204 protein-coding genes (2 of these 204 cut by a window edge) are annotated in these 230,162 nt (G+C 70.3%); 118 read left to right on the forward strand and 86 right to left on the reverse strand.

Translation table 11 applies throughout. The annotated features are described in order from the left end of the window. Positions 1-480: the 3' portion of a hypothetical protein gene (locus ACFWN2_RS00475; RefSeq protein WP_382423934.1), read on the forward strand. 195 nt of this gene lie to the left of the window's left edge; the window shows 480 of its 675 coding nt (coding positions 196-675); its start codon lies off the left edge, out of view; the stop codon is at positions 478-480. A 13-nt stretch (positions 481-493) separates the two neighbouring features. Next, on the forward strand, positions 494-1,048 hold the full coding sequence (locus tag ACFWN2_RS00480) for a hemerythrin domain-containing protein (protein ID WP_382423935.1): 555 nt from the start codon (positions 494-496) through the stop codon (positions 1,046-1,048). 95 nt (positions 1,049-1,143) lie between these two features. Here the strand turns inward: ACFWN2_RS00480 and ACFWN2_RS00485 are convergent, their stop codons facing one another. Both ACFWN2_RS00485 and ACFWN2_RS00490 read right to left on the reverse strand, forming a co-directional pair. After that, positions 1,144-1,866 carry a TauD/TfdA family dioxygenase gene (locus ACFWN2_RS00485; protein WP_382423936.1) on the reverse strand — a complete coding sequence of 241 codons (723 nt, stop codon included), beginning with the start codon at positions 1,864-1,866 and terminating at the stop codon, positions 1,144-1,146. Continuing rightward, positions 1,863-3,074, reverse strand: coding sequence for an MFS transporter (locus ACFWN2_RS00490; RefSeq protein WP_382423937.1), 1,212 nt, complete (start codon positions 3,072-3,074; stop codon positions 1,863-1,865). The genes ACFWN2_RS00485 and ACFWN2_RS00490 overlap by 4 nt, the downstream gene beginning before the upstream one ends. 87 nt (positions 3,075-3,161) lie before the next feature. On the opposite strand from ACFWN2_RS00490, the gene ACFWN2_RS00495 reads away from it, so the two are divergent. From ACFWN2_RS00495 to ACFWN2_RS00515, 5 genes are read left to right on the forward strand one after another with little or no spacing between them, the layout of a single operon-like run. After that, the gene (locus ACFWN2_RS00495) at positions 3,162-4,139 is read left to right on the forward strand and encodes an ABC transporter substrate-binding protein (RefSeq protein WP_382423938.1); all 978 of its coding nucleotides are present in this window, start codon (positions 3,162-3,164) and stop codon (positions 4,137-4,139) included. Further along, complete coding sequence (locus ACFWN2_RS00500) at positions 4,132-5,193, forward strand: FecCD family ABC transporter permease (protein ID WP_382423939.1); 1,062 nt, start codon at positions 4,132-4,134, stop codon at positions 5,191-5,193. The genes ACFWN2_RS00495 and ACFWN2_RS00500 overlap by 8 nt, the downstream gene beginning before the upstream one ends. After that, entirely contained in the window at positions 5,190-5,957 is a 768-nt protein-coding gene (locus ACFWN2_RS00505) for an ABC transporter ATP-binding protein (RefSeq protein WP_382423940.1), read from the forward strand. The genes ACFWN2_RS00500 and ACFWN2_RS00505 overlap by 4 nt, the downstream gene beginning before the upstream one ends. Positions 5,958-5,971: 14 nt before the next feature. Beyond that, positions 5,972-6,766, forward strand: a complete 795-nt coding sequence (locus ACFWN2_RS00510) for a Rossmann-like domain-containing protein (protein ID WP_382423941.1) — start codon at positions 5,972-5,974, stop codon at positions 6,764-6,766. Positions 6,767-6,774: 8 nt separating this feature from the next. Continuing rightward, entirely contained in the window at positions 6,775-7,809 is a 1,035-nt protein-coding gene (locus ACFWN2_RS00515; RefSeq protein ID WP_382423942.1) for a pyridoxal-phosphate dependent enzyme, read from the forward strand. Here ACFWN2_RS00515 and ACFWN2_RS00520 read toward each other — a convergent pair. Both ACFWN2_RS00520 and ACFWN2_RS00525 read right to left on the reverse strand, forming a co-directional pair. Further along, a complete protein-coding gene (locus ACFWN2_RS00520) occupies positions 7,781-7,960 on the reverse strand; it encodes a DUF3040 domain-containing protein (protein ID WP_382423943.1) in 180 nt (59 codons plus the stop codon). The genes ACFWN2_RS00515 and ACFWN2_RS00520 overlap by 29 nt on opposite strands. A gap of 135 nt (positions 7,961-8,095) precedes the next feature. After that, positions 8,096-8,263 (reverse strand): hypothetical protein, encoded by a 168-nt coding sequence (locus ACFWN2_RS00525; protein WP_253324822.1) that lies wholly within the window; start codon positions 8,261-8,263, stop codon positions 8,096-8,098. A gap of 142 nt (positions 8,264-8,405) precedes the next feature. Between ACFWN2_RS00525 and ACFWN2_RS00530 the strand changes: the two genes are divergently transcribed. Further along, on the forward strand, positions 8,406-11,000 hold the full coding sequence (locus tag ACFWN2_RS00530) for a hypothetical protein (RefSeq protein ID WP_382423944.1): 2,595 nt from the start codon (positions 8,406-8,408) through the stop codon (positions 10,998-11,000). Between the two features lie 9 nt (positions 11,001-11,009). Here the strand turns inward: ACFWN2_RS00530 and tsaA are convergent, their stop codons facing one another. Further along, positions 11,010-11,405 carry a tRNA (N6-threonylcarbamoyladenosine(37)-N6)-methyltransferase TrmO gene (gene tsaA, locus ACFWN2_RS00535; protein WP_382423945.1) on the reverse strand — a complete coding sequence of 132 codons (396 nt, stop codon included), beginning with the start codon at positions 11,403-11,405 and terminating at the stop codon, positions 11,010-11,012. Beyond that, positions 11,405-12,808: a YdiU family protein gene (locus ACFWN2_RS00540; RefSeq protein ID WP_382423946.1), complete on the reverse strand. Its 1,404-nt coding sequence runs from the start codon at positions 12,806-12,808 to the stop codon at positions 11,405-11,407. The genes tsaA and ACFWN2_RS00540 overlap by 1 nt, the downstream gene beginning before the upstream one ends. 137 nt (positions 12,809-12,945) lie before the next feature. Here ACFWN2_RS00540 and ACFWN2_RS00545 point away from each other — a divergent pair, with 137 nt between their 5' ends. The 3 genes from ACFWN2_RS00545 to ACFWN2_RS00555 all read left to right on the forward strand — a co-directional run bounded on the left by ACFWN2_RS00545 (position 12,946) and on the right by ACFWN2_RS00555 (position 15,375). Continuing rightward, positions 12,946-13,878: a hypothetical protein gene (locus tag ACFWN2_RS00545; protein ID WP_382423947.1), complete on the forward strand. Its 933-nt coding sequence runs from the start codon at positions 12,946-12,948 to the stop codon at positions 13,876-13,878. 77 nt (positions 13,879-13,955) lie between these two features. Continuing rightward, positions 13,956-14,402 (forward strand): hypothetical protein, encoded by a 447-nt coding sequence (locus ACFWN2_RS00550; RefSeq protein WP_382423948.1) that lies wholly within the window; start codon positions 13,956-13,958, stop codon positions 14,400-14,402. Positions 14,403-14,463: 61 nt separating this feature from the next. Then, positions 14,464-15,375 (forward strand): DUF6891 domain-containing protein, encoded by a 912-nt coding sequence (locus ACFWN2_RS00555; protein WP_382423949.1) that lies wholly within the window; start codon positions 14,464-14,466, stop codon positions 15,373-15,375. Here ACFWN2_RS00555 and ACFWN2_RS00560 read toward each other — a convergent pair. After that, positions 15,338-15,721 carry an HNH endonuclease gene (locus tag ACFWN2_RS00560; RefSeq protein WP_382423950.1) on the reverse strand — a complete coding sequence of 128 codons (384 nt, stop codon included), beginning with the start codon at positions 15,719-15,721 and terminating at the stop codon, positions 15,338-15,340. The two genes, ACFWN2_RS00555 and ACFWN2_RS00560, sit on opposite strands and share 38 nt — an antisense overlap. A gap of 11 nt (positions 15,722-15,732) precedes the next feature. Continuing rightward, positions 15,733-16,506, reverse strand: a complete 774-nt coding sequence (locus tag ACFWN2_RS00565) for a crotonase/enoyl-CoA hydratase family protein (RefSeq protein ID WP_382423951.1) — start codon at positions 16,504-16,506, stop codon at positions 15,733-15,735. 56 nt (positions 16,507-16,562) lie between these two features. Here ACFWN2_RS00565 and ACFWN2_RS00570 point away from each other — a divergent pair, with 56 nt between their 5' ends. The 7 genes from ACFWN2_RS00570 (at position 16,563) to ACFWN2_RS00600 (ending at position 25,398) form a co-directional block, all read left to right on the forward strand. Beyond that, a complete protein-coding gene (locus ACFWN2_RS00570) occupies positions 16,563-17,162 on the forward strand; it encodes a sulfite oxidase-like oxidoreductase (protein ID WP_382423952.1) in 600 nt (199 codons plus the stop codon). Beyond that, positions 17,132-17,869: a ferredoxin reductase gene (locus ACFWN2_RS00575; RefSeq protein WP_382423953.1), complete on the forward strand. Its 738-nt coding sequence runs from the start codon at positions 17,132-17,134 to the stop codon at positions 17,867-17,869. The genes ACFWN2_RS00570 and ACFWN2_RS00575 overlap by 31 nt, the downstream gene beginning before the upstream one ends. 14 nt (positions 17,870-17,883) lie before the next feature. Continuing rightward, positions 17,884-18,141: a DUF6510 family protein gene (locus ACFWN2_RS00580; RefSeq protein WP_382423954.1), complete on the forward strand. Its 258-nt coding sequence runs from the start codon at positions 17,884-17,886 to the stop codon at positions 18,139-18,141. Positions 18,142-18,149: 8 nt separating this feature from the next. Further along, positions 18,150-18,788, forward strand: coding sequence for an HAD-IA family hydrolase (locus ACFWN2_RS00585; protein ID WP_382423955.1), 639 nt, complete (start codon positions 18,150-18,152; stop codon positions 18,786-18,788). Positions 18,789-18,963: 175 nt separating this feature from the next. Further along, positions 18,964-22,056, forward strand: a complete 3,093-nt coding sequence (locus tag ACFWN2_RS00590; RefSeq protein WP_382423956.1) for a PA14 domain-containing protein — start codon at positions 18,964-18,966, stop codon at positions 22,054-22,056. Positions 22,057-22,094: 38 nt separating this feature from the next. Next, positions 22,095-23,108 carry a LacI family DNA-binding transcriptional regulator gene (locus tag ACFWN2_RS00595; RefSeq protein WP_382423957.1) on the forward strand — a complete coding sequence of 338 codons (1,014 nt, stop codon included), beginning with the start codon at positions 22,095-22,097 and terminating at the stop codon, positions 23,106-23,108. A gap of 94 nt (positions 23,109-23,202) precedes the next feature. Next, on the forward strand, positions 23,203-25,398 hold the full coding sequence (locus ACFWN2_RS00600) for a discoidin domain-containing protein (protein ID WP_382423958.1): 2,196 nt from the start codon (positions 23,203-23,205) through the stop codon (positions 25,396-25,398). Here ACFWN2_RS00600 and ACFWN2_RS00605 read toward each other — a convergent pair. After that, entirely contained in the window at positions 25,389-25,880 is a 492-nt protein-coding gene (locus ACFWN2_RS00605) for a DUF305 domain-containing protein (RefSeq protein WP_382423959.1), read from the reverse strand. The genes ACFWN2_RS00600 and ACFWN2_RS00605 overlap by 10 nt on opposite strands. Before the next feature lie 32 nt (positions 25,881-25,912). After that, positions 25,913-26,821, reverse strand: coding sequence for a DUF1996 domain-containing protein (locus ACFWN2_RS00610; RefSeq protein WP_382423960.1), 909 nt, complete (start codon positions 26,819-26,821; stop codon positions 25,913-25,915). A 270-nt stretch (positions 26,822-27,091) separates the two neighbouring features. Here ACFWN2_RS00610 and ACFWN2_RS00615 point away from each other — a divergent pair, with 270 nt between their 5' ends. Next, complete coding sequence (locus ACFWN2_RS00615; RefSeq protein WP_382423961.1) at positions 27,092-28,453, forward strand: oxygenase MpaB family protein; 1,362 nt, start codon at positions 27,092-27,094, stop codon at positions 28,451-28,453. Here ACFWN2_RS00615 and ACFWN2_RS00620 read toward each other — a convergent pair. The 7 genes from ACFWN2_RS00620 to ACFWN2_RS00650 form a co-directional block, all read right to left on the reverse strand. Beyond that, positions 28,450-28,758 carry a hypothetical protein gene (locus tag ACFWN2_RS00620; protein ID WP_382423962.1) on the reverse strand — a complete coding sequence of 103 codons (309 nt, stop codon included), beginning with the start codon at positions 28,756-28,758 and terminating at the stop codon, positions 28,450-28,452. The two genes, ACFWN2_RS00615 and ACFWN2_RS00620, sit on opposite strands and share 4 nt — an antisense overlap. 1 nt (position 28,759) lies before the next feature. After that, entirely contained in the window at positions 28,760-29,017 is a 258-nt protein-coding gene (locus ACFWN2_RS00625; RefSeq protein ID WP_382423963.1) for a hypothetical protein, read from the reverse strand. Further along, positions 29,017-29,217, reverse strand: coding sequence for a hypothetical protein (locus ACFWN2_RS00630; protein ID WP_382423964.1), 201 nt, complete (start codon positions 29,215-29,217; stop codon positions 29,017-29,019). Before ACFWN2_RS00630 ends, ACFWN2_RS00625 begins: the two co-directional genes overlap by 1 nt. Before the next feature lie 11 nt (positions 29,218-29,228). Beyond that, positions 29,229-30,272 carry a M12 family metallopeptidase gene (locus ACFWN2_RS00635; RefSeq protein ID WP_382423965.1) on the reverse strand — a complete coding sequence of 348 codons (1,044 nt, stop codon included), beginning with the start codon at positions 30,270-30,272 and terminating at the stop codon, positions 29,229-29,231. Between the two features lie 149 nt (positions 30,273-30,421). Continuing rightward, positions 30,422-31,495, reverse strand: a complete 1,074-nt coding sequence (locus ACFWN2_RS00640; protein ID WP_382423966.1) for a sensor histidine kinase — start codon at positions 31,493-31,495, stop codon at positions 30,422-30,424. Beyond that, the gene (locus ACFWN2_RS00645; RefSeq protein ID WP_382423967.1) at positions 31,488-32,147 is read right to left on the reverse strand and encodes a response regulator transcription factor; all 660 of its coding nucleotides are present in this window, start codon (positions 32,145-32,147) and stop codon (positions 31,488-31,490) included. Before ACFWN2_RS00645 ends, ACFWN2_RS00640 begins: the two co-directional genes overlap by 8 nt. A 9-nt stretch (positions 32,148-32,156) precedes the next feature. Then, positions 32,157-32,720 (reverse strand): VanZ family protein, encoded by a 564-nt coding sequence (locus tag ACFWN2_RS00650; RefSeq protein WP_382423968.1) that lies wholly within the window; start codon positions 32,718-32,720, stop codon positions 32,157-32,159. A 63-nt stretch (positions 32,721-32,783) separates the two neighbouring features. On the opposite strand from ACFWN2_RS00650, the gene ACFWN2_RS00655 reads away from it, so the two are divergent. The 5 genes from ACFWN2_RS00655 to ACFWN2_RS00675 all read left to right on the forward strand — a co-directional run bounded on the left by ACFWN2_RS00655 (position 32,784) and on the right by ACFWN2_RS00675 (position 36,678). Continuing rightward, positions 32,784-33,815, forward strand: a complete 1,032-nt coding sequence (locus ACFWN2_RS00655) for a sensor histidine kinase (protein WP_382423969.1) — start codon at positions 32,784-32,786, stop codon at positions 33,813-33,815. Further along, positions 33,808-34,860, forward strand: coding sequence for a hypothetical protein (locus tag ACFWN2_RS00660; protein WP_382423970.1), 1,053 nt, complete (start codon positions 33,808-33,810; stop codon positions 34,858-34,860). Before ACFWN2_RS00655 ends, ACFWN2_RS00660 begins: the two co-directional genes overlap by 8 nt. Continuing rightward, the gene (locus tag ACFWN2_RS00665) at positions 34,845-35,489 is read left to right on the forward strand and encodes a response regulator (protein ID WP_382423971.1); all 645 of its coding nucleotides are present in this window, start codon (positions 34,845-34,847) and stop codon (positions 35,487-35,489) included. The genes ACFWN2_RS00660 and ACFWN2_RS00665 overlap by 16 nt, the downstream gene beginning before the upstream one ends. A gap of 95 nt (positions 35,490-35,584) precedes the next feature. Then, positions 35,585-36,223: a hypothetical protein gene (locus ACFWN2_RS00670; RefSeq protein WP_382423972.1), complete on the forward strand. Its 639-nt coding sequence runs from the start codon at positions 35,585-35,587 to the stop codon at positions 36,221-36,223. A gap of 104 nt (positions 36,224-36,327) precedes the next feature. Beyond that, positions 36,328-36,678, forward strand: a complete 351-nt coding sequence (locus ACFWN2_RS00675; protein ID WP_382423973.1) for an EthD domain-containing protein — start codon at positions 36,328-36,330, stop codon at positions 36,676-36,678. Here ACFWN2_RS00675 and ACFWN2_RS00680 read toward each other — a convergent pair. Then, positions 36,650-37,309: a response regulator gene (locus ACFWN2_RS00680; protein WP_382423974.1), complete on the reverse strand. Its 660-nt coding sequence runs from the start codon at positions 37,307-37,309 to the stop codon at positions 36,650-36,652. The two genes, ACFWN2_RS00675 and ACFWN2_RS00680, sit on opposite strands and share 29 nt — an antisense overlap. Then, positions 37,306-38,439: a sensor histidine kinase gene (locus ACFWN2_RS00685; RefSeq protein ID WP_382423975.1), complete on the reverse strand. Its 1,134-nt coding sequence runs from the start codon at positions 38,437-38,439 to the stop codon at positions 37,306-37,308. The genes ACFWN2_RS00680 and ACFWN2_RS00685 overlap by 4 nt, the downstream gene beginning before the upstream one ends. A 135-nt stretch (positions 38,440-38,574) precedes the next feature. Between ACFWN2_RS00685 and ACFWN2_RS00690 the strand changes: the two genes are divergently transcribed. The 6 genes from ACFWN2_RS00690 (at position 38,575) to ACFWN2_RS00715 (ending at position 43,404) form a co-directional block, all read left to right on the forward strand. After that, the gene (locus ACFWN2_RS00690; protein WP_382423976.1) at positions 38,575-39,912 is read left to right on the forward strand and encodes a hypothetical protein; all 1,338 of its coding nucleotides are present in this window, start codon (positions 38,575-38,577) and stop codon (positions 39,910-39,912) included. Beyond that, positions 39,909-40,295 carry a FixH family protein gene (locus ACFWN2_RS00695; protein WP_382423977.1) on the forward strand — a complete coding sequence of 129 codons (387 nt, stop codon included), beginning with the start codon at positions 39,909-39,911 and terminating at the stop codon, positions 40,293-40,295. Before ACFWN2_RS00690 ends, ACFWN2_RS00695 begins: the two co-directional genes overlap by 4 nt. Before the next feature lie 12 nt (positions 40,296-40,307). Continuing rightward, the gene (locus ACFWN2_RS00700; protein WP_382423978.1) at positions 40,308-41,408 is read left to right on the forward strand and encodes a hypothetical protein; all 1,101 of its coding nucleotides are present in this window, start codon (positions 40,308-40,310) and stop codon (positions 41,406-41,408) included. After that, a complete protein-coding gene (locus tag ACFWN2_RS00705) occupies positions 41,401-41,919 on the forward strand; it encodes a hypothetical protein (RefSeq protein ID WP_382423979.1) in 519 nt (172 codons plus the stop codon). The genes ACFWN2_RS00700 and ACFWN2_RS00705 overlap by 8 nt, the downstream gene beginning before the upstream one ends. Before the next feature lie 183 nt (positions 41,920-42,102). Then, a complete protein-coding gene (locus tag ACFWN2_RS00710; RefSeq protein WP_382423980.1) occupies positions 42,103-43,029 on the forward strand; it encodes a hypothetical protein in 927 nt (308 codons plus the stop codon). Between the two features lie 9 nt (positions 43,030-43,038). After that, positions 43,039-43,404, forward strand: a complete 366-nt coding sequence (locus tag ACFWN2_RS00715) for a hypothetical protein (RefSeq protein ID WP_382423981.1) — start codon at positions 43,039-43,041, stop codon at positions 43,402-43,404. A 91-nt stretch (positions 43,405-43,495) separates the two neighbouring features. On the opposite strand, the gene ACFWN2_RS00720 is transcribed toward ACFWN2_RS00715, so the two are convergent. Genes ACFWN2_RS00720 through ACFWN2_RS00735 form a run of 4 tightly spaced genes read right to left on the reverse strand, consistent with a single transcriptional unit; the run spans position 43,496 to position 47,626 of the window. After that, positions 43,496-44,938: a beta-N-acetylhexosaminidase gene (locus tag ACFWN2_RS00720; RefSeq protein ID WP_382423982.1), complete on the reverse strand. Its 1,443-nt coding sequence runs from the start codon at positions 44,936-44,938 to the stop codon at positions 43,496-43,498. After that, a complete protein-coding gene (locus ACFWN2_RS00725) occupies positions 44,935-45,738 on the reverse strand; it encodes a Gfo/Idh/MocA family protein (protein WP_382423983.1) in 804 nt (267 codons plus the stop codon). The genes ACFWN2_RS00720 and ACFWN2_RS00725 overlap by 4 nt, the downstream gene beginning before the upstream one ends. Beyond that, a complete protein-coding gene (locus tag ACFWN2_RS00730; RefSeq protein ID WP_382423984.1) occupies positions 45,738-46,676 on the reverse strand; it encodes a Gfo/Idh/MocA family protein in 939 nt (312 codons plus the stop codon). The genes ACFWN2_RS00725 and ACFWN2_RS00730 overlap by 1 nt, the downstream gene beginning before the upstream one ends. Next, positions 46,664-47,626 (reverse strand): Gfo/Idh/MocA family protein, encoded by a 963-nt coding sequence (locus tag ACFWN2_RS00735; RefSeq protein ID WP_382423985.1) that lies wholly within the window; start codon positions 47,624-47,626, stop codon positions 46,664-46,666. Before ACFWN2_RS00735 ends, ACFWN2_RS00730 begins: the two co-directional genes overlap by 13 nt. 253 nt (positions 47,627-47,879) lie before the next feature. Here ACFWN2_RS00735 and ACFWN2_RS00740 point away from each other — a divergent pair, with 253 nt between their 5' ends. The 4 genes from ACFWN2_RS00740 to ACFWN2_RS00755 are packed head-to-tail and all read left to right on the forward strand — an operon-like array spanning position 47,880 to position 52,056. After that, positions 47,880-48,842, forward strand: a complete 963-nt coding sequence (locus ACFWN2_RS00740) for an acyltransferase domain-containing protein (protein WP_382423986.1) — start codon at positions 47,880-47,882, stop codon at positions 48,840-48,842. A gap of 24 nt (positions 48,843-48,866) precedes the next feature. Further along, positions 48,867-50,273, forward strand: a complete 1,407-nt coding sequence (ngcE, locus tag ACFWN2_RS00745; protein ID WP_382423987.1) for an N-acetylglucosamine/diacetylchitobiose ABC transporter substrate-binding protein — start codon at positions 48,867-48,869, stop codon at positions 50,271-50,273. Beyond that, entirely contained in the window at positions 50,270-51,244 is a 975-nt protein-coding gene (locus ACFWN2_RS00750; protein ID WP_382423988.1) for a carbohydrate ABC transporter permease, read from the forward strand. The genes ngcE and ACFWN2_RS00750 overlap by 4 nt, the downstream gene beginning before the upstream one ends. Beyond that, entirely contained in the window at positions 51,241-52,056 is an 816-nt protein-coding gene (locus tag ACFWN2_RS00755) for a carbohydrate ABC transporter permease (protein WP_382423989.1), read from the forward strand. The genes ACFWN2_RS00750 and ACFWN2_RS00755 overlap by 4 nt, the downstream gene beginning before the upstream one ends. Here ACFWN2_RS00755 and ACFWN2_RS00760 read toward each other — a convergent pair. From ACFWN2_RS00760 to ACFWN2_RS00770, 3 genes are all read right to left on the reverse strand, one after another. Beyond that, the gene (locus ACFWN2_RS00760) at positions 52,017-52,403 is read right to left on the reverse strand and encodes a glycoside hydrolase family 20 zincin-like fold domain-containing protein (RefSeq protein WP_382423990.1); all 387 of its coding nucleotides are present in this window, start codon (positions 52,401-52,403) and stop codon (positions 52,017-52,019) included. The genes ACFWN2_RS00755 and ACFWN2_RS00760 overlap by 40 nt on opposite strands. Before the next feature lie 105 nt (positions 52,404-52,508). Next, a complete protein-coding gene (locus tag ACFWN2_RS00765; RefSeq protein WP_382423991.1) occupies positions 52,509-53,696 on the reverse strand; it encodes a dihydrodipicolinate synthase family protein in 1,188 nt (395 codons plus the stop codon). Continuing rightward, on the reverse strand, positions 53,696-54,691 hold the full coding sequence (locus ACFWN2_RS00770; protein ID WP_382423992.1) for an NAD-dependent epimerase/dehydratase family protein: 996 nt from the start codon (positions 54,689-54,691) through the stop codon (positions 53,696-53,698). Before ACFWN2_RS00770 ends, ACFWN2_RS00765 begins: the two co-directional genes overlap by 1 nt. Before the next feature lie 131 nt (positions 54,692-54,822). Between ACFWN2_RS00770 and ACFWN2_RS00775 the strand changes: the two genes are divergently transcribed. The 5 genes from ACFWN2_RS00775 to ACFWN2_RS00795 are packed head-to-tail and all read left to right on the forward strand — an operon-like array spanning position 54,823 to position 59,933. Then, entirely contained in the window at positions 54,823-55,959 is a 1,137-nt protein-coding gene (locus ACFWN2_RS00775) for a GntR family transcriptional regulator (RefSeq protein ID WP_382423993.1), read from the forward strand. Continuing rightward, a complete protein-coding gene (locus tag ACFWN2_RS00780) occupies positions 55,956-56,957 on the forward strand; it encodes a Gfo/Idh/MocA family protein (protein ID WP_382423994.1) in 1,002 nt (333 codons plus the stop codon). Before ACFWN2_RS00775 ends, ACFWN2_RS00780 begins: the two co-directional genes overlap by 4 nt. Continuing rightward, the gene (locus tag ACFWN2_RS00785; RefSeq protein ID WP_382423995.1) at positions 56,954-58,231 is read left to right on the forward strand and encodes an ABC transporter substrate-binding protein; all 1,278 of its coding nucleotides are present in this window, start codon (positions 56,954-56,956) and stop codon (positions 58,229-58,231) included. Before ACFWN2_RS00780 ends, ACFWN2_RS00785 begins: the two co-directional genes overlap by 4 nt. Next, a complete protein-coding gene (locus tag ACFWN2_RS00790; protein WP_382423996.1) occupies positions 58,228-59,109 on the forward strand; it encodes a carbohydrate ABC transporter permease in 882 nt (293 codons plus the stop codon). Before ACFWN2_RS00785 ends, ACFWN2_RS00790 begins: the two co-directional genes overlap by 4 nt. Further along, complete coding sequence (locus ACFWN2_RS00795; protein WP_382423997.1) at positions 59,106-59,933, forward strand: carbohydrate ABC transporter permease; 828 nt, start codon at positions 59,106-59,108, stop codon at positions 59,931-59,933. Before ACFWN2_RS00790 ends, ACFWN2_RS00795 begins: the two co-directional genes overlap by 4 nt. A 164-nt stretch (positions 59,934-60,097) precedes the next feature. Here the strand turns inward: ACFWN2_RS00795 and ACFWN2_RS00800 are convergent, their stop codons facing one another. Continuing rightward, on the reverse strand, positions 60,098-60,940 hold the full coding sequence (locus tag ACFWN2_RS00800) for a polysaccharide lyase (protein ID WP_382423998.1): 843 nt from the start codon (positions 60,938-60,940) through the stop codon (positions 60,098-60,100). 259 nt (positions 60,941-61,199) lie between these two features. On the opposite strand from ACFWN2_RS00800, the gene ACFWN2_RS00805 reads away from it, so the two are divergent. Beyond that, entirely contained in the window at positions 61,200-65,657 is a 4,458-nt protein-coding gene (locus tag ACFWN2_RS00805) for an alginate lyase family protein (protein WP_382423999.1), read from the forward strand. A gap of 51 nt (positions 65,658-65,708) precedes the next feature. Here the strand turns inward: ACFWN2_RS00805 and ACFWN2_RS00810 are convergent, their stop codons facing one another. After that, positions 65,709-66,542 (reverse strand): polysaccharide lyase, encoded by an 834-nt coding sequence (locus tag ACFWN2_RS00810; protein ID WP_382424000.1) that lies wholly within the window; start codon positions 66,540-66,542, stop codon positions 65,709-65,711. Between the two features lie 110 nt (positions 66,543-66,652). After that, entirely contained in the window at positions 66,653-67,516 is an 864-nt protein-coding gene (locus ACFWN2_RS00815; protein ID WP_382424001.1) for an alpha/beta fold hydrolase, read from the reverse strand. Between the two features lie 53 nt (positions 67,517-67,569). Here ACFWN2_RS00815 and ACFWN2_RS00820 point away from each other — a divergent pair, with 53 nt between their 5' ends. Further along, positions 67,570-70,377, forward strand: a complete 2,808-nt coding sequence (locus ACFWN2_RS00820) for a BTAD domain-containing putative transcriptional regulator (RefSeq protein WP_382424002.1) — start codon at positions 67,570-67,572, stop codon at positions 70,375-70,377. Here the strand turns inward: ACFWN2_RS00820 and ACFWN2_RS00825 are convergent. Next, complete coding sequence (locus ACFWN2_RS00825) at positions 70,366-71,124, reverse strand: SDR family NAD(P)-dependent oxidoreductase (protein ID WP_382424003.1); 759 nt, start codon at positions 71,122-71,124, stop codon at positions 70,366-70,368. The two genes, ACFWN2_RS00820 and ACFWN2_RS00825, sit on opposite strands and share 12 nt — an antisense overlap. Before the next feature lie 99 nt (positions 71,125-71,223). On the opposite strand from ACFWN2_RS00825, the gene ACFWN2_RS00830 reads away from it, so the two are divergent. Then, positions 71,224-71,856: a TetR/AcrR family transcriptional regulator gene (locus tag ACFWN2_RS00830; protein ID WP_382424004.1), complete on the forward strand. Its 633-nt coding sequence runs from the start codon at positions 71,224-71,226 to the stop codon at positions 71,854-71,856. Here ACFWN2_RS00830 and ACFWN2_RS00835 read toward each other — a convergent pair. The 5 genes from ACFWN2_RS00835 to ACFWN2_RS00855 are packed head-to-tail and all read right to left on the reverse strand — an operon-like array spanning position 71,825 to position 76,731. Beyond that, on the reverse strand, positions 71,825-73,216 hold the full coding sequence (locus ACFWN2_RS00835) for a long-chain fatty acid--CoA ligase (protein WP_382424005.1): 1,392 nt from the start codon (positions 73,214-73,216) through the stop codon (positions 71,825-71,827). The genes ACFWN2_RS00830 and ACFWN2_RS00835 overlap by 32 nt on opposite strands. Continuing rightward, positions 73,200-74,516 (reverse strand): MFS transporter, encoded by a 1,317-nt coding sequence (locus tag ACFWN2_RS00840; protein WP_382424006.1) that lies wholly within the window; start codon positions 74,514-74,516, stop codon positions 73,200-73,202. The genes ACFWN2_RS00835 and ACFWN2_RS00840 overlap by 17 nt, the downstream gene beginning before the upstream one ends. A gap of 9 nt (positions 74,517-74,525) precedes the next feature. Continuing rightward, positions 74,526-74,984, reverse strand: coding sequence for a MaoC family dehydratase (locus ACFWN2_RS00845; RefSeq protein WP_382424007.1), 459 nt, complete (start codon positions 74,982-74,984; stop codon positions 74,526-74,528). Then, the gene (locus tag ACFWN2_RS00850) at positions 74,981-75,856 is read right to left on the reverse strand and encodes an amidohydrolase family protein (protein ID WP_382424008.1); all 876 of its coding nucleotides are present in this window, start codon (positions 75,854-75,856) and stop codon (positions 74,981-74,983) included. The genes ACFWN2_RS00845 and ACFWN2_RS00850 overlap by 4 nt, the downstream gene beginning before the upstream one ends. Then, positions 75,853-76,731 carry an SDR family oxidoreductase gene (locus ACFWN2_RS00855; RefSeq protein WP_382424009.1) on the reverse strand — a complete coding sequence of 293 codons (879 nt, stop codon included), beginning with the start codon at positions 76,729-76,731 and terminating at the stop codon, positions 75,853-75,855. Before ACFWN2_RS00855 ends, ACFWN2_RS00850 begins: the two co-directional genes overlap by 4 nt. 91 nt (positions 76,732-76,822) lie before the next feature. Here ACFWN2_RS00855 and ACFWN2_RS00860 point away from each other — a divergent pair, with 91 nt between their 5' ends. Continuing rightward, on the forward strand, positions 76,823-77,620 hold the full coding sequence (locus ACFWN2_RS00860; protein ID WP_382424010.1) for a PaaX family transcriptional regulator C-terminal domain-containing protein: 798 nt from the start codon (positions 76,823-76,825) through the stop codon (positions 77,618-77,620). An 82-nt stretch (positions 77,621-77,702) separates the two neighbouring features. Continuing rightward, a complete protein-coding gene (locus ACFWN2_RS00865; protein ID WP_382424011.1) occupies positions 77,703-78,317 on the forward strand; it encodes an ester cyclase in 615 nt (204 codons plus the stop codon). Here the strand turns inward: ACFWN2_RS00865 and ACFWN2_RS00870 are convergent. Together ACFWN2_RS00870 and ACFWN2_RS00875 are read right to left on the reverse strand one after the other, a co-directional pair. Continuing rightward, entirely contained in the window at positions 78,293-78,529 is a 237-nt protein-coding gene (locus tag ACFWN2_RS00870; protein WP_382424012.1) for a hypothetical protein, read from the reverse strand. The two genes, ACFWN2_RS00865 and ACFWN2_RS00870, sit on opposite strands and share 25 nt — an antisense overlap. Next, the gene (locus tag ACFWN2_RS00875; protein WP_382425568.1) at positions 78,526-78,921 is read right to left on the reverse strand and encodes a RidA family protein; all 396 of its coding nucleotides are present in this window, start codon (positions 78,919-78,921) and stop codon (positions 78,526-78,528) included. Before ACFWN2_RS00875 ends, ACFWN2_RS00870 begins: the two co-directional genes overlap by 4 nt. Before the next feature lie 92 nt (positions 78,922-79,013). On the opposite strand from ACFWN2_RS00875, the gene ACFWN2_RS00880 reads away from it, so the two are divergent. Then, positions 79,014-79,985, forward strand: a complete 972-nt coding sequence (locus tag ACFWN2_RS00880; protein WP_382424013.1) for a helix-turn-helix transcriptional regulator — start codon at positions 79,014-79,016, stop codon at positions 79,983-79,985. A 67-nt stretch (positions 79,986-80,052) separates the two neighbouring features. Beyond that, positions 80,053-81,276 (forward strand): MFS transporter, encoded by a 1,224-nt coding sequence (locus tag ACFWN2_RS00885; RefSeq protein ID WP_382424014.1) that lies wholly within the window; start codon positions 80,053-80,055, stop codon positions 81,274-81,276. On the opposite strand, the gene ACFWN2_RS00890 is transcribed toward ACFWN2_RS00885, so the two are convergent. The 3 genes from ACFWN2_RS00890 to ACFWN2_RS00900 form a co-directional block, all read right to left on the reverse strand. Further along, positions 81,252-82,535 carry an SLC13 family permease gene (locus ACFWN2_RS00890; protein WP_382424015.1) on the reverse strand — a complete coding sequence of 428 codons (1,284 nt, stop codon included), beginning with the start codon at positions 82,533-82,535 and terminating at the stop codon, positions 81,252-81,254. The two genes, ACFWN2_RS00885 and ACFWN2_RS00890, sit on opposite strands and share 25 nt — an antisense overlap. Positions 82,536-82,616: 81 nt before the next feature. After that, on the reverse strand, positions 82,617-83,123 hold the full coding sequence (locus ACFWN2_RS00895; RefSeq protein ID WP_382424016.1) for a CBS domain-containing protein: 507 nt from the start codon (positions 83,121-83,123) through the stop codon (positions 82,617-82,619). Positions 83,124-83,225: 102 nt separating this feature from the next. After that, positions 83,226-83,390 carry a hypothetical protein gene (locus tag ACFWN2_RS00900; RefSeq protein ID WP_382424017.1) on the reverse strand — a complete coding sequence of 55 codons (165 nt, stop codon included), beginning with the start codon at positions 83,388-83,390 and terminating at the stop codon, positions 83,226-83,228. Between the two features lie 199 nt (positions 83,391-83,589). Here ACFWN2_RS00900 and ACFWN2_RS00905 point away from each other — a divergent pair, with 199 nt between their 5' ends. Then, positions 83,590-85,446, forward strand: coding sequence for an acyltransferase family protein (locus ACFWN2_RS00905; RefSeq protein ID WP_382424018.1), 1,857 nt, complete (start codon positions 83,590-83,592; stop codon positions 85,444-85,446). On the opposite strand, the gene ACFWN2_RS00910 is transcribed toward ACFWN2_RS00905, so the two are convergent. After that, positions 85,447-86,016 carry a TetR/AcrR family transcriptional regulator C-terminal domain-containing protein gene (locus ACFWN2_RS00910; protein ID WP_382424019.1) on the reverse strand — a complete coding sequence of 190 codons (570 nt, stop codon included), beginning with the start codon at positions 86,014-86,016 and terminating at the stop codon, positions 85,447-85,449. A 58-nt stretch (positions 86,017-86,074) separates the two neighbouring features. Here ACFWN2_RS00910 and ACFWN2_RS00915 point away from each other — a divergent pair, with 58 nt between their 5' ends. Beyond that, positions 86,075-87,331: an FAD-dependent monooxygenase gene (locus tag ACFWN2_RS00915; protein ID WP_382424020.1), complete on the forward strand. Its 1,257-nt coding sequence runs from the start codon at positions 86,075-86,077 to the stop codon at positions 87,329-87,331. On the opposite strand, the gene ACFWN2_RS00920 is transcribed toward ACFWN2_RS00915, so the two are convergent. Next, positions 87,324-89,120 carry an NAD(P)-binding domain-containing protein gene (locus ACFWN2_RS00920; protein ID WP_382424021.1) on the reverse strand — a complete coding sequence of 599 codons (1,797 nt, stop codon included), beginning with the start codon at positions 89,118-89,120 and terminating at the stop codon, positions 87,324-87,326. The genes ACFWN2_RS00915 and ACFWN2_RS00920 overlap by 8 nt on opposite strands. A 97-nt stretch (positions 89,121-89,217) precedes the next feature. Here ACFWN2_RS00920 and ACFWN2_RS00925 point away from each other — a divergent pair, with 97 nt between their 5' ends. Continuing rightward, a complete protein-coding gene (locus ACFWN2_RS00925) occupies positions 89,218-90,387 on the forward strand; it encodes a transcriptional regulator (RefSeq protein ID WP_382424022.1) in 1,170 nt (389 codons plus the stop codon). Here the strand turns inward: ACFWN2_RS00925 and ACFWN2_RS00930 are convergent. Continuing rightward, positions 90,384-92,144 (reverse strand): hypothetical protein, encoded by a 1,761-nt coding sequence (locus ACFWN2_RS00930; protein ID WP_382424023.1) that lies wholly within the window; start codon positions 92,142-92,144, stop codon positions 90,384-90,386. The genes ACFWN2_RS00925 and ACFWN2_RS00930 overlap by 4 nt on opposite strands. Before the next feature lie 123 nt (positions 92,145-92,267). On the opposite strand from ACFWN2_RS00930, the gene ACFWN2_RS00935 reads away from it, so the two are divergent. Continuing rightward, positions 92,268-93,437, forward strand: coding sequence for a hypothetical protein (locus tag ACFWN2_RS00935; protein WP_382424024.1), 1,170 nt, complete (start codon positions 92,268-92,270; stop codon positions 93,435-93,437). 51 nt (positions 93,438-93,488) lie between these two features. On the opposite strand, the gene ACFWN2_RS00940 is transcribed toward ACFWN2_RS00935, so the two are convergent. Next, on the reverse strand, positions 93,489-94,340 hold the full coding sequence (locus ACFWN2_RS00940; protein ID WP_382424025.1) for an alpha/beta hydrolase family protein: 852 nt from the start codon (positions 94,338-94,340) through the stop codon (positions 93,489-93,491). Between the two features lie 186 nt (positions 94,341-94,526). Between ACFWN2_RS00940 and ACFWN2_RS00945 the strand changes: the two genes are divergently transcribed. From ACFWN2_RS00945 to ACFWN2_RS00960, 4 genes are all read left to right on the forward strand, one after another. Continuing rightward, complete coding sequence (locus ACFWN2_RS00945) at positions 94,527-96,905, forward strand: LuxR C-terminal-related transcriptional regulator (protein ID WP_382424026.1); 2,379 nt, start codon at positions 94,527-94,529, stop codon at positions 96,903-96,905. Positions 96,906-96,927: 22 nt separating this feature from the next. After that, positions 96,928-97,341 carry an acyl-CoA thioesterase gene (locus tag ACFWN2_RS00950; RefSeq protein ID WP_382424027.1) on the forward strand — a complete coding sequence of 138 codons (414 nt, stop codon included), beginning with the start codon at positions 96,928-96,930 and terminating at the stop codon, positions 97,339-97,341. Continuing rightward, complete coding sequence (locus ACFWN2_RS00955; RefSeq protein WP_382424028.1) at positions 97,338-98,438, forward strand: zinc-binding dehydrogenase; 1,101 nt, start codon at positions 97,338-97,340, stop codon at positions 98,436-98,438. Before ACFWN2_RS00950 ends, ACFWN2_RS00955 begins: the two co-directional genes overlap by 4 nt. Before the next feature lie 157 nt (positions 98,439-98,595). After that, entirely contained in the window at positions 98,596-99,729 is a 1,134-nt protein-coding gene (locus ACFWN2_RS00960; protein WP_382424029.1) for a S1 family peptidase, read from the forward strand. Between the two features lie 51 nt (positions 99,730-99,780). Here ACFWN2_RS00960 and ACFWN2_RS00965 read toward each other — a convergent pair whose 3' ends face one another. From ACFWN2_RS00965 to ACFWN2_RS00975, 3 genes are all read right to left on the reverse strand, one after another. Further along, the gene (locus tag ACFWN2_RS00965) at positions 99,781-101,142 is read right to left on the reverse strand and encodes an alpha-amylase family protein (protein ID WP_382424030.1); all 1,362 of its coding nucleotides are present in this window, start codon (positions 101,140-101,142) and stop codon (positions 99,781-99,783) included. A gap of 95 nt (positions 101,143-101,237) precedes the next feature. Next, positions 101,238-103,235 carry a tetratricopeptide repeat protein gene (locus ACFWN2_RS00970; protein ID WP_382424031.1) on the reverse strand — a complete coding sequence of 666 codons (1,998 nt, stop codon included), beginning with the start codon at positions 103,233-103,235 and terminating at the stop codon, positions 101,238-101,240. A gap of 49 nt (positions 103,236-103,284) precedes the next feature. Further along, a complete protein-coding gene (locus ACFWN2_RS00975) occupies positions 103,285-104,688 on the reverse strand; it encodes an MFS transporter (RefSeq protein ID WP_382424032.1) in 1,404 nt (467 codons plus the stop codon). A 50-nt stretch (positions 104,689-104,738) separates the two neighbouring features. Here ACFWN2_RS00975 and ACFWN2_RS00980 point away from each other — a divergent pair, with 50 nt between their 5' ends. After that, entirely contained in the window at positions 104,739-105,425 is a 687-nt protein-coding gene (locus ACFWN2_RS00980; RefSeq protein ID WP_382424033.1) for a TetR/AcrR family transcriptional regulator, read from the forward strand. 247 nt (positions 105,426-105,672) lie between these two features. Beyond that, entirely contained in the window at positions 105,673-106,632 is a 960-nt protein-coding gene (locus ACFWN2_RS00985; RefSeq protein WP_382424034.1) for a dimethylarginine dimethylaminohydrolase family protein, read from the forward strand. A 25-nt stretch (positions 106,633-106,657) separates the two neighbouring features. Here the strand turns inward: ACFWN2_RS00985 and ACFWN2_RS00990 are convergent, their stop codons facing one another. Further along, positions 106,658-108,064 carry an NAD(P)/FAD-dependent oxidoreductase gene (locus ACFWN2_RS00990; protein WP_382424035.1) on the reverse strand — a complete coding sequence of 469 codons (1,407 nt, stop codon included), beginning with the start codon at positions 108,062-108,064 and terminating at the stop codon, positions 106,658-106,660. Between the two features lie 268 nt (positions 108,065-108,332). On the opposite strand from ACFWN2_RS00990, the gene ACFWN2_RS00995 reads away from it, so the two are divergent. The 18 genes from ACFWN2_RS00995 to ACFWN2_RS01080 all read left to right on the forward strand — a co-directional run bounded on the left by ACFWN2_RS00995 (position 108,333) and on the right by ACFWN2_RS01080 (position 132,112). Beyond that, positions 108,333-108,752 (forward strand): hypothetical protein, encoded by a 420-nt coding sequence (locus tag ACFWN2_RS00995; RefSeq protein WP_382424036.1) that lies wholly within the window; start codon positions 108,333-108,335, stop codon positions 108,750-108,752. Then, entirely contained in the window at positions 108,749-109,222 is a 474-nt protein-coding gene (locus ACFWN2_RS01000) for a hypothetical protein (RefSeq protein ID WP_382424037.1), read from the forward strand. Before ACFWN2_RS00995 ends, ACFWN2_RS01000 begins: the two co-directional genes overlap by 4 nt. Continuing rightward, positions 109,219-109,689 carry a GNAT family N-acetyltransferase gene (locus ACFWN2_RS01005; protein WP_382424038.1) on the forward strand — a complete coding sequence of 157 codons (471 nt, stop codon included), beginning with the start codon at positions 109,219-109,221 and terminating at the stop codon, positions 109,687-109,689. Before ACFWN2_RS01000 ends, ACFWN2_RS01005 begins: the two co-directional genes overlap by 4 nt. A 2-nt stretch (positions 109,690-109,691) precedes the next feature. After that, entirely contained in the window at positions 109,692-110,267 is a 576-nt protein-coding gene (locus tag ACFWN2_RS01010; protein ID WP_382424039.1) for a GNAT family N-acetyltransferase, read from the forward strand. A gap of 154 nt (positions 110,268-110,421) precedes the next feature. Continuing rightward, positions 110,422-111,600, forward strand: a complete 1,179-nt coding sequence (locus ACFWN2_RS01015; protein ID WP_382424040.1) for a DUF3182 family protein — start codon at positions 110,422-110,424, stop codon at positions 111,598-111,600. Continuing rightward, positions 111,597-112,865, forward strand: coding sequence for a diaminopimelate decarboxylase (locus tag ACFWN2_RS01020; RefSeq protein WP_382424041.1), 1,269 nt, complete (start codon positions 111,597-111,599; stop codon positions 112,863-112,865). The genes ACFWN2_RS01015 and ACFWN2_RS01020 overlap by 4 nt, the downstream gene beginning before the upstream one ends. 4 nt (positions 112,866-112,869) lie before the next feature. Continuing rightward, positions 112,870-113,133 (forward strand): acyl carrier protein, encoded by a 264-nt coding sequence (locus ACFWN2_RS01025; RefSeq protein ID WP_382424042.1) that lies wholly within the window; start codon positions 112,870-112,872, stop codon positions 113,131-113,133. A 404-nt stretch (positions 113,134-113,537) separates the two neighbouring features. Next, the gene (locus tag ACFWN2_RS01030; protein WP_382424043.1) at positions 113,538-113,843 is read left to right on the forward strand and encodes a 3-oxoacyl-[acyl-carrier-protein] synthase III C-terminal domain-containing protein; all 306 of its coding nucleotides are present in this window, start codon (positions 113,538-113,540) and stop codon (positions 113,841-113,843) included. Next, complete coding sequence (locus ACFWN2_RS01035; RefSeq protein WP_382424044.1) at positions 113,836-114,456, forward strand: hypothetical protein; 621 nt, start codon at positions 113,836-113,838, stop codon at positions 114,454-114,456. The genes ACFWN2_RS01030 and ACFWN2_RS01035 overlap by 8 nt, the downstream gene beginning before the upstream one ends. A gap of 105 nt (positions 114,457-114,561) precedes the next feature. Then, positions 114,562-115,830, forward strand: coding sequence for an MATE family efflux transporter (locus ACFWN2_RS01040; protein WP_382424045.1), 1,269 nt, complete (start codon positions 114,562-114,564; stop codon positions 115,828-115,830). Between the two features lie 432 nt (positions 115,831-116,262). Continuing rightward, positions 116,263-117,792: a methyltransferase gene (locus tag ACFWN2_RS01045; protein WP_382424046.1), complete on the forward strand. Its 1,530-nt coding sequence runs from the start codon at positions 116,263-116,265 to the stop codon at positions 117,790-117,792. Beyond that, the gene (locus tag ACFWN2_RS01050; RefSeq protein WP_382424047.1) at positions 117,789-123,452 is read left to right on the forward strand and encodes an alpha/beta fold hydrolase; all 5,664 of its coding nucleotides are present in this window, start codon (positions 117,789-117,791) and stop codon (positions 123,450-123,452) included. Before ACFWN2_RS01045 ends, ACFWN2_RS01050 begins: the two co-directional genes overlap by 4 nt. After that, a complete protein-coding gene (locus tag ACFWN2_RS01055) occupies positions 123,449-125,092 on the forward strand; it encodes a hypothetical protein (RefSeq protein ID WP_382424048.1) in 1,644 nt (547 codons plus the stop codon). The genes ACFWN2_RS01050 and ACFWN2_RS01055 overlap by 4 nt, the downstream gene beginning before the upstream one ends. 209 nt (positions 125,093-125,301) lie before the next feature. Beyond that, positions 125,302-126,324, forward strand: coding sequence for a methyltransferase (locus ACFWN2_RS01060; RefSeq protein ID WP_382424049.1), 1,023 nt, complete (start codon positions 125,302-125,304; stop codon positions 126,322-126,324). Positions 126,325-126,477: 153 nt separating this feature from the next. After that, positions 126,478-127,512, forward strand: coding sequence for a Rieske 2Fe-2S domain-containing protein (locus tag ACFWN2_RS01065; protein ID WP_382424050.1), 1,035 nt, complete (start codon positions 126,478-126,480; stop codon positions 127,510-127,512). 135 nt (positions 127,513-127,647) lie between these two features. Continuing rightward, positions 127,648-130,761 (forward strand): hypothetical protein, encoded by a 3,114-nt coding sequence (locus ACFWN2_RS01070; RefSeq protein ID WP_382424051.1) that lies wholly within the window; start codon positions 127,648-127,650, stop codon positions 130,759-130,761. Between the two features lie 417 nt (positions 130,762-131,178). Further along, positions 131,179-131,496 carry an ArsR/SmtB family transcription factor gene (locus ACFWN2_RS01075; protein WP_382424052.1) on the forward strand — a complete coding sequence of 106 codons (318 nt, stop codon included), beginning with the start codon at positions 131,179-131,181 and terminating at the stop codon, positions 131,494-131,496. After that, entirely contained in the window at positions 131,489-132,112 is a 624-nt protein-coding gene (locus tag ACFWN2_RS01080; RefSeq protein WP_382424053.1) for a cation transporter, read from the forward strand. Before ACFWN2_RS01075 ends, ACFWN2_RS01080 begins: the two co-directional genes overlap by 8 nt. On the opposite strand, the gene ACFWN2_RS01085 is transcribed toward ACFWN2_RS01080, so the two are convergent. Further along, positions 132,069-132,722: a methyltransferase domain-containing protein gene (locus tag ACFWN2_RS01085; protein WP_382424054.1), complete on the reverse strand. Its 654-nt coding sequence runs from the start codon at positions 132,720-132,722 to the stop codon at positions 132,069-132,071. The two genes, ACFWN2_RS01080 and ACFWN2_RS01085, sit on opposite strands and share 44 nt — an antisense overlap. 46 nt (positions 132,723-132,768) lie before the next feature. Between ACFWN2_RS01085 and ACFWN2_RS01090 the strand changes: the two genes are divergently transcribed. Both ACFWN2_RS01090 and ACFWN2_RS01095 read left to right on the forward strand, forming a co-directional pair. Continuing rightward, positions 132,769-133,926, forward strand: coding sequence for a glycosyltransferase (locus tag ACFWN2_RS01090; protein ID WP_382424055.1), 1,158 nt, complete (start codon positions 132,769-132,771; stop codon positions 133,924-133,926). 24 nt (positions 133,927-133,950) lie between these two features. Further along, positions 133,951-136,980, forward strand: a complete 3,030-nt coding sequence (locus ACFWN2_RS01095; RefSeq protein WP_382424056.1) for a discoidin domain-containing protein — start codon at positions 133,951-133,953, stop codon at positions 136,978-136,980. Here ACFWN2_RS01095 and ACFWN2_RS01100 read toward each other — a convergent pair. Then, positions 136,977-137,585, reverse strand: coding sequence for a TetR/AcrR family transcriptional regulator (locus ACFWN2_RS01100; protein ID WP_382424057.1), 609 nt, complete (start codon positions 137,583-137,585; stop codon positions 136,977-136,979). The two genes, ACFWN2_RS01095 and ACFWN2_RS01100, sit on opposite strands and share 4 nt — an antisense overlap. Before the next feature lie 78 nt (positions 137,586-137,663). On the opposite strand from ACFWN2_RS01100, the gene ACFWN2_RS01105 reads away from it, so the two are divergent. Together ACFWN2_RS01105 and ACFWN2_RS01110 are read left to right on the forward strand one after the other, a co-directional pair. Then, entirely contained in the window at positions 137,664-138,479 is an 816-nt protein-coding gene (locus ACFWN2_RS01105; protein ID WP_382424058.1) for a hypothetical protein, read from the forward strand. Between the two features lie 86 nt (positions 138,480-138,565). Continuing rightward, positions 138,566-139,324 carry an SDR family oxidoreductase gene (locus tag ACFWN2_RS01110; protein ID WP_382424059.1) on the forward strand — a complete coding sequence of 253 codons (759 nt, stop codon included), beginning with the start codon at positions 138,566-138,568 and terminating at the stop codon, positions 139,322-139,324. On the opposite strand, the gene ACFWN2_RS01115 is transcribed toward ACFWN2_RS01110, so the two are convergent. From ACFWN2_RS01115 to ACFWN2_RS01125, 3 genes are read right to left on the reverse strand one after another with little or no spacing between them, the layout of a single operon-like run. Continuing rightward, on the reverse strand, positions 139,308-140,846 hold the full coding sequence (locus tag ACFWN2_RS01115; RefSeq protein ID WP_382424060.1) for a long-chain fatty acid--CoA ligase: 1,539 nt from the start codon (positions 140,844-140,846) through the stop codon (positions 139,308-139,310). The two genes, ACFWN2_RS01110 and ACFWN2_RS01115, sit on opposite strands and share 17 nt — an antisense overlap. Further along, positions 140,846-141,973, reverse strand: coding sequence for a DUF5938 domain-containing protein (locus tag ACFWN2_RS01120; protein ID WP_382424061.1), 1,128 nt, complete (start codon positions 141,971-141,973; stop codon positions 140,846-140,848). The genes ACFWN2_RS01115 and ACFWN2_RS01120 overlap by 1 nt, the downstream gene beginning before the upstream one ends. A gap of 2 nt (positions 141,974-141,975) precedes the next feature. Next, positions 141,976-142,779 carry an SDR family NAD(P)-dependent oxidoreductase gene (locus ACFWN2_RS01125; RefSeq protein ID WP_382424062.1) on the reverse strand — a complete coding sequence of 268 codons (804 nt, stop codon included), beginning with the start codon at positions 142,777-142,779 and terminating at the stop codon, positions 141,976-141,978. Positions 142,780-142,913: 134 nt separating this feature from the next. On the opposite strand from ACFWN2_RS01125, the gene ACFWN2_RS01130 reads away from it, so the two are divergent. The 4 genes from ACFWN2_RS01130 to vanX all read left to right on the forward strand — a co-directional run bounded on the left by ACFWN2_RS01130 (position 142,914) and on the right by vanX (position 146,176). Continuing rightward, positions 142,914-143,552: a TetR/AcrR family transcriptional regulator gene (locus ACFWN2_RS01130; protein ID WP_382424063.1), complete on the forward strand. Its 639-nt coding sequence runs from the start codon at positions 142,914-142,916 to the stop codon at positions 143,550-143,552. A 67-nt stretch (positions 143,553-143,619) separates the two neighbouring features. Then, positions 143,620-144,582, forward strand: coding sequence for a D-isomer specific 2-hydroxyacid dehydrogenase family protein (locus tag ACFWN2_RS01135; RefSeq protein ID WP_382424064.1), 963 nt, complete (start codon positions 143,620-143,622; stop codon positions 144,580-144,582). After that, complete coding sequence (locus tag ACFWN2_RS01140; protein ID WP_382424065.1) at positions 144,579-145,577, forward strand: D-alanine--D-alanine ligase family protein; 999 nt, start codon at positions 144,579-144,581, stop codon at positions 145,575-145,577. The genes ACFWN2_RS01135 and ACFWN2_RS01140 overlap by 4 nt, the downstream gene beginning before the upstream one ends. Further along, the gene (vanX, locus tag ACFWN2_RS01145; protein WP_382424066.1) at positions 145,574-146,176 is read left to right on the forward strand and encodes a D-Ala-D-Ala dipeptidase VanX; all 603 of its coding nucleotides are present in this window, start codon (positions 145,574-145,576) and stop codon (positions 146,174-146,176) included. Before ACFWN2_RS01140 ends, vanX begins: the two co-directional genes overlap by 4 nt. A 6-nt stretch (positions 146,177-146,182) precedes the next feature. Here the strand turns inward: vanX and ACFWN2_RS01150 are convergent, their stop codons facing one another. Together ACFWN2_RS01150 and ppk2 are read right to left on the reverse strand one after the other, a co-directional pair. Continuing rightward, on the reverse strand, positions 146,183-146,773 hold the full coding sequence (locus ACFWN2_RS01150) for a hypothetical protein (RefSeq protein WP_382424067.1): 591 nt from the start codon (positions 146,771-146,773) through the stop codon (positions 146,183-146,185). Between the two features lie 70 nt (positions 146,774-146,843). After that, positions 146,844-147,809 (reverse strand): polyphosphate kinase 2, encoded by a 966-nt coding sequence (ppk2, locus tag ACFWN2_RS01155; protein WP_382424068.1) that lies wholly within the window; start codon positions 147,807-147,809, stop codon positions 146,844-146,846. Between the two features lie 79 nt (positions 147,810-147,888). Here ppk2 and ACFWN2_RS01160 point away from each other — a divergent pair, with 79 nt between their 5' ends. Next, positions 147,889-148,449 carry a TetR/AcrR family transcriptional regulator gene (locus ACFWN2_RS01160; RefSeq protein WP_382424069.1) on the forward strand — a complete coding sequence of 187 codons (561 nt, stop codon included), beginning with the start codon at positions 147,889-147,891 and terminating at the stop codon, positions 148,447-148,449. A gap of 7 nt (positions 148,450-148,456) precedes the next feature. On the opposite strand, the gene ACFWN2_RS01165 is transcribed toward ACFWN2_RS01160, so the two are convergent. Next, positions 148,457-149,551, reverse strand: a complete 1,095-nt coding sequence (locus ACFWN2_RS01165; RefSeq protein ID WP_382424070.1) for a PDR/VanB family oxidoreductase — start codon at positions 149,549-149,551, stop codon at positions 148,457-148,459. 156 nt (positions 149,552-149,707) lie between these two features. Here ACFWN2_RS01165 and ACFWN2_RS01170 point away from each other — a divergent pair, with 156 nt between their 5' ends. From ACFWN2_RS01170 to ACFWN2_RS01180, 3 genes are read left to right on the forward strand one after another with little or no spacing between them, the layout of a single operon-like run. Next, entirely contained in the window at positions 149,708-150,088 is a 381-nt protein-coding gene (locus tag ACFWN2_RS01170; RefSeq protein ID WP_382424071.1) for a hypothetical protein, read from the forward strand. A 4-nt stretch (positions 150,089-150,092) separates the two neighbouring features. Next, complete coding sequence (locus ACFWN2_RS01175; protein WP_382424072.1) at positions 150,093-150,989, forward strand: pyridoxamine 5'-phosphate oxidase family protein; 897 nt, start codon at positions 150,093-150,095, stop codon at positions 150,987-150,989. Positions 150,990-151,009: 20 nt separating this feature from the next. Further along, complete coding sequence (locus ACFWN2_RS01180; protein ID WP_382424073.1) at positions 151,010-152,197, forward strand: trans-sulfuration enzyme family protein; 1,188 nt, start codon at positions 151,010-151,012, stop codon at positions 152,195-152,197. On the opposite strand, the gene ACFWN2_RS01185 is transcribed toward ACFWN2_RS01180, so the two are convergent. Genes ACFWN2_RS01185 through ACFWN2_RS01195 form a run of 3 tightly spaced genes read right to left on the reverse strand, consistent with a single transcriptional unit; the run spans position 152,194 to position 155,188 of the window. After that, positions 152,194-152,667 (reverse strand): MarR family winged helix-turn-helix transcriptional regulator, encoded by a 474-nt coding sequence (locus tag ACFWN2_RS01185; RefSeq protein WP_382424074.1) that lies wholly within the window; start codon positions 152,665-152,667, stop codon positions 152,194-152,196. The two genes, ACFWN2_RS01180 and ACFWN2_RS01185, sit on opposite strands and share 4 nt — an antisense overlap. 26 nt (positions 152,668-152,693) lie before the next feature. After that, on the reverse strand, positions 152,694-154,721 hold the full coding sequence (locus ACFWN2_RS01190; RefSeq protein ID WP_382424075.1) for a molybdopterin cofactor-binding domain-containing protein: 2,028 nt from the start codon (positions 154,719-154,721) through the stop codon (positions 152,694-152,696). Next, positions 154,718-155,188 carry a (2Fe-2S)-binding protein gene (locus ACFWN2_RS01195; protein ID WP_382424076.1) on the reverse strand — a complete coding sequence of 157 codons (471 nt, stop codon included), beginning with the start codon at positions 155,186-155,188 and terminating at the stop codon, positions 154,718-154,720. Before ACFWN2_RS01195 ends, ACFWN2_RS01190 begins: the two co-directional genes overlap by 4 nt. Positions 155,189-155,253: 65 nt before the next feature. On the opposite strand from ACFWN2_RS01195, the gene ACFWN2_RS01200 reads away from it, so the two are divergent. Beyond that, the gene (locus ACFWN2_RS01200) at positions 155,254-156,270 is read left to right on the forward strand and encodes a hypothetical protein (protein ID WP_382424077.1); all 1,017 of its coding nucleotides are present in this window, start codon (positions 155,254-155,256) and stop codon (positions 156,268-156,270) included. On the opposite strand, the gene ACFWN2_RS01205 is transcribed toward ACFWN2_RS01200, so the two are convergent. The 4 genes from ACFWN2_RS01205 to ACFWN2_RS01220 all read right to left on the reverse strand — a co-directional run bounded on the left by ACFWN2_RS01205 (position 156,247) and on the right by ACFWN2_RS01220 (position 158,884). Then, positions 156,247-157,050 (reverse strand): ANTAR domain-containing response regulator, encoded by an 804-nt coding sequence (locus ACFWN2_RS01205; RefSeq protein ID WP_382424078.1) that lies wholly within the window; start codon positions 157,048-157,050, stop codon positions 156,247-156,249. The genes ACFWN2_RS01200 and ACFWN2_RS01205 overlap by 24 nt on opposite strands. A 190-nt stretch (positions 157,051-157,240) precedes the next feature. Continuing rightward, complete coding sequence (locus ACFWN2_RS01210) at positions 157,241-157,444, reverse strand: hypothetical protein (RefSeq protein ID WP_382424079.1); 204 nt, start codon at positions 157,442-157,444, stop codon at positions 157,241-157,243. Positions 157,445-157,687: 243 nt separating this feature from the next. Then, entirely contained in the window at positions 157,688-158,029 is a 342-nt protein-coding gene (locus tag ACFWN2_RS01215) for an SDR family NAD(P)-dependent oxidoreductase (RefSeq protein ID WP_382424080.1), read from the reverse strand. A 24-nt stretch (positions 158,030-158,053) separates the two neighbouring features. Then, a complete protein-coding gene (locus ACFWN2_RS01220; protein ID WP_382424081.1) occupies positions 158,054-158,884 on the reverse strand; it encodes an SDR family oxidoreductase in 831 nt (276 codons plus the stop codon). 106 nt (positions 158,885-158,990) lie between these two features. Here ACFWN2_RS01220 and ACFWN2_RS01225 point away from each other — a divergent pair, with 106 nt between their 5' ends. Continuing rightward, a complete protein-coding gene (locus ACFWN2_RS01225) occupies positions 158,991-159,554 on the forward strand; it encodes a TetR family transcriptional regulator (RefSeq protein WP_382424082.1) in 564 nt (187 codons plus the stop codon). On the opposite strand, the gene ACFWN2_RS01230 is transcribed toward ACFWN2_RS01225, so the two are convergent. Then, entirely contained in the window at positions 159,551-161,014 is a 1,464-nt protein-coding gene (locus ACFWN2_RS01230) for an FAD-dependent oxidoreductase (protein ID WP_382424083.1), read from the reverse strand. The genes ACFWN2_RS01225 and ACFWN2_RS01230 overlap by 4 nt on opposite strands. Before the next feature lie 147 nt (positions 161,015-161,161). Between ACFWN2_RS01230 and ACFWN2_RS01235 the strand changes: the two genes are divergently transcribed. Continuing rightward, complete coding sequence (locus ACFWN2_RS01235) at positions 161,162-162,304, forward strand: glutamate--cysteine ligase (RefSeq protein WP_382424084.1); 1,143 nt, start codon at positions 161,162-161,164, stop codon at positions 162,302-162,304. Between the two features lie 108 nt (positions 162,305-162,412). After that, positions 162,413-163,624: a GAF domain-containing protein gene (locus ACFWN2_RS01240; RefSeq protein WP_382424085.1), complete on the forward strand. Its 1,212-nt coding sequence runs from the start codon at positions 162,413-162,415 to the stop codon at positions 163,622-163,624. Here ACFWN2_RS01240 and ACFWN2_RS01245 read toward each other — a convergent pair. Continuing rightward, positions 163,614-166,256 (reverse strand): SpoIIE family protein phosphatase, encoded by a 2,643-nt coding sequence (locus ACFWN2_RS01245; protein ID WP_382424086.1) that lies wholly within the window; start codon positions 166,254-166,256, stop codon positions 163,614-163,616. The genes ACFWN2_RS01240 and ACFWN2_RS01245 overlap by 11 nt on opposite strands. Positions 166,257-166,698: 442 nt before the next feature. Here ACFWN2_RS01245 and ACFWN2_RS01250 point away from each other — a divergent pair, with 442 nt between their 5' ends. Both ACFWN2_RS01250 and ACFWN2_RS01255 read left to right on the forward strand, forming a co-directional pair. Further along, entirely contained in the window at positions 166,699-167,298 is a 600-nt protein-coding gene (locus ACFWN2_RS01250; RefSeq protein ID WP_382424087.1) for a transglycosylase family protein, read from the forward strand. A gap of 209 nt (positions 167,299-167,507) precedes the next feature. Next, positions 167,508-167,798 carry a DUF4342 domain-containing protein gene (locus tag ACFWN2_RS01255; protein WP_382424088.1) on the forward strand — a complete coding sequence of 97 codons (291 nt, stop codon included), beginning with the start codon at positions 167,508-167,510 and terminating at the stop codon, positions 167,796-167,798. Positions 167,799-168,044: 246 nt separating this feature from the next. Here the strand turns inward: ACFWN2_RS01255 and ACFWN2_RS01260 are convergent, their stop codons facing one another. From ACFWN2_RS01260 to ACFWN2_RS01270, 3 genes are all read right to left on the reverse strand, one after another. Beyond that, complete coding sequence (locus tag ACFWN2_RS01260) at positions 168,045-169,994, reverse strand: S9 family peptidase (protein ID WP_382424089.1); 1,950 nt, start codon at positions 169,992-169,994, stop codon at positions 168,045-168,047. A gap of 56 nt (positions 169,995-170,050) precedes the next feature. Next, on the reverse strand, positions 170,051-171,271 hold the full coding sequence (locus tag ACFWN2_RS01265; RefSeq protein WP_382424090.1) for a PucR family transcriptional regulator: 1,221 nt from the start codon (positions 171,269-171,271) through the stop codon (positions 170,051-170,053). Between the two features lie 124 nt (positions 171,272-171,395). Beyond that, positions 171,396-172,343, reverse strand: coding sequence for an acyltransferase domain-containing protein (locus ACFWN2_RS01270; RefSeq protein ID WP_382424091.1), 948 nt, complete (start codon positions 172,341-172,343; stop codon positions 171,396-171,398). 59 nt (positions 172,344-172,402) lie between these two features. Between ACFWN2_RS01270 and ACFWN2_RS01275 the strand changes: the two genes are divergently transcribed. The 6 genes from ACFWN2_RS01275 to ACFWN2_RS01300 all read left to right on the forward strand — a co-directional run bounded on the left by ACFWN2_RS01275 (position 172,403) and on the right by ACFWN2_RS01300 (position 185,432). Beyond that, positions 172,403-173,536, forward strand: a complete 1,134-nt coding sequence (locus tag ACFWN2_RS01275; RefSeq protein WP_382424092.1) for a sensor histidine kinase — start codon at positions 172,403-172,405, stop codon at positions 173,534-173,536. Then, positions 173,533-174,246 carry a response regulator gene (locus ACFWN2_RS01280; RefSeq protein ID WP_382424093.1) on the forward strand — a complete coding sequence of 238 codons (714 nt, stop codon included), beginning with the start codon at positions 173,533-173,535 and terminating at the stop codon, positions 174,244-174,246. The genes ACFWN2_RS01275 and ACFWN2_RS01280 overlap by 4 nt, the downstream gene beginning before the upstream one ends. A gap of 54 nt (positions 174,247-174,300) precedes the next feature. Continuing rightward, complete coding sequence (locus ACFWN2_RS01285) at positions 174,301-174,960, forward strand: DUF2306 domain-containing protein (RefSeq protein WP_382424094.1); 660 nt, start codon at positions 174,301-174,303, stop codon at positions 174,958-174,960. Next, positions 174,957-175,943: an NAD(P)-dependent alcohol dehydrogenase gene (locus ACFWN2_RS01290; RefSeq protein WP_382424095.1), complete on the forward strand. Its 987-nt coding sequence runs from the start codon at positions 174,957-174,959 to the stop codon at positions 175,941-175,943. The genes ACFWN2_RS01285 and ACFWN2_RS01290 overlap by 4 nt, the downstream gene beginning before the upstream one ends. 296 nt (positions 175,944-176,239) lie before the next feature. Beyond that, entirely contained in the window at positions 176,240-184,582 is an 8,343-nt protein-coding gene (locus ACFWN2_RS01295) for a SpvB/TcaC N-terminal domain-containing protein (RefSeq protein WP_382424096.1), read from the forward strand. A gap of 10 nt (positions 184,583-184,592) precedes the next feature. Further along, the gene (locus tag ACFWN2_RS01300) at positions 184,593-185,432 is read left to right on the forward strand and encodes a pentapeptide repeat-containing protein (protein WP_382424097.1); all 840 of its coding nucleotides are present in this window, start codon (positions 184,593-184,595) and stop codon (positions 185,430-185,432) included. Here ACFWN2_RS01300 and ACFWN2_RS01305 read toward each other — a convergent pair. After that, entirely contained in the window at positions 185,421-186,317 is an 897-nt protein-coding gene (locus ACFWN2_RS01305; RefSeq protein WP_382424098.1) for a LysR family transcriptional regulator, read from the reverse strand. The two genes, ACFWN2_RS01300 and ACFWN2_RS01305, sit on opposite strands and share 12 nt — an antisense overlap. Positions 186,318-186,408: 91 nt before the next feature. On the opposite strand from ACFWN2_RS01305, the gene ACFWN2_RS01310 reads away from it, so the two are divergent. After that, positions 186,409-187,182, forward strand: a complete 774-nt coding sequence (locus ACFWN2_RS01310; RefSeq protein ID WP_382424099.1) for an alpha/beta fold hydrolase — start codon at positions 186,409-186,411, stop codon at positions 187,180-187,182. Here the strand turns inward: ACFWN2_RS01310 and ACFWN2_RS01315 are convergent. Next, positions 187,157-188,332, reverse strand: a complete 1,176-nt coding sequence (locus ACFWN2_RS01315; protein WP_382424100.1) for a M20 family metallopeptidase — start codon at positions 188,330-188,332, stop codon at positions 187,157-187,159. The genes ACFWN2_RS01310 and ACFWN2_RS01315 overlap by 26 nt on opposite strands. Before the next feature lie 86 nt (positions 188,333-188,418). Here ACFWN2_RS01315 and ACFWN2_RS01320 point away from each other — a divergent pair, with 86 nt between their 5' ends. Further along, a complete protein-coding gene (locus tag ACFWN2_RS01320; protein WP_382424101.1) occupies positions 188,419-189,804 on the forward strand; it encodes a PLP-dependent aminotransferase family protein in 1,386 nt (461 codons plus the stop codon). A 6-nt stretch (positions 189,805-189,810) separates the two neighbouring features. Here the strand turns inward: ACFWN2_RS01320 and ACFWN2_RS01325 are convergent, their stop codons facing one another. Next, a complete protein-coding gene (locus ACFWN2_RS01325) occupies positions 189,811-190,563 on the reverse strand; it encodes a hypothetical protein (protein WP_382424102.1) in 753 nt (250 codons plus the stop codon). Between the two features lie 242 nt (positions 190,564-190,805). Here ACFWN2_RS01325 and chvE point away from each other — a divergent pair, with 242 nt between their 5' ends. Next, positions 190,806-191,909, forward strand: a complete 1,104-nt coding sequence (gene chvE / locus ACFWN2_RS01330) for a multiple monosaccharide ABC transporter substrate-binding protein (RefSeq protein ID WP_382424103.1) — start codon at positions 190,806-190,808, stop codon at positions 191,907-191,909. Here the strand turns inward: chvE and ACFWN2_RS01335 are convergent. After that, positions 191,906-192,388 (reverse strand): nuclear transport factor 2 family protein, encoded by a 483-nt coding sequence (locus tag ACFWN2_RS01335; RefSeq protein ID WP_382424104.1) that lies wholly within the window; start codon positions 192,386-192,388, stop codon positions 191,906-191,908. The two genes, chvE and ACFWN2_RS01335, sit on opposite strands and share 4 nt — an antisense overlap. Before the next feature lie 80 nt (positions 192,389-192,468). Here ACFWN2_RS01335 and ACFWN2_RS01340 point away from each other — a divergent pair, with 80 nt between their 5' ends. Beyond that, positions 192,469-193,377 (forward strand): LysR family transcriptional regulator, encoded by a 909-nt coding sequence (locus ACFWN2_RS01340; RefSeq protein WP_382424105.1) that lies wholly within the window; start codon positions 192,469-192,471, stop codon positions 193,375-193,377. Positions 193,378-193,407: 30 nt separating this feature from the next. Here ACFWN2_RS01340 and ACFWN2_RS01345 read toward each other — a convergent pair whose 3' ends face one another. Beyond that, entirely contained in the window at positions 193,408-194,439 is a 1,032-nt protein-coding gene (locus tag ACFWN2_RS01345; RefSeq protein WP_382424106.1) for a LacI family DNA-binding transcriptional regulator, read from the reverse strand. Positions 194,440-194,578: 139 nt separating this feature from the next. Here ACFWN2_RS01345 and ACFWN2_RS01350 point away from each other — a divergent pair, with 139 nt between their 5' ends. The 5 genes from ACFWN2_RS01350 to ACFWN2_RS01370 all read left to right on the forward strand — a co-directional run bounded on the left by ACFWN2_RS01350 (position 194,579) and on the right by ACFWN2_RS01370 (position 201,847). Beyond that, positions 194,579-195,862 carry an ABC transporter substrate-binding protein gene (locus tag ACFWN2_RS01350; protein WP_382424107.1) on the forward strand — a complete coding sequence of 428 codons (1,284 nt, stop codon included), beginning with the start codon at positions 194,579-194,581 and terminating at the stop codon, positions 195,860-195,862. Positions 195,863-196,072: 210 nt separating this feature from the next. Further along, positions 196,073-197,017 (forward strand): carbohydrate ABC transporter permease, encoded by a 945-nt coding sequence (locus ACFWN2_RS01355; protein ID WP_382424108.1) that lies wholly within the window; start codon positions 196,073-196,075, stop codon positions 197,015-197,017. After that, the gene (locus ACFWN2_RS01360) at positions 197,017-197,859 is read left to right on the forward strand and encodes a carbohydrate ABC transporter permease (RefSeq protein ID WP_382424109.1); all 843 of its coding nucleotides are present in this window, start codon (positions 197,017-197,019) and stop codon (positions 197,857-197,859) included. Before ACFWN2_RS01355 ends, ACFWN2_RS01360 begins: the two co-directional genes overlap by 1 nt. After that, positions 197,856-199,439, forward strand: a complete 1,584-nt coding sequence (locus ACFWN2_RS01365) for a glycoside hydrolase family 43 protein (RefSeq protein WP_382424110.1) — start codon at positions 197,856-197,858, stop codon at positions 199,437-199,439. The genes ACFWN2_RS01360 and ACFWN2_RS01365 overlap by 4 nt, the downstream gene beginning before the upstream one ends. A 26-nt stretch (positions 199,440-199,465) precedes the next feature. Then, the gene (locus ACFWN2_RS01370; protein ID WP_382424111.1) at positions 199,466-201,847 is read left to right on the forward strand and encodes a hypothetical protein; all 2,382 of its coding nucleotides are present in this window, start codon (positions 199,466-199,468) and stop codon (positions 201,845-201,847) included. A 48-nt stretch (positions 201,848-201,895) separates the two neighbouring features. Here the strand turns inward: ACFWN2_RS01370 and ACFWN2_RS01375 are convergent, their stop codons facing one another. After that, on the reverse strand, positions 201,896-203,470 hold the full coding sequence (locus tag ACFWN2_RS01375) for a glycoside hydrolase family 76 protein (protein ID WP_382424112.1): 1,575 nt from the start codon (positions 203,468-203,470) through the stop codon (positions 201,896-201,898). A 333-nt stretch (positions 203,471-203,803) separates the two neighbouring features. Between ACFWN2_RS01375 and ACFWN2_RS01380 the strand changes: the two genes are divergently transcribed. Together ACFWN2_RS01380 and ACFWN2_RS01385 are read left to right on the forward strand one after the other, a co-directional pair. Next, complete coding sequence (locus tag ACFWN2_RS01380) at positions 203,804-206,632, forward strand: AbfB domain-containing protein (protein ID WP_382424113.1); 2,829 nt, start codon at positions 203,804-203,806, stop codon at positions 206,630-206,632. A 65-nt stretch (positions 206,633-206,697) separates the two neighbouring features. Beyond that, positions 206,698-207,867, forward strand: coding sequence for an AbfB domain-containing protein (locus ACFWN2_RS01385; protein ID WP_382424114.1), 1,170 nt, complete (start codon positions 206,698-206,700; stop codon positions 207,865-207,867). A 47-nt stretch (positions 207,868-207,914) separates the two neighbouring features. On the opposite strand, the gene ACFWN2_RS01390 is transcribed toward ACFWN2_RS01385, so the two are convergent. The 4 genes from ACFWN2_RS01390 to ACFWN2_RS01405 all read right to left on the reverse strand — a co-directional run bounded on the left by ACFWN2_RS01390 (position 207,915) and on the right by ACFWN2_RS01405 (position 211,678). Then, positions 207,915-208,277, reverse strand: coding sequence for a DUF5955 family protein (locus ACFWN2_RS01390; RefSeq protein WP_382424115.1), 363 nt, complete (start codon positions 208,275-208,277; stop codon positions 207,915-207,917). Positions 208,278-208,291: 14 nt separating this feature from the next. Beyond that, on the reverse strand, positions 208,292-209,938 hold the full coding sequence (locus ACFWN2_RS01395; protein ID WP_382424116.1) for a hypothetical protein: 1,647 nt from the start codon (positions 209,936-209,938) through the stop codon (positions 208,292-208,294). Positions 209,939-209,948: 10 nt separating this feature from the next. Beyond that, positions 209,949-210,491: a hypothetical protein gene (locus ACFWN2_RS01400; protein WP_382424117.1), complete on the reverse strand. Its 543-nt coding sequence runs from the start codon at positions 210,489-210,491 to the stop codon at positions 209,949-209,951. Between the two features lie 146 nt (positions 210,492-210,637). Further along, positions 210,638-211,678, reverse strand: coding sequence for a LacI family DNA-binding transcriptional regulator (locus ACFWN2_RS01405; RefSeq protein WP_382424118.1), 1,041 nt, complete (start codon positions 211,676-211,678; stop codon positions 210,638-210,640). A 140-nt stretch (positions 211,679-211,818) separates the two neighbouring features. Here ACFWN2_RS01405 and ACFWN2_RS01410 point away from each other — a divergent pair, with 140 nt between their 5' ends. From ACFWN2_RS01410 to ACFWN2_RS01430, 5 genes are all read left to right on the forward strand, one after another. After that, on the forward strand, positions 211,819-213,135 hold the full coding sequence (locus ACFWN2_RS01410; RefSeq protein WP_382424119.1) for an extracellular solute-binding protein: 1,317 nt from the start codon (positions 211,819-211,821) through the stop codon (positions 213,133-213,135). 16 nt (positions 213,136-213,151) lie between these two features. Next, the gene (locus ACFWN2_RS01415; RefSeq protein ID WP_382424120.1) at positions 213,152-214,093 is read left to right on the forward strand and encodes a carbohydrate ABC transporter permease; all 942 of its coding nucleotides are present in this window, start codon (positions 213,152-213,154) and stop codon (positions 214,091-214,093) included. Next, entirely contained in the window at positions 214,090-214,962 is an 873-nt protein-coding gene (locus ACFWN2_RS01420) for a carbohydrate ABC transporter permease (RefSeq protein WP_382424121.1), read from the forward strand. The genes ACFWN2_RS01415 and ACFWN2_RS01420 overlap by 4 nt, the downstream gene beginning before the upstream one ends. 24 nt (positions 214,963-214,986) lie before the next feature. Next, positions 214,987-216,792 (forward strand): glycoside hydrolase family 2 protein, encoded by a 1,806-nt coding sequence (locus ACFWN2_RS01425; protein ID WP_382424122.1) that lies wholly within the window; start codon positions 214,987-214,989, stop codon positions 216,790-216,792. A gap of 67 nt (positions 216,793-216,859) precedes the next feature. Beyond that, on the forward strand, positions 216,860-217,939 hold the full coding sequence (locus tag ACFWN2_RS01430) for an exo-alpha-sialidase (protein WP_382424123.1): 1,080 nt from the start codon (positions 216,860-216,862) through the stop codon (positions 217,937-217,939). Here ACFWN2_RS01430 and ACFWN2_RS01435 read toward each other — a convergent pair. Further along, a complete protein-coding gene (locus tag ACFWN2_RS01435; RefSeq protein WP_382424124.1) occupies positions 217,915-218,637 on the reverse strand; it encodes an SDR family NAD(P)-dependent oxidoreductase in 723 nt (240 codons plus the stop codon). The genes ACFWN2_RS01430 and ACFWN2_RS01435 overlap by 25 nt on opposite strands. Before the next feature lie 91 nt (positions 218,638-218,728). Between ACFWN2_RS01435 and ACFWN2_RS01440 the strand changes: the two genes are divergently transcribed. After that, entirely contained in the window at positions 218,729-219,334 is a 606-nt protein-coding gene (locus ACFWN2_RS01440) for a TetR/AcrR family transcriptional regulator (protein WP_382424125.1), read from the forward strand. On the opposite strand, the gene ACFWN2_RS01445 is transcribed toward ACFWN2_RS01440, so the two are convergent. Then, positions 219,323-219,703: a winged helix-turn-helix transcriptional regulator gene (locus tag ACFWN2_RS01445; protein WP_382424126.1), complete on the reverse strand. Its 381-nt coding sequence runs from the start codon at positions 219,701-219,703 to the stop codon at positions 219,323-219,325. The genes ACFWN2_RS01440 and ACFWN2_RS01445 overlap by 12 nt on opposite strands. 107 nt (positions 219,704-219,810) lie before the next feature. Between ACFWN2_RS01445 and ACFWN2_RS01450 the strand changes: the two genes are divergently transcribed. Continuing rightward, entirely contained in the window at positions 219,811-220,653 is an 843-nt protein-coding gene (locus ACFWN2_RS01450) for an enoyl-CoA hydratase/isomerase family protein (RefSeq protein ID WP_382424127.1), read from the forward strand. Here ACFWN2_RS01450 and ACFWN2_RS01455 read toward each other — a convergent pair. Further along, positions 220,644-221,246 (reverse strand): TetR/AcrR family transcriptional regulator, encoded by a 603-nt coding sequence (locus ACFWN2_RS01455; protein WP_382424128.1) that lies wholly within the window; start codon positions 221,244-221,246, stop codon positions 220,644-220,646. The two genes, ACFWN2_RS01450 and ACFWN2_RS01455, sit on opposite strands and share 10 nt — an antisense overlap. 88 nt (positions 221,247-221,334) lie before the next feature. Here ACFWN2_RS01455 and ACFWN2_RS01460 point away from each other — a divergent pair, with 88 nt between their 5' ends. After that, entirely contained in the window at positions 221,335-222,117 is a 783-nt protein-coding gene (locus ACFWN2_RS01460) for an MBL fold metallo-hydrolase (RefSeq protein ID WP_382424129.1), read from the forward strand. 58 nt (positions 222,118-222,175) lie between these two features. On the opposite strand, the gene ACFWN2_RS01465 is transcribed toward ACFWN2_RS01460, so the two are convergent. The 5 genes from ACFWN2_RS01465 to ACFWN2_RS01485 all read right to left on the reverse strand — a co-directional run bounded on the left by ACFWN2_RS01465 (position 222,176) and on the right by ACFWN2_RS01485 (position 229,354). After that, positions 222,176-222,619 carry a hypothetical protein gene (locus ACFWN2_RS01465; protein ID WP_382424130.1) on the reverse strand — a complete coding sequence of 148 codons (444 nt, stop codon included), beginning with the start codon at positions 222,617-222,619 and terminating at the stop codon, positions 222,176-222,178. Positions 222,620-222,661: 42 nt separating this feature from the next. Then, positions 222,662-223,111, reverse strand: a complete 450-nt coding sequence (locus ACFWN2_RS01470) for a hypothetical protein (RefSeq protein WP_382424131.1) — start codon at positions 223,109-223,111, stop codon at positions 222,662-222,664. Further along, positions 223,080-227,303, reverse strand: coding sequence for a hypothetical protein (locus ACFWN2_RS01475; protein WP_382424132.1), 4,224 nt, complete (start codon positions 227,301-227,303; stop codon positions 223,080-223,082). The genes ACFWN2_RS01470 and ACFWN2_RS01475 overlap by 32 nt, the downstream gene beginning before the upstream one ends. 193 nt (positions 227,304-227,496) lie before the next feature. Next, positions 227,497-227,937, reverse strand: coding sequence for a hypothetical protein (locus tag ACFWN2_RS01480; RefSeq protein WP_382424133.1), 441 nt, complete (start codon positions 227,935-227,937; stop codon positions 227,497-227,499). Positions 227,938-227,983: 46 nt separating this feature from the next. Then, entirely contained in the window at positions 227,984-229,354 is a 1,371-nt protein-coding gene (locus ACFWN2_RS01485) for a short-chain fatty acyl-CoA regulator family protein (RefSeq protein ID WP_382424134.1), read from the reverse strand. A gap of 153 nt (positions 229,355-229,507) precedes the next feature. On the opposite strand from ACFWN2_RS01485, the gene aceA reads away from it, so the two are divergent. Next, positions 229,508-230,162, forward strand: the 5' portion of a protein-coding gene (gene aceA / locus ACFWN2_RS01490; protein WP_382424135.1) for an isocitrate lyase. 620 nt of this gene lie beyond the right edge of the window; the window shows 655 of its 1,275 coding nt (coding positions 1-655); it begins with the start codon at positions 229,508-229,510; the stop codon falls past the right edge of the window.

Consider the following 230,162-nt stretch of genomic DNA (forward strand, 5'->3'; position numbering starts at 1 on the left):
CTGACGCTGATGCTCGTCATCTTCACCGCGTTGTTCCTCATCGGTCTCGCCACCCTGTTCCGCACGGTGGAGCTGACCATCGAGGACGTCCAGGCAGGGCTGGGGATCAACCGCATCAGGGCCGTGTACGCGGAGCTCGAACCGTCCACGAGGCACGTGTTCGTGCGCCAGCTGCACGACGACACCCTGGGCGTCGAGGCGGACGGCGGTCAGACCGGCTGGCGCAAGGACAGGCGCCCACGGCTGATCGGCACCGCACTCGGCGTGGCCGGTCTGGTGAACCTCGTCAACGGACTCACGGCGGCAGTCATCGTCGGCGCCGCGGCAGGACTGCTGGGCTTGGGCCTGGCGTGGTCCATCGTCATCGGCGCCGTCGCCGCGGTCGCGTTGATCAGCGGCTTCGGCATCGCGCTCGGCCGGATCGGACGGCGTGGCATCGCGCCCATCACCACGCGCTATCCGAGGAACCACCCGAACTGAAGGAGACACCACCGTGCAGTACGACGTCGTCGACCTGATCATGCAGGACCACCGCGAGGTGGAGCGCCTGTTCGACGAGCTGAAGAACCACCCGGAGAAACGACCTCTGCTCACCCCGGTCGTCTGCGGCCTGCTCGTCGCCCACAGCCGCGCCGAGGAGTCCGAGGTCTACCCGGCCGCCAAGGACGCGGGCGGTGACGACGAGGTCGAGCACAGCCAGGAGGAGCACGCCGAGGCGGAGCAGTTGCTCGCCAAGCTCCTCGACACCGACTACGACTCGCCGAAGTACGAGAAGGCGCTGAAGGACGTCGTCGACTCCATCACCCACCACGTGGAGGAAGAGGAGAAGACGGTGCTGCCCGGCATGCGCAAGCGGCTGAGCGCGCAGCGCCGCTACGAGCTCGGCGAGGCGTTCGCGCGCAGCCGGGCCGACCACCTCGGTGAGCTGCCCGGCCAGGCCACCCGCGAGGAGCTCGTCACGCAGGCGAAGAACCTGGGCGTGGACGGCGCTTCGAGCATGACGAAGGAGCAGCTGCGCCGGGAGCTGCAGAAGGCGGCGTCCTCCTAGGACGCGTCCCGGAAGTCCCGTCGGGCGGCAGTGGCAGGCGCCGTCTCCGGGTCTCTCGCCCGCGCCTGCCACTGGACGAACTTCCGGGACACGCCCTAGGCGTCGTCGGTTCGCACTGTCTGGATGTGCACGGTCCTGGTGCCTGTGTGGGCGTCACGGCCGTGCCAGCAGCGGTAGTTGTCGAGGACCAGCAGATCGCCCTCGGTCAGCCGGATCCTCGGCAGTTCCCGCTGCACCCGTTCGACCTCCGCGTCGAAACGGGTCAGCATCGCGGTGACGTGCTCGGACAGGGGATCGCGGTGCAGGGCCGCGACCCCGTCCGTGCGGCGGGTGATCCGCCTGCCGGTGCGCGTGAACTCGATGTGGCGGCCTACCCGCGGTGTCGCGGGTAGGCCGCGCGTCTGCGCCCAGCGGCCGTAGAGGTCGACGTCCACGCCGCGCAGGAAGTCGCGCAGCTCCGCGTCCAGCGAGTCGGTGAACTCGTGCGCGTCGAGCACGAACGACTCACCTCCTTGCGGCGCTGGGGAAGTGAGCAGCACCAGCACGTGGTCCTCGTCGGGATGCCTGCGCCGCACGGACTTGCCGCCGATGTCCACGACGACGTCGAAGCTGTCCGCGTGCAGGCCGACGATCCCGCCGTCCTCGGAACGCCTCGTCCGGTGGGGGAACAGCTCCCGCAACGCCGTGCCGAACAGCAGCGAGGCGGCGACCGGCAGCGAGTCGGGGGAGTTCGGCAGGCCGGTCAGCACCACCGCGCCGTGGTCGCTCAGGGCCGTGCGGGCCGCGGGGTCCAGGGCCGGCAGACGGGGAACGATCACCGGCGCGGCCCGAAGTCGCGGGACGACGGCACGAGCGCGGCCAGAGCCGGTGCGGCGAAGCAGATCACCGCGCAGACCGCCAGCACGACCGGTGCACCGAACGACGAGATCGCCGGGGCGATGAGCGCGAGACCGACCGGGGCGAGGCCGTACGACATCAGGAAGTCCAAAGAGGACACGCGGGCCAGCTTGGAGGGCTCGACCTCGCGCTGGGTCGCGGTGAACCACGGCACGTTGAACAGCTCGATGCCCAGTCCTGCGACGACGTAGGCCGCGATCACGACGAACGGGTGCACCGGCAGCAGCAGGCTCAGCGGCGCGAACCCGTACAGCGCCAGGCCGAACAGCGCGGTCCACCCGGCGTGGCGCGGCCGCCAGCGGGCGATCAGCAGGGCGCCGGCCAGCGCGCCGAGGGTGTAGGCGGTCAACGAGCCCGCGAGCACGGCCTCGGTGTCGTAGCGGTCGCGGCTGACCAGGGGGAGCACCACGCCGGTCGCCGAGTAGCCGGTGGCGATCACCGCCGTCAGCGCGCCGAGCCCGGCCAGGAACCACGGGTGCCTGCGCGCCTCCCGCACGCCCTCCCAGAAGTCCGCCACGAAACCGTTGCCGCCGCCCGGGGTCGTGAGCCCGGTGCCCGCTGGCGGGACCAGTGCGGCGACCAGCCACAGCGCGCCGATGCCGAGCAGCAGCACCTGCGTGTTGAGCACCAGGGCGAGCAACGCCGTCAGGCCCGGCGCCACCAACGTCGTCACCCGCACGGACAACGTCATCGCCGCGTTGGCCTGCTGGCGTTGGTCACCGTCGACCACCTCGGCCGTCAGCGCCTGGAACGCGGGCCTGCACGCTCCCTGGCCCGCACCCATCGCCGCCGCCGCGACGGCCGCGACCACCAGCGAGTTGCCCACGAAAACGGCGAGCACGGGCGCGGCGACGGCGGAGGTGAGGCCGGACCACAGGACCACCTGGCGGCGGGCGTAGCGGTCGGCCAGCACACCGCTGACCGGTACGGCGGCGAGGAAACCCGCGGTGCGCGCGGCCAGCAGAACGCCCAGCTCCACGGCGGTGATCGAGCGGGAGAGCACCGCGAGGCCCAGCACGAACGGCAGCGCCCAGGTCGCGATGCCGGACGCCGTGGTCGCGGTCCAGAGGCGGAGGAATGAGGCGCTGCGCAGCACCGAGGAGCTGCGGGGTGCTGTGTCGTGAACCACGCGTTCGACCTTCCGGCAGGGTTGCATTGAAAATGATTGTCGTTACAGTAGCGCACACCGTTCGAGTGAACTTCTCTGGAGGACCTGATGTCTCACCCCGGCCGGATCGGCCTGGCGTTGGTCGCGGTGCTCGCCGCGGGCTGCGCCACACCGGGAGGCGCCGAAGCGCCAACGGCTCAGTCGGTGGCGGTGGACAGCTGCGGCAAGCAGCTCACGTTCGCCGGTGCGCCGCAACGGGTGGTCACGCTCGACCAGAACTCCACGGAAACGTTGCTGGCGCTGGGGTTGCAGGACCGCATGGCCGGTACCGCGAACGTCAAGACCAAGGTCGCGCCGAAGTACGCCGAGGCCTACGCGAAGATCCCGGTGCTCTCGCCCAAGGTCCTCACGTCGGAGCCGTTGAGGGCCGCGAACCCGGATGTCGTGGTGGCGTCGTTCAAAGAGCTCTTCACCGCAGACCGCGCCGGGACGCGCGACGAGCTGGAATCCCTTGGCGTGCCGACGTTCGTGAGCGCGGTCAACTGCTCGGACGGCACGACCGCGCCGTTCGAGCGGCTGTTCCGCGACTACGAGAACTTCGGCAGGATCTTCGGCATCCAGGACAAGGCGAACCAGCTCGCCGCCGAGCAGCGCGCCGCGGTCGCCGAGGTCCAGGCCGTCAAGCGCGAACCCGTGAAGGTCGTCTGGGTCTACTCGGTCTTCAAGGGCGTCCCGTACGTGGCGGGGCGCGACGGCATGCCCAGTCAGATGAGCAAGATCGCCGGCGCGGTCAACGTGTTCGACGACCTCAACCAGGAGTGGCCGGAGGCGTCCTGGGAGGAGGTCGCGCGCCGCGATCCCGACGTCATCGTGATCGGCGACCTGTCCGAGCGCGGCAACCCCGGCGACACCGCTGCCGAGAAGCTCGCGATGATGCGCGAGCACCCGGCCGTCTCGCAGCTGAAGGCGTTGCGCGAGAACAAGGTGATCGAGCTGCCCGGTATCGAGATGGACCCGTCCGTGCGCACCGTCGACGCGCTGAAGGCGTTCGGCGCGGGTCTTGACAAGATCGCCGGCCGTGGCTGAGGCCGCTGTTCTCGATCCTGTGGTCCGCAAGACCCCGAAACCGTTTCAACACAAGAAGAACACGTTCGTCGTCGTCCTGAGCCTCGTCGTCCTCCTGGTGTCGATGGCGCTCGCCGTCCGCATCGGGGTAGGGGCGGGCTGGGCGGAGATCGGCAGGGCAGCGGGCGGACGCCTCGGGTTGCCCGTGGCCCCGCTGCCGCGCCTGCTGGACTCGCTGATCTGGGATCTGCGGCTGCCCAGGGTGCTGCTCGCGGCACTCGTCGGCGGCGCGCTCGCGGTGTGCGGCGCGGTGCTGCAGAGCGTCACGCGCAACTCGCTGGCCGACCCGTACCTGCTCGGGGTGTCGTCAGGCGCCTCGACCGGTGCGGTGGTCGTGGTGGTGCTCGGGTTCGCGGGCTCGCAGCTCGGCATCACCGGCGGGGCGCTGATCGGCGCGCTGGTGGCGTTCGGGTTGCTGATGGTGTTGTTGCGGCGCACCGGGTTGGACTCCTCGCGGATCGTGCTGACCGGTGTGGTCGTCGGGCAGCTCTTCGCGGCTTTGACCTCGTTGATCCTGCTGTCGTCCGGTGACGCCGACAGCATCCGCGCCGTCACCAACTGGCTGCTGGGGTCGCTGGCCTCGGCCCGGTGGACGTCGGTGGCGGTGTGCGCGGTGGTGCTGGCGGCCGGACTGCTCGTGGTGTGGCTGTGCTCCGCCGCGCTGGACGGGTTCGCGTTCGGCACCGACACGGCGTCCTCGCTCGGCGTCGACGTCCGCACGACCCGCGCCGTGCTGCTGGTGACGACCTCGGTGCTGACCGCCGTGGCGGTGGCCGCGGTGGGCGCGGTGGGGTTCGTCGGGCTGATCATCCCGCACGGCGTCCGGTTCCTCGTCGGACCGTTGCACCGCAGGCTGTTGCCGATGTCGGCGGTGGTCGGCGCGGTGTTCCTGGTCTGGACGGACGCGCTCACCCGCGTGGTCTTCGCGCCGCTGGAGGTGCCGGTGGGCGTGTTCACCGCGCTGATCGGCGTGCCGCTCTTCCTGCTGGTGCTGCGCAGGAGGGGTGAGCTGTGAGGATCGACGTCGAGAAGCTCAGCTGGAGCGTGCCGGGCAAGACGATCGTGCGGGACGTGTCCCTGGCCGTGGAGCCGGGGGAGACGGTCGGGCTGATCGGGCCCAACGGCTCCGGCAAGTCGTCGCTGCTGCGGTGCGTCGCCGGCCTGCGCACGCCGACCGGCGGGCGGGTGCTGTACGACGGCGTGGAGATCGGGTCGTGGTCCGCCCGCGACCGGGCGCGCAAGCTCGCGTTCGTCGAGCAGACCGCCGACACCGAGAGCGACCTGCGGGTGGCCGAGGTGGCCATGCTCGGCCGCACGCCCCACCGGTCGCGGTGGCGCGGGCCGGACGCCTCGGACCACGAGATCGTCGCCGAGGCACTGGAGAGGCTCGACCTGACCGGGTTGGCCGAGCGGCCGTGGAAGCAGCTGTCCGGCGGCGAACGCCAGCGCACGCACCTCGCGCGGGCGTTGGCGCAACGCACTTCTGGGCTGCTGCTGGACGAGCCGACGAACCACCTGGACGTGCGCCACCAGCTCGAACTGATGGAACTGGCCGGGCGGACGCCGCAGACCGTCGTGGTGGCGCTGCACGACCTCGCGCTGGCCGCGCGCTACTGCGACCGGCTCGTGCTGATGCACCGCGGTGAGGTCGTCGCCGACGGCAGGGCCGTGGACGTGCTGACCGCGCCGTTGCTGCGCGAGGTGTTCGACGTGGAAGCCGAGATCGGCCGCGACAGCCTGGGCCACCTGGCCGTCGGGTACCGCGAGCCGGTCCGCTGAGAAGGGGGAGAGACGTGTCCACTGTGGATGATCTGATAGCCGAGGTCCTGGAGGGCCGGCACGGTCCGGATCCGCGCGAGATCCCAGCTACGAGCGTGTTCTGGGTCCACCACGGCACCAGGTTGGCGGGCGGCGACACCACCTACCGCAACCAGTACGTGCTGGCGCGCCTCGGAACCGCGTTCGGCGCCTGCGCGTTCGCGGAGGGCGACGCCGATCCGGCGGTGTGCGCCAACTACTCCGGAGCACCCGTCGCCGCACTGCTCACCGAGGCGCCTGCTCCCGTTCGGGTGGCGGCGCTCGACGCCTACCTGGGCAGCGTCCGTCCACATCGGACCTCGGACGCCGAACGGGTCGTGCTGCCGGTCGGCACGCCGGAGGAACGGGCGCGGGCCCGTGACGCCGCCGTCGCCGGGCTGCTCGACGTGGAGCCGGGCGCGAAGGTCGCGTTGATCGGCGTGGTGAACCCGCTGGTGGCGGCGATCCGCGAGCGCGGCGCCGAGTGCCTGCCGTGCGACCTCTCGTTGCGCACGACGCAGTGGGGCGACCCGGTGACCCCGGACATGCGGGACGTCCTCGGCGTCGCGGACGCCGTCGTGGCGACGGGCATGACGATCGGCAACGGCACGTTCGACGAGATCCTGCGCACCTGCCGCTCGCGCGAGATCCCGCTGATCGTCTACGCCCAGACCGCGAGCGCCGTCGCCCGCCACTTCCTCGGCGCCGGAGTCACCGCCCTGTCCGCGGAACCGTTCCCGTTCTCGCAGTTCAGCGCCGACGAGACGGCGCTGTACCGCTACCGAGCCTGAGAGAAGACGTGGACCACCACATCGCTGACGCGCTCAGCCGCCCCGCCCTGGTACGCCTCGACTCCCGCACGCTCTGCCTGCGCTTCGAGACCATGAAGGTCGCCTCCGCCCTCGAAGCGGTCCGCCACCTCCTCGAACGCGGCACCATCGCGACCGGGGACACGCTGGTGGACAGCTCAAGCGGCATCTACGCGCACGCACTGGCGCTGGCCTGCCACCGCTACGGCCTGCACTGCCACATCGTCGCCTCGACCACCGTCGACAAGACGTTGCACACCCAGCTGGAGATCCTCGGCGCGACGGTCGAACCCATGCCGCCGTCCGCCAGCCTGAAGCTCGACCAGAGCCGCCGCGTCGCACGGGTGCACGAGATCCTGCGCGACCACCCGCGCCACCACTGGATGCGCCAGTACCACGACGACGTCCACTACCGCGGCTACCGCCCGATCGCCGACCTGATCCGCGAACACACCGACTGCTCGCGGCTGTCCGTGGTCGGCGGCGTGGGCACCGGCGCGTCGACCGGCGCGCTGGCGACGTTCCTGCGCGAGACCTCACCGGAGGTGGAGCTCGTCGGCGTGCAGCCGTTCGACAGCGTCACGTTCGGCAGCGAGCACGTGCACGACCCGGAGATCATCATCGCCGGGATCGGCAGCTCGATCCCGTTCGGCAACGTCGACCACACGCTCTACGACACCGTGCACTGGTTCGGCTTCGACGCGGCGCTGTCCGGCAGCGTGGCCCTGCTGCGCGAGCACGCGATCTTCGCCGGCCTCTCGGCGGGCTCGGCGTACCTGGCGGCGCGGTGGGAGCAGCGGCTGGACCCCGAACGGCACGTCGTGGTGCTGGCCCCGGACACCGGCCACCGCTACGTCGACGCGGCGTACTCCCGGCACGCGGAGGCGCCGGCGGCGGAGGAGTTGAGGCCACGGCAGATCAGCACGTTGAGCGACATGGACCTGCCGTGGTCGCGGATGCGCTGGAACCGGGCGGAGGCACCGCCGAACGCGGTGGTCAGCCGCGCGATTCCGGTCGCTTCCTGAAGGCGAGCGTGGCCAGAGCGGCGACCGCGCGCTGACGCAGGGTCCTCTGCGAAAGGGGGCCCTCGCTCAGTGCGCGGGCGAGGTCGGGGTCGGAGACGCGGAGGCGGCCCTCGATGTCGATGAGCCGCTGGTGTTCCTCTCGACTGAGCATCGGCGCGCTCCAGAGTCGGTCCGGCAGTGGCACAGGGCGTGTACCCAGGCGTTTCGTGTTTCAAACCTGCCACTGCCGGACTGTATTCGGCTTTGGTTCCGCTATCGGTGCCGGCGACGGCACGAGTCACAGGCTTTAGAGCGGCTTCGGCTCCGGCGGCAACGGGTCGGGGTCCGGTCCCGGCGGCCGCAACGGGTCCGGGTCGGGGCCGGGCGGCTGGGGCTGGTCGGGTCCGGTGGGGCGCGGCTGGTCGGGTCCCGGGGTGGTCGGCACGGGCTCCGCGGGCGGTACTGGCTGGCTCATGAGCCAGGGGTACCCGCCGGTCAAACCCGTCTCACCGCATTCTCGCCCGCCTCGAATTAATTCCGTTTCCGCTAATGCGCCCGCCGCGCTGTCCGACAATCCGTCCGGATTCTGTTTGGAACCGGCAGAACGGGGCGGGGACTTGGCGCTGCGGCGGACGACATCACAGGGGTGGTTCTCCGGTTCCGACCAGACGCGCGGGCTGAGGTTCAGCGGCGCGATCGAGGTGCTGCGGCTGCTCGACCGGCTGGCGTCCCGTCCGCGCTGGCCCGCGCGCGACGTGCCGTTGCCGATCGTCCAGCTGCGCCGGCCGCTGGGGACGGAGAGTCCGTTGGAGGCGCTGGCGAACCGGCCCGCGAACGCGCGTGGGCGGCGGGTGCCGTACGCGCTGGTCGACGGTGCCGCGGAGTCGCGGCGCAAGCTGCTCGACGACGTGGTCGGGCAACTCGCCAGTGAGGTGCGGGGTGTGCCGCGGCTGCGGTTCCCGCGGTTCGCGCTCGTCGGATGGCTGCTCGACCTGACGCTGGACGAGCAGGTCGAGGCCGAGGAGGAGGAACGGGAGATCGCCCGCGAGTTCCGGCGGCACCTGCAGCGGCGCATGCGGGTCACGCGGGACGGGATGCAGGACCTCGCCCAGGACTTCCCGTGGTGGATCAGGCTGGTCATCGGCGTGATGCCGCGGATCGGCCTGGCGTTGATGGCACTGCTGTGGCGCCCGGCGACGTGGGTGGGCGAGCAGGCGCTGGGCGGGCGGTCGCGGCGCGGTTTCTACCGGCTCGCCCGCGCGGTGGTGAAGGAACGGCTGGCGGAGCGGCACGAGGACGAGGTCGGCGACCTGCTCGTGCTCGCGTTGCTGGAGGACCTTCGGCGGTCGCACCGGCGCTGGACGGTGTGGGGGACCGGCCGGCGGCGAACCGGCGTTCCGTGGCTCCTGCTCGACGACCACGGCGGTGACTGCGAGGGGCAGTGGCTGGTCGACACGATCGGTCGCGTGCGCAGCGATGTCCGGAGTGGACAGTCGTGGCGCGCGAACCCGTTGAGCCGGCCGGATCCGCTGCTGGTCGTCACGGCGGTGGAGTCCGCCGAACCGCCGCGAACGCACGCGGCCGACGCGCTCGCGGGCTACCACGACTGGCTCCGGCAGCTGTCCAGGACCGGTGACTGGGTCCTGGCGCTCGACACCGACTCCTCCGAACCGGCGCGGGGGATCGCCGGCGCGCTGTCCGAGTTCCCGTCGCTGCGGTTGCGACGGGCAATCGCAGCGCCGCTCGTGCTCCTGCTGCTGGCGGGCTCGCTCGTGGCCGTGCCGTTCCTCAACCACGCCCGGTGCGACGAGTGGTGGTCGCCGTCGGTGCGCTCGCCGCTGCAACGGATCGGCGAGGAGTGCATCGGGGTGTCGGCGGATCCGTTGCGGCACTTCGTCCCCGACTCCGTGCCCGCCGACATCCGGCCGGCCCTGGAGGACGCCTACAGCAGGATCGTGGCGGAGAACCGCAGGGCGGCGCTGCGGCCGGACGCGATCACCATCGTGTTCCTCAGCGTGCTGACCCCCAGCACCGCCAACAGCTTCCACGCCCTGGTCGAGGAGCTGCGCGGCGTCTGGGTGGCGCAGAAGAACAGCGACGTGCCGATGAAGGTGTTGCTGGCCAACGGCGGCGAGGGACCGGGCGGGCGCGGGCTCGCGTCCGGTGACGTGGCCGCGGACAAGATCGTCGAACTGGCCGCGCGCGACCGCAGCGTCGTCGCGGTGACCGGGCTGTCGATCAGCACCGACACGGCCAAGTCCGTGGTGAAACTACTGGGCAGCAACGCCTTGCCGATCATCGGCACGCTGACGTCCGCCGACGACATGGCGAGCATCAACGAGTACTACTACCAGATCGGCCCCAACAACCTGCGCGAGTCGAAGGTCGCCGCCTACTACGCGCAGAGCCGCCTGAACGTGACGGACGTGGCGATCTTCTTCTCCGGCGACCCCGGCGACCGCTACAGCCAGAACCTCGCCGAGGACGCCCGGCTCTCGTTCGCCGAGCGCGGGATCGTGGTCAGCCAGTACAAGTCGTACCGGGTCGCGAACGACGACGAGGGTCTCGCGCCGGCGAGCCTCGGGCAGGGCGCGTGCCCGGCGCAGGCCAAGCCGGGGTACGCCGTCTTCTACGCCGGCCGGGCCCAGTACCTGGCGGAGTTCCTGCGCGGCATGAACAGCAGGTGCCAGGGCGCCACGCCGCCGGTGATCGCGAGCGACTCGTCCACCCGGTTCATCCTGGAGGGCACGATGGCCCAGTTCCCCAACGTGCGCCTGGACTACCTGTCGTTCGCGAGCCCCGCCGCGTGGGGCGACTGCGCGAAGGTGCCGTTCTACAAGAACTACCTCGACGTGTTCCGCAGGACGTGCCAGACGCTGGGGGACGGGCGTTCGGCCGCGGCCTACGACGCGATCCAGGTGCTGGCGGAAGGAGTGCGGCAGGTGCGGCGGACCGACCCCGGCGCGCGGGTGCGGGAGGGACTGCTCGCCGGGATCGGGAGCATCCGGCCGGACAACGCGATCCAGGGCGCCACCGGCACCATCGGGTTCGGGGCCAGCACGCGGCTGCCGTCGAACAAGGCCGTGCTCGTGCTGCAGGGCAACACGGACACGACCTCGACACCCCGGTTGCTGTGCGGTGAGCTGCCGTTCGGCGAGGACCTGGCGGAGGGGCTGACACCGGACGGCGGGTGCCCGCGAGATCCGCAGTAGGTGATCAGGTCAGCGTTCGGTGCCCAGGACCGGCTTCACGTCCACGATCGGCGTGCCGTCCACGGCCTCCAGGTGCGCGACCCGCACCGCGAGGCCGTCCACCTCCGTGATCCGCACGTGGTGCAGGCCGATGGGGTTCGGCCGGTCGGGCGAGCGCGTGGAGAACACGCCCGTCTCGGGCCGCGCAGGGTCGCTGCGGGGATGCACCGCCAGCACCGACCTGTCGGCGCGGTCGAGCCAGGTGAGGACCAGGACGTCCTGGCCCTCGTGCAGTTCCTTCATCGCCCGCGCGTACTCCGGGGCGAACACGAGCAGGGCCTCGGGAGCGCCCTCGTCAGCCTGCCTGGGCGCGGCAGAGCGTTCGGTGAGAGGCGATTCGACGTGGCCGATCGGCTGCAGCTTCATCAAGTCCCGCAGTAGGTCCGGTAGGTGGCACTGAAGTCCTGCGGCGCAGGAGCCGAGAAGTATTCCAGGCCGGGTCGTTCGCCGAACGGGGAGGTAACCGCTTTCAGCAGTCGCTCGAACGGACCCATGTCGCCGTCCGCCCCGGCCGCCAGCGCCTCCTCCACGAGGTGGTTGCGCGGGATGTAGACGGGGTTGACCTTCTCCATCAGGCCGGCGTCCGGCCCGAGCTCCCGCCAGCGCGCGATCCAGGCGTCGATCGCGGCGAGGTCGAGGAACGACGAGCGGACGGGTTCCGCGTCGCCACGGGCCGCCTTGCCGAGCAGGTGGAAGAACGACGTGAAGTCGACGTGGTTCTCCTGCATCAGCGCGAGCAGGTCCTTGAGCAGTGGCTTCACGTCACCGGACACGCCGAGCTTCGCCGCCATGCCGCCTATCCACGCCTCCTCGAAGAGCGCGTCGAACGTCCGCAGCGTCGCGACCGCCAGCGACACCGCCTCGTCCTGGTCCTCGGCGAACAGCGGCAGGAGCGCCTCGGCGAGGCGGGCGAGGTTCCACTCGGCGATGATCGGCTGGTTGCCGTAGGCGTACCGGCCGCGGTGGTCGATGGAGCTGTACTTCGTCGTCGGGTCGTAGGCCTCCATGAACGCGCAGGGGCCGTAGTCGATCGTCTCGCCGGAGATCGTCATGTTGTCCGTGTTCATCACGCCGTGGACGAAGCCGACGAGCATCCACCGCGCGACGAGCGACGCCTGCGCGGCGACCACGTGCCCGAACAGCTCCAGAGGGGTGCTGCCGGGGTGGTGGCGGGCGATCGCGTGGTCGGCGAGGCGGCGCAACAGGTCCAGGTCGTCCGTGGCGCGCGCGTACTGGAAGCTGCCCACCCGCAGGTGCGACGCGGCGACCCTGGCCAGCACCGCGCCGGCCAGCGGTTCCTCGCGCTGCACGGAGTGGCCGGTGGCGACGACGGCCAGCGCGCGGGTCGTGGGGATGCCGAGCGCGTGCATCGCCTCGCTGACCACGTACTCGCGCAGCATCGGGCCGACGGCGGCCAGCCCGTCACCACCGCGGGCGAACGGGGTGCGGCCGGAGCCCTTCAGGTGCAGGTCGCGCAGACGGCCCTCGGCGTCGGTCAGCTCACCGAGCAGGAGCGCGCGGCCATCGCCCAGTCGAGGGGAATAGCCGCCGAACTGGTGACCCGCGTACGCCTGGGCGAATCCGGGCGCGGAATTGCCGGTGAGAAGGGGGAGACCTGATTCGGCGAGCCAGGCCGGATCGAGCCCGATTTCCCGCGCGAGCCGCTCGTTGAGGACGAGGAGTTCCGGTTCGGCGACCGGGACGGCCTTCCACGAGACCGCCATCTCGGGGACCGCGGTCGCGAAATCGCTGCTCAGGCTGATGTTCACGCCTCCAACGGTACCCGGTGCGCACGAGAACCCGTGTGACCGCGGTCTCAAGTTCGAACTCTTTGAACCGCTTCGCGAGCCGGCACGTGTCAGTGGTGAACAGGTTGATCAGTCCACTCAGGAATGAGAAGAAACCAATGCGTCGCAAGCAAGTTGGGTTCGCTGCTGCCCTTTTCGCGGTCGGTGTCGTCATGCTGACGGCGTGCGGCCAGGGCGCCACCACGTCCGGTTCCGCCGCTCCCAGCCAGGACCAGGTCCAGGAACAGGCTCAGGACGCGTCGAACGAGCCCGAGACCGACGGACAGTCCGGAGTGGACTTGTTGCGCGGCACCGCGAACTCGAACAAGGCGGACCAGAGCACCGGTGACCGCGCACCGGAGTCCGCGCCCGTCGAGGTGAAGCAGAAGTGGGTCGAGCTGCGCGTCGGCAACGCCGGCGGCCTCGAACCCGCTGTGGTGAACGGAAAAGGCCTCTCCGTCTACTGGTTCAGCGACGACCCGGTGAACGGCGGTGTGTCCAACTGCAACGGTGAGTGCGCCAAGACCTGGCCCGCCATCACCGTCACCAAGGGCACCAGGCTGTTCTTCCCCGGCATCCGCAGGGACAACATCGGCTTCATCAAGCGCCAGGACGGCCAGACCCAGGTGACGATCGGCGGCCGCCCGATCTACCTCTTCAACAAGGACAAGAAGGCCGGCGACATCCTCGGCCAGAACGTCGGCGGCAAGTGGTTCGTCATCAACCCGGAGGGCAAGCGCGCCGTGCCCGCCGCCGAGGCGCCGAACCCGAACCAGCCCGCCCCCGGCGGCAAGCCCGCGAACTCCGTGACGTTCTTCAAGGAGAAGAACCTCAAGGACTTCGGCGACAGCTTCGCCGTCGGCGTCAAGGTCTCCGACAAGTGCGCCGACCTCCGCGGCGGTTTCGAGTCGCTGTCCCCGGACGGCGCCGTGAAGATCTGGTCCGAGCCGGGCTGCAAGGGCAAGTCCGCGGTCGTGAGCGGGTCCGTCAACGACACGTCCGCCGCCCCCATCGGCTTCCCGCAGGGCGTGAAGTCCTACATCCGCGCATGAACCTGATCGGGTGAACGACGAAGGCCGCCAGAGCACCCCTGCTCAGGCGGCCTTTTCGTCTCGCTACGCTGCTGGTCGTGCGCTACTCCGCCATTGCGCTGGCTTTCCTCCTGCTCGGGTGCGGTACCGGGACCTCGTCCCTGCCCACGATCACCCCGGCCGCCACGTCTGCCACCGGCTCCCCGCTGCCCGACCTGCAGCCCAGGCTCGACGCGATCGGCGTCCTGCTCACGGACTGCGCCGCCCGCCTGCGCGGCGAACCCGTCGCCCCCGCCGACAACTGCAGCCACGTCATGCCCGACGTGACGCACGTGATCGACGAGGTCGAGAAGCAGTCGGCCAAGCTCCCGCCCGCGGGCCAGGCCGCGATCACCGACGTGCGCCGTCAGCTCACCGAGATCGCGCCGTGCGAGCCGTGGTTCGCGGCCGGTGGGGTGAGCGCGGACGGGCAGCTCGACGCGCGGTGCAGGAAGGCGTGGGACGCGCTTTACAGCGGCTACAGCGCAGTGCGCAACGCGGCTTGAGGTCGCTCAGGTTCCGCATCCGCGTGGCCGGGGTCCGCAGGCCACCACCTAGAGTCTTCGCATGCTCGAGATCGTCGTGGAGACCGAGAACTGGGAACGGCACGTCCGCCCCACCGCCGAGACCCTCGCCGAGCTGGTCCTGCGCATCGGCGGGGACGGCGACCGGTTCCTGGTCCTGCAACGGGTGCCCGACCTGCCCGGCGTCTTCGCCCAGGTCTGGCACGAGAGCGGTGGCGGCTACGAGGTCGAGCACCGCGACGGCGGCCGGCAGTACCAGACGGCGGCCGACGAACCGCTGGCCGTGGCCGCCGCGCTCACCGGCTGGGCCCGTCAGGAGCCGGGCTGGGACAGCGGGCTGACCTGGTCGCCGCTCGACCTGGCGCCCGTTCCCGAGGCGCCGCCGCTGGACCTGCCCGACGCCGAGCGCACGCAGTTGGAGAACCGCGTCCGCGAGGAGTTGGCCGCCGGGTACGCCTCCCGCGCGCAGCTGGCCGAGCTCGCCGAGGAGTTCCTGGTCGACGACGACGTCCGGCCCGTCTCGCGGGAGCAGGCGTCCGCGCTGGCCGACCGGCTGTGGCTGGAACGGATCGCGGAGCAGCGGACCTGGCAGGGCGAGACCGATCCCGAACGGCTCACCCGCGCGTTCGCCGTGCTGCAGGAGAGCGGGATCACCGCCCGCGAGAACTTCAGCTGCTGCCGCAACTGCGGCCAGACCGAGATCGGTGCCGAGGCCGCGCCCGGCGCGCGCGGGTTCGTCTACTTCCACAGCCAGTGCACGGAATCCGCCGCCGCGGGGCACGGGCTCACGCTGCTCTACGGCGGGTTCGACGGGTCGGCCGAGACCACCGCGGCCATCGGTCAGGAGGTCGTCGCCGCGGTCGAGGCGGCGGGACTGCCCGTCGTGTGGAACGGCGATCCCGGACGCTCGATCTCCGTCACACCACTGGACTGGCGTCGTCGGCTGGTGGGATAGCGAAGCGGGCGGTCAAGTCGTTCGAGATCTCGTAGAGGCGCACGAGGAACGTGCGCTCGTCGAGCTTCTTGCGCCGCAGCCAGCCCGTCACCTCGGCGTTGCACTTGCTGGCGTTGCAGGAACCGCACGCGGGCACGACGTTGGCGAGCGTGTAGCGGCCGCCGCGGGAGAGGGCCTGCACGCAGTCCTTTTGCAACGAACCGGAAGGTGCTGTGCAGTAGGCACATCCGCCCCACGCGATCTTGATCGCGTCCCACTGCGCGTCCGTCAGGTCGTTGACGGCGCGAGCCATGCGCTTCTTGCGCTTGCGCGCGGCGCGAACCTGTTTGCTACCACCGGTGGGCACGATCGCCGAGCCTAGCGAACCTCACGGAACTCGCCGTGCCGACCGGCTCCACCCGCGAACCGCGCCGCACCCGCCACCCCTTCCCGTGCCACGATCGGCACACCGGCGACCCCTTCCGCCCGCAACGCCTCCGCCAGCCCCAGGTCGAGCCCCGCGTAGGTCGACGCCCGGTCCGCCAGCACGCACTCGAACGGGAACGCGGCGATCTGCTGAGCCAGTTCCACGGCGACCGCCACCGCCTGGCCGGGCTCCACCACCCGGTTCGCCAGACCGATCGCGAGCGCCTCGTCCGCCGCGACGGGACGACCGGTCAGGATCAGGTCCAGTGCCCGCCCGAGCCCCACGACCCGGGGCAGCCGCGCGGTGCCGCCGTCGATCAACGGCACGCCCCACCGCCGGCAGAACACCCCGAACACAGCGTCGCTCTCCACCACCCGCAGGTCGGCCAGCAGCGCGAGCTCCAGGCCACCGGCCACCGCGTACCCGCTGACGGCGGCGATCAACGGCTTCCGCAGCGACAACCGGGTCGGTCCCATGGGACCGTCACCGGCCGGGTCCAGCGAGTTGCGCCGGGCCGGATCACCGACCGACGTCAGGTCCGCGCCCGCGCAGAACGTCCCGCCCTCGCCGGTGAGCACCGCCACCCGTTGCGACGGGTCCTCCTCGAACGCCAGGAACGCGTCCAGCAGCTCGGCAGCCATCGGCCCGTCGACCGCGTTGCGCCGGTCCGGGCGGTTCATCCGGATCACCGTCACCACGCCGACGGTCTCCACCAGCACGTCCAATGTGACCTCCGTGATCACCAGTGGCGTTCGGGCCGCCGCTGTCGTCTACTGACACGATGCCAATCGTCTCTCCCGGTTTCACGGGGCGACGCCAGTCGCCGGAAGTGCGGCTGCCGCCAGGGCAGTACCTGGCGGAGGACTTCCCGGTCCTCACCGCGGGCCCGACGCCGCGCGTCACGACCGACCGGTGGCAGTTCACGATCAACACCGAGGCCGGTCAGCGGTACGACTGGTCGTGGCAGCAGCTGATCGAGCTGCCCGCGGAGAAGATCACGACGGACATCCACTGCGTCACCAAGTGGTCCAAGCTCGGCACGCGCTGGAAGGGCGTCTCGCTGGACGTGCTGCTGGAGGACGTCGAGACGGCGGCCGACTTCGCGCTCGTGCAGTCCTACGGCGGCTACACCACGAACCTGCCGCTGGAGGACCTCGTCGACGGCCAGGCGTGGATCGCCTACCGCTACGACGGCGACGAGCTCACGCCCGAGCACGGCGGCCCCGCGCGGTTGCTGGTGCCGCACCTGTACTTCTGGAAGTCGGCCAAGTGGGTCCGCGGGATCCAGTTGCTGCTGGAGGACGAACCCGGCTTCTGGGAGAGCGCGGGCTACCACGACTACGGAGACCCATGGCGCGAGCAGCGGTATCAGGGCGACTGACCTGGCGGGTGGCCGAGCTGGCGGAGGCCGTCGACCTCACGAAGAGCGCGCGCGGCCTGGTGTTCGACGTGCCCGGCTGGCCCGGTCACCTCCCCGGTCAGCACGTCGACGTGAAGCTGACCGCCGAGGACGGCTACTCGGTGCAGCGCAGCTACTCGATCTCCTCCGCGCCGGACGGGGAGCGGTTCGAGCTGAGCGTCCAGCGGGTCGCGGACGGCGAGGTGTCGCCGTACCTGTGCGACGTGCTCAAGCCGGGCGATCAGATCGAGCTGCGCGGGCCCGTGGGCGGCTGGTTCGTGTGGCGCCCGACCGACCAGGCACCGGTGACGCTCGTGGCGGGCGGGTCGGGCATCGCGCCGCTGATGGCGATGATCCGCACGCGGGCGGCGGAGGGCAGCCGCGTGCCGTTCCGGCTGATCTACTCGGTCCGCACGCCCGAGGACGTGTACTACGCCGACGAGCTGCGCCGCCGCGCCCGCGAGGACAACGGCCTCGACGTCCACCTCGTCCACACCCGCCAGGCACCGGAGGGCGCACCGCCGCCGGCACGCCTGGGCCTCGCCGCGCTCAACACCCACGCCTGGCCCGCAGACTTCGCGCCGAACGTCTTCGTGTGCGGGCCGACCGGCTTCGTCGAGACGGTGTCCGACGTCTTCGTCGCGCTGGGCCACGACCCCCGCCGCGTCCGCACGGAACGCTTCGGCTGAACAGGAGAGCACCGATGAGCCACGTGGACGGCAACGCGCTGGCGGGCGACCTGCGCGAGATCTTCGCGGTCGACCTGACCGCCGCGACCGGGCAGTGCTCGGGCTGCGGGTACAAAGGGTCCGTGGCGAGCCTGCGCGTCTACCGGAACGCTCCCGGCACCGTCGCGCGCTGCCCGCACTGCGAGGAGGTCGTGCTGCGGCTGGTGCGCGGACGTGACCGCGCGTGGCTGGACCTGCGCGGCACGGTGAGCCTGGAGATCCCGCTGCCTTGAGGAGAACGATGAACCTGGCCTGCCAGGCGGTGCTGTTCGACATGGACGGCGTGCTGACCGACTCGACCGTGGCCGCCGAACACGCGTGGACGCAGTGGGCGCACGAGTACGGCGTAGACCCGGAGGACGTCCTGCGCGGCCTGCACGGCCGCCGGGCCACGGACACCGTCCGCATGCACGTGCCGGACTCCGCGCACGCCGAGGCGCTGCGGCGGATCAACGAGATCGAGGTCGCCGACGCCGGTTCGACCGCCGCGATCCCCGGAGCCCGCGAGCTGGTGGACTCGTTGCCGGGCAACTGGGCACTGGTCACGTCGGCCCCGCCCGAGCTGCTCACCGTCCGGCTGGCCACGGTGGGGATCCCGTTGCCGTCGGTGGTCATCAACGGCGACGACGTGACGCGCGGCAAGCCCGACCCCGAGGGCTACCTGAGGGCGGCGCACAAGCTCGGGCTGCCGATCGGCGAGTGCGTGGTCTTCGAGGACAGCGGCAACGGGATCGCCGCGGGGCTGGCCGCCGGGGCCGCCGTGGTCGGTGTCGGTGAGGGCGCGCTGGAGACGCCCGCGCCGGTCGTGGTGCGGGATCTGCGGTCGGCCCGGTGGACCGGTGGCGGCATCGAGGTCTCCGGGGCGCTCAGGTCCGTTTGACCCCACCGGGTCTGGAACACATCCACTTCTCCCGACCCCAGACCGTCATTTCCCGGAAACTTGTCCGGTTTGACATGACTGATACTCCGAACGGCCGTAGCCCGGTTGTTGATTCGTGTGCGTTGATGTGGGGGAGCGCACTTACAACGTTGTAAAACGAAGGGGATCTTCGCCGATGAAGAAAACCGCCCCCGTACTCGTCGCGCTGCTGATGGCGTTGGGCATAACTCCCGCCACGCCGTCCGCAGTCGCCGCCGAGCCCGTGCACGGCCTGAAGGGCGAGTACTTCAGCATGTCGGCACCGGGCGCGCGGGACTTCGCGAACCTGGGCGGCACCGTGCTCGACGCCGACATCAACCAGGGTGACCTGACCGGTGTCTTCGGCTTCCTGAACGGTCGCACCGAACACACGACCGCGCGGTGGACCGGCCAGATCGCGGTGCCGCAGACCGGTGACTACACGTTCCACGCCATCGGCGACAACGGGTTCCGCCTGCTGATCGACGACAAGTCCGTGATCGACCACTGGGTGCCCGACTGGGACCGCGAGCAGACCAGCGCACCGGTCACGCTCACCGCGGGCAAGCAGTACGCCTTCAAGCTGGAGATGTTCCAGGACGTCGGCGGCGCCAACATGTTCCTGCGCTGGTCGAGCGCGAACACGCCCAAGCAGCTCGTGCCCTCCTCGGCGTTCACGCCGCCGTCGGACTTCCAGGTCGTGCCGCGCACGGCGGAGGTCTCCAAGGACGGGCGCACCCTCACCGCGGACTTCGGTGGCCGCGTCACGGGCGTCAGCGACCTCAAGGAACACCTGCGCATCGAGGTCGACGCCACCCCGTTCCCGATCTCGGTCATCACGACGAGCCGGAACAAGGCGACGATCCAGCTGGGTGAGCGGGTCCTGAAGGGCCAGCGGGTCCGGATCTACTACGACGGCGCGGGCGCGCTCGCGGTCGACGGCCAGAAGGTCGGGAAGACCGCTCGCACGACCGGCAACGTCTCGACCGAACGGCTGCGCACGCCGTGGGGCGAGAAGGTCGACACGCGCAACCCGCTGCCGGAGTACCCGAGGCCGCAGCTGGAACGCGACAAGTGGGTCAACCTCAACGGTCCGTGGGAGTTCGCGGCGGCGAAGGCCGGCGAGCAGCCCGCGTTCGGCAAGAAGCTGCGCGAGAAGGTCATCGTCCCGTACCCGATCGAGTCGCAGCTCTCCGGGCTCGAACGGCACGAGGACCACATGTTCTACCGCAAGACGGTGTCGGTGCCGAACGACTGGCGCATCGGCAACGGCCAGCGGTTGAAGCTCAACTTCGGCGCGGTCGACTACGAGGCCAAGGTCTGGGTGAACGGCAAGCTCGTCGCCGAGCACACCGGCGGTTACACGGCGTTCAGCGCGGACATCACCGACGTGCTCAAGCGCGGTGAGCAGGAGATCGTCGTCGGCGTCACCGACACCACCGGCCCGAACCAGCCCAAGGGCAAGCAGTCGCCCAACCCCAGCGGCATCTTCTACACGCCGTCGTCGGGCATCTGGCAGACGGTGTGGATGGAACCGGTCGCGGACAAGGGCATCGACGAGATCAAGACGACCCCGGACCTCGCGTCCAGCTCGCTCACGGTCAACGTCAAGTCCGCCGGCACCGCGAACGTCACCGCGGTCGCGCGTGACGCCAAGGGCAAGCAGGTCGGCACGGTCACCGGACCGGCGAACTCGAACCTCAAGCTGTCGGTGCCGAACGCCCACCTGTGGACGCCGGACGACCCGTACCTCTACAAGCTCGACATCACGCTCGGCAAGGACAAGGTCAAGAGCTACTTCGGCATGCGCTCCACCGGCATCGCGAACGTCGGCGGCACGCCCAAGCTCACGCTCAACGGCCAGCCGATCTTCAACCTGATGCAGCTCGACCAGGGCTTCTACCCGGACGGCCTGAACACGGCGCCGAGCGACGAGGCGCTGGTCTTCGACCTGAAGGCGCAGAAGGACCTCGGCTTCAACGCGGTCCGCAAGCACATCAAGGCCGAACCCGCCCGCTGGTACTACCACGCGGACCGGCTCGGACTGCTGGTGTGGCAGGACTTCGTGGCCCTGGAGGACGGCAACAACCCCCTCTCGCAGGAGCGGTTCGTCAAGGAGGGCAAGGAGCTGATGCACCAGCTCCAGAACTACCCGTCGATCTACGCCTGGATCGTGTTCAACGAGGGCTGGGGCGAGTGGGACCGCACCGTGACCGGTCAGATCACCGACGAGGTCAAGGCGCTCGACCCGAGCCGCGTCGTCAGCGCCCACAGCGGCGTGAACTGCTGCGCCTCCAAGGGTGACAGCGGCAAGGGCGACGTCATCGACCACCACGACTACAACAACACCGACCCGGCCCGTCCGGACGGCAAGCGCGTCGTGATGGACGGCGAGCACGGCGGCTTCACGCTGCGCACGCCGGGCCACCAGTGGCCGGGCGCCCCGATCGCGATCTACAGCGGCGTGGCGGACAAGGCGGCGTTGACGGCGAAGTACGTCGACAACACCCGCACGTTCTACCTCGGCCAGGCCCGCGCGGAGATGTCCGCGTCGGTCTACACGCAGGTCACCGACCTCGAAGGCGAGCTCAACGGGCTCTGGACCTACGACCGCAAGCGCATCAAGGTCGATCCGGGTCCCGTCCGCGAGATCAACCGGCGCGTGATCGAGGCCGGTGCCAACGCGGGCAAGCCGTACCCGTTCGCGGGCAGCGGCGAGTGGAAGCTCAACGAGACCAAGGGCACCACGGCCAAGGACTCCACGGGCAAGAACCCGCTCACGCTCAGCCCGGCCGGCGCCACCTGGAAGGACGGCGCGCTGGTCTTCAAGAACGGCTCGGCGGACACCTACGGCCCGGTCGTCGACACGACCAAGGACTACACCGTGTCGGCCAGGGTGCGGCTGGACGAACTGCCTGGCAACTACGCCTCGGCCGTGAGCCAGGACGGCAGGGAGCGGGAGAACCCCTTCTACCTGCAGTACGGCCAGGGCGCCTTCGCGTTCAGCACCCCGGGCGGCAACCGCGCCCGGTTCGAGACCACGCCGGAGATCGGGCGCTGGTACGAGCTCAAGGGTGAGCGCAAGGGCAACGAGATCCGGCTCTACGTGGACGGCGCGCTGGTCGCCACGGCCGCGGCCGGACCGGCGATCGAGAGCACCGGCGCGTTCACGGTCGGCCGCGCCAAGTACAACGGTCAGAACGTCGACTTCTGGCCGGGTGCGATCAAGGAGGTCCGCGTCACCTCCTGATCAAGGGAGAACGCTCTCCGGCGTGGTACAACCGTCGCATGAGCAAGGTTGCGCCCACGCTGGAGGACGTCGCGCGAGTCGCTGGAGTGTCTCGCGCGACGGTCTCCCGTGTCGTGAACGGCACGCGGAACGTCGATCCCGACATCCAGGAGACGGTGCGCAACGCGATCGAGCAGACCGGGTACACGCCGAACAGGGCGGCCCGGTCTCTCGTCACCCGCCGCACCGGCACGGTCGCCTTGGTGATCTCCGGTACGGGCGGCGGATCGGACGTCTTCACCGACCCGTTCTTCGGGCGCGTGACGGCAGGCGTGGTCGACTTCCTGCGCGGCCACAGCGTCCACCCCGTGCTCATGCTCGCCGACTCCGACCCGGCGCGGACCGAGGTCGTCGAGTTCCTCAGACAGGGCAGCGCCGACGGCGCGCTGCTGGTCTCGACCCACCCCGACGACCCGTTGCCCGCCAAGCTGGTGGACGCGGGCGTTCCCTCGGTGCTCTACGCGCGGCCCGGCAGGCCGATGCCGATCAGCTACGTCGACATGGACCACCGCGCGGGTGGCAGGATGGCCGCCGACCACCTCGTGACATCCGGGCGCTACAACATCACCACGATCTCCGGCCCGATGGACGTCCTGGCGAGCCAGGACAGGCACGCCGGGTTCCGCGACGCAATGGCCCGCCACGGGTTCCCGTACGTGCCGACCGCCGAGGGCGGGTTCACCGCCGAGAGCGGCGCGGCCGCGATGCACCGGCTGCTCACCGAGTGCCCCGACCTCGACGCCGTGTTCGCCGCCAACGACCTGATGGCCCAGGCGGCCGTGGACGTGCTGCTGGAGCACGGACTGCGCGTGCCCGACGCGGTGGCCGTGGTCGGGTTCGACGACAGCGCGCCCGCGCTCGCGTGCCGGCCGCAGCTCACCACGATCCGGCAGCCGGTGGAGAAGATGGCCGCTCAGATGGCCGACCTGTTGCTCGCTGACCTGGAAAAACCGGGACAACGGCCGAGATCCGTCATCTTCGAACCGGAACTCGTCGTACGGGCCTCCGCCTGATTGACCTGCCCGACACGCGGCGTTAACGTCCCTTGGGAGAGCGCTCTCATGCCCCTGTCCAAGGCTTTCAGCCCTTCCCCTGTCAGGCAGGATCATGGGATCGACCCTGTCCAGGGCCGCCGCGCTCGCCGCTGCCGCTCTGTGTTTGGTGACCACAGTCAGCGCTACTTCCCAAGCGGGTGCCGCCGCGTGCGGTACCTCCAACGTCGCTCTCAACCGCCCTGCGACCGCGTCGTCGACGGAGAACGGTGGGACCCCTGCTTCCGCCGCCGTGGACGGCAATGCCGGTACGCGGTGGTCGTCGCAGTTCTCGGATCCGCAGTGGTTGCAGGTGGATCTGGGGTCCTCACAGCAGATCTGCCGCGTCTCCCTGGCGTGGGAGGGCGCGTACGGCAAGGCGTTCCAGGTCCAGGTGTCGGACACCGCGGCCGCGAACTCCTGGCGTGACGTCCACTCGACCACGACCGGTACCGGTGGCACGCAGTCGCTCGACGTCAGCGGTTCCGGCCGGTACGTGCGGGTGTACGGCACCCAGCGCGGTACCGGCTACGGCTACTCGTTGTGGGAGCTGGGTGTCTACGTCGGCACCCCCGACACGCCGGGTGTCACGCCGACCGATCCGCGCAACCCGGACTTCGGGCCGAACGTGTACGTCTACGGTCCTGGCTCGTCTCAGTCGGAGATGCAGTCGAGGCTGGACTCGATCTCGGCGCAGATGAAGACGAACCAGTTCGGTCCGCAGCGGCATGCGGTGCTGTTCAAGCCGGGCACCTACTACGCCGACGTCAACCTCCGCTTCTACACCCAGATCGCCGGTCTCGGGTTGATGCCGGACGACGTGAACATCAACGGGCACATCCGGGTCGAGGCGGACTGGTTGCAGCAGGGCAACGACCCGAACAACCTGGGCAACGCGACGCAGAACTTCTGGCGTGGTGCGGAGAACCTGTCGGTGACGTTGCCGGCCAACCAGATCGAGCGCTGGGCCGTCTCGCAGGCCACCGCGTACCGGCGGATGCACCTGCGCGGGCAGGCGCACCTGTGGAACGGCTACGACGGCTGGGCCAGCGGTGGCCTGATCGTCGACAGCAAGATCGACGGTGTCGTGGTCTCGGGTTCGCAGCAGCAGTTCCTCACGCGCAACAGCAACCTCGTCAACGGCTGGTCGGGGTCGGTGTGGAACATGGTGTTCGCCGGCACCCAGGGTGCTCCGGCCAACAACTTCCCGAACCCGTCGCACACGACCGTCGACTCCTCGCCGGTGACTCGGGAGAAGCCGTACCTGTACTTCGACAACTCCGGTGAGTACCGGGTCTTCCTGCCCGCGTTGCGGCAGAACTCGCGGGGCACGAGCTGGGAGAACGGCAACCCGGGCTCGTCGGTGTCGCTGGCGGACTTCTTCATCGTCAAGCCCGGCACGCCGGCCGCGACGATCAACGCGGCTCTCACCCAGGGCAAGCACCTGCTGCTCACGCCGGGCATCCACCAGCTCGACGACACGATCCGGATCACCCGCCCGAACACGGTGGTGCTGGGTCTCGGGCTGGCGACGCTCACGCCGACCACGGGCAAGGCCGCGCTCACGACGTCCGATGTGGACGGTGTGAAGCTGGCCGGGTTCCTGGTCGACGCGGGGGTGCAGAACTCCCCGGTGCTGCTGGAGATCGGTGACTCCAGTGCGAACTCGCACGCGGCCAACCCGACGTCGTTGCACGACGTGTACCTGCGCGTCGGTGGCTCTCAGGCAGGCAAGGCGACGGTCAGCATGCGGGTGAACAGCCGCAACACGATCATCGACCACACGTGGGTGTGGCGCGCGGACCACGGTGAAGGCGTGAGCTGGACGGCCAACCCCGGTCAGAACGGTGTCGTCGTCAACGGTGACGACGTGATCGCGTACGGGTTGTTCGTGGAGCACTACCAGCAGCACAACCTGATCTGGAACGGCAACGGCGGCCGCGTCTACCTGTACCAGAACGAGCTGCCGTACGACCCGCCCAACCAGGCAGCCTGGATGAACGGGTCCAAGCGGGGCTGGGCCGGCTACAAGGTCGCCGACACCGTCACGACGCACCAGGCGTTCGGCGTGGGTGTCTACGCCTTCAACCAGGCCGACCCGAGCATCGTCACCGACAACGGCTTCGAGGCGCCGAACCGGTCGGGTGTCCGGTTCACGCACCTCGTGGCGGTGTCGCTCGGCGGGGTCGGCACGATCGCCAACGTCATCAACGGCACGGGTGGTCAGGCGGACCTGGCGAACCAGGTCCGCTACGTCGTGAACTACCCCTGACCCAGCCTGGTGAGCTGATCCTTCCGCGATGACTCGACGGACGCCGCGAACTCCTTGGTCGCGGCGTCCGTTCCGTTCTCCAGCTCGCTGCGGGCGAGCTTGGCGGTCTGGTCCAGGTGCTCGTGGAGCTTCTTGCTCAGAGCTGACGGATCCGCGCGGATCACCAGCAGGTCCGCCTCCGAGACGAGGCCCGGCATCTGGTGCCCCGCGTGCAGGTTGGTGTCCGGCAGACCGGCCCGGTCGCGCAACTGTCTCAAGTGGACCAGCTCGCTCTCGTGCGACGCCTTCAGGTCCGCGGCGAACCCGGCGAGTGCGGGCGGGGCGGCCTCCAGCGCGGGCAGCAGCTGCTCGTTCATCGGGATCATCAGCTGCACCCACGCCGTGTCCGTGGCGTTGAACGGCGAGACCTGCTGCTGCGGTGGCGGGGGAGCGGGCGCGGCACAAGCCGCCAGCAGCACCAGCGCGGAAACACCCCAGGGCACGCGCCGCCCTGGGGTGCATGAGGCGAGGAACCTCACCGCGGCAACCGGTAGTCCGGTCCGAGTGCTGCGCCTCGATTCGGCTTGTACAGGTCGAACCCGCGCGGGTCGCACTGCAGCCCGCCGTTGATGCAGTGCCGGACGAGCGCGGCCTGGGTCGGTGCGTCCCAGGCGTTCATGAAGTCGTAGTGCCAGGTGTAGCCGCGTCCGCTGGAGAGCCGCACGCGGGACATGTCCCCGGACACCGGGAACGCCATCTTGAACTCGATCATCGGCACCGCGACCGGGTGGCTCGACGGGCAGACCAGCGTCGCGCGGTCCGGGTAGGCCATGTGCGACTTGTGGTCGGCCGAGTCGAGGTCACGGCCGTTCCAGCAGCTCGGGGCCTGGTAGCGGACGTTGAGCTGGCTGCCCGGCGTGCAGTACGCCGGGATGTCCCAGTTGTGGAAGCTGTCGCCGCACTCCCAGCCCTCGACCGCGCCGGGCGCGGTGCGGAACTGCTCCTGCGTCGCCGTGGGACTGCCGACCACGAACCGCATGCCCGGCGGGAACGGCACGACGTCCTGGTACCTCAGGATGCCGGACTTGTAGTAGATGACCTGCGGGAAGTTCGGCGGCACGATCTGGTCGCCGTTGTAGACCGACGGGAACCAGTACGCCGACTTGTCGTCGGGCGTCCTGCAGTTGGTCTGGGCGGCCTTGAGCGAGTCGTTGGTGCTGCGCGCGTTCGTCGACGGGTTGCCGAGGAACGTGTGCATGTGGGACGCGCCCGCCAGTCCCGGGAAGACGATCGGGTCGTCCGGGAGGTGGGTCGTGACCGAGCAGTTGGCCTGGAACTCGTGGTGCGTGACCAGGTCGTCGGCCTGCGCCGACTGGGACGCCACCACGACCACGGCTGCCACCAGTGCGGCCGCCGTTGCTAGTGCGCTGAGTTTTCGGGACACCTGTGTCCTCCTGCCGACGTGGGAACCGGCTTGGGAGAGCGCTCTCCCAAGTAGCGTCCCGCCATGCCGTGCGAGGTGTCAAGACCGGTTCTTTGACACTTCCGGCGTCTGGTCGTACCGTTCGGCGGCAGGGTTGTGAGAGCGCTCTCCCGTATCTCGCACCCGAGAGCTCGTCCGAAGTGATCAAGTTCCGGCAAGAGGGTGCATTCCACCACCGGATGAGGTGAACGTCGTTCTCAGGCGCCGAAGCCGGTGGCTAGCTTCGGCGTCATGACCGTCGAGCTGGCACTGGGACCGGGATCGAGCACGTGGGAACGCCTGGGGCAATGGCGGTTCCTGCTGGTGATGCACCGGGCGTTGGTGCTGCAGGCCGCGCACCCGGCCGTGGGGGCCGCTGTCGCCGAGTTCTCGGTGTACAACGCACGCCCGTGGCGGCGGTTGTTCCGCACGATCGAAAGCCTCCAGACCTACGTCTACGGCAGTGCCGCCGAACAACGCCGTGAACTGGCCCGCCTCGAACGGCTCCACCGCCGCATGCAGGGCGAGGACGGCTACGGCAGGGCGTTCGACGCGGGCGACACCACGGCCAGGGCCTGGGTGCACCTGACCCTGTTCGAGGCCGTGCTGACCATGCAGAGCCTGGGCGGGGAACCCCTGTCCGCGGAGGAGACGGGCCGCTTCTACGACGAGTGGTGCCGGCTCGGCCGGCGGTTCGGCCTGGGGGAGAACGACCTCCCTGAGACCCCCGACGAGTTCCGCGGCTACTTCGACCGCGTGGTCGCCGAGGTGCTGGAGGACAACCCGACGGTCAGGGACCTGTTGTCGGGCAGCATCTACCGCATCCCGCCGCCGTCCGGCGTGCCGGTCCCGTCCCTGGTGTGGGCGCCGCTGCGCTTCGCGGTGGTCACCGCCGCCGTCCAGGCCACCACCGCCACGCTGCCCGCCGCCTACCGGGACCGCCTGCGGCTGGCCGTGGTGCCCGGTGCCGGCCTCGTGGTCGGCGGACTGCACCAGGCCGTGAGGATCGTCGCTGACCTGCTGCCCAGGTCGTGGCGGTACCTGCCGCTCGCCGCCGCCTCGATCAGGGCCGCCGAGAACCCGTCGCGGGTGGTCGTCCCCGAGTCGTTCTTCGGCACCGTGCTCGACCAGAGCGGCGACGGCGTGCTGCGGTGGAGCGACTTCCTGGCGATGGCCAGGGAGATCAGCACCCACCTGGACCTGGACGAGAAGGACGAGGACGCCGTCCACGAGGCGTTCCACTCCTGGTGGCAGCAGCTCTGCGCGGCCACCCACACCCCGCCGGACGGTTCGGTGACCGACGCCGCGTACGCCGTGGCGCTGGCCGATCGCGCCTACCCCGGCCCGCCCGACCGCTCCCGCGGCCACGGCGCTGTCGCCGCCGTGGTGCGCGGCCTGATCGACCGCGACGGCAACGGCGAGGTCCGCCAGGACGAGTACACCCGGCTGCTCGACCACAGCCCGCGCCGCCACGAGCTCATCGCGGCCATGCGCGAGCTCGACCACGACGGCGACGGCACCATCCGGGGCGACGAGCTGGAGCTGGCGCTGCGCGAGTTCCTCGTCGGCGAACGCGACTTCGAGGCGGCGCGGCACCTGCTCGGCCGGGTCTAGACGACCTCGACGAACACCACCACGCCGTCCGACGGTGCGACGGCGGTGGTGCTGACCAGGTCTCCATTACGCACGTGCCCGTCGCCGCTCACGTCCACGTGCGCGGCGACGCTCAGCACCCCACCGACCCCGTCGAGGTCGAACGGCAGGCGTTGCTCGGCGGTGTGGTCGCGGGAGAACTCGCTGACGTGCTCGGCTCTGGTGACGGCCGGAGCGTCGGCGAGGAGCACGTCGAGCAGCCGCACCCGCAGCACCGCCTGGCCGAACGCGGGCGTGCCGGCGGGGATCACGACGGTCCCGCGCACGTCAGTTCAGCACGGCGAACCGGGCCTCGAAGTCGACCGGGCCGCCGGTGAGGTTGCGGACCTCGATGAAGTACTTGATCAGCCCGGCGGCCTGCCGGTCGACCTGCACCTTCCACTCGACCTGCGCGTCGCCGTCGACCATCGGCCACGTCGGCACCACCATCCACACGACCCGCCAGCTCTCGGGCCAGCTGTGGGTGAACCAGCGGCGCGACGTGCCACCGGGCACCTGTCCTCGGAACTGCACTCCCAGTCGCATCAGATGCCCCCTTCTGGTTCTGCTTCGGGTGCGGGACCGGCGTCCTCGGCCGCGTGGACGGCGTCGGCCGCGGCTTCGTCCTCGGGGCCGGTGGCGGCCACCGGTGCCGCACCACCGTTCTCCGCGGCTTCGAGCGGTTCGGCGACCACCAGGTCGTCGAGCGACGCGGGGGCGGCCCCGCCGTCGAGGTCGGCGCTCATGGCAGCTCCTCTCAGAGTGCGTTCGGCGACCAGCCGAGCACGTCGTAGCGGGCCTCGACGTCGACCGGCCCGCCGGTCAGGTTCGTGACGGAGAGGAAGTACTTGAGCAGCCCGCCGGACTGCCGGGTGACCTGGGTGGTCCACGTGATCTGCGCCGGTCCGTCCACCGCGGGCGCGGTCGGCACCACGGTCCACAGGACGTACCAGTGGGCAGGCCAGCTGTGGGTGAACCAGCGCCTCGTCGCACCGGCCGCGATCGAGCCCGTGAACTGCACGCCGCGGAACACCGCCGCCGGTTCGAGGCCGCTGTACATCGCCCTGACCGCCGCGCAGTCGCCGGGACTGAGCCCGTCGCGCTGGCCGATCTCGACGTTCTGGATCGGCGTCATCGTGTCGCGGCCCGTGTCGATCGCGAACGCCCTGCGCGGGTAGTGCATGATCGAGTGGTAGTCGTACGGGCCGACGTCGTCGCCGTCGGTGATGTGCTGGTTGAAGTTGTGGGCGCTTTGCTGCTGGACGTTCGTGAAGTCGATCGTCACGAAGCTGCCCCGGTCCTCACGGCTCTGCTCGTGCCACAACCCGACGCTGTGGCCGATTTCGTGAATGGTCGCGCCGGTCTCGCAGCCGGGTGCCAGGGTGATGTTCTGCTGGTTTCCGCGCATGCCCACGGGAGAACTGCAGCCACCGCCGGGCTGGAATCGGATGAAGTTCCGGTGGTCGGGGTTCGCCGCGTTTCTCGGCACCAGGCGAATGCGCGTGTTGCGTTCCCAGTGCGCGACCGCGTTGTGCACGCGGGCCTGGTTCGGCAGGTTGGGGTCGATCTCGAACGGCACCCGCCCGCCCGGCCAGCGGAACTGCTGACCAGGGATGACGACGCCTTCGGGGTGGAGGTCGCCCTCCTGAACGAGGACGAGCACGATGTCGCCCTCGACCATCGGCTCACCGTCGACCTCGGTGTACAGAACGGCTTTCGCGCCCTGGCCCTGCGTCTCGATCACGCCGGTCCTGATTTCCGGACCTACGCGGAACTGGCCGCTGCCACTCGATTCACTCATCGTGCCTCCCCGTCACTGCGGAAGGCTTTCCAGCCTGATCCTCGAACGGCAGATGCGCCTAGGGTCGAACGCCTCCGTCGCATTCGCGGAATCAATGGAGAGCGCAAACCCCGGCTGTAACGACGAAGCGGTGAAGGGCGACCCCTGGGTCACCGAGAACCGGGCAGCCGGATCGTGACGCGCAGACCCCCGCCCGGCCGGGCCGCGATGTCCAAAGCACCTTCGTGTGCTCGGACGACGCTGTGGACGATCGCCAGCCCGAGGCCCACGCCCGCGTGGTCGTCGGACCGCAGGCGTTCGCCGCGCTGGAACGGCTCGGTGAGCGTCGGCACCAGGTCCGGCGGGAGCTCGCGGCCGGTGTTCTCGACCCGCACGACGCACGCCTGGTGCTGCGGTTCGGTGTGGACGGTCACGGTGCCGCCGGGGACGTTGTGCACGAGGGCGTTCTGGACGAGGTTGGTGACCATCCGCAGCAGCAGTTCCGGGGAGCCGTTGGTGGTGGTCGCCGAGCCGGTGACGCCGAGGGTGATGCCGCGCTTCTCCGCCAGGGGCAACAGGGTCTCGGCCGCTTCCTCGGCGACCAGGGAGAGGTCGACGGGTTCGCGGGTGAACGTGCCGCGTTCGCCGCGGCTGAGCAGCAGCAGCGCTTCGGTGAGGTCGATCGCGCGGCGGCTCGCGACGTGCAGGCGGTCGATCAGTTCGGCGTTGATCCGCGACGGGTCCTGGCGGGCCACGTCGAGCAGCGACTGCGAGATCGCCAGCGGGGTGCGGAGTTCGTGCGAGGCGTTGGCGGCGAACCGGCGTTGCTCGGCGACGTGCGATTCCAGCTTCTCCAGCATCGTGTCGAAGACGTCCGACAGCTCGCGGAACTCGTCGGCCTTGCCGGGCAGGCGGATCCGGTGCGACAACGAGCCCTGCGCGGCCAGCCGTGCCGCGTCCGCGATCCTGTCGAGCGGGGAGAGCATCCGCCCTGCCAGCAGCCAGCCGCCGATCAGGCCGAACGCCACGAGCCCCGCCAGCGCGATCGCGGCGGCGCGGCCGAAGATGCGGGAGAGCAGGTAGCGGTTGGGGCTGGTGAAGAGCAGGCCCTGGTCGTTGTCGGGGACGAACCGCAGCAGGTACCACCACGCCACGGCCAGCAGGACCACGCCGGCCACGACGACGATGCCGGCGTAGCTGAGCGTGAGCTTCAGCCGGGCGCTGAGCCCCGGAGGCCTAGGCATCGATGCGGTAACCGACGCCCGGCACCGTCGTGATGAGCCACGGCTCGCCGAGTCGCTTGCGCAGCGCCGAGACGGTGATGCGGACGGCGTTGGTGAACGGGTCGGCGTTCTCGTCCCACGCCCGTTCCAGCAGCTCCTCGGCGCTGACGACCCCGCCCTGCGCCCCGACCAGCACCTCCAGCACCGCGAACTGCTTGCGGGTCAGCGCCACGTACTGCCCGTCGCGGAACACCTCGCGCCGGAACGGGTCGAGGCGCAGGCCGCCGATCTCGCTGACGGGTGGCCGCGCGTACGTTCGCCGGCGGGCCAGCGCCCGCAGCCGCAGCACCAGCTCCCGCAGTTCGAACGGCTTGGTGAGGTAGTCGTCGGCGCCGAGGCCGAACCCGGACGCCTTGTCGTCGATCCGGTCGGCGGCGGTGAGCATCAGGATCGGCATCCCGCTGCCGGACGCGACGATCCGGCGCGCGACCTCGTCCCCGGACGGGCCGGGGACGTCCCGGTCGAGCACCGCGATGTCGTAGGAGTTGACGCTCAGCAGCTCCAGCGCCGTGTCGCCGTCCCCGGCGATGTCCGCGGCGATCGCCTCCAGCCGCAGTCCGTCGCGGACGGCCTCGGCCAGGTGCGGCTCGTCCTCCACGATCAGCACGCGCATACCGTCACCCTAGGCAGGTCGGGAGACCGCGACCAGTTGCCGGTCCGGCACCACCGCGGGCCTCGGACGCCACCACCGCCAGGACAGCAGCGACGCCAGCGCGGCACCGGCGGAGTTGAGCAGCACGTCGTCCACAGAGGACACCCGGTGCAGCATCGTGAACTGCGCGATCTCGATCAACGTCGAGCACGCGCCCGCGACCAGCAGCACCCGCCACACCGACCGCAGCGCCGCGAACCGCAGCGGGCCGAAGAAGCCGAACGCCGCGAACACCAGCACGTTGCCGACGATCTGGCCGAAGTCGCGGTGGGACAGCAGGTCCACGACGTCCGCGAACGGCACCAGGCTCAACTCGGACGACGAGCCCGGCAACAGCAGCAGCCACACCCACGGCAGCGTTCCCCAGAACAGGCCGACGTCGGCGATCGCGGTCCGCCACGGTGCCGGGTGCTTGCCGGACCGCCTGTACAACCCCAGGAGCAGCATCGCCAGCACGGCCACCGGTATCCCCAGCACGCCTCCGACCACGACCCCTGTCTCCGTACCGACCCACTCCTGCCACGTGTTGAGCACGCGTCCACTCAAGACGAACGGACGTTGCCGTGACGTACGCGTTTTTCGATACGCGGACGATAGGTGGAGAATGCGGTGGTGCTGGAGGCGAGGCTGCTTGCGACGGTGTCCCGTCTCGCGGGTCCCGTCCGCGGCGCCGGTGTCGTCCTGATCAGCCTCTTCGGCGCCATCTCGCTGAACTCGCCGCTCGGCTGGGGCCTGTTCGCGCTGGTCGCGGTGAGCACGGTGGCCGACTTCCGGTTCCCCGGTGTGGCGCTGCCCGTCGCGTTCCTGCGGGTCGTCGTGCTGTCGGTGCTGCTCGGCGCCGACGCCGACCAGTGGGTGCTGACGGTCCTCACCACGACGTTGATCACCTGGCAGTGGCAGTGGCCGCTCAGGGTCTCCGTGCCCGCGACGGCCGCGTTGCTGGCCGTGCAGGTGGTGACGACCGGGCCCGGCGTGCTCGTGCGGGCGGTGCTGGAGTCGGTGCTCGCGCGGCTGTCCTACGTGCTGTTGCGCAGGTCGAGCCGCCGGGTCGACGTGCTGAGGGAACGGGCCGCCGAACGGAGCCGGGCGGCCGCCGTCACCCTGGACCAGGGCAGACGGGAGCGGGAGTACCTCGCCCTGCTGCACGACACGGCCGCGGCGACGTTCCTGATGGCCGCGCACGGCGGTGACCCGGCGGAGGTGGCCGCGCAGGCGCGCCGGGACCTGGTGGTGCTGGCCGAGCGGGGCGAGGAGCAGGGGACCGTCGACCTGGGGGCCGCGCTCACGGCCGTGGCGCGCGACAGCGCCGTGGACGTGCGGGTGGAGGCCGAGGTCGTCCGGGTGCCCGCCGGGGTCGCGCTGCAGTTCGTGCGGGCGGCCCGTGAGCTGCTCGCGAACGTCGAACGCCACTCGGGCACCTCGCGGGCCGAGCTGACGGTGCGGCGGGGAGTGGTGGTCGTCATCAGCGACGAAGGCAAGGGGTTCGCGCCGGAGGACGTGCCCGAACACCGGCGGGGACTGCGCGGGTCGGTGGTCGAACGCATCGAGGCGGCGGGCGGCGCCGCGGTGGTCGAGTCGGCGCCGGGACGCGGCACCACCGCACGTCTGGTGTGGCCCGCCCATGACTGACCACGCCGTCTTCACGACGACCCGGCAGATGCTGCTGGTCGTCGTGTTCGCCGTCCAGCTCGTGCTCATGCTGCCCTCTCTCGTCGCGCACCCGCACGGCATCGCTTCGTGGGTCGCCTACGGCCTGCTCACCACCGTGCTGGCGGTCGTCGCGGCACACGTGGCGACCGGAACGCCGACTCCGCCGCTCCTGGCCGTGGCACCGCTCGCCGCGTCGGTGCTGGCGACGACCGCCCTGCCGGCCGGAGGGTCGTTCGGCGATCCCGACTGGGCGTTCGGGCTGGTCGGCTGGTACCTGCTGCTGGTGCTGGTCGAGAAGCCGGCAGCGCTGGTGGTGGCACTGAGCGCGCACATCTGCTTCAGCGTCGCGTGGTTCCTGCACGCCGGGAACGGCGACGTGGGCACGGCCGGGGTCGTGATCCTCAGCGGCACCAGCTTCCAGGTCGGCGTCCTGGTGATCACGCGCGTGCTGCACCGGGACGCCAGGCTCGCCGCGGAGGCCGCCGCCGAGCACGACGCCGCCCGCACCCGCGAAGAGCTTGCCCGGCAACGGGAACAGGACCTGAAGGCGGGCTTCGAGGGCCAGCTGGGCGCGTTGCTGCCGCTGCTCGCGGACCTGGCCGACGAGCAGGTGAGCGTCGCCGACCAGACGACCCGCCTGCGGTGCTCGGTCGCGGCCGTGCAGCTGCGCAGGCTGTTCGCGGAGAACGACGACGTGCCGGACCCGTTGCTGCACGAGCTGACGGCGTGCGTGGACGTCGCTGAACGGCGTGGCGTCGTCGTCTCGCTCGCGGTCAGCGGCACGGCCACAGCGGTGCCGACGGAGGTGCGCCGCGAGCTGGTCGCGCCGATGGCGCAGGCACTGGCCGTCGCGCACGGGCGTGCGAAGGTGAGCCTGCTGCGCACGGCCGACGAGGTGCGCGTCGCGGTGGTCGCCGACGCGCCGGAAACACTTCCGCCACCGGGAAGACCGGTGGCGGTGACGGTCGAGACGAGTGTCCACAGCGGACTGGTGAGAAGTGAGGCGCGATGGCGGACGGCGTGACGGCGGTCCTGGTCGACGACCACCCCGTGGTGCGCGCGGGGGTCGCGCACTGGCTGTCCACGGCGGACGTCGACCTGGTGGCGAGCGGCGAGGACCCGGAGGTCGCCTGGAACGGCCCCGGTGCGGCGGCGGACGTCGTCGTGCTCGACCTGCACCTCGCCGGGGGCACGCCCGCCACGGCCGAGCTCCGCAGACTCGTCGAGGACGGCCGCAGGGTCATCGTGTACTCGATGCGCTCCGACGATGAGATCGCCCTGCAGTGCCTGGAGATCGGCGCGCTGAGCTACCTGACGAAGGCCGAGGGCGCCGATCACCTCGTGCAGGCGGTCAAGGCGGCGGCGCGGGGCCAGTCGTACACTCCGCCGGCGCTCGCGGGCGCGCTGGCGGGGGACAGGTCGGAGACGAGGCCCGCGCTGTCGCCGCGCGAGACCGAGGTCCTGGTCGAGTGGTTCCAGTCCGAGTCGAAGGAGTTCGTGGCGCAACGCCTGAACATCACGCTCAGCACGGTGAACTCCCACCTGGAGCGGATCAGGGTCAAGTACGCGGCGATCGGCAGGCAGGCACCGACGAAGGCCGCGCTGGTCGCGAGGGCGATCCAGGACGGTCTGATCGGCCTCGACGACCTCTGAGCCCGGTGTGTGGTGTGAACGACCGATACCGCCGCTCCTGCATCCGGCCTAACGTCCTGGGCAACCCCAGGTTCCGCAGTCCGAGGAGTTCCGCAGTGACGCACGCCCGTGGCCCCCTGTTCATCGCCGCCGTCGCGACGGCGGGCCTCCTGCTGTCGGCGTGCGGCTCCGAGACCGGTGGCCAGGCCGTCCCCGCCACCGACACGACGACCGAGACCACCAGCACCGCCACCAGCACGAAGGAGACCTCCGCGTCGAAGTCCGCGCCGGTCGTCCCGGCCGGTGGCGACGTCACCGCGCCCGGCTCGAAGCTCAAGGTCGGCGAGCGCGCGGTCATCCCCCTCACGGTCGGCGACAAGAGCGGCACCATCGCCGTCACCGTCACCGCCATCGAGGCGGGCGCGAAGGAGGACCTGGCGAAGTTCGGCGACAAGGCCAAGAACATCACGCCGTTCTACCTGCGGGCCAAGGTCGAGAACCTCAGCGGCACCGACCTCAGCTTCACCTCGATCGGCCTGCGCGGCGTCGGCGAGGACGGCAAGGGCACCGGCGTGATCATCTCCGGTGACACCCCGAAGTGCGACTCCACCAGCGCCCCCAGGACGTTCAAGGCGGCTGGGGAGACCTACGAGACGTGCGTGCTGAGCGCCGCCCAGGACGGCTCGAAGGTCGCGGGCGCCGAGTACAACCGCGGCGACGACTACGTGAAGACGCCGCTGGTCTGGCAGAGCTGAGCCGCGGGGTACTACGAGGGGTCTCCGCGGCTCCTCTTCCGCTCGTCCTCGGCACCAGGGTCGCCGAGGACGAGCAGGGCTTTCCCGCAGCGCTAGGGTGATCCGTGATCACCACCATCGCGTTCTTGAAGGCTCGTGCCGGTATGAGCAGGGACGAGTTCATCGATTACTACGAGAACCACCACGTGCCGCTGATCCTGAGCATCGGGTCCGGCCCGTTCCACTACGCGCGCAACTACCTGCCGCCCCGCGACGAGCAGGGCTTCCCGGCGGAGTTCGACGCGATCACGCACATGAAGTTCGCCGACGCGGCGACCCGCCGCACCTGGCTCTCGCTCGTCCTGGCGCCCGGTTCCGGGGTCGCCGAGGACGAGGCGCGCTTCCTCGACCGCTCGCGGACCCGGTCCTGGATCGTCGACGAACGGCTCAGCGGCGAGGCTGCACCAGGCCGTTGATGTGCGCGTAAGCCACGGCGTGCACCCGGTCGCGCAGCCCCAGCTTCGACAACACCCGTGAGACGTGCGTCTTCACCGTCTCGTCGCCGACGTGCAGCCGCGCGGCGATCTCGGCGTTGCTGTGGGCCGCCGCCACGAGCTGCAGCACCTCGCGTTCGCGCGCCGTCAGCAGGTCCAGCTCCGGTGGCGTCGGGGGAGGGGCGAGGCTGACGGCGAACCGCGCGATCAGGCGTTGCGTGACGGACGGGTCGATCAACGCGTCACCGCGCGCCGCCACGCGCACCGCCGAGATCAGCTCCTCGGGCGGCAGCGACTTCAGCAGGAACCCGCTGGCACCGGCCTTGAGCGCCCGGTAGACGTACTCGTCGGTGTCGTAGGTCGTGAGCAGCAGGACCTTCGTGCGGTTCGCGGGGTCGGCGAGGATCATCTCCGTCGCGCCGAGGCCGTCCAGCTTGGGCATGCGGATGTCGAGCACGGCCACGTCCGGTCTCAGCCGCGCCACCTCGGCCACCGCCGCCCTGCCGTCGGCGACCTCCGCGACGCAGTGCAGGTCGTCCTGCGTGTCGAAGATCGCGCGCATGCCGGAGCGCAGCATCGCGTGGTCGTCGGCGAGCAGCACCGACAACGTCATGACGCCTCCAGGGGGAACGTGACGGTGGTCCGCCAGGTGCGGCCGTCGGAGTCGAGTCCTGACCGGGTCCTGCCGTCGAACATGCCGGCGCGGTTGCGGATGCCGACCAGGCCGCGGCGCACCGATCCCGAGTCGTCGCCGGGGCCCGCCGTGTTCTCCGACGCGACGGTCAGCGAGTCCGGCGCGTAGTCCAGCGTCACCGTCACGCCGGACTCGTCGCCGTGCCGCAACGCGTTGGTCAGCAGCTCCTGGATGATCCGGTAGACCGTGACGTCCAACGACTCCGGCAGGTCGCGGCACTGCCCGCGCACCTCCAGCCGGGCCGGGATGCCCGCCGCCCGCACGCCGTCGAGCAGTTCGTCGAGGTTGCCGAGCCCCGGCTGCCGCGCGCCCTCCGACTTGTCGCCGTGCAGCAGGTCGAGCAGGTGCCGCAGGTCCACCATGGCCGCGCGGCTGGACGTCTCGACCGCGCGCAACGAGTTCGTGAGCTTCGGGTCGCCGTTCGGGTTGCCGAGCCGGGCGGCGCCGGCGTGCAGGTTGATCGCGCTCACGTGGTGGATGATCACGTCGTGCAGGTCGCGGGCTATCGCGCCGCGCTCCTCGGTGATCGCCTTCGTCACCGCCGCCCTCGCGTCCTTCTCGGCCATCGCCGACCGCTTCTCCAGCTCGGCGAGGTACGCGCGGCGTGCGGTGGTGTAGCGGCCGACGAGCCACGGCAGCAGCGCGCCCTTGGCCGCCACCAGCACGGCGAACAGCAGGTTGTAGTCGTTGAGCAGCATGCAGACCACGAGGCTGGCGGACAGCAGCCCGAGCGCCGCGTACGCCGGTCCGCCGCGCAGCCACGCCCCCGCCCGGTACCCGGCGATCAGCAGGCCCGCGTCGTTGGCGTCGATCCCGTTGTTCATCGAGACGAGGATGATCACCGGGACGGCCGCCTGCGCCGCCGCCACCCAGAGCGACAGCCGCGCGGGACCGGCGAGCATGGCGTCCACGGCCAGCGTCAGGAAGAGCACGATCATGGTCTGTGTGAACGGTTCGCGGTCGAGCAGCACGAACCCGCCGTCGACGACCATGCACACGACGGCGACCAGCGCGGACTGGTGCCTGAGGGGGAACTTGACCGAATCCATCGAGTCGAATCTTGCCGCAAGCCTCCCCTGAGATCCTCCCGCTTCGCAGGGGGCGCGGGTCCCCCGAGCGGGGGATGCGGATTCCGACTCGGCAGTGACGCGGCGGGCCACGCGTGATCGATACGTTCGGTCGCGATGAAACGACGTGGTGTGACCTTGCTGCTCGTGCTGGGGGCGATCCTGGGGATCGGTGCCCCCGCATTCGCCGACGGCGTCCAGTCCGGTGCCGACGTCCACGTCGCGCAGAGCCTCGGCGACCGCGACCTGACGGTGATCATCAGGCGGGTCGCGGAGGTGCCGGGGCCGGTGCACGTCGACGTGGTGACCCACGCCGGGACACCGCCGGGCGAGCTGACGCTGACCCTGCGCGCGGCCGGTGCGCCGAGCAGCACGACGAAGGTGGTTCTCGGTGCCACGCCGGGGTTCCACTCCGGGCTGCTGCACGTCGACCGGCCAGGTCCGTGGGAGCTGGCGGTCGACGAGGCGACCATTCCGTTCGTCGTGCCCGCGCTCGTGCCGTCGCCGTGGGAGAACGCGACCTACGGCGGGTTCATCGCGGCCGGCGTGCTGTTGCTGGCGGCGTTGCTGTTCGCCGTGTTCGGCAGGCCAGGCCTCGCGCTGGTGCCGACGGCGGGCATGGTCGCGGCGGTCGCGGTCGGGGTGACGGCGGCGTTGCTGGCGCCGAGCATCCCGCCGGTCGCGGCGCCCGGCACGCAGCTCGACCCGACGTTCGACACCGTCATGAACCCCTACGAACGAACGTCCATCACGGACTTCTCGCGGCCACCGGTGAACATGGTGCCCCGCATGGAGGACAGGGACCTCGTGCTGAGCCTGACCGACGGCTCGTCCGGACGGCCGGTGGACGACCTGCTGGTGCACGACAGCGCGTTCATCCACCTCGTCGTCGTGTCGCCGTCCGGGCATCTCCGCCACCTGCACCCGGTCCGGACGGCGCCCGGCGAGTACCGCGCCAGGCTGCGCGATCCCGAACAGGGCGTGCACGCCGTGGCGGCCGAGATCGCCCGGCGCGGCGGGGGAGTGCAGCTGCTGCGGTCCGGTGTGGACGTTGCCGGCACCGCCGTCGCCCCCGAGCACGACGGGAAGGCCGAGACGGCGATGGAGATCCGCGAGGCGGGCAGGCCGAGCACGATCACCGCGAAGTTCGGCGAACGCGACCTGCAACCGTGGCTGGGCATGCTCGGGCACATGATCGTCGTCGGCCCGATGACCGGAAGTGCCGTCGAGGCACCGATCTGGGCGCACGTGCACTCGATGATCCCGCCGGTGCCGGGCATGCCCGACAAGCCCGACGAGAGCGTCGCCGCCTACGGGCCGGACGTGCCGTTCACCTACTCGTTCCCGTTGCCCGGCCGCTACCTCGTGTGGATCCAGGTCGAACGGGACTACTCGGTCGTCACCGTGCCACGGGTCGTCGACGTTCCCGCCGCGAAGGGAGTGGCTTCGAAGTGAAGCGTTCAGCCGTGGCCGTCGTGGCGGGGGTGCTCGCCGTGGTGGCGGCCCTCGTCGTGCTGTGGCCGCGCGGAGTCGAGGCACAGCCGCATCTAGCCGAGAGCAGCGAACTCCGGTTCGAGCTCACGCCCACCAGCACCAGGACCGGCAGCAACTCGTTCGACCTGCGGATCACCGATCGTTCCGGCAACGCCGCCGACGGCGACGTGACGGTCGAACCGGCGATGCCGCAGATGGGCCACGCGCTCGCCCCGGTCACCGCGGCGCCGCAGGCCCCCGGCCGGTACCGGGTCGCGGGCGTCGACCTGTTCATGGCCGGCCAATGGGAAATCACCGTGTCACTGCGCGGCGAGCGGGTCGTGATCCCGCTGCTGCTCACCTGAGAAGGGGGAGGAATGACTGTGAACATCACGGCGGCGGCGACGCCGTCGGTGGGGACGGTCCCGAGGGGGCTGGTGCCGGCGAGCGTCGTGGTCGGCGGCACGCTGATCTCGTTGATCGGACTGACCTGGGACATCCAGTGGCACTCCGACGTCGGACCGGACACGTTCTTCACGCTGCCGCACCTGTTCCTGTACGCGGGCAGCGCGATCTCCGGCCTGGCGAGCCTCGCCGTCGTGCTGATGACGACGGCGGCCGCGAAGCGGGACAGGCCGATCGACCCGGTGGTCGGCGGCCGCGCGGTCGGCGTCTTCGGCCGCACGTTCTCCGCTCCCGTCGGCTACCTGGTCTCCGGCATCGGCGCGGCGCTGTTCCTCGTCTACGGACTCTGGGACCAGTGGTGGCACGGCCTCTACGGTTTCGACGCGGTGATCGACTCGCCGCCGCACATCGGGCTGCTGCTGTCGATCTCGATCACGATGGTCGGCGCGGTGATGATCTTCGCGGTCGGCCGTGACCACAGCTGGGGCACCTACGGTCTCGCGGCGGCCGCGGGCACGTTGCTGGCGTTCAGCATGGTGACCGTTCTCGGCCTGCGCGCGTTGCCCGGCGGCCCGGTCAACACGGTCAACGCCGGCAGCGCGTTCTTCTCGGTGATGATCCTGTTCATGGGCGCGTACGTGCTGAACCGGCGCGGTGGCGCGTTGACCGTCGGCATCGTCGTCGCACTGCTGCAGGCCGTGTTCTGGTGGTTCTCGCCGTGGGCCACCGAGGTCTACGCGAACGCCACCGGCCTGCCGTTGCGCGACTACGTCGACGGCGTGCCCGGCCTGCCCAACATGATCCCGATGAGCCTGGTCCTCGTCGCCGTCGTCGTCGAACTGCTGCGCGGACTGCCCGCGTGGATCACCGGCGCGGCCGGCGGCCTGATCATCACGGCCCTGGCGCCCCTGCAGCGGATGCTGACGTACGGCAGCAACTTCCCGGCGATCGACCGCTACGCGGCCACCGTCGTGGCCGGTGTGGTGCTCGGCGCCCTCGCCGGGATGCTCGGCCGGCGGTTCGGCCACATGCTCCGCCACCTCTCACCGGCAAAGGAAGCCCGCCATGCGTAAGACGTTGCTGGGACTCGCGGGCACGGTCGCGCTGCTGTTCGGACTCGCGACGCCGGCGCTGGCCTTCGAACCGGTGAACGTGGTGCACACCGAGAAGGTGCAGGCAGGGCCGTACGACCTGACCATCGGCTTCAGCACGTGGCCGGTGAAGGCGATGCAGTCGCTCGACTTCACGTTCGCGCCGGAGAACGGGATCGACGGCAAGAAGGGCACGCTCACCCTGTTCCGCGAGGGCGTGGAGGCCGACGACAGCCCGCTGGCGCGTCACCCGCGCAAGCGCGAGGTGTGGGGGCTCGACATCTTCGCCCTGCCCGAGCAGGGGACGTGGACGATGAGGTTCGACGTCGACGGACCTGCCGGTGCCGGGTCGGGTGAGCTGAAGAACCTCCAGGTGATGGAGCAGCCGGGGCCGCCCATGGGGCTGTCGTGGGCGATCAGCACGATCCCGCTGTTCGGTCTGATCGCGTTGATCGTGATCGCGTGGCGCAGGACCCGGACGGTGGTCGACTAGAGGCGTGGGCCGGGGGTGGTGGTGCCCGGCATCCCCGCCCCCGAGGTGCGACCGAACGTCACCCGGCCACCCGACCGGGTGACGTTCTGCTCCAAAGGGTGGAGCAGCTGGATTTCGCGTCGCCGGGTTCGGTACCCCTGCGCCGTGCGTTTGCCTCACGCGGTTTGGATTGGCGGGCTGTTGGTGCCCGCGTTGCTCGCCGCCACCGGCGTGGTCGTCTACGGCGGTGGCATCGAACGGACGCTGCACGCCGACGTGCGGACAGCGCTCGGCAAGGCCGGCTACCACGGCGTCGTCGCGGTCGACGGCCGGACGGTCGTGGTCAGCGAGGTCGCGCCCCGCTCGGTCGACGCGGTGCGCGCCGTGGTGTCCGACGTGTCCGGCGTCGGTGCCGCCGACGTGCGCGCGGCCGAGCCCGAGCAACTGCTCGTGGCGGTGCGCGGCGGCGAGATCCTGGTGTCCGGCGCGGTCGCCGACGACGCCGAACGCCGCGCGCTGATGGAGGCCGTGCAGTCCGACGGCCACCGCGTCACGGCCGCGCTCCGGCAGGGCGGCCTGCTGCCGATCCCGCCGGTCGTGATCGGCCGCGTGGTCGACGCCGCGCTGTCCGCCAAGGTGACGGACGTGACCGCCACCGTCCACAACGGACAGGTGGTGGTCGCCGCCCGCGTGCCGGACGAGGCAAGGGCGACCGCCGTGCGCGACGCCGTCAAGGAGGCCGCGAACGGCCTGCAGCTCACCGACCGCATCGAGGTGGCCCCGTCCACCACGACCGGCGACCTGAACGTCGAGGCGCTGCACGACTCGATCTCCCGCCTGGTCAACGGCAACGGCGCGATCCGGTTCGTGCAGGGCACCACCGCCTACGAGGGTCACGGCCCGGTGCTCATCCAGCGCGTCGGCCGCATGCTGCTGGTCGCCCCGCGCGCCTCGATCACGCTGGTCGCCCACGGCACCGACCAGGCGATGGCGGTGAAGCGAGGTGAGATGGTCCGCGACGTCCTCGTCGGGCAGGGCGTGTCACCCGCGCTGATCGCCATCGAGACCCGTCCCGCCCCCGGCGGCGAGTACGACCCGGCCACACGCCAGGTCGACGTCGTCGTCCGTTAGGAGTCCGCTGTGCTCTGGTTGTTCTCGCAGATGTTCCTGCTGTGCCTGGCGTCCTTCGCCGTCGGCGTGCTCGTGACGTGGCTGTCGGTGCGCGGCCGCCTCCAGCCCGAACGCCCCAAGGCCCGCCTGGCCCTGCCCGCGCCCCGCCACGCCGCCGAGCAGGTGGTGATCGCCGAGCAGCCGGCGGCCGCGCCGAAGCCGTCGCCCGCGAAGCCGTCGTTGCCGGTCAAGGGCAACTCGAAGACGATGGTCTACCACACGCCGGATTCGCCGTACTACCGGCGGATGAAGGGCGACATGACGTTCGGGTCGGAGGCGGAGGCCCGGTCGGCGGGCTACCGGATGTGGACGACGAAGGGCCGCGTCAAGGCCTGACGGACCTCGGTCGCGGCATCTCTGGCACCGCCTGCCCACGCCCTCAACACTGCTCGGGCGCCCACTGGCATCACCCCGACTCCAACGTCCCTCAACCCCGGTCGAGCGGCCTGTGGTGCGGCGCCACCTGCGCGAGCAGCGGCGCGTGTGCCTTGAGCCGGGCGCGGAAGTCCTCCCAGTCGCGGTCCACCGACCACGCCGACTCCGCCAGCGCGCACAGCCGCGGGAACGCCAGGTACTCGGCGTGCTCGGGCGTCCGCACGAACTCCGTCCACAACTGCCCCTGCGTCCCCAGCACCCGCGCCGCGCACTCCGCGTCCCAGCCCGTCGGTACCGGGTCGTTGCGGTAGACGTCCTCCAGCGACACCACGGCGGCGGGCTGGCCGGGCGGCTCACCGGCAGAGCTCTGCGGGTAGTCGAGGTACGTGCTGCGGAACGGCGCCATGACGAGCCGATGGCCCCGGCGGACGGCTTCGAGGCCGTGCTGAGGGTCGCGCCAGATCATCACCGCGGCGTCGAGCGGCAGGCCGTGCGGGTTCTCGCCGTCGTCCCAGCAGATCGGCTGACGTCCCCGCGAGACGAGGTACGAGCTGACGCGGCCGAGGAACCAGCCGTGCAGCGCACCAGGGCCGGGCAGGCCCTCGGCGGCGATGCGGGTCGCGGCGAGCGGGCTCGTTTCCCATTCCACGGCAGGGCATTCGTCGCCGCCGATGTGGACGTGCGGTGAGGGGAAGACCTCCAGCACCTCGTCCAGGACGTCGCGCAGGAAGGCGAAGGTCTGTTCCTGCACGCCGAACAACGACTCCGACACGCCCCAGCCCGTCCACACGGGCACCGTGCGCTCGGGGAAGTTGCCCAGCTCCGGGTGGGCGGCGAGTGCGGCGCGGGCGTGGCCCGGCATCTCGATCTCGGGCACGACGGTCACGCCGCGCTCTGCCGCGTACGACACGAGGGAGCGGAGTTCTTCCTTGGTGTAGGCGCCGCCGTGCGGGGTGCCGTCGTAGGACGTGCTGCCGGCCGGGCCGATCATGCTCTCGGTGCGCTGCCCGCCGACGCCGGTGAGCGCCGGGTAGCGGTCGACCGGCATCCGCCAGCCCTGGTCGTCGGTGAGGTGCAGGTGCAGGACGTTGAGCTTGTACAGCGCGATCTGGTCGACGAGCCTGCGCAGGTACGACACGGGCTGGAAGTGGCGCGCCACGTCGATCATGGCTCCGCGCCAGGCGAAGCGGGGTTCGTCGCGCACCTCGACCAGCGGGACCTCGCCGTCGGACAGGAGCTGCCGCAACGACTGCACGGCGTGCCGCAGACCGGCCACCGACCCGCGCAGCACGATCCCCGTTGATGTCACGGACAACGAGTACGCCTCGCCCTCGCCGTCCACCTCCAAGACGACGTCGCCGTCCAGGCGCAGCGGAAGGTCTGCATAGGACCGCAGCAGCCGGGCGACCGGGACGGCGTCGCCGGTGGCCGCGATGGCCGACGGGCGGAACGTGCCGGGGGAGCGGACCAGGTGGACGGGCTTGGGGATGATCATGCGATGGCCTTCGTGACGGCGGAGAGCAGGTGGACGGGGCGCAGCAGGTCGTCGTGGGAGATGGGCGGCTTGCCGGTGAGAGCCATGTCCAGGAACGCCTCCAGGCCCGGCACGAAGTAGTGCGCGTCGAGCACGAGCTCGCGTTCGACCGTGCCGGAGGACGTGGTGACGGAGCCGGTGAACGGCGCCTCGCCCAGCACCAGGTCGATCTCGACCTCGGTCGAACCCACCTCGGCCTTCACGGCGATGCGGTCGGCGAGCCGGGTGACGTCGACCGACCGGATCGGGCCCGGTGCGAGCCGCAACGCCACGTCGACCGGGTGGATGCCGTAGAAGAAGATCCCGCCGTACGGGCTCGACGGATCCACCGGCCCCGAGGTGACGACACGGCGGGCAGGACCTTGTGCGGCAAGGACCTCGGTGTCGGGGATCCAGCGCAGCGCGGACGACGACGTCATCGGTGCGTTGTGCGCCAACGACTCGGCCACCAGAGCCGACGCGTCCTCGACCGTGCAGGCGAGCGGTTTGTCGACGAAGACGGGCAGCCCGGCCCGGAGAAACGGCACGGCGTGCGCGCGGTGCAGGTCGCCGTGCCGGTCGGCGACGACCACCGCGTCGACCAGCCCGAGCAGGTCCTCCGGCGCGTCCACGACCTGCAGCGAACCCTTGAGCCGCAACGACTCGTTGCGTTCGGACGCGCCGCCGCTGATCGCCACGACGCGAGGCCCGGTGCCGTCCTTCAGGTGGTCGATGATGTGGTCGACGTGGCTGTTCTCGGTGCCGATGATGCCGATGCGCACTACCGTTCTCCATTCAGCGCGACGGGGGTGCCGGTGCGGGCGGACTCGTAGACGGCCAGCACGACGGCGAGGGCACGACGTGCGTCCGCGGTGCCGACGAGAGGTGGCCGGCCGTCCCGCACGGCGTCGAGGAAGTCGTTGTACTGGGCGAGGTGCGCGTCGTCGACGGAGCCGCTCTCGCCGATCACGACGCTGCCGCGGTCGCCGTGCACCGCGACGCGCACCGGCAGGCCGGGATTCGCCGCCGTGGTCGCGGTGATCGTGCCCAGCGCCCCGCTCGCGAACGTCACGACGGCCGCGACCGTGTCCTCGACCTCGATGCGGTCGTGGGCCAGGCAGGCGCTGCGGGCCAGCACCTCCACGGGCTCGCCCATCAGCCACAGCAGCAGGTCGACGGCGTGGATGCCCTGGTTCATCAACGCGCCACCGCCGTCGAGCGCCCACGTGCCGCGCCACGGCTTGGAGTCGTAGTACTCCTGCGGCCTCCAGAACGTCGACTCGGCGATGCCCGAGGTGATCCGCCCGAGCCTGCCCTCGCTGATCGCCCGGCGCGCGGCCGCCGGTTCGGCCTGGAACCGCCGCTGGCTGATCACCGCGACGGTGCGGCCGGACTCGCGTTCGGCGGCGATGATCCGGTCCGCCGCCTCCAGCGTGACGTCGATCGGCTTCTCCACCACCACGTGCTTGCCCGCTTGCAACGCGAGCACGGCGGCGTCCGCGTGCGCACCGCTCGGCAGGCACACGCTCACCGCGTCGACCTGCTCGAATGCTTCAGCGAGCGACGTAGTCGGCGTGCCACCGAACTCGGACGCGACCTGCCGGGCGCGCTCCAGGCTGTTGTCCACGACCACGGCGAGCTCGGCCGAGGACGCGATCAACCGCGCGTGCACCTCGCCGATGGCCCCGGCGCCCACCAGCGCGAACCTCATGCCGCCCATCGGTGCACCACCCCTCCGTTGTCGGCGCTGTCCTGGGCGAGCAGGGCGATCCGCGTGGCGAGAAGGCTCGCCGCCGTGCCGATCTCCGGCTCCTCACCGGCCACGAACGCGTCGAGCGCAGCCGTGGCGGGACGCCGTCGTTCCGGCGTCTCAACAGTCCACAACGGACGATCGTGCGTGACGGCGGTCAGCTTTTCCCGCGTCCACAGCAGTTCCGCGGTGCCCGAGGTGCCGGTGAGGCGCATGCGGTAGTCGCCGTGCCACGGCGCCGCGTCCGGGGTCAGCCAGCTCACCTCGATCGTCGCCGCCACCTCACCCGCGCGCAGCAGGACAGCGCCGTGCAACGGGCCTCCGACCGCGCTCACCGAGCCCTCCCGGGCACCGGACAGCCACAGGACGAGGTCGATGTCGTGCACGGCCAGGTCACCGATTACCCCGCCGTAGGTCGACGGGTCGAGGAACCAGGCAGGCCGCGACGGGCGGTTCAGCTTGTGCGGTCCCGAGGCCGCCACCAGCGACAACGAGCCGAGCGCGCCGGAGTCGAGCAACGCACGCGCGGCCAGCGTCTCCGGGTAGCCGCGCTTCTCCAGCAGCAACGAGACGGACCGTCTCGTCTCGTTGGCGGCGGCCGCGATGAGGTCCACATCGGACAAACTGGTGCACAACGGTTTGTCGGCGAGGACGTGCGCACCCGCTCGCAGCGCGTCGGCCACGATGGCACCGCGTTCGAAGTAGATCCCCGCCACCACGACGACATCGGGCTGCTGGGCCTCCAGCAACGAGTGGTGGTCGGCGTAGGCGGGCACGCCGTACCGGTGAGCGAGGGCGGGGTCCGGATCGCTGATGCCGACGAGTGCGACATCGGTGCGGAGCGGGAGTTCGTCGAGGACGTAGGCGACGTGCGGATGCGCTGCTCCGGCGACAGCGAGCCGGAGAACGGGATCGGGCATGCGAACCATTCAAATGCGCTGCCGATTGCCGAGTCAACGGTATGAATCCCGTCCCGAAGGAATGAATCCTCACGCACGGCAAGCCTCGGACCTGGGGGAATGAGCGGACCGTAGTCATTCTTCAGCTGTTCGTGTGACCTGCGAAGAATCATTGACGTGCAGGAGGTCACACATAATGATGTGCCGAACCAGGGCAAGACAGGCCGTATTCATTCCCTTTTCGGGGAAGGAATCTCCGAAAGCAGGTACCGCCATGAGCGAGACCGACGACTGGCTCGCCGCGCTGCTGAAACAGCCGGCCGCCGACGTCGCCGACCTCGAACCGGTGACGACGGACGAGGCCGCCCGGCGGCTCGCGCTGCTCGGCGTCCCGGACGTCGACCACGCCGGCGTGCTGGCGACACTGCCCGGTCCGAACAGGACACCGGAGCTGTGGGAGGCGCTGCGGCGCTGCCACCAGGTGCTCTACGCGGCCGACCCGATCCCGAGTCGCAAGATCGACTGGCCGAACGCGCCCGCCGAACTCGGTGCGGCCGGACGGTACTTCTACGTCCACCTCTTCCTGCTCGCACTGCCGTCGGTGCTGAACCTGCACCGGCGGCTGGACATCCCGTTCGACGTCACCGCGGCGACCGTGCAGGACCTCGGCGCCAAGGTCGTCAGCTACCGCAAGTACTACGACACGGGCGGTTTCGACCGGCAGGGCTGGCTGGTGCGGCACTTCCGCGGCACGCTCTTCCGCCTCGGCAAGCTCCAGTTCGACCGCGCGGTGCTCACGGTCGACGAGTACAAGGCGGAGTCTGCGACAGGCCCCAAGGAGGGCACGCCCGTCCTGGAGGTCCACATCCCCGGTGACGGGCCGATGACGCCCGAGGCGTGCGACGAGTCGTTCCGCCGCGCCAGGCCGTTCTTCGCGCGGCACTTCCCGGACGAGAGCTACGAGCACGGCACCTGCCGCTCGTGGCTGCTGGACCCGCAGCTCGCCGACCACCTCAAGGACACCTCCAACATCGTTCGCTTCCAACGCCTCTGGACCACGTTCGGGCCGGCCCCGGACTGCGACAGCGACGTGCTCGAGTTCGTGTACCACCTCCCGCCCGGCACCGGCGATCTCGCCGCCCTCCCGCAGGACACCACGTTGCAGCGGACGATCGTCAGCCACCTCCAGTCCGGCGGCCACTGGCGCCAGGGCTGCGGCTGGCTCGCCCTTCCCTGACCCCTCGACAAGAACGGACCCGCCATGTCCTCCAACGAGATCTCGCGGCGCAGCATGCTCAGAGCCGCCGCGGTGCTGGGTTTGACCGTGCCCGGTCTGGCCGCCTGCGTCACCGCCGGCAACAACAGCGGACCGCAGTCGACCGGCGGCGCCACGAGCGCCACGAACCCGTTCGGCGTCAAGGCCGACGCCCCGCTGGAGGTCGTCGTCTTCAAGGGCGCCTACGGGGACGACTACGTGCTCGCCGCCGAAGCCGCCTACAAGAAGCAGTTCGGTGGCGCGGCCATCGACCACAAGGGAATCCAGAAGGTCGGCGACACGCTGCGGCCGAGGTTCGTCGCGGGCAACCCGCCGGACGTCGTCAACAACACGGGTGCCGGTCGCCTGGACATCGCCGCGCTCAACCAGTCGCAGCAGCTCGAGAACCTCGACAAGCTGCTCGACGCGCCGTCCTGGGACGACCCGAACGTCAAGGTGCGCGACACCCTGCTGCCCGGCGTGGTCGAGGACGGGATCTACGACGGGTCGTTCGTGCGGTTCAACTACGCCTACACCGCCTGGGGCCTGTGGTACTCGAAGCCGCTGTTCGAGAAGAACGGCTGGATGTGGCCGCAGACCTGGCAGGAGATGCTCGAACTCTGCGAGGACATCAAGAAGACCGGCATCGCGCCGTGGACCTACCAGGGCAAGTTCCCCGAGTACGTCACCGATCCGTTGCTGGTCATGGCGGTGCGCGGCGGTGGCATGGACCTGTTGAAGTCGCTGGACAACCTGGAACCGAACGCGTGGAGGCACGAGTCGGTCAAGGCCGCGGCCGAGGCGATCGCCGAGCTGTCCGGCAAGGGCTACATCATGCAGGGCTCGGAGGCGTTGTCCCACACGGAGGCCCAGGCCGCCTGGTGTCAGGGCAAGGCCGCGATCATCCCGAGCGGCTCGTGGCTCGAAGCCGAGCAGAAGTCCGTCACGCCCGCCGGGTTCGACATGGTGATGGGCGCCGTGCCGTCGTTGAGCTCCAGCAGCAAGCTCAAGACCAACGCGATCCACGCGGCCAGCAGCGAGGCCTACCTCGTGCCGAGCCAGGGCAAGAACGTCCAGGGCGGACTGGAGTTCCTGCGGATGCTGTTCTCCCGCAACGCCATGAAGGACTTCGCGAAGTCCGTCGGCACGCTCCCGTCGGTCAAGGGCGCCACCGAGGGCCTGACGATGTCGCCGGCGCTCAGCTCGGTCGCCGAGGCGGTGAAGAACGCCGGTGATGACACGATCAACTACCGGCACCGCATCTGGTACCCGACGCTGACCAAGGCCGTCGACGACAGCGTCGCCGAGCTCGTCACCCGGAGGATCACGCCCGCCGAGTGGGTCGACCGCGTGCAGAAGGCCGCCGACGACCTCGCGAAGGACACCAGCATCAAGAAGTACGAGCGCAAGTGAAGGTGCTGACCAGGCCGGTGGAGCGGGCTGCGGCGCCCGCTCCGCCCGTGCCGACCAGGCGCCGCAGGCTCAACCGCGGGTACGGGTTCGTCATCGGCGCCCTCGCACCCGCCTTGGTGCTGCACATCATCTTCATCGTGTCGCCCTACGCGCAGGCGTTCTACCTGTCCCTGACGGACTGGAACGGCGTCGCGGGCAAGGCGAACTTCGTCGGGTTCGACAACTTCACCCGGCTGGCGGGCGACTCGCTGTTCCTCGACGCCATCAAGAACAACCTGCTGCTGTTGCTGATCATGCCCGCGGCGACGATCGCGATCGGCCTGTTCCTCGCCACGATGATCCAGCGCGGCGGGTCCGACGGCCGCACCGGCGTGCGGGGAGCGCGGTTCTACGAGATCGTGTTCTTCTTCCCGCAGCTGCTGTCGGTCGCGATCGTGGCCGTGCTGTGGGGTTTCGCCTACAACCCGAACAACGGCCTGATCAACGGCGTGCTGCGTGCGGTCGGCCTGGACGGGCTGGCGCGCAGCTGGCTCGCGGAACCGTCGCTCGCGCTGTTCGCGGTGATGGCCGTGATGATCTGGTCGGGCGTCGGCTTCTACATGGTGCTTTTCTCCGCGGCCATCGACGGCATCCCGCGCGAGATCTACGAGGCCGCGCTGATCGACGGCGCCTCGGGCTGGACGACGTTCTGGCGGATCACGCTGCCGTTGCTGCGCGACAACGTCCAGGTGGCGTTCGTGTACCTGGGCATGGTGGCGCTCGACGCGTTCGCGCTGGTCCAGATCATGACCGTCGGACCGGGCGGGCCGGACGGCTCCACCGAGGTGATGGGCCTGTCGCTGTACCGGACCGCGTTCGAGTACGGCAAGTTCGGCTACGCGTCGGCGATGGGCGTCGCGTTGTTCTTCGGCACGCTCGTGTTCGCGCTGGTGGCGTTGCGCGGCAACAAGAACCGGACGGAGCTGGCATGAAACGGTTCCCGCTGCACATCGCGCTCGGCTTCTGGGCGGTCGTCACGGCGTTCCCGCTGCTGTGGGCGGTGACGAGCTCGTTCAAGTCCGACACCGAGATCCTGACCAGCCCGTGGACGGTGCCGTCGGAGGTCCGCTGGGAGAACTTCGGCCGCGCCTGGAACGAGGCGTCGATCGGGCAGTACTTCCTGAACTCGGTGATCGTCGTCGGCGGCGCGCTGTTCGTGACCATGCTGGTCGGCGGCATCGCGGCCTACACGCTGGCGCGCTATCGCTTCCCGGGCAACAGGTTCGTCTACTACCTGTTCGTGACGTCCCAGTTCTTCCCGACGTTCCTCGCGCTCGTGCCGTTGTTCTTCACGGTCGAGCAGATGGGCCTGCTGGGCACGAAGCTCGGGCTGATCCTGGTGTACGCGACGTTCGCGACGCCGTTCACCATCTTCTTCCTGCACGCGTTCTTCCGCACGCTGCCGTCCGCGATCGCCGAGGCGGCGTTCATCGACGGCTGCACGCACTGGGGCGTGTTCTTCCGGGTGATGCTGCCGATGGCGCGGCCGGGCCTGGTGTCGGTCGCGATCTTCAACTTCCTCGGCCTGTGGAACCAGTACCTGCTGCCGCTGGTGCTCAACCCGGATCCGGAGAACTACGTGCTGGCGCAGGGACTCGCGGCACTGTCGACCTCGCAGGGCTACCAGAGCGACTGGAGCGGCCTGTTCGCCGGCCTCACCATCGCGATGCTGCCGGTGCTGGCCGCGTACGTGTGCTTCCAGCGCTACATCCAGGCCGGTGCCACGGCCGGGGCGGTCAAGTGAGTGAGGTCCGCCGCCGTCACGGTTCCGTCGGCTGACAGCAGCCGGCGGAACTGCTCGACGGCGTTGAGCAGCCCTGCTGGAGTGGCCGCGCGCAGCATCACCGCGTGCGGGCTGACCAGCAGGGCGTAGCCGTCTTCGCCGAGCCCTCGGAGCGCGGGCTCGTGCGTCACCATGACCACGCCGTCCCGTGAGTCGCCGAGGGTCATGCCCGTGGTTTCCCGCACCACGCGCCGCAGTCGTTGCGCCGCCTCGTTCGCGTTGCCGATCACCCGGATGTCCATGTCGGCCTTGAGGACGAAGTGCCCGGTGCGCCGGCGGGGTTGTTTGCCGTGCCTGCTGATCGCCATGACGTTCCTCCTGGGACGGATAGATTCCGTTGACACGCAACGGAAGTGCGGGCCAGGGTTGAGGTGCGGGCATCCGTGGGCGGACGCGATGCCCGCACCTCGTTGTCAGTTGAGGCCTGGGTAGGTCTTCAGTACTCGGGTGAGCTCCTCGGCCTGGCCGGGGGAGAGGGTCTCGTGCGGGTCGAGGCACCAGATGCCGTCGAGCACGCCTTCGCGCCTCAGCACCTCGTGCACGCCGGCGATCACGCCCGCGAAACCGTTGCGCACGTCGAACACCGCCGCGTTGGCGTCCACGCACATGGCGTTGAGCGCCTCGACCCGCTGGCGCGCCTCGGTGTCGCCCTGAACCGCTTTGTGCGCGTCGTCGAGGATCCGGACCGCCGAGCGAGTCCACACCGCCCAGTGCCCGAGCAGGCCGCCGACGAACCTCCTGATGGTGCCGTTGACGTGGAACGGGGTGAGGAGGTCGCTGATGATGTTGTCGTCGTTGCCGGTGTAGAGGGCGACCTCGTGGCCGCGGTCGGAGTCGGCGACGCCCTGGACTAGTTCGAGAGTGCGGTAGCGGTCGAACGGGGCGGCCTTCACCGCGACCGTCGACGGCTGGTCGGCGAGGCGGCGCCAGTAGGAGCGGGGGAGGTAGCGGCCGCCGACGGCCTCCTGGAGGTAGAAGCCGATGGTGGGGAGGACCTCGCCGATCGCGCGGCTGCGGTCGAGGAGGTCCTCGGGGGTGAGGTTCGGGAGGCCGCCGGGGGAGACCAGGACTGCGTCGTAGCCGAGGTTTCGGGCGGTTTCGGCTTCGGCGACTGCTTGGGCGGTGGGGCCGGCTACGCCCGCGATGCGCACGAACGGGGTGGGGCTGGGTTGATCGGTGGCCGCCGGGTGCGGGCTGGGAGTCGCGGTGCGGGTGGCCGTCGCAGCCGAGGCGAATGTCGCAGGCCCGCCGCCTGCCGCCCCGCTGTCTGTTGCTTCCGCGCCTGCCGCCGCACTGCCTGTGGCCGCCACGCCCCCTGCCGCTGCCGCGCCGCTCCCCAACGCCCCCACCACCGCGAGCCCTGCCCGCCCGGCGATCTCCTCCGCCGCCAGCTCCAGCACCGGCCGGTACAGCCCGTGCTCCCGGATCTCGAACTGCGTCGTGTGCACCCCGACCGCCAGTCCGCCCGCCCCAGCAGCCAGGTAGTACCGGGTCAGACCCCGCTGCCGCTCCTCGTCCAGCCGGCGCGACGCGTCCAGCGCCAGCGGGTGCGCGGGGATCACCGTGCCGCGGTGCAACAGCGCCGCCGTCTCGAAGTCCATCAGAACCGCCCGTCCCGTCGCTCGAACTTCGTCGGCTTCGCCCACAGCGCGCCGCCGCCCGACAGCCACGAGGCCTGCAGGTCGATCAGCTGCCCGAGCGTGCGGTCCGGGTAGCCGAAGAGCTCGTGGCACGTCGTCGCGTCGCTGAGCAGCGACGTCTCCGGCAGGTAGCCGGTGAACGACGGCTCGACGCCCAGTCGTGCCGCCAGCCGGACGGCGATCGAGCGGACGGACGCGGTCTCCGGGCCTGTCAGGTTCAGCACGAACGGCGCGTCCGAGGCGTGGCCGATGCTGCGGAGCACGACCTCGTTGGCGTAGCGTTGCCACACGACGTTCACCGCGCCGGTGGTCAGGTCGATCGGCTGGCCCGCCACGAGCTTGCGGGCGAGGTCGGCGATCACGCCGTAGCGGGGTTCGCAGGCGTAGTTGAGCCTGATCAACGCCACCGGGGTGCCTCGGGTGCGGGCGGCGTGGGTGAAGACCTGCTCACGGCCGAGGCAGGTGATCGCGTAGTCGCCGTCGGGGCGCGGCTCGTCGGTCTCCACGCTGCCGCCGGTGACCGGTGCGGTCATGCCGTAGACGTTGCCGGTGGACAGGGCGACGATCCGGGCCTTCGGGTAGCGGTCGGCGACGTACGCGGGCAGGACGGTGTTCGTCATCCACGCCTGCGACGGTGCGCCCGCCGTGCCGAACTTGGCGCCGACCAGGAAGATCACCGTGTCGGCGTCGGGCAGCGAGGCGACCGCTGCGGGGTCGCCCAGGTCGGCCGTCACGATGTCGACGCCCTGGGCCGCCACCCGTGCGCGACTGTCCTCATCGGACCAGCGCGAGACGGCGCGGACCGTGCCCGAGCCGGCGCGGGCGGCCATGCCGGCGATGCCCGAGCCCGTCTTGCCGCCTGCTCCGAGCACGACGACGTCACCCCAGCCGGCGGCCTCCGCGACCAGCGCGGGAGAGGGCCTGCTGAGTTCTTCTTCGAGGTCTGCCTCATTCATGAGGGCACACTCCCAGCGTGCAACGAATTCATTCTCTGAAAGGAATGAATTTTTGGCCTGATGTGGTCTCGCCACACAAAATCACAGGTCACCTCTTGCGGCAAGCAGCATCATCAGTCATTCTTCCCGGCATGACATCAGCTGAATCGGAGGATTCATTCCTTCATTCCTCCGCTCGCCCGAAATGGCAGTGGGCCGCTGACCGTCTGCGCAAGGACATCGCCGACGGGGTGTACGGGCCCGGCGACCAGCTGCCCGTGGAGCGCGAGCTCGCGACCACGCTGTCGGTCAGCATCAACACGATCCGGCGCGCCGTCGGCCAGCTCGTGCACGAGCAGATCGTGCTGCGCAGGCAGGGCGCGGGCACGTTCGTCCGGTCGGAGACCACCCCGATCGGGACCGGGCGGCCGCTCGTCGGCGTGCTCGTCCCGTCGACGACCTACTACTACCCGCGTGTGATCGACGGACTGCAGCGGGTTCTCAGGGGCGCCGGGGTCGGAGTCGTGCTGGTGTGCTCGAAGTACGACCTCGACGTCGAACGCGACGAGCTGCGCACCATGCTCGAAACCGGGGTGCAGGGCCTGCTCCTGGTACCGAGCCTGCACCTCATGGACGACCCGCAGTCCTACGTGGACGGTCTGCGCGACCTCCCGGTCCCGTACGTGCTCGCCGAGCGGCGCCCGCCGTCGCCGGAGCCCGACGACCCGACCACGTTCGTCGGCACCGACCACGCCGGTGGTGTCTGCAAGGCCGTGCGGCACCTGAAGTCGCTGGGACACCAGCGGATCGGGTTCCTCGGCCGCGTCAGCACCGGTACGTCCGAGCAGGTCGCGGCCGGGTTCGAGCAGGCCGTCGAACTGCTGAAGGTCGAGGCCGCCGCCACCTCGTGCCGGTTGCTCTGGCAGACCCAGGACATCTCCGCGTACGCACGGCGTTGCGTCGAGTCCGGTGTCACGGCCGTGTTCTGCCACGGTGACCGCGACGCCGCCGCGCTGATCGTCGCCGCCCGCAGGCTCGGCCTGTCGGTGCCGGGCGACCTCGCCGTGGTCGCCTACGACGACGAGGTGGCGGAGGTCGGCGACGTGCCGCTGACCGCCGTCTCGCCTCCCAAGACCGAGGTGGGCGCGCTCGCCGCCCAGCTGCTGCTCCACCGCATCGACGGTGGCCGCAACGTTCCCTCCCAACAGGTCCTGATCCAGCCGCGGCTCGTCGTCAGGGCGTCGTGCGGCATGGCAGAGCTGAAGCTTCCCGAGAAAGCAGGAACATGACGTCATTCCGGATCGGACTCCTGGGTGCCGGCGCGGTCGGCGCGCACCACGTCCGTGCGGCGGCCGGAGCCGACGCCTACTCGATCGCGGCGATCTGCGACGTGCGGCGCGAGGCCGCCGAAGCGCTCGCGGCTCCGGGGGTCGAGGTGTACGAGGACTACCGGACGATGATCAGCGAGGGGAACCTCGACGCCGTCATCATCACGACACCGCACGCGTTGCACGCCCAGCAGGTCGTCGAGGCCGCAGAGGCCGGACTGCACGTGCTGGTGGAGAAGCCGATGGCGACCACCGTCGAGGACTGCTCGCGGATGATCGAGGTCTGCCGGAGCGCGGGCGTGCTGCTCGCGGTCGCGCACGTCATCCACTTCGACCCGGTGGCACGGGAGGCCCGCGCGCTCATCGCGTCCGGCGAGTTCGGCTCGCCGCTGCTGATCGCGCACCGCCGTTCCGCGCACTACGAGCCGAACTCGCGGCCCGCCTGGTTCTTCGACCCCGTGCTGGCCGGTGGTGGCATCGTGCTGAACGTCGGCACGCACGGCCTCGACCGCATCCAGTGGTTCGGCGGCGGCACCGTGCGCAGGGTCAGCAGCGTGGTCCGCGGCCGGGACGGCATCGACGTCGAGACCGACTCGCTCGCGTTGATCGAGCTCGCGAACGGTGTCACCGCCAGCGTCGTGCTGACCAGCAGAGGAACGCCGTACTACGATGAGACCGACGTCGTCATGCCCGAGGTGACGCTGCGGGTCTCCGCCAGCGACGGCCTGCTCCTGCTGCGGGACGGCACCATCACGACGCTGGTCGAGGCGAGCCCCGGCCACCTGCGCTCGGCGTTCCGCACGCAGCTCGACGGGTTCGTGTCGGCCGCCCAGGGCAACGACGGCGAGTACATCGACGGCGCCTACGGACGTTCTGTCGTGTCCGCCGCTCTGGCCGTCTACCAGGCCGCCGACCGGGGCAACCCGGTGGACGTGCCGCGCCCGGCGGTTCGCCCGTGATCAGCCGCCGCAGCCTGCTCGCTGCCGCCGGACTGACGCTGCTCACGGGTTGCGCGTCGTCCACAAAGGACCCCAACGGTCCGCTGAAGTTCTGGTCGTCGTTGCGCGGCACGAACACCGTCGTGGATGCCTGGAACGCCGCCAACCCGCGCGAACCCGTCGTGCTGGAGACCGTGACGTCGGGCTTCGCCGGTGGCAACGCCAAGCTGTCAAATGCCGCTCGTGCGGGCAACGCGCCGGACGTCGTGTCGATGGCCGACGCCGACCTGCCGATGTTCGCGCTGGACGGGGTCGCCGCCGACCTGACGGACCTGGTCGGCGCGCAGCTGCGGTCGGAGCTCGGCGAGGTCGCGTGGTCCGGGGCGACGTTCGGCGGGAAGGTCTACGGCGTTCCGCTGGACCTGCCGCCGTTGCTGATGCTCTACCGCGAGGACCTGCTGCGCGAGCACGGCGTGGAAGTGCCGACGACCTGGGACGAGTTCCGCGAGGCCGCGCGTGCCCTGAAGCGCAAAGACATCTACCTGACCGCCTTCCACCCCAACGGCTACAACCTGTTCGCCGCCCACGTCATGCAGGCCGGTGGCCGCTGGTTCGGCGTCGACGGCGACTCGTGGGTCGTGAACTTCAGCGACTCCGGATCGCTGAAGGCCGCGGACTACTGGCAGGGCTTGCTCGACGAGGACCTGCTGTTCCTCGCGCCCGGCAGCAGCCAGGAGTGGCTCGCGGCGCTCGCCGAGGGCCGCGTGGCCGCGCACCTCGTCAGCACGTGGGGCGTGGCTGCGCTGGCGTCGTCGGTGCCGGGAGGCGCGGGCAAGTGGCGGATAGCGCCTGTCCCGCAATGGGATCCGGCCAGGCCGTCGATCGGCCGTGACGGCGCCTCGCTGCACGTGATCACGGCGGAGAGCGTGAAGAAGGACCGCGCGATGCGGTTCATCGAGTGGATGTCGACCTCGCCCGAGGCGATCACCGCGCGCCTGTCGAGCGGCCGCTCCAGCCTGCTGCCCGCCGCGCCGAAGCTGTGGGACGCGGCCGCCAGGCAGTTCAAGACCACGTTCTACGGCGGCCAGGACCTCTACGGCCTCGCGGCGAAGCAGTACGAGCTGCAGCACGGCGACTGGATGTGGGGGCCGCGCATGCAGTCCACCGCCACGTCGATCCACCACGGCCTGGCGCGCATCCCCTACGGCACGACGATCGCGCAGGCCCTGCGCGATGCCGAGGCGGAGACGCTGCCGGACATGCGCAGCCTCGGTCTGGCGGTGAGGCGTTCGTGATCAGGCAACGCTCCGCCATCGGCCTGCTGCTCGGCCCGTTCGTGGCGCTGCTGCTCGTGGTGTTCCTCGCGCCGACGCTGTACGCGGTCTACCTCAGCTTCTTCGCCCGCTCGCACAGCGGACTCGGGTTCGGCAACGGCGAGACGGCGTTCGTCGGGCTGCGCAACTACGGCGTCGTGCTCACCGACCCCAGCTTCCTGCAGGGAGTCGGCGTCACGTTGCTGTACTCGGCCGTGTTCATCCCGCTGGTGATCGTCGGCGCGCTGGGCCTCGCGCTGCTGTTCGACTCGGGTGTGGTGCGGTTGCGGCAGATCAGCCAGACGATCCTGTTCGTGCCGCACGCGGTGCCGGGCATCATCGCCACCGTCATCTGGCTCTACCTCTACACCCCGGGCATCTCGCCGGTGATCGACCTGATGAAGAGCCTCGACCTGGAGGTCAACTTCCTCGGGCTGGAGATGGTCGTGCCGTCCCTGGTGAACATCGCGCTGTGGAGCGGCCTCGGCTACACCACGGTGATCTTCTTCGCCGCACTGCGCGCCGTACCGCGCGAAGTGCTCGAAGCGGCCGCGATCGACGGCGCCGGCCCGGTGCGCGCGGCCGTGACGATCAAGGTGCCGCTGATCAGGGGCACGGTCGTCACCGTGGTGATCTTCACCGTGATCGGCGCGTTGCAGCTGTTCACCGAACCCATGCTGCTGAGCAAGGTCACCCCGCTGATCGGCCCGCGGTTCACCCCGAACATGTACATCTACGACGCCGCGTTCGCGCGCAACAACCACAGCCTCGCCTCGGCGGCCTCGGTGCTGCTGCTGATCGTGTGCTGTCTGCTCTCGTTCGCCGTCACCCGTGGCGCGTCCAGGGGAGGGGAGGCATGACCGGACGGCTCACCGCGAACGTCGTGATCGGCGTCGGCGCCCTGTACGCGCTGCTGCCGCTGGTCTGGCTGCTGCTCGCCTCCACAGTGGACACCGGAGCGCTCTTCGCGTCCGACTTCTTCTCGCTGGAGAACTTCGCGCTGGTGGACAACGTCCAGGCGTTGTTCACGCAGGAGAAGGGCATCTACGGCCGCTGGTACCTCAACAGCGTCCTGTACGCGGTCGGTGGCGCGGCGGTCGGCGCGTTGATCAGCACGGCCGCCGGTTACGTGTTCGACAAGTTCTCGTTCACCGGCAAGAACTCCCTGTTCGCCCTGGTGCTCGTGTCGGTGATGGTGCCGGCCGCGGTGCTCGCGCTGCCGCTGTACCTGATGGCGTCGGCGGCCGGCGTGGCGAACACGGTCTGGTCGGTGATCATCCCGGTCCTGTTCAACCCGTTCGGCGTGTACCTGGCACGGGTGTTCTCCGCCGCCTACGTGCCGAACGAGGTGCTGGAGGCCGCACGCGTCGACGGCGCGACGGAGATCCGCAGCTTCGTGTTCGTGGGGCTGCGGATGCTCGCGCCGGGCTACGTGACGATCTTCCTGTTCCAGCTCACGTCGATCTGGAACAACTTCTTCCTGCCGCTGGTGATGCTGTCGGACCAGAACCTCTACCCGGTGAGCCTCGGCCTCTACAGCTGGAACTCGCTCGCGAACATCGACCCGGACTACTACCCGTTGATGGTCGTCGGGTCGTTGTTCGCCTTGCTGCCGTTGGTGCTGGCGTTCCTGTTGCTGCAGCGGTACTGGCGGTCGGGGCTCACGGCGGGCAGCGTCAAATGAGGTCAGTGGTGTGGCTCGGAACGCTGCCGAGCGGATTCGCGGTCAGACGGGTGTCTCGGGGTGCCGCCCCCACGTCCTCGTACTGGTTGTACGGGGGCGTGGGGGCGGTGCCGCGAGGCGCCCTGCTGAGCGTGAATCCGCCGCCAGCGTTCCGGGTCACACCACTAGATCGGGCTGGTGTTGACACGCAGGTCGTCGTACCAGATGTAACCCGTCCTGGTCGGCGCGAACGTCGCGTCACCACCGCCGGCGAACGACGACAGGTACGCGCGGTCGATCAGGTCGCCGTTGCGCACGAACTTCAGCCCGGTGATCAGCGCGGCCTGCCTGCCGTTGAACCACACCTGGATCTCGCCGTCGGGGTTGGCGTTGCCGTTGGTCACGGTGTTCACCTTCACCCGCTGCACGATCTCCACCCACTGGCCGGGCGGGTAGTAGACCGGCTGCCCGTCGAGCGTCAGGTCGCGGTAGTCGCCGTACTGGCTGGCGTGGTCCATGCTGTAGTAGTAGATCGCGGCCTTGCCGCCGCTGCGCCAGATGAACCGCGACGTGAAGCCGTTGTAGCCGTCGCAGGCCTGGCCACCGGAGCAGGACGCGCCCGCGCCGAGGCCGACGCCGACCTTGCCGGCGAAGTTCGTGTTGCCCCAGCTGAAGTCCGGGCTGAAGCGCACCCACTGCGCCACGTAGTACTGCTGGGCGCGCGGGATCGCGAACGGGGCCTGCGCGCCGGACGGCCCCGGACCGTACTGGCCGGCCGGGTAGGTGACGCGCAACGACTTGCTGCCGCTGCGCTTCACGCTGGAGTCGATGTAGGTTCGGCTGTCGAGGCCCTGGTGCCAGGGCGCGGTCCAGCCGTCGGCGGCCCACTTGTCGAGCGTGTAGGCGGAACCGGCGGCCGGGGTTTCGAAGTAGTTGTTCAGCGCGGCCGCCATCGCCGGTGGTGCGGCAATGGTCGAGGCGATTATCGCCGCGCAGCTGGAGAACACGAGCAACGTCTTTTTCCGCATGCACTTCCTCCGCTTGGTCGGACCCCGTGGGCGGACGGGAGAACGAAGTGGTCTGCACCACTTACCAGAGGCAGTATTGCCAAGTCGCGACAGGCGGGTCAACGGCTCGCGAAGTCATTCCACAAACATTCCGGTGTGGACTGACGCGGGAAAACCGGGCATTGACTGGACATCCGCGATGTCGCAGGATTCCGGCAACGTGCGGGGACCGTTCAATTCCTTCCCTCAGGCGGAATGAATTCTTATCTGGAGGAACCCGATGAGAAGATCTGTCGCGGTTTTACAGGCCTTCGCGGTCGTGGCGGCCATGGCCGTCGCCACGAGCGCGACCGCCTCTGCCGCACCCGGCCCACCGGCGCCGGACACGCCGGTGGCCCACGAGCTGGTGCGCAACGGCGGTTTCGAGAACTCCACCACTTCGTGGACGCTGTCCAACGGTGCCAAGCGTGAGAACGGGGCCCTCGCGGTCACGTCCGCCACGGGAACGGCCTGGGAGGGCGCGACCTCCGCGTCGTTCGGGATCGACGTCCGCAGGATCACCTCGGTGAAGGTGTCCGGGCGCGTGCAGCTGGACAACGTGGTGCAGGGCGCCACCGCCGACAACGCGGCCAAGATCTCCATCGCGTTCGTCGACGCCACCGGCAAGCGCACCTGGAAGGGCGTCAACCTCACCGGGACGCAGGACTGGACCCAGCGTTCCGACGTGCACACCGTTCCGGCCGGCACCGTCTGGGCGTTCCTGTCGGTCGCGCTGGACCGCGCGAAGGGCACCGTCCGGTTCGACGACCTGACCGTCCGCGCCGAGTCGTGGGTGAACCTGGTCAACAACCCCAGCTTCGAGCTCACCACACCGTCCACAGAGGCCTGTCCGGCGCCCGCCTGGTGCACGCCGTACCTCAGCGCCACCTACAAGGTCGACACCACGACCGCCTCGCACGGCACGCGGTCACTGCGCATCGACGCCTCGCCGACGCAGAAGATCGGCGCCTTCGTCACCGTGCCCGTCGACCAGAAGACCTGGTCCGTCGTGCACGTCTCGGCGAAGGTCAAGCTGGACAAGGTCGAGACCGCCGACTACACCGACTTCCCCGGTGGCCTGCGGGTCACCGTCGGGTTCCTCTACACCGACGCGAACGGCCAGAGCGTCTACGCGCCGTCCGGTCTGCTCAACGGCGTGCTGACCGGCTCCCGTGACTGGACGACGATCTCCGGCACGTTCCGGGTGCCGTCGCTGATGACCAGGCTGCAGATCATCCCGGCCATCCAGAACGCCACCGGCACCGCGTGGGTCGACGACGTCCGCGTGACGCCGGAGTCGCCGTGGATCGCCCCGGACACGCAGACCAAGAGCGCGGCCGCCGGTGGTCAGGCGACGTTCCTGACCACCGTCACGAACCGCCGCACTGTCGCCGACTCCCTCCAACTCGCCGTCGACGGGCCCGGTGCGGTGACGCCCGCCGCGACCCCGGTGCTGCAGCCGGGGGAGTCCGCCACCGTCTCGGTGTCGGTGCCCGCAGGAGCCTCGACCGTGCTGACCGCGACGCCGGCGGGGGACCTGAACCTGGTGCAGCAGGCCAGTTTCAAGGCTGAACAGGCGACCTCGCCCGGTGGTGCGCCCAGGGTCTACAGCACGCCGGCCCAGCTGGACGCGCTGAAGCAGCGGATCTCCGGGCAGGACTGGGCGCGCAAGGCGTTCGACTCGGTCGTGAGGACCGAAGCCGACGCGTGGCTCGCCAGGCCGCTCGACCAGCCGGTGAACCACGGCGGCTGGAGCGGCAACTTCAAGTGCCCCGGCACGAACACGTCGCTGGAGTTCAACTACAACTCCCCGAAGCTGCACCGCTGCCCGATCGACGGCAAGTCCTACACCGGTGACCTGCTCGACGCTGCGTGGATCGAGATCTGGCACAACAACGCCGCCCAGGCCGCCGCCGACCTCGGGCTCGCGTTCCGCGTGACCGGCGACCAGCGGTATGCGGCCAAGGCGCGGGACATCCTCGCGTACTACGCCGAACGCTTCCTGTCCGTGCCGATGAACGTGCTCTACGGCCGGGTGCACTACCAGTCGCTGGACGAGGCCGTCGCCGCGATCGGCCTGATCGACGGCTACGACCTGATCCGCGACACGCTGCCGGAGTCCGATCGCGTCGACATCTCGCTGAACCTGTTGAAGCCGCTGGCCGAACTGGTGCGCGCGTACCCGACGGTGACGTCGAACTTCCAGGCGTGGACGGTAGCGGCGGTGCACGGCGTCGGGTCCGCGATCGGGGACGAGGGCCTGCGCAAGTGGGCGCTGGACGACCCCGAGGAGGGCACCGAGTTCCTGCTGAACAAGGCCCGGCTGTCCGACGGCTGGTGGTGGGAGGGCGCGGCGAGCTACCACGTGTACGCGTTGCAGGCGCTCACCTCGCTCGCGATCTCCGCGCGCAACCTCGGCGAACGCGACTACACGGCCGACGAACGCTTCCGTTCCATGCACACGACGTTGTTGCCTTACCTGCACCCCGACCTGACGATCCCGGCGGCCGGTGACGGCGGCACGTGGGGCAGGCGTTTCGGGCCGAGCTTCGCGGCGATGGCCGAGTGGGCGTACGCGGAGTACGGCGAGCGCGACTTCGCGACCGGCCTGTCCTACGCCTACACCAATCTCGGACGTCCGCGTTCGGACCGGTGGGCGTTGCGCTTCGGCGTCGACTCGCTGCCGAGCCTGAGCGGCCCGCGCCAGCCCAGCGCTACGTTCGGCGGGCTCGGCGAGACGGTGCTGAGGTCGTCGGACGCGCAGAACCTCGTGCCGAACCCCGGTTTCGAGGAGGCGTCGCTCGCCGACGCCGGCAAGCCCGCGTACTGGCAGCTCGACGGCGGCAAGTGGGCCGACCGCAGGCTGACCGGTGCGGCGTCGCAGAAGTTCCCGCTCGACGGCACCCGCCTGTCGCACCTGACGCTGCAGGCTATGGCGAAGGGCAAGGGCAGCATCGAGGCCGTGTTCCTCAACGACCGCTGGGAGGTCGGCCGGGGCACGCTGAAGATCGACGGCTCGTCGTGGTCCGCGCGGGAGGTGGGCCTGGACGTGCCGCAGCTGGCGCGTGCGGTGAAGCTGTCCGTGAAGGGCGACGTGACGGTGGACGACGTCGACCTGTTCGCCGACGACCTGCTGGGCTCCGGAGGGTTCGAGGACTCGGCACGGGGCTGGACCAAACAGGGAGCGGCCGAGCTGTCGCCGCTGCCGTACCGCGGATCGTCCTCGGCGAAGATCACCGGTGGTCTCAACCGCAGCGCCTGGACGACCGACGTGCCGGTGACCGGCGGGAACGTGACGTCGGTGAAGCTCGACGCGCGGACGTTCTCCCCGGTGATCCCGTTGCGGCAGAACGGTGGCGCGTCGCTGGAGCTGTCGTTCGTGACGCCGGCGGGCGTGTCGGCGCCGGTCGTGACGAGGTTCCACGACCTGCTGGGCTGGCGTTCCCGGACGGTGAGCGCCGACGTGCCCAAGGACGCGATCGCCGCCAGGATCTCGCTGGTGGTGGAGAACGCTGCGGGTGTGGCGTTGTTCGACGACGTGCGGCTCGGCTTCTCCGGCGCGGTGGACCCGTTCCAGGCCAACGCGCTGCGGCTCGACCACGGCGTCGCGGGCGGCACCCACGGCCACGCGGACAAGCTGCACCTCGACGTCGTCGGCGGGGGAGCGCTGCAGTCGACCGACCTCGGCCAGATCTACGGCGTCGACAACGCCGACCTGACCAACAACTGGTACCGGGAGACGGTGTCGCACAACACCGTCGTGGTCGACGGCAAGAGCCAGGACCGCAACATCCGCGGCGCGCTGGAGTTCTTCGGCACCACACCGAGGTTCAAGGTGGTCGACGCGCGTGCCGACAAGCCGTACGCGGCGATGCCGGACGTGTCGCTGCGCCGAGCCGAGCTGATGACCGACGAGTACACAGTGGACGTCTTCGACGCCCGCGGCTCGTCGGCGCACCGGTTCGACCAGTCGTGGCACGGCGTCGGCGACCTCACGGTGGCCGGTCCGGCGATGACACCGCCGGCCTGCGGCACCTGCGTGCTCGACCCGAACGACAAGGACTTCGGCTACGACGAACTGAGACTCGTGGCCGAGGGCACCGCGGCGGACGGGGCCTGGCAGGCGGAGTGGAAGACGCCGCAGTCGGTGCTGTCGATGCGGGCGCTCGGGCCGTCGTCCACCCGCGTGCTGCAGACCACCGGGCCTGGGCTCGCGACGGACGGCAAGCAGATCCCGTTCGTCCTGGCCCGTCGCGACGGCACGGCGACCCGTTTCACCACGTTGCTGGAGACCAGGTCTGCGGCCGCACCGAGTGCCATCGCGTCGGCACAGCAGGTGCGGGACGGGCACGTCCGCGTACAGCTGGTCGGCGACCGGCGCGACGACGTGCTGTACGACGGCGGGTACGCGCTGGTGCGCAGGGCGGGCGACAAGCCGCTGAGCATCGACGTGCTCGGCAGGCAGTCGGTCGAGGTCGACGGACGCACGTGGTTCACGGCGTCGAAGAAACTGGAGAACGCCTCCGCGGTGTTCGACGGGAGCACGTTGCGGCTCGCCGTCGGGCGCACGGCGGACCGGGGTCAGGTGACCATCACCGTGCACGCCCCCGGTGTCCGCTCCGTCGAGCTGAACAACCAGCCCGTCAGCTCGGTCACCCGGCACGGCGATCTGCTGAAGGTGACGTTCACGGTCGGATAGCGGTGCACAGCGAAAGGCCGGGGCGAGCAGCCCCGGCCTTTTGTGCGTTCTCTAGATGGGTGACGTCGAGACCTGCACGTCGTCGTACCAGATGTACGAGTTGCGCGTCGGCGCGAACGACTGCGTCGCGCCGCCGAAGAACGACGAGAAGTACGCGAAGTTGATCTGGTCGCTGTTCCTGACGAACTGCAGACCCGTGCGGGTGCCCGCCGGAGTCCCGTTCACCCAGGTCTGGACCTCGCCGTTCGCGTTCGCGGTGCTGCCGCTCACGGTGTTGACGCGGACCCGCATCTTCAGCTCGATCCACTGACCGCGCGGGTAGCTGTACAGGCCACCGGGGTTGAGCTGGAACGAGTCGCCGTACTGGCCGCTCTTGCCCATGTGGTAGAAGTACAGGATCGCCTTGCCGTCACGGCCCCACGCGAACCGCACCGTGAAGCCGTTGTAGCCGTCGCAGGCCTGGCCGCCCGAGCAGCGCTTGCCACCCGCGAGACCGAGGCCGATCTTGCCGCCGAACTCGGTGCCGCCCCAGCTGAAGTCGGGGGAGAACCGCACGTACTGCCGCAGCCAGTACTCCCTCGCCTTGGGCACGGCCAGGTCCGCCGACGCGCCGGAGTTCTCCGGGCTGATCTTGCCCGCCGGGTAGAACAGGCGCAGCGACTTCCCGCCGGACCGCTTGACCGACGTGTCGATCATCGTCCGGTTGCCCATGCCGACGTCGAACGTCGACGCGAACCCGTCCTTCGCCCACTCCGCCCTGGTGTACGCGCTCCCACCGGCGGGACGCTCGAAGCCGTTCGAGAGTGTCGCGGCCTGGGCGGCGGGTGCCGTCTGCGCGCCCAAGAGCGCGCAGACGGCGAGTGATAACAAGGAAATTCTCCTCATCGAGTCTCCTCACAGGGATTCGGCAAATGGTATGGACCATTCGCCGCTCCCAGTATCGGCACGGTCTCGGACCGTGGTCAATGGAATGAATTTCCTTGTGTGCGAAGGAATCAGCGCTTCAGCAGCTCGCGGATCGCGCCCGCAACGACGTCCGGCGCCTCCTCGGCCATGAAGTGTCCACAGGAGACAGTTCGGTGGTCCAGATCGGGTGCCCAGGCCTGCCAGAGCGCCCTCGCGTCGAACCCGAGGGCGGCGCCCCAGTCCTGCTGCAGCACGGTGACCGGCATCGTCAGGCGGCTGCCCGCGTCCAGGGAGGCGGTGTCGTGCTCGACGTCGATCGTCGCCGACGCCCGGTAGTCCGCGACGATCGACGTCACCGCCTCACGGGAGGCGCGCAGGTACTCGGCGCGGACGTCCTCGGGGAACGGCGTCCGGCTCCAGATGTCGAGGAAGTGGCCGAAGAACGCGTCCGGGGTCGCGCCGATCATCTGCTCGGCGAGGCCGGGCGGCTGGGCCATCAGGAACAGGTGGAACCCGACGGCGGCGGACGTCCCGCGCATCACGTCCCACATGTCCAGCGTCGGCAGCACGTCGAGCGACGCCAGGTGCGTGACGTGGTCCGGGTGGTCCAGGCCGGTGCGGAACGCCACCAGCGCGCCGCGGTCGTGGCCCGCGAGGGCGAACGTGTCGTGCCCGAGCGCGCGGGCGACCTCGACCACGTCGGCGGCCATCGTGCGCTTGGCGTAGGCGAGGCCGGTGTCGGCGGGCTTGTCGCTGTCGCCGTAGCCGCGCAGGTCGGGCATGATCACGGTGTGGTCGGTGGCCAGGTCGGCGGCGACGTGCCGCCACATGAGGTGGGTCTGCGGGAAGCCGTGCAGCAGCACGACGGGGCTGCCCCGACCGGTCGTGGCCACGTTCAGGCTGACGCCGCCGGAGACCTGAACGCGCTGGTAGTCGAATGCTGTGTGGTTCACGAGCCCACTGTGCGGCCGGCCGATCAGCAACGGATCAGTGTCGGGGTCAGCGCATGAGGTTCGGGGTGCTGGGCCCGCTGACCGCCGGTTCCGCCCGTCTGGGCGGCCCGAGGCAACGCGCCGTGCTGGCACGGTTGCTGGTCGCGCGGCGCCGGGTCGTGCCGGTGCGCACGCTCGTCGCCGACCTGTGGGAGGACCCGCCGGACGGGGCGCTCGGCACGGTGCAGACGTTCGTCGGGGCGCTGCGCAAGGCCCTCGAACCCGACCGTCCACCCCGGACTCCGTCGTTGCTGCTGGTCACCGAGGGCGCCGGGTACGCGTTGCTGGCGCAGGACGTGGACGCGTGGCGGTTCGAGGAGATGCTCGGCGGCGACCTGCCCGTGCTGGACGACGCGCTGGCGTTGTGGCGCGGGCCCGCCTACGCCGAGTTCGCCGACGAGCACTGGGCGCGGGCCGAGATCGACCGGCTGGAAGAGCTGCGACTCGTGGCGGCCGAGCGCCGGGCCGAGGCCGCGCTGGCGCTGGGACGTGCGGCCGGTGTCGTCGCTGACCTGCGCGCTCATCTGGCCGACCACCCGTGGCGGGAGAAGGCGTGGAGCCTGCTCGCCCTGGCGCTGTACCGCGAAGGCCGGCAGGGCGACGCGCTGGAGGCGGTCCGCGAGGCGCGGTCTGCGCTCGTCGAGAACCTCGGGGTCGATCCGGGACCGGAGCTTCGCGCGCTGGAGTCGGACATCCTCGTCCAGTCGCCCCGCCTGACGCCCGCGCGGCGGTCGTCGCTGGTCGGACGGTCCGCCGAACTGGCGGCGCTGGAGTCCGCCGTGCCGGCCGCGAGCCTGGGCATCGCCCTGGTGACCGGCGAGGCGGGCGTCGGCAAGACCGCGCTGGCCGAGGCGTTCACCGCCGTGCTCGCGGCGGCGGGCTGGCGAACGGTGTGGGCGCGCTGCCCGGAGGACGCGCCGGTGGCGTGGCCGTGGCAGCAGGTCGTGGAGGCGCTGGGGGCGGAACTCCCCGACACCGACCGGTTCCACCTGCGTCGCGCGATCGTGTCCACTGTGGAGTCCGCGGCTCCGGTGCTGGTGGTGCTGGACGACCTGCACCAGGCCGACGAGGAGACCCTCGCGGTGCTGGCGGCCTTCACCACGAACAGGCTCACCGGCCGGGTGCTGATCGTCGCGACCTCGCGCACCGCCGTGCCGCTGGAGGCGCTGGCGCGTGCCGAACCGGTCAGGGTCGAGCTCGGCGGACTCGACGAGGAGGCGGTCGCCGCGCTGGTGGGAGACCTCGACGCGCGGGCGATCCACGAACGCAGCGGCGGCAACCCGTTCTACGTCAAGGAACTCGTGCGGCTGGTCGAGTCCGGCGGCGACCTCGGCTCGGTCCCGGCCGGTGTGCGGGACGTCCTGCGCCACCGCCTCGCCGCGCTGCCGGCCGAGGCGCGGACGGTGCTGCACCAGGCGTCGGTCCTGGGCAGGGACGTCGAGGTGGACCTGCTGGCCGCACTGGCGGGCCACGACGTGCTCGACGCGCTGGACCTCGCGATCGAGGCGGGGTTCGTCGTGGAGGTGGCGCCCGGCCACGCCCGCTTCACGCACGTGCTGGTGCGCGACACCCTGTACGAGGACGTGTCGCTGACCAGGCGCGCCCGCTGGCACGCGGTGGTGGCGGAGCGGTCCGGCGACGTTCAGACGCGGGCGCACCACTACGCCCTCGCGGGCACGAGGAGTGCCGCGGCGGTGCAGGCGCTGGCCGAGGCGGCGGAGCAGACGCGTTCGCCACGGGAGTCGGTGCGGCTGTGGAGGGCGGCGATCGCGGCCGGTGCGGAACGGCTCGACCTGGTGGTCGGGCTGGCCAGGGCGCTGGCGGTGAGCGGAGACCTGGAGGAGGCGCGGAAGCAGAGGTCGATCGCGTTGCGGCTGGCCGACGGACCGCGGGAGGTGGCCGAGGCGATCGGATCGTTCGACGTTCCGGGCATCTGGACCACCAACGACGACCCGGCCCACTCCGCCGAACTCGTCGCGGCCGCCGAACGGGTGCTGCCCGCGTTCCCAGGCCCCGCCGCCACCCGCGCCCGCCTGCTCGCCACCATCGCCATGGAGGAACGCGGCACCGGCACTCGCCTGGCGGAAGCGCGGGAGGCCGAGTCCATCGCACGTGAACTCGGCGATCCCGCACTCCGGGCGTTCGCGCTGAACGCCCGCTTCATGCACACGTTCCACCGCACGGGCCTGGCTCACGAGCGCGCCGCCATCGGGCGCGAACTCGTCGAGGTGGCCGCGGGTCTGGTCACCCACGAGGTCCTCGGCCACCTGATCCTCGTCCAGGCCTGCTCCGCGCTCGCCGACTTCGGCACGGCCGACCGGCACGCGGCCGCCGCCGACGAACTGGCCCGCCGCCACGACCTGCCGCTCGTCGGCGTCTTCACGGACTGGTACGCGGCGCTGAAACTCGCCGCGTCGGGCCACACCGAGGAAGCCGACAGTGCTTACCGAGCCGCCGCCGACCGCGTCAGGGGCACCGGCATGTGGGGCATGGAACGCGGACTCCTGCCGCTGGCCCTGCTCAGCCTGCACGGCCCGTCCACAGTGGACCTGGACGACGACTGGGGCCCGCACCTGGACTGGGTGCGCCCGCTGGCGTTGCCGCACGACGAGGCGCTGGAAGCCGCGAGGGCTCTGCCCGACGGACCCGCGGACCTGCTCACCGAGGTGAGAGCGTGCCTGCTGGCAATGGCGGCGACCAGGCTGCGGGAGGACGAACTGCGGCAGCGCGCGCACGAGATGTTGTTGCCCGCCAAGGACGAACTGGTGGCGGGCACCGGGCTGTTCACGTTCGGCCCGGTGTCGGACTACCTACGCGGCTAGCGCCGGACCGAGCAGCAACCCGCCGTCCAGCACGTACTCCGCACCGGTCGCGAACGAGCCCTCGTCCGAAGCCAGGTGCAGGACGAGCGCCGTGACCTCCTCCGGCGTACCCAGGCGGGGCACGGCGAACGGCGCGGGGGAGTAGAGGTCGCCGATCGCGGGCTGGCCGTCCGCCACCGGCTCGGTGATCAGCGGCGTCGCCACCACGCCAGGATGAATCGAGTTCACCCGGATCCCGTCGCGGCCGAGTTCGAGCGCCGCCGTGCGGGTCAGCCCGCGCAACGCCCACTTGCTCGCCACGTAAGGCGCGTAATAGGCCTGGCCGACGTTGCCCATCGTCGAGGCGATGTTCACGATCGACCCGCCACCGGCCTTCCGCAACGCCGGCGCCGCGTGCTTGATGCCCAGGAACTGCCCGGTCAGGTTGACCGACAGGGTCCGCTCCCAGACCTGCAGCGCGGTGTCCTCGATCAGCGCGGCGGCGTGCTGGGCGCCCGCGTTGTTGACCAGCACCGAGATCGGCCCTGCAGCCTCCAGCGCGGCGACCCAGTCGGCCTCGGACGTCACGTCGAGCCGCACGGCGACCGCCCGCGAGCCCAGTTCGGCGGCGAACGCCTCGCCTGCCTCCAGGTTCCGCGCGGCGATCACGACCCGCGCCCCTTCTGCGTGGAAGCCCCGCACGTGGCTCGCGCCCATCCCGCTCGTCGCGCCGGTGACGAACACCGTCCGTCCGTCGAAGCGTGCCATCGTCGTTCCCTCCAGTGGTGAGTTGAGTGACTCACCTCGGAACGGTAGTCACGACTTCGATGGTGAGTCAAGTGACTCACCTCATGGCATACTGGGAGCGTGTCGACCTACCACGAGCGCATGGCGGAGCAGAAGCGGACGGCCATCGTCGACGCCGCGACGAGGCTGTTCCTGGAGTCCGGCTACGACAAGACGTCGCTCGCGCGCATCGCCGACGCGGCCGGGGTCTCGAAGGCGACGCTGTTCAAGCAGTTCCCGACGAAGGCCGAGCTGTTCGACGCGATCGTCACGGACTACTGGCGCACGGAGGAGGGCGCGCTCACGCCGCCGCCCGGTGATCCGGCCAGGGGGCTCACGGCGCTGGGCAACCGGTACGTGGCGCTGCTGACGAGGCCAGGCATGGTCGCGCTGTTCCGGATCGTCATCGCCGAGGCGCCGCGCTTCCCCGAGCTCGGCCAGACCCAGTTCAAGCTGGGCAAGCTGCCGTTCTTCGACGCCGTCCGCGACTACCTGGCCGCCGAGCACGACGCCGGCACGCTGCGCGTCGACGACCCGGTCCTGGCCGCGACGCAGTTCCTCGGCATGATCTCCAACTTCGCGTTCTGGCCCCGGATGCTGCTGGTGAACTGGGCGCCCACCGAGAAGGCCATGGCCCACTCGGTGGACGAGGCGGTCCAGACGCTCCTGGCCCGCCACGCGGTCACAGCGGCAACCGGCGCAGCGCGGGCTTGAGGACCTTCCCTGACCCCGTGCGAGGCAGCTCGGACACCACCTCGACGTGCACGGGGATCTTGTACTTCGCCAGGCGTGGCAACAGGAACTCGCGCAACCCCGCCAAGTCTACGACCGCGCCGTCGCGAGGCCGCACGAACGCGCGCCCGACCTCGCCCCACCGCTCGTCCGGCACCCCGACGACGGCGACCTCGGCCACGTCCGGGTGCGAGGTGATCGCGTTCTCGACCTCGGCCGGGTAGACGTTCTCGCCGCCGGAGACGTACATGTCCTTGAGGCGGTCGAGGACGTACAGGTACCCGTCGTCGAGCCGCCCGATGTCGCCGGTGCGGAACCAGCCGTCCTCGGTGAACGCGGCCGCCGTGGCGACCGGGTCGTTCCAGTAGCCGGGGGTGACGTTCGGGCCCTGCACCTCGACCTCACCGACGTCCGAGAGCCTCAGGTCGCCGAAGAACACGCACGGCCCGGCCGAACCCGCCCTGCTGACGCTGTCGGACGCCTCCAGGAACGTGGCGCCCGGCGCGGTCTCGGTGAGGCCGTAACCCTGGCAGAACACCAGACCCCGTTCCTGGTAGGTGCTGATCAGCGCGTCCGGCACCGCCGCCCCGCCGCACAGCAGCACCCGCAACGACGAAAGGTCCGCGGTGTGCCACAGGCCGGACGACGCCAGGTCCGCGAACATCGTGGACACGCCGAACATCGACGTCACGCCGTGCGTCTCGATCAACGACACGCACGCGGTGACGTCCCAGCCCGAGGTGATCACGCTGTGCCCGCCCTTGACGAAGGTGGGCAGCAACGTCTGGGCCAGCGCGGCGACGTGGAACAGCGGCGCGGTGATCAGCGCGACCTCGTCGGAGGCGATGTCGACGCCGATCATCAGGTTGAAGGTGTTCCACAACAGGTTGGCGTGGCTCAGGACCGCGCCCTTGGGTCGGCCGGTGGTGCCGGAGGTGTAGAGGATCAGGGCGGGGTCGGTGATGTCGACGGGCTCGTCCAACGGCTCGCCGGACCCTTCGAGGAGCCAGTCCTCGTACGCGGTGAGCGACACCGCGCGAGGGTGCTCGACGACGTGGGCGGGCGCGTGGATCAGCACGTGCGCGCCGCAGTCGGCCAGCTGGTAGTTGACCTCCGCCGGGGTGAGGCGGAAGTTCAGCGGCACGAAGATCGCGCCCAGCTGGTGCGCGGCGAACATCGTCTCGGCGAACGACGGGTGGTTCTGCCCGAGGTACGCGACCCGGTCGCCGTGCCGCACGCCGAGCTCGCGCAACCGGTGCGCGAGCCGGGTCGTGCGGACAGCCATCTCGCCGTACGTGGTGGAAACCCCGTTGTAGGTGAACGCTTTACGCTTCGGCGCCATGCGTGCTCGGCGGTGTGGCCAGCTGCCCAGTCCCGCGTTCCGCATCCCTGTCTCCTGTCAGACTGGTCCGGCTGGTCTCACGGAGGATCACCGTGCACACGACGGTGAGCAGGCAGAACGCCGCGAGGATGAACGGGATCGCGCCCGTGCCGTACGACCTCTGCACCTGCGCGAAGAGCAGCGGCGCGAGCCCGGCGCCCAGACCCGCGAGCTGGTAGCCCAGCGAGGCGCCGGTGTAGCGGCTGCCGGTGTTGAACAGCTCGCTGTACAGCGCGGCGAGCGGCCCGTACATCATCGGGTGGATCACGGCCTGGCCGAGCACGAGCGCGATGACGACGTAACCGTTGTCCACCAACGGGAACAGCGTGAAGCCGAACACCGCCATGAGCACGGCGCCGACGAGGACGACCGGCCTGCGCCCGAACCTGTCCGATGCCGCGGACCAGCCGATGATCCCGAGCACCGCCAGCGCGGAGGACAGCGTCAGCGCGTTGAGGATCATCTGCCTGCTCTCCCCGGCCTGCACCCCGTACGCCAGCACGAACGTCGTCAGCGTCGACTGCGCGACGAACGCGGCGAGACCGACGCCGATGCCGAGCGCCAGCGTGCGCGGGTGGTTGCGCAGCACGTCGAGCAACGGCATGGAGCCCGGCTTGCGCTCGGCCTGGAAGACCGGCGTCTCCTCGACCTTCATCCGCACGAACAGGCCGATGCCGAGCAGCACCACGCTCAGCAGGAACGGGACCCGCCAGCCCCATTCGAGGAACGCCTGTTCGCCGACGAGAGCGGCCGTACCGGTCAGGGCCGCGGTCGACAGGACCATGCCGCACGGTGCGCCGGCGTTGGTGAAGCTCGCCCACAGGCCGCGGCGGGAGGTGGCGTGCTCGGCCGACATGAGCACGGCGCCGCCCCACTCGCCGCCGACGGAGATGCCCTGCACGACCCGCAGCAGGATCAGTCCGGCGGGAGCGAGCCAGCCGACCTGCGCGTAGGTCGGCAGGAGGCCGATCAGGAAGCTCGCCACACCCATCAGGCTCATGGTCAGCACGAGCATCTTCTTGCGCCCCAGCAGGTCCCCGTAGTGTCCGAACAGGATTCCGCCGATCGGCCTGGCGAGGTAGCCGGTGGCGAACGTGCCGAAGCTCGCGATCGTGCCGACCAGCGGGTCCAGCGAGGAGAAGAAGACCTTGTTGAACACGATCGCGGACGCGGTGGCGTAGAGCAGGAAGTCGTAGTACTCGATCACACTGCCGAGGAAGCTGGACGTAACGGCACGGCGTAACTGCGTTGTTGGCGCCATGGCTTCACCTCACGCGTAGTGGCGGTAGACGGCACGTGCGACGCAAGCGGGCTTCGCGGAGCCCTCGATCTCGACGGTGAAGTCGACGGTGAGCTGGACGCCGTCGCCCGGCACGTCCTCGACGGACGCGACGCTCCCGAGCAGCCGGATCTTGGCGCCGACCGGTACGGGAGCGGGGAACCGGACCTTGTCCAGCCCGTAGTTGAGGCTCATCCGCACGCCGGAGACCTCCAGCAGTTCGGTCATCAGCGGGATGAGCAGCGCGAGCGTGAGGTAGCCGTGGGCGATCGTGCCGCCGAACGGCCCGGAGGCGGCGCGTTCGGGGTCGACGTGGATCCACTGGTGGTCGTCGGTGGCGGAGGCGAAGGTGTCGACGCGGCCCTGGTCGATCTGCAGCCAGTCGGTGTGGCCGAGGCTCTCGCCCGCCAGGGCCTTGAGTTCGGGGAGTCCTTGGACGGAGATGGTCACGCGTCCTCCTTCACGAGTCCGAGCAGACGTGCGGCGTTGTGCTTGAGGATCTTGGGGCGGACGTCGTCGGAGATGTCGAGCTTCGCGAAGTCCGCCAGCCAGCGGTCCGGGGTGATCACCGGGTGGTCCGAGCCGAACAGCACCTTGTCCTGCAACAACGTGTTGGCGTAGCGGACGAGGTTCGGCGGGAAGTACTTCGGCGACCAGCCGGACAGGTCGATGTGCACGAACGGTTTGTGCGTGGCGACCGCGAGCGCCTCGTCCTGCCACGGGAACGACGGGTGGGCGAGCACGATCTTCAGATGCGGGAAGTCGACGGCGACGTCGTCGACGAGCATCGGGTTGGAGTGCTTGAGCCTGATCCCACCGCCACCGGGCACGCCGGCGCCGATCCCGGTCTGTCCACTGTGGAAGAGCGCGGGGACGCCGAGCTCCTCGATCACCTCGTACAGCGGGTAGGCCATCCGGTCGTTCGGGGAGAAGTCCTGCAGGCTCGGGTGGAACTTGAAGCCGCGCACGCCGTGCTCCTCGACGAGCCTGCGCGCCTCGCGGACCGCGGTGCGGCCCTTCCACGGGTCGACGCTCGCGAACGGGATCAGCACGTCGGCGTGCTCGGCGCAGGACGCGGCCACCTCCTCGTTGGAGATGCGGGGGTGGCCGGTGGCGTGCTCCGCGTCGACTGTGAAGATCACCGCGGCCATCTTCCGCTCGCGGTAGAGGGCAGCGGTCTCGGCGATCGTCGGCTGGCGGTGGGCGGCCTTGAAGTACTTGGCGGAGGCCTCGATCAACGCCGGGCTCAGCGAACTGTGGCCGTCGCGCGAGATCTCGGCGTGCGTGTGGACGTCGATCGCCACCAGTTCGTCGACGTTCACGGCGCCACCGGCTGTGGAATGCCGTAGGTCTCGGGCTCGAACTCGGCGAACCGCTCGGCGATCTGGGCGGCCTTCCACCCGCCCTCCGCGAACCGGACCTGCTTCTCGGCGGGGTGCGACCAGAGCGCGAGCCGGTCGCCACCGATGCCGATCGCCTGTCCTGTCACGCCTTTCGCCGCGTCCGACGCTAGGTAGACGATCAGTTCGGCGACGTCCTCGACCGTGCCGAGGCCCTCGTCGTGCCGGACCCACGACGGCAGCGGCGCGCCGGTCCGTTCGGACTCCTCGATCAACGGCGCGAAGGCCGGGATCGTTCTGGTCATCTCGGTGGCGGCGACCGGGACGACCGCGTTGACAGCGATGTCGGACTTGGCGAGTTCCAACGCCCAGGTCCGCGCCATGGCGGCGATCCCAGCCTTGGCGGCGGAGTAGTTGGTCTGCCCGAAGTTGCCGCGCTGCCCAGCGGGGGACGAGACCAGCACGAGGCTGCCGCCCGTTCCCTGCTCCCGCAGCCGGACCGCCGCCGCGCGGGCGCAGGTGAACGTGCCGCGCAGGTGGACGTTGATCACGGAGTCGAACTCGTCGTCGCTCATCTTCCACAGCACGCGGTCGCGCAGGATGCCCGCGTTGGTGACCAGCACGTCGAGCCGCCCGAACTCCTCGACCGCGGCCTGAACCAGCAGGTCGGCGGTCTCGCCGGAGCCGACCGGGGCGATCACCGCACGGCCGCCGATGCCCGCCGCGACCTCCTCGGCGGAGTCGTCCACGTCGTTGACGACGACCCTGGCCCCGTTGCGCGCCAATGCTTCCGCGTAGGCCCTGCCCAGCCCGCGACCGGCGCCGGTGACGATCGCGACCTTTCCCGACAGCTCCATCAGGCGAGTCCTCTCGGTGGGGAACGACACCAAAAGTAGGGCACATTGATGACGCTCGTCTAGATGTTGCCCAACATGTATCGTGGTGCCGGTGACACCCCAGTCCTTGCTGCTCAACTTCCTGGGCCTGTACGTGTTCGACCGCGGCATCGCGGTCTACTCGGGCAGCGTGATCGACGTGTTCGGGCGCGTGGACGTGTCCGAGGAGGCGGTGCGCTCGACGCTGACCCGCATGACCTCGCGAGGGCTGCTCACCAAGCACCGCAACGGCCGCAAGGTCTACTTCGGACTCACGCCGCGCGCGACGGACGTGCTGCGCGACGGTGAACGCCGCATCTGGCAGCGCGGCGCGGTGAACAGGGACTGGGACGGCACGTGGACCCTGGTGGGCTTCTCTCTTCCGGAGGGCCGTCGCGGCGAACGGCACGACCTGCGCTCGCAGCTGCAGTGGGCGGGCTTCGGCCCGGTGCAGAACGGGCTGTGGATCGCGCCCGGCACCCGCGACGTCACCGAGATGGTCGAGAGCCTCGGCCTGGCCGGCAACGTCACGGTCTTCACCGCGCAGCACGCGAAGCCGACCGAGGCGGCGGACCTGGCGCGCCGCGCGTTCGACACGGCCGCCATCGCCGCGCGCTACCAGGACTTCCTGGCGCGCTGGCGCGAACCGGACGACTCGTTGCCCGACGACCTGGCCCGCCAGTTGCTGCTGCACGCCGACTGGCTCGACCTCGTGCGCCAGGACCCGCACCTGCCTGCCGAGCTGCTGGACCGCGACTGGCCCGCGATCGAGGCCGAGCACGTGTTCCAGTCCCTGGCCACGCGCTACGTGGAGACCGCCACCCCGCTCGCGGCCGCCGCCATCGAGTCGATCGAGGTGAATGCTATCTAGATCACAGCGCCAACTTGCGTATAGCGCTAACGAAAAGTTAGTGCAAAGCTCTCGTGCACACACCGAGTGGAAGGTGCACGAGATGCTCAACCGTCGTTCGCTCATCACCCACGGCAGCACGGCCGCGTTCGGCGCGATGGCGCTGGCCGCCGTCAACGGAGGCGTGGCCGAGGCCGCCGCTCCCGCCGGGTACTCGCCGTGGGCCCCGCTGCCGGACCCGGCCACGACGCCGGTGCCGAACCCGCCGTTCGCCAAGGACCTGAACAGGGACGAACGGGAGAACCTCCGCACGTTCGACGAGCTCGACTTCGACGTCTTCAGCCATCAGAAGTGGGCGCGGCTGGGGGAGAGCCACGCCCGCAACATCCGCGTGCACTGGCCCGACGGCCACTACACCGACGGCATCGACAGGCACGTCGACGACCTCAAGGCGCTCTTCGCGTGGGCACCGGACACCCGCATCGAGTCGCACTACCTGCGCGTCGCGAACGGCGGCCTGACCGCGGTCGCGGGCGTCATGCAGGGCACCTTCACGCGACCGATGCCCGACGGCAAGGGCGGCGTCATCGCGCCGACGGGCCTGAAGTACGCGATCAACATGGCGACCATCGGGGTGTGGAACCGGCGCGGCTCGATGGACGAGGAGTTCCTCTTCTGGGACAACCAGACCTTCTACCAGCAGATCGGCCTCGGCTGAGTCACGGCAGCAGGTGCGTGACCGGGACGTCCAGCCGCTGCGCGGATCTCTTCCGCGTAGCGGCTGGACGTACTCGGCGGCGCGAGTTCGGGGTGGTGCACGTAGGCGATCCCGGCTCCGGCGAACGCCGCCTGCAGCCCGTCGTGCAGTGCCTGCAGGAACGACTTCTCGTCGAAGCCGTGCACGCCGATCGTCACCACCCCGCGCGTCACGCCACGGCCGTCCCTTCGAGCTCGACCACCAGGTCCGCGAGCGCCAGCCTGGTGACCCCCAGCATCGTCGTCGGCGGTGCGACCCGCGCCTGGCCGAGCCGTGCCGCGAGCACCCCGTAGTGTGCGAAGAGCAGGTCGACGTCCGTCGTGTAGACGTTGAGCCGCACCAGGTTCGCGAGCGTCATCCCCGCCTCGGCGAGTACGGCCTCCAGGTTGTCGAGGCTCAGCGCGAGCTGCGCCGCCATGTCGCCGGCGTGCTCGGGCTTGCCGTCGGCGTTCATCGAGGTCTGCCCGGCGAGGTACAGCGTCCGGGTCTGCCCGGTGACGACCTCACCCTGGTGGTAGCCCAGTTCCGCCGACCACGCCCAGGGGTTCACGGGCGTACGTTCCACTGCCACAACAGCTCCAATCTCCGGTTTGTCGCTGATCAGGCTCGCAACCGATACACGACATCCTGTGTCGTGTATTCCCGTAGGGTTTTCGCATGCGTGCCGACCGGTTGGTCTCGCTGGTCCTGTTGCTGCGGCGGCACGGACGGCTCTCGGCCACCGCGCTCGCCCGCGAGCTGGAGGTCTCCACCCGGACGGTGTTGCGTGACATCGAGGCGTTGTCCGCGGCCGGTGTCCCGGTCTACGCCGAACGCGGCCGGCACGGCGGTTTCGCGCTGCTGCCCGGTTTCCGCACCGAGCTGACCGGGCTGAACCACGACGAGGCGCTCGCCCTGCTGGTCGCTGGCTCACGCCGTGGCGCGCAGGTGTTCGGTCTCGGCTCGGCGCTCGCCTCGGCGATGTTGAAGGTCGTCGACGCGCTGCCCGAGAGCTACCGGCGGACGGCGGCCGGTGCGGCGGAGCGGTTGCTGATCGACCCGGAGACCGATCTGCTCGCCCGCAGGTCCGTCGAGGAGGAGCTGCCGGACGAGGTGGTGGCGGAGGTCCGGCGCGCGGTGTTCGCGGGGCACCGGCTGCGGATCCACTACGAGGCCTCGGGGAGCACGGCCGAGTGGCGCACGGTCGACCCGATCGGGCTGGTCACCGTGCGGGAGCAGGGTTATCTGCTGGCGACGAGGGCGGGGGAGGACCGCACGTACCGGCTGTCGCGGATCCTGGCCGCCGAGGAGCTGGACGAACCGGCGGAGCGGCCAGAGCGGGTCGACCTCGACCGGGCCTGGCGGGAGCGCGGCACGCGGTTCCGCGCCGGTGCGGACCAGGTCGCCGTGGTGCTGCGGCTGCACCCGGCGCGGCGGGAGGAACTGGTGGGGACGGCCGTGGCCGTGCTCGCCGAGGAACCCGACGGCGACTGGGCGCGGATGGAGGTCGCCTTCCAGGACGCGCGGCACGCGGAGTGGGCGGTGTGGGGGTTGTCGACGTCGGCGGAGGTGCTGGAGCCGCGGTGGTTGCGCGCCGCCGTGAGGGAACGGGCGGTGGCGATCGCCGCCAGGTACGGCGAGGGGGAGTAGCAGTGGGCACCGATCGCGGCGAGGGGGAACGAACAGTGGGCACCGATCACGATGAGGGGCACTGACAGTGGGCACCGATCGCGACTTCGGCCGTTACCTGAACGCACGCGTGCTGTCGGTCACCGGCGCCGTCGTGTCCGCGGTGGCGTTGCCCGTCCTCGTCTACCAGCTGACCGGGTCCGCGGGCTGGACGTCGGCCGTCACGGCGGCGGAAGCGTTGCCGTACCTGGTGTTCGGGCTGCTGGCCGGTGCCCTCGCCGACCGCCTGGACCGCCGCCGGCTGATGGTCGCGATGGACTTCGCGGTCGCCGCCGTGCTGCTCAGCGTGCCGCTGGCGTGGCTGTTCGGCGGGCTGACGGCGCCGCACGTCGTGGTGGTGGCGTTCACGACGCAGACTGCGTTCGTGTTCTTCGACGCGGCGAACTTCGGCGCGCTGCCGACGTTGGTGGGCAAGGAGAAGATCACCGCGGCCTACTCGACCCTGTTCGGGCGCACCACAGTCGTGGAGCTCGTCGTGCCCGGCCTGACGGGGCTGCTCGTGGCGATCGTCGCGCCGGCGGCGCTGCTGGCGGTGAACGCGCTGACGGCGGTGGGATCGGCGTTGTTGTTGCGGGCCATCACCAGCAGCCTGAGCACTCCACGGCCGGTGCGCGGCGCGGGTGAGCTGGCCCAGGACGTGAAGGAGGGACTGCGGTTCCTCTGGCGCGAACCGGTCATCCGGATCCTCACCCTCGTCGGTGCCACGCACTCCGTCGCGAGCGGCGCGTGGATGGCGGTGCTCGTGCCGTTCGCCGACAAGGTCCTCGGGGTGGCGCCGAAGGGGGACGCGCGGCTGGCCGTGCTGTTCAGCTGCTGGGGTGTGGGTGCTGTCGTCGCGTCCCGGTTGTTCCCGAAGGTCACCCAGCGCTGGGGCAACGCGAAGGTGTCGCTCGCGGCGCTCCCGTTGTCGTTGCTCTGCGGGGTTCTCGTGCTCGTCAGCGGACACTGGATCGTGCTGTGCGCGACGGCGACGCTGTGGGGTGTCACCGGGGCGATCGTGGTGATCAACGGCATCACCTACCGGCAGCAGGTCTGCCCGGAGGAGTTGCAGTCGCGGGTCAACACGACGGCGCGGATGGTCGCCTGGGGTCTCGGCCAGCCCCTGGGTGCGGGGCTGGCCGGTGTCCTGTCGGTCGCCGCGGGTGATCCACGAGCGGGGCTCGCCGGCGGCCTGGCGGTGTTGCTGATCGGTGTCGTGGCGGCGTGGGTGTCGCCCGTGCTGCGGCGTCAGAAGTACCGCAGCCAGACGTAGACCCACGCCATGGCGGTGCTCACGAGCGTGACGACGATGCCGTAGCGGGTGAACTGCCAGAAGCTGATCCGGTGCCCCGCGCGGGCCGCGATGCCGAGCGCGACGACGTTGGCGCTGGCGGCTACCGCAGTGCCGTTGCCGCCGAAGTCGGCGCCGAGGGCGAACGCCCACCACAGCGACTGACCGGTCGCGGCGTCGGGGATCTCCGCGACCATGCCCTCGACGACCGGGGTCATCGTGGCGACGTACGGGATGTTGTCGAAGAACGCGCCCAGTACGCTGGAACCGAACAACAACGCGGTGGCCGCGGCGAAGTAGTTGTCGCCGAACGCCGTGACCGCCCAGGTGCCGACGGTCTCGATGACTCCGGTGTGCACGAGTCCCGCGACCATCACGAACAGACCCATGAAGAACGTGAGCGTCGGCCACTCGACCTCGGCGAGCACGTCGTTCACGTCGGCCCGCGTGACGAGCAGCATCACGCCCGCGCCGACCAGCGCGACGATCGCGGGGTCCAGGTGCAGCACGGAGTGCAGGCCGAACCCGATCACCACACCGGTGAAGACGATCAGGCAGCGCCGCAGCATCGCGACGTCGGTGATCGCCCGCCGTTCCTGCAACGACATCACGGCTTCGACGTGCTCGGCGTTGTACTGGAACGACTTGCGGAACAGGACTTTCGTGAGCAGCACGAAGACCACGAACACGACGGCGACGATCGGTGCCATGTGGACGATGAAGTCCATGAACGTGAGCCCGGCCCGGCTGCCGATGATGATGTTCGGCGGATCACCGATCAACGTCGCGGCGCCACCGATGTTGGACGCCAGCACCTCGGCGATGAGGTAGGGCTGAGCGGCGATCTTCAGCCGGTTGCACACCACGATGGTCACGGGTGCGACGAGCATGATCGTGGTGACGTTGTCCAGGAACGGCGACGCGATCGCGGTGATGCCCATCAGCATCACCATCAGCCGGTACGGACGGCCGCGGGCCTTCTTGGCGGCCCAGATCGCGAGGTAGTCGAACACGCCGGTCTGCTTGACGATCCCGACGATGATCATCATGCCGAACAGCAGGAAGATGACGTTCCAGTCGATGCCCGAGTGTTCGGAGAAGAACACCTCCGAGCCCGGGACCAGGCCGAACACGGCCATCAGCCCGGCGGCCACGAGAACGACCTTGACCTTGTTCGCCTTCTCGGTGGCGATGAAGAAGAACGCGACGAGGAAGATCGTCAGGGCGAGTGCGGCGCTCACGGATCTCCCAACCCGATGGCTGTCACCGCCGGCGCGAGTTCAGCACGCCGGCGGTGACGGGGGACAGATGGTCCGGTGGGCTCAGTCCTCGCCGCTGTAGACGGCGAGCGAGGTGATGAGGCGGTCGAGGGTGATCGCGCCGACGAGCGCTCCCGCCTCGTCGACCACGGCGACGAGCGGACTGTGCTGGCGAGCCATCAGGGCGGCCACCTCCAGCAGCGTCGCGTCGGCGCGCACGGTCGCGGGTTTGGCACGGTGGTTCGGCGCCACGTCGCCGACGGTGCGGTCGCTCAGCTCCATCCAGAACAGGTCGGCGGAGCCCTCGTCCACGACGCGGGCGAGCGCCGGATCCTCCTGGTAGGACTGGGGAACCGCGAGCCGCAGCACCTGCGTGCCCGGCAGCACCGTCCACGGCCGGCCGCGATCGTCCACGACGATCAGGCCCGGCAACCGGTTGACCGCCATCACCCGCACCGCCTTGGTGATCGGGTCGCCGACCGTCACGGTCGGAACGTTGATGGCGATGTCGCGTGCCTGCATGGCATCAGCCCGTTCGGTGCGTCCGGCCAGTTGTCCCGCTGTGGACATGGTCGCCTCCCGTCTCCAGCCAGGTCGTGGTCACAGTCTTGGCGGGACGGCCGTCCGGAACTATCGGGTTCAACACCCATTTCGGACGTTGCGGACATGTAGTCAGGGCTTGCGGTTCAGGCCGACCAGGCCGGCCACGATCAGGCCGGCGGCGACGAGAAGCGCGTGCGGCGCGGTGATTCCGGCGATCAGCAGGGCCAGTGCGACCCCGAGCAGGACCCAGGGCAGCGGCCGTCGAGTGCGGGTGGTGTGGTCGATGTGGACCATGGCGCCTCCCAGCGGCGGTCGGAGGGGTTGTGCCGTCCACGATGCCCGGTTCATGCTGTTCAGGCGATCCGTCCGGGCACTCAACCTCCCGCCGTCAGGAGGGGTGGTGCGGGGCGGATTTGGGTGTTGCCACGGATGTACGCCAGGGCCGTTTGCGGCCAGCCTCGCAGGCGTGTTGGGCAGTGATCACAGTGCGGCGGTGCGCGCGCCGTCCCCGGAGCGGACCTATCGGCCGGAACTGCAGGGTCTGCGCGCGGTGGCCGCACTGCTCGTGGTCGTCTACCACGTGTGGCTGGGCCGGGTGTCCGGCGGCGTCGACGTCTTCTTCCTGATCTCCGGGTTCCTGGTGACGGGGCAGCTCGTGCGCGCCACCGGGCGCGGGCGGATCGACCTGCGCGCGACGTGGAGCAGGATGGCCAAGCGCCTGCTGCCGGCCGCCGTCGTCGTGCTCAGCGCCACGCTGGTCGCCGCGGCGGTGCTGATGCCGGAGAACCGCTGGTCGCAGACCGTGCGCGAGATCGTCGCCTCGGCGCTGTTCCTGGAGAACTGGCAGCTGGCCTCGGACTCGACCGACTACTACGCGCAGCACGAGCACGCGAGCCTCGTCCAGCACTTCTGGTCGTTGTCGATCCAGGGGCAGTTCTACCTGCTGTGGCCGTTGCTGGTCCTGGTGGTGACGCTGCTGCGCGGCTCGCTCTCACGCGTGCTGCTCGCCGTTTTCGCCGTGTCGCTCGGCTTCTCGGTGTGGCTCACGGCCGTCGACCAGCCGCTGGCCTACTTCCACACGGCGACGCGGATCTGGGAGTTCGCCTTCGGCGGCCTGCTGGCGCTGGTGGTGTCGCGCATCGATCTCTCCGGTCCTCTGAGGACGGTCCTCGGCTGGGCCGGTCTGCTGGGACTCCTGGTCTGCGGGGTCGTGCTGGACGTCGGCGCGGCGTTCCCGGGCTTCCTCGCGCTGTGGCCGACGACGTGCGCCGCCGCGGTGATCGTCGCCGGAGCCACCGGCAGCCGGTTCGGCGCGGACCGCCTGCTGGCCGCCCGGCCGTCGCGCTACCTGGGAGATCTCAGCTACTCGCTCTACCTCTGGCACTGGCCCGTGCTGGTGGGGTGGCTCGTGATCGGCGGCCACAGCGAGGTGAGCCTGCTCGACGGACTGGCGATCATCGGCGCGTCGCTCGTGCTCGCGGCGGCCACGCACCACCTCGTCGAGGAACCGGTCCGCAAGTCCCGCTGGAAGGCGCGCACGCTCATCGCGGTGCTGCTCGTGCCGTTGCTGGCGGCGACGGCGTTCCTGCAGCCGGTGGGCCCGCGCGAGGTGGCCGCGCAGGTCGCCGCCACGGACTTCGCGGCACTGGACGGCCAGCGCTGCGAGAAGTCGGCCCGCGACCAGGAGCTGGAGGTCTGCTACGGCCCGGCCGACGGCACCCCGGCCAAGCGCGTCGTGCTCGTCGGCGACTCGCACATCCAGCAGTACCTCGCCGCCTTCGCGCCGATCGCGGAACGCCGGAACTGGCAGCTGGTCGCCATGCTCAGGGGCGCCTGCCCGTTCTCCACGAAGTCGGAGAAGAACCCCGACGACCAGTCGTGCGTGCGGTGGAACGAGAGCGCCGCCAGGGAGATCATCGACCTGCGTCCGGACTTCGTCTTCACCCTCGCGACCCGCAACGTCCAAGTCGGACTGACCGAGGTGACACCGCCCGGGTTCGTCGAACGCTGGCGCCAGCTCGACGCCGAGGGGATCCCGGTCGTCGCGGTGCGCGACAACCCCCGCTACAGCTTCTCGGTGCTCGACTGCGTGCAGGTGCACGGACCGGCCGCCCGGTGCGGTGCGCCGAGGTCCGAACTGCTCTCGCCCGTGCCGCCCTACGCGCACCTCGAAGTGCCGGGCAACGTGTCGTTCCTCGACTTCAGCGATGAGCTCTGCACCGAGGACCAGTGCCCGCCGGTGAAGGGCGACCTGCTGGTCAACTTCGACGACAACCACGTGAGCGCCACGTTCATGCGCTCGTTGTCCGAGGTGGTCGAGGAGGCGCTGGCCGCCGTCACGGGGACGTGATCAGGTCCCGAGCAGCTTGGTGACGCCGAACTCGAACCGCTCGTCGAACGACTCCTCGGCGAGGAACGGCAGCACGCGGCCCAGTGCCGGCCGTTCTCCCACGTCGAGCGCGGCCGAGCCGTTGGGCAGCGCCTGTTCCTCCTGCGCCAGGCCGAGCACGAAGTAGATGACGCCCCAACAGGTCCAGGCCGCGTCGCGCTCGGAGAGCCCGCCGTCGAGCAGGGCGGCGACCAGCGCCTCGGCGGTGTCCAAAGTGGCCGGTTCGGCGGCGTAGGTGCCCGCCACCACCGCGGCGCCGTCGCGATGGGCGAGCAGGGCCAGCCGGTAGCGGCGGACGATCTCGGCGGCCCGGTCGCGCCAGTGCTCCGGCAGGCCGTCGAGCGAGACGCCGGCGACGATCGCGTCGGCCATCAGCTCTTCCAGCCGTGCCTTGGTCTTCACGTGCCAGAGCACGGTGTTCATCCGCACGCCGAGCTTCTCCGCGATGGCCCGCATCGACACCGCCTCGGCGCCGCGCTCATCGAGGATCTCCAGCGCGGTCCGCACCACGTCCGCTTGACTCTTGGTCACTGACCTAGTCTACTCGACCGCATCGAGTGTTGGTCAGTGACCAAGGAGAGTGGGAGTCATGCACGACGTCGTCATCGTGGGCGCCGGGCCGACCGGGCTCTGGCTGGCAGGGGAGCTGAGGCTCGGAGGGGCCTCGGTCGTGGTCCTGGAGACCCGGCTCGAACGGGACGTGAACTCCAAGGCGCTCACCATCCACCCCCGCACGATCGAGATCCTCGACTGCCGGGGCGTGGTGGAGCCGTTCCTGGCGGAGGGCCTGCGCATCCCGAACGGGCACTTCGGCGGGCTGTCCGACCGCATGGACTTCTCCGTGCTGGACACGCCGTACCCGTTCACGCTGGCGCTGCCGCAGGCCCGCACCGAAGAACTGCTGGAGCAACGCGCCGTCCAACTGGGCGCCGTGGTGAGGCGCGGGTGCCGGGTGAGCGGCCTGGCCGGTGCCGGTGTGGAACTGGCCGGTGGCGAGGTGGTCGAAGGGCGGTACGTCGTCGGCTGCGACGGCACCCGCAGCACTGTCCGGGAGGCCGCGGGCATCGACTTCCCCGGCACGGACGCCACGACGTGGGGCTGGCTCGGCGACGTCGTCCTGGACTCCCCGCCCGAGCGGGGGTTCGCGAGCGTCACCGGCCCGGACGGCGGACTGATGGTCGTGCCGCTGCCCGGTGGCGTGCACCGGATCGTGGGCGGCGACCCCGTCACGAACCGGCCGGAGTGGCCGGGTGAGCTGACCCTCGACGAGCTGCGCCGCACGGTGAAGGCCATCGCGGGCACCGACTTCGGGATGCGCGACCCGAGGTGGTTGTCGCGCTTCGGGAACGCCACCCGGCAGGCCTCCGCCTACCGGTCCGGCACCGTGTTCCTCGCGGGCGACGCCGCGCACATGCACTTCCCGACCGGTGGTGTCGGCATGAACGTCGGCATCCAGGACGCGCACAACCTCGGCTGGAAGCTCGCCGCCGTCGTCGCCGGACGAGCCGACGACTCGTTGCTCGACACCTACCACGACGAACGCCACCCGGTCGGCGCGGATCTGCTGCGGCACACCAGGGCCCAGACCGCGCTGATGACGGCCTACTCGGCCGAGGGCCAGGCGTTGCGCGCGGTCGTGAGCGGGCTCATCGCCTCCGCGCCGGACATGTCGCGCGAGCTCGCCGAACGGCTCTCCGGGCTCGACGTCGCCTACACGACCGGCAGGAGGGTGCCCGACCAGCCGCTGCCCGACGGCGACACGCTCTTCACACGGCTGCGCGGAGGCGGTCACGTGAAGATCGGGCCGGGACTCGTGCGGCCGGACGGGCACCTCACCGTCAGCTGAGGTGGTGCACCTCCTGCAGTCCGTAGACCGGCGTCGGCAGGCCCTCGAACCGCGCTTTCAGCTGCAGCGCCAGGAAGAGCGAGTAGTAGCGCGACTGGTGCAGGTTGCCGCCGTGGAACCACAACCCCGGCTGCTGGGTCGGTTTCCACATGTTGCGCTGCTCGCCCTCCCACGGCCCGGGGTCCTTGGTCGTGCCGGAGCCCAGGCCCCAGCACTTGCCGACCCGGTCGGCCATCTCCTGCCCGGCGAGGTCGGCGACCCAGCCGTTCATCGAGCCGTAGCCGGTGGCGTAGACGACGACGTCGGCCTCCAGCTCGGTGCCGTCGGCGAGCACGACGGCGTTCTTCGTGAGGCGGTCGACCTGGCCGCGGACCAGCTTGATCTTTCCGTCCGCCACCAGTTCCGAGGCGCCCACGTCGATGTAGTAGCCGGAGCCGCGCCGCAGGTACTTGAGGAACAGGCCGGAGTCGTCGTCACCCCAGTCGAGGTCGAAGCCCGCCTTCTCCAGCCGCTCGTAGAAGTCCGCGTCGCGCTCCTTGATCCGCTGGTACACCGGGATCTGGAACTGCGGCAGGATCCGGTAGGGCAGCGAGGCGAAGATCGTGTCCGCCTTGTCGGTGGTGACGCCGGCGGCCACGGCCCGTTCCGAGTAGAGATCACCCAGCGCTATGTCCATCAACGAGTCCGAACGCACGATGTGCGTCGACGAGCGCTGGACCATCGTGACGTCGGCGCCGTGCTCCCACAGCGCCGCGCAGATGTCGTGGGCGGAGTTGTTGGAGCCGACCACGACGGCCCTGCGTCCCGCGTAGGCCTCCGGTCCGGGGTGCCGCGAGGAGTGGTGCTGGTCGCCCTCGAAGAGCTCCGCGCCGGGGAACCGCGGCACGTTCGCCTTGCCGGACATGCCCGTCGCGAACACGAGCTGCTTCGGGTGCAGCGTCACGGTCTCCCCGTCGCGGTCGACCGTGACCGTCCACTGTGCACCGTCGAAGGTCGCCTCCTTGACCTCCGAACGGGTCCAGTACGGCACCTCCATCACGCGCGTGTACATCTCCAGCCAGTCCGCGATCTTGTCCTTGGGCGCGAACACCGGCCAGTTGTCCGGGAACGGCAGGTACGGCAGGTGGTCGTACCAGACCGGGTCGTGCAGGCAGAGGCTCTTGTACCGCTTGCGCCACGAGTCGCCGGGCCGGTCGTTGCGCTCCAGCACCAGCGCGGGCACCCCGAGCTGCCGCAGCCGCGCACCCAGCGCGATACCGCCCTGCCCACCGCCGATCACCACCACGTACGGCTGCTCCGCGTACCCGAGCTCCGCCTGCTCGCGTTCACGTTCCTCTGCCCACGACCGGCGGTCCTCGATCACGCCGTGCCGCACGCCCTTGGGCCGCGTGTACTTCTTGAGCTCCTCGAACCCCTTCAGCTCGTGCAGGCTCGTGAGCAACGTCCACGCACCCTCGTCGTTGAGCCTCAGATGCCCGCGGCACCGCCCCACCGCCGTGTCGAACTCGATCCAGGCCTCCACGACCCCGTCGGCCTCGGCCGGCGTCTCGGCGGTGCGGAAGTGCTCGGGATCGGTGCCGTCCAGACAGGCGCTGAGCAGGTCAGCGACCCCGTCCCGCCCCTCGACGGTCTTGATGTTCCAGGTGAAGGCGACCAGATCGCGCCAGTAGCTGTCCGTCGCGAACAGCCCGGCGGCCGCGTCGACGTCACGAGCCTTGAGCGCCGCCTCGAACTCCCCGAGCCAGGCGTCGACCCTCGCCTGCGCCGTGCGATCCATGGTCTGCGTCATCGCGGCTCCTCCTCGCTCGTCCTGCCTGCATTCACCTCCTTGCTCCAGGTCGGCGAAACCGTTGCACCGGATTGCACGCCTGGTTCATGCTCGACACGTGAGCGTGCCCAGGGCAGTGCCGCCCGGTCAGCACCTGCCCACGTATGCCCGTGAGCTCGTGCGCATGCACGACGCGGTCATCGCGGGCAGCCGCTCCACCCTGCGCCCACGAGCCCTGGTGTCCCGCTCCTGGAACCGCGTCCTGGACCTGGGCCTGCGAGCCGACGACGTCAACACCCGCAACTGGCTCGGCGACGCCGAGACGGGCCGCCGCCAGTCGGAGTCACCGCTGCGCGAGGTGGTCCCCGACCTGCGCACGATCGTGGGATCCCTCGCCGACGCCTCCCAGTTGCTGCTGGTGGTCACCGACCACGAGGGCGTCATCCTGTGGCGCTCCGGCACCCCCGCCGTCCGCCGCCGCGCCGACGCCCTGGGGTTCTACGAGGGCGCCGACTGGACCGAGGGCCGCGTCGGCACCAACGCGATCGGCACCGCGCTGGCCGAGGCCGCACCCGTCGAACTGCTCGCCGGCGAACACTTCGAACAGGGCCAGCACCCCTGGTACTGCACGGCCACACCGGTGCACGACCCGCGCACCGGTTCGCTGCTCGGCGTGATCGATGTGAGCGGCCCGGCCCTGACCCTGCACCCGGCCATCGGTGCCCTGGTCGAGACCGGGCGGCTGCTGGCCGAGTCGCGGCTGTGGCGGTACCACCAGGAGCGGCTGGAGCGCCTGCGGTCGGCGGTCCTGCTCACCGGGCCGTCGCTCGTCGTGGACGACCACGGGTGGGTGGCCGCGTCGCACGGGGTGGCGGTGGGGTCGCGGATCGCGGTTCCCGTGGCCGGCCAACCCGTTGCTGTGCCCGGGTTGGGGGCTTGTACGCCCGAACGTCTTGCGGGCGGGTGGTTGATTCGTCCGTCCTCTTTGGATCGGACCGTGTCGTTGGAGCTCGACCTGACCCGGACTCCGCAGGTGCGGTTGTCCGGTGGTGATGCTGACTGGCGTCGCACTGTTACTCGGCGGCACGCGGAGATCCTGGTGTTGCTGCACCGGGCCGGACGGGACGGCTTGTCCGCGGACGCGTTGAGCCAGGCGTTGTACGGCGATGCCGATCACGTCGTGACTGTGCGGGCCGAGGTGTCGCGGTTGCGGCGGTTGCTGGGGGCGTTGGTGGAGACTCGGCCCTACCGGTTGTCTGCGGACGTGCGGATGACCGTCGTCGGCTAGCAGGTTCCCTTTGCGGCGCCCGAAACCTGCTTCAAGCCGAGCAGGGACGCCTTCGACCCGTCCCAGTGGATCCGGCCGGTCCACTGGCGCAGGCAGAACGATGCACCCTGGTAGGAGTCCCACGTGAGCGACACGTCGCCGTCCGCGATGGTCATCCGGCTCACGGTCGAGTGCTCCGCGTCGGTGATGACGTCGCCGAGGTCGATCGAGCCGAGCACCTTCGGCCCCGGCCCGTAGAGCACGACGTGGTTGGGCCAGCCGACCCCGCCGCGGGAGCACTGGAAGACCGCCGCGGCGTCCTGGGTGCCGTCGCCGGTGAGGTCGCCCAGCACGATCGTCTTGGGGAGGAGCTCGACCAGGCCGTCGTTCGCGGGGATGCCCGGCAGCGAACCCCTGACCAACTTGCCCGCGGGGTGCTGGCACATGCTCGGCACGGGCGCCGAGCTGAGTTCGGCGGCGCTGACCGGCTTGCCGCTGCCGTTGAGGGCGATCTTGAACTTGTCCGTGCCCGTCAACGACATCAGTGCACCCTGCAGTCCGCCGAACACCAGCGCGACCCCGCTCGACAACACCAGCAGCACGAAGCTCGCGGCAGTGGAAAGCCCGCCGCCCAACGCCTTGGCCATCGGTTCGAGACACGTCAACGCGGCCTTGGCGAGCGCAGCCACCGCGTCGGCACCCGGCTTGGCGTCGAGCTTCGCCGCCTCGACGGCGTCACCGAGACAGCCGAGCGCAGCGGCGTTGTCGGTCACGGCCCCGAGGTCGACGTGGAACAGCGCCATGATCGCCTGCACCGCGAACACCAGGTCCATGACGAGCCACGTGCCGACGTCGACCTGACCCTCGACGGTCGCGGGCAGCGACGACACCGGGAACGTGTACTTCATGCCGCTGCCGGGGATGAGCAGGCCTTCGGCGTACGGGCGCTTGGTCGCCAGCGCGTGGTACCCGGCGAGCACCGCGGCCTTGGCCGGGTCGATCGCGGCCTGGGGTTCGAGCGTGGCGGACGGCGCGGCGCGCACCCGCCACGGCAGCGGGGAGCTGCTGGTCAGCTCCACGGTCATCCGGCCGTCCCCGACCGTGACGCACGGCCACAGGACCGGCTTGGCGGACGCCGAGTAGTCGCCGTCCATCGTGATCTTCATGCCGGACGGGTCGGTGGCGGGCACCCCGGCGCACTCCGGTCGTGCCGAGGTGATCCCCAGCGCCTTGCCGACGAAGTCGTCGACCACCCGGCCCGCCGCGCGGAGGTCGACGAAGGTCGGCCAGAACGAGCTCAGGTGGTCCGTGGTGGCCGTGATCGTGTTGGTGGCGGCGTCGAAGGAGGCAGGCACCAGGCGCGGCTCGGACCCGTCCGACGGGGTGGTGACCAGGACGGCGTGCTGACCCTCCGGCGGTGCACCGGTGACCGGGAACTTCAGTTCGAGGGGCTTCTCGGGCTGCCTGCCGCCCAGGGAGATCTCGATGCCGGCACCGGTGTTCGCGGTGATCGTCGAGCTCAGGCCGGGCGCGGACGCGGTGGTCGAGTGAGCGGTGAGGGTCGTGCCCTCCGGTGCCACGCCGGCCGGTCCGTGGATGCGGACGCCGTCGACGGTGAGGTCGACGCCGTCCTTGCCGACGGTGGCGGAGTTCGTCACCGACGAACTGGTGCGGAACCAGCCGTGCTTGATCGCGACCACGGCGGTCGTGGCGCACGCGAGCACCACGGCCACGGCGATCCAGATGGTCGTCCGGCGACGGGACTTCGAGGTGCTCACCCCTGCTTCATAGGACGGGCCGGTCGCGCCGTTACTCCGTTGGGCCGAACGAGTGGATCGGTGCAACGGACCACCGCACGCCGGCCACTTCGGGGTGTGCGCAGATACTTCACCCTGGGGTTCGTGGTCCTCCTCGTGGCGGGAGGAACCGGTGTCGCGGCGGCGCAGGACGGCGCCGAGGTCGAGATCTTCTGGGACCGCAACGCCGACGGCGTGCGGCAGAACGACGAGCCGCCGTACGGTCACGCGTTCTTCAACTCCAGCAGAGGGCCTGACGTCCGCATGCACTACACGGACGACCACGGTGTGGCGAAGCTCGAGCCGGGCGTGTGGAGCGTCGGCTACCCCTCGGACTCGCTGGTGGTCACGACGGCGGCGAGCGCGGAGGTCGCCTCTGGCGACAAGATGACGATCGGCGTGCACGGCGGCTCGATCTGCGGCACCGCGTGGCTCGACGAGAACGCGGACGGTCAGCGGCAGGACGACGAACGCCTGCTGGGAGGACACGAGATCCGGGCGCGCCACCCGGAGAACGTCGGGCTGGACCTCAAGACCACGACGGCCGACGACGGGACGTACTGCTTGCGCGACCTCCCGGTGAACCACTACCGGCTGACTTCCAACGACCGCCTCGGCGTCGACAAGACGACGTGGGGCGTCGCCCACTGGCGGGCCGAGGACGCGGACGAGGAGCAGTTGTCGAAGTTCGACGTGTCGAACGGGGAGTCCGCGATCCTCAAGATCGACACACCGGGCCAGGACATCAGCGGTGTCGACACGGCGTTCGTCCATGCCGGCGAGAACGTGGTGAAGCCCCTGGGGATCACGGTCGTGAACGAGGACGGCACGACCCACCCGCGCGATCTGAGGGTGGGGGAGCGGATCAAGGTGATCGGTGAGTTCCGGGCGACGGGTCCCGCCCACGACAGCTACCGGGGGACTCTCGGGCTTCCGGAGGGGTTGAAGGTCCTCGGGACGGAGGGCATCCCCGCGACGGTGAACGAATGGAACGGAGTCGAGGTCGGGTTCTCCGAACGGCGTGCTCCCGGGCAGGTCGAAGAGGTCGTCGTGTTCGCCGTGGTCGAGAAGGCGTTCGAGCACACGACGGTGACTCTCAGCGCGAACCGCGACCACGTGACGGTGCAGATCCGGGCCGTCGCCGACGCGCAGCCCGCGCAGTCCGCGCAGCCCGTGCGGCGGGAGACGGCGGTGCGGTGGAACCTGGTGGTGATCCCGGTGCTGCTGGGCGCGGTCCTCGCGGTCTGGTGGTGGCGCAGGAGGAAGACCGGGTGACGGGTCGCGGCGCCCCGCGCTCGGTCAGCGCCGCGACCCGTGCTCAGCCGATCAGGAGTGCGGGCACGTGTCCCGGTACTCCTCGATCAGCGTGCTGCGGCCCGGCGCCGGGCAGAGGAACTGCTCGTAGCGGGTGTCGTTGTCGATGAACCGCTTGAGCCACGAGATGCTGTACTTCGCGATCGTCGTGTTGTTCGAGTTCGGCGCGAAGTGCGAGGCGTTGTTGAGCTCCAGGTACGCCTTGTCCAAAGTGGACGGCAGCGAGTTGTAGAACGGTTCCGAGTGCGAGGAGACCGGGGCGACGGAGTCGCTCTCGGCGCCCACGACCAGGGTGGGGACCCGGACGGACGACCAGTTCTTGGTGGTGTGCCAGCCGGTGAGCGGGATCGCCGCCTGCAGGGCCGGGCGCTGGCTGGCGGCGCGGAGCGTGCCGCCGCCGCCCATCGAGTGGCCCATCACGCCGAGGCGGGACGAGTCGATCCTCGAACGGACGGTGCTCTGGCCGGTCAGGTAGTCGAGCGCGGCCAGGAGTTGGGACGCTCGGCTGTCGGGCTGGTCGTAGATCGTGTTGGTGTCGATCGTGAAGACCACGAAGCCCTGGGAGGCCAGGCGCGGGCCGAGCCAGGAGATGCTCGACTGCGTGCCGGTGTAGCCGGGGGAGATGACCACCGCGCCGAACGTGCCGGCCGACGTGCTGGTCGGGTAGTAGATCGTGCCGCCGCCGAAGCCGCTGACCAGGGACGACACCGAGGTCTCCGACACGGCGAACGAGCCGCGCAGGGCCTCGATGCTCGCGTTGGAGGGGGCGGGGCCGCGTTCGTAGGGGTTGTCGGCGGCCTGGGCGAAGGTGCTGCCCAGCAGCGTCAGGGTCAGTGCGACGGGGAGCAGGGTGCGGAGTTGCACGGCGTTGTACACCTCATTCGGCAGGGGGAACGGGGGACGACCTCGACCCTGCAACCCCGGTCACCGGGTCCGCATCGGTGCAACCACCGGTCTCGGTGAACAGCTTCGATCGAAAAACTAACGGTGGTAGGTGAATTTGGGCGCTCCCTCTTCCGGTGGAGCGGTTGCCGCCGTAAGACTGGGCCGATGCTGCGTGGCCGAGAGCGGCAACGCGTCGCCGTGGACGCGTTGGTGGACCGTGCGCGCGTTGGGCGCGGCGGGGTGCTTGTGCTGCGTGGTGAGGCCGGATCGGGTAAGACGTCGCTGCTCAACGCCGTGATGAACACTTACGACGCGTTGTTGTGCCTCGATGAACCTGAGCTTGATGACGACCTTCTGCGGCTCGCTCGGGACGTAGTAGGTACGCGGGCAGCACTGCTCATCACCACCGAGGGGGAGTCGGGCGGGCTGCCGAGCGTCACGCTCGACGCGCTGGACGCGGAGACGAGCGTCCGGGTGCTGCACGACCTCGTGCCCGGCCTGCCCGCCACCCTCGCCGCGGACCTCGCTGACCTCGCCTGCGGGAACCCGCTGGCGCTGGCAGAGCTCGCCGGTTCGCTCACGTCCGCGCAGCTCGGCGGCATCGCGCCGGCGCCGGACGTGCTGCCGGAGAACAGTTCGCTGCGGCAGCGGTGGCGGGCCAGGTTCGACTCGCTGTCCCCGCAGGCGCAGCACGTCGTGGCGCTGGCCGCGGTCGACGAGGAGGTCGACGCCGAGACGCTCGACCTGGACGCGGTGACCGAGGCCGGGCCGTTGTTCGACGTGCGCAGGCTGGTCCGGTCCGCGCTGCGGATCGACGTGCCGCTCGCGCGACGACGCCTGGCCCACGCCGAACTGGCGGAGACCCTGCCGCCGGGCGCCCGCCGCACGTGGCACCAGGCGGTCCTGACCCGTGATCCCGGGCTCGCGGACGTCCTGACCGCGCACGCCGAGCACGCCCGCCGCTGCGGTGACTTCGCGACGGCCGCCCGCGACCACGACCGGGCCGCGAGCCTCACGACCGATCCCGAGCAGAAGGCGCACCACCTGCTCAGGGCCGCCGCCGACCACTGGGCCCACGGCGCGCCGCACCGGTCGCGGGCCGTCCTGCGCACCGCCACGAAGATGACCGCCACCCCGGAGCTCAAGGCGCTGATGGACCTCGTCGTCGGTGGCATCGACCTCGGCGAGAGCCTCCCGGACGTGGCGGCGGACCGGCTGATCCGCGCGGCGAAGGGCCTGGTCGGCACGCGTCGCGTGCTCGCGGTGGCGGCGCTGGGGTTCGCGGGCGAGGCGGCCAGCATCGCCGGTGACCACCGCCGCTACACCGCCGTCGCCGAGTTCGCCAAGGAGATCCGCGCGCACGACGAGCCACCGGCCACGCGGCTCACGCTCGACCACCTCGTCGGCATGCTGGCGACGTTCGACGGCAGGCACGACGAGGCGTTGCCCGCGCTGCGCACCGTCGTCGACCTCGCGGACCAGGTCCCCGGTCCGCAGGCGCGGATCTGGGCCAGTCAGGCCGCCTACGTGCTGGGGGACGCGACCCGGTCGTTCGAGATGGCGACCAGCGCGGTGACGGCGGCGCGGGAGAGCGGGTTCACCGCGCTCGTGCCGTGGGCGCTGGTGTACCGGGCGCTGTCGGCGTTGCTGCTGGACCAGCACGCGGCGGCGTTGACGGCGGCGACCGAGGGCGTGCACGCGGCGACGGCCATCGGCCAGCACAACGCCGTCGTCGACCACCTGACGATCCTCGCGCTGCTGGCGGCGTTGCGCGGGGACTCGGAGACGGCCCTGGACCGCATCGACACCGCGACCGAGCAGATCACACAGCGCGGGCTGACGCGGCCGGGCACGTTCGGCGCGTGGGCGTTCGCGTGCGTCGACCTCGCCCGCGACCGGCCAGCCGACGCGCTGGAACGGCTCCGGCTGAACCCCGGGCACGCGGGCATCAGGGTGATGGCCGCGCCGCACGTCGTGGAGGCCGCCGTCGCCTGCGGCAGACCGTCCACAGCGGACAGAGCGCTGGAGCCGTACGAGAAGTGGGCCGGTTCAACGGGAAGCGCGGTGCGGCTGGCTCTCTCGCACCGCTGCCACGGCCTGCTGGAAAGCGGTACGGCCGACGAGCACTTCGAGGAAGCCATCAGGCTGCACCGGGCCAGCGGCACGGCATTGGAGCTCGCGAAGACCGAGCTGCTGTACGGCAATCGGCTCCGGCGCGGGCGCAAGCCCAAGGCGGCGCGCGAACACCTGCGCGACGCCGTGCACATCTTCCAGTCCTACCAGGCTGATCACTGGGTCGACCGGGCCCGCGCCGAGCTGCGCGCGGCCGGTGACTCCACGGGCGAACCGAAGAACCACCCGCGCCTGACGCCTCAACAGGCGCAGATCGCGCGCCTGGTCGCGGAGGGCGCCACGAACCGCGAGGTCGCCGCGCGGTTGTTCCTGAGCCACCGCACCGTCGAGCACCACCTGCGCAACATCTTCGCGCGGCTCGGCGTGCGGTCGAGGGTCGAGCTCACCAGGAGGCTCGACGACAGTGTCTGACCGGACAGCGGAGGATGGAAGTTTGCGCGAGAAGTACCGGCACTGGCAGCGGATTCCGACCCGGTGGGCGGACAACGACGTCTACGGCCACGTGAACAACGTCGTCCACTACGCGTTCATGGACACCGTGATCAACACGTGGCTCATCGACGCCGGGCTGGACATCCAGGCGGGGCAGGAGATCGGGCTGTGCGTGGAGTCCCACTGCAACTACCGCGCCTCGGTGTCGTTCCCGGAGGCGCTGGACGCGGGCCTGCGCGTCGGGCACCTCGGCCGGTCGAGCGTGCGCTACGAGGTCGGGTTCTTCCACGAGGGACGCGAGGACGTCGTGGCTGAGGGCCACTTCGTGCACGTGTTCGTGGACCGCGCGACCCGCAAACCGGTGGAGATCCCCGCGCATCTGCGCACGGCGATGGAAGGTCTGGTGGTGGCGTGAAGACGCGAGGCGCGGTGCTGACCGGGGTCGGCGGACCGCTGGAGATCGTCGAGCTCGAACTCGACCCTCCCGGTCCCGGCGAACTGCTGGTGCGCGTGCACGCCACCGGCCTGTGCCACTCCGACCTGTCCGTGATCGACGGTTCGCGGATCCGGCCGTTGCCGATGGTGCTGGGCCACGAGGCGGCGGGCGAGGTCGTGGAGGCAGGCCCGAACGCCGAGTTCGCGCCGGGCGACCACGTCGTGCTGTCGTTCGTGCCCGCGTGCGGTGCCTGCCGGCGGTGCGCGTCGGGCCGGCAGGCGTTGTGCGAGCCGGGAGCCGCGGCCAATCGAGACGGAACATTGCTGAGCGGGCAACGCCGCTGGACCCTCCCGGACGGCACGCGCCCGCATCACCACCTGGGCGTGTCCGGGTTCGCCGAGTACACGGTGATCTCCGACCGGTCGGCCACGCTCGTCCCGCCCGACCTCCCGCTCGACATCGCCGCGCTGTTCGGCTGCGCGGTGCTGACCGGTGCGGGCGCGGCGTTCTACAGCGCCGACGTGAAGCCGGGGGAGAAGGTCGCGGTGTTCGGGCTCGGGGGCGTCGGCCTGGCGGCGGTGCTCGCGGCCGTGACGGCGGGTGCCACCCAGGTCGTCGCGGTCGACGTGGTCGAGCACAAGCGCAAGCTCGCCCTCACGCTCGGGGCGACGCACGAGGTCGCTGGTGGCTCTGACGTGGTCGAACACGTCCGGGACCTGACCGGAGGCGGCGCGGACAAGGTCATCGACACCACCGGGGTCGCGGCCGTGCTCGAACAGGCCTACGCCGCGACGGCCGTTGGCGGCACCACGGTCACCGTCGGTCTGCCGCACCCGGATCGGACCGTCAGCCTGCCCGCGCTGAACCTGGTCGCCGAGGAACGCACGCTCAAGGGCAGCTACCTCGGCTCGTGCGTGCCGCGCCGCGACGTGCCCCGTTTCGTCGACCTCCACCGCGCTGGACGGCTGCCGGTCGAGGGCCTGCTGTCCGGGCGGCTGGGGCTCGGCGAGATCAACGACGGGTTCGCGAAGCTCGCATCCGGGGAGGCCGTGCGGCAGATCGTCGTGATGGAGTGATGCCCGTTTTCGCCCATTCGGGCATTTGTCGGGCAGGACAGTTCCGGTAACAGGTGTTGACCACTGCCGCTGTCCTGCTGCACGGTGAGAGCGCTCTCATGTTCGTCGCTTCTCGCAACGGGGCGGAAGCGATCCCTGCACGGACAAGGAGAAGAGCATGCGTTTCACCGTGCCCAGAATCGTGCCCGCGCTGGCGCTCGTGCTGGTCGGGACCACCTTCACCGTTCCGGCCCAGGCGTCGGAGAAGGAGATGTCACCCGGCCTGCTCACCGCGATGAGCTCGGCGTTCGGGCTGACCGAGTCCCAGGCGCGCCTGCGTCTGGAGAAGGAGAACCGCGCGTCGCAGATCGCGCCGCGCGCTGAAGCGGAAGCCGGCGCCGCGCTCGCCGGCAGCTGGTTCGACGAGGCGAAGAACCGCCTGGTCGTGGCCGTCACCGACAAGGCCGCCGCGCGCAAGGTCGAGGCCACCGGTGCCGAGGCCGTCGTCGTCGGCCGTTCGGCGAACTCGCTGGCGGCCCAGAAGAACCGCCTCGACGCGCTGTCCGCGACCGGCGCCGTGCCGTCCGCGGTGGCGAGCTGGCAGCCCGACGCCCGCACCGGGACCGTCGTGGTGAACGTCGAGGCGGGCAAGCAGACCGCTGAGGTGGCCTCCTTCCTGGAGAAGGCACGTCAGCACGGCGCCATCACCGTCCGCACCGAGGGCGTGCAGCAGCCGCAGACGTACGCGGCGGGCACGGTCGGCGGCGACCCGTACTACACCGGCAACGTCCGCTGCTCCATCGGCTTCTCGGTGCACGGCGGCTACGTCACCGCGGGCCACTGCGGCGGCAACGGCGCGGCCGTCTACGGCTGGGACCGCTCGTTCCAGGGCAACTTCGCCGGATCCTCGTTCCCCGGCAACGACTACGCGTGGGTGCGCACGGGCGGTGGCTGGTGGACCGTTCCGGTCGTGCTCGGCTGGGGCCGTGTGCCGGACGCGCTGGTGCGCGGCTCGTGGGAGGCGCCGGTCGGCACCTCGGTCTGCCGCTCGGGTTCGACGACGCAGTGGCACTGCGGCGTGATCCAGGGCCGCAACGAGACCGTGAACTACGCGCAGGGCGCCGTCTACCAGATGGTCGGCACCTCGGTCTGCGCCCAGGGCGGCGACTCCGGCGGTTCGTTCATCACCGGTGACCAGGCGCAGGGCGTCACGTCCGGCGGCTACGGCAACTGCACCAGCGGTGGCCGCACCTGGTTCCAGCCGATCAACGAGATCCTCAACGTGTACGGCCTGAGGCTGCACACGGCCTGATGAAGAACTCCCGGCTGTCCACCGCTTCGCGCGGTGGACAGCCGGTGATTTTCAGCGCGCGTTCACGTGCAGCGCGAGCGCCGTTCCGGCACCGAGCGTCGTGGTGAACCGGCCCTGCGCGTCGATCGTCACGCGCACGCAGCCGTTCTCCTGGACGTTGCAGTAACTCCCGGCCGGCAATGCCGTCTGGAACGTGCGGCTCACCGGGAACGTCTCGCGGTTGATCGCGACGAAACCCTTGGTGCCGCGGCCGAACGCGATCATGTCGTACCCGTTGTCCTGCCAGTTGTTCACGTCCGTGCCCGCCACGGTGTTGCGGAACCCGACCATGTTCGCGATCTGCGTCCACGCGTGCTGGCACTTCCAGCCGCTGTAGCAGACGTTGTTGCCGGGCGGACCCGCGTCCTTGTCGGTGAACTCGTAGCCCGAATACACCTGCGGCGCACCGTAGTTCCACGCCAGCATGAACACGTTCGCCAGCGTGTAGGTCGAACCGTCCTTGTACGTCAACGTGGACCCGTTGCGCTCGGTGTCCCAGTTGTCCACGAACGGCCGGGCCTGACCGCTGGGCAGGAAGCCCCACGTCTGTCCGAAGTTGCGCAGGTAGGCGAGGTTCTCGTTCTGGAAGACCCGCTTGACGTCGTAGGCGTAGCGGAACTCGTCCACGTCACCAGAACCCGTGTACTCGCCGGGCTGCACGGCCTCACCCGCGCCGTAGATGACCTCGTGGACCCAGAACACGTTGGGGTTGCTCAACTTGCCCTTGATCGCGGCGAGATCGCCCGCCGCCATGTGCTTGGCCGCGTCGACCCGGAACCCGTCGACTCCCATGCCGATCAACCGGTTGAGGTACGCCGCGATCGTGCCGCGCACGTAGTCGCTGCCGGTGTCCAGATCGGACAGGTTGACGAGCTCGCAGTTCTGGACGTTGTAGCGGTCCTGGTAGTTGTTGATGGCCGAGCGGCACGAGTGGAAGTCCCAGTCGCTGTAGTAACCGGGGTAGTTGTACTTGGAGTAGCCGGAGCCGCCGGTGCCCGTGCCCGATCCGGCGCTCATGTGGTTGATCACCGCGTCCGCGATGACCTTCACACCCGCGTTGTGGCAGGTGGTGACCATGTTCCGGAAGGCGTTCTCGTCGCCGAGCCGTCCGGCGATCCGGTAGCTGACGGGCTGGTAGCTCGTCCACCACTGCGGACCCTGGATGTGCTCGGTGGCGGGAGAGACCTCGACGTAGCCGTAGCCCTTGGGGCCCAGCACGTTCGTGCACTCCGACGCCACGCGGGCGAACGGCCATTGGAACAGGGTGACGGTGACGTCCTTGGCGCCCGGTGGCGCCGCAAGACTTTGCACCGGTGTGGACAGTCCGACGATCAGCAGCACCGCCAGGAGGGTGCGCGAAGCCGAGGAAACCACGTTGTCTCCTTGCTGCAGGGGTTCACCTATGGTCGTAGCACCCGCAGGCACACCGGGCAAAGCGTTGCAAGAACTTTCCGGAGCAATTCGGCCGTCTAGGCTTCGCTCAGCAGGTCCCTGACCTCCTGAGCCTCGCGCACTGCGCCAAGTCGTTCAAAGATGGACAAGGCCTCTTGTAACGCGGTTTCTGCCGAAGCTCGCTGGTCTGTGTCCAGCAGAGCCCTACCGAGAGAGTAGAGCGTCCCAGCTTCGCGGTTGGGTTCTCCCAACTTGCGATACGTCCGCAGGGCAACCGCATGGCGGCTGATCGCTTCCTCGAGATCGCCTTCGCGCAGCAGGACCGTGGCGATGTTGTTGTGTGTCTGCGCCACACCGCTATCGTCACCCATTCGCCGACGCAGGTCTAAAGCTTTCTCGTACCACGCCAACGCCGAGGTGGGATTCCCATTATCGCGCTCTGCGTTCCCGAGGTTGTTGAGTGTCTGGCCGATGCCGCGCCAGTCAGCGATTGCCTCTCTGATGGCTAGGGCTTCAGTATATGCGACGAGGGCGTCCGACGGGCGGCCCGCTCTGCGATAGGCGCTGCCGAGATCGTTCAGTGCACCAGCAAGACCGAAATCATCGTCGAACGTGCGGTACAGCGCCAGGGAACGCTCTAGGTTGACGATGGCTTCAGTGAACTGCCGGGTGCGCACGTGAACGTTCCCGACTTCTGCCAGCATCTTCGCTTCCTTGGCTCGATCTCCAGTGGACTGCGCCAAGTTGAGGGCTAGCTCGCAAACTTCAAGTAGTTCCTTAGGGTGCCAACGGATCTCGAAGTAGGACCAAAGACTTCGTACGAGAGGGAACAGAATTGCGGGCTGTCCCCGTTCGGCAGCCAACCTTGCTGTCTCAGTCAGGACTGCCCAGGTGCGGTCTAGCCACACGGCAGCGTCGTCGCGGCCGCTGAAGGGAGTCTGTCTGGGGAGGTCTCCCGCCGAGCGGTGTTTACGCGCAAGGTTTGCTTTGGTCGAGTAGTGAACCATCATGCGACTGAGCGCGACATCGGCCTCGCAGTCTGTTTTCGCGTGGTAGCTCGCGTAGAGCCGGACGAGGTCGTGGAAGGTGAACCAGCCGGCATCGGCACCTGGTTCGATCAGGTGCGCACGGACCAGTTCCCTGAGCATGACGCGAGTGCGCGACAGCGGCCGGTCAGCCAGCGCTACGGCGCCTTCCAGCGGAAACTCGTCGGTGGGGTGAAATGACAGCAGTCGAAAAAGTCGGCGTTGTTCCTCGTCAAGTGAGCGATAGGACAGGTCGAACGCGGCGTGCACCGCTCGGCTGTCGCCGTCGTCGAGGAGGTCGAGACGATGCCCCGCATCGGCGAGTTCGGTTGCCCATTCGGTGTGAGGATCGACCTTGATGAGTGCTCGCATGATCCGCAACGCGAGTGGGAGCCGTCCGCACAATGCCGCCAGCCTGGCGTCACCGACCAGTTCAGTGGCCACGGTCTCGTCCAGCAAGCCCAGTTCGAGATGGTGTGCCTCGTCCAGCCCGGACAGTGTGTGTCTGCTGGTGATCGCCACACGGTGTCGACTACCTGGTAGCAGCGGTCGCACCTGAGCGGTGGAGGAGGCGTTGTCCAACACGATCAGCATGCGCTGCCGGGAGTTGAGTATCGAACGGTAGAGCGCGGAGCGTTGGTCTTCAGCGGGAGGGATGTGGCGGCTGTCGACGCCGAGCGCGCGTAGGAAGCTGTCCAGAGCTTGGACGGACGTGACGCGCCTGGCTTCGTCGTAGCCCTGCAGATCGATGAAAAGGACGCCGCCGGGGAAGTCACCGTCCTCAGCCGCCTGGTGAGCGGCGTGCAGGACAAGCTCGGTCTTGCCGATACCCGCCAGTCCACCGACGGCACTCGATATCACCGCCGGACCTTCCTCTGCCCACCGGGATCGAAGGGCGGCGAGTTCGGCGGTTCGTCCGCGGAAGATCGTGGTGACGGGTGGCAGGCCGTACAGCGCGGTCGTCGGGGGTGTGATGGGGTGCAGGTCGATGCGGTCCACATGGCCGGCCTGGACCACGTGGCCGTGGACGTCGCCGACCTCGTTGCTCACAATGCACGGTAACGGCGGCCGGTATCTCAACGCTGTAGCCCATACGAGGTCAAACAGAACGCGCCCGGAAGTACGCCCACCCGACGAGCGCCGCCGCCATCGCGGTCAGCAGGAGCCCGCCAACGGTCACCGCCTGCTCGAACTGCCCGGTCTGCTCCGCACTCCACCTGGGCTGCGCGATCCCACCGGCGAACAGCACGGCCAGCACGGTGCCGCTGACAGCCACCCCCGCCGCCGACGTGACCTGCGACGCCGTGTCGACGAGGGCGGCGCCGATCGACGTCCGGTTCTCCGGCAGGCCTTTGAGGACGTTGACGCCCGCGACGGCGCCGACCACGCGGATGCCGATGGCGACCAGCACCAGGGCGAGGGCGACAGGCACGTAGCCAAGCCGTCCGAACAACGCGTACACGGCGAGGCCGGCCACCACGGCGAGGGCACCGAGCCACACACCCCGGTCGAGCCCGGCCCAGCTCACGAACCGGTTGACCACCGGACCGGCCGCGATCAGCACCGCGACCTGCGGCAGCATCCCGGCGGCGGCGAGCGCGGGGGACCAGCCCCAGTCGAGCTGCAACTGCAACGTCACGAGGTATGTGAGCCCGGCGGCTGCCAGCCCGGTCGCAGCCTTGTAGGCGAGACCCGCCGAGACCAACGGGTGGGCGACAAGCTTCAGGTCGAGCAACGGATGGCTGGCCGTGCGCGCACGCACCACGTACGCCACTGCGGCCACCACGGTCATCAAGGCGGCCGCCCACGCCAGTGACGAGCCTTCGACGAAGAGGGTCGGGACGACGAGCGCGAGCACGATGGTCGCGGTGCCGAGCACGCCGCCGAGGTAGTCGGCGGGGCCGCGGTGCAGGTCGGTGTCGGGGCCGATGCCACGGCCGATGCCCGCGAACGCGAGCACCGCGATCGGCACGTTGATCAGCAGCAACGCCTGCCAGGGCGCCACGGCGAGCAGGAAGCCGCCCAGCGGAGGGCCGATCGCCAGGCCGACCAGGCCCACCGTCGAGATGAGCGTCATCGCGCGGACGCGCAGGTCGTCGGACCGGAACAGGCGGAACGCCAGTGCGATCGAGCCCGGCGTGGTCATGGCGGCGGCGACGCCCATCACGGAGCGCACGGCGATAAGGCCGCTCACGGACGTGACGAACAGCGTGGCAAGGCTGGCGACGGCGAGCAGTGCCAGGCCGGCGAGCATCACGCGGCGGCGGCCGAAGCGGTCCGCCACGGCGCCGAACACCAGCATCAGGCCGCCGAACACGACCGCGTAGGAGTTCGACACCCACTGGAGCGCTGTCGTCGAGGCGTGGAGGTCGCGGCCGATCGTGGGCAGGGCGACGTTGAGGATCGAGTTGTCGAGCATCTCGAACAGGAACACCGCGGACAGGCCGGCGAGGGCGATCCAGGCCTCTCGCAGCGACCGCGGTGGTACGACATGAGTAGTCACGAACACTGTTCTACTCGCGAACACTGTTCGGGTCAAGTAGGGTGAGTGCCATGAACCGGAAGGCCTCGTCCCGCGAGGAGTGGGCGACCCAGATCGCGTCGCTGGACCAGCGGACGCCCGCGCGCAAGGAACCGATCACGGTCGGCCGCATCGTCACGACGGCGTTGGCGCTGGTCGAGGCGGAGGGCTTCGACGCGCTGACCATGCGCCGCGTCGCTGCCGCGCTGGGGACCGGGCCCGCCTCGCTCTACGCGCACGTGCGGAACAAGGCCGAGCTCGACGACCTGCTGATCGGCGCGCTGAGCAGGAACGTGTCGCTGCCCACGCCCGACGCTGGGCGGTGGTCCGAACAGGTTCTCGACGTGTGTGGTCAGCTGTGCGACCAGTTCCTGCGCTATCCCGGGATCGCGCGGGCGGCGTTGTCCGCGCCGCCCACCAACCTCGACACGCTGCGGATCACCGAGGGCTTGCTGGCGATCTTCCTGGCCGGTGGCGTGTCGCCGAGGTCGGCGGCGTGGGCGATCGACGCCGTGCTGCTGTACGTGAGCGCGTACACCGTCGAGTCCTCGTTGCGTGGGGAGGTGGATCGGGGTGAGGTGCTGGAGCGGCTGCGGATGTTGCCGGCGAGCCACTTCCCGCACATCGCCGAGCACGCGGGTGAGCTGAACTCGGGTGACGGGCACGAGCGGTTCGAGTTCGCGCTCCGGTTGATGCTCGACAGCGTCGGAAGGAACTGAGACGCACGCGAGGTGTGCCTGAGCGTCCATTGAGGGCGTGCGCGATGGATGCGAATTCGTGTGTTCATGCGAGGTGGCGCACAGCGCAAAGGGCGCGGAAGTGTGCGAAGGGGCCGAATTTGTGCCCCGTGTCCTCACCTTCCTTGACATGAACCTTCGCGCTGTCTGATATTGCCATGCGGCGTGCTCAGGCCATCGCCTTCTTGTGTCGTGAACACCAAATCGCCGCAGTCGTGAGGAATGATCAATGACCGCAGTAACTGGGTCGTCGCGTGCGTTCGCGCGGCCGGACGTCGTGCCCGTCAACCCGACGCAGATGAGTCAGCCCGCCTTCCTGCTGAACGCTCCGTTCTCCTATTCGACGGAAATCGCGAACAACATCTGGATGGAGGAGATCGCGGAGGCGGCTCGCGTTCCGGACCATCACAAGGCGATGGCGCAGTTCATGTCGCTGTACAACCACTTCGCGGCCGAGGCGTTCGTGGCGGTGCTGCCGACGCCACGTGTGACGGGGCTGCAGGACCTGGTGTTCACGGCGAACCTCGGCCTGGTTCTGGACCACCTCCCTGACCGCAACACGGTGCTGATCTCGAACTTCACCAGCGATCCGCGCAAGGCGGAGACCCAGGTCGGCGTCGACTTCTTCCGCTCGATGGGCTACGAGGCGATCGTGCCGCCGACCAGGTTCGAGGGCGAAGCGGAGATCAAGCACCTGCACGACAACGTCTACGTCGGCGGCCACGGTCTGAGGTCCGATCCGGAGACCTACGACTGGATGGCGAGCAACTTCGACATGACCGTCGTCAAGCTGCGGATGACCGACCCGTACCTGTACCACCTCGACTGCAGCGTGTTTCCCGTGACCAGGGACAGGACGCTGGTCTGCACCGCGCTGTACGAACGCGCCGAGCTCGCTGAACTGGAGAGGTACACGGAGATCATCGACGTCTCAGTCGCCGATTGCTACGCGGGCATCTGCAACTCGGTGCGACTGAACAACACCGTGCTGATCTCCTCGCACCTGCACCATCTCCGCGCAGGCACGGAGGAGTACGAGCGGGAAAGGTCGAAGGACCAGCGCATCGAGGAGATCGCCTCCTCTCTCGCGCTTGACGTGCACCACGTCGACCTGGCGGAGTACGAGAAGGGTGGCGCCTCCCTCTCGTGCTTGGTGATGCATCTCAACCGAGTTTCCTACGAGTCCTGACCGCGACTGAGCCCTGCTCTGCGGGTCAGGACCCGAAGCCGTACCCGAGCCGGTTCATCGCGCGCAGCCACAGGTTCTCCTCGCCGTCGGCCGCGTCTGCGCGGGCGTGGGACCAGCGGGTGAGCTGGACGCCCGCGTACCGGAACGGCTCTGGTGGGAAAGGCCTCGGTCGCTCGCGCACCATTGTCAGATCGCGGAGCTCCGGTTCGTCGCCGTGCAGCAGTTCGAGCATCACGCGCGCGCCGAACCTGCTCGCGCCCACGCCCAGACCCGTGTAGCCGGCCGCGTAGGCGACCCGGCCGCGGTGCGAGGTGCCGAAGAAGGGACTGAACCGCGTGCACGCGTCGATCACTCCACCCCACGAGTGCGTGAACCGGATCCCTTCGAGCTGGGGGAACGTCTCGAAGAAGTGAGTGGCCAACGTGTTCGCGGTGGCCTTGCGGCGTTCCAGGCTCTCGTCGATCCGGTTGCCGTAGTGGTAGATGGCGTCGTAGCCGCCCCACAGGATTCTGTTGTCGGCGGTGAGCCTGTAGTAGTGGAATTGGTGCGCCGCGTCGAACACGCCTTGTCGCCGTTGCCAGCCGACATCGGCCAGCTGAGCCTGCGACAGCGGCTCGGTGACCAGCACGTAGTCGTACACCGGGATGAGGTACCAGCGCAGCCGCCTGAGCAGCGGCGCGAACACGCTCGTTGCCAGCGCCACCTTCCTGGCCCGCACGGTTCCGGTGAGGGTCGTGACCGTGACACCGGCGCCGTCGACGTCGATGCTCGTCGCTCGGGTGTGCTCGTGCACGCGCACGTTCGCGGCAACGCACGCGCCGTGCAGTCCGTCGACCAGGCGGACTGGGTCTACCAGCGCCGAGCCTTCCGGATCGGCCAGCGCGCCGACGTAGGTCGGCGAGTCGATCTCCTTGCGCACCTCTGCCGCGTCGAGCAGTGCCGGTGCGCCACCGAACTGCTCGACGAATCGCGCGGTCTGGCGAAGGTCGTCGAGCTGCCACGGCTGGGTGGCGACCAGGAGCTCGCCTGGGCGTTGCCAGTCGCAGTCGATGCCGTAGCGGCGCACCGCTTCGCCGATCTCGTTCAGGTTCTGCCTGCCCAACGCTTCCAGTCTCGGCATCTCACCGGCGAAGCGGCGCACTCCGTTCGACGTGGTGTGGGTGAGGCACGGCGAGACGAATCCGCCGTTGCGACCGGACGCCGCCCAGCCCACCTGCTCGGCCTCCAGGAGTACGACATCCAGGTCGGGATCGCGCTCCTTGGCGAGCAACGAAGTCCACAAGCCGGTGTACCCGCCACCGATCACGACCAGGTCGCACGTGCGGTGGCCGGTCAGCTGCTCGCCGGCGTGGCGGTGCCGATCGACTCCGTCGAGCCAGAACGGCCTGCATTCAGCGTCCGCGATCGAGGGGTGGACCTCCACGTCCTTCACGGCTCGTCAATGTGGCGCACGAACTGGCTGTACTGCAAACGGCCCGACTGCAATCCTGCAGAAAAGTGCACGACCTCGTGTCCGAACAGTCAGCAGGGCTTGTCCTGGCGTCCGCGGCTTTCGATGATGACGTGAAACCGAACGAGATCTGAAGTGTTGAGGCCTTGTCATGTCATCGATTCTCAAGTCTCGCTTGGGACATCGTCCGGTTGAACGCTGCGGTGAGATGTACGACTTGTTCAGCGATCCGGATTTCCTGTTTCGCACCGTGACGCCCGAAGTCCTCGACACGGCCGCCATTGACGCCTTGGTCACGGCCGACAACACCTGGCTGATCGACCAGGACGGCTGCGCCGCGGGCCTGTGGTCGTTTCGGAGCATGGAGATGTACGGCTGGGGAGTCTCGCAGTTCTGCGGCTTCTACGAGCTGTTCTACCGGCTGAGGAGCGATCTGCCAGTGGAGGACTGGGTCGAAGGTTGTGAGGCGGTCATCGGCTACCTGGCCGGCAGGAACGACATCGTGAGGATCACCCTGCCGGTGCCGGAGTTCGACGAGACCGGACGGAACGCCGCCGTGGCCATGGGATTCACGTCCGCGGGTGTCCTCCGGGACGTGGTCGGTGCCGCTCGCTCGTCCTGCGGTCAGATCGCCTACACGCGGGTCTACGAGCAGGACCGGTCCACGTGACCGCGCACACGTGCCGCCTGACCGGGTACCGGCGGCGTGCGGAGGAGTTCCACCGCGGCCGGTGGCTGGTGGGCGATCTGGTGTCGTTCCGCGACGATCGGCGAGTTCCGCTGTTCCACGACGAGCCGCCCGAGACCAGGTCGGTCTCGCGAACCTTGGTCTCGCCGGGGCACGCCTGGGTGAGCTTCACCGGCATCGACTGGATCGACCGCCGCGCACGGCTGGAGATGCGCGTGCTCGACGCCGGCCCGTCGGATCGTCTCGACGCCCTGGTGGCCGAAGCGGTCGAGGTCGCGTTCGGCAGGTTCGGCCTCCTGCGGCTGGAGGGCTGGGTCACCCCAGGTCACTACGACGTCGCGCCCGCACTGCTGGACAACGGGTTCGTGATGGAAGCGGTTGTGCCGCACGCGATTCGGGTCGACGGGAAGCCAGTCGACCGGCAGATCTGGGGGAAGGTGGGCGAGAGGTGACCCGCTCTCCGATCACCCTGGTGCCCGTGGAGGTCGAACCGGACGCCGTGGACGAGTTGCGGCTGCACGGGGACGAGTTCTTCGGGATCGACCTCGCACGGCACAACTCGGGTGTCCTGGTGACGAAGCTGGCGGATCTCGGGGTCCGGTTGCTGGTAGCCGAGTGGGACGGCGTGGCGTCCGGTTTCGCCGGCTACGCCCACAACCCGGCGAACCTGCGCCAGGCGGCGGTGTCCGTCAGCGCTCGCGACCGCGAGCGGACCACCGAGCTCCTGGCCGAACTCGTCCGTCTCCTGCGCACCACCGCGAGGACACGGTCTTTCGTCAGCGTCCTGCGCGAGAACACCTCCGCGCTCGGGGCGCATCTGGCCGCCGGCTTCACCGAAGCAGGACGGCTTCGTGCGCGCCGATTCCACGACTTCCGCTACCACGACGAGATCGTGCTGTACCAAGAGGACGACAGCTGACGATGACGCAGAAGCCCCCGCTGCTTGATCTCGTCAGGATCCGGCACCTGCGGCAGCCGGACATCCCCGGCCGGGTCGCCGCGATGAGTGAACCGAAGGCCCGTGAGAACATCGGCAGCCTGCCCGCGCTCTACAACGCGAGCGAGAAGACCGCCTTCTTCACCGGTCTCGTGGAAGGTCAGGATCCCGAGCGCGTCGAGCTCGTCGTCACCAAACGGGACAGCACAACGGTTGCATACAGCCAACTCTCGGACATCGACTGGACGCACGGAACCTGCGAGATCGTGGTGCTCGCGCTGCCCGAGTTCAGGTTCGGGTTCGGACTGCTCGCGTTGCTCAAGACCTACGACTTCGCGTTCGGCACGCTCAACCTGCGCAGCGTGCTGAACGACGTCAACGACGGCAACCGGATGATGTCCTCTCGCGAAGTACTGCTCGGCAAAGCACAGGTGATCATGCCGAACGCACACTTCACCGAGGGCCGCGTCCGGGACTCGTTCCAGTGGACGGAGACGCGTGCGGAGATCGCCGCCCGATTCGGGTTCGAGCTCCCCGGCCAGGAAGCGGTGGCGCTGTGACGGGAATCGGCGCGAAGCTGAAGCAGGCGTTGGCCGGCGACCCCCGCACGCGTTTCATCCACCTCACCAACTTCGAGGTCGAGCGCGACTGGGCCCGGGGCAGACCCACCCTGCCCGGCGCGGGTGTGAACTCACGGCCGCCACTGTCAACCGCATGGAGGAGATGGGCCTCTTCCTGGCGGACGAACAGGACTTCGTGGTGCTGAAAGAAGATCTCGACCCGCAGTACCGGGCTTACCTGCGAGACCTCGGTGTGCACGGCGGCGCCGTCCTGTGCCCTGAGGAATCCGAGCCGGCCCGCAGGATCACGGAGGACGTTCTCGCCTCACCGAGGTTGATCGACCGGCTGCGCGCGCTGGCGGACGGGAACACCTACCTCCTGCCCTTGGGCGTGTCCGCTCGTGAGGAAGTGCTCTCGGAACTGACTGGTCTGCCGCTCGCCGCGCCCGGCGCGGAGGCCTGCGAAGCGGTCAACAGCAAGGTGTTCAGCAGAGCGATCGTCGACCGCACCGGACTGCGCCAGGTTCCGGGTGCGTCGTGCTTCGACCTCGACGAGGTCGAAGCGGCGATCGCCGAGCACCTCCTGCCGGGCGGCCGCGTCGCCGTCAAAGAGGCGATGGGAGTCTCCGGCCGCGGCATGGTCGTGGTGGACGATCTCTCACGGGCGCAGCGGCTCATCGCCATGATGCGCAAACGCTCGACCACAACGGATCTCGTGGTGGAGCGGTGGATCGACAAGACCATCGACATCAGCTACCAGTTCGTGGTCGACCGGACGGGAACTGTCTCGTTCGAATCGGTGAAGGCCGCTGTCGCAGGGCCTGGCGTGCACAGCTGCAACCGCTTCCCGGTTGATCTGCCCGCCCCCGTTCTGGACGAGATCCGCCACGCGGCCGATGTCATCGGCGCGGAACTGTTCCGGCACGGCTACTTCGGTGCTGCGGGAGTCGATGCCGTGCTGTCCTCGGACGGACACCTGTACCCCTGTCTGGAGATCAACGCCCGCTTCAACATGGGCCACTACCAGAACGCCATGGCGGAACAGTTGCCGCCACCGCACGCGGCGGCGGAGGTGGGCGCCCTCGACATCGCCCTGGACGCGCCGCAGACCTTCGGCGAGTTCATCGCACCCGTGCGGGACCTGCTCATGAGCGTCGGTGAACGGTGCGGGGTGGTCATCACCAACTTCGCCACCGTCAACGCAGGCGCGGCTGACGGCCAGATGTTCCGCGGTAGAGTGGGCGTGCTGTGCGCCGGAAGGGATGCCGCCGACGCCGCGGCGTTGCGGGCGGAGTTCGCCCAGCGGCTGACGCCGGGCGGGGTGCCGGCATGAGCCTCGACTTCTCGGCGCTGGCGGCTGAGTTCGGCACACCGCTCTACGTCTACGACGGTGACGTGCTGCTGGAGGACTTCGCGACGTTGCGCGCGCTCGTCCCGGGCCCGATGGAGATCTTCTACTCCCTCAAGGCGAATCCGAACATCACCGTCTTCGACCTGTTGCGCCGCAGGGGAGCCAGGGCCGAGGTGTCGTCCCTCGCGGAGCCGCGCACGGCGCTTGCCGCCGGAGCCGCTCCTGAGGACATCATCTTCCTCGGGCCGGGCAAGACCGAGGCTGAACTGGCAGCGTGCGTGGACGCGGGGGTGTACTCGGTGGTGGCCGAGTCCTTCGCCGAGGTCGAGTTGATCGATCAGCTGGCCGCGCGACGCGACGTCGTCCAGCGGGTGATGCTGCGGATCAATCCCGCACGGCCACCGTCGGCAGCCAGACTGGTGATGGGTGGTAAACCACGCCAGTTCGGGGTCGACGAGGACCTGGTCCTCGGTTCAGGTTCCAGGCTCGCCGAGTACCGTCACGCCGCTGTTCGTGGTGTTCATGCCTATTTGGGCACGCGGTTCCTCGACGCGAAGTCCGTCGTGGACAACACGCGATACGTGCTCGACCTCGCGCTGAGAGTCGCTGAGAAGACCGGAATTCTCCTGGACGTCGTCGATGTCGGAGGTGGGCTCGGGGTTCCGTACTTCGACAACGAGTCCGCGCTCGACACCGGCCTCCTCACGACCGGGCTCGGCGAGGCGGTCGCGGAGTTCCTGACCGCTCGACCGGGCACCAGGTTGATCATGGAGGCGGGGCGGTTCCCCACCGCGGGTTGTGGCACCTACGTGGTCTCGGTCCGGTCGGTGAAGCGCTCTTTCGGCGAGAACTTCGCCGTCACCGACGGCGGTACGCATCAGCACATGACAGCGGTGGGCATCGGTTCCGTCATCAAGCGGAACTTTCCTGTCGAGCTGCTCAGCCGGGCGTCCGCGGCACCGGCTGAACCGTGGCACGTGACCGGCCCGCTGTGCACCCCGAGCGACGTCATCGCGAAGGCTGCTCCGCTCCCGGAGTTGCGGGAGGGTGATCTCGTCGGAGTGCTGATGTCCGGTGCCTACGGTCCCACGGCCTCACCCGGCCTGTTCCTGGGGCACGGCCATCCCGCGGAGGTCGTGGTGCTCGGCGGTGAGGCACGACTGGTCCGCGCCCGTGACACCGTCGAAGACGTGCTCTCCCACCAGATCCTCTGTGACTTCTCCACAACGACACCGATCGGAAGGTGATTCCATGCTTCGCGCCGCCGCTCTGGCCCACGTGGCGAACGCAGTCGCCGCTGTGCTGAACCGCGAGCCCCAGCCGTTGAACGAGCAGGACAGGCTGTTCGACGATCTCGCTCTCGATTCCATGACCATCATGGAGCTCCTGCTCGCGCTGGAGGACGAGGCCTCGATCGGCATCGACCCCGACGAGCTGGGCGTGGGGGTGTTCGACACGGTGGGCACCCTGACGAGTTACGTCGAGTCGAAGCTCGCATCGTCCGTGACGACGTGAGCTCCGCGAAGTCAGGTGGGGCACGATGATGGCGGGCATCGGGTTGTCCCGGCTCGCGATCTCCGTTCCCGAGCACGTGGACCGGGTCGAGGACGTGCTTCGCGACAGCGGCGCCGGCGACCACGAGGTCCGCATGTTCACCAGACTGTTCAAGCTGCTCCACAGTCCTTCGTGGGCTCCTGAGGAGAACATCGACGGTCTGCTGGTGGACGTCGGTCGTGAGGCTCTGGCCGGAGAACGTGCTGACCTGGTGCTGTACGCGCACTCGTTGCAGACGCAGGAGACGAACCTCCGGCCCGGGTTCGCGCAGCGCCTGCTCGAAGGACTCGGGCTCGGGACGGTGCCGTTCTTCGGCATTTCCGGGCTCGCCTGCACTTCGGTGCTCCGAGCCGTGGACCTCGCTCGTGACTACCTTCGAACCCGTCCGCAGCATCGCGGTCGCGAACGTGGACTGGGTCATGCCTCACCTCGTGAACGCCTTGGCGTGGAAGCTGTTCAGCGAGCAGTCAGGCATTCCACACGAGCGGTTCCACCTGGATCTTCTCGCCCCGCAGGGACACGTGTTCGGCTTGGACGCGCTGACCTCGCTCGAACACGCCGACCGCCTGGGGAAGCTGCGGCCGGGCGACCGATGCGCGTTGCTGGCTGTCGGGCAGGGTGCGTACGTCCACGCGCTCCTCGTCGAGGTGGTGGACAACGGAAGTGGCTGACCTCTACGTCGAAGCGATCGCCTCGGCCGTCGTGCGCGCACCTGTCTTCCGCACGCGGGACGAGTTCACGGGCGACCCGATGCTCAGCGACATCGCCGATGCCTTGGAGTACCTGACCGAAAGCCGGGGCGGCTCCCCGGCGCACCTGCGCTTCTTGCCGGACGAGTCCGCCAACGACGTGGCGGCACTGGCACTGGACCGCATCGGGACTCCGCCGGGACCTCATCCTCTCCGTGTTTCCCGGTCGGGAGGCGAGGTCGACCCGGTCGTCGCGTTCCTGCCGACCTTGCTGCGGGAACGCGACTGGTTCACCGAGTCGCTGGTGTTGACGCACCTGGAGGATCTCATCGGCACCGCGGTGTGGGAGTTCCTCAGCTGGTCCGCAGGACCGGAAGGCGTGACTGTTCTGATGGTGGACCAGCCGACCATCGCTGTCGTCGACGACCAGCCGGAAGCGTTGACCGCGGTCGCCCTGCGCGTCGCGACCCGGTGGGGGGACGAAGGTGTCTGCGTGGGGCACAGGAACTCCCCCCGACAAGGCGGCGAACCGGTTCGAGGGACGCCGTGGCTGCGATTCGTGGCTCGCGTTCGCAACGGCCGTGTCAGCGGGTGAGGTCCGTGCGGGAGAGACCGCTCTGCTGTACACGCACGGCGTCACGCAGCAGGGCTGGGTAGTGCTCGAGGTCGGGCAACCGCCGGCCTCGCGGGAGTGACCGGGGTGGTCACCACGATTCCGGTTGACCCGGTGGCCAAGCCGGGACTGGTCCTGACCGCGCAGGTCGTGCTGCTGTCGAGTTCGCCGTTGCTGACCATCGCGCTGATCGGGCGGATGCCCGTCGACGCGATGCACGTGCGCGGTCTCTACCAACCAGTGACGTTCGTCCTGTTCGCGGTGGTCATCGGCCTCGGCACCACCGCACAGGTCGCTACGGCGAGGGCGGTGGGTTCAGGTGAGCGCCAACAGGTGCGCGGGATCCTGACCAGCCTGCTCCGAACCGGTGTGCTGGTCTCGCTCGGGTTGACCGTCGCCTGCCTGTGCCTCGTGCCCTTCGTCGATCACCGGTTGCTGGCGCTGATCGGTGCGATGACCATGACGGTGCCGTTCTCTGTTGCGGGGGAACTGACGTCGGGTGCGTTGCTGGGTGCGGGTTTCACGGGAGTCAGCACGGCGGTGGCGGCCGCTCACGTCGTGCTCCACGGCGCAGTGGTCGCCGTCGTCGGACTGGGCTTGGGTGCAGGGCTGGTCTCGCTCCCGATCGCGGCGGTGGTGGCGGGAGGAATGGAGTTCCTGGCAGGCGCTCTGTTGTTGAGGCGCAGGGGACTGCTGGCCGGATCAGCGGTGAGCGTGTCCATGAGGCCGTTGCTCCTGCAGGTCGGACTGCCTTCGGCGGGAACGTTGCTGGTGCTGTTCGGCGTCACGCTGGTGCTCGTCGTGATCGTGACCCCGTTCGGTCCGGCCGCGATCACAGCTGTGGCCGTGGGGGCGGTGGTGGAGGAACTGGTGCTCGCACCGGCATTCGGCTTCGGCATCATGATGGGAAGCCTGATGAACCGTGCGCTCGCCGCCGGTGAACGCGAGCGGGCGTGGTCGGTCTTCCGCCGAGGTACGGCGCTGGCCGCTGCTGCCTACGCCGTGCTCGCACTGGCGATGCTCCTGGTGGGACAGTGGCTGGCGCCGTTAGTGACGAGTGATCCCGCCACGAGCGCGGCCGTCGAGCACTGCTTGGGCATCGTGGGTCCCTCTCTGGGTGCCGCCGGGATCACGGTCACCATGCTCACAGTCGTGCAGCAGCTCGGCTTCGGCGCGCTACCTCTGCTGCTGAACGTGTTGCACTACGTCACGGTGCTTTCTGTCGGCGCGGCGTTGATCGCGCACGGCTCGCTCGCCGCTCTGTACTGGACGATCTCCCTCGCCGCCGTGGTGAGCGCCGCGGCAGGCGTTCCGCTGGCCTGGTGGATCACCCGCCGGGCGGTCTTCCGGCGATGATCTTCTGCCCGGAAGGTCCGCCCCTCGCGCGACGGCCGGTTGCCGGAAGGGGCAGGATCCCGCGTACTCGCGTCCCACTTCTCCTGGACGCCCGCCCTCGGTCGAAGCGGCCTGCCTAATCTGCCCTGGTTTCTTGACAGGAGTCCGCGTCGGGTGGAGGAGTTCATGTCGCTGGGGAAGGACGAGGTAGCAGAACGTTTCGGAGCTGGTGGGATCCCGTCTGCGGCTCGACTGTCCGTCCGGGATCGAGAAGAGCTCCTGCCGCTTCGGCAGATCTGGACGACCGGCTTGCACCCGGCCGATCGCAGGGCGTTCGACAGTGCCGTGAAACTGGTGCGAGACGCCGACGTCGGCAATGTTCTGGCTGGTGTGGCTTCTCGTCTGGATCGGCGGGAACGCGAGTCCTTCGCGTCCTGTTGCGACGTTTCACACGTGGCGGTACTCGTCTTCCCCCGCTCGGCCGGCAAGGCCCTCGCCGAGATGCGGGCGCGAGGACTGACCGTGGACGAACCCGTTCCCAGTGTCGTCGTCCGCGATCGGCTGGCACGGCGGTACGGACTGCCGGCGCAGGCGTTGGACGTCGGCATCCTCCAGGTTTCGGCGGGCGTTGATGACCGGTTCGTGGAAGTGTTCCTGCTGGAGGTCGGTGCGGACACGGATCTCGTCGCGCTCGCCGAGCAGGAACGGTTGCAGCGCAACGAGTCTCATGTGGCCCTGGACGTGCGTTCGCCGAGTGAGGTGGTGCTGGCCGGGTTGCGGAGCATTCTGCTCGACCAGGCGGCGCTGGTGGCCGATGGCGGGGGATACAACAACTTCGAGGACTGCACCGTCCTGTACTTCCGCGATCCCGATCGCACGGGCCGGCGGTTGGAGATCCGGGCCCGCGGGTACTGGCCCGGGGTGCTCGCGGGCCATTCGCCCTCGTCCGCCGTGGACGACGTGGACGACGTGGCCAAGCGGCTGTTGACGTTGATGACCGGTGCCTGGGCCACCCAGGCGATCGCGGTGGCCGCCGAGCTCGGCCTCGCCGACGAGCTCACGACCGTCAGAGCCACGCCGGTGGAGGAACTGGCCACGCGGCTGGCCGTCAGCCGGGACGGGCTCACCCGGCTGCTGCGGTACCTCGCGTCGCTGGGACTGGTCGAGCGACGCGGTGACGCCTACGTGCTGACGCCGCTGGGGGAGCCGCTGCGGAAGGTCGCGCGTCACTCGTTGCGGCCCCTGGCGTTGATGTACGGCAGGCCGTTCTACGACTCCTTCGCCATGCTGGGACATTCGGTCCGCACGGGGGAGGACGGGTTCGCGGAGATGTTCGGAGAGGGGCACTTCGACCACTTCGCGGCACGTCCAGGCCTGGCGGAGATGTTCGACGCCTCGATGGCCGCCAGCTCCTCGATGCTCGAAGTGGCCGCGGAGGCCGCGGACTTCGCCGGCGCCCGAGTCGTCGTGGACGTCGGAGGGGGCAACGGCGAACTGCTGAGCCAGGTCCTGACGCGCCGGCCACACGTGCTCGGCGTCCTGGTGGAACGCGAGCACGTGCTGAAGCGGGCCGAGCAACGACTCCTCCGCGCCGGACTCGCCGGTCGGTGCGAGTTCGTCGCGGGTGACTTCACCGAGTTCGTGCCGCCGGGTGGGGACGTGTACCTGCTCTCCCGCGTTCTGCACGACTGGGACGACGAGCGGTGCCTCACGATCCTGCGCCGGTGCGCGGCGAGCATGGACGCCGGAGGGCGGTTGCTGATCGTGGAACGGCTGTTGAGCGAGAACGGGCGGCCGTCGCTCGCGGACGCGTGGGACCTGCACATGCTGTGCAACGTGGGCGGGCGGGAACGAACGGCATCCCACTACGGGCAACTGCTGGACGCTGCCGGGTTCGTGCTCACCGAGGTGTCCGGTCTGCCACTCGACGGCAGTCTGCTGCACGCCCGCAGGACCACCGCACCGAACGGAGCGCGAGCGTGACCCTCTCCACGGCCGACTACCTCGTCGACGTCCCCGCTGACCCGGCGGACCACCGGAGTCTCCCGCAGGTGTTCGAGGCGGCGGTGCGAGCTCACGGTGACGCCACCGCCGTCCGGACGGCGGACGGCACGCGGTGGACGTGGAACCAGTGGCGCGCCGACTCACGGGCGTTGGCCGCGGGCCTGCAGGGGCTGGGCATCGGCACCGGCGACGTGGTCGGGGTGCACCTGCCGAACTCGTGGGAGTTCCTCGTGGTGCACGTCGCGGTCGCCGAGCTCGGCGCCGTGATGCTGCCCCTGCACATGGCGTACGGCGACGCGGACCTGATCTCCCTGGCGCGGCAGGCCGGGGCGCGGATGCTGTTCGTGCCGGCCGCGAACCGGGCTCGTCCGTCCGATGTGGAGTCGGTGGAGCACGTCGTGGTGGTCGGTGGCGCGGAGGGCGAAGCGAGCGGCCGGATCTCCTTCGGTTCACTGGTCCGCGACCACGGCGACGATCTCTTCACGCCCGCGCCGGACCCCGGGCTCCCGTTCGTGGTCCTGCCGTCTTCCGGCACGACCTCGGGCCGTCCCAAACTGTGCCTGCACAGCCACGGCGCTCTGCTGTCCAACGCAGCACGGGTGGCGGACGAGGGCGAGACCCGCAGTGACGACGTCCTGCTGAGCGCCAGCCCGTTCACCCACCTGTTCGGCCTGTTGTCGGTGCACCTTTCGTTGCTCACCGGTGGCAGCCTTGCCCTGCTGCCGAAGTGGGATGTGGAGGCGTGCCACGACCTGGCGGCTCGAAGCGGGGGGAGCGTGTTGTTCGCCGTTCCCGCGCAGCTGCGCGACCTGACACGACGGCTGGCCGGTGGCGAAGCCCGGTCGTTGCGGTTGCGCGAGGTGCGGACCGGCGGTGCGGCCGTGCCCGGCTCCCTGGTGGCCGACGTCCGGCGGCTGACCGGGGCGAGCACCATCGTGCAGTGGGGCATGTCGGAACTCGGCGCGGGTACCGCGACCCGGCACGACGACCCGCCCGAGATCGCGGCGACCACGATCGGCCGGCCGTTCCGCGGCAGCGAAGCCCGTGTCGTGGACGAGTCCGGCCGGGCTCGTCCGCACGGTGAGGTCGGGGAACTGCAGTACCGGGGCCCGAACCTGTTCCGGGGCTACCTGGGTGATCCGGAGACCACCAGGGCGGCGATCACCGAGGACGGCTGGCTGCGCACGGGTGACCGCGCCCGCCTGCACGCCGACGGCACCCTCGGCTACGCGGGGCGGGACGCCGAGGTGATCAACGTCGGCGGGCTGAAGTTCAGCGCCTCCGAGGTCGAGGTCCTCCTCAGCGACCTGCCGCAACTCGCCGCGGTGGCGGTCGGGAGCCGTCAGGACGACAGGCTCGGGCAGTACCCGTGCGTGGTCGTGACCCTCCGTCCCGGCGAGACCACCGACCTGGCCACCATCCGGGCTCACCTCCTCGCGAAGAGCACGGCCGAGTACAAGCTGCCGGTCGAACTGGTCGTGGTGGACGACCTTCCGCTCACCCCCACCGGCAAGATCTCGCGCGGCGGCCTGACCTCGCTGCTCGACCGGGACACGCCGAAGCCGGTGAGCCGGTGGAAGGACGGCCTGCCGGCGCTGGGGGAGGCCGAACGACGGCGTGCGGCGCGGACCCTGGTCGGCGAACGGCTCGGCGAGCTGTTCCCGGACCTCGCCGTGGACGACGACACCGACACCTTCCGCAAGCTCGGAGTGACGTCACTGGGCGCGGTGCGGCTCGCGGTGGACCTGGCGAGCGCCACCGGGTTGCCGGTGGCGACGACCGTGCTCTTCGACCACCCGACACCGGACGCGCTGGCGCGGCACCTGGCGGATCTCGCGAGCCGGGAGGCGAAACCACCCGGCGACGCAGCGGGCGAAACCGTTGCCGGCGGCGGATTCGGGGACGACGATCCGATCGTCCTCATCGGAATGGGGTGCCGGTTCCCCGGCGGCGTGCGGTCTCCCGAGGACCTGTGGAGGTTGCTGTCGAACGGCGGCGAGACGGCCGGGCCGTTCCCGGAGGACCGGGGCTGGGACCTCGACCGGCTTCGGCATCCTGACCACCGCCACCCGGGCCGTTCCACCACCCACCTCGGTCACTTCCTGGAGGGCGCCGACCAGTTCGACGCGAGCTTCTTCGGCCTGTCGCCGCGCGAGGCACTCGCGATGGATCCGCAGCAGAGGGTGTTGCTGGAGACCAGCTGGGAGGCACTCGAACGAGCGGGTCTCGACCCGGCGGCCCTGCGCGGGTCCGACACCGGTGTGTTCGTCGGCCAGATGGCGTCCGACTACGGGCCGAGGGTGAACGAGGCCCCCGAGCTCTTCGACGGCCTGATGCTCACCGGGAACGCGGGCAGCGTCGCGTCCGGGCGGATCTCCTACACCCTGGGGCTGACCGGTCCGGCGTTGACCGTCGACACCGCCTGCTCGTCCTCGCTGGTGGCAGTCCACCTGGCCGTTCAGGCGCTGCGGCGGGGCGAGTGTTCGTTGGCGCTGGCGTGCGGAGCGACGGTGATGACCACGCCGGCGTCCTTCGTGGACTTCAGCCGCCAGGGCGCGCTCGCCGAGGACGGCCGGTGCAAGGCGTTCGCCGCGAACGCGGACGGCGCTGCCTGGGCGGAGGGCGTCGGGGTGCTGGTGCTGGAGCGGCGGTCCCTGGCCGTTCGGCACGGGCACCGGATCCTGGCCGTGATCGCCGGTTCCGCCGTGAACCAGGACGGCGCGAGCAACGGTCTGACCGCTCCCAACGGACTCGCCCAGCAACGCATGCTGCGCGCGGCTCTGGCGGACGCGGGTCTGTCGGCCGGTCAGATCGACGTCGTGGAGGCCCACGGCACCGGTACCCCGCTGGGTGACCGGATCGAAGCCGCGGCGCTGCACGCCGTGTTCGGCACGGACCGGGAGGCCGGCAGGCCCCTGCGGCTGGGGTCGGTGAAGTCGAACCTCGGGCACGCGCAGGCCGCCGCGGGCATGGCGGGAATCATCAAGACCGCGATGGCGCTCAGGCACGGCCAGATGCCTCGCACGCTGCACGTCGGCTCGCCGGACCTGCCTGATCTGGAGGGTGACGCCATCAAGCTGCTGGTGGAACCCGTGCCGTGGTCTCGATCCGGCCGCGTGCGCCACGCCGGGGTGTCGGCGTTCGGGATCAGCGGCACCAACGCCCACGTGATCCTCCGGGAACCACCCGCCGAGGAGAACGCGGACCACGCGGTCGCCTCCGCGCCTGCGCTCGTCCTGTCCGCACGAAGCGCCACCGCGCTGCGGGATCTGGCCGCGGCACTGGTGCCGGTCGCCGAGAGCGCGGGGCCGGCGCGGGTGGCGTCGGCGGTGGGCTCGGCCAGGACCTCGTTCGAGCACCGCGCGGTCGTCGTGCCGCGGCAAGCCGACGGGCTGGTGGCGGGGCTGCGTTCCGTCGCGGCCGGGACGGCGTCCGCCGACGTCGTCACCGGGCGGGCGCGCTCCGGGGGACGGACCGTCTTCGTGTTCCCGGGACAAGGCACGCAATGGGCGGGAATGGCAGCGGACCTGCTGGACGAGTCGGACGTCTTCGAGAAAGCCCTGACGGCGTGCGAAGACGCGCTGGCGGTGCACGTCGACTGGTCTGTGCGGGGCGTGCTGCGCGGCGAGGGCGGACAGCCGTCGCTGGACCGGGTGGACGTCGTCCAGCCCGTCCTCTTCGCGGTGATGGTGGCGCTGGCGGAGACGTGGCGTTCGGCAGGGGTGCGGCCGGACGCCGTCGTCGGGCACAGCCAGGGCGAGATCGCGGCCGCGCACGTGGCGGGCGCACTGTCGCTGGAGGACGCGGTGATGGTCGTCGCTCGTCGCGCGCGTGCGGTGAGCGAGCTGGCCGGCGGGCGGATGGCGGCGATCGCTCTGCCACGCACCGAGGTCGAGGGCCACCTGGCTCGTTTCACGGGGAGTCTGTCGGTGGCGGCGGCGAACGGTCCCTCGTCGACCGTGGTGTCCGGGAACGCCGACGCGGTCACCGAGTTCGCGCACCGGCTGTCCGCTCGTGGTGCGCGGACGAAACTCCTCGACGTCGACTACGCATCGCACTGCGACGAGGTCTCCGTCATCGAACGTCGTCTCGCACGGGACCTCGCGGGGACACGGCCGATGTCCGCGGCAGTGCCGTTCTACTCGACCGTCGTGCCCGGTCCGTTCGACACGACGGGCCTGACGGCCGGGTACTGGTACCGGAACCTGCGCCGGCCGGTCGAGCTGAACGCCACCGTGGACGAGCTGCTCCTGGCCGGTCACACCGACTTCGTCGAGATCAGTCCGCACCCGGTGCTGCTCCAGCCGATCGCGGAGGCGGCGGAGGCGGCGGGCCGGCGCGCGAACGTCATGGGCACGTTGCGTCGCGACGAGGGCGGGCAACGCCGATTCCTGTTGTCCTTGGCCGAGGCGTACGCGCACGGCGTCGCGGTGGACTGGACGACGGTGTTCACCGAGAAGGCGCCGCAGGACGTCGACCTGCCATCCTACCCGTTCCAGCGGGCGAGGTACTGGCTGCCGACCGCTTCCGCCGATCGTCCCGCCACCGCCGTCCGGCAGGAGGTGGAGCCCGCAGCCGCGCCGAGCAGCGAGGCCGCGCTCCTGGACCTGGTCCGGAACCAGGTCGCGGCGGTGCTCGGAGGTGCCGAGGTCGGCCCGGACGACGAGTTCGTCCCGCTCGGCGCGACGTCGTTGACGGCCGTCGAGCTGCGCAACGCGCTCGCGACGGCGCTGGACGTCTCGCTGCCCGCCGGTGTGGTGTTCGACCACGGCACACCCCGCGCTCTCACCGCGCATCTGTGGCACCTCCTGCGCGAGGGCGATCCTCCACAGGAGACGCTGACCGGTCTCTACCGGCACGCGTGCCGGACGGGGAACGGCGTGGCGGCCGTCGAGCTGATCAGCGCCGCGTCCCGGCTCCGGCGGACGTTCGGGGCCGCACGGGCCCGCGATCACGCTCCCGAACCGGTGCGGCTGAACAGGCCCGGGTCGTCGCCGGTCCTGGTCTGCTTCCCCTCGCTGGTCCCGGCAGGAGGACCGCACGAGTACCGCGCGCTCGCCACCGCGGTGCGGGACCGGCTGGACGTGATCTGCCTGCCCCAGCCGGGATTCGCTCCGGGCGAGCCGCTTCCCGAGGACCTCGACGCCCTGGTCGCCGCTCACACCGCCACGCTCGAACGACTCACCACGACCGCACCTGTGATCCTTTGTGGACATTCCTCCGGCGGGTGGGTGGCGCACACCGTCGCAGCACGGCTGGCCGGAGCGGCCGGGCTGGTGCTGCTGGACAGCTACTGGCCCGACGACCACCTCCACGCCGCGTTGCCGGGACTTCTCACCGGGATCGCGGCAAGTGGGCAGGTCGCCGACGAGTTCGGAACCGAGCACCACCGCCTGACCGCGGCAGGGGCCTACCTGCGCCTGCTGAACGGCTGGCGGCCGGCACCCGTGCCGACGCCCACGCTGCTGGTACGGGCCCGCGAGCCGCTCGGCGTGGCCATGACCCCGTGGCAACTGCCGCACACCGCCCGCGACGTTCCGGGCGACCACTTCACGATGCTCACCGAACACGCCGGCGCGGTGGCCGAGGCGATGTCCGCGTGGTCCTACGACACAACAGGAGCAGACGCGCACCGATGACCACCTCACCGTCCGACCGGCTCGCCGACCTGTTCGCCGGCCTGAACCTCGACCAGGACGACCCGGCGGCGCCCTACCTCGGTCTGCGACGACTGCAGTCCGGACTGGGCGTGACCCGGCCCCTGCTGACCGACGTGGCCTGCCTGCGGTCTGTGCTGGAGCTCAGCGCCATGACCGATCCGCGGCTCTTCTTCGCCATGCTGCTGCACCACTGCGTCGCCATCGGTGCCGCTCTGGACCACGGCGCGGCCGAGCGGGACGTGGACGATCTGGTGTCGGCGCGATGGATCGGCGCCGCGCTGATGAACGAACTGGGCCACGGCAACAGCTCGTCGCGGATCCGCACCGAGGCGGAGTACGACCCGGTGACGCGCGAGTTCGTCCTGACCACACCGGGGCCGGAGGCGGCCAAACATCCGGCCGCCGTGGCACTTCCCGGGTTCGCCCGCCTGGGCGTCGTGAGCGCGCGGCTGCTGGTCGGCGGGCAGGACCGCGGCACCTCGCTGTTCCTGGTGGCGCTGAGCGACGAGGACGGGCCGAGCGAAGGGGTGACGATCACCCCGTACGACGGAGCCGCGCCGGTGCCGATGGACTTCGCGTCGATCCGGTTCGACGGGGTCAGGGTGCCGTTCGAGCGCTGGCTGTCCGACGGAGCCTCCATCGACGCCGACGGCACGTACGTCGATCCGCTGGGCGATCCCCGCGCACGGAGCCTGCGCGGGGTGAGCATGGGCCGCTTCACGTGGGGTGGGAGCTCGACGGGCGTGGCGGCGGTGGCCCGCGCGAGCGCGGCGATCGCGCTCACCAGAGTGCGGCACCGCCGGACGCTGGACCTGCTGGGCGGCGAGGTCGTCGCCCTCGACCACCTCAGCACGCAGCGCCTGGTGTTCGGCGCCCTCGCCGCCGCGCTCACCGCCACCGTCGTCGCCAGGGACCTGTCGGAGAGGTGCTGGCAGATCTCACCCGCCGGTGGCCTCGGCACCGGGCCGTCCGCAAGCGACCTGCGGGCGATGTCGCTGGGCAAGGTCACCGCCAGCGTCCTCGCCGACAGCGCGGTGGCGCGGGCCAGATCGGCCTGCGGTGCGTCCAGCTTCTTGCCGCAGCACAGGTTGATCGGCTACCACGCGCTCACCGGGGTCTTCCAGTCCGCGAGTGGTGACAACAGGCTGTACCTCCTGAACGCGGCGTGGTCCATGGCGACCGGATCGGACTACGAACCCCCGGACGACACCGGTGACGACGACTGGATCTCCCTGCTCCGAGCCAGGGAACGGCTGTTGCACGCGGAACTCACCGCGGACCTGACCCCCTCGTTCGAGGTGTGGAACGAGCGAACCGAACTCGCCCAACGGTTCGCTGAGGCCCACAGCGCCCGTGTGAGCGCGGAATTGCTGTACGCGGAGTGGCACCCGAGTCCGTTGCTGATGGACCTCTACGAGCTTCGTTGTCTTGAGCTCGTGTCGGCTGACGCGGGCTGGTTCCTCGCCCACGACCTGGTGTCCGCGGCGGACGTCCTCGCGTTCCCCGCCCACGTCAACGCCATCTGCCGAGGTCTGGTCCCGCGCGCCGACGAGTTGCTCGTCCTCCTGGAGATTCCCGCCGGGCTTCTCGGCACGACGGGATTCCTGCGGGGCACGTGAGATCGTTCGACGGGTTCCCGGTTTCCCTCGTTCTGATGTCCGGCGGGGCAGAAGGTCCTGCTCCTCGGACCGGCACCGGCGTGTGCGGCCGATGATGTGGTCTCGTCAAAGCGAATGACCGCACCAAGCCTCGCGTTTCGCGAGCCGACGAGTTCCGAGTGGACGTTCGATCGATCCACATAGGACATCACTGACGATGGAGAGCTGCCATGGGCGATCACGACGTCGCGATCACTCCCGAGAGTTCGACGGTCTACCTGTTCGCGGAAGCGATGGGGTACCTGAGGACCGCCTGTCTGCGCGCGGTGGCGCAGCTCGGTGTGGCGGACCACCTCGGTGACGAACCCCGGCCGGTGGAGGAACTGGCCGAGGCGACCGGCACCGACCCGGACTTCCTGCGCCGGGTGCTGCGGTTGCTCGCGACCAGGAACATCTTCCGGCAGGAGCAGGACGGGCGGTTCTCCCTGCTGCCGCTCGGACAGGGGCTGCGCACGGACTCGCGGTCGTCCGCGCGCTGGGGCGTCGTCATGAGCGCGATGAACACGCACTGGAACAGCGCGTTCGGGCTCGTCGAAGGCATGCGGACGGGCAAGCCCGCGTTCGACGAGCTGTACGGCACACCCTTCTTCGACCACATCACGAGCGACCGGGAGGCGGGCGCCGAGTTCCACCGGGGCATGGACAGCTTCTCCGGCGCGGCCCGCAGGCTCGCGCTGGAGGCCTACGACTTCCCGTCCACCGGCACGGTCGTGGACGTCGGTGGCGGCCACGGCGGTTTCCTGCGCGACGTCCTGTTGCGCCACCCCGGTCTGAACGGCGTGCTGCTCGACCAGGCGCACGTGTTGCCCGGCGCGTCACCCGAGGACGTCGATCCGCAGCGGTGGACGGAGATCGCCGGTGACTTCTTCGTGGACGTGCCCGAGGGCGGCGATGTCTACGTCCTGTCGTACGTCCTGCACGACTGGAGCGACGACGAGTGCGTGCGACTCCTGAGGAACTGCCGCGAGTCGATGGCGCCCGGTGCGCGGATCGCCGTGTTCGACGCCATCGTGGAACCGGGCAACGAGCCCGACGACGCGAAACTCCTCGACCTCGTCATGATGATGCTCGTGCCCGGCAGGGAACGCACGGCGGAGGAGGTCGCAGACCTGCTGCGGCAGGCGGACCTCAAGCTCGATCGCGTCGTGGCCACGGAAGGGCCGCTGTCCGTCGTCGAGGCGACAGCCGCCTGACTGGCACATCACGCTCACCAGCGGTCTTCTTGCCCGTCGGGGCAGAATCGCGGGACGGATTGCCAGAGCGGTCGGCGGACTCCGCGATCGCGACGAGCCGAATGCGAAAGTTCGGAGGCTGAGCAGACGGAATCCTCGTTGTGGGAGGCGTCAATGACAGTCCGGTTCCCCTTCCCGTCGTACCCGTCCGGCTGGTACCGGGTTTCGAGCAGCAAGGACCTGATGCCGGGCAAGCGCCGGACGGTCCACTACTTCGGCCGTGACATGGTGTTGTTCCGCGCCAAGTCCGGCGGGGTGAGCGTCTTCGACGCCTACTGCCCGCACATGGGTGCCCATCTCGGGCTGGGGCGCGTCCGGGAGGACAACCTGGAGTGCGCTTTCCACGGCTGGAAGTTCGACGCCACCGGTTCCTGCGTCGAGGTTCCCGGCGGCAGGAGGATCCCGCCGAAGGCGAAGCTGAGGACCTGGCCGGCCCGAGAGGTCAACGGCCAGATCCTCGTGTACCACCACCCCGAGGGCGAGCCGCCGTCCTGGGAGGTGCCGGAGTTCCCCGAGAGCAGCGATCCGCAGTGGACCGGCTTCGGTCGCGGCCAGCGGTGGGAGATCAGGACGACCCCGCAGGAGCTGGCTGAGAACGGCGTGGACATGACGCACTTCTCGTACCTGCACCACAAGCAGTTCCGGTTCAACGAGAGCCTGTCGGTGGAGACCGACGGACCCTTCTTCATCCACCGCACCTTCCAGTCCTTCAACGTGTTCCAGCTGGCCCGCAAGCTCGTCGGGGCGGAGATCGCGGGCCCGCTCGACGTGCACATGTACGGACTTGGCGTCGTCTGCAACCGCATCTCGGTCGACGCGAAGGTCAGGCTGAGCTACACCTACGTCTTCTACCTCACCCCGGTCGAACCCGAGGTGCTGGAGATGACCGGGGTCATCTCGGTCAAGCGCTCCAGCGGACGGTTGTTCACGTACTTCCTCGGGCGCAAGGGGATGCACGAGGGGAACCGGACGCTGAAGGAGGACAAGCGGATCCTCGACAGCAAGATCCACCTGCCCCGACCGCACCTGGCCGAGGGGGACGGTCCGATCATGCGGTTCCGGCGCTGGGCGGGGCAGTTCTACACCGGCGAGGAGTCTCCTGGCAGACGCGGAACGCAGGACACCGCGACTCCGGTGGCGGGCACCTGACAGAGCCTCGTCACCACCGGCGCAGCCGGGGGATGCCTGCGTTCTCCGCACGTCTCGCGCTTGTCGAACGTGTTCAGCTGGGCCTCAGCCGCGTGCCGTTGACGGTCGTCGTCCGCGTTGCGGGATGATCGACGTGTGGACCACGCGGACGACCGGGAGCAGGACGCGCTTCCGTCCGTCTCGAACACGGTGTCCGGTGCCGTCACCGGGAACGTGACGCAGATCGGTTCGATCACCGGAAACGTGCACTTCGGCGACGTGCACGTGTGGCAGGGCGAACCGGCGAGGTCGCGCTACCGGGAGGTGGTGCGCCGCCTCGCCCCGGCCACGCTGGCCGACCGCGAGGCGGAGCTCGCCGAGCTGGCCGGCTTCTGCACCGCCGAGGTGACGCCCACCGCCTTCCGGTGGTGGCGTGCCCCGGCGTGGGCGGGCAAGTCGGCGCTGATGGCGACGTTCGTGCTGGCCCCGCCGCCGGGCGTGCGGATCGTCTCGTTCTTCGTGACCGCCCGGCTGGCGGGGCAGAGCGACAGGTCCGCGTTCCTCGACAGCACCCTCGAACAGCTCGCCGCCCTGCTCGGACGCGGCACACCGCCGCCGGTCAACCGGGAGGCACACTTCCTGGGCCTGTTCACCGAGGCCGCACGGTGGTGTGCCGATCAGGGCGAGCGGCTCGTGCTGCTGGTCGACGGTCTGGACGAGGACCGCGGCGTCACCGGCACCGACTTCCACAGCATCGCCGCTCTGCTCCCGCCGGAACCGCCGCACGGTGCACGGATGATCGTCTCGGGCCGTCCCCACCCGCCCGTCCCCGACGACGTGCCCGACGCGCATCCGTTGCGCGACCCGGAGATCGTGCGGACGCTCGCTCCGTCCGAGCGCGCCCGCGTCGTCGCGATGGACATGCGTCGCGAGCTGGACCGGCTGATCAGCGGCCCGCAGGTAGACCAGGACCTCGTCGGGTTGCTCGTCGCGTCCGGCGGCGGGCTGACCGCAGCCGACTTCGCCGAACTGATCGCGGACCCTGGGTGGCCGTCCTGGCGCGTCCAGGAACACCTGCACAGCGTCGCGGGTCGCAGCTTCGCCCCGCTGGCCGGTGCCTACCTCCTCGGTCACGAGGAACTGGCCGTGACGGCGGCCGCCCGCGTCGGCGAGCAGCGGTTGAGCGCGTACAGGAACCGGTTGCACGCATGGGCCGACACCTACCGCGAACGCGGGTGGCCCGCTGAGACACCTGTCCACCTGTTGCAGGCGTACCACCGGGTGCTGCTCGGGGCTCAGGACGTCGAACGGCTGGTCGGGCTGGTCAGCGATCGCGCCCGGCACGAACGCATGGCCGAGACGTTCGGCGGGCACCACTCGGCCATCACCGAGATCACCGCGGCGCAACGACTTCTGCTCTCCGGTGATCCGGTCGACCTGCCGGCGATGGTGCTGCTCAACGTGCGCCGGCACTTCCTGGCGAGCCAGGACGCCACGATCCCGCACACCCTGCCCATGGCCTGGGCGGCGGTGGGTGAGGTCGACCGGGCCAGGTCCCTCGCGCGGTCGATGACCGAGGACTGGGAACGGCAGGTCACCCTGGTCGAGGTCGCGACCGTGCTCGGCGTCGAACATCCCCGCTGCTCACAACTGCTGGACGACGTGGAACAGATCGCGGCTGAGGGTGGTGAACACTCGACCGTGCAGCTGGTCGGTGTGCTCGCATCGTGGGGCTTCCTCGACCGGGCCCGCGTCCTCGTGCGTTCTCTCATCGCCGAGCACGACGTGGAAACGCAGCTCGTGCAGCTCGTCAGGGCGATGACCAGGGCGGGGGACCTCGACCAGGCGGAGTCGTTGCTCGAGCTCGTCGGCACCTCGGTACCACGGCCGGAGCTGCCCAGGATCTCGCTGCTGAAGCACCCGCCGACCCGGGAACAGGTGAAGGCGGGTCTCCTCGCCGACCTGGTGGTCGCGTTGGTCCGGCGTGGCGAACTGGACCGGGCGAGGGCGATCAGCGCCCGGATCGGCGACCCGCTCCACCGGCGCCTCGCGGTGGCCGTCCTCATCGGGGCCTCGCCGCCGGAGGAGGGCGGACGGCTGCACGACGAGGCGCAGACGACACAGGACGACAGCGACCCGGCCAGGGCCCGTGCGGGTGCGGTTGTGTGCACGGCGGCCACGGGTGCCTACGACCTCGCTGTCTCGCAATGGAAGGAACTACCCGCACCACTGCAAGCGGAGGTGCACACCGCGCTGATCGACCAGTGTCCGACCCATGTCGCTGTGGAGTTGGCGCTGGAAGCGGACGCGCTCCACACCGGCGCGCTGCTCGCACGTATCGGGAGCACGCTCGAGCCCGGCCTGGAGCTCGCGTGGGTCGCGGAAACGGCGTTGGAGCACCTCAGCAACGACTTCGCCAGGATGTCGCCGCGTGCCCAGTACGGACTCCGGGACCTGTTGCCGCTGTTCGAGCGCACCGGCCCGCACTCCATGGCTGAGCTAGAGGACATCGTGGACTGCATGCCGGACGTCGAGGTCCGCCACGACGTGTTCGCGCTGCTGGCCGAGGCGGCGGTCAGGCGAGGCGATCTCACCGATGCCCGCCGGCTGTTGCTGGAACTGGTCGAGCTCTTCACCGTCGACCAGGTCCTCGAATCGTCGATCCCCGACCTGCCACCGCACGCCGACTTCGACGAGGCGGAAGAGCTGGTCAGGTCGCTGGAGGAGATCGCGTACCCGCTGGCGGGGCTGGCGGTCAGCGCCGCCAGAGCCGGCCACACCGACCGAGCGCGGCGTCTCGCCACCGCTGCGGAGGACGTCGTCCGCACCCGCAGGGCCAGGCCCCTGTACCGCTGGCTCTCCTACCTGGTGCCGACGATCCGCAGCAGGCGCCGCGCCGCACTGGTCGCCGAACATGCGATCGCGGCGCTGGCGGCACAGACGACCGTGGACTTCGTGCAGGAGAACGCGACCGCGTCGCGCCTGATCGACGCCACGAGGGCGCTGGGCCGACCCGATCTCACCGCACGTGTCCTGCACGCGCTCGGTGATCCACTCGACGCGCCTGATCTGTTCACGGTCGCGCTGCATCGAATCGGCGCCCGGCTTCGTCGATCCCGACCCTCCATCGCGCCCGTTCCCGCGCGGCAGATCGCCGAACGGCTGCTGGAAGACGAATGGACCGAGCACATCGCTTCCATCGCCGCACTCCATCCCGACCTGCCTGAGCGCGTCCACGACCTCGTCCTCGACCTGGCCGAGTCCCGCTGACCCCCCAGATCATCAGGAAGTCGTCCACGCGTAGAGCCGTGGTGCCGGCGAGGTGGAACTGGCGCATCACGGCGGCGTTCGCCGGACCGCTGCCGCGAACGCGACCAGGATTCCCGCAGCGGCGCCGGACTGGGAGCGTGCTGGGACCTGCTCCCACCTGCGCTGTCCTGTGGAAATCGCATCTCCGCGTTTCCATTTTCGCTTAAGGGACTATCAAGCCTTCCCCAAATGAGATGCGGTCTTCGTCGTACGGTCCCTAACCTCGATCCATGAGGCTTGTGCTCTGGATCACACTCGCCGGCGCCTGTGCGCTGAGCGGTGACCACGTGCTCGCAGCCGTCATGGCGATGCTCATCGTCGGCTGCGCGACTGACCGCGTGCGCTGAACTGTTCAGCCCTCGCTGTACAGTTCAATTTGTGCTGACCTGTGAAACGAGGGAAGCGGCCCTGACCCGCCTCGGCCGCGCGCTCGCGGACCCGACGCGGTGCCGCATCCTGATCACCCTGCTCGACGGTCCCGGCTATCCGGCTCAGCTCGCTGAGAAGTTGGGGCTGAGCAGGTCGAACGTGTCCAACCACCTGTCGTGCCTGCGCGGCTGCGGCTTGGTCGTAGCGGCCTATCAGGGGCGGCAGGTGCGCTACGAGCTGGCTGATCCGCACCTGAAGCGCGCGATCAGCGAGCTCGTGGACGTCGTGCTGGCCGTCGAACCTGGACCGGACTGCGCCGATGAGTGACGCCTGCTGCGCGCCCGTCTTGGACGAGCGCAAGGTCGTGCTGCGGCGGCGGGTGCGGATGTTCGTCGCCGCCACGATCACCTACAACGTCGTCGAGGCGGTCATCGCGCTTGCGGCCGGCACTGTTGCGGGGTCCACGGCGCTCATCGGGTTCGGGCTGGACTCCGTGATCGAGGTGGCGTCGGCGACGGCTGTGGCCTGGCAGTTCGCCGGGCGTGATCCTGAGAAGCGCGAACGCGCGGCGCTCAGGGTGATCGCGCTGTCGTTCTTCGCGCTGGCCGCGTACGTGTCGGTCGAGTCCGTGCTGTCGTTGGTGCAGGGCGAACGGGCCGGGCACTCGTCGGTGGGCATCGTGCTCGCCGCGGTCTCGCTGCTCGTCATGCCCTGGCTGTCCTACGCGCAGCGCAGGGCCGGTCGTGAGCTCGGGTCGGCCAGTGCGGTGGCGGACTCGAAGCAGACGTTGTTGTGCACCTACCTGTCCGGCGTGCTGCTGGTCGGGCTCGTGGTCAACAGCCTGTTCGGCTGGTGGTGGGCGGACCCGCTGGCGGCGCTGGTGATCGCGGCGGTGGCGGTCAAGGAAGGTCGTGAGGCGTGGCGGGGGCACCACTGCTGCTGACCGGTTTGCGGGCGACGAGCCGTTCGACGACGCCGAGCTTGAAGCGCTCCCGTTGCTCCACGGCCAGGCCGCGCGCTTCGACCAGGTGCAGCGGGCGGCGCAGGAAGTGCTCGCCCGCCATCGGCACGGTGATCCGCTCCAGCAGCCACTGCAGACCCCGTGTCAGGTGCCCAGAACCGGCCACGTGGTCCAGGAGGATCAGCCGTCCGCCCGGCCGCAGCACCCTGACCATCTCGGACACCGCGGTCTCGTGGTCGGGGATCGCGCAGAGTCCGAGCGTGCAGACCACGGTGTCGAACGACGCGTCGGCGAACGGCAGGGCGTGCGCTGTGCCCTGCCGCAACGTCACCTCGCGGTCCAGGTCCCGGGCGCGCGACCGGGCCAGGTCGAGCATCCGAGAGCTCAGGTCCAGGCCGGTGACCACGGCGGAAGCCGGATAGTGCGGCAGGTTCAGGCCGGTGCCGACGGCGACCTCCAGCACCTCGCCGGTCGCCTGGGAGCACGCCCACTCGCGGGAGTCGCCGAAGACGCGGCGGTCCAGCACGCCGATCTCCCGGTCGTAGGTCGCCGACTTGCGGTCCCAGTAGTTCTGCCACCGCGCTTGGTCCATGGCGAACAGCGAAGCATTCGCGGCCGGTGTGCGCGAGGATCTGGGCGTGCGAGTCGTCGTTGTCTCCGGGGGCGATCCCGGTCATGTCGTGCCTGCCATCGCGTTGTGCCTGAGGTTCGCCGAGGCCGGTGACACGCCGGTCCTGCTCACCGGCGACCGCTGGGTCGACGCGGCCAGGTCCGAGGGGATCACGGCGTCGCGCGTTCCCGGGTTGTCGTTGGGGGACCTGAAGGACGCGCCGGACCTCGGGCTCGCGCTGCACGACCAGGCCGGCGAACTGGCGTTGGCGCTCGTGCCGCAACTCACCGCCCTGGAACCGGACCTGGTGGTGTGCGATGTTCTGGCGCTGGGTGCGGGCATGGCCGCCGAACTCGTTGGTGTTCCGTGGGTTCAGCTTTCGCCGCACCCGCTTTACGAGCCGTCGAAGTGGCTTCCGCCGATGGGCAGCGGACTCGAACCCGGGACCGGGGTGCGCGGCCGGCTGCGCGACGCGGTCTTACGGGCGTTCACGGCCCGTTCGCTGCGGCAGGGTGAGAAGCAGCGAGCCGTTGTGCGGCAACGGATCGGGCTTGCCGGCGAAGCGCCCGGACCGGCGGCGCGGTTGATCGCCACGCTGCCCGCGCTGGAGGTGCCGCGTCCGGACTGGCCACGTGACGCGCACGTCGTCGGGCCGCTGCTGTGGGAGGCGAGCCGGGAGACGCTGAGCCCGCCGCCCGGCGACGCGCCGCTGGTGATGATCGCCCCGTCGACGGCGTGGACCGGGGCGCGGGGCATGGCCGAGATGACGCTGGAAGCGTTGCAGGACAAGGCTGTGCGAGCCGTGGTGTCCACTTTCGCGCCCGCGCCGGACGGGCTGCCCGAGTGGGCGCGGTCGGGACCGGGCAAGCAGGACGAGCTGCTGCGCCAGGCCTCGGTGCTGGTGTGCGGTGGTGGGCACGGGATGCTCGTCAAGGCGTTGCGCGCCGCCGTTCCCGTCGTGGTGGTGCCGGGTGGTGGCGACCAGTGGGAGATGGCCAGCCGGGTCGCGCGGCAGGGGAGCGGGCTCGTCGTCCGCCCGTCCACTGTGGAGGGTCTGCGGGACGCCGTGACGCGGGTGCTCGACGATCCCGGATTCGGCCAAATGGCGGCTCGCGCGGCGGCCACGATCGCCGATGTTCGATGTCCTGTGCAGGTGTGTCGGACTATGTTGGGTCTTGCGCGTTGAGAGCGCTCTCAGTTCAATGAGCCCATGCGCGTGTCAAAGACGATGCTCGTGGTGGCGGCGTTAACGATCTCAACGACCTGGCCGGCGGTGGCGCACGAGCAGCGCGCGGCGAACCTGGACCCGGTGACGGAGAGGCAGGAACGGGCGGCACCCGACCTGTACCCCTCCGTCGGAGCGGGCACGAACTTCCTCAACCACTCCGAACTGCTGGGCGGCGTCCCGGAGCCGGCCTGGTACGAGGCCAACATCCCGTTCGTGGACCTCCCCGACCGGGAGATCCGCGACACCTACTACTACCGCTGGCGGACCTACCGCGAGGCGCTCAAGTACACCGGCCCGAAGGACGGCTGGATCGTCTCCGAGTTCCTCGGCCCGGTCGGCTACTCGGCGCCGAACGGCGGCATCGTCGCGGCGGCGGGCCACCACGTCTACGAGGGCCGCTGGCTGCGTGACCACCGCTACCTCGACGACTACGTCGACTACTGGCTGCGCGGCGCGGGTGCCGGTCCGAAGCCCGCGACCGACTTCCTGAACAAGAACACGACCGACTGGGCGCACCAGTACTCGTTCTGGGCCGCCGACGCGGTGGCCGCGCGCGCCGCGGTCGACGGGCGCTCCGGGTTCGCCACCGACCGGCTGCCCGAACTGGTCCGGCAGTGGCAGCGCTGGTCTCCGCAGTTCAACCAGGACATGGGCCTCTACTGGCAGACGCCGGTCTGGGACGCGATGGAGTACACCGCCAGCTCCTACCAGAGCCCCGACCCGTACCACGGCGGTGACGGCTTCCGGCCGACCCTCAACGCCTACCAGTACGGCGACGCGCGGGCGATCGCCGAGCTGTACCGGGCACGCGGTGACGCCACCTCGGCGCGCCAGTACGACCAGGCCGCCGAGGCGCTCAAGGCCAACCAGGAGAAGTGGCTCTGGGACGACGCCGGCAAGTTCTACAAGCACGTCATGCGCGACAACAACCCCGGCCGCACGAAGCTCGCCGACCGCGAGTCGATCGGCTTCGTGCCGTGGTACTTCCACATGCCGCCGGCCGCCAACAGCGCGGCGTGGGCGCAGCTCACCGACCCGCAGGGGTTCGCGGCCACGTACGGTCCCACCACCGCCGAGCGCCGCAGCCCGTGGTTCATGAAGGACGCGCTGAGCGGGTGCTGCCGCTGGAACGGCCCCAGCTGGCCGTACGCCACCAGCCAGACCCTGACGGCGCTCGCGAACCTGCTGATCGACTACCCGGCCCAGTCCTACGTCGACCGCGACGACTACCTGTCGGTGCTGCGCGGCTACGCGTTGACCCAGCGCAAGAACGGCCAGCCGTACGTCGCGGAGGCCCACCACCCCGACGAGAACCGGTGGATCTACGACGGCCAGGGCCACAGCGAGGACTACAACCACTCGACGTTCAACGACAACGTGCTGTCCGGACTGCTCGGCATCCGCCCGCAGATCGGCAACGAGGTGCAGATCGCACCGCTGGTCCCCGCCTCGTGGAGCCACTTCGCCGTCGAGAACGTGCCGTACCACGGCCACAACCTCACGGTGCTGTGGGACAGGGACGGCACCAAGTACGGCAAGGGCGCCGGGCTGCGCGTCTGGATCGACGGCACGCTCAGCCACACCCAGTCCGGACTCGCGGCCGTGCGCCTGACGATGCCCGCCCGTGCCGGCGCGGATCTGCAGGAGCAGGTCGACGACTTCTCGAACGTCAGCCGGACCGGTCTCCCCACGGCCCGCGCGTCCTACAGCTACAGCGCGGACCCGCCCACCAAGGCGATCGACGGCCAGGACTTCCACCTCGACGTGCCCGGCACGCGCTGGACGTCGTACGGCAGCCCGAACGCCTCGGACTGGCTGGAGGTCGACCTCGGCGCGCCGACGGCGATCTCCGATCTGCGCGTGGTGTTCTACGACGACGGCGGAGGTGTGCGCGTGCCGACGACGTTCGACCTGCAGTACTGGAACGGCCAATGGCGTGACATACCCGGCCAGCAACGAAGTCCCGCGCAACCGGTGGCCCGTCAGGTGAACCGGATCCAGGTGCAACCGGCGCTGACCGCGTCCCGCGTGCGGATCCTGCCGCGCAGGGCCGACGGGGGAGCCGTGGGCATCACGTCGTTCTCGTCGTGGCGAACGCCCGTGCAGGGACTGCGGGCCACCATCCCGGACGAGCTCGCGATCCGGGGCGGTGCGGCCGAGACGACCACCACCCTGACGGCGCAACAGACGGTGCGCGACGTCCGTGCCGCGCTCGCCGTGCCGTCGGGCTGGACCGCGACGGCGCTCACCCCTGCCACCGCGGCACAGCTCCCGGCAGGCCAGAGCCTGGTCACCCGGTGGCGCGTCACGGCACCTGGTCTGCGGCTGGGCGAACGGGCGCCGATCCGTTTGCTGGCAACGGTGTCCGGTGACAGCGGCGCGACCTCCGCGTTGAGCTCGGCGCAGACCGTGTTCGATCCCGCCGACTACGGCAGGGTGCTGTGGGACGACACGTTCGACACCGCTCGCGGTTATCGCGTGGACAGCCCGTTCGGTGAGGCGGCACCAGCTGTGAGGGTCGCGAACGGCGTGCTGACCGCGAGTGCCGGGTCTCGTGCCGGTGCGGTGCTGGCCGCGCCGGTGGCCGGGGACGCGCGCGGCACCGCCGTGATCGTCGAACCGCGGTCGTTCGCGGGCTCGGCTCCCGAGGACAGCCTGTTCCTCGGCCAGACCGCCGGCAACCGCGACTTCGCCCTGGCCTGGTTCAACAACGCGGGCAAGGCCTCCGGGGTCGACGTGACGGTCGGCGGTGTCCGGCGCGGTGACGAGGCGACCGGCGGCTGCTGCGCGACCCTGAACTGGGCCGCGGGCGACCGGCTCGCCGTGGTGCTGGAGGCAGGTCAGCTGACCAGCTGGCAGCAGCACGACAACAAGTGGTCGCTGCTGCGGTCCGCGCCGATCGGGTCCGTCGTGGACCCGGCGGTGGTCGCGGGCTGGGCGCCGGGTCTCGGCCTGAGGCTGGACGCGGGCGCGCTCACGATCGACCGCTTCACGGTGCGAGCGAAGGCCTAACCGCAGACGCGCCCGACCAGCACGGCCCAACCGGTGACCAGATCGGTCACCACGGCCTGCGGGTCGGGCGCGTTCTCGTCCTGGCTGCGCAGGTAGAACAGGATCGGCCCCTCCAGCGCCGCCACGAGCTGCACCGCCAGCGCGCCGCTCGCCGCGTCGGCCGGGCAGGCCTCGCTCAGCAGCATCTGCACGTGGAAGAGCGATGGGCTGTCACCGGCGGGAACCGGCTGGCCGGGATCGAGCGCCGCGCGGGCCAGCACGGTGTGCCGGACGAGGAACTCGATCCGCGCCCGCCCGAACGCGACCAGCCGCTCGACCGCGGGTGCCCCCGGCCCGAGCGGCGGCGGCCCGCTCATCAGCAGCTCCTGGAACCGCGTCTCCTCCTCGTCCAGCAACGCGAGGAAGATGCCCGCACGGGTGCGGAAACGCCGGAACACGGTGCCCTTGCCGAGCCCGGCGCGGTCGGCGAGCCCGTCCATCGTGACCCTGTCGGCGCCCAGTTCCGCGACCATCTCGCGCGCGACCTCGATCAGGTGGGCGCGGTTGCGCGCGGCGTCGGCCCGCTCCTCGCGAGGACGACCCAACGGCAGCGCAACAGGTTCCACGGTTCGAACGCTACCGGTAACGCTCCGGGCTGGCCCGCGATCTTCAGACCGAGCCCGGTGACGGAGGGGGTCTGCTCGATGGGGCGCAAGGGAAGGCGCAGACGAGCACGACGGCGCGGGGCGGCGGTCAAGTGGTACGCGTCGCCGGTGTTCGTGGCGGTCGTGAGCATCGTCGGTGTGGCGGTGGCCGTGGTGTCCCTGGTGGTCGCCAAGGCGGCCTACGACCAGGACGCCGCCGGCAAGGACGCCTCGATGACGCCCAGGGTGAACGTCGTCGGCCACGAGCTCACGTCCGTCGACGACGTGGCGGCGGAGTTGTCCGAGGACGTCGACAAGCCGACGGAGAAGGTCTCGGTGAAGGCGCTCGCCGTCGACGTCGTGCTGGAGAACCTGCACGACCAGTCCGCGCTGATCACGCGGGTGGACGCGGAGGTGCGCGGTGTCCACACGGTGCAGGCGTGCGGTGGCGGTCCGCTCCAGATCACCGCCCAGTACCACGTCCGGATCCCCCAAGACGGTGCCGGCCGGAAGTTCGGCAGCGACGTGAAGTTCGAGGTGGAGGGCAAGCGGAAGGACAGGTTCGTCGTCTCCGTGGGCCCGGAGAAGGTCATCGAGACCGACCTTGTCCAGATCTTCCACCTCGACCTGCTGCTGCGGCTCCAGAACGGGGAGACGTTGCGCGTCAACGACATCATGCTGGCGGACGGCGGTTCCGCTGAGGACGACGACAACGTCGTGGTGGCGCTCGCCACGAAGGCACGCGGGTTCACCGGGTCGAGGGAGTGCCTGCTGAGGGCGCGGCAGAAGGTCGACCAGGCCGTGGCCGCGCGTGCTGCCACGCAGTCTCCGCGGTTGGCCGCCCTGCACGCCAGGCTGCACGCCGTCGGTTATTGAGGAGGCCCTGCCCCTGACCAGCGGTTGTCACAGATCGCCGCGCCATCCCGTCTACCTGACGACGACGTCAGAAGAGGAGTGCGGCGATGCGGGTGGCAGTGGCTGGGGGAACGGGGGCCGTCGGCAGGCACGTGGTGCGTGAGCTGGAGCGGACCGGCCAGGACGCCGTGGTGCTGTCCCGGTCGTCCGGTGTGGACCTCACCACCGGGGACGGTCTCGTGGAACGGCTGAAGGGCTGCGACGCGATCATCGACGTCAGCAACCGCATGGCGTTGCGGGAGAAGGCCGCCGTCGAGTTCTTCGGCACGGTGACGCGGAACCTGCTCGACGCGGGCGAACGGGCCGGGGTCCGTCACCTCGTCGCGCTGTCCATCGTGGGCCTCGACAAGGTCGACACCGGTTACTACAAGGGCAAGCGCAGGCAGGAGGAGCTGGTCGGCGGCGGGTCGCTGCCGTGGACGATCCTGCGCGCCACCCAGTTCCACGAGTTCGCCGAGCCGTTGCTGGACCAGGCACGCGGGCCGTTCGTCGTGGTGCCGAGGATGCTGTCCCGGCCGGTCGCGACCGTCGACGTGGCGGCGCGGCTCGTGGAACTGGTGGGGCGGCCCGGCGGGTTCGTGCTGCCGATCGCCGGGCCGCGGGAGTGGCGCATGGAGGAGATGGCGAAGCGGCTCGCGAAGGCCAGGGGTGACCGCAAGGTCCTGATCCCCGTCACGCTGCCCGGCAGGGTCGGCAAGGCGATGACCGGCGGTGCCCTGCTGCCCCAGGGCCCGTTCACCGAGGCCACGCGCACGTTCGAGGAGCACCTCGCCGACGTCGAGGCCCGCGTCAGCTCCCGGCGCTGAGCCGCTGCCTGATCTCGGCCTTGAGCACCTTGCCCACCTTGGACCGGGGCAGGTCGGGCCAGATCTCGACCTGCTTCGGCGCCTTCACCCCGCCCAGCCGTTCCTTGACGAACGCGATCAGCGCGGCCGGGTCGGTGTGCCCGGCGGCCCGCAGCTGCACCACGGCGGTCACCCGCTCGCCCCACTTCGGGTCGGGCAGGCCGACCACCGCGCTGTCCTGGACCGCCGGGTGCGCCTGCAACGCCTGCTCGACCTCGGCCGAGTACACGTTGAAGCCGCCCGTGATGATCATGTCCTTGGCGCGGTCGACGATGAACAGGAAGTTGTCGGCGTCGAGGTAGCCGATGTCGCCGGTGTGGTGCCAGCCGTGCGCGCTCACCTCGGCCGTGGCCGCCGGGTTCTCGTGGTAGCCGGCCATCACCAACGGCCCGCGCACGACGATCTCGCCGCGTTCGCCCACCGGCATCAGCTTCCCGTCGGACGCCATGATCGCGACCTGCGTGAACGGAGTCGGCCTGCCCGCGGAGGACAGACGTTCCGTCGCTATCGAGCCGTCGGGCCGGAAGTGGTCGGCGGGGGAGAGGGTGGCGATCATGTTCGGGGCCTCGGTCTGCCCGAACAGCTGGCCCATGACCGGCCCGATCCGGTGCAGCGCCTCGGTCAGCCGCACCGGGGACATCGGCGCGGCGCCGTACCAGAGGCACTGCAGCGAACTCAGGTTTGTCGAGTCGAGCGCGGGGTGGTCGAGCAGGCCGTAGATCACGGTCGGCGGCAGGAACGCGTGCGTGATCCGGTGGTCCTCGACCAGCCGCAGGAACTCGCCGAGGTCCGGCGCCGGCATGATCACCGTCTCGCCGCCCAGCGACATGATCGGGAACGTGAGCACGCCCGCCGTGTGCGTGAGCGGGGCGAGCGCCAGGTAGCGAGGCCGATGGCCGATCGGGTAGCCCATCAGGGTCAGCGCGGTCGCGGTCTCCAGGTTGTGCGCGGTCAGCCGCACGCCCTTGGGGCGCCCGGTCGTGCCGCCCGTGCCCGCCAGCACGCACAGGTCGTCGCCGGCCACCTCCACGGGTTCCGGCTCGCGTCCGAACCGCGACAGCCAGTCCGCGAACGTGACGGCGCCCTCGACCTCGCCGTCCAGGCACACCAGCGTGGTCAGTGCGGGCAGGTCGCCGCGGATGCGGTCGACCAGCGGCGCGAACTTCTCCTGGAAGAACAGGCAGCGGCACCCGAACAGGTCGAGCAGCTCCCGGTTCTCCGCCGCCTCGTTGCGGGGGTTGACCGGGCACCACACCGCACCGGCGCGGGAGATGCCGAACACGCACGTGAGCGCGATCGGGTCGTTCGCGGACAGCACCGCGACCCGGTCTCCCGGCGCGATCCCGCTGCCCTGCAACGCCCCCGCGATCACGCGGGAGCGTTGCTGGACCTCGGCGTAGCTCTGGGAGACGCCGTTGATGGTCAGACAGGGCGCGTTGCCACCGAGCGACGCGCCCTTGTCGAGGTAGTCGCTGAGACGCATCAGCGGTGCACTTCGACGATCGGGTCGAGGACGAGACCGAACGACCGCAGCGCGCCCAGCAGCTCACGGTGCCCGAACGCCTGGCAGCCCGAGGCGAACCCGACCCTGCGCGGCGCGTCCTGCAACAGGTGCACGGCGGCGTGCACGTTCAGCAACGCCGTCTGCTTGTAGTTGCAGTTGCCGTGGATCACGCACGACGCGCGGCCCAGCGGGCCCGAGGCGTGCACGGAGTCGAGCGAGATGTTGATCCGCGGGTTCTCGCGCGGGGGCATCTCGCTGCGCACCTGGGCGGAGAACGCGTCGACGATCTGGTACTTCTCCTCGTCCGTCTTGCCCTCCATCTCCTGGAGCGCCGCCGTGACGATCTGCGGCACGCCGAGCATCAGCGGCCGGTTGAACACGCCGCCCAGCGCCCGCACCGACGCGACGCGCGGATCCCTCTTGAACCACACGGGATGCGCCGTTCCGCCCCACGGCAGCGCGAGGCCCAGCTCGTGCTGGCCGGGCACGACGAGCTCGTAGAGACCCGCGTCCGGCGGCCATTCCACGTACTCGTTCTGCTCCAGGTAGTACGCCTTCGCGAACGCCGCGTTCGTCAGGATGGTGTTCGTGGAAGCGACTGTGGGATAACCCTTCCAGAACACCCCGATGTCCAAAGTGTCCAGTCCGGGCTGTTCCAGGCAGATCTGCGCGGCGATCTCGCCGACCGTGTACATCTGCGCGATGCCGGGGGAGAGCAGCAGGCGCTGCTCGGCGAACGCGGCGCCGTACCGCGCGTCGGCGTCGATCATCCAGTCCTGCTCGCCGTTGGTGTCGGTGTAGTGCGCGCCGACGTTCAGGCTCGCCTTCACCGCCTCGTGGCCGTAGCGGGAGAACGGGCCGACGGTGTTGAGCACGACCTTGGCGCCGGTGAAGGCCTCGGTCAGCGCCTCCTCGGTGTGCTCGACCTCGGCGATGTCGTAGGACACCGTGTCGATGCCGGGCACCGCGTCGACGGCTTCCTTGACCCTCTTGCCGTCACGGCCGACGGCGAGGAACGGGATCCCGTACTCGCGCAGGTACTCGCAGATCAGACGTCCGGTGTAGCCGGAGGCTCCGTAGACGACGACAGGCTTGTCGGTAGGCACGGTCACATCCCCATTCCGCCGTCGACCGGAAGACCCGCTCCGGAGATGAACTTCGAGGCATCCGACGCGAGGAAGACCACCGCGTCCGCCATGTCGTCGACCTGCCCGAGCCGGCCGAGCGGCGTGAGCTCCACGACCGCGCCGACGGCGGCCTCGACCGAGGGGAACAGGCCCAGCTCGGCGCAGTCGACGGCCAGCTGGTTGCCCATCGTGGTGGGCGTGAGGCCGGGGTAGATGCAGTTGACGCGCACGCCGTAGCCGAGCTTGCCGGACTCCGCCGCCGCGACCCTGGTCAGCCGGTCGATCGCGGACTTGGTCGCCGAGTAGACGCTGATGCCCGGGAAGGCGATGGTCGCCGCGACGGAGGCGATGCTGATGATCGAACCGCCGTTGCCCGCCGCGCCGCCGGGACGCATCGTGCGCAGGCCGTGCTTCAGGCCGAGCGCGGTGCCCAGCACGTTCACGTCGAGCATCTTGCGGACGTCGGCGGGGTCGAGCTCGGTGATCAGGCTGGTGATCTCGATGCCCGCGTTGTTCACGAGGATGTCGAGCCCGCCGATCGCGTCGACCGCCGTGCTCACCGCCGAGGCCCAGCTCTCGTCATCGGTGACGTCCAGCGGCACGAACTCCGCCGTCGCGCCCGAGTCGCGCAGAGCTTGAGCGGTCTGCTTGCCCTCCTCCTCCAGGACGTCGCCGATCAGGACCGACGCCCCGGCCGCCGCGAGGGCCTCCGCCATGCCTGCGCCCAGTCCTCGCGCACCCCCGGTGACCAGCGCTTTCCGCCCTGTCAGCTGATAACTCGTCATTGAGTCGCCTCCTCGGTGAGATGGCTCACACACTAGCTATTCCTTGACAGTCGTCAAGTTTTTCCTTGACGACTGTCCAAGATTTTTTGGACGAGTGGTCAAGGTTTGTCGCAGTGAGCGGTAGGCTCCGAGGCGTGACAGAAGTCGTTTCGCGCAAGCAGGACCGCATCGCCCGCCGGCAGGTCGACAAGTTCGACGCCCGGCGGACGGAGCTCGCCGTCGCGACCCTGCACACGCTGGCGGAGCTGGGGTACGCGCGCACGAGCCTGCGGGAGATCGCGCAGAACTCCGAGTTCTCCCACGGCGTCCTGCACTACTACTTCGCCGACAAGCGCGACCTGATCACCGAGGCGGTCCGCCAGTACGAGGTGGTCTGCGTGACGCGCTACGACGAGGTCGTGGCGAGCGCCAAGTCCGCGGGGCAGCTGCGCGACGAGTTCGTGGCGATGTTCTTCGACACCCTGGAGCAGGACGCGGTGCTGCACCGCCTCTGGTACGACCTGCGCAACCAGAGCCTGTTCGACGAGTCGTTCCGCGCCGACGTGCTGGAGATCGACAGCCACCGCGAGGCCATGGTGTGGCGGGTGGTCAACCGCTACGCCGAACTGGTCGGCGGCACCCCGGCCGCGTCGCCGGCCATGATCTACGTGACGCTGGACGGCATCTTCCAGCGGGCTTTGCTGCACCACCTCACGGGCAACGCCGACACGGTCGCCCAGTTGCGCACCGAGCTGCCCGCCGCGATCGGCCTGCTGGTGACCACCGCCGAATAGCGCGTGTCCTCCGCGTATCGAAAACCGGATACGGGACGGCAACGCCGTGTTCCCTTGACTTGGGGGCATGGCAACAGGCATCACGATCTACGGGTGCGAGCGGGACGAGGCCGTCCTGTTCCGGGAGATGGCACCCCGCTGCGGAGTGACGCCGACCATCACCGGCGCGGCGGTCTCCGAGAGCAACGCTGAACTGGCCCTGGGAAACCACTGCGTCAGCGTCGGCCACAAAACCCCTGTCACCAACGCGACACTGGTCGCGCTCAGCCGCGCCGGCGTTCGGTACGTCTCGACCCGCAGCGTCGGCTTCGACCACGTCGACGTCGAGCACGCCGCCGGCCTCGGCATCACCGTCGGCACCATCGCCTACTCACCGGACAGCGTCGCCGACTACACCGTCATGCTGATGCTGATGGCCGTGCGGGGCGCGAAGTCCGTGCTCCTGCGCGCAGACCGGCACGACTACCGGCTGAACGCGGTGCGCGGCAAGGAGTTGCGCGACCTGACGATCGGCGTGATCGGAACAGGGCGCATCGGCGTTGCGGTACTGGACCGGTTGCGCGGCTTCGGGTGCGGCGTGCTGGCGTTCGACAGCCGGCCGCGCAACTCCGCCGACTACGTGCCGCTGGACGAGCTGCTGCGGGTGAGCGACGTCGTCACGCTGCACACGCCGTTGAACGCGGGAACGCACCACCTCCTCGACCGCGACCGCATCGGGTCGATGAAGCGCGGCGCGGTCGTCGTGAACACCGGACGCGGTCCGCTCGTCGACACCAAGGCACTCGTCGAGGCGCTGGAGAGCGAACGGCTGGGCGGCGCGGCGCTGGACGTGCTCGAAGGCGAGGAAGGGCTCTTCTACGCCGACTGCCGTTCGAGGAAGTGGAGCGGCGAACCGTTGGCGCGTCTGCAGGAGATGCCGAACGTGATCATCAGCCCGCACACCGCCTACTACACGGACCACGCGCTGAGCGACACCGTGGAAAACACACTCATCAACTGCCTGAGCTTCGAAAACGGGGGAGACGCATGACCGAGGTGAAGATCGGGATCATCTTCGGCGGGTCGTTCGAGGAGCATCCCGTGTCGGTGAAGTCCGCGCGGGAGGTCGCGCGGAGCCTCGACAGCACGAGGTACGACCCGTACTGGATCAAGATCACGCGCGGCGGCGACTGGCGGCTGTGCGCGGGCCCCGGTGCGGAGGACGGCCGCCCGGTCGTGCTCTCGCCGGACGGTCTGCTCGTCCTGGAGGACGGGCGGTTCGAGACGGTCGAGCTGGACGTCGTGTTCCCCGTGCTGCACGGCAGGCTGGGGGAGGACGGCGCGGTGCAGGGACTGCTGGAGCTGTGCGGCATCCCGTACATCGGTTGCGACGTCCAGAGTTCCGCGCTGTGCATGGACAAGTCGCTCACGTACGTCGTCGCGCGCGACGCCGGGGTCGCGACGCCGAGGTTCTGGACCGGGGTTCCCGAGGACCCGGCCTACCCGGTCTTCGTGAAGCCGGCCAGGTCGGGTTCGTCGTTCGGCGTGACCAAGGTGTCCACAAAGGATGAACTGGGCGTCGCGCTGGAGGTCGCCCGCCGGTACGACCCGAAGATCGTGGTCGAGGAGGCCGTGACGGGCGGTGAGATCGGCTGCGCGGTCCTCGGCAGCGGCGACGACCTGGTCGTCGGCGAGCTGGACAGGGTCGCGCTGACCCACGGGTTCTTCCGGATCCACCAGGAGGACTCGCCCGAGACCGGTTCGGAGAACTCGGCCTTCGTCGTGCCCGCGGACATCTCGGCGCAGTCGCGCGCTCTCGTCCAGGAGACGGCCAAGGTCGTCTACCGCGCGCTGGGCTGCTCGGGTCTCGCGCGGGTCGACATGTTCCTGACGCCGGAGGGAACGGTGGTGCTGAACGAGGTCAACACCATGCCCGGCCTCACCTCGTACAGCCGCTACCCGAGGATGATGGCGGCCGCCGGGCTCTCGCTCGGTGACGTGATCGACCGGCTGGTGTCGCTGGCGCTGACGGGAAAGCTCCGGTGAACGCCGACTTCGTGTTCGTGGACGTGCCCGGAATCCGTTGGGACGCCAAGTACGCCACGTGGGACAACTTCACCGGCAAACCGGTCGACGGCTACCTGGTCAACCGCGTCGCCGGCACCCGCGCGCTGGTGAACGCCCTCGAAATGGCGCAGGAGAAGGCCGAGTCGCTCGGCTTCGGCCTGCTGCTGTGGGACGGTTACCGCCCGCAACGCGCCGTGGACTGCTTCGTGCGCTGGGCCGCGCGCCCCGAGGACGGCCGGACCAAGGCGCGGTTCCACCCGCACATCAGCAGGGCCGAGATGTTCTCCCTGGGATACGTCGCGGCGAAGTCGGGCCACAGTCGCGGCAGCACCGTCGACCTCACGCTCTACCACCTGGGCAGTGGCGAACTGGTTCCCATGGGCGGCGACCACGACCTGATGGACCCGATCTCGCACCACGGCGCCGCCGGGGTCGGTGAGGTGGAGGCGGCGAACCGGCAGCACCTCTGCTCGATCATGGAGGCGTGCGGGTTCCGGCGCTACGACAGCGAGTGGTGGCACTACACGCTGGCCGACGAGCCGTACCCGGACACGTACTTCGACTTCCCGATCGCGTGATCTCCGTCAGGGCAGGCTGGAGACCACGGCACCCCGCTCGTCCAGCACGCGGATGCTCGGAACGTCCTGCGCGTCCACCGAGAGCACGATGCGGGGCCTGCCCGCGGAGTCGTTCAGCGCGAGCACGGAACCGTCGGCCGTCGACCACACCAGCTCGACCCTGGTCGGGGTGGGCGGAGTCTGCTCGACGGGCAGGCTCGGATCCGGCATCTGCTTGAAGAACAGGGCCGTCGCGCCGTGCTCGCCCTGCCACCGGGTGGCCAGCGTGAGCGCCTGCGCGTTGACGTAGTCGAGCGAGAGGCTCGCCTCCGACGCTCCGGCGACGATCCCGCCGCGTTCGGAGCCGTTCTCGTCGTTGAAGATCAAATAGGTGCCGCGCTCTGGTCCTTGACGCTGCTCGGCGGGGATCGTCCTGCCGCCGATGAGGATCGGCGGGCGCCGCGTGTCGGCGAGCAGTCGTTGCCTGCCTCTGTTGTCGCGCACCGTGAACGAGTTCTGGTCGCCCCGCGCTTCGGCTGCGGGAGCGGCGACGGCGGTCGCCGCGGCGGCGAGGGCGGCGCCGCGCACAGCGGCGCGCCGGGACAGGGGTGAGGTCATGCGAGCAGTCAACCGGTGGCGGCCGAGATGATCACTGGGGCTGGCCGCAGTCCCGCTGGTGGTGCTGCCCCTACGGTTCCGGGTGCAGGCCAGGGCCCGGTTCCGCGTGAGGGGCGATCGGGGTGGGGCTGAGCGCGGTGTCGTCCTCGCCGTCCTCCAGCAGGGTGGCGGCGGCACCGACGACGCGGACGTCCGGAGTGCCGATCACGCTGTCGTCCTTGTCGTCGTAGTCGAAGCGGGCCAGGACGCTGCGCATGGCCTCGATGCGGGCGCGCTTCTTGTCGTTGCTCTTGACGACCGTCCACGGCGCGATCTCGGTGTCGGTGGAACGCAGCATCGCGACCTTGGCCTCGGTGTAGTCGTCCCAGCGGTCGAGCGACTTGATGTCGTTGGGGCTGAGCTTCCACTGGCGCACCGGGTCGATCTGCCGGATGACGAACCGGGTGCGCTGTTCGCTGCGGGACACGGAGAACCACAGCTTCACGAGCAGCACGCCGTCGTCGACGAGCATCCGCTCGAACTGCGGGGCCTGCTTCATGAACAGGTCGTACTCGGGCTGTGTGCAGTAGCCCATGACGTGCTCGACGACGGCCCGGTTGTACCAGGACCGGTCGAACAGCACGATCTCTCCCGCGGTCGGTAACTCGCGGACGTAGCGCTGGAAGTACCACTCGCCGCGTTCGCGCTCACTCGGCTTGTCGAGCGCGACCGTCCGCGCGCCGCGCGGGTCGAGGTTCTCGGTGAACCGCTTGATGGTGCCGCCCTTGCCCGCGGCGTCGCGGCCCTCGAAGAGGATCACGAGCCGTTGCCCGGTGTCGGCGACCCAGTGCTGCAGCTTCAGCAGCTCGATCTGCAGCAACCGCTTGAGCCGGTCGTACTCCGGGCGCGGCATCCGTTCGGTGAAGGGGTAGTTCTCCTGCCACGTCAGCACTTCGCGGCCGTCGGCGTCGCGGAGAACGGGTTCGTCGGCGTCCGGGAACTCCGCCGTGTAGCCCTCGGCGAGCAGGTCCGCGGGATCAACAGTCACGTCGGTCACGAAAACGTACATACCCGACGTAAAGACGGCGAAACTCGGCCGAACGCGTATTTGACTGAATGTTCGGTAACATGGCGGGATGGCACGACCACCCCGCATCGACGACGCCGACCTCCTGGACCTGCTCATGCCGGTGTTCCGGGAGAAGGGCTTCGACGGCACCGCGATCGGCGACCTCTCGGAGGCGTCGGGACTGCAGCGCGCGAGCCTCTACCACCGCTTCCCGAACGGCAAGGAGGAGATGGCCGAGGCGGTCCTCGCGAAGGTGGGCGAACGGTTCCTCTGGATCCTCGGGCCGATGCGGGAGGACGCCGACGTCGCCAGGGGAGTGGCCGAGACCGCACGCCGCCTCGGCGACTTCTACGGCGCGGGAGCCTTGTCGTGCGTGCTCGACACCATGACCCTCGCCGGCACCCCGGAGAAGGTCAGGAACCAGGCGCGCCTGCTCGCGACGACGTGGATCGACGCGATGGCCGACGCTTCCCGGCGCGCGGGCCGCGACCAGGCAGACGCCCTCCGTGCCGCCAAGGAGGCCTTTCTCCGCGTAGAGGGCGCGCTGGTGCTGGGGCGCGTGCTGGGCGACACCGACGCGTTCGCCGACAGCGTGGCCCTCCTGCCGGGCATCCTGCTCCCGGACTAGCACCTCGTCACAGGTCGAGAACCAGTCTGGGACACCGGGACCGGGACACGCAGATCATCATCGTGTCCTGCGGGGTGTCCAGGTAGTCGTCCCGGTGGTCGGGGACGCCTTCGAGCACCCTCGTTTCGCACGTGCCGCAGAACCCTTGTGCACACGAGTAGTCGGCCTCGACCCCGGCTTCCAGCAGTGCGTCCAGCACGGACACGCCGTCCTCGACCCTGACGTCCACTCCGGACCGTGCACAGTGGACGTCGAAGGCGTTTCCCCCTGGTTGCTCGGCTTCTGGGGTGAAGCGCTCCACATGCAGCGTGCCGGGTTCCCAGGTGGCGCAGGCCTTCTGCGCCGCTTCGACCATGGAGTCGGGGCCGCAGCAGTAGACGGCCGTGCCGGTGGTGGGAGTGCTCAGGATCTCCGCGATGTCCATGCGGCCCTGGGTGTCGCTCGGCACGAGGTGGACGTGGTCTCCCCGTTGCCGGAGGTCGTCCGCGAAGGCCATCGTGGTCGCGGATCTGCCGCCGTACCAGAGGGTCCAGGGGATGCCGGACCGTTCCGCCTCGGTGATCATCGGCAGGATCGGTGTGATGCCCACCCCGCCCGCGACGAACACGTAGCGGGTGGCCGGGGTGAGCTCGAAGAGGTTCCTGGGTGCGCCGGTGGTGAGGGTGGTGCCGGTCGGTGCCTGGTCGTGGAGCCATCGGGAGGCGCCGCGGGAGTGTCGCTCGCGGAGGACCGCGATCTGCCAGGCGGACCGGTTCGCCGGGTCGCCGCAGAGGGAGTACTGGCGGGTCAGGCCGGTGGGGAGGAACACGTCGACGTGGGCGCCCGGACGCCACGGCGGGAGGTCGCGTCCGTCGGGGGCTTCGAGGGTCAGGGCGACGACGTCCCGCGCGACCTGGGTTCGCGCGGTGATCGTGAGGGTCAGCGGGGTGGGCTGGTCGGCGGCGGGCTGGTGAGGCCGGAAGGCAGCCGCCTCGTCGGCTCGCCTCTCGGTCAACGCCTCCATCGCGCCGTCCCCGATCCGCAACGCGCCGTCCTCGGCCTGCTCCGCGCCGTCCCCTATCCGGTCCGCGCCGTCCTCGCCCAGCCCCGTCGGCGTAGCCATCGTTCCTCCACTCATATTGCCCAGTTGGAGATACCGAACGTACGGTAAAAAACATCACCGCAGTTCAGCGAGGTGTCCCGCATCACTTGATTTTTACCGATCGTTCGGTAAAGCTGGCCACCGTCAGCCGGAACGAACAGACGAGGAGCAGGTTTCATGAGCAGCAAGACCGCCGTTGTGGTGCTGTCCGACCCGTCCACGGGCACCGAGGAGGCGCTGGGCCGCGTGTTCAACGCGCTCGCCACCGCGTGGGAGTTCGCGCAGGGCGGTGAGGCGCTGGTGCTCTTCCAGGGCGCGGGCACCCGGTGGCCCGCGGTGCTGTCCGAGCCGGAGCACCCCGCGCACGAGCTGTACGCCGCGGTGAAGGAGAAGGTCGTGACGGTGGCGTCAGGCGGGTGCGCGACCGTGTTCGGTGCGACGGAGGGCGTCGAGGTCGCGGACGTCAAGCAGGTCAGCCAGAACCAGGCGCCGGGTACGCCCGGTGTCGCCAGCATCAGGGAACTGGTGCTGTCCGGCTACCACGTCCTGACCTTCTGACGTCGTGGCCGACCTCGTCGGCCGGCTCGCCTTCCACCCCGGCGAGCTCGAAGCGCAACGGGTGGCCGGTACCTCCGAACTGGCGGCGAGGGTCCGGCCGATCATCTCGGACGCCATCCCGCGCGGGGCGTTCGACTTCCTCACGCGCCAGCGGATGCTGGTCCTGGGCGCTCAGGACCTCGGAGGACGGCCGTGGGCCACGGCCCTGGTCGGGCCGGAGGGGTTCCTGAGCGCGCTCGACCCGCACACCTTGCGCGCCGGCGCGACCGTGGTGCCGACCGACCCGCTGGCCGAGGCGCTGACCGGCGAAGCCGACGTGGGCACGCTCGCCATCGACCTGGTGCTGCGCAAGAGGTTGCGGATCAACGGCCGGTGGCGGCCCGTGGACGGGGGCGGCGAGCTGGACGTGCACCAGGCGTTCGGCAACTGCCCCAAGTACATCCAGGCCCGCGTCATGCCGGACGGGCCGGCCGGACCGCGACCCGTCGTCACCCGGAGCGAGGTGCTCGACACCCGTCAGGCGGTGCTCGTGTCGACGGCCGACACCTTCTTCGTCGCGACGGCAGTGGAGAGCGGCGCGGACGTGTCGCACCGCGGCGGCAACCCCGGTTTCGTCCAGGTCGTCTCGTCCACCGAACTCACCTGGCCCGACTACGTGGGCAACGCGATGATGATGACCGCGGGCAACCTCGGGCGGAACCCGTTGGCGGGCCTGCTGTTCCCGGACTGGGAGTCGGGCTCGACCCTCCAGCTCACGGGCACGGCCGAGGTGCGCCCGTCGCGGAACGCGGACGGCCCGGCCACCGGGCAGGAGACCGTCTTCCGGATCACCGAGGCGGTCTGGACCGAGGACGCCTTCCCCGCCGGCTGGTCCGAGCCGGTGTACTCGCGCTTCAACTGAGACCGAAGTGGACGGTGACGATGAGCAGCCGCTCGCACCTGACTACCCGTGCCGCGCGAGCGGGTGCGCACAGCCCTCCCGGCGAGGCGCTGCCGCTGGTGCCCGCGTTGCACCAGGCGACGGTGCACGGCTATCCGGATCTGGCGTCGCTGCACCGGGTTCTCGACGGCGAGCAGCACGGCCACGCCTACTACCGGTTCGGCCACTACAACGGCCAGGTGCTCGAACAGGCCGTGGCGGACCTGGAGGGCGCGGACGGCGCGGTCGCCAGCGCGTCCGGCATGGCCGCGATCAGCTCGACGGTGCTCGCGCTGGCCGAGGCCGGTGATCACGTCGTCGCCGACCGCAACGCCTACGGGGGCACGCGCAGCCTGCTCGGGGTCGACCTGCCCCGGCTCGGCATCACGACGACGCTGGTGGACGCGGCCGATCTCGCCGAGGTCGGCCGTGCCGTCACTCCGCGCACGCGCCTCGTGCTCGTCGAGGCGCTGACCAACCCGACGGTCCGCGTGCCGGACCTGCCCGCACTGGCGGAGCTGGCGCACAACTCCGGGGCGAGGCTCGTGGTCGACGCCACGTTCGTCACGCCCGCGCTGCTCCGGCCGCTGGAGCACGGCGCGGACCTGGTGTGGCACAGCGTTCCCAAGTACCTGGGCGGCCACTCGGCGGCGATGGGCGGTGTCGTGGCGGGGGACGCCGGCCTCGTGGACAGGATCCGGCAGTCGGTCGTCCACCTCGGCGCCACGCTCGGCCCGTTCGACGCCTGGATGGCCTTGCTGGGACTGAAGACCCTCGGCCTCCGGATGCGGGCGCACTCCCGCGGCGCGACGGAAGTGGCCGGCTTCCTCGCCTTGCACCCGGCGGTGACGCGGGTGCACCACCCCTCGCGCCCGGACCACCCGCAGGCCGGCACCGCCGCCAGGCTCTACCCGGACGGCACCGGCGGCATGCTCTCGTTCGAGCTCGCGGGCGGGCGGCGTGCCGTGGACGACCTCATCGCCCGCCTCGGGCACGCGATCCCGCTGTCCCCGAGCCTCGCCGACGTCGCCACGACGCTCGTGCACCCCGCCACGACCACGCACCGCTCGCTCCCGGTGGACGAGCTCGAAGCCCTGGGCGTCACGGGAGGTCTGATCCGCCTGTCGGTCGGCATCGAGGAGCCGTCGGACCTGATCGGCGAACTGACCACGGCCCTCGCGGGCAACTAGTCCTCTGTGGACGTCGCCGCCGCGATCAGCGCGATCAGCTGCCGCCGGAAGTGCTCGTAGTCGTCCACGGCCCCGAGCAGCGTGTCGGACTCGCGTTCCTCGCGGCGGGCGGCGGCGAGGGCGCGGCGGCCCGCCGGGGTGATCTTCACCGACGTGCGCCTGCGGTCCTTGGTGTCCTGGCTGCGCACCACGTGGCCGCCGCGGTCGAGGTGGTCGATCGTGCGGCTCATGGTCTGGTCGGTGACGCGGCTGAGCGTCGCCAGTTCCCGTTGGGAGCGCGGGCCTTCTGCCAGGTGGTGCAGGGTGATCATGCCGGCGTGGGTGAGGCCGCGGGTCGCCAGGAAGTCCTCGAAGCGCTTCTCGACGACGCGGGCCGCGACCGACAGGAGCCTGCCCGTGGGCCAGGAGGCGACGTCCGCGCCCACCTGGTCCGGGCGGTCGGCCACCGCCAGCTCGTCTCCCTCGGCCACGGTCCCATCATCCCAGACCCACCCGGTCACCCCACGCCGGTACCGAACGGCATGCCGGTCACCGGCGTGTCGCCTCCGATCGCCGCCGCGATGGCCGCCGCCGCGGGCGGGTAGGCCAATTCGCCCAAACCACCCAACGGTGCTGTCGACGGCACGATCGTGACGTCGATGTCCGGGACCTGGCCGATCCTCGCCCACCGGTAGTCGCCGAACGTCGACTCCGCGACCTGTCCCTCCCGGACGGTGATCTGCGCGCCGAGCACCGTGGACAGCGCGTCGACCACGCAGCCCTCCACCTGGGCGCGGACTCCGGACGGGTGCAGCGCCACGCCCACGTCCACGGCCGCGTGCACGCGCAGCACCCGGCGCGACGAGGGCTCGGCGACGGCGATCACCGCGATCGCGGAGCCGTACTCCTCCAGGCAGGCCACGCCACGTGCGGTGCCGGGCGCCGGTGGCCTGGTCCACCGGGCGCGGTCGGCGACGGTGTCGAGCACCCGGTGCAGCCGGGAGCCCGCGGGCAGGAGCGACCGGCGCAGCGCTACCTGGTCGAGGCCGGCCCGTCGGCCGATCTCGCTGAGGAAGTTCTCCTCCGCGTAGACGAACTGCCCGGCGTAGACGGACCGCCAGAACCCGGTGCGCAGGGGAGCGGGCCGCACGGCGACCGTGACCTCGCCGGGCACGGCGTAGGGGAAGTGGTCGCCGCTCGCCTTGATCAGGGCGGGGTTGGAGAAGATCGGCAGGACCGTCAACGGCCAGGTGACGACCTCGTGCGCCCGCCGGACGGGCAGGCCGTCCGGACCGATCTCCGCGGACAGCCGGTGCACCGACATCGGCCGGTACGAGTCGTTGCGCATGTCGTCGACACGGGTCCACAGCACCTGGACGGGAGCACCGGCCCGCCGCGAGCAGGCCACCGCCTCCAGCACGGGGTCGGGTTCGATGCGCCGCCCGAACGCTCCGCCGGACGCCGTCGTCTCCACCCGCACGGACGTGGCGGGCACGCCGAGCTGGCGGGCCAGCTGGGTGCGCAGCGAACCGGGGTCCTGCGTCGGTGCCCAGACGGTCAGCCCGTCCGGACGGACGTGCGCCGTGGCGTTCATCGGTTCCATCGGCGCGTGGGCGAGCAACGGCATCTCGAACACCCTCTGCAGGCCATCAACAGGGCTCTGCGCGGGCAACGCCGCCTTGAGGTCCGCGAGCCACGCACGGCTGTCCGCGGTGGGTGTGCCGCCACGCCAGGTGATCCGCAGCGCGTCGCGGGCGCGCAACGCCTGGTGGGTCGACCTGGCGATCACCGCCACGCCGCCCTGCCCTTCGGCCGGTGCGGTGAGCGTCAGAACGTCGACGACTCCGGGCATCGCACGGGCGGCGGTGTCGTCGATCGTGTCCGGAACCGCGCCGAGCCACGGCGGCCGCGCCACGACCGCGACCAGGCCGCCGGGTGGCCGCGAGTCGATGCCGTACCGGGTCTGGCCGGTTGTGATCGCGCGGGCGTCCACGCGTCCGCCGCGCGTCCTGCCGAGCAGCCGCCACCTGTCCTGCGGCGTGAGCTCCACGGGCACGGTGGCGGGGTCGAGTGCGGCCGCGGCGTGCACCAGCGAACGGTAGGGAGCCCGCCCCCGGCGCGGGTGGTGCACAGCGCCGTCTCGGGCCGTGCACTCGGCGACGGGGACGCGCCAGCGTTGCGCGGCGGCGGTGACGAGCAGGCAACGCGCCGTCGCGGAGGCGGTGCGGATCGGCGTGAAGAGCTGCCGCACCGAGGTCGAGTTGGCCACGCCCTGCGGACCGAACCGCTCGGTGTCGCCCGGCGCCTGTTCCAGCGCGACGTCATCGGCCTCGACGGCCAGTTCTTCCGCGACCAGCAGAGCGACCACCGTGCGCACGCCCTGGCCCGTGTCCGGACGCGGGACGGTCGCGGTGATCCGGCCGGCGTCGTCCAGCCGCACGAAGACGTTCGGCACGAGCTCCCCGGCGGCGAGCGCGGGCACCGGCACCGCGACGACCAGCGCTCCGACTCCCGCGCCGCGCAACAACGTCCGCCTGCTGATCACCGTTCCTCCCTCATGATCCGGCTCGCGCGGCGCACGGCGGCGCGGATGCGGGGATAGGTGCCGCACCGGCACACGTTGTCGCGCAGGGCTTCCTCGATCGCCGCGTCGTCGGGGTCCGGGTCGCGGGCGAGCAGTGCCGCCGCGGCCATGACCTGGCCCGGCTGGCAGTAGCCGCACTGCGCCACGTCGAGCTCCCGCCACGCCCGCTGCACGGGGTGGTTCCCGTCGCGGGACAGACCCTCGACCGTCGTGATCCTGGTCTTCACGCTGTCGGCGGCGGTGCGCACGCACGGCCGCGCCGCCTGACCGTCCACATGGGACGTACAGGCGCCGCACAGGCCGACCCCGCACCCGTACTTGACCCCCGTGAGCCCCAGTTCGTCGCGCAACACCCACAGCAGGGGAGTGTCGCCGTCGACATCGACCTCGTGCCGTTCACCGTTGACGCGCAACAGATATCGGGCCACCGCGCTGCCTCCTGATTTGTTCAGTGCGCTGAACGTATCACGACGAACCGTGCATAATGCTCAGCATGCTGAACGAACTGAGGCGGTCCGGTCGCGGCGTGATCGTCTGGGGTGTGGTGGCGAGCGCGCTGCTCACGGGCCTGGTCTGGCTGCTGGGCCAGCGGCTGCACGGGGTAGCTCTGCTGCCCGACCAGGGCGCCTCCTGGTACTACTGGAAGCTGCCGGACCCGACCTTCTGGACCAGGGCGTCCGCCTGGGTGGGCTACGCGGCGCACCAGCTCGTGTCGTGGGGCCTGATCTACTACGCCCAGACGCGAATCAGGCGCTACACCACCGGTCTGCACCGGATCAACGTCATCGCGCTCGCCGCGAACGGCGGGTTCATCGCCCTGCACGCCCTGCAGACGCAGCTGTTCTACGACGGCCTCGCCCAGGACGTCTCGATCTTCAGCTCGCAGGGCTCCGTCGTCCTGCTGCTGGTCGTCGTCCTGCTGATGGAGAACCGCCGCCGCGGCCTGGTGCTCACCTGGTCCGCGCCGATCTCCGCGCAGGTCGTGGACTTCGCGCGCCGCTACCACGGCTACCTGTTCAGCTGGGCCGCGATCTACACGTTCTGGTACCACCCGATGGAGTCGTCGAGCGGCCACCTCATCGGGTTCTTCTACATGTTCCTGCTGCTCGTGCAGAGCAGCCTGATGTTCACCAGATCCCACACGAACCGCTGGTGGACCATGACCCTCGAACTGCTCGTGGCCGTGCACGGCACGCTCGTCGCCGTCATGAACTCCGGCCCGAACGGCATGTGGCCCATGTTCTTCTTCGGGTTCGTGGCGATCTTCGTGCTCACCCAGATGCACGGCGTCGGCCTCAGCACGACCACGCGGTGGTGGATCGGCGGCGCGTTCGTGGTGGCCGCCCTCGCCGTCTACTCCTGGCGCGGTCTGGGCAGGATCGACGAGGTGGTGCGGATCCCGTTGATCGAGTACCTGCTGGTGGGCGTGCTCGCCCTGCTGATCTGGGCGGGCGTCAGGCTGGCCGGGGTGATCACGGCCGGCCGGTCACCCCGAGGACCGGGTCGCTGAGGCGAGCAGCTTCGCCGCGACGTCGCGGAGCTTGGTGTTCGCGCGCTGCGACTGCTCCACGAGCATCCCGAACGCGTCTTCGGCGCTGCACGTGTGCACGGCCATCAGCACGCCCTTGGCCTGCTCGATCACGGCACGCGACTCCAGCGCCCGCTCCAGGTGCTCGACCTGGCGCTGCGAGCGCTTCCACCGCTGGGCGTTCGTGATCGTCGCGGACGCCGCCGTGGTGAACAGCCGCATGAGTCCTTCGTCGAACGGGTCGAACGCCGTCGCGGTGCGGCTGTAGATGTTGAGCGTCCCGATGTGCCGCGCCTCGGCGTCGTCCGAGGCCGGCAGCACGACCGGCACCGACAGGTAGGCGCGGACACCGGCGGCCTCCGCTGCGGCCTCGAACTCCGGCCACAGTTCGAGGTGCTCGCCGGTCACCGCCCGCACCGGGATGAGCTTGTGCGCCGACTCCAAACACGGACCGCGGCCCGAGTCGTACTGCGTCTGGTCGACCTCGACGAGCTCCTGGTCCGTCGCTGCTGCCGTGTAGGGCTGCTCCTCCGTGACGACGGACACGGTCACGGCGTCGGCGTCCGGCAGGGCCCTCGCCGCCGTGTCCGCGACCCGCTGCAACGCGTCCTCGATCGACTCCTCGCCGAGGAGAGCGTCGTGCAGGTCTGTCAACGCCTCAGTGGCCTCGTCCAACCGGGCCACCGCGTCCGGACGTTCGTCGCTCACGGGTCTCACGGATCCTGCCTGCACGTAGTCGGCCATGCCGCGGTGCCCCTTCATCAGCTCTGGAGTCCACGGCGCCGGCTGCTTGACGCACGTCCAGCAGATCCTACGACCACTCGCAACGCGCGCGCCAAAAACCGGCGCCGTCTGCGGGTTGCTGCAAGGTCTCAACTTCCCGCGGACGGCGCCGGCCGGACCACCCGAGGGAGGTCCTCCGTGCGAACACACGCGCGTGTTCGGCGTTTTGTCAGTACCCAGCCGTCGCGGAATTCACACCGGTGACGCGGATCTCTCCGTGAGCGGGTCCATTTCGGACGCTTCCTGGGAACCGGTACTCGATCTGGGAGCGGCCGGTGAACAGCCGCCAGCAGGTCTCGGCCAGGTCGTCCGGATCGAGGACGCGCAGGCCGGTGGTGCCGCCGGTGATCTCGGATAGCTGCTCGGGGGTCATGGCGTCGTAGGACTCGCTGCCCCTGATTCAACGCGGCCAGGGTGGCGACGCCCGCGTACACGCCAGCGTCGGCGACCTCGCCGTGCAGGGAGTGGACGTAGTTGCGGATCGCCGCCATCGCCGGTCCGATGCCGCTGATGAACGGCTGCGGCTCGGCGGCGGTGAAGCCGCCGGTCACGACGAACCCGCCGCTGCCGCGCTCGACCATCTCCGGGATGACGGCGGCGGCGATCTCCACCGGGGTCAGCAGGAACAGGCCGACGAGCGGGGCCAGGGTCGTGCTGTCGAGCCGGGTGGCGGGGATGAACGACGTGCCGCCCGGCAGGGCTGGTACGACACGAAGTCGACGCGCCCCCAGCGAGCCCGGATCGCCTCGACGACCGCGCGTCCGTTCGCGGGGTCGGACAGGTCGGCGGGGAACGCCGCGGCCTCGACGCCCTCGGCGGCCAGGTCCCGCACCAGCGCGTCCAGCCTCTCGGCCCGGCGGGCGACCAGGGCGACGCGGTAGCCCTCCCTGGCGAACCGGCGGGCGAGCGCGGTGCCGAGACCGCGGCCGGCGCCGAAGATGGCGATCACTTGTGACATAACAGGTTTCCTCGTTCTTCGGGATCAGAAGTCGACCGCGGCGGCGGTGTCCTTGGCGGCGTCGATCTCGCTGAGGCGAGCGGTGAGCGCGGCGTGAACGGACTCGTGGGAGTCGGAGCCGAGCACCAGGCGGCGCGGCGCGGGCTCGGTGGCGGCGGAGGCGATGATCGCGGCGGCGACCTTCACCGGATCACCCGGTGCGCCGGCCGTCACGCTGTCCGTCGAGGCCAGGAACCGGTGCAGCTGACCGACGACGGTGCCGGCGTACTCGGGCATGGGCTCGGCGATGCTCAGGTTGGCGCCGAACGTGGTCCGGACGACGCCGGGTTCGACCATCGTGATGCCGACGCCGAACGGGGCGACCTCGGGGATCACGGACTCCAGGAAGCCTTCGACGCCCCACTTCGTCGCGTGGTACGTGCTCGCGCCCGGTGTCGTGATGTGCGCGCCCATCGTCGAGGTCTGGACGAACCGGCCGCCGCCCTGCGCCCGGAAGTGGGGGAGCACCGCTCGCAGCAGCTGGATCGGCGCGGTCAGGTTGAGCGCGATCTGGTCGTCGATCACGGCGTCCGTCAGCTCCTCGGCTGCGCCGACCGAGCCGCGCCCGGCGTTGGAGAACACCACGTCGACGCGGCCGAGATCGCGGAACGCGCGGCCGACGACGGCACGCAGGGCGTTCATGTCGGTCACGTCGAGCCGTGCCGTCCACAGCTGGTCGCCGTACCGCTCGGCCAGGTCGGGCAGAGGACTGCGGGCGGTCGCCGCCACACGATGGCCGGAGGCGAGGAGCTGCTCGGTCACGAGCCTGCCGATCCCCGCGGAAGCGCCGGTCACGAACCAGGTCCTGGAGGTCATCCCGTACTCACCCTCAAATAATTCAACTAGTTGGTTGGATTCGGTGGAGACCGTAGAACCGCGCCTCGGTAGATGTCAACCATCTAGTTGGTTTAGAGTTGCGGGCATGAGCTACGACTCGGCGGCGACCCGTGCCCGGCTGCTGGACGCGGCCTACGCGGAGTTCGTCAAGGTCGGCCTGGCGGGAGGACGGGTGGACCGCATCGCGGCCGCCGCGCAGGCCAACAAGCAGGCGATCTACGCCTACTTCGGCTCCAAGGAGGCGTTGTTCGACGCCGTCATGGCCGACCGGCTGCGCGTCCTCGCCGACGAGGCGCCCCTGACCGCCGACGACCTGCCCGGCTACGCGGGGGCGCTGTTCGACGCCCTGGTCGCGGACCCCGGACTCCAACGGCTAAGCCAGTGGCGCATGCTCGAGTTCGACGAGCCCTCGGAGGGCGAGATCGAGGCGCACGTCTCGAAGGCCACCGAGATCGCCGGCCGCACCGGCGTCTCCCTGACCACGGCGACGGACGCCATGATGATCGCGCTGGCGGCGGCGCTCGCCTGGAACACCACGGCCGTCAGGATCCGCAACCCGCTCGGCGAGGACCCGGCGCGACGGCAGGCGGAGCACCGCGAGGCCGTCGTGACGGCCGTGGCCGCGATGACCGGCGCCCTGCTTCGTTAGGGCGTGTCCCGGAGGTCCCTGCCACCGGACGAACTTCCCTGGACCGGGTCACCGAACCAGCGGGTGAGGTGGTCGTCCAGGTCCCGCTGGTTCTCGCCGATCCACGCGACGTGCCCGTCGGGACGCAGCAGCAGCGCCGCGACGTCCACCCCCGCGGTCGGGTCGGCGACGAGGTCGACCCGGTCGGCCCACCTGTCGGCGGTCAGGCTCTCGGTGCGGTCGAGCACCAGGCCGCGCCCCTGGCGGAGCCGGTCGTAGAGCCGTCCCTGCTTGAGATCCAGATCGGGCAGGCGGCGGCCGAGCAGGTCCGGGCCCTCGCCGAAGTCGTAGCGGACACCGGTCGCGGTGATCTTCTCGATCAGGTGCCGGTTCACCTCGTCGAAGTCCATGAGCTCGGTGAGGAGCCTGCGGACGGCCCGCGGGCCCGCTTCGGGGGAGGCCAGGAGCACCTGGGCGCGGGTGTTGTTCAGGACGTCCTCGGCGACCGGGCGGCGTTCGGTCTCATAGGTGTCGAGCAACCCCTCCGGCGCGTGGCCGTGGATCTGCGCGGCGAGCTTCCAGCCGAGGTTGACCGCGTCCTGCACGCCGAGGTTCAGGCCCTGGCCACCGGCGGGCGGGTGGATGTGCGCGGCGTCGCCGGCCAGCAGCACCCGTCCGGCTCGGTAGCGCTCGGCCAGCCGGGTGGCGTCGCCGAAGCGGGACAGCCAGCGCGGGGAGTGCGCGCCGAAGTCGGTGCCGGCGACGGCGCGCAACGCCTGCCTGAAGTCGTCGAGCGTGGGTGGTGTCGCGCGGTCCTCGCTGACGCCCGCTGCCGGGACGACGACGCGGTAGACACCTTCGCCGAACGGGCCGAAGCTGAACACCCTGGGCGTCCGCTGGACCTCGGCCACCCTGGCGGCGATCTCCTCCGGCGGCGCGGTGGCCGCCAGTTCGCCCATCAACGTGTCGTTCCGCGAGGGCTCGCCGGGGAATCCGACGCCGAGCAGCTTGCGCACGGTGCTGCGCGCGCCGTCACACCCGACGACGTACCTTGCCCGCAGTCGTTCTCCGTCCTCCAGAACGACGGTGACGCCTTCGTCGTCCTGGTCGAGACCGGTCACGGCGGCTCCGTGGCGCACCTGCGCGCCCAGTTCGAGCGCGTGGTCCTCCAGCAGGCGGTTGGCGAGCGGCTGCGGGATGCCCAGCAGCACAGCGGACTCCAGGCCCGGCGGTGCCGGTTTCGGGATGGCCGCGAACACGCCGCCGACCGGCCGTTGCCGCCCGCGTTCGAGGAAGCGGTCCAGCAGTCCGCGCATCGCCATGATCTCAAGACTGCGCACGTGCAGGCTCACCAGGCGGGCGAACGACGGGACGGGCTCGGTCTCCTTCTCCAGCACGAGCACCCGCACGTCGTGCAGCCGGAGCTCGGCCGCCAGCATCGCGCCGGCCGGCCCGCACCCGGCGATGATCACGTCGAACAACGAACCACCTGTCTGAGTCCCGATGTCGGCGGCCCAGTGTGGGCAGCGTCGCGGTGGGCCGCAAGCGATATAAGTCGAGGGCGGGCGGTGTTTCCGTTTCACCCGATCGGGTATTCGGCGGTTCCCCTAGGAGCTGGACGGTGAGACGTGGCGAGAACGCCATCGAAGGACGACTGGAGTCCGACGGTCGGTGTCGAGGAGGAGTTCCTCCTCGTGGATCCGCAGACCGGCGCTCCGGTGAACCTGGCGGACGAAGTCGTTGTCATCGCACGGGAACAGCTCGGGCTCGACCTGGAGCACGAGCTGACCGGAGCGCAGGTGGAGATCAACACGACCGTCTGCCGCGACGTCGCCCAGGCCCGCCGTGAACTGCTGGAGCTGCGCCGCCTGGTCGCCCAGGCCGCGCGGACGGCCGGATGCCGTGCCATCGCCGTCGGGGCGCCCCCGCTCGGAGAGGCGACCGGTGAGGTGACGGACAGCCTCCGCTACCGGCGGATCGCGCGGGAGTTCGGTGCCCTGGCGGAACAACAGCTGATCTGCGGGTGCCACGTCCACGTCGAGGTGCCCGACCGCGAGACCGCCGTCCAGGTCTGCAACCACGTGCGGCCGTGGCTGCCCGTGCTCGCCGCGGTGACGGCCAACTCGCCGTTCGCGGGCGGCCAGGACACAGGCTTCGCGAGCTGGCGTTCGACGGTGTGGTCGCGGTGGCCCGTCTCGGGGCCTCCGCCGGTCTTCGAGTCGTGGGAGCACTACGAGGAGCTCTGCGACACCATGATCAAGGCGGGCACCGCGCTGGACAGGGCGATGGTCTACTGGGACGTGCGCCCCGCGACCGACCTGCCGACCGTGGAGGTGCGGGTCTCCGACGTCGCGGCGACCGTGGACGAGGCCGTCCTGCTGGCCGCGCTCGTCCGAGCCCTTGTGGCACAGGCGGTCGTGGACGTCGGACGCGGCGTGGAGGCCGAACCCGTTCCGCAGGAGACGCTGCGGCAGGCCTGCTGGAGCGCGGCCAACGAGGGCCTGCGCGGAAGCGTCCTGGACGTGCTGTCCGGCGAACCGCGGCCGGTGCGCGAGCAGCTCGGCGACCTGACGCGCCGGCTGACCCCGGTGTTCGAGGCGAACGGTGATCTGCCTGCGGTGCAACGAGGTCTGCGGCTGCTCGACGGTGAGGGCGGTGGCGCAGACCGGCAGCGCCGCGCGTTCCGGGACGGCAGGGTGGAGTCCCTGCTGGGCCTGCTCGACGTCGACAACGCCGACCGCGCCGATCCACAGGAGACCACTGCCTGCTGAGGCCCCGCTTCCCGTTGCGTACCATGTTTTGTACTCGCCGGGGAGCGAGAACCGGAACAGCGTCCGAGGCCAAACAGCGCGCCTGCGACGCATGGCAAGAAGGTGGCCATGAGCGCGTTTGGCGTACACGAGCACTCTGCGGACGAGGACCTGAGGACGCTGTTCGGGCAGTCCTCCGCTGTTTTCGCGACCTTCACGGGACCGGAGCACGTGGTGGAGTCGGCCAGCCCGGCCTTCCTGGTCGCGTTCGGTGAAGATCGCGAACCGGACTTCACGGCCCTGCTCGACGAGACCTACCGCAGCGGTGAGTCCCGTACCCGCCGGGACGTGCGGGTCGTGCTGGGTGCCGGCCCGCACGAGGCGTTCTTCGACCTCACCTGCGAACCGCGTCGTGACGCCACGGGCGAACTCCTCGGCGTTCAGGTCATCGGCGTGGAGACCACCCAGGTCAGGCACGCCCAGAGGCTGACGGCCGAGCACCGCGCGCTCCTGGAGCAGATCGCCAGGCAGGCGCCGCTGTCCGAGGTCCTCGACGGGATGGCCCGCTGCATCGAGGAACTGGCGCCGGAGGAACTGCTGGTGTCCGTGCTGCTCGCCGACCCCGACGGGCGGCACCTGCGGCACGGCGCCGCGCCCAGCCTGCCCGCGTTCTACAACGAGGCCATCGACGGGATCGCCACCGGCGAAGGCGTCGGCTCCTGCGGAACGGCCGCCCACCGCCGCGAACAGGTGATCGTCACCGACATCGCCGCGGACCCGTTCTGGGACGACTTCCGCGACCTGGCACAGCAGGCGGGACTCGGCGCCTGCTGGTCCACCCCGATCCTGGCCCGCGACGGCGGCCTGCTGGGCACGTTCGCGATGTACCACCGGACCGCCCGCGTGCCGCAGGACACCGACCTCGCCCTGATCCGGCTCTTCGCGGGCACCGCGGCGCTCGCGATCGAGCGTCACCACCTGGACGTGGCGCGCCAAGCCGCCGAGGAGCAGGCGGAAGCGGCGAGGGAAGCGCTTGCTGAAGCCGTTCGGGCGGAACGGGAACTGCGCGCGGACGCCGAGCGGCGCGCGGACGCCACCGCGGAACTCGCAGGGCAGATGCGCACCGCCGCGGCCGAGCAGTCCGGTTCGCCGCACCCCGAGCGGTGTCAGCTCGGTGGCAGCACCGGGTGCGCCTCGCCGGCCGAGATCAAGGTCGCCGACTCGTGGGGAGACTCGGCGTGGGGCTGTGCCGTCCACGTCGAGGAGGTGCTGATCCACGTGCGGTCGGTCTTCATCGCGAGCGAGGAGCTCGGCGGGCTGGGCGCCTACGTCAACCGGTAGGGCCCGGGACGAAGTCGGAGCCCTGGGGCTTCGTCGTGTGCGCGAGCCCGGACAGGTCGAGCACGCGCGCCGGAGCACCGGTCGCGACCAGTGACAGCACCCGGCCGTGGTCCTTGGCGGCCACCATCGCCTGCAACAGCAACGCGATGCCGGAGCTGCTGAGGTAGCCGACGCCGGTCAGGTCGACCTCGATCGGCTGGTCGTCGCGTGCGCCGACGCGTTCCAGCAGTGGCAGCCGCAGACCGTCCACGGTGGAGATGTCGAGGTCGCCGTTGAGCAGGACCACCTGCGCGTGCTCGTGGTCCTCATCGGACAGTCCACTCGCGACGGACGGGGTGCGCGGCGCGGCGGGTTCGGTGCGGGCGTCCGGCACGGCGGGGACGTGGAACCGGATGGTCGTGCCGTCCTCGCCCGCCAGGATGTCGCTCTCGTCGGTGACGGCGCGGATCATGCTCAGCCCCCTGCCGCGGTGGCCCTTGTCCTCCGGGGGCGGCCGCCACCGGCCCTGGTCCGTCACGGTCACCCGGACGCCGACGCCGGTGCTTTCGAGCTTCGCGTCGAAGTCGCCCGTGCCGTCCGGATAGGCGTGGTCCACCACGTTCGACGCGGCTTCGCCGAGTGCCAGCTCCAGGTCGTACGCGGCGTCCTCGGACAGTCCGGCCAGACGGGCCCAGTCCGTGGCGGCGCGGCGCAACGGGGAGAGCTGGTCGGAGGTGGCGGGCAGGTGCAGCAGCAGCGGGGGAGGCAGGTGCCGGGCCACGACGAGGGCCACGTCGTCGGACTGGCCGTCCGCGAGCATCGTGTCGATGACGCGCCGGGTGAGGGAGGCGGGGTCGAAGTCGAACGCCCCGTCGGCGGCGGCGGTGAGCCTGCTCAGTCCGTCGTCGAGCACCTCGTCACGGCGTTCGACCAGGCCGTCGGTGTAGAGCACGACCGAGGCGCCGGGCGGGAACGCCGTCGCGTGCTGGCTCGGCAGGGCCGGTCCACCGGCTCCCAGCACGGGTCCGTTGTCCGCCGTCAGCAGGCGGGCTCCCGACTCGTCGACCACCACGGGAGGTGGGTGGCCGGCGGATGCCCAGCACAGTTCGCCGTTGGTCCAGTCGAAGACCATGCAGGCGCAGGTGCTCCCGGCCGCGCCGTCCACGCGTGCCGCGAACGCGTCGAGCCGTCGCAACGACTCCGCGGGCGAGTGACCGTCGAGCAGGTAGCTCGTGAGCGCGCTGCGCAGCTGACCCATGATCGCGGCCGCGGTGGGGCCCTTGCCGACGACGTCGCCGACGGTGAGGGCCACGCGGGTCGTGCCGATCAGCACGACCTCGTACCAGTCGCCGCCGATCTGGGAGTGCCGCGCGGCCGGCAGGTAGCGGGCCGCGGTGGCGAGCCGCGGCAGGGCAGGGAGTTCGCGGGGGAGCAGGCTCTCCTGCAACGCGGCCGCGATCTCGTGCTCCCGTTGCAGACGCAGCTCTCGTTCGGCGTCGACGCGCTGCCGTTCGGTGACGTCCCTGCCGATCGCCTGGAGTCCCCTCGGGGTGGACTGGACGCTGAGCTCAAGCGCCACGTCCGTGCCGTCGGCGTGGCGCATCGTCACGACCTGGGAGGCCGAGAGGTCCTCCGGCAGGCCGCCGACGAGCAGATCGGCGATCGGGGTGCCGATCAGCTCGTCGGACCGGTAGCCGAGCAGGTGGCCCGTCGCCGGGTTCGCGGCCACGAACCGCAGGTCGTGGTCCAGCAACCAGATCGCGTCCGTCGCCCGGTCGACGAGCAGGCGCAGGCGTTCCTCGCTGTCGCGCAGCGCCCTGTCGGCGTGCGCCCGTTGCATCGACTCCCAGCAGCGGTTCACCACGACCGACACCAGGTCGACCTCGTCGCGGGTCCACTGCCGGGCGGTCGCCTGGTGCACCGCCATGGCGGCGACGAACCGGTCGGCGCGGAACAGCGGCAGGCAGATCACCGCGCGGATGCCGGTCACCCGGTACGCGGCGTGGTCCTCGGCGTCGAGCCGCTCGTCGTTCAGGGCGTCGTCCACGACCCACGGCTCGCCCGCGCGCATGGCCGTCAGCGCGCCGTTGCCGAACTCCCGCATCGCGAACCGGCCGGGCAGCGGAGGCAGGCCGGTGGCGTGGTCGCCGGTCATGACGAAGTGGTTCTCGTCGGCCTCCGTGCGGGCGTACGCGCACCGGTCGGCGCCGATGTGCTCGCCGAGCAGCCGGGTCGCCAGTGCCATCAGGTCTTCCGCGTCGTCGAGCCGCTGCGACTCGCGGTCGAGCACGTCGAGGAACCGCTGCCGTTCGTCGGCCGCGTGCCGTGCCGTCACGTCGATCAGCACACCGCTGCGCAACGAGCCGTGCACCCGTGCCCGTTCCATCAGCCAGACGAGGGCGCCTGCGGCCGTGCGGACCCGGTAGACCGACTCGTAGTCGGCGTCCGAGTTCCAGCGCAGCCGCTCGCTCTCCTCGCGGTCGTCGGGGTGCGTGACGCCCGTCCAGAACCCGGAGTCGAGCCAGAGCTGTCGCGGGTGACCGAGCACGCGCTCGACGGAGCCCGACATGAACTTGACGGCACGGCTGTCCGCGTCGCCGCGCCAGACGACCAGCGGCAGGTCGTCGACGAGTCCGGGCTCCGGTTCGGTCATCGTGCACTGCCTCCAGAGCGGTTCCCGGAGTGGTCGGTCATGCCGCGGTTCTCCCCACGTTCGGCTGGAGGCCACGGCGCCGGCTGCTTGACGCACGTCAACCGCATCGTACGGCCGTTCTGGCTATACCCAGGAGCCGCACGTCTCAAGCCCTTCTCCGGTGGACGTTCCGCCGGCACGTGGCGCGTTCATATCCCGCGAACCCGCCCGCCGAAACGCCCGGCCGGTGATCATCACCCATCGAGTGATCTTGTCCGCTTCCGGTCGTGCGGATCCGCGGCGGCGTCCTTACGGTCCAGCCTGCGGTCGTCAGGCCGCTGCACCACCAGGGCTCGCCGCCCGCTCACCTGTCCAGCGGCGCGCCCTGTCCACGTCACGGACGAAACCCCCCGCCGGACAGGCGCCGCTGCAGGCGAGAGCGAGGCGGGGTGCGAAAAGGGACATGCGTCATCTCCGTGGCAACTTCACCGGTCGTGCCGTCCTGCTCGCCGTCTCCGCGACGGCGTTCGCGACGGCCTTCGTCACCGCGACCGGCACGGCTTCGGCCTCGGCACCGGTCGACTGGGACCGGATCGCGCAGTGCGAGAGCGGCAACAACTGGTCCACCAACACCGGCAACGGCTACTACGGCGGACTCCAGTTCAGCCAGTCGACCTGGCAGGCCAACGGCGGCGCGGGCCGCGCCGACCAGGCCTCCCGCGAGGAGCAGATCCGCGTCGCCGAGAGCGTGCTGCGCACCCAGGGAATCGGAGCATGGGGAACGTGCGGGCGGCGGGGAGCCGCTGCCACGCCGCAGCCGGTCCGCCAGGGACGGCCGACAACCGGTCGTGCCGTGCAGCGCGCCGTTCCCGCAGCGCCGATGGCCGCGCCGTCCACGAGCAACCCGGACGGCGACTACACGGTGAAGGACGGGGACACGCTCAGCCGCATCGCCTCGGAGCAGCGGGTGGAGGGCGGGTGGCAGGCGCTGGTGGAGAAGAACGCCCGGTTCCTGACGAACCCGGACCTGATCAGGCCAGGGGACAAGATCGCCACGAAGTGACGATGGTGCTTTGAGACTTCGGCGCGGGACCCTCGTGGGCCCGCGCCGAAGTGCGTGCGGGGCCTGTGGTTTGCGCGCCCGACGACTCACGGCCGCGATGCGACCTGAGGGGTAATTCAGGTGGAGGTCAGGGGTAAACCCTGATGGCAGGACGCCGGGACACGGGCAGTCTTGAGTTGTCCGGGGAGATCCGCAGTTCGAGGAGAGCAATGACTGAATCCAGGTCCGAGACCGCCCGCACCGCCGTCGACTCGGTGGTCGACGCCGTTCGCGGGCTGGTCAGCGAGGGCATCAACCGTCGTGTGGTCGTGCGCGACAGCAAGGACGACGTGGTGCTGGAGGTGCCGGTCGCGATCGGTCTGGTCGCGGCGCTGGCCGCGCCGGTGGCCACGACGATCGGTGCCGGTGTCGCGCTCGTCGGCAAGTGCGGGATCACGCTCGAAGACCGTCAGCGGCCTGGCAGCGAGCCGGCCACGACGGTCGACGCCGAGCAGGTGTAGCCCGGCGGGGGAGCGCGCAGGGGGTCGGCAGGGGCCGGCAGGGGTAGTAGGGGTGAAGGCAGCGGCGGTCCGGTGTGTCCGGGCCGCCGCTGTTGTGTGCGGGCTAACAGGCCGGCGTGTGTGGGCGACGGGACTGCCGTGTGCGGGCTAACGGGCCGGCGTGTGTGGGCGACGGGACTGCCGTGTGCGGGCAGGTGTCGCGGCCACCGTCGCCGCGCCCGGCCCCGGCCGGCATGCGCCGTTCGCTCAGGCCGGCATGTGCCGTTCGAACCACGCCAGCACCCTGGTCAGGAAGTCGATCTGCGCCGGGTAGCTCCGCACGCCGTGCCCCTCCTGCGGGTAGACGACCAGCGCGGACGGCACGCCGTTCGCGCGGAGTGCGCGGTGGAACTCCTGGGCCTGTCCGGGTGGCGTGCAGTTGTCGATGGCGCCCGCCACGTTGAGGCACGGGGTGCGCGCCTTGCCCGCGTGGGTCACGGGGCTGCGGTCGAGGGTCATGACCTCGCGCTCCGCCGGGTTCGCGCTCAGGAAGCGGGCGCCCCAGGCGGCGACGTTGCTCGTGAGGTTCTGGCTGCGCCAGTCGGTCACGGGGGCGATCGGGACGGCGGCGGCGAACCTGTCGTCCTGGGTGACGAGCCACGACGACATGAAGCCGCCGTAGCTGCCGCCGATCAGGCCGATCCTGGTGGGGTCGGCGATGCCCCGGTCCACCAGCGCGTCGATGCCGGACAGGATGTCGTGGGTGTCGGCGCCGCCCATGTCACCGGCGACCATGGCCGCGAACGCCTGGCCCCGGCCCGAGCTGCCGCGCGGGTTGGGGTTGAGGACCGCGTAGCCGCGCGACACCAGCAGCGGGACCCACTGGGCGCGCATCGACCACATGTCGCGGAACTGCCAGACCGGGCCGCCGTGGACGTTCACCACGAGCGGGAACGGGCCGTCGCCGTCCGGGGTGCACAGGACGCCCTCGATCTCCAGGCCGTCGGGCGCGTGCCAGGTCACCGGTGCGGACGTGCCGGCGACCGACAGCAGGTAGTCGGTGCCGGGGTGGGCGGTGGTGGCGAGCACCTGGCCGTCCAGCACGAGCTGCTGGGGGAGCCGGTAGGAGTCCTGGATCGTGCACACGCGGCCGTCCGCGGTGAAGGCGCCGTCGGTGTGGACGGCGGTGCTGCCGCCGCAGGCGAGGGCGGTGTCGAAGACCTCGGACACGCTGCCGTCGGCGACGGTCAGCACGCCGGCGACCGAGTTGAGGTGACGTTGTCCCAGATAGCCGAGCCGGGCGTCGTCGATCCACTCCAGCCGGGTGACGTCGACGGAACGCGTGTCGGCCTGGCGCACCTCGCCGGACTCGACGTCGACCAGCAGCAGGTCGCCCGCGACGAGCCAGCGGTCGCTGCACACCGCCTGCGCCACCGCGACGAGCCTGCCGTCGGGGGAGCCGGTGGGCAGACCGAGCTGGACGTCGCTGGTCAGCAGGGTGCGCGCGGTGCCGTCGAGGTCGATCAGGCTGAGGGCCGCCTCGTACCAGTCGTCCTCGCCGGGGCCGGTGGACGTGATCGCCACGACGCGGCCCGAGCCGCTCCAGCCCGCCTCCCAGCAGTTGAGGCCCTCGGGGGACAGCCGTTGCAGCGCCCCGGTTCCCGGCGTGCACAGCCACAGGCTGCGCCACGCCTCGTCGCCGACCTCCTCCTCGACGTGGGGGAACCACGGTTCGCCCGCGTCGCTGTGGTTGGTGCCGGACCCCTGCCCGCCGGAGAGTTCGGCGCCGAGGCCCGCGACGCCGAGCAGGACCCGCCGGCTGTCGGGGGACCAGTGCAGGTACTCGACGGTTCCGGGCACGACGGGCGCGGGCTCCGCCTCGCCGAGGTCGCCGTCGGTGCGCAGGTGCAGCTGGAACACCCCGGCCGTCGCCCGGTCGGCCAGGAACGCGAGCGTGCGCCCGTCCGGGGAGAACCGGCCCGAACGCGCTGAGCCGCCCTGCGCCGAGATCTGCCGGAAGCGGCCGCCGGTGGCGGTGTAGAGCGCGGTGCGCGGCCGGCCGTGCAGGTCGTCCAGGACGTCGGCGGTCACGACCGTGCGGGTGCCGTCGCGGGTCACGTGCGGTTCGCGCAGGTTCGACGGCCTGCCGAACCCCGGCGCGTGCGCCGCGCGCAGGTGGCGCAGCACGACGTCACCCTGTTCTGCTCCCTGGGACATCCCGGTCACTCCCTCCACCCGCGCGCAGGTGCCGCGGGGAACGTTCGACACAGGACCTAGCGCGGGCGCGCCTGGTCGCGGTAGGCGGCGGCCAGGGTGCGCAGCTTGAGGCCGAGGTGCAGCACCAGGCGGTCGTCGCCGTTGTCGAGGCCACACCCGGTGATCTGCTCGATCCGCCTGAGCCGCTGGTACAGCGTGGCCCGGTGGATCGTGAGCGAGTCGGCGGTCCGCTGGATGTTGCCCGCGTGGTCGAAGAACGTCATCAGCGTGTCGATCAGCACGGCGTGGTTGTCCGCCTGCTCCAGCGAGGCCACCGCCGGTGTGAGCGCCGTGTTCAGCAGGTCGTCCGGGGGCAGCTTCAGCAGCAGCTCGTACGGTCCCAGCTCGCCCCAGCGCGCCAGGTCGCCCGCACCGGGGAGCAGCAGCGCGGCACGGGCGGCCAGCGTCGCGTGCTCGTAGGACACCCCGACCGACCTGAGGTCCGTGACGCTGTTGCCGAGCCCGAACGCGAGGCGGGCGGCGGGATCGGTGAGCCGCCGCAGCCTGGCGGTGACGCGCTCGGCGATCGTGTCCACGAGCGCCCTGGCCGGCGGTTGCCGCTGGACGAGCAGGAACCAGCCGCGGGCGCGGTTCGCGACCATGAGCGCGACGTCGTCCGTGACCGCCCGGACCCCTTCTTCGAGCGCTGCCTCGAACGCGACCTGGTGCGCCGCGTCCCTGTCCGCCTCACGGCGCTGGACCGCGAGCACCGTGAAGTGGCCGAAGTCGTCCCCGAAGAGCTGCTCGGCGTGGAGGTCCTCGATCGCCTGCGCCCGCACGGCGGCGTCCGGGGAGACGAGCTCGCGGAGGATGGCCTCCTGCCGTGCCTTCGACCGCTCGTGCAGCAACAGCCGCCGGTAGAGCACCGTGCCCGCGGTGGCGGCCGCGTCCGCCGCCGCGGCGATCTCGGACTCGGTGAAGGCGCCGTCGGGGTCGATGAGCCACAGGTAACCGAGGAGCATGCCGTCGCACCGGACCGGCGCGCACAGCCGCGGCAGGACGTCGTCGAGCTCGACGACTCCCGGCGTGGTCCAGCGGGCGATGCCGGCGGCGAAGAGGGGTTCGGTGATGGCGGGCTCGATGGACCGGTCCAGCACGGACCGGATGCGGACCGCGTCCTCGTCGCCGAAGTGGCGGCTCGCCGCGATCAGGCGGATGGACGGGTCGTCGATCGCGACCGACCGGTGCAGGCGTTCGGCGAGGCCGTCCACGATGGACTGGAGGTCGGCATCGCTCACCACGTTCCCCTTCCGCGCCCGCGGTCGACAGTTGTCGAGTCTGACGGACGGACGGCCTTCGTGCAGCCGTCAAGCGTCGTGGTGGTGCGGCCAGGACTGTCGACATCTGTCGATGGTGGATCAGCTACGGCTCGATCGGGAACTGACCGCGGCGCCAGTGCCAGTGGCGGCCCGCCCGCAGGTGGTCGACGATCGCGCGCTGCAGCACGGTGTCGCGCGGCAACCGGTCGAGCGGGGTCGTCAGGGTGCGGAACACGAACCGCCGCACCTCGACGTCGGCGTTGATCCCTTCCGGCGCCTCGTAGGGCTCCAGCTCGAACCGCTGCTGGAACCGGACGATGTTGGAGTCCGCGGGGAGGTACTCCCGCAGTTGGGGGTCGAGCAACCACGAGCCGCAGGAGAACGCCGTGTGGTGCTCGTCGGGGAAGTGGCGCGGGAAGAACGCGCGTCCCTCGGCGAGCGACGAGTCGACGGCGTCCGGGGTGAGCGGCCCGGAGTCGGGGATGTGCAGGGAGATCGTGGTGCCGCGGTGGTGTTGCAGGCGGCCGAGCTCGTAGACGCCGCCGCGCGCGTGCAGGGTCAGCCAGCTCTGCATGACGGGCCAGCCCTCGCCGCGCATCCGCCGGTCGACCGCGAGGTTGCGGCCGAGGTCGGCGAGCGTCGTCCACGACACGGCGCTGTTGATGCCGTGATCGCGGTGGTACTGAAGGACGACGTCCACCAGGGCCAGGTAGACGTACACGTAGAGGTGGCGCCAGGCGGGGCCACGGTCGCGCGGCAGTGCCGGACCCGGTGGCAGCCACCCGTGGCCGCCGAGGTCCGCCCGCACCAGTGCGGTGGAGCGGTCCAGCAGCCAGCGCAGCTCCGGAGTCCACAGTGGAGAGTCCGGGACGGGCCAGGCCTCGATGATCTCGGCGGCGTCGTCGCGCGGGACCGCGAGCCGGTCGAGCAGCGCGGGTGCCCCTGCCAGTGCGGGCACCGGCGCGGACGGCCGGTCGCCGGCGCGGCGGTGCACGCGTTCGACGTCCTCGGCAGGAACTCCGAGCCGGGCCGCGGTGTCCTCCAGATCCACCCGGCCGACCCTACCGCGAACCGTCGTTCACGGGCCTCGCGCTCTCGTAGGATTGGGCGGTGTTCGCCCTTGTGCGGTCGGTGTGGGACGAACCGCGGCCGGTGCCCGCCGCGGCTCGGCCGTGGTGGGATCGGGCGCTCGTCGCCGTGCTCCTGGTGGTCGCCGTGCTGGAGGCGGTGCTGCGCCAGGACCTGACCTCGCGGGCCGGTTCGCTGCTCGTGGCCGTGGTGCTGCTGCCCCTGCTGCTGGTGCGCCGGACCAGGCCGCTGGTCGCGGTCGCCGTCGTGTTCGGCGTCGCCGCGGTCGCCTCGCTGGCGCTCGAGGGCGAGCCCGAGCTGAACGTGATGGTGTTCATGGTCCTGTTCCCGTTCTCGTTGTTCCGGTGGGGATCCGGGCGGGAGGCGGCGATCGGGCTGGTCGTCATGCTCGGCGAGGTCGGCCTGTCGGCGGCGCTCGGCCACGCCGTCCCCAGCACGGCGGTGGGCGGCACCGCCGTGCTGGGGACGGCGTGCGCGCTCGGTGCCGCGGTCCGGTACCGGGGCCGGGCACGGGCGCGTGAGCTCGAACAGGTCAAGCTGCTGGAACGGGAACGGCTGGCCCGCGACCTGCACGACACGGTGGCGCACCACGTGTCGGCGATGGCGATCCGGGCCCAGGCGGGACTCGCGACGGCGGCGTCACGACCGGAGGCGGCGACCGAGGCGCTCGGCCTGATCGAGTCCGAGGCGTCGCGGGCGCTCGCCGAGATGCGCACGATGGTGAGAACCCTGCGCCACGACGAGTCCGCGGAACTGGCGCCCAGCCCGACCGTCGCCGACATCGCCCTCCTCGCGAGGCCCGGCGGGCCGGGACCCGAGGTGGCTGTCGTCGTCGACGGCGCGGTCGACGACCTGCCCCGGTCGGTGGGAACCGCGCTCTACCGGCTCGCCCAGGAGTCCGTCACCAACGCGCTGCGGCACGCCCGGAACGCCACGCGCGTCGAGGTGCGGGTCACCGTGGTCGACTTGTCGGCGCACCTGCGGGTGAGCGACGACGGTGACGCGGACACCGTCCGCGGCGGCGCACAGGGCCACGGGCTGATCGGCATGGCGGAACGCGCGGACCTGCTCGGCGGCTGGTGCGAGGCGGGCCCGAACCCGGACCGAGGCTGGACCGTCACCGCCGTGCTCCCGCTGACGAGGGTGGCTCGATGAACGTCAGGGTGGTCGTCGCCGACGACCAGGAGATCGTCCGCACCGGACTCGCGATGATCCTCGACGCCCAGCCGGGCATCGAGGTCGTCGGCGCGGCGCCGGACGGGCGGCAGGCCGTGGAACTGGCCAGGCGCCTGCGGCCCGACGTGTGCCTCCTCGACATCCGGATGCCGGGGATCGACGGGATCGAGGCCACCCGCCTGCTCGCCGGGCCGGGCGTCGCCGAACCGCTCGCGGTCGTCGTGATCACCACGTTCGACCTCGACGAGTACGTCTACGCCGCGTTGCGGGCCGGTGCCAGGGGTTTCCTGCTCAAGGACGCCGGTCCCGCCCTGCTCGCCCAGGCCGTGCACGCCGCGGCCGCCGGTGACGCGCTGATCGCCCCCAGCGTCACCGCACGGCTCATCGAGGCGTTCGCGGACACCGGTCCCGCGGGTCCCGCCGTGCAGCCGGTCGAGCCGCTCACCGAACGGGAGGAGCAGGTCCTCGCGGCCGTCGCGGGCGGGCGCACCAACGGCGAGGTCGCGACGGAGCTCCACATCACGCTCAGCACCGTCAAGTCCCACATCGCCAGCCTGATGGCCAAGATCGGTGCCAGGAACCGGGTCGAGATCGCGATCTGGGCGTACGAGACCAGGCGCGTCCGGGGCGGTTTCCGGCAGCGGTCAGCCGAAAGTACGACGACCGCGCCGGACCATCGGCCAGGATGATCGAGGCCCATCTTCCGATGAGGTGAGACCGCCTCCCGCGCCACGATCTGGTGCATGACCTCCTCGACCAGAGCGGACAGGCTCGTCCCCGCCGCGATCATCCTGTTCAGCCTCGTGCCGGTGCTCGGCGGCGCCCTGCGGCTGGGCGAGCTCGGCGGCGGCGCGGAGATCACGCCGGACAACGCGCGGTTCTTCGCCTCACCTGTGCCGGTGGTGGTGCACGCCGTGACCGTCAGCGTCTACTGCCTTCTCGGGGCGTTCCAGTTCGCCCCCGGCCTCCGCCGCCGCAGACCGGGGTGGCACCGCGCGGCAGGGAGGCTTCTGGTCCTCTGTGGACTCCTGGGAGCACTGTCCGGTTTGTGGATGACGGTGTTCTACCCGAAACCGGCCGACGTGGGCGCCCTGCTCACCGGCGTCCGGCTGGTGTTCGGCACGGCGTGGGTGGTGTTCATCGCCCTCGGGTTCGCCGCCATCCGCCGCCGGGACGTGACCGCGCACCGCGCGTGGATGATCCGCGGCTTCGCGATCGGTCTGGGCGCCGGCACGCAGGCGGTGGTCCTGGGGTCGTGGATCGCGGCTTTCGGCCCGCTCGACCAGCTCTCCAAGGCGGTGCTGATGCTCGCCTCCTGGCTCGTCAACCTCGCCGTGGCGGAACGGCTCGTCCGCCGCCAGGCCCGTCCGCGCACCGGACTTCTGATGGGAGAGAAGCGATGAAGGCGATCGTCCAGGACAGGTACGGGTCACCGGACGCGCTGGAGGTCCGCGACGTGGAGCCCCCGACCGCCTCCGGCGGCGAGGTGCTCGTGCGGGTGCGCGCCGCCTCGGTCAACGCCTACGACTGGCACGTGATGCGCGGAGATCCCTACCTGGCGCGGCTCTCCGGGATCGGCTTCGGCGGGCCCCGCGCCAGGATCCGCGGCCGCGACTTCGCCGGCACGGTGGAGGCGGTCGGGCGGGACGTGCGGCGCTTCCGGCCGGGCGACGAGGTGTTCGGCGACCTCGGGACCGCGGACGGGGCGTTCGCCGAGTACGTGTCGGTGCGGGAGGACTTCGTGGAGGCCAAGCCCGGCACGTGGACGTTCGAGCAGGCGGCCGCGGTACCGCTGGCGGGGCTCACCGCGCTGAAAGGCCTGCGCGACACCGGAAAGCTCCTGCCGGGGCAGCACGTCCTGGTCAACGGCGCGTCCGGTGGCGTCGGAACGTTCGCGGTGCAGATCGCGAAGTCCATGGGCGCCACCGTGACCGGCGTGTGCAGCACGAGGAACGCCGACCTGGTCGCGTCGCTCGGCGCGGACCACGTGGTCGACTACACCAGGGACGACTTCACCAGGAGCGGCAACCGCCACGACCTCGTCCTCGACCTGGTCGGCAACCACTCGCTGACCGGTCTGCGCCGCGCGCTCACTCCCCGCGGGACGATCGTGCTGTCCGGCGGGGGAGTGTTCCGCGGCGGCAGTCTCGCCGGGCCCATGTGGCTGATGATCAGGGCGAAGCTGCGGGCGCCGTTCGTCCGGCACGGCCTGCTCGTGCTCACCACCTCGCCGGACCGGGAGGTTCTCGCGGCGCTGCGGCACCTCGGCGAGTCGGGAGACCTCACGCCGGTGATCGACCGCACCTATCGGCTCGACGAGGCGAGGGAGGCTCTCCGCTACGTCGAGACCGAACACGCCCGTGCGAAGGTCGTCATCGCCATGTGAGACGCGGCGAAAAGTGGGAATTTCGCGGATTGTGCTCCGTTCGGTCTCTCCGCGACTGGTGCCGGAGCCGAGTGCCCAATTGCCGCGGAGCCCGTCCGGCCGACGCTCGTCACGTCCCGTTGGCGTAGATATCCGAGGTGTCGTGGAATAACGGTATTCGGAGACGGGTGACCGAATTCTGAGAATGGTCATCGAGAGGCGCGCGCGAGGATTGCGGCGTTCTGACCGATGTCGCTATTTTGGCCCCGCTGATCACGAATCCCCCACGCGCGTTCCGGACGGAAGGTCTCGGGATCATGGCCACCTGGGCTCAGCGTCGGCAGTTGTCGGGACTCCACCGGAAGATCGCGGCGCTGGGGGTGGTCCTGCTCCTCGCGGTGGGCCTGCTGCCGTCGCTGCCGCACCCCACCGACCTCGCCGTGCTGGCGACCGGCGCGCCGGGTGAGGGGCTGGTCGACGCGCCCGCGCATCCGGAGGGCGCGTCGTTCGACCCCAACCAGCTCAAGGGCATCCAGGCGGCTGATCCCGGCTCGAAGGTCAACCTGGTCCAGCCGCCCTCGGCGAACAACACCGGGGACGCCCAGCTCGGCTATCCGATCGAGGTGCCGCCGGGACGCGCCGGCGTCCAGCCGAGCGTCGCCCTCGCCTACAGCTCCTCCGCCCAGAACAGCTGGGCCGGAGTCGGCTGGGACCTGCCGCTGCAATCAATAGCAATCGACACGCGATGGGGAGTGCCGCGTTATCACGGCACCCTCGAAACCGAGACCTATCTGCTCAACGGGGAACAGCTGACTCCCGTCGCGCACCGCACCGAATTGCAGGCGCGGACGGCCGAAAAGGTGTTCCACACCCGAGTCGAGGGAAACTTCAGCAGAATCGTCCGGCACGGCTCGAATCCGCGTGACTACTGGTGGGAGGTGACGGCGAAGGACGGTACGAGATCGATTTTCGGCGGCGCGCCCGACAGCGCGGGGGACGCCACGACGCTGAAGGACGACACGGGCAACATCGCGGTCTGGGCGTTGCGCGAGGTGCGGGACACCAGCGACAACTTCGTGCGCTACCACAACGTCCAGGTCACCGACGCCGGCGTCAGCGGCGGCACGGTGCCCGGCGTCAACCTCTACCCGAAGCGCATCACCTACACCGGCCAGGGCAAGATCGAGGGCCGCTACTCGGTCACGTTCGTCCGCGACCGCGAACGCGGTGAGTCCCGGCGCCAGGACGTCCAGATCGACGCCCGCAACGGCTTCAAGCAGGTCACCGCGGACCTGTTGCGCCGCATCGAGGTCCACCTCGACGACAAACCGGTCCGCGCGTACGAACTGGACTACCGCACGGGCGCGTTCGCCAAGACGCTGCTGCGGTCGGTGTCCCAGTTCGGCGAGGACCTGCGGATCTTCACCACCCACACGTTCGACTACTACGACGACGTCCGCACCGGCGACGGCGACTACCGCGCGTTCTCGGACGCGACCGGGTGGACCGTGCCCGACGACTCGCTCGGCGCCTCCGTGCCCGACGGACGGGCCAGCGCACTCGCGGCCAGCACGTCCAGCAGCGCCGGCGGTCACCTGTACGTCGGGTTCAACCCCGCCGTGCCGCGCAAGGCGGGTTCGGCGGGTGGCAAGGCCGGGTACAACGCGGGGTCGTCCGAGGGCCTGCTCGCGCTGACCGACGTCAACGGCGACACGTTGCCGGACAAGGTGTTCCGCACCGCGGCCGGGGTGTTCTACCGGCCCAACCTGTCCGGGCCCGGCGGTCAGCCCAAGTTCGGCGACACGCCCGTGAAGCTGACGAACCTGCCCGGCATCTCGTCCGGCTCGACCCGCTCGGTCACCACCGGCGCCGAGTCCTACGTCGGCGTGGCCGCGCAGCTCAACCACGTCTCCACCACCAGCCGCACCGACCGGTACTTCTCCGACGTCAACGGTGACGGTCTCACCGACCTGGTCAGCAACGGCAGTGTCCTCTTCGGACACCTGGACGCCTCCGGCACTCCCACCTACACCGCGAACAGCAAGGACACCCCCGTCCCGATCGGCACCGGCCGTGCGAGCGGCACCGTCGTGGGCGACCAGACCGCCGAGTTCGAACGGCAGGTGGACGCCTTCCCACTGCTGGACGGCGTGCGGCGGTGGATCGCGCCCTACGACGGCGAGGTCAGGATCACCGGCGGGGTGAAGCTGACCGGCGACGCGGACCAGAAGGCCGACGGCGTCAGGGTCGCCGTGCAGCACGAGAACACCGAGCTCTGGTCGCGGCGGATCATGCCGGGCGACCGGACCGAGCACGTGCCGTCCGGCGTCGACGCCGTCCAGGTGCGCCGCGGTGACCGGCTCTACTTCCGCGTCCAGTCCGTGCTGGACGGGAAGTTCGACCAGGTCGCGTGGAACCCCGACGTCACCTACACCGGCATCCCCGCCGGCACCGACGTCAACGGCCTCGACGTCCACCGCTACCTCGCCTCGCGCGACTTCACGCTCGGCGGCCGCCCGTCCACCGCGACCGCGCCGGTGACCGGGACGCTGCACCTGTCCGGTGACGTGTCGAAGGTCGGCCCGACCACCGACGACGTCTCCGTCGTGATCACCCGCAACGGCCGGGACGTGCTCACCGGCAACCTTCCCGCCGCGAACGGCGGCACGGTCCCGGTCGACCTCGACGTCCCGGTCTCGGCGGGCGACACGCTGTCCTGGCGGCTGCGGGTCGACTCGCCGGTCGACGCGGGCGCACTGCACTGGGTGCCGTCGGCGCACTACACGGCCACGGAGAGCGGCGTGCCAGTCGTCGACGGCAACGGCCGGCCCACGCTGACGATCACCCCGCCGTTCGACCTGGACATGTACCCGGTCAGCACGCTGACGGCGCCGCAGGGCTCCTACACCGCCACGCGGTCCGGTGAGCTGACCGTCGAGCCGAACCTGGTCTTCGGGCAGGCCGTGGACGCGCGGGTGGTGTTCACGGTCAAGCGCCGCGGCGCGCTGCTCGCCAAGAAGGTCGTCGACGTCGTGGACGGCCGGGTTCCCGAGCCGGAGTCGTTGCGCGTCACCGTGAACGCGAACGAGGGCGACGAGCTCTTCTTCGACTTCTCGACGCTCGACACCGCGCTGCCCGCACGGCTGACGTCGCAGTCGGCGTCGGTCAGCACCGACGGCGTGACGTTCGAACCGGTGCCCAGCGCGCTGCACGCCTCCGCCGAGCAGGGCGCGTTCGCCCAGCCCTACCGCGGCTGGGCGGTGATCGGCTACCAGGGCAACCGCGACCGCGCCGCCGCCCCGATCGACCAGGCCGACCTCGTGATCGACCAGCGCTACCGCGACCGCATTCCCGCCGCGCCGAAGGAGTCCGACGTCCCTGGGTTCGAGGGACGGGTCACGCCGCCGAACGCGGTGATCCTCGCGCCTCAACCGGATCGCGGACGCTGGGGCAGCAACGACGGCAACACCTGGATCGGCGGCGACGGCGCCGCGAGCTCCCGGCTGGGCACCGACCGCATCGACGTGGCGAACGACGCCGACTTCGCCGGTGCGACCGGCGTGTCGAGGGTCGGGCGCAGTCAGCAGATCTCGACCACGTTCGGCGCCCAGCTGCCGGGCGTCCCGATCGGCGCGGGCGCGAGCGTGGCCCGTGGCAGCAGCACCGGCCAGGTCGACTTCCTCGACCTCAACGGCGACAAGTTCCCCGACGTGGTCGGGTCGGCCGGGATCCAGTACTCCGACATGACCGGTGGTCTCGGCGCCACCCGCGGCAGCCTCGGCACCGCCTCCGTGCGCGAGTCCGACTCGCGCGCCTTCACCGCGTCCGCCAACGCCGGCAGCCCGGCCCGCACGTCCGCCGACGGCCAGGGCAACGCGGGACCGTCCGCCGAGTCGTCCGCGACCACCGCGGACTCCGGCAGCGAGATGCCCGGCCTGGGCATCGGCGGCAACACGGGCGGCGGCGAGTCCGACGCCAGGTTCGACCTGCTGGACATCAACGGGGACAGCCTGCCCGACCGCGTCCACGACAACGGCACGGCGGCGCTCAACCTCGGCTACCGGTTCGCCGCGCCCGAACCCTGGGCGGGCGGCCCGCTGAACGACACCAGCAGCCGCAACTCGTCGGTCAACCTCGGGTTCAACACCGACTTCTACGGCCTGGCGGGCGGTGCGTCCGCGGGGACCGGCACCAACAGGAGCCGGGCGAGCCTGACCGACATGAACGGCGACGGCCTGGCCGACCGGGTGTTCTCCGACGGCGGTGGGCTGACCGTCGCCATCAACACGGGCAACGGTTTCCTCGCGCCGGCACCGTTCCAGGGCGGCCTCGACGGCGTCAGCGCCGACTCCGGATCGTCGCTCGACGCGGGCGTGTACTTCACGTTCGGCTTCTGCCTCGGGATCTTCGGGGGCGGCTGCGTGGTGTTCAACCCCGGAGCCGACGTGTCCACCGGCATCGGCCGGTCCGAGCTCGCGCTGGACGACGTCAACGGCGACGGCTACACCGACCACGTCCGGTCCACGAAGGACAGCGAGCTGGTCGTCGCGGAGAACCGGACCGGGCGGACCAACCTGCTCAGGTCCGTGAACCGGCCGCTGGGCGGGAAGTTCGACCTGGACTACCGCCGCGACGGCAACACCACCGCCCTGCCGCAGTCGCGGTTCGTGCTGTCGAGCGTGCGGGTGCACGACGGTCTTCCCGGCGACGGCCAGGACGTGCAGCTCACCACGTTCGACTACGAGAACGGCCGCTACGACCGGCTGGAGCGGACGTTCCTGGGCTACGGCCGAGTGGTCCACCAGCAGCGCGACGCCGGCGCCGGGGACGCGGTGCACCGGTCGGTGACCAGCGACTACCGCACCGACAGCGTCTACGCCCGAGGGCTGGCGATCCGCACGCTGACCAGCGACGGTGAGGGCAGGCTGTTCTCCGAGTCCGTCAGCACCCACGTCCTGCGCGACGTGAGCACCGGGCGGCCGGTCGACCCGGCCAGCACCACCGCGACCGTCTTCCCCGTGCTGACCCGCACCCAGCGGCTGTTCCACGAGGGTCAGGCGACCGCGCCCAAGTCGACGTACACCGACACCGAGTACGACGACGTCGGCAACCTGACGCGGATGCTCGACACGGCGGACGCCGGCGCGGCCGACGACGTCGAGACCAGGGTCGGCTACTCGGCGACCGACCCGGCGTGCCGCGAGCGCAACATCACCGGTGTCGCCAACTCCGTGCAGGTGGTGGCGGTCGCGTCCAGGAAGGTGATGCGCCACCGTCAGGCCACTGTGGACTGCCGCACCGGTGACGTCACCCAGCACCGCGCCCTGCTGGCGGACGGCTCGAAGGCGGTCACCGACCTCGAGTACCTCGGCAACGGCAACCTCAAGGCCGTGGTGGGGCCCGCCAACAAGACGGGCCAGCGCTACCGGCTGGACTACGGCTACGACCCGGTCGTCGGCGTGCACGTCGAGACGATCGTGGACAGCTTCAACCTCCGTTCCGTCGTGACCCACAACTACAAGTACGGGCTGCCGGAGACGACGGTCGACGAGAACTTCCAGCGGGTGCACTACAACTACGATCGCGTGGGCCGGTTGGACTTCGTCGCCGGGCCGTACGAGATCCCCGAGAACCGGGTCACGATCGACTTCGAGTACCACCCGGACGCCCCCGTGCCGTACGCGGTGAGCCGGCACGTCGACAACACCGCGACCGGGGTCCGCGACGACACCATCGACACCGTCCAGTTCGCCGACGGTCTCGGCAGGGTCGTGCAGACGAAGAAGGACGCGAGCGTCGCGTCCCAGCCGGGTGCCGCGCCCGAGCAGTCGATGATCGTGTCCGGCCGTCAGGTGTTCGACTTCCTCGGGCGGGTCGTCGAGCAGTTCCACCCGGTCACCGAACCCAAGGGAGACACCAACACCACGTTCAACGCGGCGTTCGACGGCGTGCGGCCGACCAGGACGGCCTTCGACGTGCAGGACCGCGCCGTGCGGATGGAACTGCCGGACGGCACCGCGTCGTCCACCACCTACGGGTTCGGGACGGACCGGTCGGGGGCCACCCAGTTCGAGGCGGTCGCCACCGACGCCAACGGCAAGCAGCGCCGCACCTACGCCGACGTGCGCGAGCTGACCACGTCGGTCAAGGAGTCCAACGCGGCGGGCGGCCAGCCGGCGATCTGGACGAGCTACGCCTACGACCAGACCGGCCAGATCGTCGCCGTCACCGACGACCGCGGCAACGTCACCAGGGCCGCGTACGACGACTTCGGCCGCCGCACGGTCGTCGACAGCCCGGACTCCGGCAAGACGGAGACGGCGTACGACCTCGCGGACAACGTGATCTCCCGGGTCACGCCCGCGTTGCGGGACAAGCGCAAGGCGATCGAGTACGACCACGACTTCACCCGGATCACCGGGATCCGGTACCCGATCTTCACCGGCAACAACGTCAGGTACACCTACGGCGCGCTCGGAGCTCCCGACAACGCCGCCGGGCGGGTCACCGAGATCCGGGACGCGGCCGGCACCGTCACCCGCGAGTACGGGGCGCTCGGCGAGACCGTGAAGGAGACCCGCACCCTCGGCGGCAGCGCGCCCGACGCCGGAACGTCGTTCACCACCCTCAACCGGTTCGACGCGTTCCACCGCCAGCTGGAGACGACCTACCCGGACGGTGAGAAGGTCACCTACGGCTACGACAGCGGGGGACAGGTCACGACCGCCGCTGGCGTCAAGGACAACCGGAGCTACACCTACCTGGCCCGCCAGGACTACGACAAGTTCGAGAGCAAGGTGCTGACGGAGACCGGCTCCGGGGTCCGCACCACCTACAGCTACGACGAGAACGACCGGCGGCTGGCCACCTTGAAGTCCCGGCAGTCCGACGGCCGCGAGTTCCAGAACCTCTCCTACCGGTACGACGACGTCGGCAACATCACGCAGCTGGCCAACGACGTTCCGGTGCCCCAGAGCAAGGAGCTCGGCGGGCCGAGCAGGCAGACCTTCACCTACGACGACCTGCACCGGGTCACCTCGGCGACCGGCGAGTACCGCAACACGGCGGACAGGCTCGACCGCTACAAGGTCGACCTGACCTACGACACCGTCCACAACACGACGAACAAGGCGCAGAAGCACGAGTTCGTGAGCCCGTCCGGCGTCGTGCGGCCGCAGGGCGACACCACCTACACCTACCGGTACAGCTACACCGGCCGTCCGCACGCGCCCGCCAGGGTCGGGCCGGACACCCACGGCTACGACGCTGGCGGCAACCTGATCGACATCGTCACCAGGGACGACGACAACGCCGTCCAGGCCTTCGTGGGGCCGCTGACCGACGAGTCCACTTCGGATGAACGGACGCAGCTCGTCTGGGACGAGGAGAACAGGCTCGCCTGCGCGCACAAGGACGAGCGGAGCACGGTGAAGCAGGAGCCGTCCTCCTGTGAGAACCGCGCCGATCCGCTCGTGCGCTTCATCTACGACGACACCGGCAACCGGATCGTCAAGGAGGGCGAGGGCACGCACGTCTCGCCAGGCCGGAACTTCAGCAAGGCGGGCGGGCAGTCGTTCAAGCACGTCTTCGTCGGTGAGCAACGGCTGCTGAGCAAGAAGGTCGAGCGCACGGTCGAGGACGAGCTGTTCTACTTCCACACCGACCACCTCGGCTCGGCGAGCTACGTGACCGACACGCGCGGGAAGGTCACCTCGCACCAGGAGTTCTTCGCCTTCGGCGAGACCTGGGTCCAGGAGAGCACGGCGCCCGCACCCGTGCCGTACCAGTACAACGGCAAGGAGTTCGACGACGAGACCGGCCTCTACTACTTCGGGGCCAGGTACTACAACCCGAGAACCCAGCTCTGGCAGAGCCCCGACCCGGAACTCGGGTCCTATCTGGACGGTCAGACCAACGACGGTGTGACCCGCTCGGCGAACCTGGCCGCGTACACCTACTCGTACAACAACCCCGTCCGGCTCGTGGATCCCGACGGCCGTGCCCCCGAGGACAAGTGGCTCGAGGAGTACGAGAAGACGATCGACGAGATGCCGGCCAGGTACCAGGCCCGGCGGGTGCTCACGGAGTCGGACCCCGACGGGTTGCAGATCGCCCCGGAGATCATCGGCGGCCTCGTGGACCAGCGGTTCTGCGAGCGGATGGGCGTCGACTGCGGCAAGGCGATGCAGTTCATCGCGGGCGTGACGATGATGGCCGCCATCGGCGTCAACTCGAACGTCCCCACCAACGCCGCGACGAACGAGTCGGCCAAGCTCGTGCAGGAGGCGACCAAGCGGCAGCTGTCCCGCGGCTGGGACGAGATCATGAAGAGCCTGAAGGGAGACCAGGCCACCGCCTATCAGAACGCGCTGAAGAACGAGGAGTGGGGCAAGGTGCGGATGTGGAAGGGCGCCGCCCTGCACCAGGCCGTCGCCGCCGACCTGCAGGCCACCCACGGCAGCCGGTTCAGCTACAACGCGAGCCGCGGCCCGGACTACCACGACACCAAGACGGGGGTGAAGGTGGAGCTGACGACGAGACGCGGCTACCTCCCGCACCTGTTGAGGGGAGGGGAGTACCTGCGGGCACCGCACGTGTTGTACAAGCAGAGCAACGTGCCGTGGACGCGCGTCATGCGGTCGTTCCTCAGGAGCCGGTAGCATCCGGTGCATGGGTGTCGGGCACGGAAAGCTCTACGGCACAGCGTATTCGACGGTCTCCGGCGATCTGGCGGACGTGCGGTTCCCCCAGCTCGCCGGAGAACCCGGCGTCAGCCTGGACGGCGCGGTGGTGCAGCGGGTCGACTTCTCCGCGATGAGGTTCGCCCGCTTCACCGCGCACGACTCGGCACTGTCCGAATGCGACTTCACGGGCACGGTGTTCGACGATGTGTCCCTCGGCGCCACCACAGGACTCACCGAAACCCCTTGGGACCGACGGAACTGGCCGCGCACCACGTACCGGGACTGCGTGTTCCGCCGCACGAGGTTCGCCCGGCACACCTACTTCGGCAACGCCCGGTTCGAGCGCTGTCTCTTCGACGGCGCCCGGTTGCGCGACGTGGTGTTCACGCAGGAGGCCGAGTTCGTCGACTGCGTGTTCCGCGGCCCGATCTCCCGCGTCAACTTCTGGGGCAGGCCCGGCGAGCACGAGGCCGCCCTCGGCCGGGACCGCAACGAGTTCACCGGCAACGACTTCACCGGCGCCACCCTGGAGTGGGTGGCGTTCAACCACGTCGACCTCCGCGCGCAGCGGCTGCCCGGCGCCCCGTCGTACGCCCTGCTGGACGACGTCTCACGCCGTGTCGACGCCGTTCTCACCGCCGTCGCGACCTGGCCGGACGCGGACCATCGCGAGGAGGCGGCGTTCAGCCTCGGCCTGCTGGCCGAACAGGCCGCCCGGTACAACGACGACCTGCGGCTGGTCCGCAGGGACGGGCCGGAGCTCGGCCGGACGCTGCCGGTGGAGCTGCGCCAGGAGCTGTTCGACCTGCTCCGCTCACGGGGATGAGCCGCCGGGTACGAGCAGGCTTCGCGCCGACCTGACGAACTCGGCGACGAGCGGGTCGTCGTCCGCCGCGCGGGTCGCGACGACGACCTGGGTGGGCTCGCCGTCCTCGACCGGGACGGCGACCAGGCCGGGGCGCAACGTGAAGCGGTGGTCGTTCGCCGGGACGACGGCGAGAGCGCTCCCGTCGGCGATCGCCTCCAGCTTGTCGTCGAAGGTGTCGGCGAGGGTCGGGCCGAGCGGGGCGGGACCGCCGCGGCGCGGTTCGAGCCGCCAGAAGCGGGTCCACTCCTCGCCCATGCCGGTGCAGCCGACGAGGGGTTCCGCCAGGACGTCGTTCGTGGACACCGACTTCCGGTCCGCGAACCGGTGCGCGGCCGACACGAGCACGGCCAGGGACTCGGCGTAGAGGGACGTGACGGTGAGGTCGTCGGCGGGGATCGGCAGCGGTGCGCGGATGACCAGGGCGTCGACCTGCCCGTCGCGCAGGGTGCCGGCGTCGCGCGAGCTGAGGTGCCGGGTGCGGACGTGCGCCCGCGGGTACCGGTGGCGCAGGTCGCGGACGGCCGGTGTCACGACGAGGTCGTCGGCGTAACCGATGGTGATCGTGCTGGCCGGGGCGGCCGCGCGGGCGGTGAGCACCGCCTCCTGGGCGCCGTGCAGCAGCCGCAGCGCCTGGGGGAGGAACGCCGATCCCGCCGCGGTCAGCCGGCTCCCTCGGGGGGTGCGTTCCAGCAGACGCACGCCGAGCGCGTTCTCCAGGCGTTGGATCTGGCGGCTCAGCGAGGGCTGGGCGACCCGGAGCTCCTCGGCGGCGCGCGCGAAGTTCAGGTGCTCGGCGACCACCGTGAAGTACCGGACCAGTCGCAGATCCAGGTCCGCGGGCATGGTCTCAGCGTACTGAGTCATGCGATCGCCGCATGACCTCGTGCGCAACGGGTCTTGGACGTCCGCGCCAGCCGGCTGATGTCCTGGGGACATGACCATCGTTCTCGTCAACGGCGTTCCGGTCACCCCCGCCGTGTGGACGCCCCTGATCACCGAACTGCCAGCGGACCTGCGGCGGGAGGTCGTGCTGCTCGCGCCTCCCGGCTTCGGTTCGCCGCTGCCGGAGGGCTTCGGCGCCACGTTCGACGAGTACCGCGACTGGCTGGTCGCCGAACTGTCGCGAATGGACTCGCCCGTGGACCTCGTCGGCCACTCCCTGGCCGGCGGGTTCGTGCTGGAGGTGGCGATGACCCGTCCCGACCTGATCCGCAGCTGGGTGAGCGACACCGTCGCCGGGTACGAGCCGGACTTCACGTGGCACGAGCTCGCGACGCTCTGGCAGTCGCCGGGCGACGGCGAGCGTCACGTCGAGGAGCTCTTCTCCGGTGACGCCGGCGAGCGGACCGCGCGCATGGTCGAGTGGGGACTTCCCCGGCCGACGGCCGCCGAGGTCGCGCTGGAGCAGGGACCGCGGATGGGCGAGGCGATCCTCGCGCTGTACCGGTCAGTGCCTCCGGAGGTGTTGCTGGAACGCGGCCGCGACCTGCCCGCCGCGGCGGCGAAACCCGGTCTCGTGCCGATCGCGACCGAGGACCACACCGTCGGTGACGCCGCACTCCGCCGTCGCGCGGCGGAGCGGGCCGGCGCTCGGGCCGTCGAGCTGACCGGGCAGGGCCACTGGTGGATGCTCGACGACCCGAAGCGCGCGGCGCAGGTGCTGACCGGTTTCTGGGGTTCCGTCAGCCGGACAGCGGCAGCAGGGTGAAGAACTCGGCGGCGCGTTCCAGAGCCTCGACGTGGACGCGCTCGTCGGTCTGGTGGGCCAGGTTCGGGTCGCCGGGGCCGCACAGGACGGTCGGCAGGCCGGTGCCGGGCTGGAGAACCGAACCGTCGGAGAAGTAGCTGACCCCGGCGATCTTCGGTGGCCGCCCGAGGACCCCTCCGAGGACGTCCCGGGCGGTCCGCACCAGCGGATCGGCGCTGTCCGTGCCGACGGCCGCGTAGTCGCCGGTGACCGTCATCCGCGCGTCGAAGCCGGGGAGGGTGAGCTTCAGCTCGTCGAGCACCGCCTCGATCCTCTTCAGCACCACGGCGTGGTCGAGGCCCGGCACGCTGCGGAGGTCAACCTGCGCGGTGCACCGGTCCGGCACGATGTTGACGACCGAACCGCCCTGGATGGTGCCGACGCTCGTCGTCGGCGCGCCCAGCAGCGGATCGGTCACGGAGCCGAGGTCGAGCGCGGTCAGCCGTTCCAGCAGGGTCGTCATGTGCGTGATGGCGTTGACGCCCTGCTCGGGCATGGAGCCGTGAGCCGCCCGGCCGACGGTCACGAACTCCAGGAACAGCGCGCCCTTGTGCGCGACCACGAGGTCCAGGTCCGTCGGTTCCGCGATCACCAGACCGCCGACGCCCTCCAGCACACCGCGTTGCCCGGCGGCACGGGCGCCCGCGCAGTCGACCTCCTCCCCGGCGGTGGCGAGGAAGTGCACGTCCCCCAACGGTTGTGTGCCGGTGCGCGCGAGAGTGGCGATGCCGACGAGCATCGCGGCGAGGCCGCCCTTCATGTCCACGGCACCGCGTCCCCACAGCACGCCGTCCTCGTCCACCTCGGCCGCGTGCGGCGGGCGCGTCCACCGGGCGGTGCCCAGCGGGACCGTGTCGAGGTGCCCGCAGTACATCAGCGGCGCCCGCTCTCCCTTGCCTCGCAGGACGAGGTGCAGGTTCGCGCGGCCGTCGCCCAACGGCTGCAGGTCGCCGCTCAGCCCGCGGGCGCGGGCGTACGCCAGGGCGGCCTCCGCGGCCTCCCGTTCGTTGCCGGGCGGGTTGACCGTGTCGATCCGCAGGAGCTCGCGGGTGAGGTCGAGGACGTCGTCGCGTCCGGGGAGGGGCGGGGACGCTGCTCGGTCGGTGCTCAAGACGGGTTCCTCCTGTGCTGGGCCGGACCGCATCATGGAGGGACTTGGCCTGGTGACGACACGGCCAAGTCGGAGGTGTTGGCATCATGGGTCCCGACCGGCTCGCGACGTTGCTCGAACCGTGGCTGTCCGACGGCGGCGCCGCCTACGTCGCACTGTCACTGGGAGTGCGCGGTCTCGTGCTGGACGGCCGGCTGGCCAGCGGCACGCGGCTGCCGTCCGAGCGCTCCCTCGCCGCGACGCTGGGGATGAGCCGGACGACGGTGAGCGCCGCCTACGACGTGTTGCGTGCCGAGGGATACCTGCGCAGCGCGCACGGCGCGGGCAGCCTGATCACCATCCCGTCCTCCGGCGTCCAGCGGCCGGACGCCCGTCCGGGGGAGCCCGCCGACGTCCTCGACCTGACGGTGGCCGCGCTGCCCGCTCCCTCCCAGCTGCCCGGCGCGGTGACGGCGGCAGCGTCCGACCTCTCGGCGCAGCTGGCCGGCCACGGCCTGCACCCGTTCGGGCTGCCCTCGCTGCGCGCCGCGGTGGCGAGACACCTCACCGGTCGAGGCCTGCCGACCGAGGCCGGCCAGGTGCTCGTGACCAGCGGTGCCCTGCAGGGCTGGAACCTCGTGGTCCGCGCCGTCTGCGGTCCCGGACGTCCGGTTCTGGTCGAGCAGCCCACCTATCCCGCCGTGCTCGACGCTCTGCGCGCCCACCACGTCCGTCCCGTGCCGCTGCCGGTCACGGCGTCCGGGTGGGACAGTGCTCCCGCCGGCATGTCCGCCGCCCACCTGACGCCGGACGGCCAGAACCCCACCGGGCTGGTCGCCGGGGAGGACGCCCGCCGGAGGATCCTCGCCGAGCTCGGGGACGCGGTCGTCGCGGTCGACGAGACGTTCGCCGACCTGGTGCTGGACGGGCCCGTCGCGCCGCCGGCCGCGGTGCTGCGGCACGACGTCGTCACGCTCGGGTCGATGAACAAGGCGTTCTGGGCGGGCCTGCGGATCGGGTGGATCCGCGCGGATCCGGCGCTGCTGAACCGGCTCGCGCACGAACGCGCGTCCGTCGACCTCGGCAGCCCCGTGCTGGACCAGCTGGTCGCCGTGCGGCTGCTCGACGACGCGTCCGCGATCCTGGCGGACCGGCGCGACCTACTACGTCGCTCGCGTGCCGCGCTCGAAGACGCCCTGCGCGTCCGTTTTCCGGACTGGCGCTGGACTTCGCCGCGCGCGGGCATGGCGTTGTGGATCGAGCTGCCCCGGCCGAGCGCGACCCGGCTGGCGGCGTCGGCGCTCGACCTCGGCCTCCGGATCACCGCGGGGCCGCGCTTCGCGGTCGACGGCACGGCCGACCGGTGGCTCCGGGTGCCGTTCACGTTGCGCGCCGGGCAGGCGGAGACCGTGGCGGACCTGCTCGGGCAGGCGTGGGAGCGCTCTTCCTCGCCCGTCTCGCGAGAACCGCGAGTGCCTGGGTGGACCGCCTGAACCGTGTCAGCGGACCGGGGTGCCCGCGCCCAGCAGTTCGGTGTGCCACCGTTCGAAGAGGCTCACCAGGTGGGTCTCGCCGGTGCGGACGACCGTTCCGTCGAAGCCCGACGTCAGGGAGGCCAGCCAGCCGAACCAGACCTCCTTGGTGCCGTCGCGCTGCTCGACGACGATGAAGTTCAGGAACGGTGACGGGAGGTTGCGGACCGTCACCGCCTCGTAGACACCGGTGGATCCGGCGATCGCGGCCTTCCTGGCACGGGCTAGGTCGGAGTGGTTCGGGCTGACCACCTCGCGGTAGGTCAGTCCTCTCGCGAGCGCCTCGCGCAGTGCCACGTCCCACGCGGAGCCGGCGCCGTGACGGGCGGCGACCTCCACCTTGGGCGGCGAGATCCTGGTGTTCGCCACCGTCCGCGCCGTGGCGACGAGAGCGGTGAGAGTCGCCATGGCCTCGTCGCCGGTCTGCCGCGTGAGCAGCCCGAACGCGGGCAGTCCCGCCTCCAGCCGTGCCGACTCGTTCCGTAGCGAACGTTCCAACTCGGCCTTGAACTCCTCCTGCTGGAAGTAGAGGGCGACGAGGAAACCCAGGCACAGGAACAGGATCGCGAGCGCGGTGCTGTGCCCGGTGCGGAGATCGCGCGCCACACCCAGGAACGACCACAGCGAGTCGAACGACGGCAACGCCATGCTCACGACACCGAGGACGATTCCCACCGCGACGGACACCAGACCGCGCCGCGACCGCTTCCGGTCTGGCAAGCGCACTCACCCCCCCGATCGTCATCCACCGTGAGATCGCCGAGTTGCCCGGCGCCGCTACACCTCCAGGACCTATTGGTGCTTTTGATGGATGTGCTGGTCTGTTCGCTTGATCCGCTCACCTTGAGTTGTTAACGTCCACACCCGCTTGTGGCACGGGTCACACGACGACCGTGCCTTCGGCCTGCCTCGAAAACCGTGGCGACCGTCAACAACGATGTTGATCCGCGCGAGGAGCCGGGATGCGATCGTCCAAATTCGTGGTGCCCTTGATCGTGCTGCTGGTGGCGGCGTGCGGCGGGCCTGCGGCGGGGCAGCAGAACAAGCCACCTGAGAGCGCTCTCGTAGGCGTCACCATGCCGACGACGACGTCGCAGCGGTGGATCAGCGACGGCGAGAACATCAAGCGCGACCTCGAATCCCGGGGACACCGGGTCGACCTGCAGTACGCGCAGAACGACGTGCCGAACCAGGTGAAGCAGGTCGAGAGCCAGATCGCCGCCGGCGCGAAGCTGCTGATCATCGCCTCGGTGGACGGCGCGGCACTGACCAAGCCGTTGCAGATGGCCTCGGAGGCCGGCATCCCGGTGATCGCCTACGACCGGCTTCTGCGGGGCAGCCCGTACGTCGACTACTACGCGACGTTCGAGAACTTCCGCGTCGGCATCTACCAGGCCGAGTCGCTGCTGACCGGGCTGGGCCTGCGCAACGGCGACGGCAGCCCCGGCCCCGCGGCGGGGCCGTTCAACGTCGAGCTGTTCGCCGGCTCCGCAGACGACAACAACTCGGTGTTCTTCTTCAACGGAGCCATGTCCGTGCTCAAGCCGTTGATCGACGAGGGCAAGCTGGTGGTGCGCAGCGGCCAGACGGAGTTCCAGGCCGTGACGACGCTGCGGTGGGACGGCGAGACCGCCCGCAAGCGGATGGAGGAGATCGTCACCACGGCCTACAAGCAGCGCAACAAGGTCAACGGCGTGCTGTCGCCCTACGACGGCATCTCGCTCGGAATCCTCACCGCGCTGAAGAACAACGGCTACGCCCCCGGCCAGGGCTTCCCGATCGTGACCGGCCAGGACGCCGAGCTGGGTTCCGTGAAGTCCATCATCGCGGGCGAGCAGTACTCGACGATCTACAAGGACACCCGCGAGCTGGCGACGGCCACGGCGTCCATGGCGGAGGCCGTGCTGAAGGGCCGGACGCCGCCGCAGCTCAACAACCTCAACGACTACGAGAACGGTGTGAAGATCGTTCCGGCCTTCCTGCTGAACCCAGTGAGCGTCGACAAGTCCAACTACCACAAGATCCTCGTGGAGTCCGGGTACTACAGCGACGACCAGCTGCGTTAGCGGGCGGTGGCCGGCCGCTCCTGGCCCGCGAAGATCGCGACCGGGTCGCCGGTGAGCCAGGCGTTCTCGATCCGCAGGCGGTGGATCAGCCACCGCCTGCCGTCCCGCGTCAGGCTGACCTCGTAGCGGTTCTTCAGCAACGCGAACACGGAGTGGTCCGCGGTCAGCAGGTGCTGCGCCTCGACCAGCGCGGTGAGGCGCGCGGTGTCGCCGTCGACCACGACCCGCGGGTTGGTGACCTGGTGCGTGGTGTCGACCCGGCCGGTGAACAGGGCGAGGATCGTGCCGACGATGGTGTCCCTGCCGGACATCAGCGGCGGTTCGGCGCCCCACTTCACCGCGGTGGGGCGGAAGTCCAGCTCGGCGTCCGCGGTGAACGCCGACGCGAACAGCTTCCGGTCCTTGAGGTCCTGGCCGAGTGCGAAGCGGTACAGCGCGTCCACGACCTCCAGGTGGTCGCGCGGTTCCTCTGCGGTCATGCGGTGCTCCTTTGTGGATCGATCTCCCTGCAGCCTCCGGTGCGCGACGAATCGGAACAACGTCGTTCCGTGCCACAATCGTGAAGCTGGGATCAACGATCGGCGGGGGAGTCGGTGTGCTGGAACGGCACGAGCTGGAGGCGTTCCTGACCCTCGCCGAGGAGCTGCACTTCGGTCGCACGGCCCAGCGCCTGCACGTGTCGACTTCGCGGGTCAGCCAGACGATCCGCAAGCTGGAGCGGCGCGTCGGCGCCCCGCTGTTCGACCGGACCAGCCGCCGCGTCGAGCTGTCGCCGCTGGGCCGCCGGCTGCACGACGAGCTGTGCCCGGCGTGGACCGCGATCACCACCGCGATGACGGCGGCGATCGAGGCCGGTCGCGGGTTCACCGGCGCGGTGCGGGTCTGTTTCACCGGTGCCGCGGCCGGGCAGCTGCTGGTCGGCGCCGCCGAGCTGTTCCGCGAACGTCATCCCGGCTGTGACATCGAGATCCGCGAAGCCCAGCTGGCGGAACTGATGCCGTGGCTGAGCGCGGGAGAAGTGGACCTCGCGCTGACCGCTTTCCCCGTGCGGTCGCCGGGCATCGAGTCCGGGCCGGTGCTGGTGAGCGAGGCCCGGTTCCTCGCCGTGCCGGTCGGGCATCGGCTGGCCCGTCACGGCGCCGTCTCCGTGGACGACCTCGCGTCCGTCACCGTGGTGCGGTTGCCGGACACCCTGCCCGAGTCGCTGCACACCGACCACGTCCCGGCCTCGTCGGTCCACTTGGGACGGTCCGCGGCGACTTTCCAGGAGGCGCTGACCCTCGTGGGGGCCGGACTCGGTGTGTTTCCGGTCGGTGCCCACGTGCGCCGGTACTACGCCCGGCCGGACGTCGCGTACGTGCACCTGCACGACGCGCCGCCCGTCGAGTGGGGCCTGATCTGGCGCGGTGACGGTGCTACCGCACGGGTCAGGGCGTTCAGCGACGCCGCCCGCGACCTGGTCGCCTAGTCGGCTCTATTGCTTCAGTGTTGACCAAACTCAACGCTTGACGGCGGCCGTGCTGCCGCGCACGACCAGGTTCGTCGCGAGCTCTGCCCGGGAAGCGGTCAGCTTCTCCCCGCGGATCAACGAGATCAGCATGCGGGTGGCCAGGGCGCCCATGTCCCGCAACGGCTGGCGGACAGTGGTCAGCGGTGGCGCGGTCCACGGCGCGAACGGCAGGTCGTCGAAGCCGACCACGCTGACGTCGTCCGGCACGCGCAGGTGGTGTTCGTGCAGGGCCTGGTACGCGCCCAGGGCCTGGAGGTCGCTGCCCGCGAAGATCGCGGTCGGCGGGGTGGGCAGTGCCAGCAGCGCCTTGGTCTGGAGGTAGCCCTGCTCGTGGCGGAAGTCGCCGTGGCGGACCAGGCGCGGGTCGTGGGGGAGTCCGGCCACCTCCAGCGCGGCGCGGTAGCCGGCGAGTCGGGCCTTGGTGCACATCATCTGCTCGGGGCCGCCGATGACCGCGATCCGCCTGTGCCCCAACGAGGTCAGGTGCTGCACGGCGGAGTAGCCGCCGTGCCAGTTGGTCGCGCCGACGGACGGTGCCGTCGGGTCCTGCCTGCCCAGGGCGTCGACCACGACGAACGGGATGGACAGGCGGTTGAGCTCGGTGCGCTGGCGAGCGCTCAGGTCGGACAGCACGAGGATCACGCCTCGGGTGCCGCGGGCGGTGAGCGACTCCAGCCAGCCCTTGCCGGGTGTCGGCGCGGCGTGCACGGCGGTGAGCACGAGGTGCATGCCGTGTTCGCGGGACACCTCCTCGGTGCCGGCGAGGATCTCGGTGGCCCAGGAGCTGTCCAGCTCGTTGATCACCAGGTCGAGCAGGGCCGCCCTGCTGCGCCGTGGTTTGGGCGTGGCCTTGTGCGGGCGCTGGTAGCCCTCCGCCGCCACGATCCGTTCGACGTGTTCGCGGGTGCTCGCGGCCACGTCACGATGACCGTTGAGGACCTTCGACACCGTCGGGACGGAGACCCCGGCGATCTCCGCGATGTGCGCCAGAGTCGGTCTGGCGACCTGTTCCGCAGTCACGCCACGACACTAACGATCCGGTCAAGCAACGACTTTCGACATTCTGAACAGCGAGTTTTCGGAGCGGTACCGAAAGCTGGACCGTTTTCGGAGGCGAAACCTTGTTGGTTGCGAACGCTCGTTCCTAGCGTCCTGCCGCATGAGCCAACGCAGACTTCGCCTCGCCGCCGTCGCCGTGGCGGCCCTGCTCGCCGTCACCGCCTGCGGCACCGGCCCCGCCGCGTCCACCGGTCCCGTGGAGCTGACGTTCTGGACGTTCCTCGACAACAGCGCCGAGGTCGCGATCTGGAACGAGGCCAACCCGGAGACGAAGATCAAGGCGGAGAAGGTCCCCGCCCAGGACTACTACGCCAAGCTCCAGGCCGCGGTGAAGGCGGGCAACGCGCCGGACGTCGCGCTGGTCGAGTACCAGTTCGTGCCGTCGATGATCGCGTGCGGCTGCCTGGCCGACCTGACCGGCAAGGTCGGCGGCGGGCTGCGGGAGCGCTTCCCCGAGTGGGTGTGGAACCAGGTCAACCAGCAGGGCAATCTCTACGGCGTGCCGCAGGACATCGCGCCGATGGCGATGTTCTACCGCACTGACGTCTTCACGCAGTACGGCCTGACCGTGCCGAAGACCTGGGACGAGTACACCGCCCAGGCCGAGAAGCTGCACGCCGCCGACCCGTCGAAGTACCTCGCCACCTTCGCCACCAACGAGGCGGGCCAGTGGGCGGGACTCGCCTGGCAGGCGGGCGCGCGCTGGTTCGGCACCGAGGGTGACAAGTGGACGGTGTCGATGAACGCGCCGGAGTCGCGCCGCGTCGCGGACCTGTGGCAGGACCTGATCAGCCGCAAGCTCGTCAAGGCTGAGCCCGACTTCAGCACCGGCTGGGTGTCCGACCTGACGACCGGCACCGTCGCGAGCTGGGTTGCGCCGGTGTGGGCGGGCTCGTACCTCAAGGGCGGCATGGCGGCGAGCGCCGGCAAGTGGGCCGTCGCCCCGATGCCGCAGTGGGACCCCGCCAACCCGCAGGTCGGCAACTGGGGCGGGTCGTCGATCTCGGTGACCAGCAGCAGCAAGCACACCGACCGCGCGGCGAAGTTCGTGGAGTGGCTGAACACCGACCAGCAGTCGCTGAACTCGCTGATCACGAAGTCGTCGATCTTCCCGGCGGACATGTCCGGGCTGCTGGACCCGTCGTTCACCAAGCCGCAGGAGTTCTACGGCGGCCAGAAGATCTACGAGGTCTTCGGCGAGGCCGCGAAGCAGGTCAACCCGAACTTCACCTGGGGACCGACGATGACGAGCGCGTTCCCGGCGTTCACCGACGAGTTCGGCAAGGTCGCGGGCGGAGGCCAGACCGTGGCCCAGGCGCTCGACGCGTTGCAGAAGCGCACCGTCGAGGACATGGGCAAGCAGGGCTTCGCCGTCGGAGGCTGACCGCAGACCCCCGCTCGGCGCCGTCGCGTCCTGGGCACGGCGCCGGGTGGGTCCCACGTCATTCGGGTGGCCGATCAGCTGGCTCCGCCTCGGTGTTGTCGGGTCCGATCTCGGCGCCAGCCGGACAGACCCTGCCGCACCACCGGACGGGCCCCACCCAGCCCCGCTACCACCGTTCCTGATCGAGCACCTGCCTGGAAGGGCATCTCCATGACCACCCTCGCCCCGCCGCGGCCAGGCCAGCCGACCCTGCCGCCGATCTCCCCGCCGAAACGCCGCCGCCGCACCTCCGCGCCGCTGTTCTTCCTGCTGCCGTTCGCGGTCTGCTTCACGGCGTTCTTCCTCGTCCCGATCGGCGTCGCGGTGTGGCAGAGCCTCTTCCAGCCGCGGCGCGACGGTCTGCTGGGCACCACGACCGAGGCGTTCGCCGGTCTCGCGAACTACCTCGACGTGCTGGGCGACCCGAAGTTCCACGAGGGGCTGCTGCGCGTGCTCGCGTACGCGGTGCTGACCATCCCGCTGATCATGGTGGCGGCCACCGTGCTCGCGCTGCTGCTGGACTCGGCGCTGGTGCGGGCGCGGAAGGTGTTCCGGCTGCTGGTGTTCCTGCCCTACGCGGTGCCCGCGGTGATCGCGACGCTGCTGTGGGGGTTCTTCTACCAGCCGCAGTTCAGCCCGATCGTGCGCACGTTCGCGGCGTTCGACTGGGCGAGCCCCGACTTCCTGAACGGCAACGCCGTGCTGCTGTCGATGACGAACATCGCCGCGTGGGAGTGGATCGGCTACAACATGATCATCGTGCTGGCCGCGCTGCAGGCGATCCCGGTGAGCGTGCACGAGGCCGCGAAGCTCGACGGGTGCGGCGAGGTGCGGCTCGCGGTCAGGGTGAAGCTGCCGATGGTGTTGCCCGCCATCGGGTTGAGCCTGTTGTTCTCGCTGATCGGCGCGTTCCAGTTCTTCAACGAACCGGCCGTGCTCAAGCCGTTGTCGGCGACGATCACCAGCTACTACACGCCGAACGTCTACGCGTACCAGAAGGCGTTCGCGGAGGGGCAGTCCGGCTACGCGGGCGCGATCGCCGTGTCGCTGGCCGTGGTGACGTTCCTGTGCAGCCTGTACTTCCTGCGGCTCGGCCGCCGGCGCGGGGTGATCTGATGCGGAACCTGAAGACCCTGCCCGCGCACGTCCTGCTCACCCTCGCGTCGGCGTACTTCGTGCTTCCGCTGGTGTGGCTGGTGATCTCGGCGACCAAGGGGCGCGACGAGCTGTTCAGCACCTTCGGGTTCGCGCTGCCGGAGCGGTTCGCGTTGTTCGACAACATCGGTCAGACGCTGTCCTACGAGAACGGCATCTACCTGCGCTGGACGGTCAACACGCTGCTGTACGCGGGCGGGGGAGCGCTGGGGGCGACCGCGCTGGCCGCGATGGCGGGGTACGCGCTGGCCAAGTTCGCGTTCCGGGGTGCGGGCGCGATCTCGTGGGTGATCATCGGTGCCGTGCTGGTGCCGGTCACGGCCCTGGCGTTGCCGCTGTACTTCCTGATGTCCGCGGTCGGCCTGCAGAACACGCCGTGGGCCGTGCTGCTGCCCAGCCTCGTGTCGCCGATGGGTGTCTACCTGTGCCGCCTGTACGCGATCTCCTCGGTGCCCGACGAGGTCCTGGAGGCGGCACGGATGGACGGCGCCTCGGAGTGGCGCGTGTTCCGCACGGTGGTGCTGCGGATCATGTCACCGATCCTCGTCACCGTCTTCCTGTTCCAGTTCGTGGCCATCTGGAACAACTTCTTCCTGCCGCTCGTGATGCTCAACTCCCGCGAGCTGTTCCCGCTGACGCTCGGCCTGCAGGACTGGAACACCCAGCCGCAGGTCGGCAACCAGGTCATCTTCCACCTCGTCGTGACAGGAGCGTTTCTGGCCGTGGTGCCGCTCGTCGTGTGTTTCCTCCTGCTGCAACGGCATTGGCGGCAGGGCCTGGCCCAGGGGAGCGTGGTCGCGTGACGGCCACGCGCACGGGCGTCCGGCTCGCGCACAACCCCGTGCTGCCGGGCTTCCACCCCGACCCGTCGATGATCCGCGTCAACGGCGAGTTCGTCGTCGCCACCTCCACGTTCCAGTGGTTCCCCGGTGTGACGTTGCACCGCAGCACGGACCTGGTCACGTGGGAGCCGTTGCCGCACCCGCTGACCCGGCGCGCGCAGCTCGACCTGCGCGGTGTGCCGGACTCCGGCGGAGTCTGGGCACCCGGTCTGTCGTATGTGGACGGTGTGTTCCACCTTGTCTACACGAACATGCTGGGCTACAACGTCGACGGCTTCTACGACTCGCCCAACTTCCACGTCCAGGCGACGTCGCCGCACGGCCCGTGGACGGATCCGGCGCCGCTGCACGCCAGGGGCTTCGACCCGTCGATGTTCCACCACGAGGGCCGGTCGTGGCTGCTGTCGATGCAGTGGGACCACCGGCCGGGCAGGCAGCGGTTCTCCGGCATCCTGCTGCAGGAGTTCGACCGGGACACCCGGACGCTCCGTGGTGACGCGGAGGTCATCTTCACCGGCACCGAACTGGGTCTCACCGAGGGACCGCACCTCCTGCACCACGACGGCTGGTTCTACCTCGTGGTCGCCGAGGGCGGCACGAGCTGGCAGCACGCCGTCACGGTCGCCCGCTCGCGCGCCCTCACCGGTCCGTACGAGCCCGACCCGGCCGGTCCGATGCTCACCAGCGCCGGGCACGAAGGGCTGGAGCTGCGCAAGGCCGGCCACGGCAGCCTTGTCCGCGACGAGCGGGACCGCTGGTTCCTCGCCCACCTCGCCGCCCGTCCCGTGGACGCGGCGGGCCACTGCGTCCTGGGCAGGGAGACGGCGATCCAGCGCGTCGAGTGGGTCGACGGCTGGCCGAGGGTCGCCGGGGGAGTGCCCGCCACGTCGGTGGTGGTGCCCGACGACTACCCGGAGCAGCCCGCGATGACGTTCGACGAGCAGTGGCAGACCGTGCGCCGCGCACCCGACCCGTCGTGGCTGTCGCGCAGCGAACGCCTGGGCGCGGTGCGGTTGCGCGCGGACCAGTCACCCGCGAGCCGGCACGACGTGAGCCTGTTCGCGCGCCGCCAGCGGTCGTTCACCGACGAGCTCGCCGTCGTCGTCGAGGCGGAACCGGTGCACTTCCAGCAGATGGCCGGGCTCATCCACTACTACGACTCGGCGTTGTGGCACTGGCTCCAGCTCACGCACGACGAGCGCGTCGGCCGCTGCCTGACCGTGCTGTCCTGCGACCACGGCACGCTCGTCGACCCGCTGGCCGGTGCCGTGATCCCGTGGCCGCACGACGGTCCCGTCCGGATGCGCGCGACGGTCGACGGCACCGAGCTGCGGTTCGCCGCCGCCCGCCTGGACGGCTCGTGGCAGCCCGTCGGACCCCTGCTCGACACCCGCCTGCTGTCCGACGAGTACGCCGCCCGCACGGCCGTCGCCGGGAGCACCGGCACCGCCGTCGAGGGCTTCACCGGCGCGTTCCTCGGTGTCTGCGCGACCGACCTGACCGGTCGCCGGATGGTCTGCGACGTCCTGGACGCCCTCTGATCCCCTGCAATCGAAGGAGAACGCACATGGGTCAACGACGATCTCTGTTCACCCTCGTGGTGGCCGCGGCGCTGGCACTGGGCCTGGTCCAGCCCGCCGGCGCCGACCCGAACATCCCGGCGAACGACAAGATCCGGATGTTCGTGGGCCAGGACAGCGACACGCTCTCGGACTACAAGCGCGACGTGCTCACCGGCGGCGTGCCCCAGCCCGGCGGTGTCACGCTCTACACGAACCTGGTGCTGGGCGGGAACCCCGGACCGCTGGCCGGCATGAACGGCCCCGTCAACTGGGGTTCCGGCACCGTCGACTTCGCCCGCACGCTCAACGAGTACCCCGGCGCGTCACTTGCCGTCGGCCTGTACCTGTCCGACGCGTCGGCGGGCTGCGGCAACCAGCCGTTGCGCGCCATCATCGGCCGCAACGACCCCGACGTGGTGCAGGGCAACCTCGTCGCGCAGTACCGCGCCAAGGTCGACGAGATGGTCACCAAGCTCAAGTCGTACAACCGGGAGATCTTCCTGCGCATCGGTTACGAGTACGACGGGCCGTGGAACTGCTACAACGCTGACTTCTACAAGCAGGCGTTCCGCTACATCAAGGGCCGCATCAACGCGTTGGGCGCCAACAGGATCGCGACGGTCTGGCAGTCGGCGGCCTGGCCGCTGGACGAGCACACCGGCAACCCCGAGTGGAACTACGTCGTCACCGCCCCGAACCACTTCGACGTCTGGTACCCCGGCGACGACGTGGTCGACTGGGTCGGCATGTCCGCGTTCTACGGCAGCACCTACAACCGCTACCAGTGGTCGTGCAAGGCGCCGAGCACCAGCCCGCGCGCGTTGCAGGACAGGATCCTGAACTTCGCCAGGGGCCACGGCAAGAAGGTGATGATCGCCGAGGCCGCGCCGCAGGGCTTCACGACCGGCAGCAAGACGCAAAGCTGCATCTTCTCCAAGAACCCGCAGCCGGTCAGCGGCCAGACCATCGTGGACACCTGGTTCAACGACCTGTTCTCCTACGTCACGGCGAACCGCGACACGATCCGCGCCGTCGCCTACATCAACACGAACTGGGACTCGCAGACCCAGTGGCAGTGCAACGGCGCCCCGGCCGGGCAGCCCGGCTGCTCCAACGGCTACTGGGGCGACTCGCGCGTGCAGGCCGACCCGACGGTCAAGGCGAGGTGGATCGACGAGATCCGCAAGTCCCAGTACGTCAACGGTTCCGGCACCACGCCCCCGCCACCACCGCCCCCGTCCGGGCGCAAACTGCTGGTGGGCCAGAGCAACACCGCCGCGTGGCAGGACCTGACCGGTGCGACCGGCGCCGACCCCGCGGGCGGTTCGGTCTACTACGGCGTGCGCGACGGCGGCTTCGCGGGCCAGTCCGGTTCGTCCTCGCACCTGGCGTACGCCGACTTCCTGGCGGCGCGGGGCAAGCAGATCCAGGTCGGCATCAGCTGGAAGGACTACCCGCCGGCCTGGAACGGTGACCCGAACACCCAGCTGCAGGCCTCCCGGCAGGCCACTGTGGACATCGCGAACGGCCGCTACGACAACCAGTTCACGGCGCTGACGAACTACATCAACGCCCACCGCGGCTCGACGTTCCTGCTGCGGCTGGACTACGAGGTCAGCAGCGCGTTCCACTGCGTGAACGGCAGCGACTGCTCGTCCTACCGCAACGCGTTCCGCAAGCTCGTCCAGCTGATCGACGCCCGCACGGGCGGCGCGAACGTGAAGTACGTCTACCACCCGGTGCGCGGCGAGTTCGACAAGCTCTACCCCGGTGACGACGTGGTCGACCAGGTCGGTCTGAGCATCTTCAACCAGGACCTGTGCCAGCCCTTCTGGGAGAACGGCACGGCGTACTGGAACGGCGAGCAGAACACCGCGAACCGCACCTGCCTCGGCTACTACGACGCGATCGTCAACGGCAACCGCAACGCGATCCGGCACGAGTACCCGGTCGACCTCAACGTGCTGCGGATGCTCTGGTGGTCCAAGCAGCACAACAAGAAGATCGTGCTGTCGGAGGTGGGCGTGCAGCGCATGAACGCCTCCCTGGACGGCTCCGGGCGCCAGTCCGACGCCGACTACCGGACGTTCGTCGACCGGCTCGGCACGCTGCTGAACTACCGCGGGCCGATCCCCAACGGCGTGGTCGACGGCCGGCAGACCGACTTCCTCGGCACCGGGTACGACTTGTCCGACGTGATCGACTCGGTGGTGTTCATCAACCTGGACTGGAGGTACGGGTTCGACGGGAAGGTCGGCGCCAACCCGCCGTTCGGCTTCCCGTCGACCTCGGGGTGGTTCGTGAACTCGCTGGTGAGCCAGAACCCGCAGGGCCGTGCGGCACTCTGCGGGTTGCTGTCGGCGAGCTTCTCGACGCGCTGCGCGTAGCGCGGTGACCACAACCCGGCAAGGGTTGGTGGTCACCGCACCAGCGCGCTATCCGGCGGCGTTCATCAGGTCCACCGCGCTGTGCTGGCGGGCGCCGTCACTGCGCTGGAACGGCCCCGCCCACGGCTGGTCGTAGGCATCGGCGCTGGACCGGTCCCTGGCGTGGGCGGTGTCGGCCTGGCGGCGCAGGTAGGAGGTGTACGGGTGATCGGCGAGCGTCCTGTTCAGCGCGGCCAGGCCGCGCACGTAGATGCCCTTGAAGGACGGGACGTCGCCGCCACCGCCGTCGTCGAACAGGATGCCGCCGGGGTTGAGGAACGTGCTGCTGGTCGAGGCGTCCGCGAGGGTGCGCGCCTTGGCCAGCAGGCTCGCGTCGCCGGTCGCCCGGTGCAGCTCGACCAGCGCGGCGAGCGGCACGCCCTGGTTGTAGCTCCACGGCGTGAGGTTGTTGTTCGCGCAGCTGGAGTTCAGGCCGTCGTTGACCAGGTTGGCGCCGTTGATCATCTTGCTGTTCTGGAACCAGGTCCAGCCCGTCCTGGCGCGCTGCAGGTAGGTGGTGTCGCCGGGGATCCTGTTGTGCAGGGCGGCGTTGAGCTGGACGTACAGCGAGTTGGCGATGGCGTTCTTGTAGGTCTTGCTGGAGCTCCACCAGATCCCGCCGCCGCACACCGAGTCCCAGAACCGGTGGATGTGGTTCGCGCCGGCCCTGGCGGTGTTCAGGTACCTGCTGTCGCCGGTCAGGTCGTAGGCGGCCAGCCACGCGAGGCCCCACCAGGCGACGTCGTCGTTGTAGTCGTTGATGAAGTCGCCCTGCCAGGCCGCGCGGTTGAGGTCGTAGGTGCGGGCGATGGCGTAGCGGTAGCTGCTCATCCCGGTCACCCGGATGTTGTCGATGATCGCGTTCAGGGCGTTCGCCGAGTTCCACCAGCCGGTCGTGTCGAACAGACCGGTGTTCAGGTTGTAACGTTCCATCAGTGCGGTGGCCGCTGCCGTGCGGCGCTCACCGGCGTTCCACGTCGTGCGGTACCAGCTCGTGCACGCGATCGCGGACGAGCCGGCCGGGCGTCCGCAGGCCCGCAGCAGGCCCACTCCGAGGCCGACCCAGTCGTCCACGTTGAACATCATCGTGCGCCACGTGCCGAAGCCCGCGGGAGCGGCCGTGTTGCCGAGCCGGGAGCCGGAGCCCCAGCTGACGCCGGCGTCGAAGGAACGGTCCAGCCACACCTCGTCGCCCTGCTGAGCGGCCGAGACGACCGCCCAGCCCATCGCGTCGGTGTCGTTGAAGCGCAGGGAGATCTGCCTGCCGCCGACCGCGACGGTCTGGGCGAGGCGGTCGGCGGGTGCGAGCGCGGGATCGCGGGCGTCGCAGTACCTGTTGCAGATGACGGCCGCCGCGGCCGGCGGGGCGTTGCCCGTCGAGGGCGGGCCGGCGGTCGTCGGAGGCGCGCCGGTACCCGGCCGGTACGCGGAACGTCGTGCGGTGAGGGGGAGCGAGGGGTCGCGGTCGTCGCAGTAGTAGTCGCAGTCCACAACGGACAGGACCGGTGGGGCGGCGGTCGCCGGCGGGACGGCCACGACGACGGCGGACACCATCAGGGACGCGAGAAACGCAGCTCTCAGCATGAGAACCTCCCGGTGCAGGGTGGGCGGCTCGGTGATGGGTGAGAGCGCTCTCAAGTTGAGGCTAGGGTTCCGGCGATTCGGGCGTCAATGCTTCCGCCGGTCAGATTTCTGTCAGGCTCTCACGATCTCAGCAAAACACACTCGAACATTCCTCGTGTTGACTTTGTCGATTCAGACCGCAGATTTCTGGTGTTTTTTGGCGGTCTGTCTTGAGTTACGATCTCGTGAACGATCCGCCCAGCAGGGTGTCGTCGCCACCTTCCGAACCCCGTGCGTTCCTCTTGGGACGCCACGTCGTCGTGCCCACCTCCAGTCCCTGTCTGAAGGAGTTCGATGCGTTCCCTCGTCGCCTGCGCGGCGGCCGTCCTGGTCTTCGCCGGTGGCATCGTCGCCACCGCCGCCGGCCCGGCGTCCGCCGCCATCGTCCCCAAGACACCGCCGCTGACCACTCCGTGGACGAGCCAGGTGTCGACCACCAACCCGCTGCCGGAGTACCCGCGCCCGCAGATGACCCGCCCGGAGTGGCAGACCCTCAACGGGGAGTGGGAGTTCCTCAACCCCGCCACCGACGGGGCGGGCAACGTCAACCGGAACGCCGCACCGCCGCTGGGGCAGACGCTGCCCGAGCGCGTGCTGGTGCCGTACCCGATCGAGTCGGCGCTGTCGGGGATCATGCGCAACGACAACCGCGACCTGATGTTCTACCGGCGCACCTTCACCGTGCCGCCCGCGTGGAACGGCAGACGCGTCCAGCTGCACTTCGGCGCGGTCGACTACGAGGCGACGGTCTGGGTCAACGGCACCCAGGTCACCACCCACAAGGGCGGCTACGACCGGTTCGAGGTCGACGTCACCCCGCAGCTCAACGGCGGCACGAACGAGATCGTCGTGCGCGTGTACGACCCGACCGACGGCCGCGGTGAGAAGCAGCCGATCGGCAAGCAGGTCAACGACACCAGCCGGATCTTCTACACGCCGTCGTCCGGCATCTGGCAGACCGTGTGGCTCGAACCCACGGCGCCGACGTCGATCTTCTCCGTCGACGTGTACCCGAACCTGTCCAACAACACCGCCAGGGTCAGGGTCTTCACCCGCGGCAACAACGCCGGGCACACCGTGCTGGCGGAGGCGATGGCCGGCACGAGCGTCGTCGGCAGCGCGACCGGTGGCTTCACCGAGTTCTCCGTGCCGGTGCCGAACGCGCGGCGGTGGTCGCCCGACGACCCGTACCTGTACAACCTGAGGGTCTCGCTGCGGAACTCCTCCGGCGGCACGGTCGACCAGGTCGTGAACTACTTCGGCATGCGCGAGGTCGGCACCAAGCTCGTCGACGGCGTGCTCCGGCCGACCCTCAACGGCGAGTTCGTGTTCCAGATCGGCACGCTGGACCAGGGTTTCTGGCCCGACGGCCTCTACACGGCGCCCACGGACGCCGCGCTGGCGTCGGACCTGCAGAAGCACAAGGACCTCGGCTTCAACATGGTGCGCAAGCACATCAAGGTCGAGCCGGCCCGCTGGTACTACCACGCCGACCGCCTCGGACTGCTGGTGTGGCAGGACGTCCCGTCCACGCCCGCGTTCGACCCGAACCGCACGCCGGCGCAGATCGCGCAGTTCGAGACCGAGGCCCGCGAGATCATCGACGAGCACCGGTTCTCGCCCGCCGTTGTCACCTACGTGCCGTTCAACGAGGGCTGGGGCGAGTGGAGCCTCGCCGACACCCGGCGGGTCACCACGGACCTGAAGAACTACGACCCGACCCGGCTCGTCAACGCGCACAGCGGCTACAACTGCTGTGCCTCCAAGGGTGATCCGGGCACCGGCGACATCGTCGACTGGCACATCTACACCGGACCGGACGCGCCACGCCCGTCGGCGACGCGGGTGTCCGTGCTCGGCGAGTTCGGCGGGATCGGCCTGCGCTCGCCCGGCCACGAGTACAGCCCGAAGAACGACTTCTTCGCCTACGAGCAGGTGTTCAGCGCGGCCCAGCTGAACGACCGCTACACCGGCATGGTCCGCGACGTGAAGCAGCTGATGACGACGAAGGGGTTGTCCGCGTACGTCTACACGGAGATCACCGACGTCGAGGGCGAGTACAACGGCCTGCTCACCTACGACCGGCGCGTGCAGAAGGTCGACACGAACCAGTTGCGGGCCGCGCACGGCGACCTGATCGCCGCATCGCGCAACCTCAACTCGCCGGTCGACTTCACGCTCGGGCACGTGCGGTCGTTGCGGGTGACCACGCCGGGCTTCACCGACCGCTACCTGCGGCACTCGAACTCGGTGGGGCGCACGGACGTCGTCAGCGCCACCAGTTCCGACGGCGACCGCCAGGACGCGTCGTTCCGCACGGTGGCGGGCCTCGGTGACGCGCGCTGCTACTCGTTCGAGTCGGTGAACTTCCCCGGCCGCTTCCTGCGGCACGCCGGCAGCGTGGCGCGCGTCGAGGCGTCCACCGGCGGGTCGTTCGCGGCGGACGCCACCTGGTGCGCCCGCACGGGTCTGGCCGCGGGCGGCACGTCGTTCGAGTCGCTGAACTTCCCCGGCTCGTACCTGCGCCACTACGCGGACAACGTGTACCTGGCCCGCAGCGGTGGCACCAACGCCTGGGACACCGCGACCGGGTTCGCCGCCGACGCGACGTGGGGAACGGTGGATCCGGCGCTGTGGCGCAGTTCCGTGCGGCTCACCACGGACGTGCGCCAGTCGTTGCAGGTCGCGACGTGGGGTCACACCGACCGCTACCTGCGGCACTCCAACAGCCTGGCGTACACGGAGATCGTGAACGGCGGCAGCAGCGCCACGCTCAAGGCCGACGCGACCTACACGGTCCGCCGCGGCCTCGCCGACTCGTCGTGCTACTCGTTCGAGTCGGTGAACTTCCCCGGCCAGTTCCTGCGCCACGCCGACAGCCGGGTGCGGAACTCGCCGAACGACGGCTCGGCGCTGTTCCGCTCCGACGCCACGTTCTGCGCGCGACCCGGAGTGGGCGGCACGGGCGTGACCCTGGAGTCGATCAACAAGCCGGGCTCGTACGTGCGGCACTTCGAGTCCCAGGTGTACGTCGCCTCCGGCAACGCGGAAGCGGGCTTCGACCGGCCGCAGACGCTCACCGCGGACAGCAGCTGGACCATCGCGGCGCCCTGGGCTCCGTAGCTCCCACCGGCCGGGGTGGTCCACGCGACCACCCCGGCTCTTCCCTGCGCAGTGAGGAGTTCGACATGGTGCGACGACGCACGGCCGGCCTGATGGCAGCCCTCCTCGCCCTCGGGGTGCTCGCGCCCACGGGTGTGGCGACCGCGGCGGAGAGCAACGGCGGCACGAGGGTTCTCGCCCTCGGCGACTCGATCACCGACGGGTTCAACGTTCCCGGCGGCTACCGGATCAACCTGTGGCGCGGCCTGGCCGCCGCGGGCCACCTCGTCGACTTCGTCGGCAACCGGTCCAACGGTCCGGCGGACCTGCCCGACCACGACCACCAGGGCCACCCCGGCTGGCGCATCGACCAGATCGACGCCATCGTCACCTCGGTGCTCCGCGAGACCACACCCCGCACGGTGCTGCTCCACCTGGGCACCAACGACATCGTGCAGAACCACGACCTCGCGGGCGCTCCGGCGCGGCTGAGCGCGCTGGTCGACCACATCCGCGCGGCAGCGCCCAACGCCGACGTGTTCGTCTCCTCCGTGGTCCCGCTGACCGACCCCGCCCTGGAGGCCAGGGTCAACGCCTACAACGCCACCATCCCCGGCATGGTGCGGGGCAAGGGATCCCGCGTCCACTTCGTCGACATGCACGCGGCCCTCACGACCGCCGACCTGGCCGACGGCGTGCACCCCAGCCGTGCCGGCTACGACAAGATGGCCGCCCGGTGGGCCTCCGCGCTCGCCGCCGTGCCCGGATCGGCGGGAGACGACGGGGCGCCCGTCGCCCTGCCCGGCGGTGCGCGTTCGCTGCGGGTCACCACACCGGGCTTCACCGACCGGTACGCACGGCACCAGAACGCGTTGGGGTACACCGAACACGTCGACGCGGGCAGCTCGGCGCTGCTGAAGTCCGACGCCACCTGGCGGGTCGTCCCCGGTCTCGCCGGCGGCTGCCACAGCCTGGAGTCGCGCAACTTCCCCGGCTACTACCTGCGGCACCAGAACAGCCGCGTGAAGATCAGCACCGATGACGGCACGGCGCTGATGCGCGCCGACGCCACGTGGTGCGGCAAGTCCGCTCCGACCGGTGTGCGGCTGGCCTCCTGGAACCTGCCCGGTTCCTACCTGAGGCACATCGGCAGCGAGCTGTGGCTGGCCACGCCGGGTGGATCCGGTCCGCAGGACTCGGCCGCGAGCCTCGTTCCCGACATCGGCTGGTCGTTCGACGCCCCCTGGGCGCCCTAGGGTTCTGCGTCGAAGTCCGATCCGCGACGGCCGGACTTCGACGCTCCCTACGCCCCGCCGAACGACTCGACCGCCTTGGTCAGCTCCCCGACGGTCTCCACGAGCGGCGCGACGGGCTTCACCATCCCGTTGATCCGCTCCAGCACCCGTGCGATCACGCCCTTGTCGGGTTCGGGTGACTCCAGCTCGTCCTGGAGCTCCTCCGCGGCCTCGTCGACCTCGTCGGGGAGCTCGGCGCGGTGGCGTTCCAGCAACGTCATCAGCTCGGCCACCAGTTCGTTCGTCGCCGGTGAGGCGGTGAACTGGAGGCCGTGGCTGATGGCGCGGGCGTTCTGGCCCACTGCCTGGTTGCCCACGTTGCTCACCCCGCCGAACTGCTGGACGCCGTAGTTCGGGGAGCTGTCGGGCATGGGTTTCCCTTCGGTCACTGCGGTTTCGGGGTGGCGGGCTCGGGTGGGGCGAAGTGCGCGGTCGCGGTGGCCTCGCTGCCGACCGCCTGGTTGCCCACGTTGCTGATCCCGCCGGTCTGGATGATGCCCTGGTTGAGGATGGTCATCTGGCGGTTGCGGAACTCCGTGGTGTCCACACCGCGTTCGTCGAGGAAGTCGAGCAGCGCGGCCAGCACGTGCCGTTCGATCAGCTTGAGGTGCTTGGCGGCGTCGGTCTTCTGGAAGTAGTTGTGGTAGTTGGTGTCCGTGGCCTCCTCGCGGACGCTGAACCGGGCGCCGTAGCTGTACCCGAGGTCCTGATCGGCGATCGCGCGCTCGACCGTGCGGTGCCGTTGCCACCGCCAGTGGAAGGTCGCGTCCCGCAGTACCCGGAACGGCGCGCGCGGCACCGCACCCGCCAGCCCGCTCGCGGCCCTGGCCAGCATGCGGCCCACCGCGCCCGCGGTGAGCACCGGGCTGATCCGGTCGACGTCGTGGTACTGCTGCCACAACGGACCCAGCACGGTCCGGTCGCACTGCAGGTACAGCAGCCGCCCGTCGGTGGAGAAGTGCAGGAACGTGCTCGCGACCACCTCACCGCCCCACGACGGCACCTGCGCGCAGAGGTAGTGCCTCGCCGAGCCGTGCGGGCGGGCGGCGAGCCGGGCCAGGTCGTCGCCCGCCAGATGCTGCACGGGCGCCTGGTCGCGTTCGGGCAGCAGCGCGGGGTGCATGACGAGCGCGTTGCCGCTGACGAAAGCGCGTTCGGTGAGGAACAGCCCCGGCAGCTCGTCGGGCTCCACTCCTATGCCCGCCAACCGGTCTCGCACGTGGGTCACCAGTTCGACGGCGTCGAGCGGCACGACCTGCTCCTCGCCGGCCTCGGGCTCCGGCCGCAGCGACGGCAGGGCGAACGACCACGTGGACACGAGCGAACCGTGGCCGATGAACGGCGTGAAGCCGTCGTAGACGGTCACGTTGCCGCGTTCGGCCTCGTCGATCGCCTCCAGCCGGTCGGACAACCAGGCCTGGCTCGCCGGCAGCGGCGGCGCCTCCCGCGGCTGGAACGCCGACCGGGTGAGCTCGCTGAGCAACGTCTGGCGCGTCTGCCACTCGCTCCACACCATCAGCGCGTACATGACGAGACCGATCAGCAACGCGACCCACGGCAGGCCGACCAGCCAGTCGTCGACCGGCGGCTCCGGTCGCGGACGACCCCGCGTCGGTTCAGGAGCGGTGCCGAGCGCGGACACGATCTGCACGGTCACCAGCACCAGGATCGCGAGCGTGATGAGCGCCAGCACGACATCGCGCAACCGGCGCGACTCCGCGGCACGCTTGGCGAGCCCGCCGGAGACCGGGAGCACCACCAGCAACGCCAGGATCGTCCACAGTGGAGAGATCACCAGTGCCAGCGCCGTCGCCGCGAGCAGACACCAGTCGCGCACCCGCCGCTGCCTCATGCCCGCCAGCGCGTGCAACAGCACGGCGCGCAGGGAGAACCCGACCGACGGCGCGGCGGCGTGCAGGTCCTCGTGCAGCAACGCCTTGCTCATCCGCTCGGCGAAGCCCTCGTCGGTCCTGGCCGCGACGCACAGGTAGCGGGTCGTGTCGTCGGGGGAGAAAGCGGTAGGGCGGCTCATCGGATCCCCTTCACCACAACGACTTCGGTGCGTTGGCACGGTTCTCGCGGCTCGCCGGCCTCCGGCGCCGGTTGGTGACGACGGCACCCAGCACCGACCCGAACACCACGCCGAACGCCGCGCACGTGCCGAGCTGGGAGAGGAAGAACTCCTCCGGCCGGTCGGGAATCAGGTAGGGCAGTGTCGCCCGGTCGTCGAGCAGGGTCACCGAGACGAGCGCGGACGTCAGGCCCGCGACCACCGAGCTGAGCGTGGTCATCCCCACGGTGGCGACGAACAACCCCCTGCCGCCCGCCGTCTCACTGATCCAGCTCGACACCTTGTTCAACCCGGCGACGGCCAGCGCCACGAACAACGCCGTCCGCAGGTTGGCGAACCAGAAGAAGAACGGGCCCGCCTGGTCGATGTCGACGAACCAGGCCGGGTACGAGAGCAGCACGGTGGCGACGCGCAGCACCGAGTCGGAGTCGGACAGCGCGAGGTCGAGGTTCAGCCACGGGTTGCCGACCAGCGCGACGAAGCCGAGCAGCACGGCGACGCCGGGTTCGAACAAACGGCGTAAGTGAGGTTCCCCCTGGCCTGTCACACCCGCAAACCTAGATCTTCCAACGGTTTGGCTGCGACGGCCGATTGGCGTATGGGTGGCGGCGGGGGAGTTGCACCTGCGGGCGGGACCGCCGCTACCGGGGCTTGCAGCCGCTACGACTGCCCACCGGCACCGCCGCCACCGCCGTTGCTCCCCATCCGAGCCGAACTCGCCCGCACCGCCAGCTCGAACCCGGCCACGTGCAGCCGTCCCGGCACGTCCGCCCCCTCGACCCGGTCGATCAACCGGCTCACGGCCAACTCCGCTATCTGCCGCTTGTCCGGCGACACCGAGGTCAGCGGCACCAGCCCGTACGCGCTGTCGTCGATGTCGTCGAACCCGACCACGGCGATGTCGTCCGGCACCCGCAGCCCTGCCTGGTTCAGCGCGTGCATCGCCCCGAGCGCCACCGGGTCGTTGGCGCACAGCAGCCCGTCGACCGGGCCGGATCCCTTGGCCGCCAACAGGTCCGTGACGGCGGCGAAGCCGTTCGCGCGGTGGTAGCCGTCCACGTCCACCACCTGCCGGAACGGGAGGGCGGCCGCGGTCAGTTCCAGCTGGTAGCCCTCGATGCGCTGTTCGGCCATGTCGGAGCGGAAGTCGCGGGCGCGTCCGATGAACGCGATGCGGCGGCAGCCCTGTTCCACGAGGTGGCGGGTGGCGGCGCGGGCCGCGGCGACGTTGTCGATGGCGATCCGGTCCGTGCCGGGGATGTCGTGCTCTCCCAGCAGGACTAGCGGGCCGGTGTCGCTGTTCTCGATGTCCTCCGGCTCGCACGCGGAGGCGCTGAAGAGCAGGCCGTCGACGAGCTGGCGGTCGATTCGTTGCAGCAGCGCGGCTTCGCGGCCGCGTTCGCCGAGGGTCTGCATGACCAGCACGGTGTAGCCGCGGCGTTCTGCCTCGTGCACGACCAGGCGCGCGAGCTCGGCGAAGTAGCCGACGTCGAACTCCGGGAAGGCCAGGGCGATCAGGCCGCTGCGTCCGGTGCGCAGGCTGCGGGCCGCGCGGTTCGGGCGGTAGCCCACCTCGTCGATCGCGGCCAGCACCCGGCGGCGGACGTCCTCGCTGATGTGCTGGTAGTCGTTGACGACGTTCGACACGGTCCGTGTGGAGACCCCCGCCCGTAGCGCTACGTCGCGCTGTGTAGCTGCCACGGTCACTTTCCTCCAAAGCCTGGTTGTGCTTGTCCTGCGAGTTTGCCACGTGGTAGGAATGTGCCACGTGGCAAACGGGGCGTGTCGCCCAGATGGCGTGAGCCGCGGACCACCTACCGACCTCAGCGTGGAGGCGTTCGATGGTGACGCTCAACAGGCGGCAGGCGCTCAGGGCGATGGCTCTCGGCGGGACCGCTCTGGCGACCGCCGCGTGCGGCAGCCCGCTCGCGAGCGGACTCGTGGCGACCCCGCTGGAACCGGAGAAGGTCGCGTTCTGGAACCTCTGGTCCGGTGGGGACGGTGCCCGCGCGCAGACGATCTTCGAGCGCTACCGGGCCGCTCACGGCGCCGGGGCGCTGGAGGCGACCACGCTGGCCTGGGGCAGCCCGTACTACACAAAACTCTCCCTCTCGATCGTCGGTGGACGGCCACCGGACGTCGCGGTTTGCCACCTGTCCCGGCTGCCCAACTTCGTCCGCGCGGGACTGCTCACCGAGCTCACGCCGGCGATGCTGGCGGGCGCGGGCATCGACGGCGCGCAGTTCGACGCGTCGGTGTGGCGGTCCGGCCTGGTCGGCGGCAAGGCGTACGGCCTGCCGGTCGACATCGGCGCGCTCGTCCTCTACTACAACACCGACCTCTGCGGCCGCGCCGGACTGCTGGACTCCGCCGGTCGCCTGAAGCCGATCACCACCGAGGCGGACTTCCGCGCGGCACTGGCCGCCACGGTCCAGGCGGGCGCCAAGTGGGGACTGGTGTCCCCGGTCATCTCCGACCCGTCGTCGAACTGGCGGATCTTCGACACGGTGTACACGCAGATGGGCGGCCCGCCGCTGCTGGGCGACGACGGCACGCGGGTCACGATGGACGACCGGACCGCCGCGGAGAGCCTGCGCTGGCTGCGGCAGCTGACCGAGGAGGAGCTGAGCCCGGACACGGCCACCGACGTCACGTCCGTGTCGCTCTTCGCGTCGGGGCAGAGCGCCTTCCTCGTCCACGGCGCGTGGCAGGTTCCGACGGTCGTCGACTCGAAGGTGCCCTTCTCGCTCGCGCCGATCCCGCAGCTCTTCGGCAAGCCTGCCGCGTTCGCCGACAGCCACATGCTCGTGTTCCCCCGCAACGACTCCGGGCAGGGCCCCGGCCGTGCGCTCGGGTTCGCGAAGTTCTTCCTGGAGAACACGGACGTCTGGGCGCAGGGCGGCAGCCTCCCTGTCTACCGGCCGGTGCTGGAGGGTTCCTGGTTCCGCGACTACGAACCGGTCGCGAGCACCGCCCCGACCAAGGACATCGCCATCTACGACCCGCCGGCCTGGTACGCGGGCGCCGGCTCGACGATGCAGACGCTGGTCGGCGCGCAGGTGGCGCTGGCACGGCAAGGGCTCGCCGGCCCGGACGAGGCGGTCCGCGCCATCCGGGACGCGCTCGCCGGGTACGCCGCCACTCCCAGCCCCCTGTAGAGACCGGAGGACCGCCATGACCAGCGCCACGGTGGCGCCCCCGCGCACACCACCGTCCACACAGGACTCCATCGAGACCGTTCCGCGCACCCGGCGCAGTACGGCGCCGTGGCTGTTCCTCGCCCCGTTCGGCGTGCTGTACCTGCTGTTCGTGCTCGGGCCGACGGTCTACGGGTTCGTCCTGTCCTTCTTCGACACCAGCCTGGTGAAGCCGGGACTGGGCGACGCCGTCGGCTTCGGCAACTTCGCGGCGCTCCTCGCCAGCGCGGACTTCTGGGACGCGCTCTGGAACACCGTGCGGTTCACGCTCTACACCACGCCATTGCTGGTGGTGCTGAGCCTGCTGCTCGCCGTCCTGGTGAACCGGGTCGGCAGCGGCAACCGGCTGTTCCGCTTCGCCTTCTTCCTGCCGTACATCCTGCCCTCGGCGACGGTCGCGCTGATCTGGCTGTTCATCCTCACGCCGGACAGCGGTGTGCTCGCGACCGTGCTGAAGGCCGTGGGCGTCGCACCGCCGGCCTGGCTCGGCGATCCGGACTGGGCGATGCCGTCGATCGCGGGCGTCACGCTCTGGTGGACGCTGGGCTTCAACTTCGTGCTGTACCTGGCCGCGCTGCAGGAGATCCCGCGCGAGCTCTACGAGGCCGCGGCGATCGACGGCGCGGGCCCGTGGCAGCAGACCACGCGGATCACGTTGCCGTTGTTGCGCCGCACCACCGCTCTGGTCACGGCGCTGCAGCTGATCGCGTCGCTGAAGGTGTTCGACCAGATCTACCTGATGACCATGGGGGCCGCCGAGACCCGACCGGTGCTGGAGTACGTCTACGACACCGGGTTCACCGACTACCGGGTGGGCGCCGCGTCCGCCGCGTCGATGCTCTACTTCCTGCTCATCCTCCTGGTGTCGGGGCTCTGGCTGCTCGCCACCCGCCGCCGTGACCGCGAGGTGATCCGATGACCGCGCTCAGCGCAGCGGCGCCTGGCAGGCACCGGCCCGCCGTCTCCGCGACGAGGACCTTCGACCTGCTGTGCCTCGTGGTCGTGGCGGTGTTCGCGTTGCTGTGGATCCTTCCCACGGCGTTCGCGGTCCGCACCTCGCTGGTCGAGAACACGACTGCGGCCCAAGGCGCCACGGAGATCATCGGCAGCGGCGATCTCACCCTGCACTCGTACCTGGCGCTGTTCGCCCAGGGCGACATCCTGAACTGGTACCTGTCCAGCGCGATCACCTCGGTGCTCACCGTCGTGCTGACGCTGGTGAGCGCGAGCATGGCGGCGTTCGCCCTGTCCCGGCTGCGGTTCCGCGGCAAGCGGTCGGTGTTCCTGGTCGTGCTCGCGGGCATCGTGATCCCCGGTCAGGTGCTGATCGTGCCGTGGTTCCGCGAGCTCGGGGCGTTCGGGTTGCTGAACACCTACTGGGCGGTGATCCTTCCGCAGGTGCCCTCGGCGATCGCGGTCTTCGTCTTCAAGCAGTTCTTCGACGGGATCCCGCGCGAGATCGAGGAGTCCGCGATGGTCGAGGGCGCCGGACCGTGGACGCTGTACCGGCGGATCGTGCTGCCGCTGAGCCGTCCCGCCATCTCCGCCGTCGCGATCTTCACGTTCGTCTGGACGTGGAACAACCTGCTCTGGCCGTTGATCGCGGTGTCGAACCCGGCGCTGATGACCATCCCGGTGGGACTCGCCACCGTGCAGGGCTCGTTCGGCGAGCGCTACGCCGACGTCATGGCGTCCTCGATCCTCGGCGCGCTGCCGTTGATCCTGCTCTTCCTGTTCTTCCAGCGCCGCATCGTCGAAGGCGTCACCAGCACCGGCCTCAAGGGCTGAGCCGGGATCCGAAGGAGCTCACCGATGACCCACCCCCGTCCCCAGCTGACGCGGGCGAACTGGACCGACCTGTGCGGCGAGTGGGAGTTCACCCACGACGACGCCGAAGCCGGACTCGACGAGAACTGGCACGTGATCGGGGCGGTGTTCGACCGCACGATCACCGTGCCCTACCCGCCGGAGTCGGCCGCGAGCGGCATCGGCGACACGGGCTTCCACCCGGTCGTCTGGTACCGCCGCACGTTCGACGCCCAGGCGGGCGGGCACCGGGTGCTGCTGCACTTCGGCGCCGTCGACCACCGCGCGTCGGTCTGGGTCAACGGGCAGCTGGTCGCGACGCACGAGGGCGGCCACACGCCGTTCTCCGCCGACATCACCGCCGCCCTGCGCGACGGCGCCGAGCAGGTGCTGGTCGTGCGGGCCGAGGACCGCAACGACCCGCACCAGCCGCGGGGCAAGCAGGACTGGCGGGCCGAGCCGCACGACATCTGGTACCACCGCACCACCGGGATCTGGCAGCCCGTGTGGCTCGAACGGGTGCCGCTGGTGTGGATCGACTCGGTCCGCTGGACGCCGAGGCCGTTCGATGGCCTGGTGGAGCTGGAGGCCGGGTTCGGCGGCGTGCCGGACGGCCACCGGCTCGGCGTGCGGCTGCGGCTGGGCGACGAGGTGCTCGCCGAGCAGTCCGCGGTCGTGCGCGGTGAGCGCGCGCGGCTCACGATCAGCCTGCCGGTGGCGGAGAACCGCCAGGAGCTCGGCCGGCTGCTGTGGTCGCCGGAGCACCCCACGCTGATCGACGCCGACCTCGAACTCTCCGGCCCGACCGGCACGGACGTCGTGCACAGCTACCTCGGCCTGCGCACGACCGGTGTGCGCGAAGGCCGCTTCACGCTCAACGAGGCCCCGTACTTCCCGCGGATGGTGCTGGCCCAGGGGTACTGGCCGCAGAGCCACCTGGCCGCGTCGGACGAGGAACTGCTCCGCGAGGCGCAGCTCGTCAAGGAGCTCGGCTTCAACGGCGTGCGGGTGCACCAGAAGGTCGAGGACCCCCGGTTCCTGCACCACTGCGACCGGCTCGGCCTGCTCGTGTGGGGCGAACTGCCGAGCACGTACGCGTTCTCGGCGACGTCGGTCGACCGGCTCAGTCGCGAGTGGACGGAGGTCGTCCTGCGCGACGTCAGCCACCCGTGCGTCGTGGCCTGGGTGCCGATCAACGAGAGCTGGGGCGTCGACCACATCGCCACCGACCCGGCGCAACGGGCGCTGGCGACGGCCCTGTACCACCTGACCAAGGCGCTCGACCCGACCCGGCCGGTGATCTCCAACGACGGCTGGGAGCACACGGTCAGCGACATCTACGGCCTGCACGACTACACCCCGACCGCCGCCGGACTGCTGTCCCGCTACGGCGACGCCGCCCGCGTCGAGTCCACTTTGGCCGGTTCCGGACCGGCGGGGCGCAGGCTCCTGCTGGAGGGCCGGATCCCCGGCGTGCCGGTCATGCTCTCCGAGTACGGCGGCCTGAGCTTCACCCCGCAGGCGGGGGAGGAGTGGCACGGGTACGCCACGCTCGCGGACGCAGACGCGTTGCTCAAGCGCTACGACGAGCTCACGTCCGCACTGCTCGAAAGCCCTGCCGTGGCGGGGTTCTGCTACACCCAGCTCACCGACACGTTGCAGGAGACCAACGGCCTGCTCACCGCCGACCGGCAGCCCAAGCTCCCGGTCGAGGAAGTCCGCCGCATCAACCGCCGCCCCGCAGCCGCGATCCCCGTCGAGGAGATCGCGCACGAGTACCACCAGGCAAAACGCCGCTCCAGCGGCGAATGACCGAATCCAGGAGGCGACAACGATGCGTCTGCGAGCGTTTCTGGCCATTCTGATCAGCGTGTTATCGGTGGCAGGTGCGGTCACACCGGCACAGGCCGCCGCGGGGACCGAGGTCGGTGCCGGGATGTACCCGCGAGTGGTGCGGCTGCAGCACTCCGGCGCGGCGAACGGGACCTACGTGTCCAGTTCCGTCGCGTTCCCGGCGGACCGGCCGCACGGCGTCGCGAGGATCTACTCGAGCACCGACGGCCGCAACTACCGCAACATCGCGACGATCTCCGACGCGACGGCGTCCCGCGGCATCTGCTGCGGCACGCTGTACGAACTGCCCGCTCCCGTCGGGAACCTCCCGGCGGGCACCCTGCTGTGGTCGGCGTCGTTCGGCGGTGACAACCACAGCGCGAGCCAGCCGATGGTGATCCGCGTCTGGCGCAGCAGCGACCAGGGCAGGACCTGGCAGTTCCTCAGCACCCTCGCCACCGCGCGCAACGCCGGCGGCCTCTGGGAGCCCGAGTTCTCCATCGCGTCCAACGGGCGCCTGGTCGCCCACTACGCCGACGAGACCGACGCGAACCACAGCCAGAAGCTCGTCCAGACGACGTCCGCGAACGGCGTCGACTGGACGGCCCCGACCGACGTCGTCGCGGTCTCCAACCGCGCCGACCGTCCGGGAATGCCCGGCGTGCGGCGGCTGCCCGACGGCACGTTCCTGATGACGTACGAGATCTGCGGCCCGACGTACAGCTGCGCGGCGTTCCTGCGCACGTCGTCCGACGGGCTGCGCTGGGGTTCGGTCACCGCGGCAGGCACCCGTCCGGTCACCGCGAACGGCACGCACTTCCGCCACACCCCGACCATCGTCCTGAAAGGATCGACGATCGTCCTCATCGGACAGGTTCTGGTGAACTCCGGTGGCACCGCGCAGACCGGCAACGGCGGGGCGATCCTCGTCGGCACGCTGGGCGGCACCTGGACGCAGCGGGCCGCACCCGTCACCGTCGCCGGTCCCGTGGTGGGGTCACCCGGCCCGGTGCAGAACTACAGCCCGTCCCTGGTGTTCTCCGCGGACGGCCGGACGCTGGTCGAGGTGACCACGGCCGACAAGGCGGGCCTCAGCACGGTTTACGCCGGCACCGCCGCTTTCTGAGTGAGTTCGCGGTCGAAGACGTCGCGCTCGACGTGCATCTGCCACAACGCGTCCGCGATGTCGGACGGGTCGATCTCGGTGAAGGCGGTGTCGTGCGTGAGCGCCCCCGACCGCAGCGCCTCGTGCACCGCGCTGCCCGTGATCATCGACCCGATCTGCAGCGTCGCCGCGTGCACGCCTGATCCCGCGATCTCCTGCGCGAGGCTCCGCACGTAGTTGCGGGTCGCGGCCATGGCCGGCCCCACACCGCTGAGGTGCGGGGCCGGCCTGGTCGCCGAGGTGCTCTGGGTGATCAGAATGCTGCCCTCGCCGCGGCCGGTCAGTTCGCCCAGCACGGCCCTCACCAGGGCGATCGGGGTGAGGAAGTACAGGTCGAGGTGCCGTTGCATGGTCTCCGGGGTCAGGTCGGCGGCCGGCATGAAGCTGCTCAGGTCCAGCGGCGCGTACGAGACCACGTCGATCCGCGTGAAGTGGCCGCGGATCGCGTCGATCAGGGCGGGGATCCCGGACGGCTGGGCCAGATCGGCCGGGAACACGGCTGCCTCCACACCCTCCTCTTCCAGTTGGCCGGCGAGTGCGGTGAGGCGGTTCTCGTTGCGTGCGACGAGGGCGACCCGGTACCCCTCGTGGCCGAAACGCCGGGCGACGGCAGGGCCGTGGCCGGTACCGGCGCCGAGCACGACGATGGTCTTGGACATCAGCGACTCCAGAAGTTGACGGTGTTCTCAACTTATCCGAGAACTTGAGGTTGCTGTCAACTTCCGCTCCGGTTCCTCTAGGCTGGCCGGTGTGACCACGGAGGGGACGGCCCCGTTGCGCAGGGACGCGCGGCGCAACCAGGAACGGCTCGTCGCGGCGGCGGCCGAGGTGTTCCGGGAGAAGGGGCTGGAGGTGCCGCTGGAGGAGATCGCGCAGCGCGCGGGGGTGAGCACCGGAACCCTCTACAACCGCGTCGGCGGGCGGGAGGCGTTGATCGACGCGGTGATGCCCGCGCTGGTCGCCGAACGGATGGGCGAGGCACTCGCGCTGGCGCAGGCCGCCGAGGACCCGTGGGAGTCGCTCGTCACCTACGTCACGGTCCTGTGCGAGCAGCAGGCCACCGACCCGGCGTTCCGCGACGCCGTCAGCCGCCAGACGCACGACGCTCCGGAACTGGCCGAGGTGTGCGAGACCGGGTTCGGGAAGGCTGCAGGGTTGCTCGACCGGGCTCGCCAAGCCGGTGCGGTGCGGGCGGGAGTCACGGCCGACGACCTGGCGCTGGTGATCTTCGCGAACGCTCTGGTCGTGCGGGAGACCGCCGCGACCGCACCGGAGGCGTGGCGGCGCGTGCTCGCGTTCAGCCTCGGCGGGCTGCAGTCCGGAGCCACGCACCCGTTGCCGGGGTCAGCGGGCTGACGTCCGCTCGTCGTACTCCCGTTGCGCGGCCATGACCTCGACGCTGTTCGCGACGGTCCACTCGTACAGGCCGAGGAACGGCGCGCGGAACGACTCGCCCAGCGGGGTCAGGGAGTACTCCACGCCGATCGGCGAGGTTTCGAGAACCCGGCGCCGGATCAGGCCGTTGCGCTCCAGTCTGCGCAACGTCTGGGTGAGCACCCGCTGCGTCACGCCGTCGAGCTGCCGCTTGATCTCGTTGAACCGCGTCGGCCGCTCCAGCACCGCCAGCGCCATCATCGACCACTTGTCGGCGACCTGGTCGAGGATCGGGCGGCTGGGGCAGTCGACGCTGAACCGCGGGGCGTCGGTCGGCTGGGTGGTGTCCATGGGGATCCTTGGTGCTCCGAAAGTGCGTTATTGATCATTCGCGGGTCGCGGACCAGTGTGGGTATGCATCGCAAACCTACTGGCTCATCGACAACCTGGGACCCATTGTGAACCTGGACGCGTACAAGACCCTGAGCGTCGCCGTCGACTCCGGCATCGCCCGGATCACGCTCGACAACCCGCCCGTCAACGTCCTGAGCGGCACTCTCATCCGTGAGCTGCACGAGGTGCTCGGTGCGCTGCGAGACGACCGTTCGGTCCGCGTGATCGTGTTCTCCAGCGCGAACCCGGAGTTCTTCCTGGCGCACGTCGACATCCACATCCTCGACGAGATGGACGGGCTGGAGGAGCTCGCCGGGCGGAGCTCCGGCGCCAACCTGTTCCAGGGCGTCGGCGAGCTGCTGCGCCACCAGCCGCAGGTCACGATCGTCGAGCTCGCCGGCAAGGCCCGCGCGGGCGGCGCCGAGTTCGTCGCGGCGGCCGACCTGACCTTCGCCGCGCGGGAGACCGCCGGGCTCGGCCAGACCGAGGTGCTGATGGGCATCGTCCCCGGCGGCGGCGGAACCCAGTACCTGCGCGAACGGGTCGGCCGCAACCGCGCCCTCGAACTGCTGCTCACCGCGGACCTGGTGGACGCCGACACCGCCGCCGCCTACGGCTGGATCAACCGCGCGGTGCCCGCGGCCGAGCTCGGCGCGGTGGTGGACGGGGTGGCGCGGAAGATCGCCGTGCTCTCGCCGGAGATCATCGCGGCGGCGAAGCGGCTGGTCCCGCCGTCGGACCTGACCGACGCCTACCAGGCCGAGCACGACGCGTGGGCCGAGCTGGTCAGCGGGCCCCTGCCCCTGCGGCTCATGACGCGCGCTTTGGAGCACGGCGTGCAGACGCCGGAGGGGGAGCGCGACCTGGAGTCGGTCATGCGAGCCGTGGCCACCGCCGTTCAGGACTGACTCAACGCCCGTTCCATCGCGCGGCGCGCCCGCCCGGCCGCGGCCGGGTCGTGCTGCAGCTGCATGGCCGCGTTCAGCGCGAGACCGGCGGCGAGGATCTCGAACAACGCCTGCTCGACGTCGAACCCCTCGGGCAGCTCACGCCGCTCGACCGCGGTGACTAGGTCGGCCCGCAGCTGCTCCTGCCAGCGCGACCACGCCTCGGCCACCGCGTCGCGCACCGCGCCGGGGCGTCCGTCGTACTCGCTCAGCGCCGCGGTGAGGAGACAACCCCCGGGCAGCAGCGGTTCGGCGAGGTAGTGCACGGAGTTGTCGCACAGCACGCGCAGGCGGCCCAGGCCGGGTTCTTCGACCAGGGCGGGCTCCACGAACCGCACCCAGAAGTCGACGAACGCCTTGTCCAAAGTGGAGATCTGCAACGTCTCCTTGGTGCCGAAGTGCTTGTGCACCCCGGACTTGCTCATCTCCAGCTCGTCGGCGAGGCGGCCGATGGTGATGCCGTCGAGGCCCTCCTCCGACGCGATCGCGGCGGCACGGCTGAGGATCCGGGCTCGGGTGACCAGTGCCTCGGCGGCGGAGCGGCGCGGTGACATGTGACGAGAATAGCGTACGCACGTTCGCTATTGATTTGGAGAACGCTCGTACGCTAATTTCGCCGCACAAACGACGAGGGAGTGCGACGTGCGGGTACGACGACTGGGCTGGGCGGGTCTTGAGGTCGAGGCGGCGGGCAGGAGGCTGCTCATCGACTACGTGGAGGACCTGACCCCGCTCTTCACGGGCTGGAAGCCGGGCATCGGGCTGACCAGGGCGAGCGGGCAGGCCACCGCCGCGCTGGTCACCCACCTGCACCGCGACCACACCGACGCGGCGGCGCTCGCGGGGACGCTGACCAGGGGAGCGCCGATCCTGCGTCCCGCACGGGGTCATGGCGACGACGTGGACAACGTGGCGACGTTGCTGAGCGAGCGCGAGCTGGTCGAGCACGGGCTGGCCGCCGAGGTGGTGGACACCTGGTCGGTGCGCGAGTTCGGCCCGTTCCGGGTCACGGCGGTGCCGTCGATCGACGGGCTGGGCGACCCGCAGCTCAACTGGGTGGTCGAGGCGGACGGGCAGCGCCTCTTCCACGGCGGCGACACGATGTTCCACGGCTGGTGGTGGCTGGTCGCGCGCCGGTTCAGCCCGTTCGACGCGGCCTTCCTGCCCGCCAACGGCGCGGTGGTCGACGCGCCGCACCTGCAGCCGCCGAGCCCGGTGACGGCGGCGATGAACCCGTTCCAGGCCGCCGCGGCCGCCGAGATCCTGGGCGCCCGGTACGCGGTTCCGATGCACTACGAGACCGAGCAACCGGTCAAGCTGCCCGGCTACGTCGAGGTGGACGACCCGGCGGCGGAGTTCCGCGAGCACGCCGGGCAGCGGTCGCACGTGCTGGCCGTCGGGGAGTGGCTGGACCTCGCGGCCTGAACGCGTGCGGGGTGGGGCCTTCCGGTGAAGGCTCCACCCCTCGCAGCTGGTCCGGCTGTCAGGCGCCGGTCGTCGCGAGCCCGTCGCGGAACCACGCCGGCATCGCCTCGTCGGCGCGCGGGAACCACTTCTGCTCGGTCGCGAAGTTCTCCTGCGACGGCGCCTCGTCGAACTTCGGCGCCTCGTCGCGGTTGTAGTTGATGCTGTACCTGCCGGGCGGGTCGAGGACGTACTCGAACTCGATCCACGAACCGAGGCCCTCGGCGTACATGCCCTTGCGCAGCTGCTGGAACTTCCGCCACACCTCCGGCGGGAACGACCAGCCGCGCACGGAGCCGTCGGACATCTTCACGCCCGTGTCGGCCTCGCTGTGCGGGCCGATCATCTTGGCGCGCAACACCAGACGCGACCACCCCTGCGGAAGGGTCGGCAGGATCTCCTGCGTGATCTCCGCGAGCTTCTCCTGCTGCTCGATCGGGCTGAGCTCCGGCCAGTTCGCCATGCTTGTTCGCTTCCTCCTGGATCGCCGTCGGGCTCGGTCAGCCTACTGACCGGCCTCGTGTGCGCGTTGCAGGTCGAGCCCGCGCTCGACGGTCTCCCGCAGCCAGTCCGGCACGTGCTCGTCCGCGCGGGGAAAGGCTTCCAGGTCGCGCACGAACATCATCGGGTGCAGCTCCGGCGACCACCGCGGGTCCTCGTCGAAGTTGAACGTCACCTCGGGCTCACCGCCGCGGCGCAGCACGAACCGCGCCGAGAACCACGTGCCGCGGTCCTCCTCGTACATCTCCTCGCGGAGCTCCTGCAGCTGGTCGGTCAGCTCCGCCAGCCGCACCTCGCCCGCGAACCGCCCCTGCGCGTCCTGCGCGGACGAGGCCAGCTCGTAGGACAGGACGTTCGCCCAGACGTCGAGGGTGACGCGGTTCCACCCGACCGGGGCGCCCGCCTCCAGCGACGAGAGGACGTCAGCGACCCTTGTACCTGGTCTGGGGTCCATAGTTCACCTCCGGCCGGTTCGGGAAGACGCGTTCCTTGGTCACGACGTTCTCCACGACCGGCTTGTTGTCCGGCCCGAGCTGGACCGTACCGTCCGCGTTGCGCGCGTACGTGACCTCCTGCCAGCGCATGGTCACCTCGCTCGGCACGCCGTCGGCCTCGCGCGTCGCCCGCACCTGGTAGTTCTGGACGTCCTGGTGCGGCTGGCTGGAGAACGCGACGAGCTCCGTCTCCTTGGCCCGCCACGACGGCTCGTGGAACCAGCCGTCCCGCGCGTTGCCGGAGTTCGAGCCCGCCATCTGCCCGTGCATGTTGAGGTACTCGCCGAACCCGCCGAGCTCGTTGGCCAGCAGGTGACCGCCTGCCCACTTGACGCGCGAGTTGTCGATCTCCTCCTGCGTGAGCGTCCGGTCCGGCGGATCACTCGGGTACGCGGCCTCACCCTCCTGGTACGCGCGCTGCTGGGCACCCTTGCCACCGTCGTCGTCGCGGTAGTTCTTGTTCTGCCCGCCCGCCTCGACATCGCCGGTCATCGAGTCGGTCTGACCGTGCTGGTCGGTGTGGAACGCCAGTGACTTGTCGCTGTTGTGGTAGTTCGGCACCTGGTACTTGGCGTCCGGCAGCAACGGGTGGCTGAGGTCGGGGTTGAACCCGGACCACTTGCCCTTGCCGTCGACCGCCATGTCCTGCCGCCCCGGCGTCGCCTCGACCCACTTGACGTTGCCGTCGCCGTCGGTGACGAACGTCGTGCGCGTGCCGTTCTCGTTGACCACCGGGTACTCGGTCCACGGCTCCAGCGGCTGGTGGTCGCGCAGCGGCACCGGCACCGGGTCGGGGTTCTCGATCGGCTGCAGCCGGTCCGGCTCGGTGTTGCCGTCCGGCACCGTCTCGCGGTCCCGGTGCGGCGCCTGGATCTCCTCGTGCCGGTTGAGCGGCTGGCGGGGCGCGTCCGGGTTGTTCGGGTCGACCGGCTGGTGCGTGGGCCGGTCGAAGTCGACGAACCGCTCGTTGAACGCCGGGTCGTCCGCCGGGATGACCCGGTCCCTCGGGGGCGGCGTGTACTCGGGGTCGTCGGTGGGGTCGTTGTTGTCGTGGTTCTGCGGGTTTTCGGGGTCGCTGGTCTGGGGGTCGTTGTTCTGGGGGTCGTCTCCGCGGTCCCTGGCGTCGGCGCCGTCGGTGTCGCGGTGGCTGCCGGGCGCGTAACCGTCGTCGCTGGCCCTGGTCCTGCTGCCGTCGGGGTGGTGCGTCTCCCACTCGCCGTTCGGAGGGATCCGGGGCGAGCGCGTGCCGTCGGGCGAGATCTCGGGATCACTGGTGAAGACGCGACCGTGGCTGTCGGTCCACGCGGGCTTCGTAGGCGCAACCACAGGGGCGTCGAGGTGCCGCGACAACTGCTGCGCGAAGTCGTTGCTGCCCGCGTCACACCCGATGAGCCGGACCGGCCGGCTGCCGTCGTACCCGCCGCGCCGCAACATGTCGGCGTACTCGGCGGGCGTGTAGTCGTGCCCGCCGATGCGAGCCCGGCCGTCCGGCGTGACGTGCACGTCGGCGGTGAAGAACCGCGGGTCCTCCGGCACCCGGTGGGGCAGGTCGCCCATGTCTGGGTCGCCACCGTGGTGCGACACACCGGCAGGCGTCTGCTCGGCGTGCCGCTCGTGCGCCTGCTCGGGGGAGGGCCGGTCCTCGGGGTGCGAGGTGGGTGCGTCGCCGTCGTGGCTCGTGTCCGCGTCGTGGTGGTTGGGGGTTTCGGTGTCGCGGTGGGGGCTGTCGGGGCCGTGTCCGGGCCCGTCGGGACGGGTCGAGTCGGGAGTGGTGCTGTCGGGTCGGGTGCTGTCGGGTCGGGTGCTGTCGGGCCGGTTGGAGTCAGGTCGCGTGGAGTCCGGCCGAGCACCGTCCGGCCGAGCACCATCTGGGCGGGTGCTGTCTGGACGGGTGCTGTCTGGACGGGTGCTGTCGGGACGGGTCGAGTCGGGCCGCGTCGAGTCAGGCCGGGTGCCGTCCGGCGTGGTGCCATCGGGACGGTGGTGCGGCTGCCCAGGTGCGTCGGGACGCTGTCCGGGGTGCGTTGTAGGTCCGTCGAAGCCGCGCGGACGGGCACCGTCGGGCCGTCCGGCATCGGGCCGTCCGGCATCGGGTCGGCTCGCGTCGGGACGGTGCTGCGGCGCGGGCGAGTCCGGCCTGCTCGACCCGCCGGGGTGGCCGGCGGGTGCGTCGGTCCGCGGACGGGAGGCGTCCGGGCGGGGGCCGTCGGGGCGCGCGCCCGGACCGTCGGGCCTGGTGCCCGGTGAGCCGGGAGCGTGGCCGCCCGGCGAGTGCGGGGTGGGGCCACCGGCGTGTGGCGTGCCTCCGCCTGGCGTGAAGCCGGGTTGCTGCGGCACGTTCGGGGTGCTGGGAGCGTTCGGGGCGTTGGGGCTGGTGTGCGGGGCGGAGGGGCCGTCCGCGAAGGTCGGTGTTGTCGTCGATTGGGGGCGGGTCGGCGCGTCCGGGCGGCCTGAGGGTGACGTCGTGCCCGGTCCGTCGGGCGAGCCCGCGCTCGGGCCGCCGTGAGACGACGGTGCGGCCGGGCTGTGCGGTGCTGCGGGACCGCCGTGCGGTGCGTTGGGTGCTGACGGCGCGCTGGGCCCGGAAGGTGCGTTGGGACCGCTGTGCGGGGCGGAAGGCGCGTTCGGCGCGCTGAAGTTCGGCTGCGACGGGCTCGACGGGCGGGCCGACGACGGAGTCGTGTCCGGGGTGCGCTGGGACGGCAGGCCCGAGCCCGCGTCACCGCGCGAGCCCGGCGTGCCGGTCCAGCCCTGCCCGCCGCCTGCCGGTGGCCGGCCCGCTGCCGGGGAGGACGGGGTGTTGCCGCCCGCGTTCGGGGCGCCGCCGCCCATGGGGCCGGCCTGGGACGGGGTGGTGTCCGCTGTGCGCGGTGCTGCGGGGGCGTGTGGGGCGTCCGGTCGTGCCGGGGCCTCGGGGGGAGCGACGGAGGACTGGACGGTCTGGCCGGTGTTGCGCGGTGCGGGAGCGTCCGGAGTGGACGAAGGCGCGGCCGGGGAGTGCGGCGCACCTGGGCCTGAGGGTGCGGAGGGGGAGGACGGGGAGCTGTCGGGCGAACGCGGGGCCGACGGGGTGTCCGGGGTCGACGGGCTGTCGGGCGTGCGCGACGGCGAGGGAGCCGAGGGCGGCGACGCTGACGACGGCGCCGAGCTGTCCGGCGAAGAGGAAGGAGAAGACGAAGGCGAGCTGCTCGGAGAGGACGAAGAAGGCGAGCCGTCCGGTGACGACGGAGAGGAAGGCGAGCTGTCGGGCGACGAGGACGAAGGCGCGCCGCGTCCACCGGAAGGCGACAGATCAGGCGCGTCAGGCCGGTGGAACAAGCCACCGGGCTTGATGGACTTCGTCGAGATCACGTCAAGACCGGTCACCTTGCCGACCAGCTTGCCGACGACCTTCATGATCTTCGTGAAGATCTCGACCAGACGGCCGAGCAGCGGCGAGACCTTCTTGATGGTCTTGATGAGCTTCTGGATCAGCTCACCGATGCGCGTGGCCCACTTCGAGATCGCGGTGACGGCCTGCGCCACGATCACCGGCGTGCCGAAGCCCAGCGTGAACACGGCCTCCAGCACCCACGCGATCAGCTTGCCGACGAGGTCGGCGATCAGGTCGCGGACCATCTCGCGCACGAACGCGACGACCATGCCCATCACGCCGACGACGGTGCCGACCGAACCGGCGGCCGAGGCGGCGCCGGACAGCGCGTCGTTCTGGGCTCCCGCCGCCGCGCGGTACGAGTCCGCCGCCGGGCCCTGCCACGAGGCGGTGGCCTGCACGGCCTGCTGGTACTCCTGCGAGACCTTGCCGATCTCCTCCGCGACCTTGTTCCACGTCGCCGAGTACGACTCGATCACCGGCGGGTCGCCCGCCAGCCAGTCCAGCGCCTCCTTCAACGGCTGCATGTGTTCCATCAGGAACGAAGCCGCGGACGAGAGCAGAGTGCCGAACGGGTCGATCGCCATCGAGGCCGCGTCGGCGACCAGGCCGACCATGCCGAGGCCGCCCTCGACCCAGTTGCCGTCCTTGAAGCCGTTGAACGTGTCCATCGCGGACTCCGCGATGGAGATGCCCGTCATCCAGCCGTTGTCACCGGTACCGGCGTTCATGAACCCCGACGGCGCCGCGTCGGGCTGGACCACCAGCGGATTCGACATCACCGGCCCCCGAGGGTGGTCGCGCGGCCGGACGGCCGTTCGTCGATCGAACCGGCGATGGCGTCAGGCACCGGGCCGTCCTCCCCGAACGTTGCGGTACGTACTCGTCGACAGCATGACGCAGCGTTCAGCCGCCCGGTTCCCGCGGATTCCGGAATGGTCTGGACAGCGCAATGCCGCTGCGACCAAGGGCCTATTCGTCGTCGGGTTGAATGATCATCAGCCGGAACGTCGTCGACGGCGACTCCCGCCCGCACGTCTGCAGGATGTGCCAGGCCAGGTTGCCGGGGCCGTTGTCGAACTGGGGGAGGCGCTCCCTGCTGATCCCGAGAACGCCGTCGGGGCTCTCGTCGAGGAGGTCGGGCGTGCCCACGAGCACGGCGAGGCCGAACGCCAGCACGTCCGCGCGCAGGTCGTCGTCGAGGTCGTCGGTGAGGCCGATCATGCAGCGCGGGTCGCCGTTGCCGTCGGAGCCGAGGCCGACCAGGCCCGCGAGTTGCAGGCTGCGGGCCGCCGGCACGTCGAACACGCGGATGTTCGTCTCCATCGCCAACGCCATCAGCCTGGCCACCGGGGTGGTGAGCAGGGGGTCGTTGATGGTGGCGTCGTCTGCGGGATCCGTGGGTTCGCCCATGATGCGTTCGATCGTATGGCGACTGCGCCCACGCCGCGCGCGGCACTCAGTCGTGCACCGGGTACGGCGAGAACGTGCTGTGGTTCTCGTCGATCGCGAGCGTGCGCCCGACCTGCGGGAACGCGCGCTGGGCGCAGCCGATGCGCGGGCAGGTCTTGCAGCCCGGCCCGATCGGCACGGCGGCCTCGTGGTCGTCGAGGTCCAGCCCGGCCGAGTAGATCAGCCGTGAGGCGTGCCGCAGTTCGCAGCCGAGGCCCACGGCGTAGGTCTTGGTCGGGGTGCCCCAGCGGTGCGGCCTGCGCGTGACGGTGCGAGCGATCCAGAAGTAGCCGCGCCCGTCCGGCATGACGGCGATCTGCCGCAGCACCCTGCCCGGCGCGCTGAACGCCTCGTAGATGTTCCACAGTGGACACGTGCCGCCGGTGCGGGAGAAGTGGAAACCCGTGGCGGACTGGCGTTTCGACATGTTGCCGGCGCGGTCGATGCGGATGAACGAGAACGGGACGCCGCGCGACCGCGGCCGTTGCAGGGTCGAGAGCCGGTGGCAGATGGTCTCGAAGCCGAGGCCGTAGTGGTCGGTGAGCCGTTCGACGTCGTAGCGGAAACTCTCGGCGGTGGCCAGGAAGTCCTTGTACGGCAGGATGAACGCGGCGGCGAAGTAGTTCGCGAGACCGATTCTCGTCAGGGTGCGGGACTGCGGGTTGCGCACCTCGGCTGCCAGCGACGTGAGCAGGTCCCCGTGCTCGGCGTAGGCGACCTGCACGGCCATCCGGAACGCCTGCTGGCCCGGCCGCAACCCCGTGGACAGGTGCAGCACCCGTGTGGCCGGGTCGTACCGGTGCCGTTCGTCCGCGGTCTCCAGCCGGGAGACGCGGATCCCGTGCGCGGCAAGGCGTTCGGTCAGCACCGTCCGCACCTCGCCGCGTCGCAGCCGGCACTCCTGGGCGAGCTGTTCGGCCGGTTCGTCCAGGACGGCGATGTAGTTCTGGCGCTCGTAGAAGAAGTCGCGGGCGTCCTCGTGCGGCATCGTCACGGACACGGCGTCCTCGCTGTCGCCGGTGAGCAGCGTGAGCTGCTCGGACGCCTCGCGGTAGCGGCGGTGCAGCGCGATGACGGCCCTCGCCGCGTCGGGGGAGGAGCCGGCGAGCTCGGTCGGGACGGGCGCGCCCAGGTCCGAGAACACCTCGCGCAGTTCGGCCAACAGCCGGTGGGCGTCGTCGTGGGCGAAGAAGCTCGCGTCGACGCCGAACACCTCGGTGATCTTCAGCAGCACGGGCACGGTCAGCGGGCGCGAGTTGTGCAGGAGCTGGTTGAGGTAGCTGGGGGAGATCTCCAGCAGCCTCGCGACCTCCACCTGGCTGAGCGCGCGGTCGGCGATCAGCTGCCGCAGCCGGTGCCCGACGAAGGTCTTGTCCATGCGCGGACTATAGCCAACGAATGGCTTCGCAAAGTTCGCAAAATCGTGCGCAAACTTGGCAGAACTTGGCTGATTGCGGCCCTCGACCAGCGCTGAAGCGCAGATTTAGGTTCATTCGCAACGGACCGACCGGTGTTGGCAAGGAGATCCACGATGACCGAGGCGAACGAGCAGGCCCAGCAGCTGGCGCAGCAGTGGTCCACCGACCCGCGGTGGCGTGGCATCGAGCGCACCTACAGCGCCGAGGACGTCGTGAAGCTGCGCGGCACCGTCGTCGAGGAGCACACGCTGGCCCGGCGCGGCGCCGAGAAGCTGTGGGACCTGATCAACAGCGAGGACTACGTCCACGCGCTCGGCGCCCTCACCGGCAACCAGGCCGTGCAGCAGGTCAAGGCGGGCCTCAAGGCCATCTACCTCTCCGGCTGGCAGGTCGCCGCCGACGCGAACCTCTCCGGCCAGACCTACCCCGACCAGTCGCTGTACCCGGCGAACTCGGTGCCGCAGGTCGTGCGCCGCATCAACAACGCCCTGCTGCGCGCCGACCAGATCACCCACGCCGAGGGCGACCACAGCGTCGACTGGCTGGCGCCGATCGTCGCGGACGCCGAGGCGGGCTTCGGCGGCAACCTCAACGCGTTCGAGCTGATGAAGGCCATGATCGCGGCCGGAGCGGCTGGCGTGCACTGGGAGGACCAGCTCGCGTCCGAGAAGAAGTGCGGCCACCTCGGCGGCAAGGTGCTGATCCCGACCGAGCAGCACGTCCGCACGCTCAACGCCGCCCGTCTCGCCGCCGACATCGCGGGCGTGC

Origin of the sequence: Lentzea sp. NPDC058436 (assembly GCF_042721515.1) — a bacterium.
GTDB lineage: Bacteria > Actinomycetota > Actinomycetes > Mycobacteriales > Pseudonocardiaceae > Lentzea.

Coding starts and splice junctions, on each gene's coding strand:
- ACFWN2_RS01390 (WP_382424115.1), bottom strand. CDS start 208,277: ATGCCCGACAGCTCCCCGAACTACGGCGTCCAGCAGTTCGGCGGGGTG.
- ACFWN2_RS00920 (WP_382424021.1), bottom strand. CDS start 89,120: ATGACGCAGACCATGGATCGCACGGCGCAGGCGAGGGTCGACGCCTGG.
- ACFWN2_RS01025 (WP_382424042.1), top strand. CDS start 112,870: ATGCTTCGCGCCGCCGCTCTGGCCCACGTGGCGAACGCAGTCGCCGCT.
- ACFWN2_RS00585 (WP_382423955.1), top strand. CDS start 18,150: ATGAACCTGGCCTGCCAGGCGGTGCTGTTCGACATGGACGGCGTGCTG.
- ACFWN2_RS01125 (WP_382424062.1), bottom strand. CDS start 142,779: ATGACGAGTTATCAGCTGACAGGGCGGAAAGCGCTGGTCACCGGGGGT.
- ACFWN2_RS00800 (WP_382423998.1), bottom strand. CDS start 60,940: ATGCGGAAAAAGACGTTGCTCGTGTTCTCCAGCTGCGCGGCGATAATC.
- ACFWN2_RS00625 (WP_382423963.1), bottom strand. CDS start 29,017: ATGCGACTGGGAGTGCAGTTCCGAGGACAGGTGCCCGGTGGCACGTCG.
- ACFWN2_RS00980 (WP_382424033.1), top strand. CDS start 104,739: ATGAACCGGAAGGCCTCGTCCCGCGAGGAGTGGGCGACCCAGATCGCG.
- ACFWN2_RS00795 (WP_382423997.1), top strand. CDS start 59,106: ATGACCGGACGGCTCACCGCGAACGTCGTGATCGGCGTCGGCGCCCTG.
- ACFWN2_RS01170 (WP_382424071.1), top strand. CDS start 149,708: ATGAGCAGCAAGACCGCCGTTGTGGTGCTGTCCGACCCGTCCACGGGC.
- ACFWN2_RS01060 (WP_382424049.1), top strand. CDS start 125,302: ATGGGCGATCACGACGTCGCGATCACTCCCGAGAGTTCGACGGTCTAC.
- ACFWN2_RS01165 (WP_382424070.1), bottom strand. CDS start 149,551: ATGGCTACGCCGACGGGGCTGGGCGAGGACGGCGCGGACCGGATAGGG.
- ACFWN2_RS00660 (WP_382423970.1), top strand. CDS start 33,808: ATGACTGACCACGCCGTCTTCACGACGACCCGGCAGATGCTGCTGGTC.
- ACFWN2_RS01115 (WP_382424060.1), bottom strand. CDS start 140,846: ATGCGTCTCAGCGACTACCTCGACAAGGGCGCGTCGCTCGGTGGCAAC.
- ACFWN2_RS01485 (WP_382424134.1), bottom strand. CDS start 229,354: ATGGACAAGACCTTCGTCGGGCACCGGCTGCGGCAGCTGATCGCCGAC.
- ACFWN2_RS00775 (WP_382423993.1), top strand. CDS start 54,823: ATGACATCAGCTGAATCGGAGGATTCATTCCTTCATTCCTCCGCTCGC.
- ACFWN2_RS01240 (WP_382424085.1), top strand. CDS start 162,413: ATGAGCGCGTTTGGCGTACACGAGCACTCTGCGGACGAGGACCTGAGG.
- ACFWN2_RS01055 (WP_382424048.1), top strand. CDS start 123,449: ATGACCACCTCACCGTCCGACCGGCTCGCCGACCTGTTCGCCGGCCTG.
- ACFWN2_RS01220 (WP_382424081.1), bottom strand. CDS start 158,884: ATGACCTCCAGGACCTGGTTCGTGACCGGCGCTTCCGCGGGGATCGGC.
- ACFWN2_RS00640 (WP_382423966.1), bottom strand. CDS start 31,495: ATGCCTAGGCCTCCGGGGCTCAGCGCCCGGCTGAAGCTCACGCTCAGC.
- ACFWN2_RS01465 (WP_382424130.1), bottom strand. CDS start 222,619: ATGGCGAACTGGCCGGAGCTCAGCCCGATCGAGCAGCAGGAGAAGCTC.
- ACFWN2_RS00665 (WP_382423971.1), top strand. CDS start 34,845: ATGGCGGACGGCGTGACGGCGGTCCTGGTCGACGACCACCCCGTGGTG.
- ACFWN2_RS01225 (WP_382424082.1), top strand. CDS start 158,991: ATGAGCTACGACTCGGCGGCGACCCGTGCCCGGCTGCTGGACGCGGCC.
- ACFWN2_RS01475 (WP_382424132.1), bottom strand. CDS start 227,303: ATGTCGAATCCGCTGGTGGTCCAGCCCGACGCGGCGCCGTCGGGGTTC.
- ACFWN2_RS01320 (WP_382424101.1), top strand. CDS start 188,419: ATGGGTCCCGACCGGCTCGCGACGTTGCTCGAACCGTGGCTGTCCGAC.
- ACFWN2_RS00635 (WP_382423965.1), bottom strand. CDS start 30,272: ATGAGTGAATCGAGTGGCAGCGGCCAGTTCCGCGTAGGTCCGGAAATC.
- ACFWN2_RS01150 (WP_382424067.1), bottom strand. CDS start 146,773: ATGACCTCACCCCTGTCCCGGCGCGCCGCTGTGCGCGGCGCCGCCCTC.
- ACFWN2_RS00855 (WP_382424009.1), bottom strand. CDS start 76,731: ATGGAGCTGTCGGGAAAGGTCGCGATCGTCACCGGCGCCGGTCGCGGG.
- ngcE (WP_382423987.1), top strand. CDS start 48,867: ATGTCCTCCAACGAGATCTCGCGGCGCAGCATGCTCAGAGCCGCCGCG.
- ACFWN2_RS01415 (WP_382424120.1), top strand. CDS start 213,152: ATGACCAGCGCCACGGTGGCGCCCCCGCGCACACCACCGTCCACACAG.
- ACFWN2_RS00680 (WP_382423974.1), bottom strand. CDS start 37,309: ATGACGTTGTCGGTGCTGCTCGCCGACGACCACGCGATGCTGCGCTCC.
- ACFWN2_RS00570 (WP_382423952.1), top strand. CDS start 16,563: ATGCCAATCGTCTCTCCCGGTTTCACGGGGCGACGCCAGTCGCCGGAA.
- ACFWN2_RS01425 (WP_382424122.1), top strand. CDS start 214,987: ATGACCCACCCCCGTCCCCAGCTGACGCGGGCGAACTGGACCGACCTG.
- ACFWN2_RS00900 (WP_382424017.1), bottom strand. CDS start 83,390: ATGGTCCACATCGACCACACCACCCGCACTCGACGGCCGCTGCCCTGG.
- ACFWN2_RS00865 (WP_382424011.1), top strand. CDS start 77,703: ATGCTCAACCGTCGTTCGCTCATCACCCACGGCAGCACGGCCGCGTTC.
- ACFWN2_RS00645 (WP_382423967.1), bottom strand. CDS start 32,147: ATGCGCGTGCTGATCGTGGAGGACGAGCCGCACCTGGCCGAGGCCGTC.
- ACFWN2_RS01250 (WP_382424087.1), top strand. CDS start 166,699: ATGCGTCATCTCCGTGGCAACTTCACCGGTCGTGCCGTCCTGCTCGCC.
- ACFWN2_RS00685 (WP_382423975.1), bottom strand. CDS start 38,439: ATGGATTCGGTCAAGTTCCCCCTCAGGCACCAGTCCGCGCTGGTCGCC.
- ACFWN2_RS01105 (WP_382424058.1), top strand. CDS start 137,664: ATGGGGCGCAAGGGAAGGCGCAGACGAGCACGACGGCGCGGGGCGGCG.
- ACFWN2_RS01335 (WP_382424104.1), bottom strand. CDS start 192,388: ATGACCGCAGAGGAACCGCGCGACCACCTGGAGGTCGTGGACGCGCTG.
- ACFWN2_RS00740 (WP_382423986.1), top strand. CDS start 47,880: ATGAGCGAGACCGACGACTGGCTCGCCGCGCTGCTGAAACAGCCGGCC.
- ACFWN2_RS01020 (WP_382424041.1), top strand. CDS start 111,597: ATGAGCCTCGACTTCTCGGCGCTGGCGGCTGAGTTCGGCACACCGCTC.
- ACFWN2_RS00755 (WP_382423989.1), top strand. CDS start 51,241: ATGAAACGGTTCCCGCTGCACATCGCGCTCGGCTTCTGGGCGGTCGTC.
- ACFWN2_RS01015 (WP_382424040.1), top strand. CDS start 110,422: ATGGAGGAGATGGGCCTCTTCCTGGCGGACGAACAGGACTTCGTGGTG.
- ACFWN2_RS01245 (WP_382424086.1), bottom strand. CDS start 166,256: ATGACCGAACCGGAGCCCGGACTCGTCGACGACCTGCCGCTGGTCGTC.
- ACFWN2_RS01480 (WP_382424133.1), bottom strand. CDS start 227,937: ATGGGCGAACCCACGGATCCCGCAGACGACGCCACCATCAACGACCCC.
- ACFWN2_RS00730 (WP_382423984.1), bottom strand. CDS start 46,676: ATGGGCGGCATGAGGTTCGCGCTGGTGGGCGCCGGGGCCATCGGCGAG.
- ACFWN2_RS01200 (WP_382424077.1), top strand. CDS start 155,254: ATGCTGAACGAACTGAGGCGGTCCGGTCGCGGCGTGATCGTCTGGGGT.
- ACFWN2_RS00835 (WP_382424005.1), bottom strand. CDS start 73,216: ATGGCGCCGAAGCGTAAAGCGTTCACCTACAACGGGGTTTCCACCACG.
- ACFWN2_RS00770 (WP_382423992.1), bottom strand. CDS start 54,691: ATGAATGAGGCAGACCTCGAAGAAGAACTCAGCAGGCCCTCTCCCGCG.
- ACFWN2_RS00945 (WP_382424026.1), top strand. CDS start 94,527: ATGCTGCGTGGCCGAGAGCGGCAACGCGTCGCCGTGGACGCGTTGGTG.
- ACFWN2_RS01085 (WP_382424054.1), bottom strand. CDS start 132,722: ATGGACCAAGCGCGGTGGCAGAACTACTGGGACCGCAAGTCGGCGACC.
- ACFWN2_RS00590 (WP_382423956.1), top strand. CDS start 18,964: ATGAAGAAAACCGCCCCCGTACTCGTCGCGCTGCTGATGGCGTTGGGC.
- ACFWN2_RS00760 (WP_382423990.1), bottom strand. CDS start 52,403: ATGGCGATCAGCAGGCACGGCAAACAACCCCGCCGGCGCACCGGGCAC.
- ACFWN2_RS01375 (WP_382424112.1), bottom strand. CDS start 203,470: ATGCTGAGAGCTGCGTTTCTCGCGTCCCTGATGGTGTCCGCCGTCGTC.
- ACFWN2_RS00895 (WP_382424016.1), bottom strand. CDS start 83,123: ATGTCCACAGCGGGACAACTGGCCGGACGCACCGAACGGGCTGATGCC.
- ACFWN2_RS00525 (WP_253324822.1), bottom strand. CDS start 8,263: ATGAGCCAGCCAGTACCGCCCGCGGAGCCCGTGCCGACCACCCCGGGA.
- ACFWN2_RS00595 (WP_382423957.1), top strand. CDS start 22,095: ATGAGCAAGGTTGCGCCCACGCTGGAGGACGTCGCGCGAGTCGCTGGA.
- ACFWN2_RS01445 (WP_382424126.1), bottom strand. CDS start 219,703: ATGGACACCACCCAGCCGACCGACGCCCCGCGGTTCAGCGTCGACTGC.
- ACFWN2_RS00825 (WP_382424003.1), bottom strand. CDS start 71,124: ATGGCACGCTTCGACGGACGGACGGTGTTCGTCACCGGCGCGACGAGC.
- ACFWN2_RS01095 (WP_382424056.1), top strand. CDS start 133,951: ATGCGCGTGTCAAAGACGATGCTCGTGGTGGCGGCGTTAACGATCTCA.
- ACFWN2_RS01160 (WP_382424069.1), top strand. CDS start 147,889: ATGGCACGACCACCCCGCATCGACGACGCCGACCTCCTGGACCTGCTC.
- ACFWN2_RS01205 (WP_382424078.1), bottom strand. CDS start 157,050: ATGAAGGGGCACCGCGGCATGGCCGACTACGTGCAGGCAGGATCCGTG.
- ACFWN2_RS00820 (WP_382424002.1), top strand. CDS start 67,570: ATGAGGTTCGGGGTGCTGGGCCCGCTGACCGCCGGTTCCGCCCGTCTG.
- tsaA (WP_382423945.1), bottom strand. CDS start 11,405: ATGAAGCTGCAGCCGATCGGCCACGTCGAATCGCCTCTCACCGAACGC.
- ACFWN2_RS00600 (WP_382423958.1), top strand. CDS start 23,203: ATGGGATCGACCCTGTCCAGGGCCGCCGCGCTCGCCGCTGCCGCTCTG.
- ACFWN2_RS01215 (WP_382424080.1), bottom strand. CDS start 158,029: ATGTCACAAGTGATCGCCATCTTCGGCGCCGGCCGCGGTCTCGGCACC.
- ACFWN2_RS01140 (WP_382424065.1), top strand. CDS start 144,579: ATGACCGAGGTGAAGATCGGGATCATCTTCGGCGGGTCGTTCGAGGAG.
- ACFWN2_RS01110 (WP_382424059.1), top strand. CDS start 138,566: ATGCGGGTGGCAGTGGCTGGGGGAACGGGGGCCGTCGGCAGGCACGTG.
- ACFWN2_RS01260 (WP_382424089.1), bottom strand. CDS start 169,994: ATGTCCCAGGGAGCAGAACAGGGTGACGTCGTGCTGCGCCACCTGCGC.
- ACFWN2_RS01065 (WP_382424050.1), top strand. CDS start 126,478: ATGACAGTCCGGTTCCCCTTCCCGTCGTACCCGTCCGGCTGGTACCGG.
- ACFWN2_RS01300 (WP_382424097.1), top strand. CDS start 184,593: ATGGGTGTCGGGCACGGAAAGCTCTACGGCACAGCGTATTCGACGGTC.
- ACFWN2_RS00520 (WP_382423943.1), bottom strand. CDS start 7,960: ATGCTCAGTCGAGAGGAACACCAGCGGCTCATCGACATCGAGGGCCGC.
- ACFWN2_RS01380 (WP_382424113.1), top strand. CDS start 203,804: ATGCGTTCCCTCGTCGCCTGCGCGGCGGCCGTCCTGGTCTTCGCCGGT.
- ACFWN2_RS00735 (WP_382423985.1), bottom strand. CDS start 47,626: ATGCCCGATCCCGTTCTCCGGCTCGCTGTCGCCGGAGCAGCGCATCCG.
- ACFWN2_RS00780 (WP_382423994.1), top strand. CDS start 55,956: ATGACGTCATTCCGGATCGGACTCCTGGGTGCCGGCGCGGTCGGCGCG.
- ACFWN2_RS00810 (WP_382424000.1), bottom strand. CDS start 66,542: ATGAGGAGAATTTCCTTGTTATCACTCGCCGTCTGCGCGCTCTTGGGC.
- ACFWN2_RS00580 (WP_382423954.1), top strand. CDS start 17,884: ATGAGCCACGTGGACGGCAACGCGCTGGCGGGCGACCTGCGCGAGATC.
- ACFWN2_RS01080 (WP_382424053.1), top strand. CDS start 131,489: ATGAGTGACGCCTGCTGCGCGCCCGTCTTGGACGAGCGCAAGGTCGTG.
- ACFWN2_RS01255 (WP_382424088.1), top strand. CDS start 167,508: ATGACTGAATCCAGGTCCGAGACCGCCCGCACCGCCGTCGACTCGGTG.
- ACFWN2_RS01395 (WP_382424116.1), bottom strand. CDS start 209,938: ATGAGCCGCCCTACCGCTTTCTCCCCCGACGACACGACCCGCTACCTG.
- ACFWN2_RS00805 (WP_382423999.1), top strand. CDS start 61,200: ATGAGAAGATCTGTCGCGGTTTTACAGGCCTTCGCGGTCGTGGCGGCC.
- ACFWN2_RS01280 (WP_382424093.1), top strand. CDS start 173,533: ATGAACGTCAGGGTGGTCGTCGCCGACGACCAGGAGATCGTCCGCACC.
- ACFWN2_RS00985 (WP_382424034.1), top strand. CDS start 105,673: ATGACCGCAGTAACTGGGTCGTCGCGTGCGTTCGCGCGGCCGGACGTC.
- ACFWN2_RS01295 (WP_382424096.1), top strand. CDS start 176,240: ATGGCCACCTGGGCTCAGCGTCGGCAGTTGTCGGGACTCCACCGGAAG.
- ACFWN2_RS00720 (WP_382423982.1), bottom strand. CDS start 44,938: ATGATCATCCCCAAGCCCGTCCACCTGGTCCGCTCCCCCGGCACGTTC.
- ACFWN2_RS01350 (WP_382424107.1), top strand. CDS start 194,579: ATGAGCCAACGCAGACTTCGCCTCGCCGCCGTCGCCGTGGCGGCCCTG.
- ACFWN2_RS01370 (WP_382424111.1), top strand. CDS start 199,466: ATGGGTCAACGACGATCTCTGTTCACCCTCGTGGTGGCCGCGGCGCTG.
- ACFWN2_RS00615 (WP_382423961.1), top strand. CDS start 27,092: ATGACCGTCGAGCTGGCACTGGGACCGGGATCGAGCACGTGGGAACGC.
- ACFWN2_RS00700 (WP_382423978.1), top strand. CDS start 40,308: ATGACTGTGAACATCACGGCGGCGGCGACGCCGTCGGTGGGGACGGTC.
- ACFWN2_RS01410 (WP_382424119.1), top strand. CDS start 211,819: ATGGTGACGCTCAACAGGCGGCAGGCGCTCAGGGCGATGGCTCTCGGC.
- ACFWN2_RS00575 (WP_382423953.1), top strand. CDS start 17,132: ATGGCGCGAGCAGCGGTATCAGGGCGACTGACCTGGCGGGTGGCCGAG.
- ACFWN2_RS00545 (WP_382423947.1), top strand. CDS start 12,946: ATGCGTCGCAAGCAAGTTGGGTTCGCTGCTGCCCTTTTCGCGGTCGGT.
- ACFWN2_RS00960 (WP_382424029.1), top strand. CDS start 98,596: ATGCGTTTCACCGTGCCCAGAATCGTGCCCGCGCTGGCGCTCGTGCTG.
- ACFWN2_RS00840 (WP_382424006.1), bottom strand. CDS start 74,516: ATGGCGCCAACAACGCAGTTACGCCGTGCCGTTACGTCCAGCTTCCTC.
- ACFWN2_RS01290 (WP_382424095.1), top strand. CDS start 174,957: ATGAAGGCGATCGTCCAGGACAGGTACGGGTCACCGGACGCGCTGGAG.
- ACFWN2_RS01360 (WP_382424109.1), top strand. CDS start 197,017: ATGCGGAACCTGAAGACCCTGCCCGCGCACGTCCTGCTCACCCTCGCG.
- ACFWN2_RS01420 (WP_382424121.1), top strand. CDS start 214,090: ATGACCGCGCTCAGCGCAGCGGCGCCTGGCAGGCACCGGCCCGCCGTC.
- ACFWN2_RS01135 (WP_382424064.1), top strand. CDS start 143,620: ATGGCAACAGGCATCACGATCTACGGGTGCGAGCGGGACGAGGCCGTC.
- ACFWN2_RS01385 (WP_382424114.1), top strand. CDS start 206,698: ATGGTGCGACGACGCACGGCCGGCCTGATGGCAGCCCTCCTCGCCCTC.
- ACFWN2_RS01010 (WP_382424039.1), top strand. CDS start 109,692: ATGACGCAGAAGCCCCCGCTGCTTGATCTCGTCAGGATCCGGCACCTG.
- ACFWN2_RS01180 (WP_382424073.1), top strand. CDS start 151,010: ATGAGCAGCCGCTCGCACCTGACTACCCGTGCCGCGCGAGCGGGTGCG.
- ACFWN2_RS01470 (WP_382424131.1), bottom strand. CDS start 223,111: ATGGACCCCAGACCAGGTACAAGGGTCGCTGACGTCCTCTCGTCGCTG.
- ACFWN2_RS00690 (WP_382423976.1), top strand. CDS start 38,575: ATGAAACGACGTGGTGTGACCTTGCTGCTCGTGCTGGGGGCGATCCTG.
- ACFWN2_RS00555 (WP_382423949.1), top strand. CDS start 14,464: ATGCTCGAGATCGTCGTGGAGACCGAGAACTGGGAACGGCACGTCCGC.
- ACFWN2_RS00765 (WP_382423991.1), bottom strand. CDS start 53,696: ATGGACTTCGAGACGGCGGCGCTGTTGCACCGCGGCACGGTGATCCCC.
- ACFWN2_RS00915 (WP_382424020.1), top strand. CDS start 86,075: ATGCACGACGTCGTCATCGTGGGCGCCGGGCCGACCGGGCTCTGGCTG.
- ACFWN2_RS01210 (WP_382424079.1), bottom strand. CDS start 157,444: ATGACCCCCGAGCAGCTATCCGAGATCACCGGCGGCACCACCGGCCTG.
- ACFWN2_RS01435 (WP_382424124.1), bottom strand. CDS start 218,637: ATGTCCAAGACCATCGTCGTGCTCGGCGCCGGTACCGGCCACGGCCCT.
- chvE (WP_382424103.1), top strand. CDS start 190,806: ATGCGATCGTCCAAATTCGTGGTGCCCTTGATCGTGCTGCTGGTGGCG.
- ACFWN2_RS00495 (WP_382423938.1), top strand. CDS start 3,162: ATGTCTCACCCCGGCCGGATCGGCCTGGCGTTGGTCGCGGTGCTCGCC.
- ACFWN2_RS00630 (WP_382423964.1), bottom strand. CDS start 29,217: ATGAGCGCCGACCTCGACGGCGGGGCCGCCCCCGCGTCGCTCGACGAC.
- ACFWN2_RS00705 (WP_382423979.1), top strand. CDS start 41,401: ATGCGTAAGACGTTGCTGGGACTCGCGGGCACGGTCGCGCTGCTGTTC.
- ACFWN2_RS01355 (WP_382424108.1), top strand. CDS start 196,073: ATGACCACCCTCGCCCCGCCGCGGCCAGGCCAGCCGACCCTGCCGCCG.
- ACFWN2_RS00880 (WP_382424013.1), top strand. CDS start 79,014: ATGCGTGCCGACCGGTTGGTCTCGCTGGTCCTGTTGCTGCGGCGGCAC.
- ACFWN2_RS01285 (WP_382424094.1), top strand. CDS start 174,301: ATGACCTCCTCGACCAGAGCGGACAGGCTCGTCCCCGCCGCGATCATC.
- ACFWN2_RS01310 (WP_382424099.1), top strand. CDS start 186,409: ATGACCATCGTTCTCGTCAACGGCGTTCCGGTCACCCCCGCCGTGTGG.
- ACFWN2_RS01305 (WP_382424098.1), bottom strand. CDS start 186,317: ATGCCCGCGGACCTGGATCTGCGACTGGTCCGGTACTTCACGGTGGTC.
- ACFWN2_RS01455 (WP_382424128.1), bottom strand. CDS start 221,246: ATGTCACCGCGCCGCTCCGCCGCCGAGGCACTGGTCACCCGAGCCCGG.